232 protein-coding genes, 1 tRNA gene, 1 other RNA gene, 2 pseudogenes, 1 riboswitch and 1 other annotated feature (2 of these 238 cut by a window edge) are annotated in these 230,686 nt (G+C 38.9%); of the genes and pseudogenes, 161 read left to right on the top strand and 75 right to left on the bottom strand.

What is annotated here, in order from left to right; genetic code table 11:
• Positions 1-189 carry the 3' portion of a DNA polymerase III subunit delta gene (locus MKX73_RS03935; protein ID WP_340716388.1) on the top strand. The gene continues 183 nt to the left of window position 1, outside the view, so the window shows 189 of its 372 coding nt (coding positions 184-372); its start codon lies off the left edge, out of view; the stop codon is at positions 187-189.
• Positions 190-227: 38 nt separating this feature from the next.
• Here MKX73_RS03935 and MKX73_RS03930 read toward each other — a convergent pair whose 3' ends face one another.
• Positions 228-1,490: a polysaccharide deacetylase family protein gene (locus tag MKX73_RS03930; RefSeq protein WP_340716387.1), complete on the bottom strand. Its 1,263-nt coding sequence runs from the start codon at positions 1,488-1,490 to the stop codon at positions 228-230.
• A gap of 224 nt (positions 1,491-1,714) precedes the next feature.
• The gene (gene serA, locus MKX73_RS03925; protein WP_340716386.1) at positions 1,715-3,340 is read right to left on the bottom strand and encodes a phosphoglycerate dehydrogenase; all 1,626 of its coding nucleotides are present in this window, start codon (positions 3,338-3,340) and stop codon (positions 1,715-1,717) included.
• Positions 3,341-3,416: 76 nt separating this feature from the next.
• Positions 3,417-3,661, bottom strand: a binding site (T-box leader).
• 376 nt (positions 3,662-4,037) lie between these two features.
• Between serA and MKX73_RS03920 the strand changes: the two genes are divergently transcribed.
• From MKX73_RS03920 to MKX73_RS03910, 3 genes are all read left to right on the top strand, one after another.
• The gene (locus tag MKX73_RS03920) at positions 4,038-5,723 is read left to right on the top strand and encodes an FAD-binding dehydrogenase (protein ID WP_340716385.1); all 1,686 of its coding nucleotides are present in this window, start codon (positions 4,038-4,040) and stop codon (positions 5,721-5,723) included.
• 66 nt (positions 5,724-5,789) lie between these two features.
• Positions 5,790-6,572 carry an enoyl-CoA hydratase gene (locus tag MKX73_RS03915; RefSeq protein WP_340716384.1) on the top strand — a complete coding sequence of 261 codons (783 nt, stop codon included), beginning with the start codon at positions 5,790-5,792 and terminating at the stop codon, positions 6,570-6,572.
• 125 nt (positions 6,573-6,697) lie between these two features.
• A complete protein-coding gene (locus MKX73_RS03910) occupies positions 6,698-7,870 on the top strand; it encodes a hypothetical protein (protein WP_340716383.1) in 1,173 nt (390 codons plus the stop codon).
• A gap of 104 nt (positions 7,871-7,974) precedes the next feature.
• On the opposite strand, the gene MKX73_RS03905 is transcribed toward MKX73_RS03910, so the two are convergent.
• Positions 7,975-8,160 carry a YhzD family protein gene (locus MKX73_RS03905; RefSeq protein ID WP_008406474.1) on the bottom strand — a complete coding sequence of 62 codons (186 nt, stop codon included), beginning with the start codon at positions 8,158-8,160 and terminating at the stop codon, positions 7,975-7,977.
• A 281-nt stretch (positions 8,161-8,441) separates the two neighbouring features.
• Between MKX73_RS03905 and yhaM the strand changes: the two genes are divergently transcribed.
• Complete coding sequence (gene yhaM / locus MKX73_RS03900) at positions 8,442-9,377, top strand: 3'-5' exoribonuclease YhaM (RefSeq protein WP_340716382.1); 936 nt, start codon at positions 8,442-8,444, stop codon at positions 9,375-9,377.
• A gap of 112 nt (positions 9,378-9,489) precedes the next feature.
• Here the strand turns inward: yhaM and serC are convergent, their stop codons facing one another.
• Positions 9,490-10,587 (bottom strand): 3-phosphoserine/phosphohydroxythreonine transaminase, encoded by a 1,098-nt coding sequence (gene serC / locus MKX73_RS03895; RefSeq protein ID WP_340716381.1) that lies wholly within the window; start codon positions 10,585-10,587, stop codon positions 9,490-9,492.
• A 251-nt stretch (positions 10,588-10,838) separates the two neighbouring features.
• On the opposite strand from serC, the gene MKX73_RS03890 reads away from it, so the two are divergent.
• Positions 10,839-11,174, top strand: a complete 336-nt coding sequence (locus MKX73_RS03890; protein WP_340716380.1) for a zinc ribbon domain-containing protein YjdM — start codon at positions 10,839-10,841, stop codon at positions 11,172-11,174.
• A gap of 51 nt (positions 11,175-11,225) precedes the next feature.
• On the opposite strand, the gene MKX73_RS03885 is transcribed toward MKX73_RS03890, so the two are convergent.
• Positions 11,226-12,074, bottom strand: coding sequence for a peptidylprolyl isomerase (locus MKX73_RS03885; RefSeq protein ID WP_340716379.1), 849 nt, complete (start codon positions 12,072-12,074; stop codon positions 11,226-11,228).
• A gap of 147 nt (positions 12,075-12,221) precedes the next feature.
• Here MKX73_RS03885 and MKX73_RS03880 point away from each other — a divergent pair, with 147 nt between their 5' ends.
• Positions 12,222-12,326: a YjcZ family sporulation protein gene (locus MKX73_RS03880; RefSeq protein WP_081483416.1), complete on the top strand. Its 105-nt coding sequence runs from the start codon at positions 12,222-12,224 to the stop codon at positions 12,324-12,326.
• 98 nt (positions 12,327-12,424) lie between these two features.
• On the opposite strand, the gene MKX73_RS03875 is transcribed toward MKX73_RS03880, so the two are convergent.
• From MKX73_RS03875 to MKX73_RS03855, 5 genes are all read right to left on the bottom strand, one after another.
• Complete coding sequence (locus MKX73_RS03875) at positions 12,425-12,610, bottom strand: hypothetical protein (RefSeq protein ID WP_079524475.1); 186 nt, start codon at positions 12,608-12,610, stop codon at positions 12,425-12,427.
• A 34-nt stretch (positions 12,611-12,644) separates the two neighbouring features.
• Entirely contained in the window at positions 12,645-13,184 is a 540-nt protein-coding gene (locus tag MKX73_RS03870; RefSeq protein ID WP_340716378.1) for a DUF3267 domain-containing protein, read from the bottom strand.
• A gap of 142 nt (positions 13,185-13,326) precedes the next feature.
• Positions 13,327-13,890: an HTH-type transcriptional regulator Hpr gene (locus tag MKX73_RS03865; RefSeq protein WP_251690456.1), complete on the bottom strand. Its 564-nt coding sequence runs from the start codon at positions 13,888-13,890 to the stop codon at positions 13,327-13,329.
• A 183-nt stretch (positions 13,891-14,073) separates the two neighbouring features.
• Positions 14,074-14,442: a YtxH domain-containing protein gene (locus MKX73_RS03860; protein WP_340716377.1), complete on the bottom strand. Its 369-nt coding sequence runs from the start codon at positions 14,440-14,442 to the stop codon at positions 14,074-14,076.
• Between the two features lie 157 nt (positions 14,443-14,599).
• Complete coding sequence (locus tag MKX73_RS03855; RefSeq protein WP_340716376.1) at positions 14,600-15,019, bottom strand: HIT family protein; 420 nt, start codon at positions 15,017-15,019, stop codon at positions 14,600-14,602.
• 308 nt (positions 15,020-15,327) lie between these two features.
• Here MKX73_RS03855 and MKX73_RS03850 point away from each other — a divergent pair, with 308 nt between their 5' ends.
• Together MKX73_RS03850 and MKX73_RS03845 are read left to right on the top strand one after the other, a co-directional pair.
• On the top strand, positions 15,328-16,077 hold the full coding sequence (locus MKX73_RS03850; protein WP_340716375.1) for an ABC transporter ATP-binding protein: 750 nt from the start codon (positions 15,328-15,330) through the stop codon (positions 16,075-16,077).
• Positions 16,061-17,239, top strand: a complete 1,179-nt coding sequence (locus MKX73_RS03845; protein WP_340716374.1) for an ABC transporter permease — start codon at positions 16,061-16,063, stop codon at positions 17,237-17,239. The genes MKX73_RS03850 and MKX73_RS03845 overlap by 17 nt, the downstream gene beginning before the upstream one ends.
• Before the next feature lie 54 nt (positions 17,240-17,293).
• On the opposite strand, the gene MKX73_RS03840 is transcribed toward MKX73_RS03845, so the two are convergent.
• Together MKX73_RS03840 and MKX73_RS03835 are read right to left on the bottom strand one after the other, a co-directional pair.
• Positions 17,294-18,604, bottom strand: coding sequence for an SLC13 family permease (locus tag MKX73_RS03840; protein WP_340716373.1), 1,311 nt, complete (start codon positions 18,602-18,604; stop codon positions 17,294-17,296).
• 11 nt (positions 18,605-18,615) lie between these two features.
• The gene (locus MKX73_RS03835; RefSeq protein ID WP_340716372.1) at positions 18,616-19,836 is read right to left on the bottom strand and encodes a CaiB/BaiF CoA transferase family protein; all 1,221 of its coding nucleotides are present in this window, start codon (positions 19,834-19,836) and stop codon (positions 18,616-18,618) included.
• Positions 19,837-20,186: 350 nt separating this feature from the next.
• On the opposite strand from MKX73_RS03835, the gene yyaC reads away from it, so the two are divergent.
• From yyaC to MKX73_RS03820, 3 genes are all read left to right on the top strand, one after another.
• Positions 20,187-20,765 (top strand): spore protease YyaC, encoded by a 579-nt coding sequence (gene yyaC / locus MKX73_RS03830; RefSeq protein ID WP_340716371.1) that lies wholly within the window; start codon positions 20,187-20,189, stop codon positions 20,763-20,765.
• Between the two features lie 155 nt (positions 20,766-20,920).
• On the top strand, positions 20,921-21,586 hold the full coding sequence (locus MKX73_RS03825) for a GntR family transcriptional regulator (protein WP_340716370.1): 666 nt from the start codon (positions 20,921-20,923) through the stop codon (positions 21,584-21,586).
• Between the two features lie 207 nt (positions 21,587-21,793).
• The gene (locus MKX73_RS03820) at positions 21,794-22,777 is read left to right on the top strand and encodes a quinone oxidoreductase family protein (protein ID WP_340716369.1); all 984 of its coding nucleotides are present in this window, start codon (positions 21,794-21,796) and stop codon (positions 22,775-22,777) included.
• A gap of 76 nt (positions 22,778-22,853) precedes the next feature.
• On the opposite strand, the gene MKX73_RS03815 is transcribed toward MKX73_RS03820, so the two are convergent.
• The 3 genes from MKX73_RS03815 to MKX73_RS03805 form a co-directional block, all read right to left on the bottom strand.
• Positions 22,854-23,381, bottom strand: a complete 528-nt coding sequence (locus MKX73_RS03815) for a chromate transporter (protein WP_340716368.1) — start codon at positions 23,379-23,381, stop codon at positions 22,854-22,856.
• Positions 23,378-23,929 carry a chromate transporter gene (locus MKX73_RS03810; RefSeq protein WP_340716367.1) on the bottom strand — a complete coding sequence of 184 codons (552 nt, stop codon included), beginning with the start codon at positions 23,927-23,929 and terminating at the stop codon, positions 23,378-23,380. Before MKX73_RS03810 ends, MKX73_RS03815 begins: the two co-directional genes overlap by 4 nt.
• Before the next feature lie 122 nt (positions 23,930-24,051).
• A complete protein-coding gene (locus MKX73_RS03805; RefSeq protein ID WP_340716366.1) occupies positions 24,052-24,558 on the bottom strand; it encodes an antibiotic biosynthesis monooxygenase family protein in 507 nt (168 codons plus the stop codon).
• Between the two features lie 211 nt (positions 24,559-24,769).
• Between MKX73_RS03805 and hemE the strand changes: the two genes are divergently transcribed.
• The 6 genes from hemE to MKX73_RS03775 all read left to right on the top strand — a co-directional run bounded on the left by hemE (position 24,770) and on the right by MKX73_RS03775 (position 32,003).
• The gene (gene hemE / locus MKX73_RS03800; protein WP_340716365.1) at positions 24,770-25,822 is read left to right on the top strand and encodes a uroporphyrinogen decarboxylase; all 1,053 of its coding nucleotides are present in this window, start codon (positions 24,770-24,772) and stop codon (positions 25,820-25,822) included.
• A gap of 157 nt (positions 25,823-25,979) precedes the next feature.
• Positions 25,980-26,912, top strand: coding sequence for a ferrochelatase (gene hemH, locus MKX73_RS03795; RefSeq protein WP_251690373.1), 933 nt, complete (start codon positions 25,980-25,982; stop codon positions 26,910-26,912).
• A 12-nt stretch (positions 26,913-26,924) separates the two neighbouring features.
• Positions 26,925-28,358 carry a protoporphyrinogen oxidase gene (gene hemY / locus MKX73_RS03790; protein WP_340718839.1) on the top strand — a complete coding sequence of 478 codons (1,434 nt, stop codon included), beginning with the start codon at positions 26,925-26,927 and terminating at the stop codon, positions 28,356-28,358.
• A gap of 205 nt (positions 28,359-28,563) precedes the next feature.
• Positions 28,564-29,067 (top strand): FixH family protein, encoded by a 504-nt coding sequence (locus MKX73_RS03785; protein ID WP_340716364.1) that lies wholly within the window; start codon positions 28,564-28,566, stop codon positions 29,065-29,067.
• 84 nt (positions 29,068-29,151) lie between these two features.
• A complete protein-coding gene (locus MKX73_RS03780; protein ID WP_079524462.1) occupies positions 29,152-29,727 on the top strand; it encodes a TetR/AcrR family transcriptional regulator in 576 nt (191 codons plus the stop codon).
• Between the two features lie 89 nt (positions 29,728-29,816).
• The gene (locus MKX73_RS03775; RefSeq protein ID WP_340716363.1) at positions 29,817-32,003 is read left to right on the top strand and encodes a YhgE/Pip domain-containing protein; all 2,187 of its coding nucleotides are present in this window, start codon (positions 29,817-29,819) and stop codon (positions 32,001-32,003) included.
• A gap of 161 nt (positions 32,004-32,164) precedes the next feature.
• On the opposite strand, the gene yhfH is transcribed toward MKX73_RS03775, so the two are convergent.
• The gene (gene yhfH, locus MKX73_RS03770; RefSeq protein ID WP_340716362.1) at positions 32,165-32,290 is read right to left on the bottom strand and encodes a protein YhfH; all 126 of its coding nucleotides are present in this window, start codon (positions 32,288-32,290) and stop codon (positions 32,165-32,167) included.
• 139 nt (positions 32,291-32,429) lie between these two features.
• Between yhfH and MKX73_RS03765 the strand changes: the two genes are divergently transcribed.
• The 8 genes from MKX73_RS03765 (at position 32,430) to MKX73_RS03730 (ending at position 43,707) form a co-directional block, all read left to right on the top strand.
• Positions 32,430-33,422, top strand: a complete 993-nt coding sequence (locus tag MKX73_RS03765; RefSeq protein WP_340716361.1) for a lipoate--protein ligase — start codon at positions 32,430-32,432, stop codon at positions 33,420-33,422.
• A 156-nt stretch (positions 33,423-33,578) separates the two neighbouring features.
• Positions 33,579-34,283 carry a response regulator transcription factor gene (locus tag MKX73_RS03760; protein WP_340716360.1) on the top strand — a complete coding sequence of 235 codons (705 nt, stop codon included), beginning with the start codon at positions 33,579-33,581 and terminating at the stop codon, positions 34,281-34,283.
• Positions 34,283-35,266 carry a sensor histidine kinase gene (locus MKX73_RS03755; protein WP_340716359.1) on the top strand — a complete coding sequence of 328 codons (984 nt, stop codon included), beginning with the start codon at positions 34,283-34,285 and terminating at the stop codon, positions 35,264-35,266. The genes MKX73_RS03760 and MKX73_RS03755 overlap by 1 nt, the downstream gene beginning before the upstream one ends.
• Positions 35,267-35,314: 48 nt before the next feature.
• A complete protein-coding gene (locus MKX73_RS03750) occupies positions 35,315-36,088 on the top strand; it encodes an ABC transporter ATP-binding protein (RefSeq protein ID WP_340716358.1) in 774 nt (257 codons plus the stop codon).
• A complete protein-coding gene (locus MKX73_RS03745; protein ID WP_340716357.1) occupies positions 36,060-37,994 on the top strand; it encodes an ABC transporter permease in 1,935 nt (644 codons plus the stop codon). Before MKX73_RS03750 ends, MKX73_RS03745 begins: the two co-directional genes overlap by 29 nt.
• Positions 37,995-38,132: 138 nt before the next feature.
• A complete protein-coding gene (locus MKX73_RS03740) occupies positions 38,133-39,683 on the top strand; it encodes a fatty acid--CoA ligase family protein (protein ID WP_340716356.1) in 1,551 nt (516 codons plus the stop codon).
• Positions 39,684-40,532: 849 nt separating this feature from the next.
• The gene (locus MKX73_RS03735) at positions 40,533-42,506 is read left to right on the top strand and encodes a S9 family peptidase (RefSeq protein ID WP_340716355.1); all 1,974 of its coding nucleotides are present in this window, start codon (positions 40,533-40,535) and stop codon (positions 42,504-42,506) included.
• A gap of 79 nt (positions 42,507-42,585) precedes the next feature.
• Positions 42,586-43,707: a hypothetical protein gene (locus MKX73_RS03730; RefSeq protein WP_340716354.1), complete on the top strand. Its 1,122-nt coding sequence runs from the start codon at positions 42,586-42,588 to the stop codon at positions 43,705-43,707.
• Between the two features lie 103 nt (positions 43,708-43,810).
• Here the strand turns inward: MKX73_RS03730 and MKX73_RS03725 are convergent, their stop codons facing one another.
• Positions 43,811-44,587 (bottom strand): enoyl-CoA hydratase-related protein, encoded by a 777-nt coding sequence (locus MKX73_RS03725; protein WP_079524453.1) that lies wholly within the window; start codon positions 44,585-44,587, stop codon positions 43,811-43,813.
• Between the two features lie 119 nt (positions 44,588-44,706).
• Here MKX73_RS03725 and MKX73_RS03720 point away from each other — a divergent pair, with 119 nt between their 5' ends.
• The 21 genes from MKX73_RS03720 (at position 44,707) to MKX73_RS03620 (ending at position 63,811) form a co-directional block, all read left to right on the top strand.
• On the top strand, positions 44,707-45,945 hold the full coding sequence (locus MKX73_RS03720; protein WP_340716353.1) for an EAL and HDOD domain-containing protein: 1,239 nt from the start codon (positions 44,707-44,709) through the stop codon (positions 45,943-45,945).
• Between the two features lie 118 nt (positions 45,946-46,063).
• Positions 46,064-46,918: a YitT family protein gene (locus MKX73_RS03715; protein WP_340716352.1), complete on the top strand. Its 855-nt coding sequence runs from the start codon at positions 46,064-46,066 to the stop codon at positions 46,916-46,918.
• 51 nt (positions 46,919-46,969) lie between these two features.
• On the top strand, positions 46,970-47,281 hold the full coding sequence (cccB, locus tag MKX73_RS03710) for a cytochrome c551 (RefSeq protein ID WP_340716351.1): 312 nt from the start codon (positions 46,970-46,972) through the stop codon (positions 47,279-47,281).
• A gap of 172 nt (positions 47,282-47,453) precedes the next feature.
• Positions 47,454-48,392, top strand: a complete 939-nt coding sequence (gene hprK / locus MKX73_RS03705; RefSeq protein WP_340716350.1) for an HPr(Ser) kinase/phosphatase — start codon at positions 47,454-47,456, stop codon at positions 48,390-48,392.
• 23 nt (positions 48,393-48,415) lie between these two features.
• Positions 48,416-49,288, top strand: coding sequence for a prolipoprotein diacylglyceryl transferase (gene lgt, locus MKX73_RS03700; RefSeq protein ID WP_340716349.1), 873 nt, complete (start codon positions 48,416-48,418; stop codon positions 49,286-49,288).
• Between the two features lie 361 nt (positions 49,289-49,649).
• The gene (gene ppaX, locus MKX73_RS03695; protein ID WP_340716348.1) at positions 49,650-50,291 is read left to right on the top strand and encodes a pyrophosphatase PpaX; all 642 of its coding nucleotides are present in this window, start codon (positions 49,650-49,652) and stop codon (positions 50,289-50,291) included.
• 2 nt (positions 50,292-50,293) lie between these two features.
• Entirely contained in the window at positions 50,294-50,824 is a 531-nt protein-coding gene (locus MKX73_RS03690; protein WP_340716347.1) for an acyltransferase, read from the top strand.
• A gap of 260 nt (positions 50,825-51,084) precedes the next feature.
• Positions 51,085-52,245 (top strand): ATP phosphoribosyltransferase regulatory subunit, encoded by a 1,161-nt coding sequence (locus MKX73_RS03685; RefSeq protein WP_340716346.1) that lies wholly within the window; start codon positions 51,085-51,087, stop codon positions 52,243-52,245.
• Positions 52,246-52,249: 4 nt separating this feature from the next.
• Positions 52,250-52,873, top strand: coding sequence for an ATP phosphoribosyltransferase (hisG, locus tag MKX73_RS03680; RefSeq protein ID WP_008406420.1), 624 nt, complete (start codon positions 52,250-52,252; stop codon positions 52,871-52,873).
• Between the two features lie 14 nt (positions 52,874-52,887).
• Positions 52,888-54,168 (top strand): histidinol dehydrogenase, encoded by a 1,281-nt coding sequence (gene hisD / locus MKX73_RS03675; RefSeq protein ID WP_340716345.1) that lies wholly within the window; start codon positions 52,888-52,890, stop codon positions 54,166-54,168.
• On the top strand, positions 54,168-54,761 hold the full coding sequence (gene hisB, locus MKX73_RS03670) for an imidazoleglycerol-phosphate dehydratase HisB (RefSeq protein ID WP_339173426.1): 594 nt from the start codon (positions 54,168-54,170) through the stop codon (positions 54,759-54,761). The genes hisD and hisB overlap by 1 nt, the downstream gene beginning before the upstream one ends.
• On the top strand, positions 54,758-55,378 hold the full coding sequence (gene hisH / locus MKX73_RS03665) for an imidazole glycerol phosphate synthase subunit HisH (RefSeq protein ID WP_340716344.1): 621 nt from the start codon (positions 54,758-54,760) through the stop codon (positions 55,376-55,378). The genes hisB and hisH overlap by 4 nt, the downstream gene beginning before the upstream one ends.
• On the top strand, positions 55,372-56,130 hold the full coding sequence (hisF, locus tag MKX73_RS03660; RefSeq protein WP_340716343.1) for an imidazole glycerol phosphate synthase subunit HisF: 759 nt from the start codon (positions 55,372-55,374) through the stop codon (positions 56,128-56,130). Before hisH ends, hisF begins: the two co-directional genes overlap by 7 nt.
• Positions 56,127-56,744, top strand: coding sequence for a bifunctional phosphoribosyl-AMP cyclohydrolase/phosphoribosyl-ATP diphosphatase HisIE (hisIE, locus tag MKX73_RS03655; RefSeq protein WP_340716342.1), 618 nt, complete (start codon positions 56,127-56,129; stop codon positions 56,742-56,744). Before hisF ends, hisIE begins: the two co-directional genes overlap by 4 nt.
• A 428-nt stretch (positions 56,745-57,172) precedes the next feature.
• Complete coding sequence (locus MKX73_RS03650) at positions 57,173-58,699, top strand: tetratricopeptide repeat protein (protein WP_340716341.1); 1,527 nt, start codon at positions 57,173-57,175, stop codon at positions 58,697-58,699.
• A gap of 77 nt (positions 58,700-58,776) precedes the next feature.
• Positions 58,777-59,721 (top strand): thioredoxin-disulfide reductase, encoded by a 945-nt coding sequence (trxB, locus tag MKX73_RS03645; RefSeq protein ID WP_340716340.1) that lies wholly within the window; start codon positions 58,777-58,779, stop codon positions 59,719-59,721.
• 328 nt (positions 59,722-60,049) lie between these two features.
• Positions 60,050-60,520: an 8-oxo-dGTP diphosphatase gene (locus MKX73_RS03640; RefSeq protein ID WP_340716339.1), complete on the top strand. Its 471-nt coding sequence runs from the start codon at positions 60,050-60,052 to the stop codon at positions 60,518-60,520.
• Between the two features lie 14 nt (positions 60,521-60,534).
• Positions 60,535-61,416, top strand: coding sequence for an RNase adapter RapZ (gene rapZ, locus MKX73_RS03635; protein ID WP_340716338.1), 882 nt, complete (start codon positions 60,535-60,537; stop codon positions 61,414-61,416).
• 4 nt (positions 61,417-61,420) lie between these two features.
• On the top strand, positions 61,421-62,401 hold the full coding sequence (locus MKX73_RS03630) for a gluconeogenesis factor YvcK family protein (RefSeq protein ID WP_340716337.1): 981 nt from the start codon (positions 61,421-61,423) through the stop codon (positions 62,399-62,401).
• Positions 62,402-62,448: 47 nt separating this feature from the next.
• A complete protein-coding gene (gene whiA / locus MKX73_RS03625) occupies positions 62,449-63,390 on the top strand; it encodes a DNA-binding protein WhiA (RefSeq protein ID WP_340716336.1) in 942 nt (313 codons plus the stop codon).
• 163 nt (positions 63,391-63,553) lie between these two features.
• Positions 63,554-63,811: an HPr family phosphocarrier protein gene (locus MKX73_RS03620; RefSeq protein ID WP_340716335.1), complete on the top strand. Its 258-nt coding sequence runs from the start codon at positions 63,554-63,556 to the stop codon at positions 63,809-63,811.
• A 306-nt stretch (positions 63,812-64,117) separates the two neighbouring features.
• On the opposite strand, the gene clpP is transcribed toward MKX73_RS03620, so the two are convergent.
• The gene (gene clpP, locus MKX73_RS03615; RefSeq protein WP_251690323.1) at positions 64,118-64,708 is read right to left on the bottom strand and encodes an ATP-dependent Clp endopeptidase proteolytic subunit ClpP; all 591 of its coding nucleotides are present in this window, start codon (positions 64,706-64,708) and stop codon (positions 64,118-64,120) included.
• Between the two features lie 187 nt (positions 64,709-64,895).
• Between clpP and MKX73_RS03610 the strand changes: the two genes are divergently transcribed.
• The 5 genes from MKX73_RS03610 (at position 64,896) to MKX73_RS03590 (ending at position 68,970) form a co-directional block, all read left to right on the top strand.
• A tRNA-Arg gene (locus MKX73_RS03610) sits at positions 64,896-64,967 on the top strand.
• A 744-nt stretch (positions 64,968-65,711) separates the two neighbouring features.
• Positions 65,712-66,491, top strand: a complete 780-nt coding sequence (locus MKX73_RS03605; protein ID WP_340716334.1) for a basic amino acid ABC transporter substrate-binding protein — start codon at positions 65,712-65,714, stop codon at positions 66,489-66,491.
• Positions 66,492-66,521: 30 nt separating this feature from the next.
• On the top strand, positions 66,522-67,223 hold the full coding sequence (locus MKX73_RS03600; protein ID WP_014822776.1) for an amino acid ABC transporter permease: 702 nt from the start codon (positions 66,522-66,524) through the stop codon (positions 67,221-67,223).
• Positions 67,224-67,946: an amino acid ABC transporter ATP-binding protein gene (locus MKX73_RS03595; RefSeq protein ID WP_340716333.1), complete on the top strand. Its 723-nt coding sequence runs from the start codon at positions 67,224-67,226 to the stop codon at positions 67,944-67,946. It begins immediately after the preceding gene.
• 229 nt (positions 67,947-68,175) lie between these two features.
• On the top strand, positions 68,176-68,970 hold the full coding sequence (locus MKX73_RS03590) for a basic amino acid ABC transporter substrate-binding protein (RefSeq protein ID WP_340716332.1): 795 nt from the start codon (positions 68,176-68,178) through the stop codon (positions 68,968-68,970).
• 224 nt (positions 68,971-69,194) lie between these two features.
• Here MKX73_RS03590 and MKX73_RS03585 read toward each other — a convergent pair whose 3' ends face one another.
• Positions 69,195-69,440 carry a Parvovirus coat protein VP1-like protein gene (locus MKX73_RS03585; protein WP_340718838.1) on the bottom strand — a complete coding sequence of 82 codons (246 nt, stop codon included), beginning with the start codon at positions 69,438-69,440 and terminating at the stop codon, positions 69,195-69,197.
• 103 nt (positions 69,441-69,543) lie between these two features.
• Positions 69,544-70,791, bottom strand: coding sequence for a Zn-dependent hydrolase (locus tag MKX73_RS03580; protein WP_340716331.1), 1,248 nt, complete (start codon positions 70,789-70,791; stop codon positions 69,544-69,546).
• Positions 70,792-70,915: 124 nt separating this feature from the next.
• Here MKX73_RS03580 and MKX73_RS03575 point away from each other — a divergent pair, with 124 nt between their 5' ends.
• From MKX73_RS03575 to MKX73_RS03530, 10 genes are all read left to right on the top strand, one after another.
• Positions 70,916-72,454, top strand: coding sequence for a PucR family transcriptional regulator (locus MKX73_RS03575; protein WP_340716330.1), 1,539 nt, complete (start codon positions 70,916-70,918; stop codon positions 72,452-72,454).
• Positions 72,455-72,633: 179 nt separating this feature from the next.
• Positions 72,634-73,989: an aspartate aminotransferase family protein gene (locus MKX73_RS03570; RefSeq protein ID WP_340716329.1), complete on the top strand. Its 1,356-nt coding sequence runs from the start codon at positions 72,634-72,636 to the stop codon at positions 73,987-73,989.
• 15 nt (positions 73,990-74,004) lie between these two features.
• The gene (locus MKX73_RS03565) at positions 74,005-75,522 is read left to right on the top strand and encodes a CoA-acylating methylmalonate-semialdehyde dehydrogenase (RefSeq protein ID WP_340716328.1); all 1,518 of its coding nucleotides are present in this window, start codon (positions 74,005-74,007) and stop codon (positions 75,520-75,522) included.
• A gap of 127 nt (positions 75,523-75,649) precedes the next feature.
• Positions 75,650-75,787 (top strand): hypothetical protein, encoded by a 138-nt coding sequence (locus MKX73_RS03560; protein ID WP_340716327.1) that lies wholly within the window; start codon positions 75,650-75,652, stop codon positions 75,785-75,787.
• Positions 75,788-76,366: 579 nt separating this feature from the next.
• Positions 76,367-77,764: a dihydropyrimidinase gene (hydA, locus tag MKX73_RS03555; protein WP_079524422.1), complete on the top strand. Its 1,398-nt coding sequence runs from the start codon at positions 76,367-76,369 to the stop codon at positions 77,762-77,764.
• A gap of 215 nt (positions 77,765-77,979) precedes the next feature.
• A complete protein-coding gene (locus MKX73_RS03550) occupies positions 77,980-79,317 on the top strand; it encodes an NAD(P)-dependent oxidoreductase (protein ID WP_340716326.1) in 1,338 nt (445 codons plus the stop codon).
• An 11-nt stretch (positions 79,318-79,328) separates the two neighbouring features.
• Entirely contained in the window at positions 79,329-80,612 is a 1,284-nt protein-coding gene (gene preA, locus MKX73_RS03545; RefSeq protein WP_340716325.1) for an NAD-dependent dihydropyrimidine dehydrogenase subunit PreA, read from the top strand.
• 117 nt (positions 80,613-80,729) lie between these two features.
• The gene (locus tag MKX73_RS03540) at positions 80,730-82,211 is read left to right on the top strand and encodes an NCS1 family transporter (protein WP_340716324.1); all 1,482 of its coding nucleotides are present in this window, start codon (positions 80,730-80,732) and stop codon (positions 82,209-82,211) included.
• Positions 82,212-82,230: 19 nt separating this feature from the next.
• The gene (locus MKX73_RS03535) at positions 82,231-82,443 is read left to right on the top strand and encodes a hypothetical protein (RefSeq protein ID WP_079524418.1); all 213 of its coding nucleotides are present in this window, start codon (positions 82,231-82,233) and stop codon (positions 82,441-82,443) included.
• A 162-nt stretch (positions 82,444-82,605) separates the two neighbouring features.
• Positions 82,606-83,061 (top strand): nucleotide-binding protein, encoded by a 456-nt coding sequence (locus tag MKX73_RS03530; protein ID WP_340716323.1) that lies wholly within the window; start codon positions 82,606-82,608, stop codon positions 83,059-83,061.
• A gap of 147 nt (positions 83,062-83,208) precedes the next feature.
• On the opposite strand, the gene MKX73_RS03525 is transcribed toward MKX73_RS03530, so the two are convergent.
• Both MKX73_RS03525 and MKX73_RS03520 read right to left on the bottom strand, forming a co-directional pair.
• Positions 83,209-83,385 carry an asparagine synthase gene (locus MKX73_RS03525; protein ID WP_079524417.1) on the bottom strand — a complete coding sequence of 59 codons (177 nt, stop codon included), beginning with the start codon at positions 83,383-83,385 and terminating at the stop codon, positions 83,209-83,211.
• Positions 83,386-83,531: 146 nt separating this feature from the next.
• Positions 83,532-84,143 carry a spore coat protein gene (locus tag MKX73_RS03520; protein WP_340716322.1) on the bottom strand — a complete coding sequence of 204 codons (612 nt, stop codon included), beginning with the start codon at positions 84,141-84,143 and terminating at the stop codon, positions 83,532-83,534.
• Between the two features lie 98 nt (positions 84,144-84,241).
• Here MKX73_RS03520 and MKX73_RS03515 point away from each other — a divergent pair, with 98 nt between their 5' ends.
• Complete coding sequence (locus tag MKX73_RS03515; RefSeq protein WP_340716321.1) at positions 84,242-84,832, top strand: LemA family protein; 591 nt, start codon at positions 84,242-84,244, stop codon at positions 84,830-84,832.
• A 69-nt stretch (positions 84,833-84,901) separates the two neighbouring features.
• Entirely contained in the window at positions 84,902-85,669 is a 768-nt protein-coding gene (locus tag MKX73_RS03510) for a TPM domain-containing protein (protein ID WP_340718837.1), read from the top strand.
• Between the two features lie 308 nt (positions 85,670-85,977).
• Here the strand turns inward: MKX73_RS03510 and MKX73_RS03505 are convergent, their stop codons facing one another.
• Positions 85,978-86,292 carry a hypothetical protein gene (locus MKX73_RS03505; RefSeq protein WP_340716320.1) on the bottom strand — a complete coding sequence of 105 codons (315 nt, stop codon included), beginning with the start codon at positions 86,290-86,292 and terminating at the stop codon, positions 85,978-85,980.
• 269 nt (positions 86,293-86,561) lie between these two features.
• On the opposite strand from MKX73_RS03505, the gene MKX73_RS03500 reads away from it, so the two are divergent.
• From MKX73_RS03500 to MKX73_RS03455, 10 genes are all read left to right on the top strand, one after another.
• On the top strand, positions 86,562-86,795 hold the full coding sequence (locus MKX73_RS03500) for a glutaredoxin family protein (RefSeq protein WP_340716319.1): 234 nt from the start codon (positions 86,562-86,564) through the stop codon (positions 86,793-86,795).
• Between the two features lie 171 nt (positions 86,796-86,966).
• Positions 86,967-87,995 carry a sugar-binding transcriptional regulator gene (locus MKX73_RS03495; protein ID WP_340716318.1) on the top strand — a complete coding sequence of 343 codons (1,029 nt, stop codon included), beginning with the start codon at positions 86,967-86,969 and terminating at the stop codon, positions 87,993-87,995.
• 66 nt (positions 87,996-88,061) lie between these two features.
• Entirely contained in the window at positions 88,062-89,072 is a 1,011-nt protein-coding gene (gene gap, locus MKX73_RS03490; RefSeq protein ID WP_340716317.1) for a type I glyceraldehyde-3-phosphate dehydrogenase, read from the top strand.
• A 285-nt stretch (positions 89,073-89,357) separates the two neighbouring features.
• Positions 89,358-90,542, top strand: a complete 1,185-nt coding sequence (locus tag MKX73_RS03485) for a phosphoglycerate kinase (RefSeq protein ID WP_340716316.1) — start codon at positions 89,358-89,360, stop codon at positions 90,540-90,542.
• 118 nt (positions 90,543-90,660) lie between these two features.
• Positions 90,661-91,422 carry a triose-phosphate isomerase gene (tpiA, locus tag MKX73_RS03480; protein WP_340716315.1) on the top strand — a complete coding sequence of 254 codons (762 nt, stop codon included), beginning with the start codon at positions 90,661-90,663 and terminating at the stop codon, positions 91,420-91,422.
• On the top strand, positions 91,415-92,956 hold the full coding sequence (gpmI, locus tag MKX73_RS03475; protein WP_340716314.1) for a 2,3-bisphosphoglycerate-independent phosphoglycerate mutase: 1,542 nt from the start codon (positions 91,415-91,417) through the stop codon (positions 92,954-92,956). The genes tpiA and gpmI overlap by 8 nt, the downstream gene beginning before the upstream one ends.
• Positions 92,957-93,032: 76 nt before the next feature.
• On the top strand, positions 93,033-94,325 hold the full coding sequence (gene eno, locus MKX73_RS03470) for a phosphopyruvate hydratase (RefSeq protein WP_079524408.1): 1,293 nt from the start codon (positions 93,033-93,035) through the stop codon (positions 94,323-94,325).
• A gap of 459 nt (positions 94,326-94,784) precedes the next feature.
• Positions 94,785-94,988, top strand: a complete 204-nt coding sequence (locus MKX73_RS03465) for a phosphomannomutase (protein ID WP_340716313.1) — start codon at positions 94,785-94,787, stop codon at positions 94,986-94,988.
• Positions 94,989-95,411: 423 nt separating this feature from the next.
• Complete coding sequence (locus tag MKX73_RS03460; RefSeq protein WP_340716312.1) at positions 95,412-96,827, top strand: DHA2 family efflux MFS transporter permease subunit; 1,416 nt, start codon at positions 95,412-95,414, stop codon at positions 96,825-96,827.
• A gap of 341 nt (positions 96,828-97,168) precedes the next feature.
• Positions 97,169-97,363 (top strand): phosphomannomutase, encoded by a 195-nt coding sequence (locus tag MKX73_RS03455; RefSeq protein ID WP_340716311.1) that lies wholly within the window; start codon positions 97,169-97,171, stop codon positions 97,361-97,363.
• Positions 97,364-97,420: 57 nt separating this feature from the next.
• Here the strand turns inward: MKX73_RS03455 and MKX73_RS03450 are convergent, their stop codons facing one another.
• Positions 97,421-97,654 (bottom strand): hypothetical protein, encoded by a 234-nt coding sequence (locus MKX73_RS03450; protein ID WP_340716310.1) that lies wholly within the window; start codon positions 97,652-97,654, stop codon positions 97,421-97,423.
• 30 nt (positions 97,655-97,684) lie between these two features.
• Entirely contained in the window at positions 97,685-98,614 is a 930-nt protein-coding gene (locus MKX73_RS03445; protein WP_340716309.1) for a nuclease-related domain-containing protein, read from the bottom strand.
• 153 nt (positions 98,615-98,767) lie between these two features.
• Between MKX73_RS03445 and MKX73_RS03440 the strand changes: the two genes are divergently transcribed.
• The 7 genes from MKX73_RS03440 to ssrA all read left to right on the top strand — a co-directional run bounded on the left by MKX73_RS03440 (position 98,768) and on the right by ssrA (position 104,547).
• A complete protein-coding gene (locus tag MKX73_RS03440; RefSeq protein ID WP_340716308.1) occupies positions 98,768-99,043 on the top strand; it encodes a hypothetical protein in 276 nt (91 codons plus the stop codon).
• Positions 99,044-99,246: 203 nt separating this feature from the next.
• Positions 99,247-99,474, top strand: coding sequence for a preprotein translocase subunit SecG (gene secG, locus MKX73_RS03435; RefSeq protein ID WP_008408959.1), 228 nt, complete (start codon positions 99,247-99,249; stop codon positions 99,472-99,474).
• Positions 99,475-99,644: 170 nt separating this feature from the next.
• Positions 99,645-100,391: an alpha/beta hydrolase gene (locus tag MKX73_RS03430; RefSeq protein ID WP_339195971.1), complete on the top strand. Its 747-nt coding sequence runs from the start codon at positions 99,645-99,647 to the stop codon at positions 100,389-100,391.
• Between the two features lie 127 nt (positions 100,392-100,518).
• The gene (gene rnr / locus MKX73_RS03425; protein WP_340716307.1) at positions 100,519-102,927 is read left to right on the top strand and encodes a ribonuclease R; all 2,409 of its coding nucleotides are present in this window, start codon (positions 100,519-100,521) and stop codon (positions 102,925-102,927) included.
• 68 nt (positions 102,928-102,995) lie between these two features.
• Positions 102,996-103,460, top strand: a complete 465-nt coding sequence (smpB, locus tag MKX73_RS03420; RefSeq protein ID WP_251690278.1) for an SsrA-binding protein SmpB — start codon at positions 102,996-102,998, stop codon at positions 103,458-103,460.
• A 188-nt stretch (positions 103,461-103,648) separates the two neighbouring features.
• A complete protein-coding gene (locus MKX73_RS03415; protein ID WP_340716306.1) occupies positions 103,649-104,026 on the top strand; it encodes a helix-turn-helix domain-containing protein in 378 nt (125 codons plus the stop codon).
• Positions 104,027-104,190: 164 nt separating this feature from the next.
• Positions 104,191-104,547: a transfer-messenger RNA gene (gene ssrA, locus MKX73_RS03410) on the top strand.
• A 120-nt stretch (positions 104,548-104,667) separates the two neighbouring features.
• Here the strand turns inward: ssrA and MKX73_RS03405 are convergent.
• Together MKX73_RS03405 and MKX73_RS03400 are read right to left on the bottom strand one after the other, a co-directional pair.
• Positions 104,668-105,831, bottom strand: coding sequence for a tyrosine-type recombinase/integrase (locus MKX73_RS03405; RefSeq protein WP_340716305.1), 1,164 nt, complete (start codon positions 105,829-105,831; stop codon positions 104,668-104,670).
• A gap of 30 nt (positions 105,832-105,861) precedes the next feature.
• A complete protein-coding gene (locus tag MKX73_RS03400; protein WP_340716304.1) occupies positions 105,862-106,485 on the bottom strand; it encodes a helix-turn-helix transcriptional regulator in 624 nt (207 codons plus the stop codon).
• 148 nt (positions 106,486-106,633) lie between these two features.
• Between MKX73_RS03400 and MKX73_RS03395 the strand changes: the two genes are divergently transcribed.
• From MKX73_RS03395 to MKX73_RS03375, 5 genes are all read left to right on the top strand, one after another.
• On the top strand, positions 106,634-106,888 hold the full coding sequence (locus MKX73_RS03395; protein ID WP_340716303.1) for a helix-turn-helix domain-containing protein: 255 nt from the start codon (positions 106,634-106,636) through the stop codon (positions 106,886-106,888).
• Between the two features lie 37 nt (positions 106,889-106,925).
• Positions 106,926-108,374, top strand: coding sequence for a virulence-associated E family protein (locus tag MKX73_RS03390; protein WP_340716302.1), 1,449 nt, complete (start codon positions 106,926-106,928; stop codon positions 108,372-108,374).
• Between the two features lie 463 nt (positions 108,375-108,837).
• Positions 108,838-109,227: a hypothetical protein gene (locus MKX73_RS03385; RefSeq protein ID WP_340716301.1), complete on the top strand. Its 390-nt coding sequence runs from the start codon at positions 108,838-108,840 to the stop codon at positions 109,225-109,227.
• Complete coding sequence (locus tag MKX73_RS03380) at positions 109,224-110,651, top strand: cell division protein FtsZ (RefSeq protein WP_340716300.1); 1,428 nt, start codon at positions 109,224-109,226, stop codon at positions 110,649-110,651. The genes MKX73_RS03385 and MKX73_RS03380 overlap by 4 nt, the downstream gene beginning before the upstream one ends.
• A 264-nt stretch (positions 110,652-110,915) precedes the next feature.
• Positions 110,916-112,175, top strand: coding sequence for a replication-relaxation family protein (locus MKX73_RS03375; RefSeq protein WP_340716299.1), 1,260 nt, complete (start codon positions 110,916-110,918; stop codon positions 112,173-112,175).
• 301 nt (positions 112,176-112,476) lie between these two features.
• Here the strand turns inward: MKX73_RS03375 and MKX73_RS03370 are convergent, their stop codons facing one another.
• The 4 genes from MKX73_RS03370 to MKX73_RS03355 form a co-directional block, all read right to left on the bottom strand.
• The gene (locus tag MKX73_RS03370; protein WP_340716298.1) at positions 112,477-112,803 is read right to left on the bottom strand and encodes a hypothetical protein; all 327 of its coding nucleotides are present in this window, start codon (positions 112,801-112,803) and stop codon (positions 112,477-112,479) included.
• Positions 112,804-112,869: 66 nt separating this feature from the next.
• Positions 112,870-113,622 carry an IS21-like element helper ATPase IstB gene (gene istB / locus MKX73_RS03365; RefSeq protein WP_340716297.1) on the bottom strand — a complete coding sequence of 251 codons (753 nt, stop codon included), beginning with the start codon at positions 113,620-113,622 and terminating at the stop codon, positions 112,870-112,872.
• Positions 113,622-115,175: an IS21 family transposase gene (gene istA / locus MKX73_RS03360; protein ID WP_340716296.1), complete on the bottom strand. Its 1,554-nt coding sequence runs from the start codon at positions 115,173-115,175 to the stop codon at positions 113,622-113,624. The genes istB and istA overlap by 1 nt, the downstream gene beginning before the upstream one ends.
• Before the next feature lie 59 nt (positions 115,176-115,234).
• Positions 115,235-118,180 (bottom strand): Eco57I restriction-modification methylase domain-containing protein, encoded by a 2,946-nt coding sequence (locus MKX73_RS03355; protein ID WP_340716295.1) that lies wholly within the window; start codon positions 118,178-118,180, stop codon positions 115,235-115,237.
• Positions 118,181-118,441: 261 nt separating this feature from the next.
• On the opposite strand from MKX73_RS03355, the gene MKX73_RS03350 reads away from it, so the two are divergent.
• From MKX73_RS03350 to MKX73_RS03325, 6 genes are all read left to right on the top strand, one after another.
• On the top strand, positions 118,442-118,696 hold the full coding sequence (locus tag MKX73_RS03350; RefSeq protein ID WP_340716294.1) for a hypothetical protein: 255 nt from the start codon (positions 118,442-118,444) through the stop codon (positions 118,694-118,696).
• Positions 118,697-118,735: 39 nt separating this feature from the next.
• Complete coding sequence (locus tag MKX73_RS03345) at positions 118,736-118,945, top strand: hypothetical protein (protein ID WP_340716293.1); 210 nt, start codon at positions 118,736-118,738, stop codon at positions 118,943-118,945.
• A 111-nt stretch (positions 118,946-119,056) separates the two neighbouring features.
• Entirely contained in the window at positions 119,057-119,644 is a 588-nt protein-coding gene (locus tag MKX73_RS03340; RefSeq protein ID WP_340716292.1) for a hypothetical protein, read from the top strand.
• Positions 119,616-120,263: a recombinase family protein gene (locus MKX73_RS03335; RefSeq protein ID WP_340716291.1), complete on the top strand. Its 648-nt coding sequence runs from the start codon at positions 119,616-119,618 to the stop codon at positions 120,261-120,263. The genes MKX73_RS03340 and MKX73_RS03335 overlap by 29 nt, the downstream gene beginning before the upstream one ends.
• 42 nt (positions 120,264-120,305) lie before the next feature.
• Positions 120,306-120,692, top strand: coding sequence for a hypothetical protein (locus MKX73_RS03330; protein ID WP_340716290.1), 387 nt, complete (start codon positions 120,306-120,308; stop codon positions 120,690-120,692).
• Positions 120,693-121,233: 541 nt separating this feature from the next.
• Entirely contained in the window at positions 121,234-121,434 is a 201-nt protein-coding gene (locus MKX73_RS03325) for a hypothetical protein (protein ID WP_340716289.1), read from the top strand.
• Positions 121,435-122,085: 651 nt separating this feature from the next.
• On the opposite strand, the gene MKX73_RS03320 is transcribed toward MKX73_RS03325, so the two are convergent.
• The 3 genes from MKX73_RS03320 to MKX73_RS03310 form a co-directional block, all read right to left on the bottom strand.
• Complete coding sequence (locus MKX73_RS03320; RefSeq protein WP_340716288.1) at positions 122,086-122,508, bottom strand: hypothetical protein; 423 nt, start codon at positions 122,506-122,508, stop codon at positions 122,086-122,088.
• Between the two features lie 340 nt (positions 122,509-122,848).
• Positions 122,849-123,337 (bottom strand): magnesium transporter, encoded by a 489-nt coding sequence (locus MKX73_RS03315; RefSeq protein ID WP_340716287.1) that lies wholly within the window; start codon positions 123,335-123,337, stop codon positions 122,849-122,851.
• A gap of 241 nt (positions 123,338-123,578) precedes the next feature.
• Positions 123,579-123,779, bottom strand: a complete 201-nt coding sequence (locus tag MKX73_RS03310) for a hypothetical protein (protein WP_339173200.1) — start codon at positions 123,777-123,779, stop codon at positions 123,579-123,581.
• A gap of 324 nt (positions 123,780-124,103) precedes the next feature.
• Between MKX73_RS03310 and MKX73_RS03305 the strand changes: the two genes are divergently transcribed.
• Positions 124,104-124,679 (top strand): hypothetical protein, encoded by a 576-nt coding sequence (locus MKX73_RS03305; protein WP_340716286.1) that lies wholly within the window; start codon positions 124,104-124,106, stop codon positions 124,677-124,679.
• Positions 124,680-124,835: 156 nt separating this feature from the next.
• Here MKX73_RS03305 and MKX73_RS03300 read toward each other — a convergent pair whose 3' ends face one another.
• Positions 124,836-126,074 (bottom strand): IS110 family transposase, encoded by a 1,239-nt coding sequence (locus MKX73_RS03300; RefSeq protein WP_340716285.1) that lies wholly within the window; start codon positions 126,072-126,074, stop codon positions 124,836-124,838.
• Positions 126,075-126,439: 365 nt separating this feature from the next.
• Between MKX73_RS03300 and MKX73_RS03295 the strand changes: the two genes are divergently transcribed.
• Positions 126,440-127,201, top strand: a complete 762-nt coding sequence (locus tag MKX73_RS03295) for a hypothetical protein (RefSeq protein ID WP_340716284.1) — start codon at positions 126,440-126,442, stop codon at positions 127,199-127,201.
• A gap of 319 nt (positions 127,202-127,520) precedes the next feature.
• On the opposite strand, the gene MKX73_RS03290 is transcribed toward MKX73_RS03295, so the two are convergent.
• On the bottom strand, positions 127,521-128,291 hold the full coding sequence (locus MKX73_RS03290; RefSeq protein ID WP_340716283.1) for a hypothetical protein: 771 nt from the start codon (positions 128,289-128,291) through the stop codon (positions 127,521-127,523).
• 26 nt (positions 128,292-128,317) lie between these two features.
• Positions 128,318-128,740, bottom strand: a complete 423-nt coding sequence (locus tag MKX73_RS03285) for a hypothetical protein (RefSeq protein WP_340716282.1) — start codon at positions 128,738-128,740, stop codon at positions 128,318-128,320.
• A 238-nt stretch (positions 128,741-128,978) separates the two neighbouring features.
• Between MKX73_RS03285 and MKX73_RS03280 the strand changes: the two genes are divergently transcribed.
• The gene (locus tag MKX73_RS03280) at positions 128,979-129,392 is read left to right on the top strand and encodes a metal ABC transporter substrate-binding protein (RefSeq protein ID WP_340716281.1); all 414 of its coding nucleotides are present in this window, start codon (positions 128,979-128,981) and stop codon (positions 129,390-129,392) included.
• Between the two features lie 358 nt (positions 129,393-129,750).
• On the opposite strand, the pseudogene MKX73_RS03275 reads toward MKX73_RS03280, so the two are convergent.
• Positions 129,751-129,911: pseudogene (locus MKX73_RS03275) on the bottom strand (IS110 family transposase); the annotation flags it as partial.
• A gap of 659 nt (positions 129,912-130,570) precedes the next feature.
• Here MKX73_RS03275 and MKX73_RS03270 point away from each other — a divergent pair.
• The 4 genes from MKX73_RS03270 to MKX73_RS03255 all read left to right on the top strand — a co-directional run bounded on the left by MKX73_RS03270 (position 130,571) and on the right by MKX73_RS03255 (position 134,306).
• Positions 130,571-131,116: an RNA polymerase sigma factor gene (locus MKX73_RS03270; protein WP_340716280.1), complete on the top strand. Its 546-nt coding sequence runs from the start codon at positions 130,571-130,573 to the stop codon at positions 131,114-131,116.
• Positions 131,106-132,278, top strand: a complete 1,173-nt coding sequence (locus tag MKX73_RS03265; RefSeq protein ID WP_340716279.1) for an anti-sigma factor family protein — start codon at positions 131,106-131,108, stop codon at positions 132,276-132,278. The genes MKX73_RS03270 and MKX73_RS03265 overlap by 11 nt, the downstream gene beginning before the upstream one ends.
• A 702-nt stretch (positions 132,279-132,980) precedes the next feature.
• Complete coding sequence (locus MKX73_RS03260) at positions 132,981-133,604, top strand: histidine phosphatase family protein (RefSeq protein WP_340716278.1); 624 nt, start codon at positions 132,981-132,983, stop codon at positions 133,602-133,604.
• A gap of 225 nt (positions 133,605-133,829) precedes the next feature.
• Positions 133,830-134,306 (top strand): DinB family protein, encoded by a 477-nt coding sequence (locus tag MKX73_RS03255; RefSeq protein WP_340716277.1) that lies wholly within the window; start codon positions 133,830-133,832, stop codon positions 134,304-134,306.
• A 795-nt stretch (positions 134,307-135,101) separates the two neighbouring features.
• On the opposite strand, the gene MKX73_RS03250 is transcribed toward MKX73_RS03255, so the two are convergent.
• Together MKX73_RS03250 and MKX73_RS03245 are read right to left on the bottom strand one after the other, a co-directional pair.
• Positions 135,102-136,289, bottom strand: coding sequence for a plasmid pRiA4b ORF-3 family protein (locus tag MKX73_RS03250; RefSeq protein WP_340716276.1), 1,188 nt, complete (start codon positions 136,287-136,289; stop codon positions 135,102-135,104).
• Between the two features lie 164 nt (positions 136,290-136,453).
• On the bottom strand, positions 136,454-136,609 hold the full coding sequence (locus MKX73_RS03245) for a hypothetical protein (protein WP_340716275.1): 156 nt from the start codon (positions 136,607-136,609) through the stop codon (positions 136,454-136,456).
• 87 nt (positions 136,610-136,696) lie between these two features.
• Here MKX73_RS03245 and MKX73_RS03240 point away from each other — a divergent pair, with 87 nt between their 5' ends.
• From MKX73_RS03240 to MKX73_RS03210, 7 genes are all read left to right on the top strand, one after another.
• Entirely contained in the window at positions 136,697-136,882 is a 186-nt protein-coding gene (locus MKX73_RS03240) for an antitoxin VbhA family protein (RefSeq protein WP_340716274.1), read from the top strand.
• A 469-nt stretch (positions 136,883-137,351) separates the two neighbouring features.
• Entirely contained in the window at positions 137,352-137,849 is a 498-nt protein-coding gene (locus MKX73_RS03235; RefSeq protein ID WP_340718836.1) for a GNAT family N-acetyltransferase, read from the top strand.
• Between the two features lie 144 nt (positions 137,850-137,993).
• Positions 137,994-139,451 (top strand): DUF7309 domain-containing protein, encoded by a 1,458-nt coding sequence (locus tag MKX73_RS03230; protein ID WP_340716273.1) that lies wholly within the window; start codon positions 137,994-137,996, stop codon positions 139,449-139,451.
• 367 nt (positions 139,452-139,818) lie between these two features.
• Positions 139,819-140,391: a TetR/AcrR family transcriptional regulator C-terminal domain-containing protein gene (locus MKX73_RS03225; RefSeq protein WP_340716272.1), complete on the top strand. Its 573-nt coding sequence runs from the start codon at positions 139,819-139,821 to the stop codon at positions 140,389-140,391.
• Positions 140,392-140,504: 113 nt separating this feature from the next.
• Complete coding sequence (locus MKX73_RS03220) at positions 140,505-141,296, top strand: SDR family NAD(P)-dependent oxidoreductase (RefSeq protein ID WP_340716271.1); 792 nt, start codon at positions 140,505-140,507, stop codon at positions 141,294-141,296.
• A 356-nt stretch (positions 141,297-141,652) separates the two neighbouring features.
• Positions 141,653-142,195: a helix-turn-helix domain-containing protein gene (locus MKX73_RS03215; RefSeq protein WP_340716270.1), complete on the top strand. Its 543-nt coding sequence runs from the start codon at positions 141,653-141,655 to the stop codon at positions 142,193-142,195.
• Positions 142,196-142,208: 13 nt separating this feature from the next.
• A complete protein-coding gene (locus tag MKX73_RS03210; protein ID WP_340716269.1) occupies positions 142,209-144,257 on the top strand; it encodes a phospholipase D-like domain-containing protein in 2,049 nt (682 codons plus the stop codon).
• Positions 144,258-144,299: 42 nt separating this feature from the next.
• Here MKX73_RS03210 and MKX73_RS03205 read toward each other — a convergent pair whose 3' ends face one another.
• From MKX73_RS03205 to MKX73_RS03190, 4 genes are all read right to left on the bottom strand, one after another.
• The gene (locus tag MKX73_RS03205) at positions 144,300-144,548 is read right to left on the bottom strand and encodes a hypothetical protein (protein ID WP_340716268.1); all 249 of its coding nucleotides are present in this window, start codon (positions 144,546-144,548) and stop codon (positions 144,300-144,302) included.
• A gap of 3 nt (positions 144,549-144,551) precedes the next feature.
• Positions 144,552-144,737 (bottom strand): hypothetical protein, encoded by a 186-nt coding sequence (locus MKX73_RS03200; protein ID WP_340716267.1) that lies wholly within the window; start codon positions 144,735-144,737, stop codon positions 144,552-144,554.
• A gap of 43 nt (positions 144,738-144,780) precedes the next feature.
• Complete coding sequence (locus tag MKX73_RS03195; protein ID WP_340716266.1) at positions 144,781-146,136, bottom strand: transposase; 1,356 nt, start codon at positions 146,134-146,136, stop codon at positions 144,781-144,783.
• 379 nt (positions 146,137-146,515) lie between these two features.
• Positions 146,516-147,295 carry a DeoR/GlpR family DNA-binding transcription regulator gene (locus MKX73_RS03190; RefSeq protein ID WP_340716265.1) on the bottom strand — a complete coding sequence of 260 codons (780 nt, stop codon included), beginning with the start codon at positions 147,293-147,295 and terminating at the stop codon, positions 146,516-146,518.
• A gap of 222 nt (positions 147,296-147,517) precedes the next feature.
• Here MKX73_RS03190 and MKX73_RS03185 point away from each other — a divergent pair, with 222 nt between their 5' ends.
• From MKX73_RS03185 to glpX, 6 genes are all read left to right on the top strand, one after another.
• Positions 147,518-148,609, top strand: coding sequence for an MDR/zinc-dependent alcohol dehydrogenase-like family protein (locus MKX73_RS03185; protein ID WP_340716264.1), 1,092 nt, complete (start codon positions 147,518-147,520; stop codon positions 148,607-148,609).
• A 35-nt stretch (positions 148,610-148,644) separates the two neighbouring features.
• Positions 148,645-149,916: an MFS transporter gene (locus MKX73_RS03180; protein WP_340716263.1), complete on the top strand. Its 1,272-nt coding sequence runs from the start codon at positions 148,645-148,647 to the stop codon at positions 149,914-149,916.
• A 46-nt stretch (positions 149,917-149,962) separates the two neighbouring features.
• Positions 149,963-150,421 (top strand): RpiB/LacA/LacB family sugar-phosphate isomerase, encoded by a 459-nt coding sequence (locus MKX73_RS03175; RefSeq protein WP_340716262.1) that lies wholly within the window; start codon positions 149,963-149,965, stop codon positions 150,419-150,421.
• Positions 150,422-150,428: 7 nt separating this feature from the next.
• Positions 150,429-151,433, top strand: a complete 1,005-nt coding sequence (locus MKX73_RS03170) for a dihydroxyacetone kinase subunit DhaK (RefSeq protein WP_340716261.1) — start codon at positions 150,429-150,431, stop codon at positions 151,431-151,433.
• Between the two features lie 12 nt (positions 151,434-151,445).
• Entirely contained in the window at positions 151,446-152,096 is a 651-nt protein-coding gene (dhaL, locus tag MKX73_RS03165; RefSeq protein ID WP_340716260.1) for a dihydroxyacetone kinase subunit DhaL, read from the top strand.
• Between the two features lie 64 nt (positions 152,097-152,160).
• Entirely contained in the window at positions 152,161-153,114 is a 954-nt protein-coding gene (gene glpX, locus MKX73_RS03160; RefSeq protein WP_340716259.1) for a class II fructose-bisphosphatase, read from the top strand.
• Positions 153,115-153,193: 79 nt separating this feature from the next.
• Here the strand turns inward: glpX and MKX73_RS03155 are convergent, their stop codons facing one another.
• Positions 153,194-154,789, bottom strand: coding sequence for a DUF4153 domain-containing protein (locus MKX73_RS03155; RefSeq protein ID WP_340716258.1), 1,596 nt, complete (start codon positions 154,787-154,789; stop codon positions 153,194-153,196).
• Positions 154,790-155,087: 298 nt separating this feature from the next.
• Between MKX73_RS03155 and MKX73_RS03150 the strand changes: the two genes are divergently transcribed.
• The 5 genes from MKX73_RS03150 to MKX73_RS03130 all read left to right on the top strand — a co-directional run bounded on the left by MKX73_RS03150 (position 155,088) and on the right by MKX73_RS03130 (position 160,180).
• Positions 155,088-155,960 carry a MurR/RpiR family transcriptional regulator gene (locus MKX73_RS03150; RefSeq protein ID WP_340716257.1) on the top strand — a complete coding sequence of 291 codons (873 nt, stop codon included), beginning with the start codon at positions 155,088-155,090 and terminating at the stop codon, positions 155,958-155,960.
• 5 nt (positions 155,961-155,965) lie between these two features.
• The gene (locus tag MKX73_RS03145) at positions 155,966-157,081 is read left to right on the top strand and encodes an amidohydrolase (RefSeq protein ID WP_340716256.1); all 1,116 of its coding nucleotides are present in this window, start codon (positions 155,966-155,968) and stop codon (positions 157,079-157,081) included.
• Complete coding sequence (locus MKX73_RS03140; protein ID WP_340716255.1) at positions 157,078-157,890, top strand: GNAT family N-acetyltransferase; 813 nt, start codon at positions 157,078-157,080, stop codon at positions 157,888-157,890. Before MKX73_RS03145 ends, MKX73_RS03140 begins: the two co-directional genes overlap by 4 nt.
• Positions 157,887-158,993 (top strand): o-succinylbenzoate synthase, encoded by a 1,107-nt coding sequence (gene menC, locus MKX73_RS03135; RefSeq protein ID WP_340716254.1) that lies wholly within the window; start codon positions 157,887-157,889, stop codon positions 158,991-158,993. The genes MKX73_RS03140 and menC overlap by 4 nt, the downstream gene beginning before the upstream one ends.
• 89 nt (positions 158,994-159,082) lie before the next feature.
• Positions 159,083-160,180 carry a YkvI family membrane protein gene (locus MKX73_RS03130; protein WP_340716253.1) on the top strand — a complete coding sequence of 366 codons (1,098 nt, stop codon included), beginning with the start codon at positions 159,083-159,085 and terminating at the stop codon, positions 160,178-160,180.
• 171 nt (positions 160,181-160,351) lie between these two features.
• On the opposite strand, the gene MKX73_RS03125 is transcribed toward MKX73_RS03130, so the two are convergent.
• From MKX73_RS03125 to MKX73_RS03090, 8 genes are all read right to left on the bottom strand, one after another.
• Positions 160,352-161,371, bottom strand: a complete 1,020-nt coding sequence (locus MKX73_RS03125; RefSeq protein WP_340716252.1) for an ABC transporter ATP-binding protein — start codon at positions 161,369-161,371, stop codon at positions 160,352-160,354.
• A complete protein-coding gene (locus MKX73_RS03120; protein ID WP_340716251.1) occupies positions 161,361-163,058 on the bottom strand; it encodes an ABC transporter permease in 1,698 nt (565 codons plus the stop codon). Before MKX73_RS03120 ends, MKX73_RS03125 begins: the two co-directional genes overlap by 11 nt.
• Before the next feature lie 2 nt (positions 163,059-163,060).
• Positions 163,061-164,098 (bottom strand): ABC transporter substrate-binding protein, encoded by a 1,038-nt coding sequence (locus MKX73_RS03115; protein ID WP_340716250.1) that lies wholly within the window; start codon positions 164,096-164,098, stop codon positions 163,061-163,063.
• The gene (gene surE, locus MKX73_RS03110; protein ID WP_340716249.1) at positions 164,095-164,874 is read right to left on the bottom strand and encodes a 5'/3'-nucleotidase SurE; all 780 of its coding nucleotides are present in this window, start codon (positions 164,872-164,874) and stop codon (positions 164,095-164,097) included. The genes MKX73_RS03115 and surE overlap by 4 nt, the downstream gene beginning before the upstream one ends.
• Entirely contained in the window at positions 164,852-165,604 is a 753-nt protein-coding gene (locus MKX73_RS03105; protein ID WP_340716248.1) for a sugar phosphate isomerase/epimerase family protein, read from the bottom strand. The genes surE and MKX73_RS03105 overlap by 23 nt, the downstream gene beginning before the upstream one ends.
• 38 nt (positions 165,605-165,642) lie before the next feature.
• Positions 165,643-166,476 (bottom strand): PHP domain-containing protein, encoded by an 834-nt coding sequence (locus tag MKX73_RS03100; RefSeq protein ID WP_340716247.1) that lies wholly within the window; start codon positions 166,474-166,476, stop codon positions 165,643-165,645.
• Between the two features lie 308 nt (positions 166,477-166,784).
• Positions 166,785-167,999: a Zn-dependent hydrolase gene (locus tag MKX73_RS03095; protein WP_340716246.1), complete on the bottom strand. Its 1,215-nt coding sequence runs from the start codon at positions 167,997-167,999 to the stop codon at positions 166,785-166,787.
• Positions 167,996-168,700, bottom strand: coding sequence for an L-2-amino-thiazoline-4-carboxylic acid hydrolase (locus tag MKX73_RS03090; RefSeq protein ID WP_340716245.1), 705 nt, complete (start codon positions 168,698-168,700; stop codon positions 167,996-167,998). The genes MKX73_RS03095 and MKX73_RS03090 overlap by 4 nt, the downstream gene beginning before the upstream one ends.
• 363 nt (positions 168,701-169,063) lie before the next feature.
• On the opposite strand from MKX73_RS03090, the gene MKX73_RS03085 reads away from it, so the two are divergent.
• From MKX73_RS03085 to MKX73_RS03065, 5 genes are all read left to right on the top strand, one after another.
• Positions 169,064-170,047 (top strand): agmatinase family protein, encoded by a 984-nt coding sequence (locus MKX73_RS03085; protein ID WP_340718835.1) that lies wholly within the window; start codon positions 169,064-169,066, stop codon positions 170,045-170,047.
• A complete protein-coding gene (locus tag MKX73_RS03080) occupies positions 170,025-170,945 on the top strand; it encodes a glutaminase (RefSeq protein WP_340716244.1) in 921 nt (306 codons plus the stop codon). Before MKX73_RS03085 ends, MKX73_RS03080 begins: the two co-directional genes overlap by 23 nt.
• 19 nt (positions 170,946-170,964) lie before the next feature.
• On the top strand, positions 170,965-171,594 hold the full coding sequence (locus tag MKX73_RS03075; RefSeq protein ID WP_340716243.1) for a helix-turn-helix transcriptional regulator: 630 nt from the start codon (positions 170,965-170,967) through the stop codon (positions 171,592-171,594).
• A gap of 152 nt (positions 171,595-171,746) precedes the next feature.
• A complete protein-coding gene (locus MKX73_RS03070; RefSeq protein ID WP_340716242.1) occupies positions 171,747-172,997 on the top strand; it encodes an Nramp family divalent metal transporter in 1,251 nt (416 codons plus the stop codon).
• A 352-nt stretch (positions 172,998-173,349) separates the two neighbouring features.
• A complete protein-coding gene (locus tag MKX73_RS03065) occupies positions 173,350-174,918 on the top strand; it encodes an IS1182 family transposase (RefSeq protein ID WP_340715958.1) in 1,569 nt (522 codons plus the stop codon).
• Between the two features lie 249 nt (positions 174,919-175,167).
• On the opposite strand, the gene MKX73_RS03060 is transcribed toward MKX73_RS03065, so the two are convergent.
• Together MKX73_RS03060 and MKX73_RS03055 are read right to left on the bottom strand one after the other, a co-directional pair.
• Positions 175,168-175,983 (bottom strand): polysaccharide deacetylase family protein, encoded by an 816-nt coding sequence (locus MKX73_RS03060; protein ID WP_340716241.1) that lies wholly within the window; start codon positions 175,981-175,983, stop codon positions 175,168-175,170.
• A 244-nt stretch (positions 175,984-176,227) separates the two neighbouring features.
• Positions 176,228-176,470, bottom strand: coding sequence for an ABC transporter (locus MKX73_RS03055; RefSeq protein ID WP_340716240.1), 243 nt, complete (start codon positions 176,468-176,470; stop codon positions 176,228-176,230).
• 483 nt (positions 176,471-176,953) lie between these two features.
• Between MKX73_RS03055 and MKX73_RS03050 the strand changes: the two genes are divergently transcribed.
• A complete protein-coding gene (locus tag MKX73_RS03050) occupies positions 176,954-177,547 on the top strand; it encodes a hypothetical protein (RefSeq protein ID WP_340716239.1) in 594 nt (197 codons plus the stop codon).
• 351 nt (positions 177,548-177,898) lie between these two features.
• Complete coding sequence (locus tag MKX73_RS03045; protein ID WP_340716238.1) at positions 177,899-178,654, top strand: IclR family transcriptional regulator; 756 nt, start codon at positions 177,899-177,901, stop codon at positions 178,652-178,654.
• Between the two features lie 91 nt (positions 178,655-178,745).
• Here MKX73_RS03045 and MKX73_RS03040 read toward each other — a convergent pair whose 3' ends face one another.
• Both MKX73_RS03040 and pxpB read right to left on the bottom strand, forming a co-directional pair.
• Positions 178,746-179,741, bottom strand: a complete 996-nt coding sequence (locus tag MKX73_RS03040) for a 5-oxoprolinase subunit C family protein (RefSeq protein WP_340716237.1) — start codon at positions 179,739-179,741, stop codon at positions 178,746-178,748.
• A complete protein-coding gene (gene pxpB, locus MKX73_RS03035; RefSeq protein ID WP_340716236.1) occupies positions 179,738-180,472 on the bottom strand; it encodes a 5-oxoprolinase subunit PxpB in 735 nt (244 codons plus the stop codon). The genes MKX73_RS03040 and pxpB overlap by 4 nt, the downstream gene beginning before the upstream one ends.
• A gap of 270 nt (positions 180,473-180,742) precedes the next feature.
• Here pxpB and MKX73_RS03030 point away from each other — a divergent pair, with 270 nt between their 5' ends.
• The 6 genes from MKX73_RS03030 (at position 180,743) to MKX73_RS03005 (ending at position 188,254) form a co-directional block, all read left to right on the top strand.
• Positions 180,743-181,528, top strand: coding sequence for a LamB/YcsF family protein (locus tag MKX73_RS03030; RefSeq protein WP_340716235.1), 786 nt, complete (start codon positions 180,743-180,745; stop codon positions 181,526-181,528).
• Positions 181,515-182,753 carry an NRAMP family divalent metal transporter gene (locus MKX73_RS03025; RefSeq protein ID WP_340716234.1) on the top strand — a complete coding sequence of 413 codons (1,239 nt, stop codon included), beginning with the start codon at positions 181,515-181,517 and terminating at the stop codon, positions 182,751-182,753. The genes MKX73_RS03030 and MKX73_RS03025 overlap by 14 nt, the downstream gene beginning before the upstream one ends.
• Positions 182,754-182,785: 32 nt before the next feature.
• On the top strand, positions 182,786-183,577 hold the full coding sequence (locus MKX73_RS03020; RefSeq protein ID WP_340716233.1) for a putative hydro-lyase: 792 nt from the start codon (positions 182,786-182,788) through the stop codon (positions 183,575-183,577).
• A gap of 412 nt (positions 183,578-183,989) precedes the next feature.
• Complete coding sequence (locus tag MKX73_RS03015; RefSeq protein WP_445783301.1) at positions 183,990-184,877, top strand: DMT family transporter; 888 nt, start codon at positions 183,990-183,992, stop codon at positions 184,875-184,877.
• A gap of 675 nt (positions 184,878-185,552) precedes the next feature.
• A complete protein-coding gene (locus MKX73_RS03010) occupies positions 185,553-186,299 on the top strand; it encodes an ABC transporter ATP-binding protein (protein ID WP_340716232.1) in 747 nt (248 codons plus the stop codon).
• Complete coding sequence (locus MKX73_RS03005) at positions 186,296-188,254, top strand: ABC transporter permease (RefSeq protein ID WP_340716231.1); 1,959 nt, start codon at positions 186,296-186,298, stop codon at positions 188,252-188,254. The genes MKX73_RS03010 and MKX73_RS03005 overlap by 4 nt, the downstream gene beginning before the upstream one ends.
• A gap of 2 nt (positions 188,255-188,256) precedes the next feature.
• Here the strand turns inward: MKX73_RS03005 and MKX73_RS03000 are convergent, their stop codons facing one another.
• The 5 genes from MKX73_RS03000 to MKX73_RS02980 form a co-directional block, all read right to left on the bottom strand.
• On the bottom strand, positions 188,257-189,252 hold the full coding sequence (locus tag MKX73_RS03000; protein ID WP_340716230.1) for a sensor histidine kinase: 996 nt from the start codon (positions 189,250-189,252) through the stop codon (positions 188,257-188,259).
• Positions 189,249-189,923: a response regulator transcription factor gene (locus MKX73_RS02995; protein WP_340716229.1), complete on the bottom strand. Its 675-nt coding sequence runs from the start codon at positions 189,921-189,923 to the stop codon at positions 189,249-189,251. The genes MKX73_RS03000 and MKX73_RS02995 overlap by 4 nt, the downstream gene beginning before the upstream one ends.
• 182 nt (positions 189,924-190,105) lie before the next feature.
• Positions 190,106-190,723 (bottom strand): GGDEF domain-containing protein, encoded by a 618-nt coding sequence (locus MKX73_RS02990; protein ID WP_340716228.1) that lies wholly within the window; start codon positions 190,721-190,723, stop codon positions 190,106-190,108.
• 108 nt (positions 190,724-190,831) lie between these two features.
• Entirely contained in the window at positions 190,832-191,305 is a 474-nt protein-coding gene (locus tag MKX73_RS02985) for a DUF2062 domain-containing protein (protein ID WP_340716227.1), read from the bottom strand.
• A 269-nt stretch (positions 191,306-191,574) separates the two neighbouring features.
• The gene (locus tag MKX73_RS02980; protein ID WP_340716226.1) at positions 191,575-192,006 is read right to left on the bottom strand and encodes a M20/M25/M40 family metallo-hydrolase; all 432 of its coding nucleotides are present in this window, start codon (positions 192,004-192,006) and stop codon (positions 191,575-191,577) included.
• 116 nt (positions 192,007-192,122) lie between these two features.
• Between MKX73_RS02980 and MKX73_RS02975 the strand changes: the two genes are divergently transcribed.
• Positions 192,123-192,695, top strand: coding sequence for a M20/M25/M40 family metallo-hydrolase (locus MKX73_RS02975; protein WP_340718833.1), 573 nt, complete (start codon positions 192,123-192,125; stop codon positions 192,693-192,695).
• 63 nt (positions 192,696-192,758) lie between these two features.
• On the opposite strand, the gene MKX73_RS02970 is transcribed toward MKX73_RS02975, so the two are convergent.
• Positions 192,759-193,223, bottom strand: a complete 465-nt coding sequence (locus tag MKX73_RS02970) for a hypothetical protein (protein WP_340716225.1) — start codon at positions 193,221-193,223, stop codon at positions 192,759-192,761.
• Between the two features lie 2 nt (positions 193,224-193,225).
• A complete protein-coding gene (locus tag MKX73_RS02965; RefSeq protein ID WP_251690239.1) occupies positions 193,226-193,414 on the bottom strand; it encodes a helix-turn-helix transcriptional regulator in 189 nt (62 codons plus the stop codon).
• A gap of 639 nt (positions 193,415-194,053) precedes the next feature.
• Here MKX73_RS02965 and MKX73_RS02960 point away from each other — a divergent pair.
• The 3 genes from MKX73_RS02960 (at position 194,054) to MKX73_RS02950 (ending at position 195,667) form a co-directional block, all read left to right on the top strand.
• Positions 194,054-194,206, top strand: a complete 153-nt coding sequence (locus MKX73_RS02960) for a YrzI family small protein (RefSeq protein ID WP_339173212.1) — start codon at positions 194,054-194,056, stop codon at positions 194,204-194,206.
• Positions 194,207-194,527: 321 nt separating this feature from the next.
• The gene (locus MKX73_RS02955) at positions 194,528-194,896 is read left to right on the top strand and encodes a hypothetical protein (RefSeq protein ID WP_340716224.1); all 369 of its coding nucleotides are present in this window, start codon (positions 194,528-194,530) and stop codon (positions 194,894-194,896) included.
• Between the two features lie 360 nt (positions 194,897-195,256).
• Positions 195,257-195,667: a hypothetical protein gene (locus tag MKX73_RS02950; RefSeq protein ID WP_340716223.1), complete on the top strand. Its 411-nt coding sequence runs from the start codon at positions 195,257-195,259 to the stop codon at positions 195,665-195,667.
• 150 nt (positions 195,668-195,817) lie between these two features.
• On the opposite strand, the gene lepB is transcribed toward MKX73_RS02950, so the two are convergent.
• Positions 195,818-196,381: a signal peptidase I gene (lepB, locus tag MKX73_RS02945; protein ID WP_340716222.1), complete on the bottom strand. Its 564-nt coding sequence runs from the start codon at positions 196,379-196,381 to the stop codon at positions 195,818-195,820.
• 563 nt (positions 196,382-196,944) lie between these two features.
• On the opposite strand from lepB, the gene MKX73_RS02940 reads away from it, so the two are divergent.
• The 10 genes from MKX73_RS02940 (at position 196,945) to ltrA (ending at position 204,636) form a co-directional block, all read left to right on the top strand.
• Positions 196,945-197,349, top strand: coding sequence for a hypothetical protein (locus MKX73_RS02940; protein ID WP_340716221.1), 405 nt, complete (start codon positions 196,945-196,947; stop codon positions 197,347-197,349).
• Between the two features lie 421 nt (positions 197,350-197,770).
• Complete coding sequence (locus MKX73_RS02935) at positions 197,771-198,340, top strand: hypothetical protein (protein WP_340716220.1); 570 nt, start codon at positions 197,771-197,773, stop codon at positions 198,338-198,340.
• Between the two features lie 148 nt (positions 198,341-198,488).
• Complete coding sequence (locus tag MKX73_RS02930; protein WP_340716219.1) at positions 198,489-198,965, top strand: NUDIX hydrolase; 477 nt, start codon at positions 198,489-198,491, stop codon at positions 198,963-198,965.
• A 68-nt stretch (positions 198,966-199,033) separates the two neighbouring features.
• The gene (locus MKX73_RS02925) at positions 199,034-199,501 is read left to right on the top strand and encodes a GNAT family N-acetyltransferase (RefSeq protein ID WP_340716218.1); all 468 of its coding nucleotides are present in this window, start codon (positions 199,034-199,036) and stop codon (positions 199,499-199,501) included.
• A gap of 215 nt (positions 199,502-199,716) precedes the next feature.
• Positions 199,717-200,403, top strand: coding sequence for an HAD family hydrolase (locus MKX73_RS02920; RefSeq protein ID WP_340716217.1), 687 nt, complete (start codon positions 199,717-199,719; stop codon positions 200,401-200,403).
• Between the two features lie 527 nt (positions 200,404-200,930).
• Positions 200,931-201,158 carry a hypothetical protein gene (locus MKX73_RS02915; RefSeq protein WP_340716216.1) on the top strand — a complete coding sequence of 76 codons (228 nt, stop codon included), beginning with the start codon at positions 200,931-200,933 and terminating at the stop codon, positions 201,156-201,158.
• Positions 201,159-201,490: 332 nt separating this feature from the next.
• Positions 201,491-201,670, top strand: coding sequence for an aspartyl-phosphate phosphatase Spo0E family protein (locus MKX73_RS02910; RefSeq protein ID WP_339173196.1), 180 nt, complete (start codon positions 201,491-201,493; stop codon positions 201,668-201,670).
• A gap of 250 nt (positions 201,671-201,920) precedes the next feature.
• Complete coding sequence (locus MKX73_RS02905; RefSeq protein WP_340716215.1) at positions 201,921-202,367, top strand: hypothetical protein; 447 nt, start codon at positions 201,921-201,923, stop codon at positions 202,365-202,367.
• 151 nt (positions 202,368-202,518) lie between these two features.
• Positions 202,519-202,767 carry a hypothetical protein gene (locus MKX73_RS02900; RefSeq protein WP_340716214.1) on the top strand — a complete coding sequence of 83 codons (249 nt, stop codon included), beginning with the start codon at positions 202,519-202,521 and terminating at the stop codon, positions 202,765-202,767.
• A gap of 606 nt (positions 202,768-203,373) precedes the next feature.
• The gene (gene ltrA, locus MKX73_RS02895; RefSeq protein ID WP_340718832.1) at positions 203,374-204,636 is read left to right on the top strand and encodes a group II intron reverse transcriptase/maturase; all 1,263 of its coding nucleotides are present in this window, start codon (positions 203,374-203,376) and stop codon (positions 204,634-204,636) included.
• A gap of 375 nt (positions 204,637-205,011) precedes the next feature.
• Here the strand turns inward: ltrA and arsC are convergent, their stop codons facing one another.
• From arsC to MKX73_RS02880, 3 genes are read right to left on the bottom strand one after another with little or no spacing between them, the layout of a single operon-like run.
• Complete coding sequence (arsC, locus tag MKX73_RS02890; protein WP_340716213.1) at positions 205,012-205,428, bottom strand: arsenate reductase (thioredoxin); 417 nt, start codon at positions 205,426-205,428, stop codon at positions 205,012-205,014.
• 20 nt (positions 205,429-205,448) lie between these two features.
• Entirely contained in the window at positions 205,449-206,738 is a 1,290-nt protein-coding gene (locus MKX73_RS02885; protein WP_340716212.1) for an arsenic transporter, read from the bottom strand.
• On the bottom strand, positions 206,729-207,028 hold the full coding sequence (locus MKX73_RS02880) for an ArsR/SmtB family transcription factor (protein WP_340716211.1): 300 nt from the start codon (positions 207,026-207,028) through the stop codon (positions 206,729-206,731). Before MKX73_RS02880 ends, MKX73_RS02885 begins: the two co-directional genes overlap by 10 nt.
• 234 nt (positions 207,029-207,262) lie before the next feature.
• On the opposite strand from MKX73_RS02880, the gene MKX73_RS02875 reads away from it, so the two are divergent.
• Both MKX73_RS02875 and MKX73_RS02870 read left to right on the top strand, forming a co-directional pair.
• Entirely contained in the window at positions 207,263-207,385 is a 123-nt protein-coding gene (locus MKX73_RS02875; protein ID WP_340716210.1) for a hypothetical protein, read from the top strand.
• A gap of 211 nt (positions 207,386-207,596) precedes the next feature.
• On the top strand, positions 207,597-209,060 hold the full coding sequence (locus tag MKX73_RS02870; protein ID WP_340716209.1) for a phospholipase D family protein: 1,464 nt from the start codon (positions 207,597-207,599) through the stop codon (positions 209,058-209,060).
• A 60-nt stretch (positions 209,061-209,120) separates the two neighbouring features.
• Here MKX73_RS02870 and MKX73_RS02865 read toward each other — a convergent pair.
• The 4 genes from MKX73_RS02865 to MKX73_RS02850 all read right to left on the bottom strand — a co-directional run bounded on the left by MKX73_RS02865 (position 209,121) and on the right by MKX73_RS02850 (position 213,074).
• Positions 209,121-210,451, bottom strand: a protein-coding gene (locus MKX73_RS02865) for an IS3 family transposase (protein ID WP_340716208.1) whose coding sequence is annotated in 2 segments (ribosomal slippage) — positions 209,121-210,067 and positions 210,067-210,451 — 1,332 coding nt in all. Because the reading frame shifts where the segments join, the coding sequence is not laid out codon by codon here.
• A gap of 133 nt (positions 210,452-210,584) precedes the next feature.
• Entirely contained in the window at positions 210,585-210,938 is a 354-nt protein-coding gene (locus MKX73_RS02860) for a hypothetical protein (protein WP_340716207.1), read from the bottom strand.
• A 108-nt stretch (positions 210,939-211,046) separates the two neighbouring features.
• Positions 211,047-212,234 carry a SpoIIE family protein phosphatase gene (locus MKX73_RS02855; RefSeq protein ID WP_340716206.1) on the bottom strand — a complete coding sequence of 396 codons (1,188 nt, stop codon included), beginning with the start codon at positions 212,232-212,234 and terminating at the stop codon, positions 211,047-211,049.
• A complete protein-coding gene (locus tag MKX73_RS02850; protein ID WP_340716205.1) occupies positions 212,235-213,074 on the bottom strand; it encodes an alpha/beta fold hydrolase in 840 nt (279 codons plus the stop codon).
• Between the two features lie 256 nt (positions 213,075-213,330).
• Here MKX73_RS02850 and MKX73_RS02845 point away from each other — a divergent pair, with 256 nt between their 5' ends.
• Complete coding sequence (locus MKX73_RS02845) at positions 213,331-214,905, top strand: histidine kinase N-terminal 7TM domain-containing diguanylate cyclase (protein ID WP_340716204.1); 1,575 nt, start codon at positions 213,331-213,333, stop codon at positions 214,903-214,905.
• 180 nt (positions 214,906-215,085) lie between these two features.
• Here the strand turns inward: MKX73_RS02845 and MKX73_RS02840 are convergent, their stop codons facing one another.
• A complete protein-coding gene (locus MKX73_RS02840; protein WP_340716203.1) occupies positions 215,086-215,844 on the bottom strand; it encodes a 3-hydroxybutyrate dehydrogenase in 759 nt (252 codons plus the stop codon).
• A 74-nt stretch (positions 215,845-215,918) separates the two neighbouring features.
• Positions 215,919-217,226 carry a GntP family permease gene (locus MKX73_RS02835; protein WP_340716202.1) on the bottom strand — a complete coding sequence of 436 codons (1,308 nt, stop codon included), beginning with the start codon at positions 217,224-217,226 and terminating at the stop codon, positions 215,919-215,921.
• A gap of 231 nt (positions 217,227-217,457) precedes the next feature.
• On the opposite strand from MKX73_RS02835, the gene MKX73_RS02830 reads away from it, so the two are divergent.
• The 8 genes from MKX73_RS02830 to MKX73_RS02795 all read left to right on the top strand — a co-directional run bounded on the left by MKX73_RS02830 (position 217,458) and on the right by MKX73_RS02795 (position 224,293).
• On the top strand, positions 217,458-218,372 hold the full coding sequence (locus MKX73_RS02830; protein ID WP_340716201.1) for a LysR family transcriptional regulator: 915 nt from the start codon (positions 217,458-217,460) through the stop codon (positions 218,370-218,372).
• Between the two features lie 233 nt (positions 218,373-218,605).
• Positions 218,606-219,928: a GntP family permease gene (locus MKX73_RS02825; RefSeq protein ID WP_340716200.1), complete on the top strand. Its 1,323-nt coding sequence runs from the start codon at positions 218,606-218,608 to the stop codon at positions 219,926-219,928.
• 245 nt (positions 219,929-220,173) lie between these two features.
• Positions 220,174-220,407: a hypothetical protein gene (locus MKX73_RS02820; protein ID WP_340716199.1), complete on the top strand. Its 234-nt coding sequence runs from the start codon at positions 220,174-220,176 to the stop codon at positions 220,405-220,407.
• 26 nt (positions 220,408-220,433) lie between these two features.
• Positions 220,434-220,733 (top strand): hypothetical protein, encoded by a 300-nt coding sequence (locus tag MKX73_RS02815; protein ID WP_340716198.1) that lies wholly within the window; start codon positions 220,434-220,436, stop codon positions 220,731-220,733.
• 24 nt (positions 220,734-220,757) lie between these two features.
• Positions 220,758-221,096, top strand: coding sequence for a 4-aminobutyrate aminotransferase (locus tag MKX73_RS02810; RefSeq protein WP_340716197.1), 339 nt, complete (start codon positions 220,758-220,760; stop codon positions 221,094-221,096).
• A gap of 26 nt (positions 221,097-221,122) precedes the next feature.
• Positions 221,123-222,043 (top strand): MBL fold metallo-hydrolase, encoded by a 921-nt coding sequence (locus MKX73_RS02805; RefSeq protein ID WP_340716196.1) that lies wholly within the window; start codon positions 221,123-221,125, stop codon positions 222,041-222,043.
• A gap of 41 nt (positions 222,044-222,084) precedes the next feature.
• Positions 222,085-222,262: riboswitch (cobalamin riboswitch) on the top strand.
• Between the two features lie 93 nt (positions 222,263-222,355).
• On the top strand, positions 222,356-223,414 hold the full coding sequence (cobT, locus tag MKX73_RS02800) for a nicotinate-nucleotide--dimethylbenzimidazole phosphoribosyltransferase (RefSeq protein WP_340716195.1): 1,059 nt from the start codon (positions 222,356-222,358) through the stop codon (positions 223,412-223,414).
• A gap of 567 nt (positions 223,415-223,981) precedes the next feature.
• Positions 223,982-224,293 (top strand): hypothetical protein, encoded by a 312-nt coding sequence (locus MKX73_RS02795; protein ID WP_339173127.1) that lies wholly within the window; start codon positions 223,982-223,984, stop codon positions 224,291-224,293.
• A 120-nt stretch (positions 224,294-224,413) separates the two neighbouring features.
• Here MKX73_RS02795 and MKX73_RS02790 read toward each other — a convergent pair whose 3' ends face one another.
• A complete protein-coding gene (locus MKX73_RS02790; RefSeq protein ID WP_340718831.1) occupies positions 224,414-224,716 on the bottom strand; it encodes a YunC family protein in 303 nt (100 codons plus the stop codon).
• A 175-nt stretch (positions 224,717-224,891) separates the two neighbouring features.
• Between MKX73_RS02790 and MKX73_RS02785 the strand changes: the two genes are divergently transcribed.
• The 6 genes and pseudogenes from MKX73_RS02785 to MKX73_RS02760 all read left to right on the top strand — a co-directional run.
• Positions 224,892-226,448, top strand: a complete 1,557-nt coding sequence (locus tag MKX73_RS02785; protein ID WP_340716194.1) for an ATP-binding protein — start codon at positions 224,892-224,894, stop codon at positions 226,446-226,448.
• 4 nt (positions 226,449-226,452) lie between these two features.
• Entirely contained in the window at positions 226,453-227,148 is a 696-nt protein-coding gene (locus tag MKX73_RS02780; RefSeq protein ID WP_340716193.1) for a response regulator, read from the top strand.
• Between the two features lie 94 nt (positions 227,149-227,242).
• The gene (locus MKX73_RS02775; protein ID WP_340716192.1) at positions 227,243-228,556 is read left to right on the top strand and encodes a CitMHS family transporter; all 1,314 of its coding nucleotides are present in this window, start codon (positions 227,243-227,245) and stop codon (positions 228,554-228,556) included.
• A 120-nt stretch (positions 228,557-228,676) separates the two neighbouring features.
• Positions 228,677-228,976, top strand: a pseudogene (locus tag MKX73_RS02770) (peptide ABC transporter ATP-binding protein); the annotation flags it as partial.
• A gap of 126 nt (positions 228,977-229,102) precedes the next feature.
• Entirely contained in the window at positions 229,103-229,897 is a 795-nt protein-coding gene (locus MKX73_RS02765; protein ID WP_340716191.1) for a nuclease-related domain-containing protein, read from the top strand.
• An 88-nt stretch (positions 229,898-229,985) separates the two neighbouring features.
• Positions 229,986-230,686, top strand: the start of a protein-coding gene (locus MKX73_RS02760; RefSeq protein ID WP_340716190.1) for a DUF2075 domain-containing protein. The gene runs 940 nt beyond the window's last position; only the first 701 of its 1,641 coding nucleotides appear in the window; its start codon is at positions 229,986-229,988; its stop codon lies beyond the right edge, outside the window.

Here is a 230,686-nt window from a genome sequence, read left to right as displayed (position 1 = left end):
GCCAATCCGGAAATGCAAGGAGCACACCGTATACTGTCAGCATTTATTGCAGTTGGTGTCTTATTTTTCGTTGCGATTGCAGCATTAGGGGTTGCGCAAAGTACAGACATTGTGACATTGCCACTATTTGAAACGGACTCTATTTTAATAAATGAGTATTTATCTTTTTTACAACTAAAAGCATTGTAAAATAAGGACCTGGTGAAACATTCGCCAGGTCCTTTTATTTATTTTCCTAACAGTTCGGAAACAGTCACAAATTCATAGCCCTGTTTTTGGAGTGTTGCAAGCACCTCATCCAATGCATCGGCAGTTGTCTGATGAATATCATGCATTAATATGATACTCCCGTTTTTTGCATGTTCTTTTACGGCCAGTACCGTTTTTTTCGGATCACGGTGCTTCCAGTCAAGTGTATCAATTGTCCACAGTACGTTCGGAACATTCAATTGGTCGGTAATCGTTTTATCATAGCTTCCATAAGGGGGACGGAAGACAGTTGCCCGTTGGCCGATCGTCGATTTAATAAGCGTATCGGTTGACTGGATTTGCTGCTTTACTTCCTTGGATGATAATGTCGTCAGTTTTTTATGATTGAATGTATGGTTGCCGATCTCATGGCCAGCGTTATAGACGGCTTTTAAAATTTCAGGATGTTCCTTCACCTCTTGCCCCACAACAAAAAACGTCGCCTTTGCCTCATACTTCTCCAACGTTTTTAAAATTTGCCTCGTCACTTTTGGGTGGGGACCGTCATCGAATGTTAAGGCAATTTTTTTATCCGTTGCTGGTTTGGGGGGAACTGGTTTTGCTGGCTTTTCCTTTACAACAGGCGGTTTGGCCAATCCATTCGTCAGCACATAGCCTGCCAGCTTATCCGTTGTGACAAACGCCCAACCTTTTACATTTGTGAGCATTTTAACAGAACTGTTTTTACGTAACACGCCAATTTCCGTACTTGAAGAACTGGCAATCTCTCTTACAACTAAATCGGCCGAACCTTTGACGATCATCGCTTTTGAAACAGGTTTTACAAGTGCCTGCCGATTAACAAAACCTGCAAGACTTCCGTATTTTACAAAAACAAAGTCGGCAGTTGCAGACCCGTAAAGCTCTACTATTGTATTTAGATGAAGTTTTCCTTTAATGTCGCTCTCTTTCGTATTCGTCACACGTACTAGAGGCTCTTCTTTTGCTTGTACGAGCATATATTGAGGGGGTGCAGACTTTAAATATTCGCTAGGAATATAGCCTATCACTGTTTTATATTGAATTTCAGCCCATCCATCCGCTTCTGAAAGTACGATAACGGGTGATGCTTTTGACAGTGTAATTACTTTTTGCTTCAATGTTTCATCGAATACGCCGGTCTCTATAGTTGTGATTTTAATTGTGGCAGAAGGGGCTGCTGCAAGGATATGATCGTTATTTAATAGGGAAACACCAACGCTACAGAAAACAATTAATAGGAAATAAAGTATTTTTCTCAACTAAACTCTCCTTTTATTAAAAAGTGAGCGAATAGAGTGAACGGTTGGTGGGATTGGGGTACGGGTCTTCACTTTCGCCAAGTTTTATGTAAGATTTTATCCGGTCGAAGTTTCAACTAATAAGAGATAAAATCGTCCTTTAAACTTATGTATGCGAATGGGGAATGGGTTAAAACAAAAAACTACTGATGAACGAAATTTTCGTTCATCAGTAGTAGAAATAATTAAAGTGAAATAGCTTTTACTTCATCAATATTTTCAAGTTGTGCAACAAAAATTAAATCTTCTGTTGTTACTTCATTATCAACGACAAGCATCATGACTGCAGAGCCGCCGATTTGATCGCGACCAACCTGCATTGTAGCGATATTGATATCTTTTTCTGCCAACTTAGTGGCAACGCGGCCGATTGAACCTGGCTTATCTTGGTTTTTAATATAAAGCAGGTTGCCGTTAGGAATAACATCCACAACGAAACCTTCGACTTTAACGATACGGGCACCAAGACCATTTAATAACGTACCAGCAACAGTATGTTTTTCTGTTTCTGTCACGATTTCTACCGTAATTAAATTTGTAAAGCCTTTAGCAGTTGTTGTTTTATGCTCATTGATCTGAATGCCGATACGTTCAGCCAAGTAACGCGCATTGACATCGTTTACGTGAGAGCCGTGGTTCGTTGAAAGAAGACCTTTAATAGCATTTGCCGTTAATGGACGTACATCGAAGTTAGCGACTTCTCCAGCATAAGAGATATTCAATTGTTTGATGCTTTCTTCAGTAACCTGGATTAAGAACTTACCAAGCTTTTCGGCTAATGCGAAGAACGGTTCTACTTCCGCAAGCTTTTCTTTCGGAATAGACGGCATGTTTACCGGGTTAGTTACAGTACCTGTTTTAAAGAATTTAATGATGTCGTTTGATACATCAACTGCTACTGATTCCTGTGCTTCCACTGTAGATGCACCTAAGTGAGGCGTCGCAATCACTTGCGGCAATGTTAACAGCTTATGGTCTGTTGCTGGCTCTTGTACGAATACATCCAGTGCGGCACCTGCTACTTTACCTTCAACAATCGCATCGTATAGATCATCTTCGTTAATGATACCGCCGCGAGCACAGTTGATAATACGGACACCGTCTTTCATAATGGCAAAACGCTCTTTATTAATGATGTTGCGAGTTTCAGGTAAAAGTGGCGTATGAACAGTTACAAAGTCTGCTGCTGCACATACTTCGTCAACAGTACCTTTTGTAATCCCTAATTCTTTAGCGCGATCTTCAGTTAAAAATGGGTCATAGGCGATTACGTCCATACGTTGACCTTTTGCACGGTAAGCTACTTCAGCACCGATACGTCCCATTCCGATTACACCTAATGTTTTGTTTTTAAGTTCAACCCCAACATAAGACTTGCGATCCCATTTGCCGTTTTTCAGTGTGTTGAATGCTTGCGGAATAAAACGGGCAAGAGATGTCATCATTGCAATTGTATGCTCAGCCGCAGAGTTCGTGTTCCCGTCTGGAGCGTTTACGACAATAATTCCGTATTCTGTTGCGGCATTTAAATCGATGTTGTCAACACCTACACCGGCACGCCCGATTAACTTCAAGTTTTTCGCTGCTTCAATCACTTCGCGTGTAACGGTTGTTTGAGAGCGGACAAGCAATACATCCACATCTGCAATTCGTGCTATTAATTCTTCAGGGGCTAACCCTGTATCAACGATGATATTTAAGTTTAATTCAGTTTCTTGACGCAGCGGGAAAATACCGTCATCACTTAATGGATCTGCAATAAATACGTTGATTGTTTTTGTTGCCTTTTCGATTAATTGTGTTGCTGTCATTATAATCTCTCCTTAAAATTTACTAATATTTTTTTAAATAACTATAAAAAAAAGCCTTCCGTCCCTTACGAATAACGTAAGGGGCGAAAGGCATTCTATAAACAAATCGCGGTACCACCCTTATTCGTTGCCTACTATATGAAAAATAGTCATACAACCTTATCAATATGCGTAACGTGCATGAGACGGAATAGCTTACTTTGGATTTTCGGCTACTCTATTCAAGAGTGGAACATATTTAGCGTATACACTGGTTTACACCGACCACCAGCTCTCTTTGCTATACAAAACTAAATAGTATGTCTCTATCACAATATTTTTTCGTTTTTAAATTTGATAACATCATAAACCCGATTGTTCATCTTTGTCAACGGAATTTTCAAAATTAATAAATAATTAGTGAATTAATTAGCAAATAAGTGCTTGTTTTACGAACGATATTTAGGGAATCTAAATTAAATGTTCGTATTTCGGAAAAAGAATGAAAGCGCTATCGGTATTGATTTGAAGGGATTTGTTTGAATTTACAGAAAAATTACGAGTCATAGCATTTATCGGAAAAATAATGATTTTACTATTTCAATAAAATTTTGTCGTAATTTAAATTTTCAATGCTCTAAAGAAAAATAATTAGAAGGGGAAATAAAAAATACAACGAAATTGTATAACAGGTGCACTGACAAAGGGGGAGTAGAAAATGCATTATGATGCAATCGTAATCGGAGCGGGGTTAGCAGGATTAACTGCAGTTTGTCAGCTCATAGATGCTCGAAAAAAGGTATTGCTTGTTGATCAGGAGCCCGAGAATTCAATCGGGGGTCAGGCATTTTGGTCATTTGGAGGACTGTTTTTAGTAGATACTCCCGAACAGCGAAGGTTGGGTATAAAAGACAGCAAGGAGCTCGCATGGCAAGATTGGCGCGGCTCTGCAGGGTTTGACCGATTAGAGGATGAGGATTACTGGGCATATGAATGGGCAAAGGCTTATGTGGATTTTGCAGCGGGAGAAAAATATGATTGGCTAAAATCGCAAGGCATTCAATTTTTTCCGGTTGTAGGATGGGCAGAGCGCGGGGGTGCTTTAGCAGGCGGACATGGAAATTCGGTTCCCCGCTTTCATATCGTTTGGGGAACTGGCCCCGCGATTGTAGAAGCATTTTCAAGTAAAGTATTGCAGGCTTCGGAAAATGGTTTAATCGATTATTTGCCGCGCCGCCAAGTGACAGGATTAATGACTGAAGATGGGGCTGTTACGGGCATTCAAGGGAATATTTTAGATAATAGTATCATACGCCGCGGGGAAGAAAGTTCCAGAGAAGTCATCGGAACATTTGAATATACGGCAGATGCAGTCGTAGTAGCAAGCGGTGGTATCGGAGCGAATTTAGAACTTATCAAAGAAAATTGGCCGTCACGACTAGGTACGCCGCCGGAAAATATGGTGTCCGGCGTACCTGCATTTGTAGATGGAAAAATGCTCGAAATTACCGAACGGGCAGGCGGGCGTATCGTCAATCGAGACCGTATGTGGCATTATACGGAAGGATTGAAAAACTGGGATCCGATATGGGAAAACCATGGAATCCGTATACTACCAGGCCCTTCATCGATGTGGTTTGATGCAACAGGAAACCGTTTCAAAGCACCGAACTTTCCCGGCTTTGATACACTCAGCACACTTGAAGCAATTCAAAAAACAGGGTATGACTATTCCTGGTTTATTTTGACGGAAAAAATAATCGAGAAGGAATTTGCATTATCCGGCTCTGAGCAAAATATGGATTTGACTAATAAAAGTATAAAGGACGTGCTGAAGCGTGTTTTACCAGGACCGCCTAAAGCCGTTCAGGCATTCAAAGAAAACGGGGAAGACTTTGTCATTGCGGATAGCTTAAAAGATTTAGTCGATGGTATGAACAAACTGGCAGGCAATGATTTGCTGGATTTTATGCAAATTAAAGAGCAGATTTTAGCAAGGGACCGTGAAATTGAAAATACTTTCTCAAAAGATGCACAAATTAATGCACTGCATGGAGCAAGAAACTATATTGGTGATAAATTGATCCGTGCAGCGAAACCCCATAAGATTCTGGATCCGAAAGCCGGACCGTTAATTGCGGTACGTTTAAATATACTCACAAGAAAAACATTAGGGGGATTACAAACCAATTTAAACGGGCAAGTACTAAATGACGAGGGCAACCCTGTCCAAGGACTATTTGCGGCAGGAGAAGTCAGCGGTTTTGGCGGCGGTGGTGTACATGGCTACCGTTCATTGGAAGGCACATTTTTAGGCGGGTGCTTATTTACGGGCTTGCAGGTCGGTAAATATTTAGCCGCTTTCAATCCTGTACCGAACAAAGCCAAAGCATTGGAAGTATGAAAATAAAGGAGTTATGAAATCATTTGTCGAAATGAATGGTTATTCATAAATGAGGGGTGTATACAATTGAACTTTGAAACAATTAAGCTGGAAATTGCGGAGCGAAAAGCAACATTAACATTAAATCGCCCGAATGCCATGAATGCAATGGATTTTACAATGATGCGCGAGTTGGCGGACTGCTTTGAAGCGCTACATAATGAAAAGGATATTCAAATTCTTATCATTAGAGGGGAAGGGAGAGTCTTCTCTGCTGGCGGCGATGTAAAAATGATGGTTTCATCAGATGACTTTTCTGATTTCGGAACGATTATGGAAGACATTTCACGTTTAGTGAAAGCTTATTATACACTTCCGATGATTACGATTGCTCAAATTCATGGAGCTGCAGCCGGATTAGGATTTAGCCTGGCATTAGGAAGCGATATCATTGTGGCGGAGCAATCGAGTAAATTGGCGATGAACTTTATCGGAATCGGTTTAGTTCCTGACGGTGCCGGACACTTCTTTATGAAGGAACGTCTCGGAACACCAAAAGCGAAGCAAATGATATGGGAAGGAAAAGTGTTAAACGGTGATGAAGCGTTAACATTAGGACTCATTGATTATAATGTGGAGGATGGTCAGGCACCGGTAACTGTGGACCAACTTGTCGGCAAGCTGCTGGCATCACCGATTTTGGCGAAGATCGAAACAAAGCTGATCTTGCATAATGCGAACCTGCCTGTGTTGGAGCAAATACTGGAAGGCGAATCGGCAGGGCAGGTGAAAATGCGCCAGACGCAAGACCATTTAGAAGGCATTCAGGCTTTCATAGGAAAGAGAATGCCACAGTTTGAAGGGAAGTAAATATTGTCGGAGGATACTGGTGCAACAATGCTGGTGCCTCCTTTTTTATTGGGGAATAAAATATTACTGTACAACATTACCGAATGCTTATATGATAGTGAAAGACGAAAAATGGAGGTAACTTCATGGACCAAATTTGGCTATCAGACAACCGGCGACATTTCGTACACAATGTGTATTGTCCCAATGTAAATGATGCGATTGCAATTTGCGAAATTGAATTAAAACAGCTGGATCAGGAACATAGTAATTACTTGGAAGTCCCGTTCGAGCAATATTATGAAATACATGCCCATTTTGATAATAGCGATATTATTAAACAAGGTGCATTCACATATGAGCAAGTTCGTCACATATTAGATGCTGGAAATATCCATAATTTAGTAATTGATGAAAGAGGCTGCATCGATTTTAAGAAAGAAACAATCGGAATGAGTACCGCAATTTCTTTCGCCCAAAGTAAGTGGAATGGTGCAGAGCGAAGTACCGCAGTTGAAAATGCTGTACTGACAGGTTTAACAGTTATAGGGGAACCATTTGCCGAAGAAATCATCAAAAAGCAAATCGATAACCTGAATATTGTTGACCATATTGAACTGGATGAAGGCATTTCAAGTGCCGTAAAGAAAAACGGTGCAAAAGCAGTAGTGAAAAAGATGGCTAGTACGGCCACGAAAAAGGCGATGTACAGCTCTGTTATTGCTAAAAAGACCATCACCTTACTCAATGCAAATGTAGTAACAGGAGCAATTGTAACAGGTGTCATGTCGAGCGTAGATATCATTCGGATGATTAAAAACCAGATGTCTCCGGCGCAACTATTTAAAAATATTTCCAAAACGGCTGCAAGTGTTGCCGGGAGTATTATCGGTTTAATCGTAGGTGGGGGAGTCGGCCTGTCAATTCCGAATGTTAGTACAACTGTCATTAGCTTAATCGGCGGTATCATCGGTCTTATTGTAGGGAGTATACTGACGACGACGATTGTCAAAAAAGTGCTTGATCTATTTATAAAAGATGACGCGGTTAAAATGCTGGAAATTTTTAATGAGGAACTTGTTGATTTAGTGGAGCAATATTTGCTAAATGAAAAAGAGCTCCAGCTCGTGTTAAGTGATTTTAATGAATTGTATAATATGCAGGAAGAATTCCGGAAGATGTATGCGACAGAAGATCGTACGGCATATGCCAGAGCTATGATTGAAAAGGAATTGAATCGGATTGTCCGGCTGCGCATGTATTTACAAGTGCCCACAAACGAAGAGCTCTATGTGGCGATTAAACGTTTAGTAAAATAAGAAGGTGCCCTGAATTTTCAGGGCACCTTCTCGTTTATCCCGCACTGGCGGGAGGTCAACTACCGGTAAAATCCGGATTGAAGTTTCACTATGTAATTTTAATTTTAGACGTGGAATAAAATTAATTTACCCGATGAGTTAACTAATCGGTGAGTTTTTTCAGCAATACCTTTTTCTTCGATTTGCTTTTGACCTTCGATTTTTGCAGCATCATCGTTTGCGAAATTCCACACTTCATCAAATAATGTTTCCCCAGTTTTTTCAAATGCAGTAAAACGATAATTCTCCATTTAAACCACCCTTTATAAGCAAGATAATATAATTATACTAGAAGTTTTTAGAAAATTCACGAAGCAGCCACCATTATACGAGAAATATTTGTACTTTATGAACTGTTCATGAACAATTTAATTCACCGATTAATACCCGGATTTTGAATTTGTTAAACCCTATTTTGCTAAAAAAATTTAGCTTTCGGTAGTGGAATAGCAATTGATTGTCTTTTAATCGATAAATAACGCATATACATGTTACAATAAATCGTAATAGAGTTATAAAGGGGCGATTACTTGTGAATGGAATTACAAAACTCCAACCTGGTGAACAAGTGGACCAATATTTATTGATAAAAGAAGCAAAAAAAGGCGTAACGACTGTCGGCAAGCCTTTTATGTCACTAATTTTACAGGATCGTAGCGGCGATATTGAAGCGAAGCTATGGGATACAAACGAAGAACATGAAAATCTGTACCGTGCACAGGTAATTGTAAAAGTTGGGGGAGAAATTCACGACTATCGTGGAAAAAACCAACTGCGTGTGAAACAAATCCGACCTGCACGTGATGAGGAAGGCATTCAAATCAGCGATCTTTTACCGACATCTGCTGTGCCGAAAGAACAGTTATTTGAAGAGCTTACACAATATTTCTTTCAAATTCAAAATCCGAATATATCACGTATTACACGCAATCTTACAAAAAAATACCAAGATCAAATCCTGATTTATCCTGCAGCAACTAAAAATCATCATGACTATGCGTCAGGCTTGCTTGACCATGTTGTATCAATGCTGAAATTAAGTGAAGCAATTTGTGACCTATATCCGACGCTGAACCGTGATTTATTATATGCGGGCGTTATTTTGCATGATATCGGTAAGGTAATTGAACTGAGCGGTCCGGTAGGTACAATGTACACGGTGGAAGGCAATCTGCTTGGTCATATATCCATTATGGTCAACGAAATTGGTCAAGCTGCCAATGAGCTGAAAATCGAAGGGGAAGAAGTGATGCTTCTTCAGCATTTAGTGTTGTCACATCACGGAAAAGAAGAGTGGGGCAGCCCGAAAAAGCCTATGATTCAGGAAGCGGAAATTTTGCACTATATCGATAATATCGATGCGAAGATGAATATGCTGACACGTGCCCTTGACAAAACGAAGCCTGGCGAATTTACAGAGCGTCTATTCCCATTGGATAACCGCTCATTCTACAAGCCGATGATTTAAGCTGGCAGGTTTTTGATAGACGATAATAACAGAGATATACTTGATGGATTTAAAAATAAGGCCGTTCAAATTCTAAACAAATTTGAACGGCCTTTAACTATGAGATTGAATACTATTGATTATCCTGCTGGAATTTCACCATGAAATCAGCTAGGGCTTTGCATGTTTCGACTGGGACAGCGTTGTAAGTAGAAGCGCGGCAGCCTCCTACAGAACGGTGACCGTTTAAACCGACAAATCCGGCTTTTTTTGCTTCGGCAAGGAATTTTTTCTCCAGTTCTTCATCTGCTACACGGAACGTAATGTTCATCAATGAACGTGAATCTTCCGTTGCATGGCCGAAGTAGAAGCCGTCCGAATTATCGATGACATCATAAATATATTTCGCCTTTTCTTCATTTCGCTGCTCGATCGCCTCTAAGCCACCTTGAGCTTTCACCCATTTCAATACTTCACCTAACATATAAATACCGAAAGTAGGAGGCGTATTGTACAATGAGTTATTTTTTGAATGTGTTGCGTATTTCAGCATTGTCGGGATATTTGAATTTGCCTTTTCAAGGAAATCTTTACGGATGATGACAACCGTTACACCTGAAGGACCTAAGTTTTTCTGTGCACCCGCATAGATCATGGCGAATTTCGATACATCAATTTTTTTCGATAAAATATCTGAAGACATGTCCGCAATTAGCGGAAGTTCACCAGTAGTGGGGAACGTTTTCCACTGTGTTCCGAAAATTGTATTGTTTGATGTTAAGTGAAGGTATGCTGAATCTTTACCGATTTGGATATCCGAAAGAGCCGGGATATTTTTGTAGTTATTGTCTTTAGAGCTTGCTGCCTCTACAGGTGTCCCAAATAACTTCGCTTCTGCAAAAGCTTTTTCTGACCATGCTCCTGTCTGGATATAGCTCGCCTTTTGTCCTTCGCTTAAGAAGTTCATTGGAATCATTGAAAATTGAAGGCTTGCTCCGCCTTGTAAAAATAGTACCTCATAGTTATCAGGGATTTCATATAACTGGCGTAAATTTGCAATCGCTTCATTATGTACTTCTTCAAATGCAGCGCTGCGGTGGCTTAGCTCCATTACAGACATACCGGTACCTTTGAAATCTACGAGCTCCGCCTGTGCTTTTTGTAAAACTTCTAATGGTAATGCCGATGGACCAGCATTAAAGTTAAATGCGCGTTTTGTTGTTACTGTCAATGCAATCACTCCTGAATGTAATATTGGAATATATAAATTGATAATATACCCTTTCGGCACAAATATGTGAAAATTCTTGAAATTAATTTTTTAATAAACAAAAAAGAGAAGAACTTATTGAAAATATATAGATTTTTGTCACAAAGGAAAAGGGAATGTTCGTGTTTTGGGCCAATTTACTTTTATAGTCTTGTTTATAAACAGGAACTATGCGAGGATAGAGGGGATGAAATACAGGAGGTAAATTAATCATGGAACAATTACCGAAATGCCCGGAGTGCGGTTCAGAGTATACGTATGAAGATGGTCAAAATTATGTGTGCCCGGAATGTGCGCATGAATGGTCTCAATCAGCGGAAACAGTAGAAGAAGGATTAGTCGTACGCGATGCAAACGGCAATCTGTTGGCTGATGGGGATACCGTAACAGTTGTAAAAGATTTGAAAGTAAAGGGAAGCTCCTCTACATTAAAAATCGGTACACGTGTGAAAAATATCCGACTTGTAGAAGGCGACCACAATATTGACTGTAAAATCGACGGTTTTGGTGCAATGAAGCTGAAATCGGAATTCGTGAAGAAAAACTAAAAAAATGCGGGGCCCGTTATAGGCCTCGCATTTTTTATTATATATCAACGATTATTCAGCTTTGAAGCCTGCAAATGCGTCTTTTAAATCTTTGTCTTTCACTTCAATATCAGCATCGTTAATTAACTCAGCCATTTTTGCGTTCCAATCCGCTTTTGAAGCTGCGATTGATTCACGGATTTCTTCTTTTTTGTCTTCAAGTTTACCGTAATCTTTAACATCACGTTTTTCAGTCACTTGGATGATGTGGAAACCGTGTTCGGATTGTACAGGTTCACTGATTTCGTCTACTTCCAATGCATATGCAGCATCGTTGAATTCAGGCACCATTGTACCTACTGTAAACCAGCCTAAATCTCCGCCTTGTGCGCCAGAACCTGGATCAGTTGAGAATTCTTTCGCTAATTCAGCAAAATCTTCCCCAGCATCTAATTTAGCTTTAATTTCTTTTGCAGTCTCTTCATCTTCCACTAAAATGTGGCGAGCGTTTAATTCTTGAGATGCCTGGTTGTAGTACTTTTCGATTTCCTCGTCAGTTACTTCAACATCTTTTAAAGCTTTTTCTTGTAACAAAGTGAAACGAATATTAGTTTTCAACGTTTCTTCCGTTAAATTGTTCTGAGCCAAAATCGCCTCATAGCTTTCGCCATACTGCTCTTTTACACCCTTCAATTCTTCTTCGATTTCCTCATCTGTTACTTTATATTTATCGTTTAAAATCTGTTCAACTACTACTTGCTGCAGTAATTGGTCACCAGCGATGTCCTTCATTGAATTATAAAATTCTTCTTGAGTGATATCGCCTACGCTTGTTGATACAACAACTTCATCTCCAGGATTACTGCATGCAGCTAAACCGATTGAAGCAGCAACTGTTAATGCAAAAATGGTCTTTTTCATTTGAATACGCTCCTAACTTAACTTTAATGCAATTGTAACTATAACATAAACGATTTAAAAACAAAATGGTTGCATGTGAAGAGCGCCTAAGTTTTGTAACAACAAGTGCATACGATATTGAGAGAAAGAGAGAAGGGAGGTGTCAATATGGGTGGCGGAGGTTACAACGGCGGCGGCTACGGCTCTGGCTTTGCTCTTTTAGTTGTATTGTTTATCTTGTTGATTATTGTAGGTGCAGCTTTCATCTACTAAGAAAAAAAGGTGCGTTAAAAGTCATTACGGCTTTTAACACACCTTTTCCAATTATTAAAGTTTGGACCAAAAAATTTATTACATAAAAAAATTCAATTTTAAACGGCTAGCAGTACTTCAACATACATGCTTACAAGTAAAATCGTAATCAGTACATTGATCGTACGGAAAATTTTTGGCTGTTTTTCTTCTGGAATTTCACGTCGACTGCATAATGCGGCAGTCATTCGATTTATTTGGAATAAGTATATTACTGAGAATAAGATTACAACAAGTAGTAACAAATTTATTCCTCCCCTCTAAAGCATCAGTAAAAACCTAAATATCAAGCGGAACTAAAATTTCATAACCCCTTGGCGTTTCTTCAATTATAGCATTGTTTGGTGCATACATTAAATTTTTCACATATAAAAAATCCATAAGACAGATACAGCAGTGGAATGCGAGCAAAGCGCTAAAATAATGCGCATATTCGGGAAAGTAAATGCCCCCGGTGATCAATGCAGCATTAATAACAACAAAAGGTGTTAAAAGTGCGAAAATGTAAGACTTTTTTGGAATGCCATTCTGCAGACGCATCCGGACAATCGGCATGAAATGTTGAATTTTAAAGCGAATGACGAGTGATTTTCTATGTTGAAACAGAGCGAAATAATGTAATAATTTATGCATAGGATAAATAAAAGGTATTACTAATAAAACTAACCATAAATGGCGATCGATATGCTTACCGTTAAAATTAAAACTAAATGCAATGTATGAAAAGCAGAATACAAGGATGAAAAGGGTGATTGCCAGTAATACAAGTCTTCCCGTACCGTATTCGCGCTCAATGTTGATCGTTTTCCAACAATGCATAAGAGCCCTCCTAAAATATTATGGAAAAGGACTTATTATGCTTTTCCATTAACCTAACATTATTAAACATAAAACTAACTATAATAAATAAAAAAAGAAATGTCATCAATTTAAATTGGCGACATTTCTTGTTAAATATATTTTATAAAGTTGTGGTAATTGACGGCTTTCCTTTGTCATCGATTGTTTCTTTGAAGTTAAAGAAAGAACGTTCGAATATTTCGATGAAGTCATCCCCGTAAATATTGCGGATAACAGCCATTACATCCAAAAACTCCGGGAAACGTCCGTAAAGTTCTTTTAATGGCAATGCACCTGTCAAAATTGTATGTTCTGTATCGTGATAATGATCATACATACGCAGGATGAGTTCTGCACCTTTATCAGTCAACTCAACATATGTATTACGTTTGTCTTCATCACGTTTTGAGAAAGTAAGTAATCCACGTTCTTCTAATTTCTTTGAAAAGTTGAAAGCGGTAGATACATGCATGACACCAAATTTAGCTACATCTGAAATGGAAGCACCTTTCAAATGATATGAAATCCATAAAATATGGTGTTCATTAATATTCAAATCAAAAGGTTTAATCCATGTTTGCCAATCTTTTTCGATAGCTTTCCATAGTGCTTTCGAAAGTTGTGCGACTCTTTGGCTAAATAACATAGCCTCACGTTGCGAGTATAAATCTTCTGTCAAAGCAATCACCTTCTTCTTTCATTTACGTTTTAAAAATATTATAGCAATAAAAGAAAAGACTTTAAAGTTAGAAAAATGGAATAATTCAACATTGGTTGATTTATGCTATAAAAAAGTAAATTTAAGATTAATTTGACTGCTTTTGAAATTTGAATTAGTTCAAAAGTTATAGCTTGAAATTACTGTTCATTACTCGTTATTTCTATTTGAAGGAATATTTTTCTCGATTTCACTGATAGAATTCTGTAATTTCTCTATTTCTTGTTTTAGATTTATTGTTTCCGGTTCAATCTGAGTTTTGAAATTTGAGAAATTATCCTTTAATTCATTTACTATACTGGGCATACTATTTTGTACTTCTGCTTTTAAAGTTGTAATCGATTGCTTTACATTATTCAGTTCATGTTGAACGTCCTGGAGCTTTGATTTGGCGTTTTTTGTATTTTCCAATAGATTTTGTCTTAAATTTGTTCCTGATTGTGGTGCTGTAAATAAAACGACAGCTGCACCGCTAACGATACCTGTTGTAATACCAAGTAAAAATGATTTTGCTTTCATATTGATAACCTCGCTTTTTTTATATATTTGTTATCCAAATCTTTTTCCAAATCCATCTTTCGATAAACATTGGAAAGACCGAATGAAGGTATTAATAGAAAAACCAGCATTTTCAATTACGAAAAAGATGCTGGCCATAGTCTCCTTAAAGGAGCAATTATAAGTGTGATTTAATTTCCTCGGAAAGTGTAGACAGCACATCCGGCGGGAATTCCTGTGAACGACCATTCCAGCTGACAACCAGTCCATCTTTTTCATCATAGCGCGGAACGAGATGCAGATGGTAATGGAAAACAGTTTGACCTGCTTCTGCACCGTTGTTATTGATCGTATTCATACCAGCCGGGTTAAAAGCAGCTTTAATGGCATTAGCCACTTTCGGGGCAGCAGCATATAAATTACGTGCTACATCTTCCGGCATTTCAAATAGATCTTTGCAATGCGTTTTCGGTATTAACAATGTATGACCTTTTGTTAACGGGGCAATATCCATGAAGGCAAAAGTATGCTCATCCTCATAAACTTTAATACTTGGAATTTCACCGGCAATGATTTTGCAAAATAAGCAATCACTCATCTTATTTATCGCTCCTTTTTTATTTTTGATTTTCACCATTAGAAGTTAGAAAATAATGTTATTGTAAATTGAGGGATACAGGGCGGTAAATTCTCACGAAAAGCATCCGCCTGCAATAAAAATCAACTGTACAACCCCAATTTATGGTGAAGATACTATTATTTTTCTTTATTCTATCATAGATTATTCGGAAAACTACTTTCTTATATGAAGGATTTATTTTTTGTTCTCTGAATTGAGTGTTGCATTCAGTGTTCAATTTTATTCGCTTTTGATAAACTAAATTTTAGAAAAGAGGAGTGACGACTGTGACAATTTTACAACTGCAAAATGTAACAGGTGGTTATACGAGAAAGCCTGTTATTCAAGATTTATCATTTGAAATTAACAAAGGGGAGCTCGTTGGATTAATCGGCCTTAACGGTGCCGGGAAAAGTACAACGATCAAGCATATTATTGGCACGCTCTTACCGCGCTCTGGAGAAATTCGTTTAAACGGTGTGACGCTGAAGGAAAATTTGGACAAGTACCGATCAAGTTTCTCCTATATTCCGGAAACACCCGTACTATATGAAGAATTAACATTAAAAGAACATTTACAGTTAACGGCAATGGCCTATGGTTTAGATGAAAGAACGTTGGAAAAGCGCTCCGAAGTTTTATTGAAGGAATTCCGTATGGAAAAGCGATTAAACTGGTTCCCGTCGCACTTTTCAAAAGGGATGCGCCAGAAGGTAATGATTATGTGCGCATTTTTAGTCGATCCAAGCCTGTATATTATCGATGAGCCGTTTGTCGGATTGGACCCGCTTGGCATTCAGTCATTGCTTGACCAAATGGATGATAAAAAACGTGCAGGTGCATCGATATTAATGTCGACACATATTTTATCGACTGCAGAAAAACATTGTGACCGCATCATTTTGCTTCACGAAGGTCGGGTACGTGCACAGGGGACTATGAATGATTTACGCAAAGCGTTCAATATGCCGACTGCGACACTGGATGATTTGTATATTGCGATGACAAAGGAGCAGGACAATGAACAGCATGCATAGTGTATGGGCTAAGCGCTTCGAGCATTACATCGGCGAAGTGATGAAGTATATGCGCTTCGTCTTTACAGGGCATATTGCGATTGTCCTTGTCTTTATCGCGGGGGCAGGTGGCTATCAGTACAGCGAATGGCTGAAGGTCGTGCAGCCGGATTTCCCGGCAGAGTGGCTCATTGCCATTATAGTAGGGGGATTAGTGGCATTCAGCAGACCTGTCACATTGCTGAAAGAACCCGATCAAGTATACTTGCTGCCGCTGGAAAGCCAAATGCCGAACTATTTTAAAAAGGCGATGAACTGGACATTTTGGTCACAGCTGTTAGTGCCGGTCGTTCTGTATATAATAGCGATTCCGCTGTTGAAAGAGGTTACAACACTCAGCGTGGGTGAAATTTGGCTGACTGCTGCATTTATCGCAGTGTTGAAATTCATTAATGTTCGCGCCGAATTCAACTACCGCTATGCAAATCGTGGTAATGCCATTTTACTCGACCGGTTTGTACGGGCAATCGTATCGATTATCGGGATTCAAATGACATTGACAGACGGTTTGCTGGGCATCGTATTTCTTATTATGATGGCTTACTATACATTTACATTGAAGAAAAAAGTACAGGATAATCCAGTGCCTTACGAGCATTTTATTAAGCTTGAGCAAAACCGCATGATGCGTTTTTACCGCTTTGCCAACTACTTCACAGATGTCCCGCATTTAAAGGGTTCTGTAAAGCGTCGTGCATGGCTTGATATTGCGTATAAAGCGATCAGCTATAAAAAGGAAAACACACAGGCCTATTTAATTTACCGTACGTTTATCCGGACAGATGACCATTTTTATTTATGGGTACGGTTAACGGCGATTTCAGCTGTTATTGCGATGTTTATTTCGATTCCATTTGTAACTTGGATCGTTGCAGGAGCACTGGCATTTGCGACAACACTTCAGCTTAAGTATGCGCTTATGTCTGCAGGAGATTTCCGTATGGACATGCTTTACCCGATCCCGCGCGATACGAGAAAACAGGCTGTCGCAAAACTGCTTCGCCAACTGAGCATTGTACAGGCCATTATCGTGACACTTTGTGCAATGACGCAGCCGCAGTTTTACATCATTCCGGTTGTCATTATTGCAGTGAGTGAACTGACGATGAGAATGTCAAAATAAAAAAGCGTCCGCCTTTATAGAAGGTGGACGTTTTTTTATTTTGACTATTAAATTTTACCCCCAAGGCACTCCTACTACTACGAATAGTAACCAAGCTGCAAGTGGACCAATTACAATGAAAATACCCGACATTACTAATAGTTTACGGAAGAAAGAACGTTCTTCGCTTGGCTTACAGTTTGATAAAAGTAATGCACCATTAGTAGAGAATGGGCTTAAATCTACGATACTTGAAGAAATTGCAATTGCAGCCACTACACCAGTAGAAGATATAGTTGGATCTTCCAAAATAGGTGTTACTAAAGGAATGATGGCTGCTAGGAATCCAGTTGTTGAAGCGAAAGATGAAATAATCCCGCCTGTATAAGAAGCTACTAGTGATGCGACATATGAATTGTTTAAACCGGATATTAAGTCAGTCATATAGTCGATAGAACCGATAGCATCAAGAACACCTACATACGTTACGATACCTGTTACCATCAAAATTACTGGCCAAGGAATGGCTTTAACAACTTCAGTTTGTAATGAAGGACGCATGAACGCCAAAATTAAACCGATTGTAAATGCAGAGAAGCCCATATGAAATTCCAAGAATAATGCCATATAAATTAATACACCAATACCGATTAAAGTAGCAGCTTTATACCAATCTAGTTTTACATTGTCAAAAATATTTTCTTCTTCTTCAAACTCTTCGTCAGATGCATACGCAGCAGCAGTACGAAGTTGAGCATCAGATACATTTTTTGAACTTAGCTTGAAGTTTTTAATCCCGCCTAAAACAACAAACACGATTAAACCGACTACAAAGCAGAATAATAAAACGTTAACCATTAAAATGACAGGTTCATGCGGTAAACCACGGCTTTCTAATACGCCTTTAACAATAAGGCCGAATAAGTTTAAGGGTGAAAATGCGCCTGCTGTTAAACCGACAATTAACAAAGTTCCCATCATTAATGCATTAATTTTAAATTTATAGGCTAGACGTAAAACTAAAGGAGCTAAAATTGAAGCTAGTGCTACAACAGATGTTCCAAGCGCAGCTAGTGCTGTGCCCAGGAAGAAAACTACCCATGGAATTAACCCCAAATTTCCTCTTACTAACTTTAAGCCCCAACTTGCGATTAAATCGATTGTCCCATTTTTTTGAACAATGGAGAACATAAACGTAATCCCCGTTAATAATACAAATAAATCTGCCGGGAATACGCCGAGAACAGCTTTAGTTTCCATGCCGGAAACAAGAACGCCAATAACAAAAGCAGCTACAAAACCAAGAACACCAATATTTACGGGGAAGATTGAACCAATGATGAACATACCGACTAAAAAGATAATAGCGAATAATTCCAAACTCATTTTAATTCCTCCTAACTAATTTGTCTTTTGTACTGAGGTTGAGTAGTGCTTGAGACGTTATTTCTATATAGTTTTTCTATTTCGTCCAACGTATAGCCAATTTCCTCAAGTATCTCGGTAGAATGCTGACCAAGCAATGGTGGGGGAGACGTTATTTCTCCAGGCGTATCTGAAAGCTTGATTGGAATCCCTGTTAACTGCAAATCACCAATTGTTGGGTGAGGAACAGATTGTACCATTTCTCGATCATGGACATGTTCGTCTTGGAATAGTTCCTCGAAGTTATAAATAGGTCCTGCCGGAATACCATGAGATTCAAATAAATTAATCCACTCTTTAGAAGTTTTTGACTTAAATTTCTCTTGTAATATAGCAATTAGTTGAGTTCGATTACGAACCCGATCATTATTTGTTTTATAGTTAGGATGATGGATTAAGTGTTTTAAATTTAAAAAATTGCACATTTTTTCCCAAAGTGAATCATTTCCTACCCCGATATTGAAATAACCGTCTGAAGACTCAAAGGCTTGATAAGGAACGATTGATTGATGGGCATTTCCTAAAGGTTTTGGATTTTCTCCGGTAGCTAAAAATCCGGTTGCCAAAAATGTTTGCCAACTAATCATCGTATCCAGTAAGGAAGCGTCCACCCACTGACCTTTACCGGTTTGGTTACGGCTATTCAATGCTAGTAATATCCCAATAATGGCCCACATTCCAGATCCAATATCTGCTATGGAAAAGCCTGCTTTTACTGGGGCACGGCCATCTTCACCAGTAACAGACATTAAGCCTCCCATTCCTTGAGCGATAACATCATAACCAGGTTTATTTGAATAACGCCCAGTTTGGCCAAAGCCTGATATAGATGCTAATATTACTTTAGGATTAATTTCTTTCAACACTTCGTAACCAAGACCGAATTTTTCCATTTGGCCTGGTCTGAAATTTTCAACGACCACATCGGCATTTTTCAGTAATTTGATAAATATTTCTTTTCCTTCAGGAGATTTTAAGTTCAGGACTAAACTTCTTTTATTCCGGTTTACACTCAAATAGTATGCGCTTTCATTTTCGAGAAATGGAGGTCCCCATTTCCTCGTGTCATCTCCTTCAGGGGATTCGATTTTAATAATATCTGCTCCCATATCACCCAGAAGCATGGTACAGTATGGTCCGCTTAATATTCTTGTTAAATCTAGCACTCTTATTCCTTCAAGTGGTTTTGTCATAATCATCCTCCTTAATCATTGAAAATGTTGTTGATGAGGATGTTACAATAAACAAAATTTTCTGTCAAATGAGTATTTTATTCTCGTTTATTCTTTGTTTTTGTTTGGTTAATAATCGTATTATAGCTATAGTAAGAAAAAATCACTTTATATAAAGGCTTAAGTATTTCCAATATGTAGAAAAGAGTGGGAGCTAATGGTGCAGTTGTTTTACTGATAAAATGTATTTACAGGGATACGTAGGAGAAATTTTGCTTTTACTAATAATTTTATCCACATTTAGTGGCTACTCAAAAAACCGAAAAAAATTTTTTTTACACCTTTAAAAATTTTGAAATGAGGATTTTAATATGGAGCAAGGAAAAGAACAAAGGTCAGAGGAGCTTATCGAAAATAACTTGGAAAATTATGAACGATTGGATAATGTGAAAGAAATGCTGATCGAAATGTTTCAAAAACACGAAAATGACCAGATTATTTTTATTTGTATTGGAACTGATCAATCAACTGGAGATTCATTTGGTCCTTTTGTTGGTAAGTATTTAACTGAATCAGAATTTTCCTGTCCAGTGTATGGAACGATAGCGCATCCGGTAGATGCACTTAACTTAAAGCAAGTTGTGGAAATGGTAAAAACAAAATATGATAATCCGATTATTGTCGCTATCGATGCAAGCGTTGGAAACGAAAGGCATATTGGGAAAATATTTTTTAAACAAGGTGCATTACGTCCTGGAAAGTATGCGATGAAAGTTTTGCCTCTTGTTGGAGATTATCATTTGTCAGCTGTAGTAAATGTTCGGGATTCAATCATCAGATTAAAAAAATTACACGAAACACGATTACATTTTATTTTGCAATTATCTTTGAAAGTGGCCTCTCTTATTCTAGAAGCAAATTATTTAGCAAATACCAAAAAAGACGAGTAGAGAAATCTACTTGTCTTTTTTATTTGTTCTAAAGATAAATACAGCATTAAATACAATAAAAAATCATTTTAGAGAAAATTTTGAATTTTCTGTTGTAAATTCTGAAAATTTGTAATAGTATATTGTATACAGTATACAGTTTGGTGGTGTTCATAGTGAGAGACTATTTTAAATCAGATCAATACAATCCTTTAGCTAATTCCATTGCTCAGCAATTATTTGAGCAAATTTTATTAGGTGAATTAAAACCGAACGAAAAAATTGTCGAGACGACTTATGCCGAGAAATTTAATTTGAGCAGATCACCTGTCCGTGAAGCATTTTATTTATTGGGTACGGAAGGAATAATTGATCGGATTCCTCGAAAAGGAGCGTATGTAAGAGAATATAGCGAAGTTGAAATACAAGACTTGCTGGATGTACGTAATCAGATGGAGTATATGGCTGCTGAGAAGATCGAAAATCCTGGGAGCAATGAAAAACTATTAGAAAAAATGAAAACGATTACTGAACAGATGGCTGTATGTGAGGATATTATCGAGTATACTCATTTGAATTTCGCTTTTCATAGCATCTTGATTGAGTTTTCAGGAAGCACCATTATTCGGGATGTATACGATAAAATCAGCCTACGTTTAATGCGAATACAAGCCATTCATTTTGAATTGAGCGAATCGTTAGCGAAGTCAATTTCAGAGCACCAGGCACTATATGAAGCACTGAAAGTTGGAGATATGGAGCTTTTTAAACAGTTACTACGTACTCATACAGGCGGTGTAATTATTAATTTACGCAAATACAAATCAGGTGTTTATATATAATGTGATGACTTTTCAAAGGTGATGACAGTGTATTATGTTAAAAATTGAGGATTGGCTGCTAAGCCCAGAACTTAAGTCCTTAATAAATACATAATTACAAGTAGTTTCCGTTGAATGCTTTACAGTAATGGGAACAATACTTTTTGTGTGCAGACTGTGCTCAGCGCAGCCGCATTATAAAATTTAGAAAAAGGTAGGAGGGGTTTGTTGAAAGCGATACTATTAGACGAATTCGGAGATACAGATGTTTTAAAAGTTCAAACAGTTGAAAAACCTGTTCCAAATGACAATGAAGTACTCATTAAAGTGATTTCAACAAGTGTTAATTTTGCAGATATTAAAACTCGAATTGGGAAATATCATGCAGCAGGCCCTCCGCCTTTAATTTTAGGTTTAGAAGTTTTAGGGATCGTTGAGGAAGCGGGTACACAAGTTCAACATACAAACGTTGGAGATTATGTTATTGCATTCCCTAAAAAAGGTTCGTATGCCGAATACACTGTAGCAGATGCCATGTTGACATATCCTATTCCTGCACAACATTACAGAAAATTTCAAGGAGCTCCACTCGTAGCATTTACATCATACTATTTAATAAAAAAAGTGGCTCGCTTAGAAAAAAATGAATCAATCGTTATCCATGGAGCAGCAGGGGGAGTAGGAACAACAGCTATTCAAGTTGCAAAATGTTTAGGCGCTAAAAATGTAATAGGTACAGTTAGTAGAAGAAGTAAAGTACAAGAAGCCATAAATGCAGGTGCAGATTATGTTGTTGTTTTGGAAGAGGAAAATGCGATTGATAAAATTCTTCAATATACGAACGGACAGGGAGTCGACGTTATACTTGACTCAATTGCTGGGGAAGTGACTGAAAACTCGTTCGACTATTTAAAAAAATACGGAAGGCTTGTAATATTCGGTGATTCAAGTGGAACTCCTGCAAATATTCAATCCCATTTACTGCATTCAAGCTGTCGATCTGTTTTAGGCTATAGCATTGGTTCAATGCGTAATGATCAGCCACAGTTATTAATGGAAGTTTCAAATGAAGTAATTTCGTTAATCGCTGACGATAAAGTAAAGATTCATATTGGCGCAGAGTTTCAACTTGAAGATGCAGCACAAGCTCATCAATTTATGGAAAGTAGAAATGCTTTGGGTAAAATAATTATTCATATCAATGAAGTTTAAAAAAGCAAAAGCTAATCCCCTCTTGTTTAATAAGTAGAGATTAGCTTTTTTGCCGTTCCATAATAATCAGGTTTGATTATAAAATAAATCCGCCAATCAATAACCCGACGACGATTACTATAATAGAAGGAACTTTGAATTTTTCCAAAGCGAGATAGCTGCCGACAATCATTAAAATTGTAGGAATCAGTTTATTTGATTCGTAGGAAGACTTTGCGAAATCGAATGTTAATGTAATTAATAATACAGCGATTGCCGGTAATACAAAGCTTGATAACCGCATTACTTTAGGCGAATCTCTATATTTATGCAGGAGGTTCAATAGTGTAATCATTAAAATCAGGGTAGGGGCAACTGTTGCGAATAATGCTATAATACTCCCTAAAAATCCGCCGACTTCAAAACCGATATAGCCCGCCATCTTTGTTGCAATAGGACCGGGCAGTGAATTTGCCAAAGCAAGAAACTCACTGAATTCACTTTGCGTCATCCATCCATACCTGTCTACCACTTCATGTTCGATTAACGGGATAGAAGCTGGTCCCCCACCGTATGCCAAAAGGTTTGGTATTAAAAATGCAATGAAAATTTCCCAAAATATCATTGTGCTTTTCCTCCTTTAGCCGGCAGTGCAAATGCTAATATTAAGAGGGAAGCAATGATAATCCCAGGGTGGAGATCAAATACAACAATTGTTATAAAACTATATAAGAAAATAATAGCGCTGATTTTCAGACCTAAAGCTTTATGCGATTTTTTTAGGAAATCGAATGCATAGAGCCCCATCATAACTGTCACAATCGGTATGACCCCTTTAGACATATTATTGATAAAATCGGAGTTGCTGAATTCTTTCAAAGAATTTAATAGAATAATAATTAATAGTACAGTAGGCATGACCGAGGCAAACAGGGCATTGACTAACCCGAAAATTCCGCCTATACGGTAACCAATATAGCCTGCCATCTTTGTCGCAATCGGGCCAGGCAATGTGTTTCCGATTGATAGCACATCAGAAAAATCATCGTCTGTCATAAGTTTATATTTTTCTACCACTTCTTTGTGAAGTAATGGAATAATTGTCGGACCCCCGCCGAAGCCGAGAATTCCGGACACAAAAAAAGCTTTAAACAACTGGATTTGAATTTTCACATCATAACCGCCTTTTTATTAATTGGAAGCAGGATAGTTCGGAAAACGAAAGAATTTCTAAATATGTATTATTTTATATAAAAATGCTACGAAATACAATCGTAGCATTTTTCATAAAAGCATTATTCTTTTGAAGCTGCACTATATGTCGTAATATAAGAGGATGAGTTAAACATCGACTGCAACACTTGTGTCGTACCTTCAAAAACAGGGGCAAATGAAGTTTTATACTCATCGCTGGCTTTCCATACTTCGTAGGAAGCAGGTCCGCCCCATTGAATAATAAATAAATAGGTTTCCGCCTTAACCGGACGCAATAAACGGTAGGCAATTACAGCATCATTGGTGTTCAATGCAGGGATGACGTCGAGAGCTTTTTTCTCGAAAACCGGACGTTCATCTGACATAATGGGCATATTGAAAAAAGTAAAATAGCCCTTTTGTGTAAACTGCCCATCCTGTGCAATGACTTCAAACTTGCGGGGGACTGCGAAAATAGATTTTTTATCTGTTTCGTGCAACACCACCGAATTTCCATTTCCATGCAATAAAATTAAAGGGTGCTGTGGATTTTTTGCGATTAATTTTTCCATATAGTCAGGTGTTCCTGAAGTTACATAAAAATTCATATGACCGACCTCCTTTACACTATTATTTCCATTTATAAAGATGTTCAAGCCATTTGTCAAAAACTTCTACAGCAGAAGAGACAAATTTATGACATTTATTCAAGAAATCTATACAATTATTTATGAAAAGTTTATAGTCGATGATGGATATCAATGACGTTTTTGAGGTATAGAATAAAAAAGAATTTACTTTAAGGGGTAGAAATCAAAAATGATGAAATTTAATGACACATTATTACGTGCTGCTCGCGGTGAGCAAGTAGAACATACGCCGGTTTGGTTTATGCGCCAGGCAGGCCGTTCACAGCCAGAATATCGTGAAATAAAAGAAAAATATTCATTAGAAGAGATTACAATGCAGCCGGAGTTATGTGCATATGTGACGCGTTTACCTGTCGATCAGTACAATGTAGATGCTGCGATTCTTTATAAAGATATCGTTACCCCTTTACCAGGAATGGGAATTGATGTAAAAATAAAAGCAGGGATCGGTCCGGTTATTTCAAATCCTATCCGTTCAGCTGCTGATGTAGAAAAATTACGTGATTTCAACGCACAAGAGCATACACCTTTCGTGCTTGAAACAATTAAAATGTTAACAACAGAACAGTTAAATGTTCCGTTAATCGGTTTTGGCGGTGCTCCGTTCACGCTTGCAAGCTATATGATCGAGGGCGGTCCAAGCAAAAACTATGCTAAAACAAAATCATTCATGGTTTCACAGCCAAAAGCATGGTTTGCTTTAATGGAAAAACTGGCTGATATGATTATTGTAGATATTACAGCGCAAGTAGAAGCTGGCGCAAAGGCAATCCAAATTTTCGATTCTTGGGTTGGTGCATTAAATGTAGAAGATTACCGTATTTTCATCAAGCCGACGATGACACGTATTTTTGCTGAATTGCGCGCATTGAATGTTCCGCTAATCCAGTTTGGTGTAGGTGCATCACATTTAGTAAACGAATGGCATGACCTGCCAGTCGATGTAGTAGGTTTGGACTGGCGTTTACCAATCCGTGAAGCAGAAGCACGCGGGGTAACAAAAGCGGTACAAGGGAACTTGGATCCTACATTATTACTTGCAGACTGGAATGTAATCGAAGCACGAGCGAAAGACATTGTCGATCAAGGTTTAGCACATACAGGCGGACATATTTTCAACTTAGGACATGGTGTCTTCCCTGAAGTGGATCCGGCCGTATTAAAACGACTAACAACATTTGTACATGAATACAGCCGCGAACAAATCGCAAAGCGTTCATAATACAACAATAAATTTAAATTTGATTATTCACCGGTTTAGGTGAGAAATCTATATAGATGAAAAGTTTGCTGGAGAGCACCCAAAAACAAACGGGATGAAAACTTTTAAAACTAATAAAAATAGAAACGTGTTTAAAAACATGCAGAGGTGAACTTACATGAAAGAAGTACGCGGGTTATTAGTAATGGCTTATGGTACGCCATACAAAGAAGAAGATATCGAACGTTATTACACACATATTCGTCATGGCCGCAAACCAAGCCAGGAACATTTGGACGACTTAACAGAACGTTACCGTGCAATCGGCGGTATTTCTCCGCTTGCGAAAATGACGGAAGCACAGGCCCATGCATTATGTGCACGTTTGAACGAAGTACAGGACGAAGTGGAATATAAAGTATTTATCGGCTTGAAGCATATTGAACCATTTGTAGAAGATGCGGTAGAAGCAATGGTGAAAGAAGGAATCACTGAAGCGGTATCGATCGTTTTAGCACCTCACTTCTCAACATTCTCTATTAAATCGTACAATGGACGAGCGAAGGAAGCTGCTGAAAAATTAGGCGGTACGTTAAACATTACTTCTGTTGAAGCATGGTATGACGAGCCTAAGTTCATTGAATTCTGGAAAAATGCCGTGAATGGCGAGTTGGCAAAAATGACGGAAGAAGAGCGTGCAAATGCTTGCTTAATCGTATCTAACCACTCATTGCCGGAAAAAATCAAACTTGCGGGCGATCCGTATGAAGAGCAGTTAATCGAAACAGCGCGTTTAATTGAAGAGGCTTCTGATATTGTGAATGTTGAAGTAGGCTGGCAGTCTGCAGGACAAACACCAGAGCCATGGCTAGGACCGGATGTACAGGACTTAACGAAGGAATTATTTGAGCAAAAAGGTTATAAAGCTTTCATCTATACACCAGTAGGATTTGTTACAGAGCATTTAGAAGTGCTATATGATAATGACATTGAGTGTAAAGTTGTTTGTGACGAAATCGGTGCAAGCTACTATCGCCCGACAATGCCAAATACACATCCTTTATTCATTGATGCAATGGTAGATGCTATCAATAAAAAATTAGCGAAATAGTAGAGAGTGATGATGAGGGTGACTTTAAAAAGGAACAAGGTTGTTATCGTTGGCGGTGGCATCACTGGTTTAACGACGGCATACTATTTACAGCAAAAAACGAAGGCGCATAATTTACCGATAGATATCGTGTTGATCGAAGCGTCACTACGTTTAGGTGGTAAAATCCATACTGTTCGTCAAAATGGATATATTATCGAACGTGGGCCTGAATCGTTTTTTGATACAGGTAGCAGTGTCCGAAAGTTGGCACGTGATTTAAATATCGAACATGAGATGATTCAAAATAATTATGGTCGAACATTCATCGCAGTTGGTAGCAAGTTACACCAAATTCCGAGCAATATTCTGCTCGGAGGGTCACCTAAAATCTTCCCGTTCATGACATCGAATGTTCTATCGTTAATGGGGAAATTCCGCGCGGCAGGGGATTTGTTATTACCGAAATTACCGCATGCGGCCGACGAACCGATCAGTGAGTTTTTCAATCGGCGCTTTGGTAGAGAAGTTGTAGAAAATTTAGTTGAACCGGTGTTGGCAGGTACTTTTGCAGGTGATGTCGACCATTTAAGTATGCAATCGATGTTCCCGCAGTTTTATCAGTTGGAAAAAGAATACCGCAGTTTGCTGCTCGGTATGAAAAAAACAGGTAAAGGTATTTACGCACTCGTGGATACTCCAGGTGAACTACACTATGAATCATTTGAAAACGGGTTGGAATCATTAATTGAAACATTGGAAAATGCTTTAACCGAAGTTACGATTTTAAAAGGTTTGAAAGTGAACTCCGTTGAAAAAAATAATGATGGTACACATCTTATAGAATTGAATGATGGGGCGTCTATACAAGTAGATAAACTTGTTGTAACGACACCGTTTAATGTAGCGAAAAGGATCTTCCCGGACTCTGTCACGATGCAGCAAGTGCCGGATATGAATTATGCTACAATAGCGACGGTTACGATGGCATTTGAAAAAGGTTCGATGCAAAAATATGAAGATGCGCTTAACTTCTTCGTTTCACGCAATAGTCATTTTGCCATTACAAGCTGTACGTGGAGTCACCGAAAATGGGATAATGTCTCGCCGGATGGCCATGAACTGCTGAGGGTTTACATTGGCCGTGTAGGGGACGAATCGATTGTGGAGCTGCCTGACAGTGAAATTGAAAAAATCGTATTGCAGGATTTGGAACGGGCGGTAGGTTTGGATGCCCAGCCATTGTTGACGACAGTTGCCCGCTGGAAGGAAGCAATGCCTCAATATACAATTGGTCATGAGTCGCGCATGTCGACTATGAAAAAACAGTTTTATCAAGAGTTTCCGAATGTCTTTTTAACAGGAAGCTCCTATGAGGGAATTAGTATTCCGGACTGTGTTTTGCAAGGTAGAACGACTGCCGAGCAATTGCTCAAACAGTTGGCCGGGTCAAAATTGGCAATATAGCAATTCAATAGAATAGCTGGACGAGATGCTGCATTAAAAGGGAAACGCTTTTAATGCAGCATTTTATTTTGGGAAATTTCCTAATGGTTCACAAATTTATCTTAAATTTAGTATGCATCTGTAAGGATTTTTTAGTACGCTAATAAAGATGGGGAAAAGATTGCAATAAATTACATAAATGTTAACAAGGATGGGAGATTGTACGATGAAAAAATGGTTTTACAGTTTAGTTGCAGTACCTTTTTTACTGGTAGGGTGCGGGGATGATCCTGAAGTGGAAACACTTGATACTGCCGAGGTACCGGCAATTGTCGATGTACATATTAAAACGGCTGAACAATTGAACGCAGGGGAAATGATTCAGCTTGCGGCGCGTGTGACGCAGGATGAAGAAGCGGTAAATGATGCAAAAGAAGTGAAGTTTGAAGTATGGGAATCAGGTCTTCGCGATGAAGGGGAGATGCTGGACGGAGAACTGACAGAAGACGGAATCTATGTCGCTGACTATACGTTTGACCATGATGGTGTATACTTTATGTTTGCCCATACGACGGCGCGGGGCATGCATGTGATGCCGAAACAGAAGCTGATTGTCGGCAACCCTGATATGAGCAAAGTGCTGGATGATACAAGTTCTGATTCGATGGAACACGAAGAAGAACATAATGAAGAAAATACAGAAGAAAAAGAAGAAGATCATAACCATTAAATATTGCAATATAAGAAAAACGGTGTATAATAGTGACTGAATGACCGAAGTGTTCATTCGGTCACTTTTTGAGGAGGTGGATTTATGGATCGTCGACATGAAATTTTAATAGCTGCTACAAAATCCTTCACATTATTTGGATATAAAGCAACAACGATTGAACAAGTTGCTAAAATTGCAAATGTAGGAAAAGGGACTATTTATACCTTTTTTAAAAATAAAGAAGAGCTGTTTCAGGAAGTTGTATTCCATTTAATCGGTGAAATGAAGCGCGAAACAGATCAGTTAATCGATGTAAATGCGAGCTTTATGCAAAATGCCCATACAGCATTGATGAAAATGCTGCAGTTCCGTGAGCGTCATTTACTGTTTGCCAAACTAATAGATGAGGAAAGAGCACTGGGCACACCTGAAGTACAGCAAATGCTGTTGAAAATCGAGTCGGAAATCATTTCATACGTCTCGATGCGCATTCGCAACGGCATTGCAAAAGATGAGGTTATTGACTGTAATCCTGAGCATGTAGCCTTTTTATTGTTTAAATCGTATTTGGCTTTTATTGTGGATTGGCAGTTGACGCATAATGAACCACTCAACGAACAAGAAATTTTGACATTATTCAGCGAAACCATTTTCCGTGGTTTGGCAAAGAAAAATTAGTAGTCACTTCCTGGTGAAGTGGTTTCTTTTTACCATGAAATGACCGAATGACGATATTGGTCATATAGTTTTATAAGGAGGAAATTAGTGTGATAAAAGCAGAATGGCTGAAGATTTTTAAAACTAAGAAAATGCTTATTTCAGTTATTGCCGTTCTATTTGTTCCTGTTATGTACAGCGGGATGTTCTTATGGGCATTTTGGGATCCATATGCCAATTTAAAGGACTTGCCGGTTGCCGTTGTCAATGAAGACAAAGGTGCTGTGATGGATGAGGAAACAATGGAGCTCGGTCAAACATTGGTTGATAAGCTGATAGATAGCGAGCAATTCCGGTTTGAGGAAGTTGACGCAAAGGAAGCGGACCAAAAATTAAAGGATCAAAAATATTATATCTTAATTAAAATTCCGGAAAACTTCTCAGAGCATGCAACTACATTATTAGATGATGAACCACAAAAATTGGTTATTGACTATATTCCAAATGAAGGCTTCAACTTTTTAGGTGCACAAATTGGTGAAACTGCAATGGATCGCATTAAAGCGGAAGTAAATACGCAAGTTTCAGCAACATATGCAGAAAAGTTATTTGATTCCATTACACAGCTTGGTGACGGTTTTACCGAGGCAGCAGATGGAGCAGGGGAACTGGATGAAGGTGCCGCGAAGCTGGCGGATGGCGCTGATGAGCTGAAAGGCTATTTAGAACAATTGGCATCAAGCTCTGTTCAATTATCTGATGGTACAGACGCTTTAGTTACTGGTGCTAAAAATGCTGCGAAAGGTGCTTCCGATCTGGCGGCAGGTGTAGCCAAAATTGCTTATGGCAGCAACCAACTTGAAACAGGAGCAAAATCTGCAGCAGATGGCGCCAATACATTGCAGCAAGGTATTGAAAGCTATACGGATGGTGTTGCACAAGTAGCAAACGGACAAAAGGACATTACATCCGGTCAGGCAAGTTTAGCTGAAAACCTGAACTTATTAACACAAGGTACAGCGAATATCGATGACAAAGTAAAAGCGCTCGCAGATGGTTCAGCTAATGTAGCAGGGGGTATGGATCAGTTGGCGGGGCAACTGGAAGCGATATTACCTATGTTGCCTGAAGAAAATCAAGCAGCACTAAAAGCTGCATTAGGACAGCTGCAAGAAGGCAGTAAACAAGTAAGTGGCGGTTTAAGCCAGCTACACGCAGGAACAAACGGATTGGACGATAAAATCGCGGCAATCAGTGAAGGTGCAAGTAAATTAAATGCAGGGCAACAACAAGTAACTGCAGGAGTTGCACAATTACAGCAAAATTCAGCACAGCTGATAGCAGGTGCCAATTCATTAGCACAAGGCAATACAACTATCGCAGAAAAGCTAAATGAATTAACAGCAGGCGCATCAAGTGCTGCAACAGGTGCCAACAAATTAGCACAAGGTTTGAACACATTAGTTGATGGTTCGAATAAATTATATGACGGTACTAGCTTGTTGGCAGAAAAGTCAGGTGAGTTGGCACAAGGTTCTACTACTTTAGCGGATGGTACGAAAGAGTTGAAGGATGGTACGACAACTTTATCTGAAAAGTTAACGGAAGCTGGCGAAAAAGCCGCTGTAAATCCGACTGAAGACACGTACAATATGGTCGGTTCTCCAGTAGAAGTCGAAAAAGATTCCGTGAACCATGTACCGAATTATGGTACAGGTTTTGCACCATACTTTATTTCTTTAGGATTATTCGTTGGGGCATTATTAATTTCAATTGTATTCCCATTAGTTGAACCAGCCATTATCCCGAAAAATAGTGCAAGCTGGTTTGTAAGTAAAGTAACTGTATTAATCGGTGTTGGATTGGTGCAGTCATTTATAACGATTGCAATTGTCGTTTGGGGGCTTGGACTTGAGGTAAATAATATGCCGCAGTTCATTCTGACAACGATTATAACTAGCTTTACATTCTTAGCTATGGTTCAATTGCTTGTATCTGTATTTGGTGATCCAGGACGATTTATTGCTATCGTGGTGTTGATTCTTCAATTAACAACAAGTGCAGGGACATTCCCGATTGAACTAGTACCAGAGCAATTGCATTTCTTCAATAAAATTTTACCGATGACATTCTCTGTACAAGGCTTCAAAGCAGCCATTTCAACTGGTGATACATCATTCCTATTGTTCAACTGGTCGATTTTAGGTGCAGTTATGATTTCATGCTTAGCAATCACGTTCGGTTACTTTGCATTGCTTTATAAAAAACGTTATTCAAATCAACAAACAGAACTATAAAAGAAAAAGCATGGATTCGGGTAATTACTTGAATCCATGCTTTTTTATACAGAAAAAACCACGAGCATTGAGCGAGCTCGTGGTTCAAGTAAGCTATCATAGGTTCATCCTATTTCTAAGATGAAGTTGTCAGTAATACGAATTAAACAGTGTGTAAAGAATTAAAGAGAGTTACATTTATCACAATTGTTGCTGTAGCACTCGCTTTGTTCTTCGATTTTATCACCGCATTGAACGCAAACTTTATCAGGTAAATTCTTGAAAAATTCCACTACGTTTTCTAACATTGTGTATGCCTCCTTTAAGTTTCTGTTATATTACTTCTGTTTATATATTGTATTGTATTATAACAGATTTAATTCGTCAACACAAAATGCCTAAATTAAGTTAAAATATAAATGGACGATTTTTGAAGGAGTGAGCCTTTTGTATTTTATCGATAATAAAGGAATTACAGATCCGCGTATTAACTTGGCAATAGAAGAGTATATACTGAAAAACATGGATATCGAAAAGGATGATTTTTTACTGTTCTATATTAATCAGCCTTCGATTATCATCGGAAAAAATCAAAACACAATCGAAGAAATCAACACAGATTACGTTGAAGAGAACGGAATCATTGTAGTACGTCGTCTTTCCGGCGGTGGGGCAGTTTATCATGATTTAAACAATCTGAACTTCAGCTTCCTGACAAAGGATGACGGCAACAGCTTCAGCAACTATAAAAAATTCACACAGCCTGTTGTTGACGCACTTGCAAAATTGGGGGTTAACTCCGAGCTTTCAGGCCGTAACGATATTTTGGCTGAAGGGAAAAAGGTTTCAGGCAATGCGCAATATTCAACGCGTGGCCGCATGTTCAGCCACGGGACACTTATGTTTAATCTGGATATTGATGCTGTCGTGAACTCGCTTAAAGTAAAACAGGACAAGATCGAATCAAAAGGTATCAAATCCGTGCGCTCACGTGTTGCGAACATCATTGATTTCCTTCCAGAAAAAATCACGGTAGAAGAGTTCCGTATGGAAATTTTAAAATCGATTTTCGGCGGCGAGGAAAATATTCAATATTACGAGCTGACGAAAGAAGATTGGGAGAACATCCACGAAATTTCGAAAAACCGCTATCAGTTATGGGAGTGGAATTACGGAAAATCACCGCGCTTTAACATTCAAAAGACGAAGCGTTTCCCTTCAGGCAGCCTGGATATTCGCCTGGAAGTGAATAAAGGGGTCATTGAAGAGGCGAAAATCTTCGGGGATTTCTTTGGTGTCGGTGATGTAGATGAGGTTGGAGAACTTCTGGTCGGAACGAAATATGACCGTGCCGCAATTGCAGTAAAACTGAAAGATATTGAAATTCCGGTATACTTTGGCGGGATTACGGAAGAGGATTTCCTTCATTTAATTTACTAGCAGCTTATGTCGGTCATCAAGAATGTAATAGAGTGTGTAGAAAAGGAGGCTCCTGTTTTCGGGAGCCCCCTTTTTTTGATACAATGGAACAATATGAACAATTAACTTATGTAGGGATATTTTAGTTGGAAACCCATTGAAAAGGAGGTCATTCAGATGGAAAAACATCGAATTTTCATCGTCGAGGATGATCCTAAAATAGCTGCACTATTGGCAGACACATTAAGAAAATACCAGTACGAAGTCGAAACGATTAAAAACTTCGATTCATTAATACAGCAATGCCTGGCATTTTCTCCTCATTTAATTTTACTCGATATTAATTTACCTTCCTATGACGGATACTATTGGTGCCGGGAGCTGAGACAATTTACGAAATGTCCGATTTTATTTATATCCGCTCGTTCGGGGGAAATGGATCAAATATTTGCACTGGAAAATGGCGGAGATGATTTTATAACGAAGCCGTTTAACTATGAAATCGTACTCGCTAAAATTCGCAGCCATTTACGTCGTACATACGGAGAATATTCTGCAAGACAGGAAGAGCGGAAAATTATACAAGGACAGCTTACATTGTATTTGGAAAGGATGGAACTTCAATTGAAGGATCTCGTCGTTCCGCTTCAAAAGAAGGAATGTGTCATTTTAGGGTTATTAATGGGACAGGCGCCAAAAGTCGTGTCACGTGAACAGCTGTTGGAGGAATTGTGGGATGATCAGGCATTTGTTGATGAAAACACATTGAATGTGAACATGACGCGCGTGCGGAAAAAGCTGGCCGACTACGGCATTTCATCTGTTATTGAAACAGTGCGCGGAGCAGGGTACCGCTTCTTATTAAGCTCGGAGGAAATGTAATGGCGATCAAACTGTTTGTGAAGGAGCATCTTTCCTACCTGATTTTTCAAATCGTCCTCACATTATTTTTGCTTACATTATTTTGGCTTGATGGTTTTCGCAGTGTTACTACAGCCATTTATGCGATGGCAATCAGTCTGCTTTTAATCTTCTCTTTTTTAGTTGTGCGCTATATGTTGAGACGCCGTTATTTAGCGAAAATCTCAACGCTGCCGCAAACGATGGAGGATGCGCTTCAAAAGAATGCAAAAACAACGGAATATATGGAGACAGAGCGTTATTTGCATGAGCTGTACAAATTGTATCAGCATGAAGTGCAGGCGCTTTATGCAGCCCAGTCCAGACAATATAAATTTATGAACCAGTGGGTACACCAGATGAAAACCCCTGTCTCTGTTTTGGAGCTTTTGCTGCAGCAGGAAGAAGAACTGGATAAAAAAAGTGTGCAGGAGGAAACCGAGCGTTTGAAGCGCGGTCTTGAAATGGTTTTAGTGAATGCACGTCTGGAAAACTTTTCGGATGATATGCAAATCGGACAAGTGCCTTTAAAATCTGCAATCATGGCAAATGTTAATGAACATAAACGTCTGTTTATCGCCAACCGGGTATTTCCGGAAGTGAACATCGATGAAGAGCTGATCGTCATGAGTGATATGAAGTGGCTGAACTTCCTTATTGGACAGTTCATAACAAACGCGGTGAAATATACATTTGAACCGAATAAAAAACTGTATATTACGGCGGTGAAAAAAGAACAGCATGTCCATTTATTCATACGTGATGAAGGGGTCGGCATTCCTAAATCCGATTTACCCCGTGTAATGAAGCCGTTTTTTACCGGTGAAAACGGCCGGAAAACCGGTGAATCTACCGGCATGGGACTCTATATCGCAAAGGAGATTTGTGATAAGCTCGGACACCAGCTTTTGATTACATCGGAAGTTGGTAAAGGTACACAAATTGAAGTGATTTTTCAGTCATAGGGAATTATTATTGATTGGAAGAAACAGACTTGGTTAAAAGGAGTTACTATGTCTATTTTACAAATACAAGATGCTACGAAAGTATATGAAGGAAAAGTGACGAAGCGGGCGCTCAACCAGCTTAGTTTTGAAGTGGAAAAGGGTGAGTTTGTCGCAATTATGGGTCCGTCAGGCAGCGGGAAAACGACACTTTTGAATATGGTATCCATGATCGATACGCTGACATCCGGCGAGATTATCTTTAATGGGATGAAACCGCAAAAGCTTAATAGTGAGGAACTTGCCTATTTCAGACGACGCCAGCTTGGTTTTGTCTTTCAGGATTTTAATCTGCTGCCGACATTGACGGTGGAGGAAAATATCATATTACCGCTGACAATTGATGAACAGCCGATTGCTGTCATGGAGGAACGGCTGCACTATTTAAGTGAGCTGCTCGATTTGACGCCCATTTTAATGAAGCGACCGAATGAAATATCCGGCGGACAGGCCCAAAGAACAGCGATTGCGCGTGCACTGATCCATAAACCGATGCTCGTGTTGGCCGATGAGCCGACAGGGAATCTGGATTCGAATGCATCGCGGGAAGTACTGGAGCTTTTGGCAAGAATGAATAAAGAAAACGAGACGACGATTTTAATGGTGACACATGATCCGATTGCGGCGAGTTATTGCGATCGTGTGATTTTTATTAAAGACGGCGAGTTTTTCAATGAAATTTATACAGATGATCGTCGCCAAACATTTTTCCAGCGCATTTTAAATGTATTAAGTTTATTAGGGGGACATGTAGGTGACTTTTCTTCAATTCGCTTACCGTAACGTTTTCCGGAACTTCCGTAATTACGCCGCCTTTTTTATGGCCAGCTTTTTCAGTGTTTTTGTGTTCTTTATTTATTCGATGCTTATGTTTCATCCTGAAATCGAACGTGGTTTTTTAGGGGAAGTATCGATCGCCGGAATGGTTTTTGCGGAAGTCGTTCTCGTGCTGTTTTCTTGGTTTTTTATTTTTTACTCGATGCGTGCCTTTTTGGAGGCGCGTTCTAAAGAGTTTGCGATATTGCTTCATCTCGGGATGGACCGGAATCAGTTAGGGAAACTGGTAATTATCGAAACGATGACGATCGGGATCTTTTCATGTATTTCCGGAATTGTTTTTGGATTCGCATTTTCAAAGTTTTTCTTTATGATTGTCCGTGAAATTTTGAATTTAAATGCGTTGCCGCTCTATTTGTCATGGGAGCCGTTTGTGCTGACATTATTCGTATATTTGAGCGCATTTGTTGTGATCTCGACATTGAGCATCCTGTTTACGCCGGACATTAAAATACGGAATTTTATAAGAGGCCCAAAGTTTGTGGATGCCGCAGTGTCCTATTCAAAACGTAATGCCATTTTAGGAATAATCCTTATTTTATGTGGCTACGGTCTTGCACTCATTACAACGAAGTCTTCTATTTTTTCATATACATTGCTGATTCCTGTTTTCGTGACATTGGGAACGTATTATTTCTTTTCGGATACGACTCTTTATATTATTGACCGGCTGAAGGGGCACAAGCAGTTTTACTGGAAACGGGCACGCATGCTGGCAATCGCCGAACAAGTGCAGATTTTACGTTTCAATTCACGCATGTTTTTCATTGTGACCCTCGTCTCGACACTTGCCTTTTTAACGGTCGGTGTTTTATCGGCGATGTCTTCGTATACATCACAGTATGACAAGATTAATCCAATCGGCCTCATATATAAAGGGGAAATCGATAATCCTTACGAAATCGAACATATTTTATCCGTAATCGATGAGCTTGAGTACAACGGCATCAGTTATCATATGACGCGCTTTACGGTCATGCGCCAAACATCATCGTATACATCGAATCCGGTGGAAGTTTTCCGGGAAACGGATATTAACCATCTGCTGTTTTCGTATAAATATCCTCTCGTGAATTTAAAAAGTGGGGAAGCAATGTTTATCCCTTATTCGGAAGATTCGATCGAAAAGCTGGAGAAAACGGAAGTAAAGACAGTGCTGAAGGAAAATAATGTAGACCTGACGATCAACAGTGTGTACCCGAAAATGTTTTTCCCGACGGCTATTATAAGCAGCAACTCCATCATTATTAGTGATGAAGACTTTGAAAAGCTGACAAATGAGTTTGAAATGGCCCCGTATGTCGAGCCTGGTTATCATCTATTTACATTTGATATCCCTAACTGGACCGAAACGGAAAATATCGGAATCGATATTCAGCAGATGGTTGCCCGCGATTATCTGATCAACAGTGAATATACGTTGCCGTTTTACTTTGAAAATGCCGGATTAAATTATTCTTATATATTAGCTACGTATTCTTTATTAACACTCATCGGTATATTGGTAGTAGCTGTGTTTCTACTTGCATCAGGAAGTTTCGTTTATTTTAAAATTTACGCGAACTTGGACCGGGAGAAAAAGCAGTTTGATATGCTCGTTAAAGTAGGGTTAAGCGGTAAGGAGCTGAAGCGTCTCATTACGAGAAATTTAATGATTCAATTTTTCCTGCCATGGGGATTAGCCTTTGTGCATAGTGCGTTTGCGTTCTATGTGGTGCAAACCGTATTGAATGATGTCATGAATTTATCGATTGTAAAAGAAGTTGTATTTTCGTTTACAATGTTTGCCCTTATCCAAATCGTCTACTTTTTCCTAATCCGCTGGCGCTATATTTCACATGTGCGCGGGTGAGTGAAAAATAGAGAAAAAATGATTTTAGTACAATATTTGTGAATAAACGAGATTTTCATATTGTTTTATTAATATACTTATTCTATAATGCTAATAGAGTGAATATTTTTTCATTTTACGCATAGGGGGATGGGTGTATTGAATTTAGTTGAAAAGGTAAGACAACAAGCTTTCGAACAACCAGAAAAAACAGCGTACTACTTTTTAGGTAAAGGCACATCTTACGGTGAACTGGAGCAATCGGTTGCACGCTTTGCAGCTGCTTTGGAAGATTTAGGTGTAAAAAAGGGCGACCATATTGCGTTATTATTAGGAAATACACCGCATTTCATCATTAGTTTATACGCGTCAATGCGTATTGGTGCTGTGGCAATTCCGATTAATCCAATCTATACAGCAGATGAAATTTCATACATTATCCAAAATGGTGATGTAAAAGCTGTCATCGCACTTGATTTATTATTACCGCTTGTGGAAGCAGGGGTGCATAGATTCCCGCAAGTAGAACAATATATCATTTGCGAAACGACAGAAGACATCGGCGAAAAATATGCCGCGCTTTCAGATGGTGCAAAAGAAAAGACGAAGCTGTTTTCACAAGTTTTAGCAACAACAGCACGTACAACGGATCCTGTAGAAGTCGCGCCGGATGATACGGCCATTATTCTATATACGTCCGGTACGACAGGTCATCCGAAAGGTGCCATGCTGACACATAATAATTTATTCTCAAATGCCAGAGATATTGGCGATTACTTAAAAATGACATCCGAAGACCGTGTTGTGGCAACATTGCCGGTTTTCCATGTGTTTGCATTAACGGTAGTTGTCAATTCACCGTTAACAAGAGGAGCTACGATTTTGTTGGCGCCACGATTTAGTCCGGGAGAAATTTTCGAATTGATTTCGGCTTATAAAGCGACGGTATTTGCTGGCGTTCCGACGATGTATAATTTCCTTTATCAATATGACAAAGCGGATGTTGCTGCATTTTCTACAGTTCGTATGGCGATTTCAGGTGGTGCTTCATTACCTGTATCATTGCTGCACAACTTTGAGCAAAAGTTCAATGTACGAATTTCTGAAGGATACGGCTTATCGGAAGCTTCGCCGGTTACTTGTTTCAACCCGACAGACCGTGAGCGTAAACCAGGCTCAATCGGACAGTCGATCAGCAATGTAGAAAATAAAGTGGTCGATGAAAATGGCGATGAAGTGGGCGTTGGTGAAGTAGGCGAGCTGATCGTACGCGGTCCGAATGTCATGAAAGGCTACTACAACATGCCGGAAGAAACTGCTGTAGCGATTCGCGACGGCTGGTTATATACAGGTGACTTGGCAAGAAAAGACGAGGAAGGTTACTTCTACATCGTCGACCGCAAAAAGGATATGATAATTGTAGGCGGTTACAATGTTTATCCTCGTGAAGTGGAAGAGGTATTGTTCTCGCATGAAGGGATTGTGGAAGCGGCTGTCGTAGGCTTCCCGGATCCGGATTTCGGTGAGGCGGTACATGCTTACGTTGTGTTGAAGGATCCGACTTTAACTATCGAAGCGATTCGCGAGTTCTGTGCAGACCGTATTGTGAAATACAAAGTGCCGACTGTTATTGAAGTTTTGGACGAGCTTCCGAAAAACACAACAGGTAAAATTCTGCGCCGTTCTTTAAAAGAAATCGCAAGAACATAACATTCTAGCACCTGCCATACGTTGTGGCGGGTGTTTTTTAAAATGGTAAATAAGGTACGGTTGGGGGAGTGTTCTTATAAGGGTTCTTATAGGATTCCGGTGTTCTTTGGCGGGCAAAGCACAAACTCACCAAGCCATGTTGCACATGTCTTTGCGACTTTTCTTCGTGCTTTGTGGAAAGCCCGCCAATCATAAGGTTCCGGTGTTTCTATCGTTGCTTATATCGGGAGGCGCTGTGCCTTCGCAAGGCGCCTTGCGTACTTATAGGGAACTGCCTTCTTATAAGGGGAGATAGTTTGAAGTATAGGGAGTGTTCTTATAAAGCTTCTTATAGGGAACCGGTGTTTATTGGCGGGCAAAGCACAAAGTCACCAAGCCATGTTGCACATGTCTTTGCGACTTTTCTTCGTGCTTTGTGGAACGCCCGCCAATCTAAGGTTCCGTTGTTTCTATCGTTGCTTATATCGGGAGGCGCTATGCTTTTGCAAGGCGCCTTGCGTACTTATAGGGAACTGCCTTCTTAATTTTTTTATAGAGAAAGATTAACTTTATACGTAGAAACGGCGCCTACCACCGTAAGCGCCGACTATAGGGCGTTATGGTTTAGAGCCGGAAACTATTGATTTGGCGGGAGTCCCAAGCCGCAATAATAGCAGCAGTAAAGGTGCGACGTTTACGGCGTGCCTTTACTGCTGCTATGCGGCCCCGCCAAAAGAAAACCGGAACTAAATAAGAATCCCTATGAGTAGATGGTTAAACTTTTATTCTTATATATTTATATTTTGAAATTTCAAATAAAAGATGTTACATTGTTATTACGGGAATCGAAATAAATGAAGAGGTGTTTTAATGACAAAGTTAATTACTAAAGAAAGCTTGTTCGATATTCAATCCATTACAAATCCGGTACTTGCGCCAAATGAGCAAGAGGCGGTTTTTATACGAACAGAGATTAATAAAGAAGAAAATAATTACAATGCGCATTTGTTCCATATCGACCTGGAATCAGGTGAAACAACGCAATGGACTTACGGCAATGAGCGAGTGACGAATCCTGAGTGGTCACCGGATGGCAAAAAGGTCGCATTTTTAGTGAAGCGCAATGAAAAACAGCAACTATACATATTAAACCGCCGTGGCGGGGAAGCACAGGAAATGACGACTCTTCCAAATGGCGTCAATACATTTTTATGGAGCCCTTGTGGGGAGAAAGTCTGGATCACAAGTACAGTGAAAAAAGGGCTGGACATTACGAAAGAGGAAGAAAAGGAAGATTCGAAATTCCCGAAAGCCTATGTCGTGGATAAAATGAAATACAAAGCAGACAGTGTCGGGTTATTGAAGCAGGACCGCTATACACAAATTGCTTCTGTTGATTTAGCGACGAAAGAAGTAAATACATTTACAGAAGGCGATTATTCTCATAGCTTACAGGGCATTTCACATGACGGGAAAACATTGGTGATCGGTGTGAACCGTGCAGAAAATACGGATAATGTGTTCCGTACACCGCTTTACCTTGTTGATGTAGAATCGAAAGAAGAAACGGTACTAATTGATGAGGATGGCTACTTTGGTGGAGCTGAGTTTTCATTTGATGACCGTTACATTGCATTTGGCGGTTCGGATCATACATTCAGAAATGCTACACATGGCCATGTTTATATTTATGATACAGATACGAAAACAACTCAAAAGCTGACGGATATGCTGGACTTGCCGGTTGGTGATTATGCGGTTGCAGACATTCAGCAAGGTGTATCAGCGCCATCTGTAGTGTGGACGGAAAACAATGATCTGTATTTCCAAGTATCGACTGAAGGGGATATCCGCTTATATTATGCAACATTGGAGGGGGCACTATATCCTGCGTCACCGGAAAATGAGCATGTATACGGCTATGCGATTTTTAAAAACGGTAACCGTGCATTAATGACGGTATCCAATGGAACATTCCCCGGGGAGCTGTTTGACTATGATATTACAACAGGTGAGCGCCAGCAGTTAACAGCGTTTAACGAAAAGTTTTTACAGGAGACGACGCTGTCTGAACCGGAAGCGATTTCGTATACATCAAAGGACGGTTTAACTGTACATGGCTGGATTATGAAGCCTGCACAGTATACGGAAGGGGAAACATATCCGTTAATTGTTGAAGTGCACGGCGGACCGCATACTTTATATGCGAATACGTTTTTCCATGAGATGCAGCTGTTGGCGGCGAAAGGGTATGGCGTGCTTTACGTAAACCCGCGAGGCAGTCATGGCTACAGTCAGGAGTTTGTTGACGGTGTGCGCGGTAATTATGGTGATGGGGACTATGAAGATATTATGGCCGGTGTTGATTATGCGCTGGAAAACTATGCATGGATCGATGAGTCACGTCTAGGGATTACGGGCGGAAGCTATGGCGGCTTTATGACGAACTGGGTTGTTGGTCATACGAACCGCTTTAAAGCAGCTGTTACCCAACGTTCGATCTCAAACTGGATCAGCTTCTACGGTGTATCGGATATCGGTTATTATTTCTCTGAATGGCAAATGCTCGCAGATATGAACGATGTGGAAAAACTGTGGCACCACTCACCGCTGAAATATGCGGCTAATGTGGAAACACCGCTCCTTATTTTGCATAGTGAACGTGATTTCCGCTGCCCGATCGAGCAGGCAGAGCAACTTTATATTACGCTTAAGAAAATGGGCAAAGAGGTCGGCTTCGTCCGCTTCCCTGAATGTGACCATAACCTGTCACGTACAGGCATCCCGAACTTGCGATTAGAACGACTTGAGCAAATTACAGGATGGTTTGAGAAGTATTTATAATAGATGTTAAGATGAGTAGCCAACTATCTATTTTTTAGATAGTTGGCTATTTTACAAATAGTGAGAGAGGGGGAGTATTTTGCGCTTATCAAAAGTCACCAAAATTACAGGATTCATTTTATTTATCATCATTTTGGGGTGTGTTTTTTTAGTTTTGAACCCACATTTACCTTCTAAATTAATCTTTTCATATAGAGAAGATTATACGGAACTAAAATTGGAAGATGTCGATGTGCTTCTTAATAAAAATGTAGCAGTTGATGTAAATGAAGTAGAAGATAGTCTCAATAAAGTGACGGATCGTGCATCATTACTGTTTGATGTCATCAATCCGGAGAAGGTCGACCTATTTGTATCGTTGCCTGAAAACCGAATTTATAATTTATATTTAGGGGGAAATAATTTAGGTATATACAATCCGACTGTAAAAGCCATTGCAGTTGATGGACAATTTACAGGAGATTTAGTATCGACAATTGCGCATGAATATAGTCATCACTTATTTTGGGAATATATAAATGCATTAGGTATTGAGCCGACAGAAATACCGAAATGGCTGGATGAAGGGGTAGCGTTAACGTTCGAATATGAATTAATGAATCATGTGCTGGTGAAATACGGACCGATGTTTACCGTACTGCCATTCCCGCAACTAGAGACAGAGCAAGGGGTAAATAGTAATACGATTTATATTCAAGGCTTTTACGGCACTATGTATTTAATAGAGAAATACGGAAATCATATTTTAAAAGACTTGATGGAACAAACGGCAAAGACTTCATTCCAGGAGGCGTGGACGCGCCTAATTGACGAGCCGTATGATACATTTCATCACAACTTTGAAATTAACCGAAGTTACATACGTGAAGCCACAAATTTACAAGGCAATCATGAAGGATTTATTCAGTATGCTGAAGCATTAAATGAGGAGCACGGTAAACTTAATGTGTATACACCTTTTGTCTCATTGGCACTCATTGATGCTTATATAGCAACAGATCAATTAGATAAAGCGAAGGATGTATTTGAAATGTATGAGCCATTCATTAATAATCCGGCTGAATTTGTAGATTTGGCAAAGTATTTTAACGTTGACTCATCATACAGTGAAAGCCTGCTGGAAAAGGGTTTAATTTATGCAACAAAATACGGCTACGATCTGGATGAGTATGAGCGGTATCAAAATGCAGAAGAATACTGATCAAATATTTGAACACATATTAGAAGGGCAAGATTGTTGATTAATCTACGTTCTTGCCCTTTCGGCAGTTTATTGTTGGGCGGTAGTCTATTTCTTTAGTTAATTATCTTCCTTTAAACTGTGGAGTTCTTTTTTCGGCAAAGGCATTCAGTGCTTCAATGCGGTCTTCGGTAGGAATCGTCAGTTCATAGGCTTTTCGTTCAATTTGAAGGCCCGTTTGAATATCTGTTTTCATCCCTTGTTTTACAGCAAATTTAGCCTGCTGGATGGCAATTGGCGCATTGCGTAAAATAAGTGCGGCAAAGTCGGCCGTCACTTCATGTAAACTTTCGACCGGTGCCACTTTTGTAACGACACCATAATCAAGTGCTTCATGCGCTGTCATTCGTTTTGCTGTCAAAATAAGCTCCAATGCTTTTGCTTCACCGATTAAGCGCGGCAGTCGCTGTGTTCCGCCAGCTCCCGGAATGATGCCTAAGCCTGTTTCCGTTAAGCCGAGGGAAACCGTTTCAGCCGCTATACGGAAATCGCAAGCAAGTGCAAGCTCTAACCCGCCACCAAAGGCATAGCCATTTAATACACAAATCGTCGGTTGCGGTAGTTGCTCAATGAGCGTGAATACTTCCCCGAACCGGTTTAAGTTACGTTTCACCAGTGTATCCGGCAAAGTTTTTCGTTCTTTTAAGTCCGCACCAACCGAAAAGGCTTTATCACCGGAACCTGTAATGATGACAAGTCGAATATCAGGGTGGATTTGAATGGATTCAATAACATTGCGTAATTGTTCCAGCATTTCATAATTAAAAGCGTTTAACATATCGGGGCGATCAAGTGTTACATATGCAATAAAGTCTTTTTGCTCGTATTTTACAGTGTTCACATTTACTGCCTCCTTGAATTTTGTTAATCTAATTTTATAGTACATTGGAAAATTGCAAAATAACAGCAAATTCCATAATAAATAGAGAGAAAATATACGAGTATTGGGGAAATTACAAAATGGAAGTATTTGTTGGGCGACAACCTATATTTAACAGACATGAAGAAATCGTAGCTTATGAGTTGTTGTATCGAAATAATTACACCAACCAGTTTCCGAATATTGATGCAGATACAGCAACCGTTGAGCTGCTAATCAATTCATTTCTTTCAATCGGCATTAAAGAAGTAGCCAATGGAAAGCCATCATTCATTAATTTTACGGAAACCCTGATTATGCAGGAGTCAGTGGATTTTATTGAGCATGGACAAATTGTCATTGAAATATTGGAAGATATTCCGATTACAATGGCGTTAATCGAACGGCTTAAACAATTAAAAAATGCGGGAAATAAAATTGCGCTTGATGATTTTGTCGTTAATGAAGAAGTTCTGATCTATGATGAGCTCTTTCGGCACATTGATTATATAAAAATCGATTTTTTACATACAGGTGAAAATGAGAGAGCGGCAATTGAAAATACGATAAAAAAGAAATTTCCTCATATTAAACTATTGGCAGAAAAAGTGGAAACGCGTGAGCAGTATGAAATAGCCAAAGAATCGGGGTATTTCTTGTTTCAAGGCTACTTTTTTGAAAAACCCCAAATACTGACGGCTACTGATATACCGGCAAACCTGTTTCAATATTTCCAGATCATCTCATTGTTGCGGGATGATGAAGCAAATATAAATGTATTGGCAAACAATATTGAACGGGAAATTTCATTATCCTACCGGTTGCTCAAATTAATCAATGGTTCGTCAAGACGTTCGAAAACGAAAGTCCGCTCGATTAAGCAGGCTATTTTATTGCTAGGGTTAACGGAGTTGCGGAGATGGATATATTTACTGGCGATGCGTGAATCTGACGTGAAGCGAAATAACGATGTATTTCAGGAGTTAATGTATGCATCCTTGTTCCGAGCAAAAGCATGTGAAAAAATTGCCCGCCTTAATTACAAAAAGAATTTCTCTGAGTATTTTTTAGTTGGTCTGTTTTCATTGATCGATTCCTTATTAAAACGCCCGATGAATGCAATCGTTACACAATTGCCGCTATCGGAAACGATTTTGGAAACAATCTCCGGTGAACATACGGAGATGACGCCGTATTTACAGCTTGCTGCTTCATTAAGGAAATTGGACTGGGAAAATGCTGTACCTTTAGCACGGCAATTAAACATACCTGTCGACGGGCTTCTGCCGATTTATGAAGAAGTGAAAGCATGGGTTGATGAAGCATTAATAATCCAATAATAAGCACATGAAAAATGCGTCCTTTTATGGGGCGCTTTTCCTTTAGTTAGATGAAGTTCTCATTTAATGTAGGATTTGTTATAATTCAATGGAATTTACAAAAGAAGCGAGGATTTGTATGACATATAGCTCACAGAGTTCAGTGAAAAACAGTGTTATGGAATATGTATTTGTCATTGTCGGCGCAGCGGTCATTGCGTTCGGCTTTAATGTGTTTTTATTTCCAAACCAGGTCGCATCCGGCGGAGTAAGCGGAATCAGTACAATTTTGCATGGCATATTCGGATGGAATGCCGGGATTGTTCAGTATGCATTCAATATTCCTTTATTTATAGCAGGTGTGCTTGTACTAGGGAAAAAGTTCGGCATTAAATCCTTTATTGGTACGATTGCCCTTCCTTTCTTCGTTATATTAACGGAGAGCTGGGATCCTTGGACGCTGAACCCGTTATTGGGGGCTATTTTTGGCGGGATTGTTGTCGGTTTAGGGATAGGTCTTGTTTTTAAAGGGAATGCTTCAACTGGCGGGACGGATTTGCTTGCTCAGATTATTACGAAATATACAGGCTTAACATTAGGGACAAGTGTATTGTTCATCGATGGTCTGATTGCGGTCAGTGCTGCCATTGTGTTTGACCTTGAAAAAGGACTGTATGCGTTAATTGGTCTATATGTCACGACAAAAACGATTGATATTGTACAGCTAGGTTTCAGCCAATCAAAAATGGTTTACATTATTACACAAAAAGAAACGGATGTGCGCGATGCGATTTATAAAGAGATCAATCGCGGGATTACAAGGCTTCCGGCATTTGGCGGATATACAGGTGAGGAGCGTCCGGTATTAATGGTCGTTGTTTACCAAACCGAGTTCACAAGGTTGAAACAAGTATTGAAAACCGTTGACCCTCAAGCGTTTGTCATCGTTTCGGACGCATATGAAGTACTGGGCGAAGGTTTCAAAAAAGTATAAGTTTGTTATAATCGGTAGTGGAATAGAAGTTCATTTTTGGAGGGGTTCAGAATGAAAAAGAGTTTACTTACATTAGTTTTCGGTTCAGTAATTTTCCTTGCTGCATGCGGTGGAGATGATTCGGCTTCAAACGGCGAAACAGCTGAAATCGACGGGAAAAGTGTTGTACAGCAATCATGCGCAACATGCCATGGCGGTCAATTACAAGGCGGCAATGCGCCAGCGTTGAATCAATTAGGGGCTAAGTATTCGGAAGAAGAGATTTTGGATATTATTTTAAATGGTAAAGACCGTATGCCTCCTGGGATTGTAAAAGGCGAAAAAGCGGAAGCAGCTGCAGAGTATTTATCAACATTAAAGTAATATATACATAAGAAAGATGGAGCTTTATTCGCTTCATCTTTTTTTACCTTTTAAGCGAATGGCCAAGTGATGTGATTGATAATTTAAAAAACTAAGCGCGTTATATATTGGAAATGGGATAGACATGATAAAATACAGTGGAGATGCTAGAAGATAGGAGCGTACCAAATTTATGATTCAAGTAATTGCGAAAGATGTTATGGAAAAGTTTAATTTGGAGCTGATCAGTGGGGAAGCTGGTGTTGGACGATACATAACGACGAGTGATATATCCCGCCCAGGTTTGGAAATGGCCGGCTATTTTACACATTATCCAGCTGACCGTGTTCAGCTGTTAGGTAAAACAGAGCTCTCGTTTTTTGAAATGTTGCCTGAAAAGGAAAAAAGAAGCCGGATGAAGCAGCTTTGTTCGGATGAAACACCTGCGATTATTATTTCGCGCGGTTTGGACGTGCCTCAGGAACTGATCGATGCATCGAATGAAAATCATGTCCCTGTGCTCGTTACGAAGCTGACTACTACTAGATTTTCGAGCCGACTGACGAACTTTTTGGAGAGCAAGCTTGCGCCGACAACTGCCATTCATGGTGTTCTTGTTGATGTATATGGCATTGGTGTTCTTATTATTGGGAAAAGTGGTGTCGGTAAAAGTGAGACGGCACTCGAGCTTGTAAAAAAAGGGCATCGGTTAGTGGCAGATGATAGTGTGGAAATTCGTCAGGAAGGCGAAAACATGCTCGTTGGATTCCCGCCTCCATTATTGGAACATCTGCTGGAAATTCGCGGTATTGGAATCATCGATATTATGACACTGTTCGGTGCAAGTGCGGTGCGCCCGTACAAGCGTATTACATTAATAATAGAGCTTGAAACATGGGATCCGGATAAGTTTTATGATCGTCTAGGGCTGGATGAGGAGAAGATGAAAATTATTGATTCAGAAGTAACGAAGCTGACAATTCCAGTTCAGCCAGGACGAAATGTATCGGTAATTATTGAAGTAGCTGCGATGAACTACCGTCTGAAGAAAATGGGCGTCAATGCAGCGGAGGAATTTTCACGTCGTCTGGACGATATGCTTGTTCCGAATGATGAAATAGACGATTATTAATAGGTAGTTGAAGGGAGAAGTTTATGGTTACAAATTTATTAGCAATTAACCCGGTAGCATTCCACTTAGGACCGATACCGGTAAACTGGTACGGAATCATTATCGGGGTCGGGATTCTCATTGCCTACTTCCTGGCACAAAAAGAATCGGTCCGCCGTGGGTTGGATCCGGAATTTTTCGCCGACCTGCTCATTTGGGCAATTCCGATCTCTATCCTGTCAGCCCGTGTATATTACGTTGTGATGAAGTGGGACTACTATAGCCAGCATCCAGGCAGTATCATTCAAATCTGGAATGGCGGTATTGCGATTCACGGTGCATTAATCGGGGCGTTCATTACAGCATACATATTTACGAAAAAGCGCAAAGTGAGCTTCCTGAAACTGGCCGATATTGCAGCACCGAGTATTCTTGTTGGTCAGATTATTGGACGGTGGGGCAACTTCGTGAACCAGGAAGCGTATGGTGGTCCTGTATCAAGGGAATTTTTGGAAGGCCTATTTTTACCAAACTGGCTGATTGAACAAATGTACATCCGGGAAGACGGAAACTATGTACATCCGACTTTCTTATATGAATCATTATGGAATGTGGTCGGTTTAATCATCTTGCTATTTGCCCGCAAATTAAACTGGCGACGCGGCGAAATGTTTTTCTTCTATTTAATCTGGTATTCAATCGGGCGTTTCTACATCGAAGGCTTGCGTACGGACAGCCTATACTTGATAGGCGATTTGCGCTCGGCACAAGTTGTTTCGATTATCGGTATCGCAGTCGGTATCATTGCCATTGTTTACCGCCGCATGAAAGTAAAACCGGTTATCCACTATTTAGATGAAGAAAAGCCGGCTGCGACGAAAAATAATAGTAAAAATAAGAAGAGCAAGAAGAAATAATTTTAGTAAGATGTTAAGTAATTAAACGAAATAAATAAAAAAGCTGGTTGATTGGAATGGAGGGGAGTCGAGTGTAGCTGACGGCTAACGCCTTTCGCTACAAACTGCGTTTCCTGCGGGAATAGCGTGACGCCTGAGACTAGGAACAAAAGCTAAGAACGCCACGTCCTGTGGCAACGCTTTTGTGACCAACATCCTGTTGGCCTCACGCCCGCGGAAAGCGTACTCCCCGGAATGGAAATCAACCCCCTATTATGTAGGGGATAATTTTTGAAATAAAAATCACCGTCATTTAGGGAAATACTATTTAACACCGTTTGCATTAGTGCGAGCGGTTTTTTAAAAGGGAGCATACTTCAGCATGAAAACAAAAGCATTGTTGTTTGATTTTGACGGCACATTATTAAATACAAATGATTTAATTATCCAGACATTCATGTATATTTTTGACGAAAAATTTCCCGGGCAATATTCGACAGAAGACTGCCTGAGATTCATCGGTCCGTCATTAAAACAGACATTTGACGAACTGACACCGGGCGAAACTGATGTAATGATCGGGAAATACAAAGAATGGAACGCACTCAACCATGACCGTTTAGTAACAAGCTATGATGCAGTAGTCGAAACATTGGAAGAGCTCCATAATTTAGGCATCAAACTGGCGATTGTTTCAACGAAAGCAAGAGAAAGCCTTGCACGCGGTTTAAAAGTACTTTGTGCCGAACAGTATTTTGATGTCATTGTCGGTTTTGATGATGTGGAGCATGTGAAACCACATCCGGAGCCGGTTCTAGTAGCACTTGAAAAGCTGGGCGTCGCTAAAGAGGAAGCGATCATGATCGGCGACAATTCGCATGATATTGAAGGCGGGAAAAATGCAGGTGTCCGAACAGCGGGCGTTGCGTGGTCTGCTAAAGGTGTCGACTATTTAATGTCCTATGAGCCGACTTATATGCTTCATCATATGCGTGATTTATTGGATATTGTGAAAGGGGAGTAGGCATGCGCAGAACAGAACGCTACAAAGTTCAAGGTGCGAATTCATTATGGAAAGTTTATAATACCGTTTCCTTTTGGAAAGTGATGAAATGCTTTATTGTCATCCAAATTGGAAGGGTTACCCCGGTTATGGCTTGGAAAAACTGGCTGTACCGTACGTTTTTAAAAATGAAAATCGGCAAGCAGGCATCGTTGGCATTGATGGTCATGCCGGATTCCATGTTTCCGGAACGTATTACAGTCGGGGATAATTCAATCATCGGCTTTAATACGACAATTTTAGCGCATGAATATTTAATAGAAGAATACCGTCTCGGTGATGTCGAAATTGGCAGCAATGTAATGGTTGGTGCAAACTCGACGATATTACCGGGAGTGAAAATAGGAGACGGGGCAATCGTTTCTGCGGCGACATTGGTGCATAAGGACGTACCGGCAGGCGCAATGGCAGGCGGCAACCCGATGCGCATTATCTTTACTGCAGAACAAATGGCAGAACGGAAAAAGAACGATAAGCCGGTTTGGCAAAATTAAAAGTAAAATATCCATTTCCAACTAACGCGGAGATGGGTATTTTTTTATGTCTTTTCCGCCACATAACTTAATTTGGCAAAATATGATGTATAATATAAAAATATATCAGAAAATTAAATAAACTAAATATTTGTATGAATCCATTGACTACGAACATAAGTAGCAGTAAAATACTTTCATACACTAGTGATTTAACACTCTAGTATACTAAAGTGCAGTATACAGAATTTAACCAAGTACAAAAATTAGGATGTGTGAAAATGTCATCGATTAAAATGTTTGAAAAGCCACTTGGAATGCGTGATACATTACCGGAAATTTATGAAAAACTTGAACTGATCCGCTCAACAGGACGAACACTGCTACGTGAGCGCGGCTATGAATTTATAAAAACACCATCTGTTGAATATTACGATACGGTCGGAAAAGCATCTGCAATTTCCGATGCCCGACTTTTTAAATTGGTTGATAGCCAAGGAAATACTCTTGTACTACGACCTGATATGACAACACCGATTGCCCGTGTTGCCACATCGAAATTACTGAAAGAGAAAATTCCGCAACGCCTTGCCTATTTTGCAAATGTGTTCCGTGCACAGCAGCGTGAAGGCGGTCGCCCGGCTGAATTTGATCAGATGGGGATTGAACTGATTGGTGACAATTCCGTGTATGCCGATGCGGAAGTGATCATGACGGCAATCGATTTAGTAAAGGCTTATCAAATTACAGATTTCAAAGTAACAATCGGACATGCAGGTGTATTGAGCTGCATTTTGAAGGACTATACAGAAAGTGATGCACAGGCAGATGATTTAAATGATCTTCTTGTACAACGGAATTTCGTCGGGTTTGAAGAAGCGGTACTGGCATTTGATTTGCCGAAAACAAAATCCGATGCACTGTTGGCCTATATTGAAGATGCGATCAGCCTTCCTTCAATCGAAGCAATGGAGAAATATGTGCGCAAAAATGATGCGCTGGAATATATGCGGAACTTGGCCAAAATATTGGATGCGGCCGGTTATGAGGAGTACATCGCATTCGATTTCACATTATCAAGCCATATGAGTTATTACACAGGGATGTTATTTGAAGTGTTTGCTTCTGGCAGCGGATTCCCGTTAGGAAACGGCGGACGTTATGACGGCCTAATGCAGCATTTTGGTTCGCAGACAGGTGCAACAGGTTTTGGTTTGCGTGTTGACCGTGTATTCGAAGCAATGCCGAAAATCAACATCGACAAAGATGAAGTGCTTGTATTGTTCGCGGCTGAGCGTTTTGCAGAAGCACTACAGGCAGTACAGCTGCTGCGTGAACAAGGAAAGCAAGTGACTTTCCAATCATATGAAGGCATCGAAAATATCGAAGCATTAAAAGCTCACTTTAAAATCGTTAATGAATACAATAGCAGGGAGGCGTAAATAAATGACACAGCTAACAATTGCGATGCCAAAAGGCCGTATTTTCGAAGAAGCTTATGAAATGCTGCTGGAGGCTGGCTTTAACCTTCCTGAAGAAGTGGAAATGTCGCGTAAACTTATGATTGAAATACCTGAGGAAAACATCAGCTTTATTTTAGCGAAACCGATGGACGTACCGGTTTATGTCGAGCATGGGGTTGCGGATATCGGAATTGCGGGTAAAGATGTTTTACTTGAGCAGCGCCGAACTGTACATGAGCTGCTCGATCTGAAAATCAGTGAATGCTATATCGCTTCAGCAGGTTTGCCGAACACAACGATTAATGAAATTGCGCCGCGGATTGCGACGAAGTATCCGAATATTGCGATGAAGTATTACAAAGGAATCGGCGAGCAGGTTGAGATCATTGAACTGAACGGATCGATTGAACTGGCACCGATGATTGGCCTGGCCGATCGCATTGTCGATATCGTTTCAACGGGACGTACACTGAAGGAGAACGGCTTAGTGGAATATGAGCATATCGCCGAAGTTTCATCCCGATTAATCGCAAATCCTGTAAGCTATCGGATGAAAAGTGACCGCATTCAAGATTTAGTTACACGCTTGAAAAAATGTGTGAAATAAGAGGGGCTAACGAGATGAAAATAACAATTTTGGATAATGATATTTCTTTAAAACGCCAACTCGAGCAAGGCAATGAACAGCAGCTGCAAACAGTACGTGAAGTCATTCAGGATGTGCGTACAAAAGGTGATGCGGCGATTAAATATTACAGTGAAAAATGGGATGGCTTTGCACCTGAACACTTGCGCGTAGCCGAAAGTGAAATCGTTGAAGCGGTTAAAAATTTTGATCCGCAATTATACGGCGATTTACAGGAAGCGGCAGATAATATTTACCGTTATCATAATGAACAAAAACGTACGGGCTTCAAGTTGCCGCTAGAAGACGGGTCGTATTTAGGTCAAAGGATTACACCGCTTGATGCAGTAGGGTTATATGTACCTGGCGGATCTGCTGCGTATCCTTCTTCCGTATTAATGAATGTCATCCCGGCACAAGTTGCGGGAGTAAAACGTATTGTCATTACATCACCTGCTGGAAATGACGGGAAATTGCCGGAAGCTGTACTCGTTGCAGCACATATTTTAGGTGTGACGGAAATTTACAAAGTAGGCGGTGCACAGGCGATTGCTGCATTAGCATACGGGACGGAAACAATTGCCCCTGTCGATAAAATTACAGGTCCGGGCAATATATTCGTAGCATTGGCGAAACGTGAAGTATTCGGTGAAGTGAATATTGATATGATTGCCGGTCCGTCTGAAATCTGTATTTTAGCGGATGAAAGTGCGTATGCCGATGAAATTGCTGCTGACCTCTTGTCACAGGCAGAGCATGACCCATTAGCATGTGCGGTTCTGATTACAACAAGTGATGACTTGGCGGATGCAGTGGCAGAGCAAGTCGAGATTCAATTATCGAAATTGCCGAGACAGGCGATTGCACGAAAATCGATTGAAAATTTCGGTCATATTTACGTAGCGGAATCCATTAAAGATGCGGTACGTGCTGTTAATTCATTGGCACCTGAACATTTGGAAGTCATTACGGAAGATGCTGAAAAGGTTTCGGAAATGATTACACATGCCGGTGCGATTTTTATCGGCCGCTATAGCTCGGAGCCGGTAGGGGATTACTTTGCAGGCACGAACCACGTATTACCGACGAACTCAACAGCACGCTTTGCAAGTGGCTTAAATGTCGATGATTTTATTAAGCGCACGAGCGTTGTTTATTATAGCGAAAAAACTTGGCAACAAAATGCGCCGAAGATTGCGCGTCTTGCACGACTTGAAGGGTTGGAAGGACATGCAAGAGCGGTAGAATCGCGCGGCTGGAATAAAGGAGAAGAATAATGACACGTTTTGCAAAAATCGATCGCGATACAAATGAAACAAAAATTAAAGTAGAGCTCAATTTGGATGGTACAGGTCAAGCCGACATTAAGACAGGTGTTGGCTTTATGGACCATATGCTTGACCTGTTTATCAAGCACGGATTGTTTGACGGCAAAATACTGGCGGACGGGGATACATGGATTGATGATCACCATACGACAGAAGATATCGGGATTGTGTTAGGACAAGCATTCCGTGAAGCATTAGGCGATAAAAAAGGAATTAAACGCTACGGTACAGCATTTGTACCGATGGACGACGCATTGGCACAAGTTGTTGTTGACTGCTCAAACCGTCCGCATTTGGAATACCGCGTTACACCGGAACTCAATGCGAAAGTAGGAAACTTCGATACAGAGCTTGTCCATGAGTTTTTATGGAAGTTTGCATTGGAAGCACGCATTAACCTGCATGTCATCGTTCCTTACGGCCATAATACACATCATATTATTGAAGCGATTTTTAAAGCAACGGCACGTGCATTGGATGCAGCGGTTGAAATCGACCCACGTGTAAAAGGTGTGCCATCAACAAAGGGGCTGTTAACGTGAAGATCGGTGTAATTGATTATGGAATGGGCAATCTGTTCAGTGTCGAACAGGCATTGAAGCGATTGGATGTGCAAGTAATTGTTTCAAGCGATATTGAACAGTTGGAAGCGGCCGATGCTTATGTGCTGCCGGGAGTAGGCGCTTTTCCGGATGCGATGAAACGCCTGGAAGAAACAAAGCTCATCGATTTCATTCAAACGACGAAAAAGCCGCTCCTTGGTATTTGCCTTGGAATGCAGCTGATGTTTGAGGAAAGCGATGAAGTGGTGCAAACGAAAGGTCTAGGCATTTTCAAAGGACGTATCCAGCGCTTTACTGATGTTACACGCATTCCGCATATGGGCTGGAATGAGCTGAAATTAAACCAGACACCAGCGTGGTTAAATAATAAAGACTTGCCGCAGGAACGCCATGTCTACTTTGTTCACTCGTACTATGCGAGCGGCATCGATGAAATGGAGCTGATCGCCTCAGCTGATTATGAGCACGTGAAAGTACCGGGCATCGTGGCAAAAGATAATTTTACAGGTATGCAGTTCCATCCAGAAAAGTCAGGGCCGTTTGGAGTATATTTACTGACGGCTTGGACACAGGGAGTGAAAGAGGGCGTATGTTAACAAAACGAATTATTCCATGTCTTGATGTGAAAGAAGGACGTGTTGTAAAAGGGGTACAGTTTGTAGAATTGCGTGATGCAGGCGATCCGGTAGAGTTAGCGAAATTTTATGATGAGCAGGGCGCCGATGAACTTGTATTTCTTGATATTTCCGCATCGCACGAAGGCCGGGAAACGATGGTCGATGTTGTCCGTCAAACGGCAGCGGCATTGGCGATTCCTTTTACGGTAGGCGGCGGCATCCGAACGATTGATGATATGAAGCGCATTTTACGTGCGGGAGCCGATAAAGTATCGGTCAACACATCAGCACTGGAACGCCCGCAGCTTATTAAAGAAGGCGCGGATTACTTTGGGGCACAATGTATTGTTTGTGCGATCGATGCAAGGTACAGTGAAGAAGACGGAACATGGATGGTCTACACACATGGCGGCCGCAATAAAACAGCATGGACAGCAGTCGACTGGGCAAAGGAAGCGGTTCGACTGGGTGCAGGAGAAATTCTCCTTACATCGATGAACCAGGACGGCGAGAAATCAGGCTTTGACCTGGCATTAACGAAAGCGGTACGTGATGCGGTAACCGTTCCTGTCATCGCAAGCGGCGGGGCAGGGAATGCCGAACACTTCCGTGAAGTATTGCAGGATGTTGATACAGATGCTGCTTTGGCAGCGAGTATTTTCCACTATAAAGAAACAAGCGTAGCAGAAGTGAAAAGCTACTTAAAAGAAAAAGGGGTTCGTGTACGATGAACATAAAATTCGATGAACAAGGCTTAATTACAGCCGTAGTACAAGATGCACAGTCAAAAGAAGTATTAACAGTAGCTTATATGAACGAAGAATCACTCCAAAAAACGATTGAAACGAATGAAACTTGGTTTTATTCACGTTCTCGTCAGGAGCTTTGGCATAAAGGGGCAACGAGCGGCAACACGCAAAAAGTGGTTTCGATCAAAACAGACTGTGACAAGGATGCACTTGTAATTGAAGTCATTCCAGCTGGTCCGGCTTGTCATAACGGAACGACATCATGCTTTACTGAAAGCTTGGTAGAAAATGAACGTCCGGGCTCTGTCGCAATTCTTCCGCAGCTTGTAGAAGTGATTAAACAACGTGAAATCGATATGCCTGAAGGGGCGTACACAACGTATCTATTCGATAAAGGAATCGATAAAATCTGTAAAAAAGTCGGCGAAGAGGCTACAGAAGTTGTCATCGGTGCGAAAAACCGCGATGCAGAAGAAGTGAAATGGGAGTCGGCAGATCTTCTTTATCACTTACTAGTACTGCTTCAAGAGCAAAAAGTTAATGTTTATGAAGTACTGGATGTATTGCAAAAACGCCATGAAGGAAAGAAACAGTAACAAATAACAAATGTGCTAAAGCGCCCGTCCAACTCCGATAGGGCAAAACGCCACGTCCTTGTGGCATGCCCCAAATGACTCGCATCGTGTGAGCCGCAAGACTTGGAAGGCCCGACGCAAAAGTAAAAGTACCGCCACTTTTGCATGAGGGACTTAATGGTGCGAGGAGTTGGTGCTTTAGCATGGACGGGACAGCATTTTATTTTAAGGTTATTCACAATGTCAAAATTTATCATTACCTTAACAAATGAAAATTAACACCGCTTTGTCAAACGTGTTTTTAGTACATATGTGCCGAATATGCTATAATAGTAAGAATTGATTAAGGGACCACACCTGTGCGTTCCTTATTTCTTTGTTTACAAACAAATGACCTGCGTATTTGATGATATAGAATGTATTGAACGGAATGACTCGGAGGAATTTTATTGGAAAATAAACGTTTAAAACCAAAAGCTACTAATGTCGTGTCGTTTGTTCCGAATGGTGATTATTATTACAAGAAAGCTTTAAAGGCAATAGAACGAGACGAAATGGATAAAGCATATAAATTTATTAAGCGCGCGGCGGATTTAAGTCCGGATGACGCGCATGTGTTACTACAGTACGGAATACTTGAAATGGAACTGCAAAATTTCGAGCATGCATATGAGCTGATTCACACAGCCTATAGTTTAGAGCCGAATGAATCCGAAATCATTTTCATGCTGGCGGAAGTGTCGGGCTGTATCGGTCATATTGCGGATGCCCAAAAATACGCAGCACAATATTTAGAAATGGAACCTAATGGCGCATATACGGAAGACGCCTCCGAAATATTGGAGTTCGTCGACTATGTGGGCGAAGAAATGGATGACATGGACGAATTTGACGGAGCGAAGCATGTGGCACAGGAAAAGGCCCGCCGCCATATGGAGCAGGGAGATTTCAAGACGGCGATCGAGATGCTGGAGCAAATCATTGAAGAGTTTCCGGACCTTTGGAATGCCTATAACAATCTGGCGTTAGCCTATTTTTATGTGGGAGACGCGGAACAGGCCCGCGCACTTTTATATCGTGTGCTGCGCGAAAACAAAGGCAATCTTCATGCGCTATGCAACTTGGCCGTATTTGCGTATTACGAAAAAAGCAATGAAGAACTGAACGAACTGGTCGGTTTACTAAAGAAAATCCAGCCGTTCGATTGGGAAAACCGTTATAAGCTCGGTGCGACATTTGCGTTAATCGGGCAATATGAAGAGGCCTATAAATGGCTGCGTTCTATGAGTAAGAAAGGCTATGAAGGGGAGTCCGGATTCTATTTCTGGCTTGCCCAGTCAGCCTACTTCTCAGGACATGAAACAATTGCGAAAGAAGCATGGAAAATGCTTATCCAGCTGGATCCATCCAAAGAAGGAATGGAACCGTGGGCAAATGGTGAAGGCTCTATTTTACGCAATTCAGCGGAAAATCACCGTGACTTCATCATTCGTCAATTAACAGATGAGCATCAGTCCAGCCGATTATTCGGCATGTTTTTATTGAAGCGGTCCGCACATAAACAAGAGATTGTTGCACATCCTTCATTATTGAATGTTTCGAATTTCACGGCGATCGAAAAGCTTTGCATGGCATATGCACTGGACTATGATTTCAGCAACGGCAGCAAGGAAGAACAGCAATTCCTGCGTTTTATGGAAGTTGCCGAACTGATTACAGAAACGAATGATTCGATTTCGTTGGAAGTGGCGCAAGTGTTAAGTACATGGTTTGCACTTGGGGAAATCGCATTCCAACAAGGCTATTCGTTTAAAAATCGCGCGGCGCTTGCTGCAGCGGTTGAATATTCGTTCCATACGGCACTGGAAAACAAAGTGACGAAAAAAGCGGTGGCGGGTAAGTATAATATTTCGACTGCAACATTATCGAAGTATAACGATGAATTATATGAATTTGTACCGTCGGACTTTGAATAGGCAGTATATTTGTATTTATCCAAGCAATCTTATACGATAAAACTATATAAAAAGGTATACGCAAGAGGAGGATCAACATGTCTGAAGAAAAAATTTATGATGTAGTCATTATCGGAGCAGGTCCAGCAGGTATGACTGCTGCGGTATATGCATCACGCGCTAATTTATCAACATTAATGATTGAACGTGGGATTCCCGGCGGACAAATGGCTAATACGGAAGCAGTGGAAAACTACCCTGGTTTCGATACAATTTTAGGACCTGAGCTATCGACAAAAATGTTTGAGCATGCGAAAAAATTCGGTGCTGAATATGCTTACGGTGATGTAAATGAAATCATCGATGGTGAAGAATACAAAATTATCGTTTCAGGTAAAAAACAATATAAAACACGCACGATTATTATTACAACTGGTGCGGAATACAAAAAACTTGGCATCCCTGGCGAAACAGAGCTTGGCGGCCGCGGTGTAAGTTACTGTGCTGTCTGTGATGGCGCATTCTTCAAACAAAAGAACCTTATCGTAATCGGCGGGGGCGACTCTGCTGTTGAAGAAGGTGTTTACTTAACACGCTTTGCGGATAAAGTAACAATCGTACACCGTCGCGATAAGCTTCGTGCACAGAAAATTTTACAGGACCGTGCATTTGCCAATGAAAAAGTAGACTTCATCTGGAACTCAACAGTGAAAGAAATTCATGAAGTTGACGGTAAAGTAGGCAAAGTGACGTTAGCTTCAACAGTTGACGGTACTGAATCCGAAGTGGAAACTGATGGCGTATTCGTATATGTCGGCATGCTTCCATTAACAGCGCCATTTGCTTCACTGAATATTTTAAATGAAGCAGGCTATATCGTAACGAATGAAAAAATGGAAACTTCAATTCCGGGTATTTATGCAGCGGGCGATGTTCGTGAAAAAATGCTTCGTCAAATTGTAACAGCTACAGGCGACGGCAGTATCGCAGCTCAATCAGCTCAACATTACGTAGAAGAAATAAAAGAAAAAATAAAACAATAATTCTTTAACATAAATGTAATCATATCGTTACAAAATAAGGGTATACTAAAAGTGGAATTTGTTTTAACCCCCTTATATTTTTATCCTAAGGTTGTTTCAAGCGGTTTACGCTGAAGCAACCTCTTTTTTTGTGTATTTTCGACATAAATGTTGACATTCTAAATGAAACGCTTGCTTTTACTGAATGCATAGGACAAGGTATAATAGAAATAAGCTTTAGAAAAACACAATTCGCTTTGCATAGCGGTATTGTGTCTTTACTTATGTGGAATTTGTGGAGTATTAGTTATTCACTTATCCATTAAATGAAAAAGTTGAGGTGTTGTGTATGCAACGTATTACAAATTTACTCGCTATTAAAGATGGTCAAGTATTATTGCTGCAAAAGCCGAGAAGAGGCTGGTTTGTGGCACCGGGTGGGAAAATGGAGCCAGGAGAGTCCATCTATGACTCCGCTATACGCGAATTTCAGGAAGAGACGAATCTAACACCAAAAGACGTTCATTTAAAAGGCGTATATACAATGGTTATAAAAAATGGTGATACAGTCGTCGATGAGTGGATGCTGTACACATTTATTGCAACAGATGTTGAAGGTACACCTTTTGTTGAAACACGGGAAGGCGTTTTAAGCTGGTATGAAATCGATCGTTTAAAGGATCTTCCGATGGCAGCAGGTGACCGTACGAATTTATTATTTGCAGCATTAAATAAAGGTACGCAATATGGTACATTTGAATATACAGAGGATTTTGAGCTGATTAGCGAAAAAATTCAAAACTCGATGGAACAAAACTAGAGGAGATGAAATAAGTGGCTAGTTCGAGCTATACACATGAGTTAGTTATTATTACAGGAATGTCAGGGGCGGGCAAAACGGTAGCAGTTCAAAGTTTTGAGGATTTAGGTTATTACTGTGTAGATAATTTACCTCCGGAGCTTCTAACTACTTTTTTAGCGCTAATGAAAGGTTCCGAAAAAAAGATTTCACGTATGGCAGTTGTCATGGATTTACGTGGGAGAGAATTTTTTGGCTCATTGATTGAATCGCTCGACGCACTACTGGACGAAGAAGATATTTTACTGCGTATTTTATTTTTAGAATCCGATGATGCCACATTAGTTCGCCGCTACAAAGAGTCACGCCGATCACATCCGCTTGCACCTCAGGGATTACCGCTGGAAGGGATTCAACTGGAGCGCGAATTGCTTTCCGAAGTAAAAGGGCGCGCCAAATCGATCGTCAATACTTCCAAGTTGAAGCCTCGCGAATTACGTGAACGTATCGCGCAGGAATTCAGCAATATGAGCAGTCCTACGTTTTCACTGAACATTATGTCGTTCGGATTTAAGCATGGACTGCCGATTGATGCTGATTTAGTATTTGATGTCCGTTTTTTGAAAAATCCTTACTATGTTGAAGAATTACGGCATAAAACAGGGCTGCAGACAGAAGTTTCCTCATACGTACTGGCAACGGAAGAAACACAACAGTTAATTGCCAAACTGACTGACTTGTTCACTTTCATGATTCCCCATTACCGTAATGAAGGCAAATCACAGCTTGTCATCGCTTTCGGCTGTACGGGCGGGCAACATCGCTCCGTTACACTAGCAGAATACTTCGGGAAGCTATTGGCAAAAAATGATCAAGTCATCGTTACACATAGAGATATTAATCATAGGAAGGATTAATGAAATGAAAAAAAAGAGAACAAGAATCGTCGTAATTGGCGGGGGGACAGGCCTTTCTACAATTTTACGCGGTTTAAAGCAACATCCTTTTGATATAACGGCCATCGTTACGGTTGCAGATGACGGTGGCTCTTCTGGACGTTTGCGCGATGACTATGATATCCCGCCGCCAGGAGATGTGCGAAATGTAATTGCCGCACTTTCAGACGTAGAGCCGTTAGTGGAGCAAATGTTTCAATATCGCTTTTCCCAATCAAACGATTTGGACGGCCATTCGCTCGGGAATTTAATGTTGACGGCTTTAACGGAAATTACAGGTGATTTTAACCATGCGATTGCTGAAATGAGCAAAGTACTGAATGTGCACGGAAAGGTCATTCCAGCAGCGAATAAGAAGGTTACATTACATGCCGAGTTAGCAGATGGGTCAGACATTATAGGCGAGTCGAAAATTCCATCAGGCCATGCACCGATTAAACGGGTATACTTGGAGCCTAGTAATCTCAAACCTTTACCTGCTGCAGTTCATGCGATTGAACGGGCAGATTTTATTTTGATTGGACCTGGAAGTCTTTATACGAGCATCATTCCGAATTTGCTGGTTAAAGGAATCGGTCAGGCAGTCATTCGTGCGAAAGGCGAAAAGATCTACATTGCGAATTTAATGACACAGCAAGGTGAAACGAGAAACTTTACTGCTTCAAAACATATTGAAGCGATCCATGAACATGTTGGAGAAGCATTTATCCAATCGGTACTGATCAATGAAAAGGAGCTGCCTCCTTCGATTTACGATAATTACCGTGAAGAAAACGCGGAACCTGTAAAATTTGATATTGAAAGACTCAGAGAAATGGGCATCAATATTATTCCAAAAGAAATTGCACTCATTGAAAATGGAACAGTACGTCATGATGCGGTAAATCTCGCTGATTGGCTTTGTGAATATACAGTAAAGAAAAAACAAACGATGCAAGAAGAGTAGTATGGAAGAAACGCTACATAGGTTGCTGGGAAAGGGGGAGCGAATCCATGTCATTTGCATCTGAAACTAAAAAAGAACTGACGCAGGTAGAAGCCGGTGACAGCAGTTTAAAGGCGGAAGTATCTGCCCTTATACGGATGAACGGTTCGTTGAGCTTTGCGAATCGTCAAATAAGCTTGGACGTACAGACAGAAAATGCGGCAATCGCACGTCGGCTTTATACAATTGTAAAGAGGCTTTATCCGTATAATGTCGAATTGCTTGTTCGAAAAAAGATGCGTCTTAAAAAGAACAATGTGTATATATGCCGTGTTCGTGAGGGTGCGAGAGAAATTCTTGCGGATTTGGAAATTGTCTCAAATTCATTCGAGTTTAATCATACGATCGCCAAATCAATCATACCGAAAGAAAGTGAACGCCGTGCTTATCTACGTGGTGCCTTTTTGGCGGGAGGCTCGGTGAACAATCCGGAAACCTCTTCCTACCATTTGGAGATTTATTCTTTATATAAGGAGCACGGGGAAGCGTTGGCAGAGCTGATGAACCGATACGATCTGAATGCGAAAACGATCGAACGTAAAAAAGGCTTTGTGACGTATTTGAAAGAAGCCGAAAAGATTTCGGATTTTATGAATTTAGTCGGTGCTGTACAGGCAATGCTGAAGTTTGAGGATGTACGGATCATTAGAGATATGCGTAACAGTGTAAACCGTATTGTAAACTGTGAAACAGCCAACTTAAATAAAACAATAGGCGCGGCGCTGCGGCAAGTGGAAAATATCCGCTATATTGATAATGCGGTAGGTCTTGACCAGCTGCCGGAAAAACTGCGTGAAATTGCACGTCTTCGTGTGGAATATCAGGACGTGACGTTAAAAGAGCTCGGTGAAATGGTTTCAACTGGCGTTGTCAGTAAATCAGGCGTCAATCATCGTCTGCGCAAAATCGATGAAATCGCGGATGCGCTCCGTCGTGGAGAGAGTATTTAAATTCTCATAAAGATACGGGGCACGAAGCAAGTACATGGAGGGGCGCAAAAGAAAAAATTGGTAACGATTTCATAAAAGATGTTTCCAATTGTTGTTCTTTTCGGACAATTTCGTTAAGATAAACTTAGAAGCGATGAACGGTTGTGAAAGGGAGTATTTCAACATGATTGAAAAACAAGTAGAAGTAAAGTTAAAATCGGGCTTACAAGCAAGACAGGCCGCTTTGTTCGTCCAAGAGGCGAATCGTTATAAAGCAGATGTCTATTTACAAAAAGATACGAAAAAAGTGAATGCGAAGTCGATTATGGGCATTATGAGCCTTGCGGTTGCAAAAGGCACAGTTGTCACATTATGGGCTGACGGTCATGACGAAGAAAAAGCAATCGACGCACTACAACTTCTAATTGAAAAAGCGGATTGATACAAAAGAGCTAGCATAAAAGTAAAAATTTCATTGGTAAGGAAAAAATCCTTGTTATGAAACGGATATTTTGGAAAATTGATTGGAATGCAGGGCGACTCCTGCGGGAATAGCGTGACGCCTGAGACTACAGGCTCAGGCCACGCCCGCGGAAAGCGTCCCGGAATGGAAATCAATTTTTACGCACAGCGAAAAAATGCCATTTTTCTCCCAGAGAGAAAAATGGCATTTTTGGATTATGTCTTATATTATTTTTTGAATACAAAAAAGCATACAAGACGAATCTTGTATGCTTGAATGAATTGATTATTTTAATTGGTTACGCTCATAAATTTTATCGATAAGACCGTACTCTAATGCTTGCTGTGCAGACATGAAGTTGTCACGATCTGTGTCGCGTGCCAACGTTTCGTAATCTTGGCCACTGTTTTCAGCCATGATACGGTTTAATTTTTCACGTAAGTGTAAAATACGTTTTGCAGCGATTTCGATTTCTGTTGCTTGACCTTGTGCTCCGCCAAGTGGTTGGTGAATCATTACTTCTGCGTTTGGTAATGCGACACGCTTGCCTTTTGCACCAGCAGAAAGCAGGAATGCACCCATTGAAGCAGCCATACCGATACAGATTGTTGATACATCAGGTTTGATGAAGTTCATCGTATCGTAGATCGCCATACCTGAAGTGATAGAGCCACCTGGTGAGTTGATATACAGGTAGATGTCTTTATCAGGATCTTCAGCTTCTAAAAATAGTAGCTGTGCTACGATTGAGTTCGCAACATTATCGTCAATCCCACTACCTAATAAAATGATGCGGTCTTTAAGTAAACGTGAATAAATGTCATATGCACGTTCGCCGCGGTTTGTTTGTTCAATAACTGTAGGAATTAAGTTCATTGAAAAATCCTCCCTTTGTTAAAGCTTATATTCGATAACTTTTGCTGAAATTGACAAATATTTCAGCTGTAAACCTATCATACACGTATTAGTCAGTTATGGTCAAATATAAACTCTGATTTTTACAGTTGAAAATAAAGGGTTCCATCTGTATAATGAAAAAAGTTGCTCATATACTTATTTATATGTCCTCGTGGTGTAATGGATAACACTTCAGATTCCGGTTCTGAGGCTGGGGGTTCGATTCCCTCCGAGGGCGCTTTCTTTTTAAAGATTATTATTGACCAGTAATAAGTGAAAATAATCTTTCTCTTCCATTTTTCTACAGTTTAATTTTGACGCTACACTATAAGTTTCCGAAACTAATCTAATTTAAACGCTCTTCACCCAAAAAATAAAATTTCTTTGTAAAAAAGCACTTTTCCTACTTGAAATATATGCTGGAAATTAGTACATTATTAAATGTTGTGTTTTTACAAAACTAGTTAGATAGACCATACTATCATGTCCCTTTAGGGGGCACCATTTTACTGTTTTAATATACGTTTCAATATCAATTGCAAAAAATCATCTGAGGCTTTTTTGCAATAGAGAATGAAGTTTTAGTAGGATAGAAGGAATCACTGTACCGGTTCTTTTTATCCTTCATTCGTTCTCTAACTAAAAATAATTATTCAAGGCTGCATGAGAGGGAGGTCCTCTTGTGCGGTCTTTTTTATTGGAGTGAAAATTTACCTGTAAGATTGACATATCCTATAAAAAACAGGGAATATATGTAATGAAATATGTGTCTTCACAAGAAAGAAATACAATAATGAAATAGTAATATAGTGAATAAATATTAAATTATATGCAAATATACCGTCAATTTTGTTATAATAATTCATCATACTGCAATAATAATCAATTTTTTAAAAATTAAATGTTGTATATTAATTGCGGAATTAATATAATTGAACATGTTATTAACAAAAAAACTACTACATCCAGGAGGATATTCATAATGAGTACTAGAAAACTATTTAAATGGGCAGCACCTTTAGCAGCAGCCTCTATGATTTTAACGGCGTGTGGAGCGGACGAATCTTCATCAACAGGTGATAAAGAATATAAGAAAATTGTTGCAGGTACGGAAGCTACATATGCACCATTTGAATACTTAGATGATAAAGGCAATGTTGTCGGATTAGATTCAGAGATTTTAGCGGCGATCGGCGAAGAGATGGGCATCGAAACAGAAGTGAAGAATGTGGGCTGGGACTCAATGATGAGCCAAGTAACAAATGGTGAAGTGGATATGGGTGCAGCGGCTATTACAATTACAGACGAGCGTAAACAATCATATGACTTTACAGATCCTTACTATGAAGCGACTTTATTGATCGTGACAAAAGAAGGTTCAACAGTCGCGTCTTTAGAGGATATTAAAGATAAAAAAATCGCGGTGCAGATTAATACGACAGGTCATATCGCAGCACAGGAACTTCAAGGTGTTGCAAGCTCGAAGATTTTAGCTTATGAAAACTTCTCTGTTGCTTTAACGGAAGTACTGACAGGCGCAGCAGATGCGGCAATCGGTGATAATGCAGTAATTTTAGATTACCTTGAAAACAATCCTGATTCAGGCTTAAAAGCGGTGGAAGATACATCATTTGAGAAAGACTACTTCGGCTTCATGGTGAAAAAGGGCAACAAAGAGCTGTTGGATATTTTAAACGAAGGTCTTCAAAAAATTAAAGATAACGGTAAGTTAGCTGAAATTACAGGTACGGAAATCGAATAAGCTACATTTTAATTTATTGGAGGGTTTCAGATGGATTTTTTTGATTTTTTCCGTTGGGATATAATCTGGAACTACCGTGAGCTATATGCAAAAGGACTTTGGGCAACTATTGTTTTAACAGCATGTGGTTATATTGGTGGTATCATATTCGGTCTAGTTTTAGGATTGGGCCAAGTTTCAACAAAAAAATGGATTTACTGGCCGGCTAAAATATATGTCGACGTATTCCGTGGTACGCCAATGCTCGTACAATTATTATTAATTCACTTAGCTGTTATTCCAACTATTTTTGGAACATCACAAGGTTGGTGGGTATCGGGTATTGTCGGCCTGATTTTAAACAGTGCCGCATACAATGCAGAAATTTTCCGTGCGGGAATCCAGTCGATCGACAAAGGACAAATGGAAGCTGCACGATCTTTAGGGTTAACGCAAAGCCAGGCAATGCGCAAAGTTATTTTACCGCAGGCGTTCCGTCGTATGATCCCGCCATTAGGGAATGAATTTATCGCACTTTTAAAAGATTCTTCACTTGTAACGGTAATCGCAGGAGCCGAAATTTTATATGTAAGTAAAGTTGTAGCCGGAACGTATCAGCGTTTCTGGGAGCCGTATTTATTCGCGGCATTCCTATACCTTGTATTGACGTATGCTGTAACGAAGCTCATTGCATTTATCGAAAGAAGAGTGGATATCAATTACAACCCACGTAAGAAAAAGGAGCGCGCGTAAATGATTAAAGTAGAAAACTTACACAAGCATTTTGGCAAGCTCGAAGTGTTAAAAGGGATCGATTATGAAGTACATGAAAAAGAAGTAGTTTGTGTCATCGGCCCATCCGGTTCTGGGAAATCAACGTTTCTTCGCTGCATGAATTTGCTGGAAGAAGTAACGGATGGTGCGATTTATATTCAAGGTGTCAAAATCAATGATCCGAAAACAAACATTAATGATATCCGTACAGAAGTAGGAATGGTGTTCCAGCAGTTCAACCTATTCCCGCATATGTCGGTGATCGATAATATTACGATGGCGCCAATGCAAATTCGCCAACTGAACAAAGCGGATGCCGAAAAACTGGCACTGGAGCTGTTGGACAAGGTCGGATTGCGTGAAAAGGCATATAACTATCCGCAGCAGTTATCAGGCGGTCAGCAGCAGCGTGTAGCGATTGCACGTGCTTTGGCGATGAAGCCGAAAGTGATGCTGTTTGACGAACCGACGTCAGCCCTTGACCCGGAAATGGTTAAAGAGGTTCTGGAAGTAATGAAAAACCTTGCAAAAGAAGGAATGACAATGGTTGTCGTAACACATGAAATGGGATTCGCACGTGAAGTAGGCGATCGTGTACTGTTTATGGATGGCGGCTATATCGTAGAGCAGGGCCACCCGGATGACGTATTCGGCAACCCGCAAAACGAACGTACAAAAGCCTTCTTGGGAAAAGTTCTATAGAGCTGGGAAACTATCTTCTATTATGATGAGTAGTAGAAGGTAGTTTTTTATATTGCGACTTACTAAGTTGAGAAGAATGCACAAATATATATAACGCGTTAATTGGAATGCAGGGGAGGCGATTCCTGAGGAAATCTTTATAACCTAAACTATCGGAATATTTAGAATTTCGTATTGTGCGGTTCTACTAAAAAATGTATAATCTTAAAAAAATAGAGGGGGCTTTATAATGCTCAAAACAAAGAAGTATTTAATAACGATGCTGCTGATGGCGTTAACAATCATTTTAGCCGCATGCGGTACATCAGACGATGAAACATCAGGAAGTGCAACATCCGGAGAAGGCGGCGGTAAAAAGCTGCTAGTCGGAACAGAAGCAACATTTGCCCCATTTGAATCGATGAACGATAAAGGTGAAATTGTCGGCATCGATGTGGATATTATGAAAGCGATCGGTGAAGAAATCGGTTCGGAAATCGAATTCCGAAATGTCGGATGGGAGCCGGTGTTCCAGCAAATTACAAACGGTGAACTGGATTTAGGTGCATCAGGCATCACAATTACTGATGAGCGTAAAGAAACGTATGACTTCACAGATCCATATTATGAAGCGTCGTTAATGATCGTTGTAAAAGAAGATTCAACAATTGAAACATTGGATGAGTTAAAAGATCAGAAAGTCTCTGTTCAGATTAATACGACAGGGCATATTGCAGCACAAAACCTGCAAGGGAAATCAAGTTCAAAAATTTTAGCTTATGAAAATCAGCCGGTTGCATTCCAGGAAGTTATCAATGGTGCAACAGTCGCGGCATTTGGTGATAATGCCGTTGTCATCGAATATTTAAAGAACAATCCGGATTCGGGATTAAAAGCAATTGAATCAGATCAGTTCGAAAAAGAGTATTACGGCTTCATGGTGAAAAAGGGCAACAAGGAGTTGTTAGACCGTTTAAACGAAGGCTTGGCGAAAATTAAAGAAAACGGCAAGTTAGAAGAAATTACAGGTCAGAAGATCGATTAGCGTATAAGCGGGAATAGGACCGGAATTATATAACATCAACTTTATGAATTGATTGGAGTGCAGGGGCGACTCCTAGGGGAATAGCGTGACGCCTGAGACTACAGGCTCAGGCCACGCCCCTGGAAAGCGTCCCCGAAACGGAAACAATTATAGGGTAAGCAGAAACACCTCAATTTTCTCTGAGAGAAAATTGAGGTGTTTCGTTTTGTTCAAGTTTATAAGGACTATATTAGAAAATTCTTCAGCCGAATCGCTCGAGAAAATAATTTTGCGTCCCTCCCCATTTTTGTTGAGGGGTTTTTGTACTGATTTAAACATTGCTGAAAAATTTCGTCACAATATCTTTTGTCATATCCACCTACATAACAGGCATCATGGTTCAGACAGCAATTATCGACTGCATTCGTTGGTGTGCCAGGTCCAGTGCATCCCGGTCCGCAATAGCGGTAGCCAGGGAAGCAGAACCCCATTACAGGACGTCTCATCATCCCACCTCCTTATAGTAGATACCATATAGTATGTTCACCTAATAAGAAGAAGAGGGCAATTCTATTAATTTCATCATAAAAACCTTTACTTTACACTAGCAGACTTTACGGGTGAAACCGAAGATTCGGCTACTTTCAATACTGCATTAACAAGGACATCCGCACCTTTAGAACATTCTTCGTAAGACGTATATTCATCTTCGCGGTGACTGTAGCCTTTCGCACTTGGTACGAAGATCATCGTAGAAGGAATGTACCCGGCGATAAATTGAGCATCATGACCGGCACCGCTGAACATATGATGGCGTGAATAACCTAATTCATCCGCACTTGCTGCTACAGCATGGACAACTTCCGGTGCGAAATACACCGTATCCCGGCTCCATAGTTTTTCGTAGCTCAGCTCGCAATTTTCGATTTCTTTTGGCAGGTCAAAAATAATCTGCTCCACCTGCTGAATGACTGCAGGGTCCTGGTGGCGGGATTCCAACGAGAAGGTTACGTTACTTGGAATGACTGTATGAATATTTGGATAGGCATTGATCCGCCCGATTGTATAAACAAGATCTTCGGGAAGCTGTTTTAGTTTATTTTGTAGAATTGAAATGATTTGCATTGCGGCAAACATACTGTCTTTACGCATGGAAATAGGGGTAGTGCCCGCATGGTTCGATTCGCCGGTTAATGTAATATCATAGCATACCATGCCAAGAACGCCCTCCACGACACCGATCTCTTTTTTATAATGTTCCAGCACGGGACCTTGTTCAATATGAAGCTCCAAATAGGCATGGGCCTCTGTCAGACGGTTTGTAACTTCGCCTTCATAGCCGCTTTCTTTCAGGGCTTGTTCAAATGTTACCCCTTTAGGGTCAGTAGAAGCGAGCATCTTTTCCTTTTCAAATTTGCCTGAGAGAACACCTGAAGCCATTAATGAAGGTTCAAAACGTGCCCCTTCTTCATTTGTGAAGTTTACGATCGTGATAGGGTGATTCAGTTCGAGTTTTTCATCGATAATCGTTTGGACGGCTTCCAGTGCAGTTAAAACACCAAGCACTCCGTCGAAGCGTCCGCCTTTAATGACTGAATCCAAGTGTGAGCCGATGACAATCGGTAAATTTTCGGAGTTGGAAGGAAGTGTTGCATACATTGTGCCCATATCATCTACTTTTACGATCATACCGAGCTGTTCGCAAATTTCCTTGAATTTGTTGCGTGCGAGAATATCTTCGGGAGATAGGCTTAAACGTGTGACACCGTTATTTTCTGTTGCCCCAAATTGGCTGAATAAATCAATCATGTTTTGAAGTCGTTCGCGATTTGTTTTTAACATAAATGTCCCCCTTAAAATCAATAATATATAAACATTAGCATTAGCATATAACAAATTAATATATACTTAATGTAAAATGTTACAATAATTGTATGGACGAATTGTTAATGATAGGGGGCTGCTTATGTTAACCGTAAAAGAAGTTTTTAATCGAAAATACTTTGAATCAGCGAAGGTCGTCGCAGGTCAAACAGGTTTAAACAATAAGATTAAATGGATTCATATTTTGGAAGTAACCGATGTGAAGCAGCTAATTAGGGGTAATGAGCTCATTCTGACAACGGGCGTCACTTTAAAGGATAATGAACAGGGCTTTTTGAATTTTGTGAAGCAGCTTAGCGATTTACATGTAGCCGGGCTGTGTATTGAGCTGGGGATGTACATTCAGGCGGTTCCGGAAAGCGTCATCAGTCTGGCGGATGAACTGGATTTTCCGCTCATCGTTTTTCAGGAAATCGTCCCGTTTGTCGGCATTACACAGGATTTGCATACAGCAATCATTCATCAGCAATACGATATTTTAAGACAGCTTGAAGATTATTCCCGGAAGATTAACAACTATGTTTTGAAGGTAAATGACAAAGTAAAAATTTTGCAGTATATGCAAAAGTATTTGAACGTGGATATTTATTTTGATGTGAAAAAAGGAAGAAGTCTCGCAATCCCGGATAAAAAGATTGAAAATTGCAATAAGTATATTGATCGTTTAGACAGTAAACATAAAGCGAAGATTGAAGTGAATTTATTTGATCAGTTGTACGGCACGGTCTACATATACTCTGAAAAAAGAGAAATGACTGAGCTGGATTTGCTCATATTGGACCGCACTGTTGTCACACTGTCGCAGTTTATTTTAAGAGATTTATATATTGAAGAAAAATTGGAAAGCGAGAACCGTAAATTTTTTGAGAAGTGGCTTGAAGGTGAAAACAGTGATGATGAATTGCTTTATTTTATCGAAGAGATCGATCAAAAGTTGAAGCATAACGGCTGGATGGTCATGATTCATCAGCTGAGAAGGAAAAATGCGAAAAAAGATTTAACGAATTATAAAATCAATCTTCGTCAGGCGTTGCAGAAGGAAGGGTTTTACACATTTATTGTCGAGCAGTCCCAATATTTGATTTTCATCGTGAATGATTTGGCGCAAGGGGCTACGTATAAAGAGCGGATGAACCGCGTGATGAATGAGATGATCCAGCAAAATAAACAGGACATGCTGATTGCTGTTGGGAAATATGTTTCGCATTACAATGAATTGAAAGAAAGCTATCAAACGGCGCAGGAAACCCTTCAGATCCGGATGAAACATATGGAGCATTCGTATTTCTATGATGAACTCGTGCTGTACCATATGGTGAAAGTGCTGCAAAACAACAGCAGTCTCATGCAGGCGGCAAAGGAAAAAATCGAAAAGCTCAGCCAGTATGACAGCAAGCATAATGCGAATCTGATTCAAACGCTCGATGTGTATTTTCAGTGTAACGGTCTGAAAAAGGAAACCGCCGAAAAACTGTTCATCGTGCGCCAAACCCTTTATCACCGCCTGGAAAAGGTGGAGCAGATCATCGGCAATGATTTTATGAAATACGAAAACCGCCTCTGCCTGGAAATCATGCTGCTCATGACGAAGCATAATTATTATGAGGGTGTGAAGGTTTAAAGTAGTGATTGAAGATGACGCGATTAATATGAAATGGAAATCAACCCCTTGCCCGATGAGAATAACTCTGTGCTAAATGTGAAATCGATGCAAACATCCATTTTACACTATGTATAATGCCCTTAATCTTCCAATAAGCGAAAATAGAAATAGAGTTTAGGAATGTAGGAGGGAAATGCATGAGCCAATATGTAGAGTATAACTGGAAAGCAAATGACGAAAAACATGTATGGCACTCGATGAAGCCTTATAACCCGGAAGCAACATTTATCGTTGAACAAGCGAAAGGGGCTTGGCTGACAGACATCGATGGCAATAAATATTTAGATGCAATGGCAGGGCTTTGGTGTACAAATATTGGTTATGGTCGTAAGGAAATTGCCGACACAGCTTACGAGCAAATGCTTAAAAATTCATATACACCGCTAACGAATGGGCATACACCGGCGATTTTGCTGAGCCAGAAAATCAGTGAGCTGCTTGGTGACGAATATGTCGTCTTCTATTCAAACAGCGGATCGGAAGCAAATGAAGTGGCGTTTAAAGTGGCAAGACAATATCATCAGCAAAAAGGTGATACGAACCGCTTTAAAATCATTTCCCGCTACCGTGCTTATCATGGAAGTTCAATGGGCGCATTGGCAGCAACAGGCCAAGCGCAGCGCAAATATAAATACGAGCCGCTTGCACCCGGCTTTTTACATGTAGCACCACCTGACCAGTACCGCAATCCCGAAGAAGCGGTCAACGGTGATGCAACGACATTGCCAAGTGTGAAGAACATCGACCAGGTGATGACTTGGGAAATGTCCGAAACGATCGCCGCGGTTATTATGGAGCCGATCATTACAGGCGGCGGTGTCATCATGCCGAATGAGGATTACTTGAAAGGCGTAAAGGAAGTGTGCGAAAAACACGGTGCGCTGCTGATCGTTGACGAAGTAATCAACGGTTTCGGACGTACGGGTAAAGCGTTCGGATTCCAGAACTACGGCATTAAGCCGGATATTGTGACGATGGCTAAAGGGTTAACAAGTGCCTACATGCCGTTATCAGCAACTGCCATCCGCCGCGAAATTTACGAGCAGTTTGTGGCGAACGGGGAATATGAATTTTTCCGTCACATTAATACATTCGGCGGTTCACCGGTCGCATGTGCGGTTGCACTGAAAAACATTGAAATTATGGAGCGCGAAAATTTATTCGAGCAATCGGTTGTACTCGGAGCATCACTTAAGCGCACTTTGACAGAAAATCTGGAGGATCATCCATTCGTGGGCGATATTCGCGGAAAAGGATTACTGATCGGAATTGAGCTCGTTGAAAATAAGGAAACGAAAGCACCGCTTGATGTTGAGCGCGTCAATGCAGTGATTGGCTACTGTAAGAAAAAAGGCGTCATTGTCGGAAAAAATGGTGTAACGGTAGCAAACTTCAATAATGTATTAACGCTGTCACCACCGCTTTCAATTTCAGTGGAGGAAAAGGACCTGATTGCCAATACGGTGATTGAAGCAGTGAACAGTATTAAATAAAGGGGGATCTTCATAATGACAGAAGCAGTTTCGGTAAAAAAATTAACACATTTTATCAATGGGGAATTGGTCGAAGGGAAGAGCAACAACTATTCGAAAGTTTATAACCCGACGACAGGTGAAGTAATTGCCGAAGTTCCGATTGCGTCAGCTGAAGAAACACGTGAAGCCATTGCAGCAGCAAAAGCGGCGTTCCCGGCATGGCGCGATTTATCTGTTGCGAAGCGTGCGGAAGTATTGATGCGTTTCCGATTTTTACTGACAGAAAATATGGATCAGCTGTTGGATATTATTTGTACGGAGAGCGGCAAAACATTGGAGGATGCGCGCGGTGAAGTGACACGTGCACTGGAATCGGTTGACTTGGCAATCGGTGCGCCTCATTTGTTGAAAGGGGAGTATTCGGTAAATGTAGGTGGTCAGATTAATGCCTACTCTGCAAAGTATCCTTTAGGTGTCGTAGCAGCGATCTCGCCATTTAACTTCCCGATCATGGTGCCGTTAGCGCAAACGTCGATGGCGGTCGCTGTCGGGAATGCGGTTATTTTAAAAGCATCCGAAAAGGTGCCGATGACTTCGCTGTTTGTCAGTGAGCTATGGAAAAAAGCAGGACTGCCGGACGGGATTTGGACAGTTGTAAATGGCAGTAAGGAAGCGGTCAATGAGCTGCTGGAAAACCCGACTGTTCAGGCAATTTCATTTGTCGGCTCAACACCTGTTGCGAAATATATTTATGAAACGGGTTCAAAATACGGCAAGCGTGTTACGGCTTTAGGCGGCGGGAAAAACAATATGGTCGTTATGCCGGATGCGGATCTGGAGCAAGTGGCGAACGCGTTTATCGGTGCTGCATATGGCGCGGCTTCCCAACGCTGCATGGCGATTTCTACAATTATGCCGGTTGGTGAAGAGACGGCTGACCGACTTGTTGCGATTTTGAAAGAGAAAATCAGCAACCTGAAAGTGGGCAGCTATAAAGAAGAGGGCACGGATTTTGGTCCGGTCATTTCAAAAGAGTCGAAAGAAAATATTTTGAAAGCAATCGATCTGGCTGAACGTCAAGGTGCGACGGTTGTAGTGGACGGCCGTGAACTGGATATCGTGAAAAACTCGGAAGGCTTCTTCGTCGGTCCGACATTACTGGACAATATTACGAAGGAGATGGAGATTTTCGATGAGGAAGTTTTCGGTCCGGCTCGTAATGTCGTGCGCGTAAACTCACTTGCAGAAGCGATTGATTTCATTAATGGTCAGGATCTGGCAAATGGGGTTACGATCTTCACGAATGACGGTGCGGCCGCGCGCAAGTTTACAACGGAGATTGATGTCGGTATGGTCGGTGTCAATGTGCCGATCCCAATTCCTGTCGGCTACCATAATTTTGCCGGCTTCAAAGGTTCGCGCTTTGGTGAAGGGCATATGTTCGGTCCGGATCAGGCCCGATTCTTCACGAAAACGAAAACGGTATCGGAACGCTGGCCAGATACATCGGAAACAACAGCTTCGACATTCGCTTTCCCTAGCAATAACTAAAATACAAGCAAAAAACAGCCTGATTCCGGAAGTGGGGTTAGGCTGTTTTAGGTCTTATACGTAGATGAAGTTTGCTGGCGGGGGTACGGCTTTATTGGAACAATTGTGGCGGTAAAGGAGTTTGCGGATGCTGGGCGGGTTTGCGGTTTTATTAGAACATTGCCTGCGGATATTAGAAGAAGTAGACCGGTTATTAGAACAGTTTGCGTGTTTATTAGAAGATTGGGCGGTAATGGGGGTTGCGGATGCTGATTTAGACCGGTGAGTATGCGGGTTTGCGGTTTTATTAGAACATTGCCTGCGGATATTAGAAGAACCGCGGTGGATATTTGAAGATTGGGAGTGGATATTAGAACATTGCACAAACATATTAGAACAATAGAACAATATATTAGAAAATCCGACTTTTATTAGAACAAATAAAAGTATATTAGAACATCCTCCGAATATATTAGAAAACTTCCGAAAGATTCTCACTCCTTATAGAAAACCGATAAAAACAATACATTATGTTAGAAAAACTTACACAAAAACAGTATATTTCATTACAACTTTTAACCTTTTGTCTAAAAATTTCGCGGAAAAAATTACCTTTTGTATATTAAATGTAGTCTAAATATTCAGTAAAGTGATAGTTATGAAGGATTCGCAAGGGTTCGGCAATGAAAATTTTTCGAGAATATTTCCATAAAATAGATATTATGTCGTTAACTGTAACATATAATACTAAAGGTTAATTATATGATAGAAAACTATTAAATATTCTCGAAAGCTGATAGCACTAGGAGACGCTTTGTTTTTTCATTTTTTCAATAGAAATTACTAGAAAACTAGGAGGGTTCATATGAAAAAGATTATTACTGGGGGAACAATTGTTACTGCTGCGGATACGTTTAAAGGGGATGTGCTGATTGAGGATGGGATCATCACTCAAATTGCAGCAAAAATAGATGATGCGGAAGCGGAAATTATTGATGCAACAGGAAAGCTTTTATTCCCGGGTGGTATTGACCCTCATACCCATCTTGATATGCCGTTCAACAACACGGTAACAGATGATGACTGGCAATCAGGGACGATTGCTGCGGCATACGGAGGAACAACAACGATTATCGATTTCTGTATTAGTGCAGGCTCCCCGACATTGATGGATGCAATCGATACATGGCATGGCAAGGCAAAAGATAAAGCCGTAATCGACTATGGCTTCCATTTAATGATCGGTGATTTAAATGAACAGCGCCTGCAGGAGTTACCGGAAGCGCTGGAGCGAGGCGGGATCAGCTCGATCAAAGTGTTCCTTGCCTATGCGAAGGAATTCCAGGCGACGGATCGCACGTTATTCCAGGCGTTTAAAGTCGGGAAGAAGCTTGGTGCAACGGTTATGGTCCATTGCGAAAACGGATCGGTTATCGATGAATTAGTAGAAGAAGCGAAAGCGAATGGTCAGACGGAGCCGATTTATCATGCGCTTACTCGTCCGCCTGAAGTAGAAGGGGAAGCGACGAAGCGTGCGATTGAGCTGGCAAACTTGGCTGGAGCGCAATTATATGTCGTGCATGTAACGTGTAAAGAAGCGGTAGATGAAATCATCTCGGCACGTAACAAAGGCTACAACGTGTTAGGTGAAACTTGTCCCCCGTATTTAGTGCTTGACCAGACAGCATTGGAAAAGCCGAACTTTGAAGGTGCGAAATATGTATGGTCTCCGCCGTTACGTCCTGTAGAGCATCAGGAAGTATTGTGGAATGCATTGAAGGCGAAGCAGCTGCAGACGATTGGTTCGGACCAATGTTCATTCAGCTTCAATGGCAAGAAAACATTAGGGAAGAACGACTTCTCGAAAATCCCGAACGGCGGGCCATTTATCGAAGACCGTTTCTCTGTACTGTATTCAGAAGGTGTTGCGAAAGGACGCATTACGGAAAACGAGTTTGTCGATATGATTTCAACGCAGTCTGCGAAGATTTTCGGACTATTCCCTAAAAAAGGAACGATCGCGGTCGGTTCAGATGCGGATATCGTATTATTCGATCCGACAGTAAAACGTACAATCTCTGCTGAAACACATCATATGAATGTGGACTACAACGCATTTGAAGGGCTGGAAGTGACGGGTGAACCGACAAGTGTGCTAGTGCGCGGTGAGTATGTCATTCAAGATAAAAAATTCGTCGGACAGCTTGGAAGCGGCAAGTATATCCGTCGTGAAGTAAAAGGTTCCACTAAAGTAACTTCATAACAAGGTCAATTACGCTATGTAATTGCGTCCGGATTCGTGGGTCAGCCAGCCTTAGTTGCAAGAAGCGACACTTTAGGCTGGCGTCAATTCCAATAAAAAATCTGTGACATCCACCGGGGCTTATCTTCATTTTGCAGGTGGTCAGGGCATCGGCTGAATGAAGATATCGACAGCTAAAAGTAATAACAAATCAAACTGGAGAGGGTTGTTATGAAATGAGCAATAGTTTAGCGAAGAACTTTGAAGAGATATTTGATGGTTTAACAACATACGCGGCAACTGTTGAAGCGAATCGTTGTCTGTATTGCTATGATCCGCCTTGTGTAAAAGCATGTCCAACGAGCATTAATATTCCAAGCTTTATCAAGAAAATTGCTTCGAATAATATGAAAGGTTCGGCCCGTGTCATTATGGAATCGAATCCGGTAGGTGCAAGCTGTGCGCGCGTCTGTCCGACAATCGAGCTTTGTGAGGGGGCTTGTGTGCTGAACAGTGAGGAAAAACCGATTCAGATTGGTCATCTTCAGCGCTATGCGACAGACTGGCTGCGTGAATCGAATGTCAATCTGTTCACGCCTCAACCGGTAAACGGCAAGAAAATCGCCATTATCGGAAGCGGTCCGGCAGGGTTATCTGCAGCACGTGAACTGGCTTTGCTAGGGTACGGTGTGACGATTTTCGAAGCCGATGAAAAAGCGGGCGGCCTGAATTATTACGGCATCGTTTCATTCCGACTGCCGCAGGATGTAGTTGAGTGGGAAGTGCAGCAAGTACAAAATCTTGGCGTGGAAATTAGAACGAGCACGAAGATCGGCGAAGATGTACTGGTTGACGAACTGCTTGAAAATTATGACCGCATCATTGTAGCGGTTGGTATGGGGAAAGTGCCGATGCTTGGCATTGAAGGCGAAAACTTGGACGGTGTGTATGATGCGATTGATTTCGTAAAGGAATCGAAATCTTCATTTACTGATCGGGTGCTTGGCAAAAAAGTGCTGGTAATCGGTGCCGGCAATACAGCGATTGATGCAGCAACATGTTCTGTAAGACTTGGTGCTGAGCAGGTGCAAATCGTTTACCGTCGTACATCGAATGAAATGACGGCATATGATTTTGAATTTGATTTTGCGAAGCAGGACGGTGTTGAGTTCAGATGGCTGACATTACCGAAGCGCATTATTGGCGACGACAACGGTAAAGTGATCGGAATGGAATGCATCAAAATGAAACTGACGGATATCGAAGGTGGAAAAGGGATGTTAACTGAAATTCCTGGTTCTGAATTTGTGATTGAGGCGGATGCGGTGATTCGGGCGATCGGTCAAACGAAGCAGTATGAGCTGATTGAGCATTTAGGGTTGGCGAATACACGCGGTGTAATTGATGTGGATCATAATAGCCTGAAAACATCCAATCCGAAAATTTATGCTTGCGGTGATGTGATCTACGGCAACGGGTACGGTGAGGCGACAGTTGTATCGGCAGCGCAGCAAGGCAAAGATTCGGCTTACGCGATTCATTATGAACTAAAGGCAAATTCAGAAATTGCATAGGGGGAATTGAAATGGCAGATTTACGAATAGATTTTGCTGGTATTAAGTCACCTAATCCTTTTTGGCTGGCATCGGCACCACCGACAAACTCCGGCTATCAAGTGCAGCGCGCATTTGAAGCGGGCTGGGGCGGCGCTGTATGGAAAACGCTGGGGGACCCTATTTTAAACGTTTCCTCCCGTTTTGCTGCTGTTAGTTTTAATGGTCAGAAGGTGGCGGGCTTCAATAATATTGAGCTCATCACAGACCGACCGCTCGAAGTGAACTTAAAGGAAATTTATGAAACGAAAAAACGGTTCCCGGACCATACGATCATCGCATCGCTAATGGTGGAGCCGAAAGCCGAGAAATGGCATGAAATCGTGAAAAGAGTCCAGGATGTTGGGGTAGATGGCTTCGAATTAAACTTCGGCTGCCCACATGGTATGGCGGAACGTGGCATGGGAGCCGCTTCAGGTCAAGTGCCTGATCTGGTGGAAAAGCAGACATATTGGGCAAAAGAATATGCTGAAGTACCGGTCATCGTTAAACTGACACCGAACATTACGGATATTACTGTAACGGCGGAAGCAGCGGTGCGCGGCGGTGCGGATGCAATTAGTATGATCAACACGATCAATAGTTTGGCGGGGGTTGATCTGAACTCTTGGAACACAATTCCGCATGTTGGCAATAAAGGGGCGCACGGGGGTTATTGTGGACCGGCCGTTAAGCCAATTGCTCTGAACATGGTCGGCGAGTGTGCAAGAAGTCCGTATATCAATTTACCGATTTCCGGAATTGGCGGTATTTCGAACTGGCAGGACGCTGCTGAGTTCATCCTGATGGGATCGACTAGTGTGCAAGTTTGTACAGCGGCAATGCACCATGGTTTCAGCATTGTTGAAGACATGATTGATGGATTAAGCAATTATTTAGACGATAAAGGCTTGAAATCGGTTATGGATTTAGTCGGCAAAACAGTACCGAAATATTCGGATTGGGGAGATTTAGACTTAAATTATAAAGTTGTTGCAGAGATCAATAACGATGTTTGCATCAACTGTAATAAATGCCATATTGCCTGTGAAGATACGTCCCATCAATGTATCGATCTGTATACAGAAGATGGCCGTCCAATGCTGAAAGTGCGCGAGGAAGACTGCGTAGGGTGTAACTTATGTTCAATCGTCTGTCCGGCAGAAGGTGCGATTACGATGAAGGAACTCGTTCCGACACAACCGCCGATGACGTGGAACGAAAGACAGAAACTAATTGCAGGATTTGCTCCGAGCAGTTCAGGTGTTGCGAGGTAATTGGCACAAGTTTTTTAAAAGGATGGATGTCAGCCTAACTGCGTCGCATCAAGCGGCAGCGGGTGACTGACATACTTCCTCTGTAAACCGAAAAATTGAATAAAGAGAGGTGTAGCGATGTCAGACAGAAAAGACAAAAGTAATAACTATTTAAAATCACCGGATTTACTTCCTGTCACACACGAAAACCGCAGTATCAGTATGATGGGCTTTGGTGTCATCTGGGTTGGGATGGCCATCGTACTTGCGGCATTTGCGATCGGTGCAGGAGGAATTGTCAATCTAAGTATGCCAATGCTTATCCTTGCGACATTGGTGGGCTCGATTCTGATCGGGATCTTCATGGTCGTCATCGGGGATATCGGTGTTGAACACGGATTATCGTTTCCTGTTTATATGCGTGCCCCATTCGGAACAATCGGTACGCATTTCCCGTCATTTGCCCGTGCATTTACAGCTTCGTGCTGGTTCGGGATCAACACGTATTTCGGGGCATTGGCGATCAACGGTATTCTGAACATTCTTGTCGGCTTTGATAACTGGTTTATCTGTTTCCTAGTATTTGCGACGTTGCAGTTGTTCAATGTATCACTGGGGATTAAATCAATTGAACGTTTCGCGGATTTCGCTGCACCGGTCATTATCTTTATTTCGATTTGGATGTATCTGCAATTATCTGCTGAAGCAAAAGAGCAGGGCAAAGCGGTATGGTCATGGGTGGAAGCACCGCAAACAGGATTTGAACAGTTTACGGCATTCATGGTAGTCGCGACTGCAATCATGGGCTTCTGGGCGACATTGGCTGCAGATATGCCGACGCTTTCCCGTCACTTTAAGGCGCCGAAAAATGAGCGTAACTGGTTTAAACGAAATAAAACGCAATTACTTGGTTCATTAGTAGTTCAGCCAATCTTCAATACACTGATGATCGTCATCGGTGCGGTTTGTTATATGTCGACTGGTTCAGGTGACCCGATCAACGCACTACAGCAAGCGGCAGGCGGTATAGTCCTCGTGATGCTGTTATCGATGATCGTACTGGCACAATGGTCGACAAATACTTCCGCGAACGTTATTCCGGCAGCGACGATTTTCTCGAATATCGGCGGAGCGAAAGTACCGTTCTGGGTTGGTGTAGTCGTTGCCGGTATTGTCGGGACGATTGTTCAACCTTGGAGCTTGTTTGATGTTTTAAATAGCGTACTTCTTGTTGTAGGGGGTATCCTTTCTTCGATTGTCGGTATATTATTCGCTGACTATTACTTGCTTCGTAAGCGACGTGTAAATGTCACGGACCTTTATGAGGCGGATGGGCAATACCGCTATTTAAAAGGTGTCAATGTAGCGGGCATTATCGCTTGGGTGCTTGGCGGGCTGATCGCGAATATTTGGCCATCGTTCTCTTCACTTATTGGCTTCTTTGTTGGGGCGGCAATCTATTATGTGCTGGCGAAATACTGGTGGTTCAAGAAGTATCCGCAAGCTGAAATCGTGAATCCGAGCGATGATGAATATTTAGGCATTACAGCGGGACGCAGCTGGGAAATTGACGCTGTTCCAGAACCGATTGGCGTTCAGCAGACAGCTTCCGCAGATTAAATGTAAACGAGGTGCGAACATGTCAGAATTTCAGTTTGTAGAAAAAGAAATTCAGCAAATTGATGAACTGCTTGCTGAAAACTATATTATCAAAACGATCGATGAGAATCTGGAAGGAGCTTTCGTGACGTTTATTAATCCAGCAACTCATGAGGAGCGTTTACTGCATATTAAAATGGCCGACACAAGAAAATATTTCTCCAGTAAACTGCTGGAACAATTGAGCAGTTGAAAATTTAGAGCGGCAGGCGCATTTCCTTACGGGATGCGCCTTTTTTTATGGAAAAATTTTGAGCAAAGGCATATTTCGACATGGAAATACATATTGTGAAGAAGAACAAGTGGATGCACCAGTTGAATCCAGAAAAATTTCTGATCGAAGTGGAGGGTTTTTATGGGTGAAGGGAAAGGCACATTTCAGAAATGGAGGAAGAAAGTCAACAAGAAGGTGACAACGCTTAGCAGTAAAACGTCTTTTGCGGTCGACCGGTCCAAACTGCGAAAACAAATCAACGGAATTGAAGAAGAAATCAGAGTGCTGAAACAGCAGATTGGGGAAATCGTCAATTTGAACCGCAACAGCCTGTTTTCGGTCAGCATGGTGAATTATCAGCTCGCGCAAATTGAAGCGAAAGAAAACACGATTGCGCAGCTGGAAAAAGATATTGAAGAATTGAATGAACTGAGTAAATTAGCGGGCGTCGAAGAGGAGGAGATTAAGCCCGATCTGAAAGCAAAGCAAACGATTGACGATATTACGGCGTCCTATATATACCATTGCGCCAACTGTAATGAAGTGTACGATGAACCGAAAAAGTTTTGCGAGGAGTGTGGGTATAGCATGGAATAGCCGCTTATCGTAGAAATTTGACGATAAGCATTGCAAGAACACAGCGCCGGAAAATAAAGGAGGAAACATAAATAGAGAACGCCCAACTTTCTGTCTCTTTTAGAAAGTTGGGCGTTTCTTTGTGGAAAATGCTGCAGCTTTTCCTTATTACTTACGATGTTCTACAAGGTCAATTGCCCCTAATACAATATGGGCAAGGCCGAAACCGAAAATGGTATTGGCAATCATCTTGTTCGTACCGATTTTTTGTTTCATCGCATACCCCGTTGCAGTGACAGCTGATCCAAGTACAGTCGGAATTAAACCTTCACGAATATTTTTCATAAAAGCCCCTCCTTCATCGTAGTGGGTGAAACGAGTACCGTTCCTATTGTTTGTACTTCTGCGTGAAATATTTATTGTAAATATTGGGTAAATTATTTAAAAATTGAAACTATACGATGATTCGTTCGTATATTTTATTGGGCATACTAGTTAGGCATATTTTTTGCTTGTTCTGCTTGGCCGTACATATTGAGCATTGTGCTCATATCCTGTGGTGAAAGTTGCGGTACTTGGTAATAGCCTTTTTTGTTTTGATATAGGGAAAGTTCATAGGCCATTTCGATGCAGTTAGGTACGGAATCCTGCAGGACACGACGAACAACAGGGTTTGTGCTTTCTAAAGCAGCAACAGTTTTCCCTGAAGCACCCATTTTGTGGCAGTTTAACAAGAAGCCTGAAATGATCGCATCGTTAATTTCACTTGCGGAAGTGATCGGTTTTTTAGGCTCACCAGGCTTGATGCCATAAATCGTATCGTTCCCCATATTCATATTGTAAGTGCGTGTCGGATGTTTTGGATCATGACCTGTTTTAAAGGCTTCCATCGTAATATTGTACTCATCAAGCATAAAAGCGTACTGGCGATCCAAAATAGATAAAAGCTCGCTGTCTTGAACTTGATCGCGAAGCAGGACGAATTGGTTTAATCCGCCGATCATGGCGCTTAGTACTTCATGAACATCCAATATTTCATGGGCACCATGATTTGTTGAAAAAGGCATTTGATTGTCTTGAGATTGGGATGATTGGGTAAACATGAATTAGTAACCTCCATAGTAAGATATTTCGTACGCTCTTATTGTGGAAACGAACAGTATTTTTATACGCAATTTTTAAAAAAGAGAGGATGGGGCAAATGTTTAAAAAAAATGAACGAGGCAGTGCAGTATTAGTCGCCCTTATTGCAATTGTTGCATTGATCGTCATTGCGGCAATGCTTATCGTGCCGAAATACAACAAACTTGTAACAGGTGAAGAGACGGTGGAGGCAGCGTGGGCGCAAGTCGAAAACCAGCTGCAGCGCCGATTTGATCTAGTGCCGAACTTAGTGAATACGGTCAAAGGTTATGCAGAACATGAGGAAGAAATTTTCACACAGATCGCAGAAGCCCGTACACAATATGGGAATGCCAATACAGTAGAAGAAACGGCGGACGCAAATAATGAGCTATCTTCTGCATTGGCCCGATTACTCGTAGTAGTTGAAAATTATCCGAATTTAAAAGCGGATGTACAATTTACACGTTTAATGGATGAGCTGGCAGGGACGGAAAATCGCTTAACGGTAGCGCGTAAAGATTACAATGATACGGTTCAGCAGTTTAATAATGATGTTCGCCGCTTCCCAGGAAACTTAATCGCGGGCATGTTCGGCTTTGAACAAAAAGACTACTTCGAAATTAAAGAAGGTGTGGAAGAAGCACCGGCTGTCGATTTTGGCGATTAATGATTGGGAATAATGGAGCAGCCGGCAATGACCGCAGCTTCTAAAAAGGGGGGACTGTATGTGAGATTAATGGTATCGCTTCTTTTATGGTTAGTGCTCGTCCCACTCCAGGCGATGGCAGCCATACCGGAAAAACCGGCCTACAATTCTTACGTGTACGATTATGCGAACGTGCTGTCCGATGATGTGGAACAGAACCTGATCCAGTCGGCAAAAACGCTCGAAGGTTCAACGGGAAATGTCATTGTCATGATGACGATAGATACAATCGACGGAATGGATGCGTATGAATTCGGTACGGAAACGATGCGCAGCTGGGGAATCGGGGATGAAGCGCTCGATAACGGGATGCTTATTTTTGCGACGACCGAACAGGGAGAAGGGCAAAATGATGTATGGATTACGGTCGGCGGCGGTCTGGAGGGAGATTATCCGGACGGAAAGCTCGGTGGCATGATCGATACGTATATGATGCCTTATTTAGCGGATGGTGATTATACGAATGCGTTCGCCAGCATCTTCTCCGTTTTTTATGAAGAAATGGGCGGTGAAGCGGGAGGCGCGGATTTAGTACAGCCTGTTGCGTCAAATGATGACGATGGGATTTCGATCGGCTTTATTATATTCATCATTATTGTTTACTACATCATTTCGAGGTTCGGCGGTGGCGGTGGCCCAGGCGGACGCCGACGCACAGCACGCCGCGTATATCGCAGTGGCGGTTTCGGCGGATTTGGAGGCGGCGGCTTCGGCGGTGGAGGCGGTGGCTCATCAGGCGGCTTTGGCGGTTTCGGTGGCGGCGGCTCATTCGGCGGAGGCGCAGGCAGAAAGTTTTAGGATTGGTTCTAGTTCTAGGGGAAGGCATCTCACTTTTTTGCGGGTGGGGTGCTTTTTTTGTGCCACGGTTTTCTAATAAGTTAGTGGGATGTTTTAATAAAAGTTGCCGGTGTAAATGAGGGGGGCATGAGGGGGGCGCAATTTCTAATAAGTATGCGCATTGTTCTAATAAACCCGGAAAAGTTCTAATAAAAGGCGGATCTTCTATTAAATGAGGCCGAAGTTCAAATAAGTGGTCCGGTTCTTCTAATAAACGGTCGGGAACTTCTAATATGTTAGGGGGATGTTCTAATATCGACGGGAAAGTTCTAATAAAAGCAGCAGGTGAAAAAGCGGTCCGGAACTTCTAATAAATTGACGGGATTTTCTAATAAACCCGGAAAAGTTCTAATAAAAGGCGGATCTTCTAATATAAGTGGCAGAAGTTCAAATAAGTGGTCCGGTTCTTCTAATAAACGGTCGGGAACTTCTAAAATGTCAGCCGGAAGTTCTAATATAACGTAAGAAGTTCTAATAAAAGCGAGCTGATCAAATCCGTTCTCAATTTCTATTGAACAGCGAGAATTTTCAATGGCATGGGGTGCCGGTTTTCTAATAAGTGGCCCGGTTCTTCTAATAACCAACCGTGAACTTCTAATAACCGACCCGGAAGTTCTAATATCGCCGGGAGAAGTTCTAATAAAAGCAGCAGGTGAAAAAGCGGTCCGGAACTTCTAATAAGTTGACGGGATCTTCTAATAAGTCACCCGGATCTTCTAATAACCAACCGCGAACTTCTAATAACCGTCCCGAATCTTCTAACAACCCCAAAAATCTTCTAATAAAATCCTCGCGCAACCGCCCCGCCCCCGATCAATCTCCGCTATAATAATAAAAAAAGGAGGAACTGCCAATGATTATCAAATTTTATTCGAAACCGGATTGCGGGCTTTGCATTGAAGGACTCCACACATTAAAAATCGTGCAGGAAGATATCGACTTTACGATTGAGCACTATAATATAGAAGAAGACGATGAAGCGCATGAAAAATATATGCTGATGATTCCGGTTGTTGAGTATAACGGCAACGTTGTGCAATACGGCCAGCTGGATTATGCGACATTGTATGAGGCGCTGGTGGACTAGCCATTGGTGCCCTTTCGCTATTTTTTGCGAATAATTCCGTCATAAAAGTTGCAAATCAGTCCGAGACGATCTATAATGAAGACAGAAATTATTTTTTTTACCCCATGTGGGACATAAAATATTCATGTGGGACATATATTGTCCAACAGGATAAATCGGGTAGGTGGTTTTTTGACGGATATTTCATTTTTTGCAGCTGAGCGTAAACTAATGCCTGAAATTGATGCTCTTTTTCAAAAGAGATTTCGAGTTTTACAAGCAATTGCGACATTTAGCCCGATTGGCAGACGTGCTTTAGGAGAACAGCTACAGATGACAGAGCGTGATATCCGGAATGAAACAACGGTCCTGAGCGAACAGCAGTTGATCTTGATTCAAAAAAAAGGCATGATTTGCACGCCGAAAGGGTATGAAGTAATAGAGCAGCTTTACGAACTGTATCGTGAGCTTTCCGGTATTGTGGCGATGGAACAGCAGCTTGCAAACATCTTTGGCATCGCACGAGTCATCATTGTGCCAGGTGATGCCGAACAGGATGAAACGGTAAAGCAGCAGCTCGGTAAAGTTGCGGCACAAGTATTACAGAAAATCGCACCTGCGAAAGCTAAAATTGCGGTGACAGGCGGCAGCAGTGTTGCCTCGATGAAGGAATATTTATCGGATGTCCCGGTGCTGAGCGATGCGAATTTTATTGCGGCACGCGGTGGTATGGGTGATGAGATGACATTCCAGGCGAATACCATTGTTTCGAAGTTTTCAAAAAGATGCGGGGCAACATACCGCACATTGTTTTTGCCGGAGCATTTAAGTGAGCAGGCGTATGAAGCGATGAAGGATGAACCGATTATTCGGGAGATGATTACACTTTATGAACAGGTGGACATCGTTATTCACGGAATCGGTGCAGCACAGGAAATGGCGCTTCGTCGCAAAAGTTCACAGCATGAGCAGCAGATACTTGAAGAAAAGGGCGCGGTTGCCGAAGCATTCGGCTACTATTTCAATGCAGATGGCGACACGGTTCATCATCTCCGGACAATTGGAATCCAGCGTGATCAGGTTAACAAAGCGAAGCATGTTCTTGCCATTGCGGCAGGCAGAAATAAGGCGGCTGCGATTCAGGCATATTTTAAAAATGCCGCATCGCAAACGATTTTGATTACAGATGAGCAAACCGCAAGTACAATCCTTAAGAATTAAACATGTTTTTAAAAGTATGATTTTACACATACTATTTTAATAATAAAGTTATTGGAGGAATTACACATGGCATTACAATTAGCAATCAATGGATTTGGACGAATCGGACGTTTAGTATTCCGTGAAGCAATGAAGCACGAGGAATTTGAAGTAGTTGCAGTAAATGATTTAACTGATGCTGGACAGCTTGCACATTTATTAAAATACGACTCAGTACATGGAGTGTATGATGCAGACGTTCAAGCAGAAGATGATGCATTTATCGTAAACGGCAAACGCATTCAAGTGCTTTCAGAAAAAGATCCTGCGAAATTACCATGGGGTGAACTTGGTGTAGACGTAGTTCTTGAATGTACAGGCAGATGGCGTTCAATGGAAGAAGTATCAAAACATATCGAAGCCGGCGCGAAAAAAGCGATTCTTTCTGCACCAGCAAAAGGCGATATGCCAACATATGTAATGGGCGTTAACCACGAAGATTACGACCCGGCACAAGATGTTATTTCAAATGCTTCTTGTACAACAAACTGTTTAGCACCACTTGCAAAAGTGTTGGATGAAAAATTCGGCATCAAACGCGGTATGATGACAACAATTCACTCTTATACAAATGACCAACGTATCCTTGACTTCCCGCACTCTGACCCACGTCGTGCACGTGCAGGCGCGGTATCAATGATTCCGACAACTACTGGTGCAGCAATCGCAGTATCGAAAGTATTGCCACAATTAAAAGGCAAACTGGACGGTTTCTCAATGCGTGTTCCAACACCAAACGTATCATGTGTTGACTTAGTTGTTGAATTGGATAAAGACGTAACTGCAGATTCTATTAACGCAGCATTAAAAGAAGCATCTGAAGGCGACTTAAAAGGCATTCTTGCTTACAACGAATTACCGTTAGTATCAATCGACTACAATGGTAACCCGGCTTCATCTACTATTGACGGTTTATCAACAATGGTAATGGAAGGTCGTATGGCGAAAGTCGTTTCTTGGTACGATAACGAAATCGGCTACTCTACTCGTTTAATGGATTTAGCTTTATATATCGCAAAACAAGGTATTAAAGAATAATAATTCACCGAAATGTGACATACTTTTTCGGAATTGAAGGAAAAGTGTGTCATATTAAAAGGAAACGGGCATAAAAAGTATAGCCTTTAATACATGTAAACCTTATAATAAATAAGGGTAAAAGAGCGGCAGGGTCTCACCCGGACCGCTCTTTTTTCGGATATAAGGAAAATATGCAAAACAGAGGCGATACCAAGACAGCCTTATCGAATTTTGTTACTATTTTAACTAGCGAGTATACGATCCACAATAATTGACGAACGACTATGAAGGAGGATTTTCAGTATGTTTTTAAAGAAATCAATGAACGATGTAGATGTAAAAGGAAAACGCGTATTTGTGCGTGTCGATTTTAATGTGCCGATGGATGAGGGCCGCATTACCGACGAAACGCGTATTCGTGCAGCTATTCCAACAATTGAACAACTAGTAAACGCTGGAGCAAAAGTAATTTTAGCTTCACATCTTGGCCGTCCAAAAGGCGAAGTGAATGAGGACATGCGCTTAACGGCAGTCGGCGAGCGTCTTTCGGAATTAATGGACAAGCCAGTCAAAAAATTGGATGAATCAATTGGTTCAGATGTAGAAGCAGCGGTTAACAATATGCAAGACGGCGAAATTATCCTGCTTGAAAATGTTCGTTTCCATAAAGGCGAAGAGAAAAACGACGAAGCATTGGCAAAAGAGTTTGCAAAATTAGCGGACCTTTATGTAAATGATGCGTTCGGCGCAGCTCACCGTGCACATGCATCAACAGAAGGTATCGCAAAACATGTACCGGCTGTTTCAGGCTTATTAATGGAAAAAGAGCTGGACGTACTTGGTAAAGCGTTATCAAATCCGGAGCGTCCGTTCACAGCAATTATTGGTGGAGCGAAAGTTAAAGATAAAATCGGTGTTATTGAAAACCTGCTGGATAAAGTGGATCACCTGATCATCGGTGGCGGGTTAGTATTTACATTCGTCAAAGCGATGGGACACGATATCGGGAAGTCACTATTGGAAGAAGATAAAATCGAGCTGGCAAAAAGCTTCATCGAACAAGCAAAAGCAAAAGGCGTACAGCTGCATATGCCGGTCGATGCTGTCGTAGCAAACGAGTTTTCTAAAGATGCGGAAACACAAATTGTGGCAATCGATGCCATTCCATCTGACTGGATGGGACTTGATATCGGACCGAAAACTGCTGAAAACTATGCAGAAGTCATCAAGCAATCTAAACTGATCATTTGGAACGGACCAATGGGTGTATTCGAAATGGAAAAATTCGCAAACGGTACGAAAACAGTTGCGGATGCAATGGCAACTACAGAAGGCTACACAATCATCGGCGGCGGTGACTCGGCTGCAGCGGTAGAAAAATTCGAAGTCGCTTCGAAAATGGACCATATTTCAACAGGCGGCGGCGCTTCATTAGAATTGATGGAGGGTAAAGAATTACCGGGAATTGTGGCATTAAACGATAAATAAAACTTTTATAGGCTAAAATATCTGTTAAAACAGCTGGTTGAAGCGAAGGCGGGACGTGCAATGCGCCCTTCTTTGCAGAAATCACCGAGCAGAATCTTTTGAAAACGGAGGGTTTTGAATGAGAAAACCGATCATAGCAGGAAACTGGAAAATGTATAAGTCCTTTGATGAGGCAGTTGATTTTATCGAAGAAATCCAACAACAGGTTCCTTCTCCTGATAAAGTGGATGCGGTCATCTGTGCACCTGCACTGTATTTACCGACACTTGTCGTAGGGGCAGAAGATTCAAGCCTGGCAATTGGTGCGCAAAACATGCACTTTGAAGACGAAGGTGCATTCACAGGGGAAATCAGCCCGAAAATGCTTTCGAATGTCAATGTCGACTATGTTATTTTAGGGCATTCGGAGCGCCGTGAGCTATTCAATGAAACGGACGAAGCGATCAACAAAAAAGTCCGTGCTGCCATCAATTACGGCATTGTACCGATTATTTGCTGCGGTGAAACATTGGAAGAGCGTGAAGCGGATCAAACCGAAACAAAAGTAGCACGCCAAATTACTATGGCGCTAAAAGACTTTGCTCCAATTGAAGTAGAGCATATGGTCATTGCCTATGAGCCAATCTGGGCAATCGGAACAGGGAAAACAGCTACTGCGGAAGACGCGAATACAGTATGCTGCGCAATCCGTCTGGCGATTGAAACATTATACGGAAAAGATACAGCTGAAAAAGTGCGCATTCAATACGGCGGCAGTGTAAAGCCTGAAAACATTGAAGAGCTTTTATCACAAGAGCATATCGATGGCGCATTAGTAGGAGGAGCAAGCCTACAACCAGAATCATTCATGAAATTATTGGAGGCGGCAGCAAATGCCTAAAAAACCCGTTGCATTAATTATTCTAGATGGCTTTGCCTTTCGCGATGAAGTGAAGGGTAATGCCGTAGCACAAGCAAATAAACCGAATTTTGACCGTTACTGGCATGCATACCCACATGCGACATTAACAGCTAGTGGTGAAGCAGTAGGTCTGCCGGAAGGTCAAATGGGGAACTCTGAAGTTGGACACTTGAATATCGGGGCCGGACGCATTGTGTACCAGTCCCTGACACGTATCCACAAATCAATCCGTGACGGCGATTTCTTCCGGAACGAATCATTTTTGGCGGCAGTTGAACATGCCAAAGCACATGGGTCAAAGCTCCATTTGATGGGACTGCTTTCAGATGGCGGTGTTCATAGCCATTATGAGCATTTGTTTGCCTTATTGAAACTGGCAAAAGCAAATGGTCTTGAGCAAGTATATGTTCACGGTTTCCTTGATGGACGCGATGTCGGTCCAACGACAGCACTTGGGTATATTCTTGAAACAGAAAAGCAAATGAAGGAAATCGGGATCGGGAAGTTCGCATCGATTCATGGTCGCTATTATGCAATGGACCGTGACCGCCGCTGGGAACGTGTCGGTTTAACGTACAATGCATTAGTTGACGGAATCGGTCAAACGGCTTCCACTGCAACAGCAGGTGTCCAGTCTTCATATGAACGTGAACTGCATGATGAATTCGTCGTGCCGTTTAACGTGACAGAAGAAGGCCGTCCTGCCGCAACGATCAGCACGAACGACGCGGTCATTTTCTTCAATTTCCGTCCGGACCGTGCGATTCAGTTATCGTCTTTACTGACGAATGAAAAATTTGACGCGATGCCGCGCTCTGAAAATCATCCGACGAATCTGAAATTCGTTACGTTTACACATTACAGTGATGATGTCGTAGCGGATGTGGCATACGAAAGTGACGACTTAGTGAATACGGTCGGTGAAGTCATTTCAAAAGCAGGCAAAACTCAGCTGCGCATTGCGGAAACGGAAAAATACCCGCATGTGACGTTCTTTATGAGCGGTGGCCGTGAAGAGACATTTGCGGGAGAAGAGCGTATTCTGATCGCGTCTCCAAAAGTGGCGACTTACGACTTGAAGCCGGAGATGAGTGCGTATGAAGTGACGGATTCTTTACTGGAAGCTATTGCAGCAGAGAAATTCGATGCCATCATTCTAAACTTTGCGAACCCGGATATGGTCGGACATTCAGGGATGCTTGAACCGACGATTAAAGCGATCGAAACGGTAGACGAGTGTCTAGGGAAAGTTGTTGATGCAATTACTGCTAAAGGCGGCTATGCGATCATTACAGCGGACCACGGGAACTCGGATGAAGTGGTGACACTCGATGACAAGCCGATGACGGCACATACGACAAACCCGGTACCGGTCATTGTGACGAAGCCTGGTGCCATGCTGTATAAAGACGGCATTTTAGCCGATCTGGCACCGACAATGCTTGAATTACTTAATATTGCCCAACCTGCAGAAATGACAGGAAAATCGTTAGTTATGCCAAGCGAACAGTAATTGATCGCGCGGTTAATTATATAGCTTGTCCTTGTGCAAGCACCTACTAAATTTATCAATAGAGGAGTTTTTTATTATGCCATTCATTACTCAAGTATATGCTCGTGAAGTGTTAGATTCTCGCGGTAACCCGACAGTAGAAGTAGAAGTATTCACAGAATCAGGCGCATTCGGCCGTGCTATCGTGCCATCTGGTGCTTCAACTGGTGAATATGAAGCAGTGGAATTACGCGATGGGGACGTAAACCGTTACTTAGGTAAAGGTGTTGAAAAAGCGGTAGAAAACGTCAACACAATTATCGCGGAAGAACTTGAAGGTCAATATTCTGTATTGGACCAAGTTGTAATCGACCAAGCGTTAATCGAACTTGATGGAACAGAAAACAAAGGTAAATTAGGTGCAAACGCAATTTTAGGTGTATCAATGGCAGTAGCGCACGCAGCAGCTGACTACCTGGACATTCCTTTATACCAATACTTAGGTGGCTTCAACTCGAAGCAATTACCAGTACCAATGATGAACATCCTTAACGGTGGTGCACACGCTGACAACAACGTGGACATCCAGGAATTCATGGTTATGCCAGTAGGTGCTAAATCATTCAAAGAAGCATTACGTATGGGTACAGAAATCTTCCATAACTTAAAAACAGTATTAAAAGAAAAAGGCCACAACACAGCTGTAGGTGATGAAGGCGGATTCGCTCCAAACTTAGGTTCAAACGAAGAAGCAATCACTGTGATCATCGAAGCAGTTGAAAAAGCAGGCTACAAAATGGGCGAAGAAATCCGTCTAGCAATGGACGTTGCGTCTTCTGAGCTTTACAACAAAGAAACAGGCAAATACGTTTTAGCTGGTGAAGGCGTAGAAAAAACTTCTGAAGAAATGGTTGCTTGGTACGAAGAGCTGACTTCTAAATACCCGATCATCTCTATCGAAGACGGTTTAGACGAAAACGACTGGGCTGGCCACAAGCTATTAACAGAGCGTATCGGTGACCGCGTACAATTAGTTGGTGACGATCTGTTCGTTACAAACACAACGAAATTATCTCGCGGTATCGAAGAAGGCGTTGGCAACTCAATCTTAATCAAAGTAAACCAAATCGGTACATTAACAGAAACATTTGAAGCAATCGAAATGGCGAAACGCGCTGGCTACACAGCAGTCATCTCTCACCGTTCAGGCGAATCAGAAGACAACACAATCGCTGATATCGCTGTTGCAACAAATGCAGGCCAAATCAAAACAGGTGCACCATCTCGTACGGACCGCGTTGCGAAGTACAACCAATTACTACGCATCGAAGACCAATTAGGCGCAACTAGCCGTTTTGAAGGGTTAAAATCTTTCTACAATATTAAATAATTGTTTGAATGATTGAATCAGGCACTCGCTTTTGGGCGGGTGTCTTTTTTGTTTGGGGTGGGGGCTGGGGGGGCTGTGCTGGGGGTGAGGGGTTTATTAGAAGATTGCGGGGGATATTAGAAGATCTGTGAATTTGAGGTGGTGGGAAACCGGGTTTGCGGTGCGGGCCGTCAGATTCTGCGGGCAAAAAGGCGAGCATTGATTTTATTAGAAAAATCGAGTCAGTTATTAGAACAAATCTTGGTGTTATTAGAAGAATTGGCTGGGATATTAGAAGTTCCGTGAATTTGAGGTGGAGGAGAGCGCTTATTCCGGGTGAAAAGGGCGTGGGGAAAGCGTGCTGGGGTTTTATTAGAACATTTGAGTCGTTTATTAGAAGAAGTGCGGGGGATATTAGAAGAATTGGCTGGGATATTAGAAGTTCCGTGGATTTGAGGTGGTGGAGAGCACTTATTCCGGGTGAAAAAGGCGTGGGGAAAGCGTACTGGGGTTTTATTAGAACATTTGAGTCGTTTATTAGAAGATGGCGGCAGGATATTAGAAGAAGTAGCTGCTTTATTTGAACATCCGGAACACTTATTAGAACAAACGGCAATTATATTAGAAGATCGGCAATATATTAGAAAAAATAAATTTATATTAGAACTTTTCCGGGTTTATTAGAAAATCCAAAAGACGTTCAGACGATGGGAAAGTGTTCACAATTAACCTTTTTAGTTATTAAATCTACAAAAAACTATTGCAAAATAATTCTTTTTCATAGCAATGACAATGAAAGGAATGGTTAACGTTGATGTAACGCGATTTCTCTGACAGTATTCAAAACTTGATTGGAGTAAATGCAATCGTTTTCACGGAAATATGTAAAATAATGTCTACGAAACATAGCTCCATATAAGGGTAAAAATGGAATTTGATTGTTCACAATTATAAAAATCGGTCTAAAAGTTATTACATAAACAATTGAATTTCCAGGAAAAAATTTGATATATTTTAAAGCGTGCTGTGAGTAGATTCGCAGTAATTGTATGGAATGCAATTTTCAACTTTCATAAAAGAGTCTTATATAATAGGAGGGAACAAAAAATGGCAGCACCTTTTTTCAATGTGAAAAGCCCAAAAGGTATGGCGGCTGTTATGATGATCAGTACATTCGTTGGTTTATTTGGTGAAACGGCATTAAATATGGCGTTAACCAATATTATGGATGACTACGGTGTATCAGCACCATCTGCGGCATGGTTAACAACCGGCTACTTATTAGTATTGGCCGTATTGGTACCTTTATCATCATATTTAGTACGCTGGTTTACTACACGCCAATTAGTCGTTTCGGCAATTTTGTTGGCCGTAATCGGTTCGTTATTAGCAGCGTTGGCACCGAACTTTGCAGTATTACTGGCAGGTCGTTTCGTGCAGGCATTTGCAACAGGGATTATATTACCGCTGATGTTTAGTGTTATTATGATGATTTTTCCGGTGCAAAAGCGCGGCGCCGTCATGGGAATTGTAGGGGTAGTTTTAACAGCAGGTCCGGCATTAGGTCCATCAATCGCCGGGTTAATCGTAACATCTTTAAGCTGGCGGTATATTTTCTGGATTATGGCTGTTGTTTATGCCCTTGTCATCGTTTTAGCGCTGTCTAAAGTGGAAAACGTATCAAACGTAACACGTCCGAAAATCGATGTATTATCGTTAGTATGTTCTACACTTGGTTTCGGTGGCGTTGTATTTGCATTGGCAACATTGGCGGAGCAATCAATTACAGAACCGATCGTTTGGGTACCGTTTGTCGTCGGGTTAGTGTTATTGGTCGTATTCGGTGTTCGTCAAACGCAAATGGATGAGCCGATGATCGACTTATCGGTATTCAAATCACCGATGTTCTCTTTAGGTGTCGCGTTGATGGTTGCGACAATGTTTATGATTCTTTCGGTAGCGATCCTCGTGCCGATGTTCCTGAAAACAGTATTAGGATTCGCGGCATTAACTGCCGGTTTATGCATGTTGCCGGCGAACGTACTTAATATCATCATGTCACCAATCGTCGGGACTAACTTCGATAAAGTCGGAGCGAAAATCTTTACACGTATCGGCTTTACGATGATTTTAGTGTCAATGATCGTATTCCTGTCAACGATTTCAGCAACGACGGCAACATGGATTATCATTGTAAACTTATGTGTATTCTTTGTCGGAGTATCGATGACGATCATGCCGGCACAGACAAATGCGATGAACTCATTGGCACCTCAGAAATTTGCGGACGGTTCTGCGGCATTAAATACTTTAACGCAAATCGCGGGTGCTTCTGGTACAGCAATTGCGATGACGATGTACACAATCGGTCAGCAAAATTATATCGAAAAATTCAGCAACGCTTTACCGCAGGAATTTTTGGCACACGGTGTCCATTCAGCGTTCATCGTCGTGACAGTTGTTTCGGTAATAGGTCTGGTCGGGTCGTTCTTCGTGAAGAACAGTAAGCCGGTCGGGAGTTAACTGAATAGATATGAATTACAGCATCGGGGGATTCCGGTGCTTTTTTTGTTGGGGGGCGGGGCGGTTTTATTAGAAAAGTGGAGCGGGTTATTAGAAGAAGTTCGGGGGATATTAGAAGTTCTGCGGAAATTGGCGGCGTGCCGGGATTTTATTAGATCAATGGAGCCGGTTATTGGAAGAATTGGGAGGGATATTAGAAGGTCCGTTGGAGTAGGCGTGGAGCCGGGATTTTATTAGAACAATAGAGCGGGTTATTAGAAGAAATCCGGGTGATATTAGAAGAACTGGGATGGATATTAGAAGTTCCTTGAATTTGAGGTGGAAAAGAGCTTTTATTCCAGGTGAAAAGGGCTGGGAGAAAGCGTGACGGGATTTTATTAGAACAATTGAGTCGTATATTAGAAGAGGGAGACACGATATTAGAAGAAACCGATACTTTATTTGAACATCCGGAGCACTTATTAGAACAAACCGCATTTATATTAGAAGATCGGCAATTTATTAGAAGAAATAAATTTATATTAGAACTTTTATAAATATATTAGAAAATGGCAAAACCCCCGCATACAGAATGTGGGGGTTTGCCTCTCAAACTACCGCTCAATGTCCGAAAATCCTCGAATCGCTTTTCTCAAAATTTCATTCTCTTCTTCCAATGCGCGTATTTTCTTTTCGTACGCGGCCGTGATTTTTTCGGCTTCACTTGCCGGTACCAAGCCCGTCAGCGACTCGTGGTATTCTTTCACCGTCGAATGGCCGGCTTCATATCGACCGGTGATGTCGGAAACCTTTGCATCAACAGGCTTACCGTTCTGTTTTTCCTTCATATTCGTCACGTCCTTTCATCTATTGTCCATCTACTCAAACTTCTCCGGAATCAAATAATACGTTCCCTTATTCACCCCGTGCTTTTCCAGGCCGGATCTCGCCAACAGTTTCGAAGCAGTGTGGATACACGAAATATTAAAAAACTCGCGGAACTCTTTATTCGTTATACGGGGGCCGACTAAAATTCGGTATTGCAGAAAAGTTTCGTATAGCGCTTCTTTACTTTTCGCTCCGCAAACCGGACAACTAAAATAGCCTTGCCTATAATGCATTTCATTGACATAATCGCACCGCTTGCATAGCACACCATTACGCAGCCGGTGCCTTTCAATCGAACGACGAGGGGGAAGCTGTTCATAAAGTTGCTCTAATTGATTTTGCAGAAAAGTAATATTCGCTCGAGGATTTGGATGCTGCCTGTACAGTTTTTCGATAAATCTCGGGATGCCGCTCATATGCATGATCGGGAAATTGGAAAGGGAATGGTCGAGTGTTGCGCGGTGATTGGCGAGCACGACGATGTGGTAAACAGGAATGGAGATTTGCCAGGATTTGAATTGATGTTCCAAAAAAAGCTGGTGGCGGTATGCCTGGTCAAACGGGTTCGGGAAGTTTTCGCTGACATTTTCATGGACGCGGGAAAATTCATGGAGCGCGGGTTTATAGAAAAGGGTGCCGGACATTTGTTTTACTTCCATGACGACGACAAAATGCGGCGTCATGAGCAAAGCGTCCATTTGATGGGTAAAACCTTTTGAATTGATGCATTCGAAATTATAAAAAATATGGGATGCGGATTTGAAATGATAGTCCGTGAGCAGCCGTTTCAGCTTTTGTTCGCCAGATAAGCCGGCCTCCAACCGGTAAAATTCCTGCTCGATTGCGGGTGCGTCCAAATCATCCATTTTCATGCGGTTCAACAATGTTTTGACAAATAAATAATGCCGGGATTGCTGCACGATTTTCACCTCCTCATTTCACTATAGCGAATGTAAATCGGGAAGAAAATACAATGCCTGAAAATTTCTTTTTGCGGCGAAAAATCAGAAAAGATGTTTTTCTTTTATAAATCGGGGAAACATAAAGCATACACCAAAGGAGGCTATTACAATATGAAACTTAAAAAGACACCTACATTGATGATGACGTTGTTATTATCATTATCACTTGCAGCATGTAACGATGAGGACGATACGAACATCGACAACAACATCGATGACGGTACAGATGATGGCTTAATCGATGACAACAATGACGACACGAATGTTGAGTTAGATGTAGATGACAACATCGACAATAACGATGACAACGTAGAAGATACTTTAGATGACGATACCGATGTTGATGGCGCTGTTGATGATAACACAGATGACAACAGCAACGACTAATTAAAATGAATGTAAAGCATGGTGCCCGTAATAGCGGGTACTATGCTTTTTTCAATTCCTTTTGAATGCGTTTCAACAGCTATGAATAAGAGTGGATATTGTTGGATAAAATATGATGTTCATTTCCAAGAAATATTGTAATGGTGCCTTCATTTTGATATACTAATTTGTATTGTGACGTCCATGTCTGGGAGGTGGAGCAAATGCATACGTTATTTACAGTATTACTTATTATCGTAGCTATAGCCTTAATCGTTGTTGTATTATTACAATCAGGTAAAAGCGCTGGTTTATCAGGTGCCATCTCTGGTGGAGCTGAGCAACTATTCGGTAAACAGAAAGCTCGTGGAATGGATCTAGTCCTACACCGCACAACAATCGTTCTTTCTGTTGCATTCTTCGTATTAGCATTAGCGATTACGAAATTCTAATCGATTGAAATTAAACGCCTGACCAAGCATTTAATGCTAGGTCGGGCTTTTTCTTTTAGTGTGGCAGGAAACGAAGTATAATAGAAGAAAGAAATGGAAAGTTTTCCACGATTCAATGGTGTGATTGAATCGTATCTTTCATATTATTCAACAAGACAGGAGCCACGCTTATGAAATCAGCTTTGTCTTCACCGTTCTTCTTTCAGGCAGGACCGAGAGCGGTTTTATTATTACATGGGTTTACAGGTAGTTCGGCCGATGTGCGGATGCTTGGACGCTTTTTGGAAAAGCACGGTTATACATCGCTTGCCCCGCATTATAAAGGACATGGTGTTCCGCCGGAAGAACTGATTGTCTCCAATCCCGAAGAATGGTGGCAAGATGTAAAAAACGGGTATACACAATTAAAAGAGGCAGGCTATGAAGAAATCGCCGTTGCAGGATTATCGCTCGGTGGCGTATTTTCACTCAAGCTTGCGACAAGTCATCCGGTAAAGGGCGTTGTGACGATGTGCTCGCCGATGACGATGCGCACGACAGACATTATGTTTGAAGGCGTACTTGAATATGCAAAACAATATAAAAAACAACAAGGTAAAAGTGAACAGGAAATTGAATTAGAGATTGAAGCGATCAAGCAGCAAGGAATGGCATCACTGCCTGAACTGCAGCAACTGATTTACGATGTACGAGAGACGATCGACTTGCTGTATGCGCCGATTTTGGTGATCCAGTCGCGCAACGACAAAGTCATCAACCCCGATTCAGCCAATATTATTTATGACACCGTCGAATCGATCGACAAAAAAATCAGCTGGTATGAGCATTCGGGCCATGTCATCACACTCGACAAAGAAAAAGACCAGCTTCATGAAGAAGTTCTCACGTTTTTAAATTCGTTAGATTGGATAGTCTAATGGTGTGAATAAATTTTTGTTTTTTACGAAACTTTGTGAATTGGAAATCTATGGGTGCGAAAAGGTGATTCCAAAAGCACAACATCGTAAGAAACTTTATTTTCTGTTCAAAGGAGGGAAATAATACATGACACAACAAAATGAATTACAACAGCGCGTCCTTGATATGATGAAGGACGATGGCTATAAACCGATGACTGTATCGGAAATTGAAGATGTACTTGAATTAGAAGAAGCGGATGAGTTCCGTGAGTTAGTGAAAACACTCGTGAAAATGGAAGCGCAAGGACAAATCGTGCGCTCCCGTTCAAATCGCTACGGTTTACCGGAACGCATGAATTTACTGCGCGGCCGCTTTATCGGGAACGCGAAAGGATTCGGTTTCGTCGCACCGGAAGAACAAGGCATGGACGATATTTTCATCCCGGCACATGAAGTGAATGGTGCACTGAATGAAGATACCGTGCTCGTACGTGTATTAAAGGAACAATCAGGTGACCGCCGTGAAGGGACGATCGTAAAAATCGTCGAACGCAGCAAAACATCATTTGTAGGTACATACCAGGCAAATCGCGGTTTTGGTTTTGTCGTTACAGATGATAAGAAGTTGAATATGGATATCTTTATCGCAAAAGAGGACGCAATGGGTGCGGTCGACGGACATAAAGTCGTTGTAGAAGTAACGCACTGGCCAGATGCGACGAAATCTGCGACAGGGATGATCACGAAAATTTTAGGTCATAAAAATGATCCGGGTGTGGACATTTTATCGATTCTTTATAAATATGATATTCCGCCAGAGTTCCCGCAAGAGGTTGTGCAGGCGGCAATCGATGTACCGGAAGAAATTTCCGAACAGGACTTAGTCGGACGCCGTGATCTGCGCAATGAAGTCATCGTAACAATCGATGGTGCTGACGCGAAAGACTTGGATGATGCCGTAACAGTCGTGAAAAATGACAATGGCACATACAAGCTCGGTGTACACATTGCCGATGTTAGTTATTACGTGACACAAGGCTCTGTACTGGACCAGGAAGCATATGAACGCGCGACATCTGTTTACTTGACGGACCGCGTAATTCCGATGATTCCACACCGTTTATCGAACGGAATCTGTTCATTGAACCCGCAAGTTGACCGTTTAACATTGTCATGTGAAATGACAATCGACCAGGCCGGGCAAGTGGTGAAGCATGAAATTTTCCAAAGTGTGATTAAAACGACGGAGCGTATGACGTATTCGGACGTTTATAACATTTTAGAAAATCCGGACGAAAACCCGGAATTAATGGAGCGCTATGAAAGCTTAGTGCCGATGTTCAGAGATATGGCCGATTTAGCGCAAATCTTACGCAACAAACGTATGTCACGCGGTGCAATTGACTTTGATTTCAAGGAATCAAAAGTGCTCGTTAATGAAGACGGCTGGCCGACTGACATCGTGTTACGCGAACGTACAGTTGCAGAGCGTCTGATCGAGGAGTTCATGCTTGCAGCGAACGAAACGATTGCCGAGCATTTCCACTGGATGGAGCTGCCGTTCATCTACCGTATCCACGAAGATCCGAAGCCGGAAAAATTACAACGTTTCTTTGAGTTTGTTACAAATTTTGGTATTATGATAAAAGGTACAGGGAATTCGGTACATCCGAAAGCATTACAGGAAGTCATCCGTTCGATCGAAGGCTTGCCGGAAGAGCCGGTTATTTCAACGATGCTGTTACGTTCGATGCAGCAGGCGAAATATTATGCCGAGTCATTAGGCCACTTCGGTTTATCGACAGAGTTTTATACGCACTTCACATCACCAATCCGTCGTTACCCGGACTTAATCGTCCACCGTTTAATTCGTACGTATTTGATTAACGGCGATACATCGAAGGAAACGGTTGTACAATGGAGCGCGGTAATGGATGAAATTGCGGAACATACATCTGGTCGTGAACGTCGTGCCGTTGAAGCAGAACGTGATACGGATGCACTGAAAAAAGCGCAATTCATGTCCGATAAAATCGGTGAAGAGTTCGAAGGGATTGTGTCATCGATTACGAACTTCGGTATTTTCGTAGAGCTTGAAAATACGGTGGAAGGTCTTGTTCATATTTCGAATATGACGGATGATTACTACCGTTTTGAAGACCGTCATATGATGATGATCGGTGAGCGTACCGGCCGTCAGTTCCGCATCGGGGATGAAGTGAAGATCCGTGTGGCGAATGTCGTGATCGAGGAATCTTCTGTCGACTTTGAAATCGTCGATATGGTGAGCAGCCCACGTCCGGCTCGTCGCCAAACATCGAAAGTCATCCATGCAGGTCGCAGAGAAGGCCGCAAAAAAGATGATGAGCGTACAGGTGAAAAACGTGACCGCAAATCGCGCGGCGCAAGCAAGCCACGCCCTGAAAAGGCGAAACGTTCAGACTCGTCTGACCGTGATCCACGCGGTCGCCGCAAAGAAGGTAAATCAGGCGAGAAGCCGAAGTTTTACGAAGGCATCGCAAAAGGCAAAAAGAAAAAAAGTAAAAAGAAATAGTAAGGTGTGAAGCTATGATGCATTTTCGGCATCATAGCTCTTCCACTTAAAATAGAGGTGTAAAGCGAATGGCAAAAGGCGCAGGTAAAGTTTTAGCTCAAAACAAAAAAGCGAGCCATGATTACTTCATAGAAGAAACAATTGAAGCAGGGATGGTACTGACAGGAACGGAGATCAAATCCGTACGTGGTGCCCGTGTCCAGCTGAAGGAAGCGTATATTAGTGTTACGGGTGGGGAAGCATGGGTAAAAAATATGCATATTTCGCCATTCGACCAAGGGAACCGCTACAATCATGACCCATTACGCGAACGCAAACTGCTCTTACATAAAAAGCAAATCAGTGAACTGATCGGTGCTGTAAAGCGTGACGGCTATACGATTGTGCCGCTGAAAATGTACATTAAAGACGGCTATGCGAAGTTACTGATCGGTCTTGCAAAAGGTAAGAAAGATTACGATAAACGTCATGACATGAAGAAAAAAGAAGCGAAGCGTGACATGGAACGTGCTTTCAAGGATCGCCAGCAGTAAGCGGAAATCCGTTGTTTTAAACAGCATTTATAGATTGACTAGAAGAGATGTGTGAAACAAATTTGTTTATTTATGACACATCTCTTTTTTTCGCCAAAAAAAGTGGTTTTCAATCTAGAAGATGGGGGTACACAGGTAAAGTGAAGAAAAAGTAAGGTTGAAACTATAAAATTTGAGGTGTTTGGTCAATGGCATTAGCATACGTAGGGGGACTTCCACAAGTGAATGGTTTACGCAACGCAGAATTGGTCGATAAGATTGTCATACTAGTTGAAAAGTATAGTGTACATGCCGAATGTTTGGCATTGGTTGAGGATGTAATTGCCGATGAGTATCCGGACTATAATGGTATTTTCGAGCAGCAGGTCGGGATGCCGGTAAATGAATATATAACGAAAGTTCGATTACACAAAGCAGAAGGATTACTGGAAGATACGCAAATGAGCTTCAAGGAAATTTCAAAAATGATCGGGCTGAACGGTTACTTTGAATTTACACAGCTGTTTAAAAGGTTCCACGGTATCTCACCTGTAGACTACCGCAACCAGCTTTACAAACAAAGCTAAGAAAATATTGGCAGTGTACGAGAGAAGCAGAATTACTTGCATGCTTAGCCGTTTTGTCATATAATTTACTGTACTAGCCAGTGTGTATCTACTCATACGGTACACGTTTTAAAGAGCATAGCATTTCGCTCTTTTCCGAACTTAACTCGGGTTTACTACTACTCGGGGACGTTACGGATTCGACAGGGGTGGTTCAAGCTCTGGTCGCGCGTCGGAGGTCTCGTCTTCGTCAACAACGGAAGTTATATAATAACTGGCAAACAACAAAACTTCGCTTTCGCAGCTTAATAGCGCGTAGCACTCAGCCTGTCTATCGCCCATGTAGACTACGCTGGGTTCAACTTAAGTGGGATACGATCGTTGGCACCACCTGAGTCAACGGTAAGAGATTTCCAGGTTAGCGATTCGGACGCCTGTTTGTCGGCATAAGAACTCGCGAATTGCAAGTAGACAAACTACACGCGTAGAAGCCGGCGTATTGGAGCTTCTGGACGTGGGTTCGACTCCCACCGTCTCCATACTTACTATTCAATGACTATCATTGAGTGAGAGAAACCTTGATATATCAGGGTTTCTCTTTTTTTGTTTCTCAATGGTTGTCATTCATTTTCAAACCTCTCGGAGTCAAAACGGGGCTAAATTTAATCTTCTTCAAGAAACGAATCTAATTTATCTGGAGCAGCTTGAGCATTTTGTTGAGAAAAATGTGTATAGATATTTAACGTAGTTTGAATATCGTTATGACCTAATCGCTGCTGGATTGTCTTAAGATCTATACCAGCTTGGAATAACAAAGTACAATGCGTGTGACGTAAGCCATGATTAGAAATCAAGCGTAAATTATTTTTGAGAAGAAAATCTTTTAGCCAACGTGAAGGTTGATTTGGATTTATATAACCATTGTTAGTATTGTTAAACAACAGTTGCTTTTGTCCTTGGTGTTTATGATTAAGTAACTTTAATTGTTCCTCTTGAATATGTTTCCATTGAACAATAACATCGATAGTTTTTTTGTTAACGGATATAGTCCGACTATTATAGGTTTTAGTAGGGCCTTTATATAATCCGTTCTTACGTCCGTATTTAAGAGCTTTATTAACTAAGATAGTTTGGTTTGAAAAATCGATATCCTTCCAAGTTAACGCAAGGGCTTCACTTCTACGTAAACCAGCGTTACCTAATATCATAAAGAAAGTTTTTTTCTTTAAATCGGCTAACGACTCTAAGCAAGCTTCAAAATATTTATATTCTTGTTTAGAATAAAAATTGTCGCTTTCAACTTCCTCATCAGTCTCTAACATACGAGTTGGAGGTAAAAAAACTAATTTCATAGGATTTTTTTCAATGTATCCACGCATTTGAGCGAAGTCAAATAATTTTGAAGCATAGTTTTTAATCATTCGATATCGCTTTAAAGTTTTTCTCCATTGATTTACGCTTAATTGGCAGTCATCCACAGTAATCTTTTCAATTTTAAATTTCCCTAATTTAGGTAAGATATGTTTTGTGAAAATAATAACGGTTTTATCATAAGTAGTTTCTTGAACAGTTCCTTCATAGATATGTAACCACTTTTGATAAACGTCATTAAACGTTAAGGAATCATTTGTAGATTCCTCTAAATTTAACATCCCTTTTGAACGTTTAAAAGTTATATTAGCCAATGCCTCTTTTGCTTCTTTATGAGTTTTAAAACGCAATGTTGTACGTTTTTCTACTCCTGTTTTTGGATCCACTCCTAAATAAACTTTTACTTTATAACGAGTTTCTCCGCTTTTTAATGTGTATTTTTCAATTTTTGCCAAAGAAATTTCTCCCTTAAGCACTAAAGAACCTTATTTAAAAACTAATTTTAGTATTTCTAGTGCCCGTTTTTTATCCTCAGCTGTCAAAGATTTCTCGTTTATTGATAACGGATAACTAGAATTAAAAAACATTTCGAGTGGTGTAGAGTCTAAAGTGTTTAAATTGGGTAAGTTTGGATTTTCTAATAATTGATTTTGAATATCGATTAATCTGCTAGCATCTTGAATATATTTTTGTTCAGCATCAGAGAGGTCTTTTTCAATTAATGAGATATATTCTAAATTTGTAATAGACTTATTGATTCCAGGCGCTTCACATGGAAGAGAGAGTTGATTTGATGGAACCTTAGATAGTGCTTCTAATATATTTTTATACTGAGTAATTTTCTTTAGTGATTTTTTTAAAGCGGTGTTTAAATAATTTGCTTCAACAATAGAAGCCTCAGGGTTCTCTTCACTAATAAATTCTTCCACACTTTTACCTGCAATTTCCGCTATTCTTTTTAATTTTTGTTTATTTGGATTAGATTTACCATTTTCCCATGCATGAACATTACTCTTAGCAGTATTACCAATTAATTCTCCAAACTCTTCTAATGTTAAGTTTAAACTCTCCCGAAGTATTTTGATTTTCATTCCTAAATTTAAATTCATAATATCCCTACCTTTAAAACTATTATTACATAAATTATTTAAACAGCGATACAAGAAACTCATTGACAGTGAGAACATTTGTATATATTATCATTAATGTGAACTGGTTATCAAATTTATTAACTTGTTCTAAAAAAAGGAGGAAGCGATGATTAGTGAAGTTAAGCAAGATTTAGTAGATTTAGTTGAAAAAATGATTGTAGTTACGCTACAGAAAGAAAAGAAAGAAAAGGAGTGGATGAATTTAGGCGAAGCAGCAAATTATTTAGGTGTTTCTAGAAATACATTAAATAAATTAATTGCTAATCAAGATATTGAACTTTACGCAGTAGAAGGTATTAAAAGGGTTTCTCGAACTCAAATAGATGAGTTTTTAAAATCTAAGATAATTAAACGAGTATGAAGAACTCTAGAATTTATTTGAGATGGGATGTGACAATATGGACGAAGATGGATATAAAGAGGCAGAATTAGAAGAAAGTGCATTAAATTTTATTAAGATGTTAGAAGATGGATTGTCTACTAAGGAAAGCTTTACTGACACCGTAAGTAAGGTACGAAATTCTTTAGTATATAAAAATAATTCAGATCCTATTTTATTAACAGGTGCAGAAAATTTGGATATTATATTTAATGGATTAAAGTTAAATGAAGCAATCGCTTTTGATGAATTTACTAGAAAAAATTATCAAGTAAAACCTTTTCCATGGGAAGAAAAGCTGGAAAGTAAAAAAGAATTTACAGAAGAAGATTTTATAAACTTATCGTATGAATTAAATCGATTATTTGAATTTCAGCGGAAATCATTATTACGAGATGCAATTCAAGTACATGCTCGTAAAAATAAATTTAATATCGTTAAAGAATTTATTACTAAGGTTCAGTGGGACGGGACAAAACGAGTAGATACATTTTTTATCGATTACTTAGGAGTACAGGATAGTAAATACGTACGTGCAGTAACTAACTTATTCTTCCGTGCAGCTGTTGGCAGGGTTTTCCAACCTGGGATTAAGTACGACTATATGATTGTTTTGATTGGAACACAAGGGCTTTACAAGTCTTCTTTATTGCAAAAAATTGCTGGGGATTGGCATATACCGGGGCCACAGAATTTAAATGCGAAAATCGGTGGAGAGTTTGCAATCAGTGCTTGGATTATTGAAATCGATGAGCTTGTGGCTCTAACAAATTCATCAATTGCAGAAACGAAAACTTTTATTTCAAGAACATATGACGTTTTTCGCCCAGCTTATGGAAAGGAAGTAGTGAAGTTTGATCGAAAATGTGTTTTTGTTGGAACTACAAACGAATATGCATTTTTACGCGACAAAACTGGTAACCGTAGATTTCTTCCAATTTTAACTGGAGAAGATTTAGTAAAGCAAACCATTGATAAATTGACCCCAAATGAAATTTCACAATTATGGGCAGAGGCATATCAATTATTTATGCAAAATCCAAAACTCGATTTGTCCGATGAAATGAAAGTAGAGGCTGAACGAGTGCGAGAAAATCATATGTATTATGATCCAACTGAAGGGAAAATTGAAGAATATTTAAATATGCCACGTCCTGTGGATTGGGATAAATTAACCCCACAAGAACGTTTTGATAAATTCAAATTATATTTAGCGTTAGATGAAAATGACGTATGGGAAGGACAATTACCTATAGAAATTAGCCCGATTGAAATTTTTACTGAGTGCTTAGGGAAAATTGATAAGCCAATTAACTCTCAAGATTCAAAGTTAATTGGTCAAGCGTTATTAAATATGGGATGGGCATTAGGTAAACAAAAAAGAAAACGAATACGCCACTATGGTCAACAAAAATTATATTTAAAAATTAATATGAACAAAGAATCTCATGAACTTGACTATGAATGAACTTAAATTCATGAGAGAGATTATTTCCGCCAAAAAATAATCATGTTAATTATATAATTTTGTACGCTAAATGGAAAGACAATATTGTTTTGATGTAATGAAAAATTATTTTTTACTTCTATATTAGAGTCTCATGAATCTCACTAATGTTTAAACTGAGATCTATGAGATTCAATCTAACGATAAAAAAGTAAATTTACATATAGAAAGAAAATATTGTTTTGATGTAATAAAAATTATTTTTTTACTTCTATATTAGAGTCTCATGAATCTCACTAATGTTTTAAGTGAGATTCATGAGATTCATTCCAACGATAAAAAAAGTAAATTTATAAAAGGTAATAAATATAGTAACTATACATAGTGACTATGAAAAACCTTATTAAAACACCATTTATTGCCGTTTTACTAGCAAATATAAATTCATAGTAACTATACGTAGTTACTATAAAGGTGATGAATAATGGATTATTTTAATGAAAAACATAAATTTGATGAAAAAACTTGTGAGGTATTCACTGAAATTATTCAACAAGATAGCTTAAATATTAAAGTTCTTTATTACATCGTGCAGTGTCAACAAACAGGAATAAATGTAACAGTAAAAAGTATTGCTGATAATTTAAAAATCCGAAAAAGAACTGCTATAAAAAATCAAGAAAATAAAATAGTGAAATTTATAGATGAAGAAGGGTTAATTGAAAGAAAAAGAGCAGAAAAAATTGTAGAGCGGTTGGCGTATGCATCGTTAATCTATTTTGATATTCAGCGACCACATAAGTTCATTAAATTAACGCGTCGAGGGGTACAAATAGTATTCAATCTAAAACAAATGGAGGCTAAAAAGAAATGACTAAATCATTCATCACAAATAAACCTGCGCTAAATATGACGCTGGTAGGTTTTGGACAGGCCGGTGCTCGTATCGTCGATGTTTTTGCAAAATATCAAACGGCGGAAGGTGAGCAAACATATAATTGCCTAGCTTTGAACTCAAATGAAGGGGATTTTAAAGAATTGCGATACATTGATCCTAGCAATCGTATTAGCCTGGATTTAGGTGGGCTTGGCAAAAATCCTGAGAAAGCTGAGAAGATTTTAGCAAAAGATCAACGAGTAAAATCAATCATGCATAACTTTATCTCTAAAAAACTTCGTGTAAAAGATGATTTAGTCCTTTTTGTTGCGGGCTTGGGTGGAGGCACTGGAACCTCTACAATCGTTAAGACTATTGAAGATTTTTATGAGTTACATAATAAACCGATAATTCAACAGGTATTAGATAAAATGATTGCCCAAGTTGGGGAAGAGGTTTATAAGCAACGTGAAGTAGAAATTAATCAAAGAGCTTTTAAAGTGGCTGAAGAACAGTTTGTTAAGATTGGCGTTATCGCTTGTTTACCATTAGAACACGAAGGACACGATGTTTTGCGTCAAGTAAGCAAATTTGCCAACAAGATTTGGAAGTTAGCCAATGATCCAAAAAAAGGCGTATCGTTTGTCATTTTTCCAGATAATCAATTTTTCTATAATAACTTTAAACAATTGCCTCAAACTACAAAAGATAGTTTTGATAATTATCGCGATTACTCAAATTATGAAATCGCGAATACGCTTCATGAAATAAATGCCGCAGCTAATCAAGGGGGCACAAGTATTGTAATGGATAGTGAAGACCTAAAACGTGCTTTAACAGAGAGAAAAGGCTGTTTGTTTATTTCTAAACAAGAAGTACCTAGCACAGTTGTAGAGTCTGCCTTAGATATCACTAAATTATTTGAAAAAACAATGATGACGAATTGTATGCATGATCCGATTGAAATTCAATCAGAAAATGGATTCGCTAAGCTGTATCACATGGGCCTACTAGCTTCAATTGATTCAAAAAAAGATTATGGAAACGGTTCATTTATGGAAGCAGCAACTGAGGTAGCATATGAGCATTTGCCATTCACAGGAACTATCTTTAATGGCTATGTACAAGAGAAAAATGAATCTAAAGTTACAACGTATGTGTTTTACAAAGCAGATGCTTTGCCTAAACGCTTATCAAAAGGGTTAGCTCAGGAATACAATGAATATATTTCTGCTATTAAAGAAGCCAACTTTACGAGCGCAGGTATTGAAAAAATTGAAGAAAATAATCTGGATTTATTAGAAGAAGTTACGCTATCAGAGTTAGGATTAGATGATTTTATTTCAGCAGAGCCAGCAAAAGACGGAGAAGATCCTACTGATATTTTAGCAATCTTAGACGACTTTGATTTTACCTTTTAATTAAGCAGTCTCCTGAGTAAGCTCATGAGTAATCTAATGAGTTTATTCATGAGGTTCATAGTGAGTGTATAGATGAGTCAGATAGGCTGTCCTTAATGGGGGGCTTTTGATTGTAAAAGTCCCCATTAAGGGGATGAGTCAGCTCATGAGACTTAGACTTAGCTGTTAACTCATTTACAAGCCCTTTCGTGGCAAGGATTTACGCATATTTTAATTACCCTAACTAAATAGGTAGAAACAGCATCAAAGAGAGGGAATTTAAACATGGAAGTTTCTTATTTACAAGCATCAGAAATACGTGAAAAACTATGCAAGATTTTGTACTTTTGTAGAGGTGCAAATGCTATTGTTTTAACGCAGTATTTTAATGGGAGTTTAAACTATACTAAACAGCAGAAAAAACAGATTACTAATCAATTATTAAGACTAAAGGAAAAAGGGATTATTACTTCGAAAAAAATAGAAGAGAAAGATATGGGATCGATGTATTATCTCTCAACTAATGGTTTAGAATTAGTGCATCGATTATTAAATATTAACCCACTTCAATCGGGAACGATGTGGCAACAATACCCTTTAAATGAAATTTGCCATGAGGAACTAAAAGAATATGACATTGATACATATAAGCCTCCGATACGACAATTTGCACACCATCATTTAGTGCTACAATCGATTACTACATTATTCGGTAACGACTCTGATCTCCCTTCATATCCATTTAGACTGACGCTAGACGCTGTAGAGAATTACATTTGTAAGAATGAAAATAGAATGTTAAAACCGGATGTAGAAATTAAAGTTGATGATGAGATTTATACATTAGAAATTGATCGAGCGACCGAATCATACTCACAATTAGTGGCTAAGTTTAAAAACTATAAAGGTTATTTAGATTACGCAGTTAAAGAAAATGTAAAATCACCAATTACAAAAATTATTTTCGTTTATGATGATAAAAATTCCAACCATGGTGTAAGTCGTCGGTGGGAAACGATTATGAAGGCTTTTCTTGAAGGAATGAATATTAAAGATAATGTACGTAAATGGCCAAATGTAGAATTATTATTCGTTAAGTTAAGTGATTTACCAAAGTGTGTAAAGTATATACTTAGTAAAAAAATCGATAATTTGGATTATTTATGGAATTGTTACTATCTTGATAAGGTAGTGGAGCAATTAAATTCCAATGAAATGGAAGCTTTCCCTTTTGAAAATGACTCTGCTATTGTTTTAGGGGATAATAAATCGAAATTAATTTTCTGCTGTAAATTTCAATTTTATACAAGTGATTTTTATCGTCAGTTGATTAAGTTTCATCAAGAAGGAAAAAATGAATTTGAGTGTTTAGATTATCATAGTAAACCTGAAATTATCCCTCTAATTTTAGGGAATAAAAAATTAGAGAGTTGGATTTTAAATTTTAAAAATACAAATGTAGATTTAGATTTGCAATATAAAATAAAATATATTATAAAATTAACTAAATTCTATCAAGTTGAAGGTAAGTCCATCTTCAAATAATGCATACAAAACGCCAGCACTTTCGATAGATATACGTATCATTAAAGGAGTGTTATTCTTATGCCTACAACATATTAAACAATGTTCTCATTAATACATTTGGATAGTATCGCTACGTTCATTCAAAGACTTGTGTTCAATTCTATTTTCACTTTTTAGGAGATTAAGGTCCCTGGTAAAAGTATTAAGCAATATGTGCAAAATAGCCAACTATCAGAAAAAATCTAGATAGTTGGCTATTCGTCTCATTTATTTCATGCTTACTGCAAAAAAGGATTACTTGAAGACAGCTGAATAAATCTTATACTTCACTAAAAATCAATTGTTTTTCTTCTGGAGTTAGTCCGTATAACTCAACAACCTTGTCATTCAATTGTTCATGAAGAGAAGCGCTCTTTCTATTGAAATCTAAAAGTTCTTCTTTCTTGGCTTCAATGAATTCATACAGATTAAATTCATCTACTTGAGATAAAGACACTTTCTGCTTTTTTAGCTCTTTTAAAATTTCTTCGAAAGGAGTAATATACCACTCATTCAATTTTGGTGTTATTAATTTCAAATTGAACTTGCTTAAAATGAATCTGAGTACTCGTTCTTCGAACTTTGTTTCTTCCTCTGAATGTGCCATACTTGCTTTTACCAAGTGTATTTCGCAAGTTAAATATGAGCCAATTGTTAATTAAAATATGAGCCACTAAAAATTGCTCTGTTCGATCCATTCTTTCGTTTCTAAAATTCGATAGGAGCCACCAATCATGTTGATGATGTGCGCTCGATGCGTGAGTCGATCGGTTAAAGCTGATGTTAATACTGGATCGTGGAATACTTCTTCCCAGCGTTCAAACGTTAGATTACTTGTTATAATTGTCGCTGCTCGACCGGCACGTAACGATAAGTGCGTGAACAGAAGTTCTGCTCCTTCTTTATCGAATGAAATGTACCCGAGTTCATCGATGATGACTAAATCATACTTCTCAAATTTTAGTTCAAAGGAGCGCAATGTTCTCGCAGAACGGCTTTCCTTTAATTGATTCACAAGTGATGCTACACTTGTGAAATACACTTTATAGCCCGCTAAACAGGCTTCAATGCCTAATCCAATCGCAAGATGGGTTTTACCGGTACCAGGTGAGCCAATTAATAATACATTTTGCTTCTCCTGTATAAACTTTAGTTCCTTCAAATGAGGAAGGCGAACCGCCGCATTTTGCGGCAGTGCCTCTACATCTAATTCCTCTAATAGCTTTTTCTCTGGGAAGTTGGCTAATCGAATTCGATTAGCTTTTGCTCGCACGTATCGGTCCTCCATTTCCTGTTTTAAAGCGAAATAGAGAAAGTCAGCCGGGGTTGTATGTTGTTCAAATAATACTTCTTGTTCAAGTAAAGAACGAATACTTGGTAAACGTAATTCTTTACACATTTCAATCATCTCTTTTTGCTTGTCCATTAATGAACCACTCCTGTTCCTTTAGAATGAAATAATGCTGCTAATGAAGATAAATTATCTAAAGATTGACTGGTGACATCATCTTGGCCAGTTAAAACAGTACGTACTTCAGCTGACTGTTCTGCTAAGAAAATGATTTTTTCCGTTGTTAGATGAACCAAAGGGTTCTTTTCTAGTTCAGTAATGACTTCTAGTACTCTTGTTAGGCAATCTCGTTCTTTGACATAAACAAGTAGTTCTAGAAAATCTTTTTCATTTCCGATATAATAGCGGTGGTAGATATTTTTTATATCTTTTGGTGCTTGGCTCAAACATTCACTTTGGGCTAAGGCACCTTTTTTCTTTTCCAAGGTGTTTAAATAGTGGTAGATATTCATCACCCAGGCATGAACTTGCCAGCTTCGTTTATGCTTCGCGATGCATTCACCTTCGCTAAATAGAAGCACTTCCTCTGCACGAGCTTTTAACTTAATGTATTCTCCTACATGCCCCTCGGGTACAGAGTAGCGATTGTGACGGTAGGTAACCGTACTATATTTATCCACACGTAGCTCCACTAATTCTGCAGGGTCGAACGGTGCCGCTGTTAAACTGCCAGCTCGTTCAGCTTTTTCTTCCAACATCAATTCATGATGTGTTTTCTCTTTCAAATAATGAACGCGACCATTTAATTTTTCGATAATAGAAACTAAATACTCCTGTGCCTCTTCTAAAGAAACAAACGTATCTCGATGCGCAAATGCTTTGCGACGTATGTATTCCACACTTCGCTCCACATGGCCTTTTTCATTGCCTTTACGAGGCTGACAAAGTCGTATTTGAAAATGATAATGCAAGGATAAACTTTTCATACCGTCGGTAATAAAACGATCATAACCGATAAAGTTTTTGACAACTGTACGCATATTATCGTATGTAAAAACGTGTGGCACAAAGCCTAAAGCTTCGATACATTTTACGTGTGCATCCTGTACACAAACCATTGTTTCTGATTCGTAGAGTCGCGCAAAGCGATCGTTACTATAGGCTAGAGTAAATACGGCCATTGAAAAACTTCTTAGTTTTCCATCGATAAATAACTTTACTTCTCCCCAATCAAACTCAATTTCACGACCAACTTTAGGCTCTTGGCGGATGAATACTTCCTTTTGCTTCTTTTCCTCACGATTCACGAAATTGCGAACTGTCGTATAGCCGATTTTAAACCCTTCATCTAAAAGTTTGTCATGTATATCAATAATCTTTAATTGCTGCTTATGCATATTTACTTCACGCTTATTTTCATTCTGTTTCATCATCTCGCGAATACGCTTCATCACCGTATTTGTTAAAGCTCTCTTTTTTCCCTTACGCTTTTTATATGCCGGAGGCGTAACGTAATTATCTGTAATCGGTAAATTCCTTGTATCTTGTTGTCTTGCCGCTAAGTCTTGTTCGATATATTTCTTAACAGTATTTCGTGACATATTAAGCTTCTCTGCAATTTGACGCTGACTTGTATTGTGCTGGTAGTACTCAATCAATACCAATTGCTTTTTCTCCAAACTGATCACCTCTATATCCTCCTAACTTTTAACAGTTAGGATTATTTTGATATAAAGTGGCTCACATTTCAATTGCGTTTGTGGCTCAGTTTTAGCTTAACAAATACAACCAAGTTGCTTAATTCTGCATCTTTTGTTTCATTAGCATAAGGAATTTTGGACATAAACACAGTTTTAAATCGCTTATAACCGCCCCTAGCATCAGTAGAAATTAAGTTAAACAAGAAATTAAATACAGAAGAATTCAAGATAGCTAGTTCACGGTAAGGATCAGGCGCTTCCGTCCAGAAAAGTGTCATATCTAATATCTTTCCTTGTGTCAAAGCAAAACAGCTTCTGTTTGCGATATCTGGATAAGTAATATAAACCTTATCGAAAGAGAAGGACTTATTGATTTGTTGGTATTCATACCACTTTTTCGAACCATTAGCTAATCCATCCTTAATAATGGCGCGTTTTTCTAAATCCTCCTTATACTGCTCCAAATGTTGTTTAATTAAAGGATAATTTTCTATATCAACTAATTCAAGCTCACCTATTTCCTTATTTTCTATATAAGGAAATATGATTGAAAACTTGGAAATAACGTTATAAGGCTTTACATCTTTCCCGTTCAAATACGGTTTGATAATATCAATATTATTGGCATCAGCTTCAATTAATCTTGAAGCCTCTGTTTTAGTCAAGATATAAGCAGGATTTTTTCCTGTCTTAACTCCAGCCTTTGGTCGTCCTAAAACTTCTTCAAGAGTACTGTAGTTGGTTAAAAGTTTCTCATTCAGCTCATTAATATGATCTTCAAGAAAATTCCATACATCTGGCTTCATATTAGATTGTAGGAACGGTCGCCATTGGCGTTCAAAATAGGCATCAAGTGCCTGATCTAATTCATCAAAATAACAATATTGAATTTCCTGCTTCTCAACTTCCGCTTCCTTGTCCGCAATAAATATAGATGGATAGGCTATAATCCCTTTAAATACATCCAAATCGTCAAAATCCATAAAATAGTGGATGCGTGACTTGTTTAACAGAAAAGACCGCAATGGTTGTCCATAAGTAGTCGTTGTATATTTAGAAGAACAAATATACCCCATCTTACCGCCGGGTTTTAGTACTTGGAATGCTTTTTCAAAGAAATAAACATATAAATCTGCTCTGCCGTGATAGGTCTCATATTCTTTGCGCAGGTGAGCTTTAATCGGCACAATTAGCTCTTGACGAACATAAGGTGGGTTACCAATCACCACATCAAAACCGCCTTTTGCGAAAATGTGTTCAAAAGATTTATCCCATTGAAAAGGGTTATCGGAAAAGCTCGGATCGCTGACTACCGAATTCCCACATAAAATATTTTCATCCAATGATGTAAGGGGGTCGCGTTTGTTGGCTGTTTTTAGCCATAAAGAAAGCTTGGTAATCTCAACACTCTCTCTGTTTAAATCCACACCGTACAAATTATTCTTTAGGATGTGCTTATCCAATTCAAATAAACTAGGAAGGCCTGTTAATTCTTCAAGTTTATTGTTTACAGTTGTTCCAACTTGGTGCAAGAAATCAAATGCAGCATTTAAGAAGGCTCCAGAACCACAAGCTGGATCAAGAATTTTGATTTCACGAATCGTATCTTGAAGCTTGGTGTAAAAATCAATGTGTTGTTCGACCTTGGTTATTTTTTTTATTCTTTTGTTGTTTTTTTTCTTTTCGTATTCATCGAAGTCTTCCTCAGTAAGTTCTGGAAGATCTTCTTCACCCATATCTATACGCTTCTGCTCAATCCATTCACCCACAGTTTTTCGAACAATAAATTGGGTGACGAAAGTAGGAGTATAGAAAACCCCGTCTTTTTTCCGCTTGCTCTTGTTCTTGTCAAATTCTTCTCCACGTATTAGAGCTTTAAATTCCTCAATATCGGAGATGGATTGCTCAAAGATATGGCCTAGTAAATTCACATCAAGTTCTGAGTCAAAGTCATATTCCGCTATTTTTTCAAATAATGGAAAGAAGTCATCTTTGATGACCAAAGCATCCAAAATTACATCAGGTTTAAATAATCCCCCATTAAAACGATTAATGTTCATAGGTTGATTACCTTTATCAATGGAAGCAAATAAGTTTTTAAGTTGAGTCCAAATTCTTATTTCACTTATACCGAAATCTTGTTTGGCTGCAAGTACAACTTTCTTAAATACATTTTCAGGTAATAATTTCGAATCCTCGCAGAAACAAACAAAAATGAAACGGTCTAAGATTTTCTGTGTCTTTTCGAAGATAGTAATCTCATCAATCTCAGGGTTGTGCTCAGTTAGATGCCGATATAATTGAAGACGAACATTTTTATAGTCATAATAGAACTTCTCAGAAATAACTTCTTGTTCAGCTTCGTTTTTCACATACAACTTATCAATAGTAGATGGTTCGTCACGATTTATTAAATTCTCACGATTTAAAAGATAATAAAACTTTTTAAACAGTTCTTCGTCCGTGGCCATTTCACCCATAAAAAATTGTTCATACTCAGTCATTGTATTGGCATTATAGAGACGTATTTCCTTGAAGTTGGAAACAATCACCCACTTACAGTTTCGGTGCTTATACTGATAAGAAAATGCTTGTTCAACAGGGGATTGATTATTTTCGCGTTTTTGCTTTCTGTCTAAGTCCGTTCTTGCGTCTTTAAGCTCGATAACTACTCTCGTATCACTTATCGAGTCTGAATAGAAACCAAGGGAACCGTCAGCCACCGTTCCATCGACCTCTGTAGTTTTTTCCGCTTGTAAATGCCATAGACTTTCTCCAATACGTCCTTTGTATCCTAAAACTAATGTGAGTATTTGATGTAGAAAGTCTCCTTGCACAGATACCTCTTTTGTTTTATCGAGATTACTTTGTGTAAGGGAATAATTCCAATTTTTTATTACTTTATGTCGTTGATCAAATGCTTCAATATCTTCTTTTGCAAAATATTTAAGTTGATCCGCAAGGTATTTTCTATTGAAAATGTAATTCTGCATCTGTAGTCACTCCTTACCTTCTAATATACTTCCATTATACCGTTCTTGAAGAATGAACGGTCTTTTATACATTATACAGTTTTTTGGAAATTGGGATACTTTGTATTTTATAAAGGCATACCTTTAAGGAATGCCTTTTCTTTTACATTAATCCGTTTGTAAAGGCTCCATTTTTAATTTATAAACGTTTTTATAATTTCGCATACCTTTTTAAACATTTTATGGTGCTAAAATATTTCATAACTGATGGTGGTAAATGTTGTGAAAATAGATCGAATAGCAAATTTATCGAATGTAGATAAAAGGTGGGGTTATATGATAAAGAATGAATGGTATAACTTAACGGCAGATGAACTTAGAGAGGTTGTTAATAGTCCCAAAAATTCAGGAATTAAAGGTAGCATTTTAACATTTATAGTGGTTATGGTTAATGTGTTACCAGTATTTTTTAAAAATCCGGTGAAATTTACGAAAACTTATATTCATATTGTGTTAAGGAATTTTATTCAACGTTAATATTACTTTTGAAATGAAGGGTTCATAAGGAGTGTTTATATGCAGCTAAATCGATTAACGAAGCTAAGCCCAGAGGAAATGGTAGAACTTGCACAGTCTTCTAAAGATGCTAATATCAAATTTAAAATGGTAGTTTGGTTTGTACTTGTTGTTTTAAATGGCATACCGATTATCGCTAAACATCCAATACGTTTTATGCAGGGATACTTAACTTCTGTTATAAATGAACGATTAAATAACCGTTTATAAAATTAAAAGAGCTTATTTATTAAGTTCTTTCTTTTTATTTAAAATATTATCGCAATATTCATAATCTTCTGGTAATATATATAAGAACAAATGTTCTTAGGAGGCTATGTTATGAATTTACGAGAAACTATTAAAAAATTAGAAGAGGAATATACGGAGAAAGGTTTAAGTTTAAAAACAAAAATTGTTACTCAAGAATTAGGAATTCGTCTTTTGAAGGATTCTTCAGAGGTTTGGATGGCAGATTTTAAAAATCAATTAAAATTAAATTTTTTAGCATGTATTTTAAAGGAAGAGCAATATTTTAAAAATAATGGAGAGGAAAATTTTGCAACAATGGACTTAGTAACTTTGATTAATAAATATTATGATAATGATGAAGCATTAGTAGTTATTAAACAAATTATTTTAAATAGCAACTTTTTATCTGATACTTTTGATAATAATAATCCGTTTTGCGATGAAAGTAATGCTATTTTTGTATTTTCAGAAATTCTTGATAATACTTTGTTAAAACAATCATTACACCTATTGGATGTTGTAAAGTTTAGTGAATTTGTAAAAAAAGATAAAGTAGTTGAAATGCCGATGAAGAATTTAGAGTTTCATAATTCTAATGATGTAATTCAAGTCGAAGGTACAGAAAAAACGATGGAGCAATCAGACAGTTATGAGTCAAGCAACATTAGCGTACGTTAGGGTATCGACAAAAGAACAAAATATTGATCGCCAAATCACTAAAATGCTTGAACTTGGGATAGAAGAACGCTTTATCTTTATCGATAAAGCGAGTGGAAAAGATTTTAATCGCGAGCAATATCAAGTAATGAGAAGCATTGCTCGCAAGGGAGATTTAATCTATTTAGATTCTCTAGATCGGTTGGGTCGCAATTACGATGAAATAATTCAGGAATGGAAGCATATAACGCGTTCGATTGGTGCAGACATTGTTGTTTTAGATAATCAGACACTCTTTGATAGCCGGAAGTTCAAAGAAATGAATGAGCTAGGAAAATTAATGGAAGATCAGTTTTTATCACTATTAGCGTATGTAGCAGAGCAGGAGCGTAATAAAATCCTTGTTCGTCAAAAAGAGGGCATAGCAGCTGCTAAAGCTAAAGGAAAGCATTTAGGTCGGCCTGCGTTTAACTTGAATTCGTTGACTCCCGATACTCGAAAAAAGTTGGAAGATAATTATGAACGGTGGAGTAGGAAAGAGCTGACTAGTGTAGCATTTGCAAAATTACTTGGGTTAAAGAAAAATACATTTTATAAAATTATTGAGCAATATAAACATGAAATAGCAGCTGAAGTATAGCTGCTATTTCTCTTATTTAAATCTATGGGAAGAGGTAAGAACGTGTCTAATGAAAAGTTACAGGAAAACTTGGTCGTTGCTAAAAATATCAGTGATTATATAAATGCTATCGAGAAATCAAAGGGGTGGGTCAGTCATCGTAGTGGTATTTCACAAGTTGATTTTGACTGTTTATTAGTGGGAGAAGGAAACTTGAAAAGAGATATACCGAAAATAAATAAGTTGTTTCGAATTCAAGATCCTTACTATTTCTATAACGAGAAAATAAAATTACCCATGAGCCTTGAGAATTTAGAAGCAACCAGTCTAAGGAATTATTCTTTAAAAGGGGATAATACTGACAGCGAAGCATTTAAAAATACAATGTGTATTTTAGATGATGTTATAAATATGATTCATACATTGAAAACAGCGAAAGAAATTGGGTAAGGGGTTTATTACATAATAATACTTGTGGTCTTTTGATAAAGACTAATTAATAATAAATTCAATAGTAATAAAGCTTGATAAAAAGCTGTATGGAATTTTGGGTTTCCTTATTCCCCTACCGGACAATATCACTAAACAAAAAGGCTTTAATTATACATGTTAAAATTCAAGTGTGTTTTGTGAAGGAATGTACTATAGGGATAGTATAATGAATGAGAAATCCTTTTTTTATAAATGGAACAATGGGTGTGGGTAAGCAGCCCTAAAATAAGTCTAATTTACATAAAGTATGTTTTCCATGAAGTACTTTGACCACTTGTAAAATCCAAGTAAGATTGAATTTTAAAATATTGAAATTATATAACATTAAAAAGTCACTATGTATTGTATACAAAATGAAACAAATATGATAAATTAATAACAAATAAATAATAAAAAATATCGGGAATACCCCGCTATGACTTACGCAAACAGGTTACCATGCCTGTGTTTTGCTCTGTCGTGGCGGGGTTTTTTTGTTTTTTTAAAGGAGTTATATTAAATGGGGCGAAACCATTGTAGTTGTTATGAAAAAACTGAAGAAAGAATTGTAGGTATGCAACATACGGTTTTAGAGCTAATGTCATCTCGAATATTTGAATATATTAATGGAGGTAGATATGAAGATTGTTCGGAATTTATGGAAGAGTATATAAATCTGGTATGTTTACTTGAGGATATTTTGAATGATTTGAAGATGTAAGAGATATTATTATGTTGAAGCCCTGACCATTAGTTATCAGGGCTTTTTTATTATTAATTGCATGTTGGGGGCCGGGTAAATAGCTCAAGGACATTGTTCAGGCCCAATTACGTGAATTTACCTCTTTAAATCCAACGACAGGTAAGTTTGAAAATGTACGCGAATATCTGGATTTGCTTGGCAATAAAGAATTGTAAAAGCAGTTGTTCATAGAGCTTATAATGTGCAAGGCGACGACATCAAAATCAAAGTGTGGTCTTATAATAAAGTTTGATAATTAATAATTTAGTTTGATCATTTGTAAAAAAGTTAGATATAAAACTTTCCACAATCGGGCCATATTGTGGAGCAACATTTTTTTGGGGGAGTGTAAAAAAAAGATGCAGATTTATAACGATAAAAGAATGGCTATACAAGTTTTTATGCAAATTAAAGATCATACCGAGTAAGCAAAAAGCCCTTATATCAAGGGTTTAGGAGACTTGCATAAAATAGCGTATAAACAATGTTCCATAAAAAAACAGACAAACGTTGATTTAATAACGTTTGTCTGTTTTTTTTGCGTCCCCAAACTTCCATTTGGGAACGTTATTTAGATTTATTTTGCATACTTTATAAATCCTTGTTGCGTTTAGTTAAAGGTAATATTTCTTATTGAGATAAATGTTTGTAGTCTAATATCTCAATTTCGAAACCGTGATTACATTTCTGCTTATTAATCTTCTCACTATCACAGGACGGGGATATTCTTACCTTAACCAAATCTTCTTTAACATTTTCAACATTTTCATTAATGTCTTTTGAAGGAATCTCAATTCTTACAGTAACATCATAGGAATGATTCTCGTTGTAAGTAATACCAACAATCCTTTTCCAGTGCCAAATAAGGCGATTATCTCCTCCATACTCTTTGATAACTCTTTTATCAATAGTTGGGAAGATAATGTCTGAAATAATGTCCTCTGTTGTGACATACATTTCTTCTGCTTTTGGTATTGTTTCTGATTTTGCTACTTGCATAGAAGTAAGAATAATCAATATAAATCCTAATAAGACTAAGTAATGCTTAACCATCAACACTCACCTCTGGTTTACGTTTACTCCTTATTCTTCGTATCTTGTTACTTTTTATTCAATAAACCTATCTCGTTAGTTGAATAAAATAAAGCACTCAAAGCGTCCTTTGGGAACATTTCATTGAGATTCTATTTATATGTTACCTCCATTCAGAACGAGTGAATTGAGCAGTCCTCTTTAAAATGATGTCTCGCAGTGTCTCAGGGCGTTATTTTCTAATAAAAACAGCGACAAACACTGATTTACAGTGCTTGTCGCTGTTTAAAATGTTACCAAGCTTTGATTTGGGAACGTTTATTTGAATGGGATTGTATATACTTTTTGAATAAGAATAATTTTATTTTTCTAATACTATACAATATTGTTCTTTATAGTTTTCATGGTTCCAATTGTACATTTGTAACAGATGATGGAGAGATAATTCGTTATAATTAAACCTACTATACGGTATATTTAGTTCATTATCATCATGACCAATCCATACTCGCCATAATTCTATTATCTGTCCTTCTCTAATATTGTCTTTTAAGTAATCCAATAATTGCTTTACTCTTAATTCTGAATAGCTAAAATTTACTTCATAAATGAATGGATAGCCTGTATATTCACTTACATTATAATAACTGTCTTTTTTTATGACTAACTCATTTAAATCCTCTTCATTTTCAACAAATAATACTTGGGTATTCGGGTCCATCTTCTCCCAAGGCACCAATTCATGCGGTTTTATTTCTAATTCAATAGCTTCTTTGACCGTAATATACTTTGCTTTGGATTCTATTTCAGGCATTTCAAAATTTGTTGCTATAAATGAACAAGAGCTCATTTAAATACCTCCAAAATAAAAAATTTATAACATTATTTCACTTTTTGGATTTAAGTATAACATTCCCAAAGCATAGTTTGAGAACTTACCGTTCACAAGTAACCAAAATACGCCCTATTATAACAATTGAATAAGGGGTATTGGTCCCCAAAGTGTCATTTGGGAACGTTTACGTGAAATAATTGTAAAAAGAAAAAGGTCACTCCATTTAGAAATGACCAATTAGATAGAACGCAAAGGACTACTTGAACTTTTGAAGATTTTTGACCTTCATTGAAGCTACTTCTCCACAATTTGTACAAATAGTTAAAATTAATGGTGAACTTGAAAAATGCAACATATCATGCTTGATGGGTTTTACATTAGCCATAGAACCACCTAATTCACCTTGTGTAAAGGAATCATTATCACAAATCTTACAAACTAACTTTTCTTCCTCCAAAAAATCACCTCACTATACAATTTATGTAAATTATATCATAGTTGAATTAAAGTATCTTCGTGTGTTACACATTCCAAAACGTACCCAAACCGACGTTTGGTAACATAATTTTCTAGTCCTGTACTCAAAATCGTATTTGTGCTTCTTTTTTATGTAAGGTAGTAGACCACACGAATATGACGAACCCTTATTCCACAATCTGGGCGCGATTCTTCAATAAGAAGATCGCGTTTTTCCGTTATAGGGCCATTAAAGAAGCTACTGGATTATTTTTGAAACGAAAGCTATGAAACCCCGTCTAATTATAAAAGGAGGTGTGACTAAATGAAAAAAATAACAACGATTTTATCTTTTGTATTTATAACAATTATTTTATTTGGTTGCCAACAAAGTAATGACAAGAAGCTTGATAATGAGGTGTCCAACACAGATAAGCTGGAAACACAGGCCGAAGTCACCGAGGGGGATTTTACCTATCGACTTGTAACCAAAAAAGCAGAATATAGTGAAAATGAGCCGATAAAAATATACGCAGAACTAGAATATACAGGTGATAAAGGAGAAATTGAAATTTTCCATTCTACTTCTCCTTTTTCGTTTCCAATGGTTGAAACTACAAGAAATTATGAAATTGAATATGGAATGAATGAGCCGTTAATAAGTACGACATTAATTAAGGGGGAACCACTTCGAGAAGAATTTGTTGGCAGTGGAGGATATAGTTCCGAAGACAAAAATGAATATAAAGATTTCATGAAACGAGTTATGGATAAAGAATTTCCTGCTGGACATTATGTCGTAAACGGTATTGCAGATTTTTATATTAGAGTTTCAGAGGGGACTGAACCAGAGGAAAAGTATGAATTAGAAGCACAGGTAGGATTTAGTGTCATCAATTGAAATCACATTATAGTTATTCCACAAAACCAGCTAATAGTTGTCAAGATTTTTCGATAAAAATATTAAATCCTACATGATATACTAAAAAAGGGTACACCAAATAAGCCTTCCTCTTTAAAATTGGAAGGTTTTGTTTAATCCACTTAAATATACTTTTTAAACCGCATTTTGGAAGGCTTCTTTCCTTTTAAGTAGGGCATATATCCAATGTAAAAGCTTATTAGCACATGCAATGATTGCTACTCTAAATGGCTTTCCTTCTTCGCGTTTTTTATCGTAGAACTCTCGTAATTTCTTATTTCTAGGGAGTATTTCATCACTTGTTTTTTGCTTACGTGCATCTCTTATACCGCATTGTACAGCCATAAATAACGCTTGTCTTAACCTGCTGGAACCTCTTTTGGTTATACGATTGATGGAAGCAGTAAATCGACCAGAAGAGTAAACGCTAGGATCTATCCCGGCGAATGCTACTAGCTTTTTAGGATGGTTAAACCGTTCTATCTCTCCAATTTCAGAGATGATTGTTGCCGCAATCTTTTCTCCAACACCAGGGATAGACTGGATTATCTCATATTCTTCAATTTCTTTAGCGAGGGCATCTATTTCTGCTGCTAACTTTGATAGATGCTCTTGATATTGAAGAACAATGTTAATAAACATTCTTAGGTTAAAGATATGGCTTTGATACAAGTTGTTTTGAAATGGATTACGTAATGCAGCCTCTCTCAATTTAATTGCCTTTTCTTTTGCCCATCTTTCTGAACGGGTTGTACATAATTCCGCAATTTTATTAGTAAGTTCTGATTCGCTAACACTTAAAACCTCTTTGGAGGTTGGGAAGATGGATAGAATCTGTAACGAAATTTTTGAATAGAGATTTCCAAAGACACCTCTGTATTCAGGGAAAACCTGATCTAAGATGGACTGTAGCTGTAACTTTGTTTGTGCAGCTGTGCTTGATACTGTTTCTTGTTGTCTAGTGAGATTACGAAGATTTAAGAGTTGTATACCTCTCTTTTTATATGGCTCTAACTCTTCCTTGTAATACAATTCGCATAGATGATAGGCATCAATGGCATCGGTCTTTACCTTGCGTAAATTTGTACTTCTAGCTCGATGAGAGATAAGTGGATTAACAATAATATAGACGTATTGTTGCTCCTCCAAAAATTGAATAACGGGCATATGATATTGACCTGTAGATTCTAAAATAACCGAAGGTTGCTTACCATCAGCTAATTTCTCTACTTCCTTTAGAAATTCTAATAAACTATCTAAACCATCAAGAGTATGTTTAATACTAAAGCTCTTACGATATGGTTTGCCTTTATCTAAAAAGGCTTGAACCTGACTTTCTCCTTTTGAAACATCCAGACCAACGACTGGATTCATAATTACATCTCCTCCTAAAGAAAACTAAATTCGTCGGTAACCCCTATAGCTGCTTGTAATGTCATAGGTTCGCTTGTTAAACGGGATCCTTGTCCCAACCAGCTCGAAACATGTTTATACAAGTAGGGGGTGAACAGTTTTGCGGACGGGATCAAGTCCCACGGGCCAGACGTTCTACCCCGACTACCGTTATAATAAGACCTAAACAAAAAAGGTCAACCAGAAAAATCTGGCTAACCTCATATTACGATCGGGCCATATTGTTGAAGATTATCCTTATAGGGTTTGGATATTTATGTTAATATTTAAATACTTAAACTATGTGGGTAAAAAAGTTTATTAAGTGTACATAATGGGGGAAATTTATGATTAAAGAGGAGTTTTTAAAGAGTATAAAATCATTGATAAAAATGCACTCTAATGGATTGCTTGGAGGGGAAGTAATGCCAGAAGATGTTCTAATTGGTGTTGTTAAAGAAGATGATTTAATGGATGTTTTAACAATGGGGATGGCTTTAAACTATCAAAGAAATTCATATAAACTGTGGGAAGCGGTTTTAAAAGCATATCAAGATGAAGAAACAAAATGGATTTTCAACACGAAGGTAGTTGCTAATTGTCATATAGATACTTTACGAGAGGCATTACTTCTGCATCGTGTAGGATTACAACCTAATCGACATCCAGAAATCTGGCAGCGAGTAGCAAAAGGAATCCTGAATTCTTCTGAAAAAGGGAATGTTCAAGGTCTTATTGAATCTGTTCGTTCTGATATTCTTCCTTTAAAAGAATTAGTGCAAGGTACTCGGAAAGCAGATTTCCCTTATTTATCTGGACCGAAAATTTTTAATTATTGGCTATATGTCTTAGAAAGTTACACCAATATTTCTTGGGATTCTCGTGAACTTATCACAATAGCACCCGATACTCACATCTTGAAGGCTACGGTTAGATTAGGGTTATGTTCAGAGGAAATATTAAATGGTGGAGCAGATGATAGAAAAGTTGTAGCAGATGCCTGGGAGACTGTACTTAAAGGAACAGGATTAGCACCAATTGATGTCCATACGCCATTATGGCTTTGGTCTCGTGCTGGATTTCCCCCATTACTAGAATTTCAAAGATAAACATTAATATCTATTTGAAATAATGAGGGTTTTAATCTAACTGGTAAAATGTGGTAATTATTATCTTAATCTTCAACAATCGGGCGCTTTAATTGAATATTCGCATCACGAAATAACAAACTTTTTATAAAAACCAAACGAGATAAATAAAGAACCAACTATTTTGATCAAACTTTGTTTCAAAACAGTTGATTTCCCTAGACAAATGGAATTTAAAATGCTGCCATCTGTAATATACAGACAGCAGCAAATAGAATAAATGATAATACATAGTTAACTAATATATAACATAAATATTAGTCGAAACTAAATATACTTCTTAGTTCTCGCTAACTTGAAGAAATTCAATATGACCTTCATTTTTAGTGATTTCAAAAGTATCTACAACTGTAATTCCATCTTCTTCGTAAACTGGTATAGTTTTATTTGACTGATCTTCTGAATTAATATAATTTAGGACTTCAGAAAGAGTATCTAACTTTACATTAATATCCTTAGAATAAACGTAACCTTCAATACCATTATCTCCAAGTACTTTTATAAGGTCTGGGCTATCTTCAATTGATTCTGCATAATAATCTGAACCGTAAGTTGAACCATTTTCATTAACTTCATACGCTTTTTCTGGAATCATAGGCATAGGTGCAAATGAACGTGTGACGTTAGGGGATGCATTACTTATATATCCGTTATATCCATCTCCATTGTAAAATTGCATTTTAGCTTTTGAATAATAAGTTCCACTTTTAGTAGTTATTGCTGAACCAATTGTCATTCCTGCATATGGTGCCGGATTATACTCTATTTCACCAGCACTTATAAGAGAACCAGCGGAGCTATAAAGTCTAGACTCTATTCCCATGTACCCTGTCGGAACAGTATTCGCACTAGAGATAACACCAAAAGCTGTAGTTTGAAGTGAAGAAGTTTCTACTTTGGACCAATACGAATATGTAAAACCATTAACTGTTGCGGTTTTCTTTGTACCGGTTGCAGTAGCTGCAAAAGCATTCATATTAAAACAAGATAATATTAAACAAATTGCGAATAGTGATGTAGTTAATAGTTTAAATCCTTTTATTTTTTTCACAATATTACCCCTTAGATTTTATGTTTTTAATTAAAATAAAATGTACCAATTACTGTTTCGCCATCTTGCAAATATAAAGGAGTCGATTTTTTACGTGATTTATTATACTCCTCTAATTCACTTGGCGAAGAAATACCTTTAGGTGAATAAATATAACCTAAAACCCCATTCTCACCTTCTGCTAGTGTTAAGTCAGATTCTACAAGAAGTAAGTTTCCCATATCTGGGCCATAAGTTTCCCCTTTTTCATTTTGTGGAAAACCATTATTTAAAACATATTCTCGTGACGGCACAATTAATTTGGAAGAACTAGTTTCTTGATCTGTTGCTCTAACTTTATTAACCTCTTCAAAAGGTTTAGTACTTGTAAATAATAAAACTGTTAATAAACCTAATACCATAGAAAAAACTGTAAGCACCTTAATATTAGATTTTATTTTATTACCCATTTTAAGCCCCCTTTAAAGTTTCTAAGTGCTTATACTCAACATAATATATATTTCCAAATAATTCAATATTTTTTACATTTATCCAATGATTTATTCATACGAAATGTAATAAAAGGCAGAACAATTAATAGGGTAATTTAGTTATATATGGTAATGTTTAAGTAAGATTCGAAAGAAATACCTTTAAAGGGGTCACTAGCAGCGGCTATTTAGTGAAAGAAGTACAAGGAGGGAGAAAATGAGGAAGCAATTATTTGTTTTAGTATTAATTTTGTTTTTTTTAGTTGGTTGTTCGCAACAAGAAATGACAAAGGTAATAGATAGCAAGGACAATGAAACAGGGAAGAATGGCTCAGATTTAATTACATTACAATTGGAAATTATAGCGAAAAATGGTTATCCTAAAAATGAGAATGGGCAAACCTATGGTCCAGATTTAAAAGATTTAATCCGTGGTGAACTTGGTGAACCGGATTTAATATTAGCAGTAGGTGAGAACGATACAATAGGGTATGTAAAAAAAGTGGATTTAGAACGGTCGCAGCCAAAAACCCCTGAAGAAGCGGTTAAACTTAATGATGCTCCTCCAAGAGAAGTTCCTTTGTATGATGTTGATGGAGAGACTGTTATTGGTAAGTTTATAATTAGATAAAACTTCTCTTATTATTAGTCGTAAATAAGGATTTATGAGGTATTTTTAAGAATACTTTATTTCTTAGAAACATTAATTTCATTTGAAATGGCTCAACTATTTAACAAGACCGCTACTATCCATTTAATTAAAGTAAAAATATTTTCCTTCTTCATAAGTTTTTAATACCTTTTGGTAGCTCAATTATACTTATTTTTATAAATAAATTATATGTCCCCAAACCCTAACTTGTGGGGGAAAATACCACGGACAATTGTGTTTGTGGTTTTTTGTTGGACTATTTTTATACGTAATTTTATGCACTTTTTTAAATAAGGCTTTTTAATCGTGTTATAGAAATAGTAATTATATTATGCTCCTTAACATTACAGAGGCTTTCTACTTCTTTAATAAAATCTAATAAACTCGCTAACCCATCAAGATCATGTTTCACTTTAAAGCTTTTCTTGTAGGGCTTCTTTCCAAATATGCTTGAACCTGACTTCCTTTAGCTACATCCAGACCGATGACTGGATTCATTACAATTCCTCCTTCAAATTTAATTCCCGGTAACCCCTACATCCTCTTTGTAGTATCATAACTTCGCTTGTTATACGAGATCACTGTCCCAACCAGCCTCAAACATGTTTCTACAAGTAGGGGGTGATCTGTTATAACAGCAATAGGAAATGATCAAACTTTATTCTAAAGCTACACTAAAACTACAACTAACGGGGACTTTAGTAAAAGAAGAAAGGGTTCTACATATTAGATATGACTAATATGTAGAACCCTTTGATTTATTAACCTTTTTTTAAATTAGGTCTTGATAATATAAAAAAGTCGTACCGTTTTTAAAAAAGTTTAACCGTTTATAAAAAAGATGAACCGGAATTTCCTATTTCTATAAATAAGGAATCTCGGTTTTTCTTGTGGATTAAGAACCTGTTAGGTGAAAATAAAGTTATTCCAGAATCGGGCCATATTGTGGAGCAACATCCTTCTTCAGCTAAAGGGTCATATTATAGATTAAAAGGCTGTAAAAAAGAAATTTGCTTACTAAATATAATTTAGTGAACCTCTTTAAAGATAATTTTATCGAGATAACTCTGCAGGGTTATCTTTTTTTTATTGAAAAAACAATTTATTTTGAGAGGAAATGAAATTTCCTTCGTTATAGTAGTAAGGAGGTGATTAAAGTGGACATTGAACTAGCTGTTCAAAATGTGCAGTCTGGGAAAGAAGCGGACTACAGGTATATTGTGAAATATTATGAAAACAAGATCTATACAACTGTATTTCGCCTAGTCCGCCACCACGATCTTGCAGAGGATTTAGTGCAGGAAATTTTTATCAAAGTTTTTTATAACCTACATAAATACAAAGCTATTGGTTCCTTTAATGCATGGCTTTATCGCATAGTTGTTAATCAATGCTATGACTATTTACGAAGGCAACCTAAGCAATCTTCCGTACTTGAAGATACTGAGTTTATTGAAAAACAATACCCTGAGAAAATAATTTTACAAAAAGAGCAGTTCCATCAATTAGATCAGCTTCTACATCAACTAGATAAAACCGAATATTTCATTTTGCTTTTACGCTATGTAAATGAGCTCCGGTATGATGAAATTAGCGAGGTGCTGCAAATATCATTAAATGAAGTGCGCAACAAACTACATCGAAGTAAACGTAAGCTACGAGATCTAGCTACTACAAAAGGAGGGTATTTTCATGAAATGTAATGATTTCTTATTGGAGGATTATGTCGAAGGTTTTTTAACTAATGCTGAAAGGACTGAGCTTGAAACACACATAAGCAGTTGCAGCAAATGCCAGCAAACGCTTGAAAACTTAAGAACCGAGCAAATAATACTTACTACCACATTAAATGAGCCAAAATTAAGAAGTAATCTCACTGACGATTTAATGCAAAAAATCAAGAATCATACCAAAATTAAAGCGAAACGCCAACGATACCATATGATGGTTATTGCTGCCGCCATTTTATTGATTAGCTTCACTTTAATGGCCACGGCCACAATGAATAATTCAAACCAGCAGGCTGATACAGTATTACCCAATACAAATGAAAATATGGATGTAGATCAACAAAACTTTGCAAACACAATAGAAGAATCCAAAGCACATGATATTCCTCTAAATGAAGGACCTGTGCTTGATATTAAAATTGATAGCGTTATTGAAAAAAACGGTATGAAGGAAATTACCTATCGTCGTAACTACAACGAAGCAATTCAGCGATATTCAGAGGCAACACTTAAGAAGTTAGTAAGTACCTATGACATAGATGAGCGTCTGTTTGATCTCGGATGGAACTCACTTATTTCTATACTCATCCGTAACAATAGAAACGAAGTGGTAACAACTTTTGAAATAAAAGAAAGTGAAAATATCAAACCGATTTATCCGCTTGTCAGCACATACCATCAAGATACAGAAGTACTCGGAGAGAAAATTACGCATTTTACATTGCCCATTGAAACTGACCCAACGTTTTTTGAAATTGAAAGCTACTTTGTTCAACTACTCACATACACCGAGCCATTTACTTTTAAAAGAAATGAAAAAACTAGTTTCAACTATTTAGGCCATTTGTACACCATTTATGATACACAATTAAAAGATGGCGACCTACAACTCCATATCAAAGTAGATGGACAGCCTAAAATCATCCCTTATGGATGGCAGATCAATGTTGATGGAAAAAGTCATCATAACGTTACTTTCGATAAAGTAGAAAATAATAAAACGTTCCTTACTGTTATTATTCGGGAAATGGAGACAATTCCAGAGGAAATGACGTTACTCCCTTATCGTGGTCTCTTACAAGAAAAGTTTAAATCACCAATTATTTTAGATTTAAAGGAAACAGCAGAAAAATAAATCATTCAGAAACCGTTTAAGTCGAAGTAGCCATCTATGCTATGCCTCTGCATAAAACGAAAGAGATATAACCTATACTATTTAACAATCGGGCGCGATTCTTCAATAAGAAGATCGCGTTTTTCCGTTGTAGTGCAATATTATGGAATAGCATTTTCTAGTGGTGGCGTCAGAAAAGCTTCAGATTTCTCCGATAAGAAATTTGCTATTCGTTTTTTTTATACAAATTTAACGTACATTTCCAGAGTCCCTAACTAACTCACCATGTGTTCTTTATTAAGCGAATAATCATTTTAGGTATAAACATTAAAATGTTCCAAGCCACTGCAAATAATATGGAACTGGTAAGCTCCCTTAACAACTCAATAAAAATTCCATCCTGTCTTTCTCTCTTATCTCTTTTATTTTTCATTTACTAACTCCAAGCAACTCTAGATTTATTTATTTAAATTATAATCCATTTTAATTTTTGAACAACCGATGAAAGAAATAAAGTCCTTAAAACGTAGTTTCATAACAATAATAAGGTGGACCCCCTTATTCCACAATCGGGCGCTTTTCTTGAATAAGAAAGGCGTTCTATTCAATTAAAGGACCAGGTTGATGAATAAGATGCCTCCTTAATTTATCTTTAAATTTACAGTAATTGGATGATTTGATATACAATAGATTTTAGAAAAGTGAAGAAAGGTGGAATATCTGATGCTTAGATTATATTTGGTTAGACATGGTCAAACGGAATGGAATATACAAAAAAGAATGCAGGGCTGGGAAGACTCAGCTTTAACTGAAAAAGGTGTAAATAACGCAATTGCATTGAGAAAAAAATTAGAAGGCGTAGAATTTGCTGCTGCTTACACAAGTACAAGTGAAAGAACAATCGAGACAGCAAGATTAATTATAGATAAAAGAAATTTAGCTATTAATACTAATGAAGATCTTAGGGAAATGAATTTAGGTGAATGGGAGGGGAAAACTCTTGATGAGATAAAGGATTTTTATCCTGAGCAATATAAATATTTTTGGGAAAACCCAGCACTTTATGAACCTATTGGTGGAGAGACCTTTGAGCAGCTTATAAACAGGGCTATCAAGGTATTAAACTACATAATTTCAAAACATATTAATGGAAATATTTTAGTTATTACTCATTCCGTCATTCTAAAATCGTTACTTATGCATGTAAAAGGAAAGACTGTTAAAGATTTATGGGCGCCACCATTTATACATGACACAAGTCTTTCAATATTAGAAATAGAAAATGGGGTGCATAGATTAATATCTGAAGGTGATATTACACACCTAGAAAGTGTCAATGTGGTTTAGCCTATTTCTTGTAGAATGTGGCCTTTAAAATATCGATTTGTTATTCAACAATCAGGCGCTTTAGTTGAATAATGATTAGATGGTCTTCTTTATTTACACATTGTAACGGTGATCAATTAGTTTCTTTGATAAGAAACGTTTAGCAAATTACTAAAAAATATAGAGGGAGTTTAGTGACAAGAAGCTAACTCTTATAGTTAAAACAATTATATTGGAGTGATCACATTGTTAAATTTTTTTGAATATAACTGGCAGGTAAGAGACGAATGGTTTGATTGGTGTTACCAGCTATCGATTGAGGAATTGAAAAAGGAAAGAACTGGTGGAGTAGGGAGTATATTATATACTCTTTTTCACATTATTGATGTTGAATACAGTTGGCTTCGTGGTATTCAAGGCAAAGAAGACATAGTAGTCGAATTTGCTGATTATGATACGCCTGAAAAGGTTAAAGCTCTTTCTGATAGATTGCGAAATGAAATAGCAGAATTTCTAAGTAAAGATATAGATGAATTTAAAAATAAAGTTGTATATGTACCTTGGGATGAAAATAAATATACCGTTGAGGAAATATTACACCATATAATTGCCCATGAAATTCACCACATTGGTCAACTCTCTATTTGGTCAAGAGAATTAGAACTCACCCCCGTACCTGCTAACTTTATTGGAAGAAGGTTTAATTCTATTCATTCTTATTAACTAAAGGAGTCTTTTGTTGAAAAACGATATTCCACAATCGGGCGCGTTTATGGAGTAACTCAGGTAGAAAGTGATCAAACTTTTTTATAAAAAACAAAATTAATAATGCTAAGGAAGAATCCATTTTGATCAATCTTTTTTCATAATGGATTCTTCTTTTTAATCGTAAAATAAGGATTTACGGAGAGTTTTTGCTCAAACTTAATTTCAAAGCTCACAAAGCATTTTTAAAACATGGTTAGCACAAATATTTTAAAAAGTGCTGGATTAGAATCAGGCGTCATAGATTATCTAAGTGGGATAAGTAGCTTTTATAGTGGTTGTGATCTTCATTAATATTAAATGGGGAAAATCTATCTTCTAACGATTATGAGAGTGAAGTTGTAATCATTAGAAGATAGAGCTGTATATAAAATTCGGGTTCTTTAGTGCAAATTTTATCTCGGGGCCAAACTCGGAGTCAAAAAAAATTTGATGCTTTTTAAACCCCTGAAAGCGTTGATATATATGAGTTTCTTAAATTTAGGAGATACTACCCACCGTCTCCATACATGAATCAAGAGTCACACACGTTAATGTAAAAACGTGTGTGACTCTTTTTTAAAATTATATTAATTTTGTCGCAGAATAACCTGATACCTCGTCTGCGCGCCGTTTTCCCTACGGCTATGAGTGCCTATTGCACCGGGTGCACAAACGAATGAAAGAACCGCCTAATCAAATTTGATATGGGCGGTTCATTTTGTTTAGAAAACCTATCGATTATTTGTACCGAAAAAATTAGCACCATAACATCTATTTAAACCTTGATAGATAATCATGGGTATCTAAAATCTGTGCATTTTCATTATAGTAATAGTTGTTCAAAATGCTTTTGAGGCGATGATTCGTATAAGCTAGGGAGAAATTTCGTTCCTTTTGTGATGCAGCCCATTCCATAAAGTCTTTATCTTCAGCGGAGTTAGGATCATTGATCATTGCTAAATATTCGTTGAAACCGTGTAAGCCGCCAACATCCTCAGGTGGGCGTTCGCCTTTGCCTTCTATCAATTTTGCATGCTGTGACGTTGCAGTTATTGATTTTTCCAGTGTAATAATGTGCTCCCAGGAGTCGCCGAAATCATATTCGTAAATGACTTCTGGATGCTGTGAGAAGATTTCCGCCAACGAAACGAATCGTTCTTGTACAATTTCGTCCGCAGAGGAATCGGCAAATTCAAGTGTATCAGGGTCATCATCCATGACGATTTTAAGATTTCTGTTATCTTTTCGTGCGACGGAAAATTCATGTAAGTGATAGTTTTGCCAGTCGAAAACGATTTGAATAAGGTTGTGAAGGCTTCTGAATGAATAATTAGCTGGGATGAGCACGCGTCGCCAAATTTCATGGCCATCTAAGTCAAGCTGAATGTTCAGTTGATAAAGCTCGACATCCATTATTTGCGTAACGTCCTTAGCATCAGTTATTTTTGCTAAACTCTCGAGCATTTTTTCTTTCGGATAATAGCCTTTATTTTGAGCATCGGATTGAATCATTTTACTAACAAGCGGGCTAATAAAGCGCTGAATTGTCACGTCCTTATCGAGATATTCTGCCCAAACTTCAACCTCATTTACGGTTCTGTTCAATTTAGCCACCATGCTTCGATTGACGGTTTTTGAAAAACTTAGGTCCTTGGATAAAGCAAAGTACTTTTCGATAACCGATTCGCTAACACCTTCCATTCGAAGAGCAACTCGAATACCTTCGTAAATTAAGCTATGAAGATTGGCAAGATCTTTCTTTAAAAGCCGATTGATCACGACGGGAAATCTTGTTTCATTATTCATCAAAACTAAAACTTTTCTTCTATAAATTGTGACGATGTTGGCATGCCAGCCGAAAAAACTTTCAGGGTACTGGTCAAAGCCATCTGGTGATACTAATTGTGAAGTGTCAACGTTTAGCGTATCTAGTACTTTCTTTGTACATTGAATAATCATAGGTTTCTCCTTCCAATCAAAGCGATTGATGGTTATATGTAATGCTTTAAGTATAGATTAAAAAGTTAAGTAGCTCCAATTTTGGTGCTAAGGATTTTACAAAATAAAAATAGATACCGCATATGGGGGCGATTTCCATTTTAAAAATCCTCAAGTATAAATACCTACTTTTCAGATTCACGTTGTTGTTCAGTCCATTTCTTTATTGCGAGTACTTTGCGTTCTATCATGTGATGTTTATTTTGTTCAGCTCTTTTTAAAAATTTTAGTGCATCGTTACCTTTAATTACCTGACGTTTACGCATTTCTACTGACATCATAAATCTTCCTTTATAAGTTAAATATATGTATTTTATATAAATCGCAAATAGTATAATTAAACTACTTTTTACAAAGGGGTGTATCGCATGAAAAATCATTCACGCCTAGAACGACAAAAACAAATTCAATTTGCGGTAGGTATGGCGGCGCTCGATGGTGGAAAGCCTTCTACATTTACGCAAAATTTATTACATCAATATGAAAACGGCCAAATTACTTCTAGTCAGCTCAAACAAGCCATACTTCAAAAATACGCAAAGGCATCAAATTAAATACTAGTGTGAGTGCGCCTAGCACAAAATAAAATAGCTTGACGTGAACTAACGTGAGCTTGACGTGAAGCAACCGGAGCTTGTCACGAACAACTATTAAAAGAAGCATATGTAGCAGCAGTTACAGAAGTAATGAGCATAATAACTTGACGTGAACCAATGCAAGCTTGACGCGAAGGAGCTGGAGCTTGTCACGGACTACCATTTGAAAAAAGCACAAGTAGCAGTGATTACATAAATTAATGAGCATAATAACTAGATGTGAATCAATGCAAGCTTTCCTACTAAAATGAAGCTGCTTTCTTAAAAAAATTATTAATAAAGATAACTGACGAATGAACCGCCTAATCAAATTTGAGATGGGCGGTTTATTTTGTTTAGATAGCCTATCGATTATTTGTACCAATAAAAAATAATCGATAGGCATTGGAGGAGGGCTATGATAGATAAAAGATTATTCGAAAGTTTAATGAAAAGCTTATATGAAGCAATAGAACTTGCGGAATCAAAGTGCGTTATTCGTACACTTCAGCCGAACGAAAAGCTGCCAATGGATTTGCTACTATTAGCGGATCCATCTGAAACGAGCATCGAGAAGTATATTCATAAAAGTAAAGTGTTTGTTGCAGTAGAGGATGCGTTAGTAGTTGGGGTCTATGTACTGATGCAAACGGCACCTGGCAAAGTAGAAATTATGAATGTAGCAGTTGCGGAAACGCACCAAGGGGAAGGAATTGGGAAAGCATTAGTACAACATACGATAAAAAGTGCAAGGTTGATAGGTATGGAATCGATTGAAATTGGAACGGGGAACTCGAGTATTCAGCAGCTTGCTCTTTATCAAAAATGCGGCTTTCGATTAAAAGAAATCATTCATGACTATTTTGTCGACAATTATGATGAACCGATTTTTGAAAATGGCATACAGTGTCGGGATATGGTGCGGTTAGAGTTTAATTATCAGTAATTATAAACAGAGATTATAAATTGAAAAGTTTTTTATTCTATTAAACTTATAAATCATAAGAAAGTTTTATAAAATAGTGTAAAAATATGAATTTTACAGGATAATTAAGTAAATTCTATTAAATTAATTATCGGAGGCGTTAATGTGCACCAAATTCGAATTCAAAGTATAAAAAATCCTACTATTTATCGTATTGTTCAAGTATCTGAAAGTATGAGCCTTTTTGATTTGGATACAGTTATATCAACGGCATTCTCGATAGAAGATGAAAGCGATGTGTTTTTTGAATTTTTTCAAGTAAAGGGAAAAAAATCGCATCAAGTGATTCCACTCTATAGTGAGAGTTATGATGAATTTGAAAGCTTGGAAGAAACGGTTGGAGAATGGTTTGTAAAGATTGATGATGGAATGAATTATATGACTGAAACCGGAATAAAACTAAAGCTTACGTTAGAAAAAGTAATTGAAATTGAAGACGTAGAAGCTTGTATCATAGATGGACAAGGGGATATATTTTCAAACCGAAAAAATATTGATATTGATGCGTTAAATAAAGTACTGCAACTGGAAATGGAGTTAGATAGAAGTTTATTTTCTGAAATTGAGAAAGGTTTAATGGACAATTTATTTCCGGATTACTTAACATTATTCGAGGTAGCAGAAGAGTTTAAAAAACTGAAGCCTTGGCAGTATTTTAATAATGAAGATATTATTGCGGTTCAGTTAAATGATATGAAGTACTTTATTTCTGTTATGGGAGCTGGTGGCCAGGAATATGGATTAATGATGTATGATGAAGCCTTTGGTTATCAATCCTTAGAGAAAATTATTTCCGGTGAAGCTTTATCGGATGATTTTTCAATTGATATGAGTGCATTAACGGTGAATTATGTTGACCGAGATGAACTTGATAAAGAAGATTATGAACTAATTAAAGAACATGGCTTATCGTTCCGCGGGAAGAAAAACTGGATTGCTTTTAAAACATTTGAACCTGGATTTGTTCCGATGCAGCCGGATTATGATGAAGTAGAAACGATGATTGAGTTAATAGAACTGATGATTCAAGTAACCAAGATGCGGATGAGCGGCTGGGAATATCCGATGGTGCCAATGTATGGCTATCCTCTATTTGAAGTGCAAAATGATGGCGAAGTGGATTTGTTAGGCATCATTGAAATGGAACGAATTGAAGATTGGGTGCTCGAGATTGATGTAAATGATTTAGAAGTTGCAAAAATAAAAAAGAAGCAAAAGAGTCCACTAGAAATAGAATTTGATTATTTTTATATGCCTTACGCAGTAGACGGGGAGGATGAACGTCCACTGTATCCTCTTATAAATATAATAGTTAATCATACTACTGGAGAAGTTATTCACCATGAAATTGTTCCATTTCCGAAACATTCGTTTGTTCAGCAATTGTTGTTTTGGAATATGTTAAAGGATTTAGCGGTTCTTCCTAGTAAAATATTCGTATCAGCAGAAGTATGTCGTATTTTAATGCCGGTTGCAAAGCTTGTTGGAATCGAATTGGTAGTAAGTGAGTTACCAAACGTTGATGAATTTAAAGTAATGTTGAAGTTTAATCCACCATTTTAATTTAAAAAGTGCCAGGTACTCAGATAATTATTTTTAATTAAACTATGCTAGTAAGAAATGAAGGTAGAGAAGCCACACGGACTTCCCTATCTTCATTTTATTTCCGGTGTTTTTCTTTGTAGCAATGTGCACAGCCATCATATTCTTGTGGATAAATTACAGTGTAGTCGACAGCCGTATCAAGTCTATTTTTACTACTGATTTCAGAAATTCTAAACGCTGAAACTGTATAGGCAGTGCGATGAACTTCTTTATCTTGACTATTATAACTAGTGTGAATGCCTGATACTTATGTTATGTGTAGTATAATCGATACTAAGAAATTCCTTTAAATTTATAATCTTGAACTAAGAAGAGTGGTGCATGCATGGTGGAAAAAGAAAAAGTTTTGCACGAAACAGCGCTTAAAATTATGCGTAGTTTTCATAAGCTTGTCATGGAAAAGGACTTCACGAAGCTTACGGTTGCTGAAATTTGCGAGACCGCACAAGTTTCAAGAAAGACGTTTTATAAATATTTTCAAGATAAAAACGATATCGTCGAGCAAATATTAATTAAAGACATTATCGCACCGATGGAAAAGTTACGAGAACTCTATATAAATATGGACTTACCATCTGGAATGATTCTGGAATGGCAATATCAGCAATTTTACAAGGAACGTAAATTTTATGAGCGAATTAGTGCGTTTACAGGACAAAATTCTTTTTATGAATTTGTATTAAAGCATTCGAGTGAAATGATTTCGAATAAGTTGAAGCCGTTAAAGCTGTCTGATTTAGAGCATGAATATATGACTTATTTTTATGCATCATCACATACAATGCTACTCGTAAAATGGATGAAAGATGGTATGCTGATTCCACCAAAGTTGATGGCATCTTACTATGAGCGATGGACACTTCCTATTTTTCAAAATTATGATGAGCAAGGTAGGTAACAAATGGTTTAAATTGTTTCCTTTAGCGTAACACTTAGTGTAAAGTCGGAATCGTTTATCATATGAAGCACATCTTATACTAAGTTTAATGACAAATTGAAGGAGTGTTTGATATGCAATTAAAAGATAAACGCATTATCGTGACTGGTGGCGCAAGTGGGATCGCTGCAGGTACAGTACGTGCTTATGTACGTGAAGGTGCAACAGTAGCAGTTCTAGATATTAATGAAGAAATGGGTCAACAAACAGTAAATGATGTAAATGCAGAAGCTGGTGTAGCGGGGAAAGCGACATTTTATCGTTGTAATATCGCAAATCAAGAAGAAGTATTCTCTGTATTTGAACAAGCTGCAAAAGATATGGGCGGTTTAGACGTTTTAGCACATATTGCAGGTGTTGAAAAATTAAAACCTGCTGAAGAATATACGCCAGAGGATTTAGCGTTCCAATTAGGCATAAATATTAACGGTACAATTTATACAAACCAAGCAGCGTGCAATATTTTCAAGGGGCAAGAGGGAGAAGGCAATATCATCAACTTCTCTTCTGATACAGCTTCAACAGGTATGCCAGGTGGCGCGTTATATTCTGCTTCAAAAGGTGCTGTTTATTCTTGGACACGCACAATTGCATACGAATGGGCATTGAAATATGATATTCGTGCAAACTGTGTGAACCCAACAATGAAAACACCAATGTACGAGCACTATTTAAATAACTTAACAGATGAGGCACGTACGAAGTTTTTAGAAGCTGAACGTCTGAAAGTACCATTCCGTGGTGAAATGGGCGATGTAGATCGCGACATGGCACCAGTAATGGTATTTTTAGCATCAGATGCATCAGGCTTCATTAACGGTCAAATTATTCCGGTAAACGGTGGCCGTAATATGTTACGTGGATAATTTCCCGCAGATTATAACCGTTCTGCATCATAAAATATTATGTTACAGTTCGATATAGCCCTCTAAAATATAATTGAGAGGAATGAAAAGGATCACTTTTATGAGTGGTCCTTTTTGGCATGATGCTAGTTCTGGACCAGTTGTAACGATAAATTTTGCCATATGTATCTCACCTCCTCAAAGATATTATTCAACCATCAATCACCAAAAAACAAACCCTTTAAATAACCCAAAATTTTACAATGTATTCAAAAACCTTAATAATAGATTTAATAACAATAAAATTAACTTGTCCGCCATGTGTCCTGTTCAAGAAATAATAAAATAAATATAGTTGAAGTAGGGGGTGTTCCGATATGGAGAAATTCATAAGTGATATGTTAAAACAAAGAAGACTTGAGGCGAATTTATCGCAGGAGCAGTTAGCAGCTCGATTGGTAGGGAAAGTTGATGCACGAGTTATTAGAAGAATTGAGAATAATGAAGTGAAAAATAGCACTTATCTAAAGCAAATATGCGAAGTGCTAAATATAAGTTTCACGGAAGCCAATCCTGATGAAATTTTAAGTGAGCATCGCAGTATTAATAAACCTAATGTGAATACAGGGAGAGACTTGGCTCATCTTTTAATTCATTGTAATCATCTCGAGTATAATCCTAATCCAGCTGATCAATTGTCTGAACGTGAGGCCTGGATAATTGAAGAGTTTGTGCAAATGATTATGGAAATGATGGAAGTATTCAATTTTGTAGAACAAGGTGAACGTCAGTTTTTAATCGATAAGTTTGATGAGGAAATCAAATCATTGAATAAAGTAGGTTTTTACATTTACGGGAGCTGTAATGATACATTAGTTAACCCATTTAAATATACAGAATTAGTATTCGTGAAAATTTAGTGGAGGTGCTTAAATGAAATCGAATGAACAGTTTAGCTTATTTGCAATAGAAGAAGTAAAACCGAATCGTTTCTTGTATGTTGTAAAGGATAACGAAGTGAAAGATATGGAGTTAGATGAATTATTTGATGCTTCAAAATTTACGAGAATTCGTGCTGTTTCATTTGTGGCATCTCCAAAATTCTTCTTTAAGATGACGAAGGATTTTGAAGAAATTCAACTAATACTTGGGATTGAGGATGGTCATGTAGCTGGGGCATTCATTACAGGGCTTCAAGCTTTACTCGCGATTGATGAACGGATTAATTTGTTTCAAAGCCTACCGGAAGAAGTGCAGGAGCGTATCCGGGCTGAACGGTATCAAGTGCGCTATTCAAAGAAGAACGATCCGATTCACTCCAAAATTTATTTGTTAGATGGCAAGGAAGATAAACGTGTCATGCTAGGTTCAGCGAATTTTACGGAACAAGCGTTTAACCAACGTAAACAATATGAAGAATTGTTAGTTTTTGATAACTCGCCTCTGTTTGAGCTATATGATCAGCGTTTTAATGAAATTTACGAGGAAACGGTTGATTTTGTACCTGAGAAATACAAACATAACTTTATTGGTGAGCCGATAAATGTAGCAGATCCAGATCAATTGTTTGAAGCGTTATTAGAAGAAGTAACGAGCGGTAAAGTATTTACGGAATTTACAGAAGTGCAAATTGAAGAATTGACGGAAGCATCATTGCATGCCAATTCAAATACGGAACAAATAGAAAGTGTGAGGCAACTCATTGAGGTCATTACGAAAAAAGACCGCAAAACAGGTAATCATATTATTTTACCGCCAGCCCAATTGGATAAGAAAAATATTACGATAAAAAGTAAGCTTTCGAGACTCAATAAGCGAACGGAAGAAGTGGATACACGAGGTTTCATTGAGTACAACGACAGCAATCATCTGCTTTATAAAAAGGCTGATGAGGAAAATATGTTTTTATTTTCTAAGCGAGCAACGAAAGAGGACCTGAATAAGCAACTAAAACTAATTCATGCATTTATTGATGCCTATAAAACATATACAGTGCAAAGTTCAACAGATACGCAAACCCGTATTTTTGAAGCGATTTTGTACGCGTTCATGTCCGCACATATTTGGAAAATCCGTGATCATTATGTTTTAGAAGAAGGACGAGAGAGTGTCCGCCGTAATATTCCATTATTTTTAGTATTAGCGGGTCGAACAAGTTCGGGTAAAACGTCTGCACTGGAATTCATTAATTTGCTAATTGGTAATACACAATCTTATTTATCATACGAACAGATTAACAAGAAAAATATGATTGTTGATTTGTTTTATACTTCCAATGTAAATCCGATTCTTGTAGACGAAGTAGATTCAAAGTTTTTTACAAGTACAGCAGCGGATAAAGGCGAACGTTTAATTAAGGATGTGACGAACAATTTAGACAGCAAACATCCTGTATTCATTTGTACGACGAATACGACAAACTTTGATGCGACTGCCCAAGTGATTTCGCGTATATACTATCTTCAAATTGATAATACATTTGATAAACAGAAACAAGCCGAATCAAGCAAGTTTTTAGGGAATATTATGAGTGAAGTAAATTCTACGCTATATCAGGATTTTACAGGCCGATTAGCGGACCGGATTAAGCATCATGACGTGTTTTATACAGCTGAAGACTACTTATTTATCGCACGTGAAATATTTAAGGAATATCATGTGGAATGCGAGTTGGAATTACCGAAATGGTTCTCGACTCAAAAATTTGATGATTATAATGAACGTGGAAAGAAGATTTGGCGTGAACTATTTATAAGTAACAAAGAGGCTTTTGATGTCCGAAATGATAATACTGTGTATGTCCGTAGCGAAGTGTTGGGAAAACGTACGAAGCGAGAGCGTGAGGAAATTATCAACTACTTACCGCCAGAGAGTATTCTAGAAGATAATACGGTGTTGATTTTGAACAAAGAGATTTTTATGAACTTTATTAACGAAATAAGTACTAAAGCGTTTTGGCGCAAGTGGTTTAGTTATTCGTAATATTAATCTAAAGAGGGACATGCTATGTCATGCACCTCAACTTTATTTTCGTCCATTCTTAATAAAAAATGCAGTAGCAGCTGAAATAATTGTAAGTGCGGGACCGCTTCCTTTTTTTAGTCCATCCCCTATACAATCACTACAAAAAATACCAAATTTTATTAAATTAGAACATTCTTTGTTTTTACATTTAGTAAAAGTGCTATCACATTCTGCGCAAGTGAGCCTGTTCTTTTCAGTGGGCACAAATAACGTGACTTTTTTACAATGTATACATTTAAATTCCGTCATGTGTTATTCCTCCAATAATTTATTGGGATTAACTGTATATTCTATGCTCGTATTACTAATCTGATTTTGTAATTTTAGTTGAGTTTGATGAAATTTATCAAATTGTGTTTCTAAATTATTTAAGTTATCAAGAAACGCTATAGGTAATTTCTTATTACTTGAATCAATTTCATAAATCATCTTTTCCAAGAGCTTAGAGTGCTCCTATATTAAAACTTGCATTTTTAAAAAATTATGCAGCTTCTGATAGTGCCTGTAATTGCGCATTGATACGATCGACTGCTAATTTGCAGGCATTATAAATAAACGTTACGAGGTTGAAATGCAGTTTCGCTTTTCTACCTGTTCTGTGACGGATATTGTTTAACTGAAAGAATTGCTTTAAGTAGGCATTCACTCGTTCAACGGCTGTCCGTTCTTTGTAAAGTTTTTTCCATAGTTCAGAGCCACGTGCTGGATACGTGTACTTGCGAATATCCGTTTCGCACTTGATTTTGAATACCTTTTGACAGAGCGAATCTTCGCGTAATGGACATGTTTCACATTCTTTAGGTCGTGTGAATTTAAGGGTACGATATTTTTCATCAAAGCTGTCGTAACAGTAACTATGTTCACGCACACATGTTGGTCGAAAATGTTGATCCAAACCAATTATTTCACCTTCTCGCCGGACATTATAAGGAATGACGGCACGCATTGTTTGGCTAAGTGCTTGGCGATAAATCGGCTCATAATCATACCCTGCATCAAATATGGCCGTTGTAAAATGGTTCGGTACTAATTCCGCTACCTTTTTCAGTAGTGGAATCGCAGCTTTACTATCACTTAAGTTGCCCGAAGACATGAGACGAGCAACGATATATTGGCTTTTTGTGGACACAGCTAAATGCCCTTTAAAGCCATACCAGAACGTGTTTTTACCTTCGCTATTTTTCTTGATTCCCCAATTCGGCTCGATTGGGATATCCCGCCAGAGTATGTTAGCTGGAATCGTTAACTGCGCCTCTAGTTTCTTTTCATAAGTTGTTAGATTCGCTTCGATTTCTGCTTGTTCAGTGAGCCAGGCAGCGTGTTCTTCCTTTGATTTACGCCCACGTTTTTTCGGTGGTGCAGCTTCTTTTTTCTCAGAAGGCTTTGACGCATCACGAGCCTCAAAATGTGTGGCGTCAAAACCAAGATGTTCATCACAAAGAAACCCTTCAATAAAGGCGGTTTGAATGAGTTCATCTTGCATCGTATCCATTACATCTGACTCACTAATCACGCGAATCATCCGTGAATAAGACGCTTCAGATGGCACTGAATCCGAAACGAGAAAACCGCAATCCAAACGAAATAAAGGAGCGTTGACTAAACGTTTGACTAAATCTTTTACTGTAGGAATGCGTTCGACGATCCGAATAATCAGTGATTGAATCATCGCACCATAGTTACATTCACGTGGAGCGCCACGCAATGTCTTTTTAGAAAAAAGCTGAAAAATTGGCTGTACATCGAATGTTGAGAAAATGGCATCAAAACGACGTGAACTTTCCAAATCCAATAATTCTTGGATGTCAAAAAGGCTAATTTGTTTTACAATAGTCATAGGGCATTCACCTCTTGGTTAATTTGGTTTCGTCGCTTAAATTATACCAAAATGGGGAGGTGCCCCTTTTTTATTGTTTGAAACCCCTTGATACCGAAGGGATTGGAATTATGAAATTAACTCACTTAAAATTGAGTTAATATTTGATATTTCAATTTGATCAAGGTTAAGTATATTAAAAAGATATCTTAATTTATTTGAAATCTTTAAATTATATTCTTTTAGTTTTGATTGAGCTAAATCATAGTACTTATCGGCAGCCCATTTGCAGGTTGGAGATTCAATTAAAATAAAAAACGTGCCCCGCTTGTTGGACATATCCGACAACCGGGGCGCAGTTCAGCTTATAACTGTCTTTTTATGCGTGTTGAACTGCAGCTTACGATTCGGCAATCATTAGCTGGACATCGTTTTGTTTAAAGAAATCCACGTATTTGGAAGGCAGGCTTCTGTCGGTTATAAATGTATTGATTTCTTGGATTTGAGCAAATGCAGCTATTGAACTTTTATCGATTTTTGAATAATCCAGTAGCATTGTAACTTCTTTGGAGGCTTGAACCATTAGTTTTTTCAGTTCTACTTCGTATACATTGAAGTCTGTAAATCCTGATTCTATAGAAAAACCATTTGCTGAGACGAATAGATGATCTACATGAATTGTGTTTAATATCTCCTTACATAACGTCCCCTCGATTGAATAGGATCCTTGTTTGACAATCCCACCCAATATGATAACGGTAATATTCGGTAAATCCGTTAACTCAATTGCCACTTTCAATCCGCTTGTGACAACGGTTAAGCGAAGGTTTGTTTCCTTTAGGAGAATGGCCAATTCCAGCGCAGTGGAGCTGGCATCCAGCATGATGCATTGGTTATTTTTTATTTTTTTGAAAGCGGCACGTGCAATTTTCACTTTTTCACTCTTATTTTTTGATTGGCGGGCAGAAAAACTTGTATCCGGTATATTGTGGTCAACCGCCATGGCACCCCCGTGAGTACGCATTAATAATTTTTTCTCTTCCAATTTCCTTAAATCGCTTCTTAATGTGGCTTCTGATACATTGAGAAGGGCGGTCAGTTCTTTAATTGTAATACTATTTTGTTCGTCTAATTTTTCTAAAATAATTTGTTGCCTTTCGTACCCAAAAGCTTTTTTCATAGTATTCACCATTCTTATATTTTAGTTAGTGTTGCCATTATATCACAGTTGTTTGTACTTAGAAATGAAACGCAAAAAAAATGCACATAAAAAGTTACAAAAAAACAATAAAATAAAACAAAACGAAAACAAACGAAAAAAAGTGATTGCAAAATGTAAGCGCTTTTGTTAAGTTAAATTGTATATAAGGGAAAATTTACTAAACGTAAAGGGGATGAATTAATGAAATCGGTTGTAGAAATTCCAGAAAAAATGAAAGCGGTTGTTGCTTACGCTCCAGGAGATTATCGTTTGGAGGAAGTAGATGTACCTAAATTAGAAGATGGCGAAATACTGGTAAAAGTAGAGGCATGTGGAATCTGTGCAGGTGATGTAAAAGCGTTTGAAGGTGCACCGAGCTTTTGGGGAGACGCGGATCAGCCGGCTTACATTAAAGCCCCTATGATACCCGGACATGAATTTATTGGACGTATTGTCGCACTTGGCAACAATGTGAAGGGTGACTTTAAAGTTGGGGACCGGGTAATCTCGGAACAGATTGTCCCTTGTGAGAAATGCAGATTTTGTAAAAAAGGTCAGTATTGGATGTGTCAAAAGCATGATCTATACGGCTTCCAATCTAATGTAAATGGCGGCATGGCACAATATATGAAATTTACAAAAGAAGGGATCAACTACCATGTTCCTGAGGAGCTGCCGATAGAGAAAGCTATTTTAATCGAACCGTATGCATGTTCCTATCATGCGGTGCAACGGGCAAAGATAGAGTTAGAGGATATTGTTGTTTTAGCAGGAGCAGGTACATTAGGTTTAGGAATGATCGGTGCCATTAAAAAATCAGGTCCGGCAAAGCTTATCGTTCTTGATTTATTTGATGACCGCCTGGAGCTGGCTAAAAAGTTTGGTGCAGACATGGTGTTGAATCCTAGTAAAGATGATGTCTATCAAATTATTTCGGATTTAACAGAGGGCTATGGCTGTGATGTCTATATAGAAGCAACAGGAGCGCAGAAGTCTGTTGAGCAAGGTTTGAAATTGATCAGAAAACTTGGTCGCTTCGTGGAGTTTAGCGTATTCAAAGATCCTGTAACGGTAGATTGGTCCATCATTTCCGACCGAAAAGAGCTGGACATTTACGGATCGCATTTAGGGCCGTATTGCTATGAACCGGTTATTAAAGGAATTTTAAATGGGGATTTACCGACAGAAGGTGTTGTCACACATACCTTACCATTAGAAAAGTTTTCAGAAGGTTTTGAATTAGTAAGCTCTGGCCAAAAGTCATTGAAAGTTGTATTAGATCCATTTGCATAGAATTTATTCTGAACTAAAGTCAAAGGGGACTGGTTATGGAAAATAATTTACAGCTGAAATCCATCGGGAAAATCGGAATGGATAAAAAAATGTTAGTCGGTTATATTGGGGTACTCTTCTTTATGATTGGTGATGGTTTGGAACAGGGTTGGCTTTCTCCATACTTGACCGAGCAAGGGTTGACTGTACAAAATGTTGCAACCTTACTGAGTATATATGGTTTGGCGGTTGCATTTGCTTCATGGCTATCAGGGGTGTTGGCAGAAATTTATGGACCGCGGAAAATGATGATCTGCGGATTATCACTATTCGTTGCAGGAACGCTCACTTTTTTGATTATCGGAATTCCAACAGGCAATTTAGCGGTTATGATACCTACATATGCTTTACGTGGACTTGGTTATCCGTTATTTGCTTATTCGTTTCTAGTATGGATTACGTATTATGCACCTAAAGAAAGATTAGGGACAGCTGTAGGTTGGTTCTGGGTAGCATTTGCTGGTGGACTGAATATGGTTGGTGCTTATTATTCAAGCTTTGCTTTACCGATTTTAGGAGAAATGTTGACACTTTGGAGTGCGTTAGTGTTTACGACAATCGGCGCTTTATTCGGGATTTTGCTTTGTAAGCCGGTAATTGCTAATGATAATTCAGCTGATAAAAAATCGCTGAAACAAATTTTAAAAGGAATTACGATTGCTTTTGAACGTCCAAAAGTCGGACTGGGCGGTATTGTCCGGATGATTAATACTTCCGGTGCCTATGGATTAGTCGTTTTTTTACCGGCGTATATGATGAGTGCCGGATTTACGATGGCACAGTGGCTTCAAATCTACGGTGCACTGTGGGCCAGTAATGTAGTGTTCAATTTGATTTGGGGTGCGGTGGCAGACCGGATCGGTTGGAGAGAAACAATCATGTGGATTGGCGGAATCGGCTGTGCGGTCTTTATGGCTTCTCTTTATTATGTGCCGCATTTCTTTGGTGCCAATTACTTAATAATGAACTTGGTGGCAATCGGTTTTGGGGCATGCTTGGCGGCATATGTACCGTTATCTGCCTTAATCCCATCTTTAGCTCCAGAAAACCGTGGGGCGGCCATGTCTATTTTGAATTTAGGTGCAGGCTTAAGCTCCTTCGCGGGTCCGGCAATTGCTGGAGCATTAATCGGAGGCATCGGGGTAGTCGGCGTTATTTGGACATATGTGTGCATGCATTTAATCAGTACCGTATTGATGATTTTTGTGAAGCTTCCTGAAAAAAATGCGCAGGAAAGCGATCAATTGGACTTAGCGCCAGAAGTATAACAAGGAAAAATAGAACTTAAGTTATTCAATGAAAGGGTTGTGTATAATGAAGATTGGATTAGGGTCAGACCATAATGCTCATAGTCTGAAGATTCAGTTATGTAAACATATAGAAGAATTAGGTCATGAAGTGGTAGATTACGGATCAAATGATAGCTGTACAGCGGTTGATTATCCGGGGGTAGCCTTCAGAGTGGCAACAGCCATCAACGACAAAGAATTGGATCGAGGGATATTACTTTGTGGAACCGGTCTCGGAATGGCAATTGCAGCATGTAAAGTGCCGGGCATTCGTGCAGCGACAACTCATGACGTATATTCGGCTGAACGTGCATGTAAAAGCAACAATGCACAAATTATTACATTAGGTGAAAAAGTTATCGGAGTGGAGCTGGCAAAGAAAGTTGTAGAAGTATATATTGAATCAACTTTCCCAGGGGGAGATTCGGCCCGAAAAGTCCAGCAGATTGTCAACCAAGAACAGGCGTTTTATGCAAAGGGGTAGGAGTTAAATGAAAAAAATTATAAACGATCCGAATAATGTTGTCGATGAGATGATCGAAGGATATGTAAAATCTTATCCGCAACATGTTCAATTATTGGAAGAAAATAACCGGGCGATTGTTGCTGTTAAAAAAGAAGAAAAAGATAAAGTAGGAATCTTGATCGGAGGCGGATCAGGCCATGAACCCGCATTTATGGGGTATGTCGGCTATGGAATGGCGGACGGTGTAGCGGTAGGAAATATTTTTGCTTCACCATCCCCAGATCCGATTATTGAGGTTTCGAAAAAAATCGATACTGGTCAAGGTGTTGTCTACATTTACGGGAACTATGCCGGGGATTTGATGAATTTTGGCATGGCAGCAGAAATTGTAGAACTGGAAGAGGATATAAAAGTACAAAGCATTATCGTAAAAGATGATGTAGCCTCCGCACCAAAAGAGGAAGCTCATAAAAGACGCGGAATTGCCGGCGAGTTTTTTGTAACGAAGGTGGCTGGTGCGTCTTCTGAAAAAGGCTACGCTTTCGATGATGTTGTGCGAGTAACAGAAGAAATGAACAACAATATACGTACAATGGGTGTAGGCCTTACACCGTGCGCATTGCCGCAAACAGGTATGCCAAGCTTTGAACTGGCGGCTGACGAAATGGAAATTGGTCTGGGTCATCATGGCGAGCCAGGAGTGGAAAAGGGGAAGCTCCAAACAGCAGATCAGATTGTAAGCAGATTAGTTAATGACATTTTAGAGGATATGCCTCTTGATAAAGGGGAGAATGTTGCCGTTTTAGTGAATGGATTAGGTTCTACTACGAATATGGAACTGTACATTATGTTTAGAAAAGTAGAAGAGATCCTCACAGGAAAAGGCATTACAATCCACCGTTCTTATGTAGGTGATTACAGTACATCTTTAGAAATGGGTGGAGCTTCTATTACAATAGCGAAACTGACGGATGAGTTAGCGCAGTTAATTGATTTCACAGCCGATTGTCCAATGTTTACTCAAATTTAAGGGGGCAAAATGATGGGATTTTCAGTACAGCAATTTAAAACTTTTTTATTGAATGTAGCTTCTATGGTTGAAGAAAAAAAGGAATATTTATGTGAATTGGATCGTAAAATTGGCGATGGCGATCATGGCGTTACGATGTCAATCGGGTGGCAAGCCATTAAAAAAGAATTGGAAAGTACATTAGCTGATGAAGAGGATTGTGCAGTGATCAGTTCCAAAATCGGACGCACATTTTTAAGTGCTGTCGGCTCATCAGTCGGCCCGCTATATGCGACAGGATTTATGCGAGGGGCAAAAGTGCTGAAAGAGAGCGATATTTCTCAAGACGATACATGGTGCAACTATTGGATTGCCTTTATCGATGGTGTTCATGAGCGCGGTTCAGCTGAAATTGGCGATAAAACGATGATGGACGCACTTCTGCCAGCAAAGGCGCAGTTAGTTTCAGAAGAAAATAAAGGCTTAAGCATGGTCGAAGTGTTCGAGTTAGCGGTTGAAAGTGCATTGGATGGTGCGGCAAAAACGAAAGACATGCTTTCAAAAAGAGGGCGTTCAAGTCGTTTAGGAGAGCGATCTATCGGTAATCAAGACCCGGGCGCTACATCTGTCGCTTACGTACTCGAGGAATATTTGAAGTCTTTAAAAACTGCAGTGCAAGTATAATAGTGGATTTTACTCGCTATTCACAAGCGGAATTCGCAGGAGTTATCTCTCTTAGGAGGTTTACATGTCGAATAAAATAAAGAATTTTGAAGAACAGTTTATTAAAGTAACAGAGGCAGCAGCACTTGAAACATTGCCATGGATCGGACGAGGGAATAAAATTGCTGCAGACAATGCAGGGACGAGCGCAATGCGCAGAACGTTAAACCGCCTTCCGATTGAAACAACGGTTGTGATTGGCGAGGGGGAAATGGACGAAGCCCCGATGCTCTACATTGGTGAAAAGTTAGGGAAGGATAGTCTTCTCCAGCTGGATTTGGCCGTTGATCCAATTGAAGGGACAACCTTAGTCGCAAAAGGTATGAATGATGCGATGGCGGTATTGGCAGTCGCGCCGAAAGATACGCTTTTACGCGCTCCGGATATATATATGAAAAAAATCGCATGCGGTAAAGGTGCAAAGGGTGCCATTAATCTGGCGGATTCGTTAACGGTAAATATGCATCGTGTAGCTAAAGCACTTAATAAGAACATTAAGGATTTAACGGTGATGATTCAGGACCGTCCGCGTCATGAAGAGTGGGTTCAGGAAGTACTGCTTGAAGGTGCAAGGGTGAAGCTATTCCACGAAGTTGATATTACGGGAGTTCTGGCTACTTCGCTGGAGCATTGTGAAGTCGATTTATTCATCGGGGTAGGCGGTGCTCCTGAGGGAGTGATTGCAGCAGTTGCCCAAAAAAACTTAGGTGGAGACTTCCAGGGGATGCTTGTACCGGACGAAGCTCAATATGATCGATGCGTCAGTATGGGAATAGAAGACCCGCATCAAATATGGACAATCGATGAACTGGTAAAATCGGATGAATCATTGTTTTGTGCAACAGGCATTACAGACGGCCTCATTTTGAATGGTGTTAAAACAGTGGGAGATCTGACGAAGACACATAGTTTAGTAGTAGAATCCAACACACACCAATTTGTAGTGGGAGAATATAATACACTTGCTACGAACGCCTAGATGAAAACGAAATAGATGAGAAGTTTCCATTAAGAAGCCCCGGATTGTTGAACGTAACAATCCGGGGCTGTTTTTTGCCCTATTCCTTCACCTGCACAAAAACATATAACTCCGCATAGCGTTGATTGCGGTGGGATTGAGCATTTTGTACGATGATTTGCAGCTTTGCGCGGTCGTTTTCTGCGATTACAGTAGCTTCCTCTACGGATAACTCTCTGTAATTACTTGTTAAGAGGATGTCTAGTTCCTCCAACGGCCATGCTAAAAGCTCCTGCTCGTCTTTCTCTAACACGAGCTGGTCCTTTTGTAAACGGAGCTGCATATTGTTGGCTAATTCAAATCGTCGGTGCATTGAATTTTGTGAAGCGGATACTTGCACAAAATAATCGTATTGATCAATGTCGGTAATAACCGGTTCATCCCAATCTAAGTTCGTCGTATAATACACTTCATTCGTATAATCTTTATATTGCTGCGAGAAACCAAAGATTTTATCAAAAGGTTGATCAGGTAGCCACGTAATGTCATAATCCATCCGCTGTAAATAATCGAATTTCTCTGTAATGAATTGCTTATCTTCCTTAGAAATATCGGGATTTGGTTGAACTTCCCCATCATACATACCGAGCGATTGCAACCGCTCCTGCAGCAGAGTTTCCTGATTGTGTTTACTAATCGTAAAGGCATCAACAGGCGGGATGACAGAAAGTAAACTAAACCCGATAAAAATCGGTGCAACAAGCCATTGCTTTTTCGGCATGAATGTAAGAATCACTGCGATGGTAATGGCAAATACACCGAATAAAATAACGAAATATCGGCCATGCGTAATCCCGGCTTCACCAATTTTCATGATGGAGACAACGAGTTGATAAAGCACAATGACAAGTAATACTTTCGGGAAAATGAGACGGAACCATTTCGTTAATCCATTTTCGATTACGTTGCTTAAAAAGTACACGACGAGCACAGTTGTCACGAAAAATACTAGTAATGGCTCGAGCAGATTTTCCGACCAGTCGGTGAAATGCAGGGCAATATAAATCACTAAAATCAAAGCATACACCATTGTCAGCGGTACAATGACGTACGAAATCAACACCTCAAGAATATGGGCTGACTCTTCTTCCTTCAGCGTCAGTGACAGGAAGAATAATGGAGTAAACAATCCAAATACAGTAGCCGCTATATACTCGATGATATGTGAACTAACTGGAAACAGTAAATAATTGATCGCTGCATAAACAAGCATTAATCCAACAAAGATAACGATGGAGAAGAAGGCTGTGATGAGTATGCTTTTGAAAATATGGAAAAAACGTGCACTGAAATTTTCTTTGCCGAGCCATATAAAGCCCATCATGAGCGCACTTACCACAATGCCTGTTTGGATCGCTAATATGAGATCATTGGAGTTGCTGATCCAAAAGAAAAGACCTGTAAAAATGATTGCGATGCTGTATGTTAGGACACGTTTGGCAAATAAGTCTGCTACAGATGCCGCGAATACAGCAACAACAAGTGCTGCCAACCATTTATCATAGTTTGTCACAGTACCGCTAATTTCTGCTACATTCACGATGAATAAAACGACTAAGAGCACAGTAGCTAGTGGAAATGCTTTGATTGCATCGGTTATTCCTGCAAATTGTTGAAAGATTCGATTAAACCTCATCAAAGATACCCCCTTTATGTCTTCATTATATGCTTTTATTTTATATGCTCAAGTTAATAATTTTCTCTTATTCTATGAACATCCTGTTGATACCCATAACGCTAAAAACCGTTATTTTGATAAGGCAGCTTTTTTAGGAAGTAGCTTGAAGCATTTTCATTTAATTGACTAATTAATAGATTAATTAGTATGAACTTTCAGAAAACTTATTGCCTTTTACCAATGAGTATGTTAAATTACTATTCAACGTTTGAAGTTTAAACTTCAAAAAATGAATCATGAAGGAGTGACTTCTTTTTTGAGTGTTAAAACAAGCACGATTACCGAACGGATTGAGGCGCATTTTGATCAGCTTTCAAAAGCGCAGAAAAAAGTAGCTCAATTTGTCCTGAAAAATCCAACTTATGTTGGGGTACATTCGGCTAGTGAAGTAGGTTTTAGTGCAGGCACAAGTGAAACAACGGTGATCCGATTTTGCTACGCGATTGGCTTGACGGGCTATGCACAGCTCCAAAAGGAAGTCACGATGTTCGTTTTTGGAAACAATACGAATAGTACGTTAGGCAATTATGTGGCATCAAAGGAAGCATTATTTCATGAACCGCAGCTTGCAGAAAAGGTCATGGGACAGGTAAGTAATCAAATCATCAATATTGCCCAGCAAATCGACCCAGACCAATTCCAAGATGTCACAAGACGCATGCATCAAGCATCGACGATTTATTTAATCGGTGCGGGTGCTTCACAATTTGCAGGACATTGGCTGGAATTCACATTAAATATTTTACGTCCAAATGTACAAGTCGTTGAGCCACACACAGGTGTGCTGATCCGTACATTACAGGAAATGGATGAGGACGCATTAGTCATCGTCATATCATTGCATCGTTATTATAAGGAATCCATTGCATTAGCGAAAATGTTTCATGAGCAGGGGGCCTATACGGTGGCAATGACGGATTCAAACGTGGCACCGATTATCCCTCATGCAGATACTACATTTGTATTGCAGCAAACGGAGCTTTCAACGATAGATATCATGCCGGCATTGATTGCTTTTATGAATACACTCGTTGTGGGCATGGTGTCGCATGATTCGGCGTATTATGAGCAACAACGCAAAAAGTTTGATGATTTTCAAAATAGTTTTTTAGCAGATCGATGGAGTTGAGCCGTATGGAGAAAAGTTTAAACCAAATATTTGAGCATTTACATCATCATCCTGAAGTGAGCTGGCAGGAGGTAGAAACGACACAATTTATTGCAGAGCAGCTCACACAAGCAGGGCTTACACCCATATTATTTGAGGGGATGACTGGCTTGTATGTGGATATTGGTCCAGGTATCCCGAAAGTTGGTTTCCGCACAGATATCGACGCCCTGTGGCAGGAAGTAGATGGGATCTTCAAGGCCAATCACTCCTGTGGGCATGATGGACATATGACGATGGCACTCGGAGTGGCATTTGCCTTGCAAAAAATGCATCTATCGAGTGCAGTACGGATTATATTCCAACCAGCAGAAGAAAAGGCAGCCGGTGCGAAGGCGATTGCGGAACGCGGCGTAGTCAATACGTTGCAGTTTTTGTTTGGCACACATGTACGCCCGCTTGTGGAACTTGCAGAAGGTTATCATGCACCAGCGATCTATCATGGGGCAGCAAAACTCATTAACGGCACCATTACTGGTATCGAAGCACATGGCGCAAGACCAGAGCAGGGAATAAATGCAATTGAAGTTGCCGCCGCACTTGTAGATGCGCTAAAACGTATATGGATCAAACCTGAGGAAAGCGCCTCTATTAAAATGACCCAGATTCAAGCAGGGGGTGCATCAACAAATATCATTCCAGGCACCGCGACATTTAGTTTAGATGTGCGCGCACAAACGAATGACACAATGGATGCGCTCACAAGGGGTTTACAAAAGGCCATTGATGCTGTCAGTGCATTATACGGAGCAGCCATTACGACAACAATTGGCGCTCATATTGCGGCAGCACAGGTCGATGAAGAAGCAAAAGCCATTATGCGACAGGCGATTATTGAAACGGTTGGGATCGAGTATTGTGCACCGGATATCGTGACACCGGGAGGCGAGGATTTTCATTTTTATGCGTATACGAAGCCGCATTTAAAAACGACGATGCTCGGCTTAGGCTGTGGCGTCACACCGGGGTTACATCATCCGCAAATGACCTTCAACCAAGATCAGCTTGAGACAGGAGTAGAAATAATAAAGCGGGCATTACTTGGCGCGTTACAGCATTTAGAAAGAAGCGATCAAATATGATTTTAATAAAAGAACTAACGACACTAGAAGAAATGCAGCAAGTGCAAGTGCTTGAGCAGCAAATTTGGCAAATATCCCCCCTGCCGACACATCAAACATTAACAGCGGTCAAGCATGGCGGCATTATGGTAGGAGCCTATGAAGGCGAAACACTAGTCGGCTTTAGTTACGGCTTTGCGGCACTCAATAATGGCAAAACCTATTTATGTTCACATATGCTTGGCATTGATGAGGCCTATCGTTCTCAAAAAATCGGGGAAAAGTTGAAAAATGCGCAGCGTGAAATCGCAATTCAAAAAGGCTATGACCTGATGGTATGGACATTTGATCCACTTGAAACACGCAATGGTTATTTAAATCTAACAAAGCTTAACGGCATTTGTGATACGTACCTGGAAAACTGTTATGGCGAAATGCAGGATGGCTTTAATAAAGGTTTACCATCGGATCGTTTTGAGGTGCATTGGTATTTAACGTCTGATTATGTAGCGCAGTCTATCCAACCTGATTTCGAAAATCCGGTACCGGTTGGTGAAATGGTTTGGGAGCAGGAAAGTTTATGCAAGATCAAGTTACATAACGTAGATTTCACGAAGCCTGTTTATGCTTTACCTGTTCCAAAGGATTTCCAACAATTAAAGGCTTCGAGTCAGCAGCATGCGATGCACTGGCGATTAGTTGTGAGAGAAGCTTGCCAGGCATTATTTGCAGCGGGCTACGCAGCTGTTCGCTTGCAGCAGCAGGAAGCGTGGAATGAATATATTTTTGTACGAAAAGACACATTAGCACTTGGAGGCACGCAATCATGAAAATTACCGAAATTACAATTAGGCATTTACAAATGAAGCTAAAGGCACCTTTTACAACAAGCTTTGGCACATTTACAAATAAAGATTTTTTATTACTTGAAGCAAAAGATGAACAAGGGACAATCGGCTGGGGTGAATCTGTAGCTTTCCACTCACCATGGTATAACGAAGAAACGTTAAAAACAAACTGGCACATGCTGGAGGATTATTTGATTCCGTTAATTTTAAATAAAGAAATTAACCATCCCGATGAAGTGAGTGCTATTTTTGAGCCAATCCGTAAAAACAATATGGCGAAATCAACAATTGAAGGCGCAATTTGGGACATTTATGCCCAACAAACGAATCAAACACTAGCAGCTGCACTAGGCGGTACAAAGGATCAGATCGAGGTAGGAATTAGTATCGGAATCCAAAAATCGATCGAGGATTTAGTCGCTTTAGTAGATGAATATGTACGTGACGGTTACAAGCGCATCAAAGTAAAAATCAAGCCAGGCTGGGATGTGGAAGTGATGCGTACACTACGTGAAAAATTCCCGGATGTGGCGATTATGGCAGACGCCAACTCTGCTTACCGTCTAGAAGATGTGGAACTTTTAAAGCAGCTTGATGAATTTAACTTAACAATGGTGGAACAGCCCTTAGCTTCGGATGATATTATCGATCATGCAACACTGCAAAAACAAATGACAACACCGATTTGCTTGGATGAAAGCATTCACTCATTAGAGGATGCACGTAAAGCAATCGAAATCGGTGCGACAAAAATTATTAATATTAAAATCGGTCGTGTCGGTGGCTTAACAGAAGCTAAGAAAATTCATGACTATTGCGAATCAAAGGGCATTCCGGTATGGTGTGGCGGCATGCTGGAGTCGGGTGTGGGACGTGCACATAATGTAGCACTGACAACTTTATCGAACTTTATTCTACCGGGGGATACAGCGAGCTCGAATCGCTACTGGGAAAAGGATATTATCGAGCCTGAGGTAGTGGCGGAAAATGGTTATATCCAGGTACCGCAAACAGCTGGCATCGGCTATGCGATTAATCGTGAAACAGTGGAATCTTATACGGTCGAAAAGAAAACATATAACTAATCCAAATAACTCCTTAAGCACGAATGTTTGTGCTTAAGGAAATTTACGGACTATTTTATCAGAAAATTCAAATAATAAGAAGGTGCACTATGAAAAGAAGTTTACAAATAGGAGGTGCTTTCGTCGGTTTAATAGTCGGCGCGGGCTTTGCCTCTGGTCAAGAAATCATGCAGTATTTTACAAGTTATGGTACGCTGGGGCTAGTTGGGGGGATTCTCGCTTCATTAGCCTTTGCCTTTTTAGGTATGACATTAGCACAGCTAGGCTCGGAAATGCAGGTTTCTTCCCATAAAGGGGTTATTTATCAAATTAGTGGTCGCTATTTAGGCTTCATTTTAGACTTCCTGATCACGTTCTTCTTATTTGGGGTAGCGGTTGTGATGTTTGCAGGTTCAGGCTCTACATTCAATCAAATGTTTGGCATTGATCCTATGGTTGGCAGCATTATAATGGTTGGTTTAACGATTGCGACATTATTATTAAATGTGAAAAACATCATTAATATAATTGCGAGTGTAACTCCGTATTTAATGGGGGTTATCTTTGTTATATTAATCTATTCGATCTTTACGATGGATCTTTCATGGTCACAAGCAGATAACTTAGCAAAGGAGCAGCCGGCAGCGGCAGGGAATTGGTTTATTGGCGCATTATTGTATGTTTCTTATAATATCGCTGCGGGTGCTGCGCTGTTAATCGTGATGGGTGGTACAGAGAAAGATAGTAAAGTAGCAGGACGCGGCGGTATTTTTGGCGGGATTATGCTAGGGTTATTAATTATTTTAATCAATGTCGCGATGTTCGTAAAAATCGATGTGGTGGCAGGGGTAGATATGCCAACATTAGAGCTAGCAAATCAAATTCATCCAGCGGTAGGTATTCTTATGTCAATCGCATTGCTAGGGATGATGTACAATACGGCAGTCGGTATGTTCTATGCCTTTACCGTACGCTTCTTTGCACCAGAATCAAAGTCATTCAAGCCAGCTGTCATCATCGTTGGTTTGGCAGGATTTGCTGCAAGCCTAGTTGGCTTCACAAGTTTAGTAGGGAAAGTTTACTCAACGATGGGCTATTTAGGGTTTGCTTTAATTCTTGTCGTGATTGTTGCATGGATTCGACGAAAAAAGTTGAAACAAGCGGAAACTATACATTTTAAACATCTTTCGAATAGGGAAGTGTCCTAGACTTAAGTTGCTATTTTTCCCGGAAAGAGATGTGCCGTAAACGGTGCATCTCTTTTTTTAATTACTGACTAATTTTTAATGAGATACTTTTTATATAGCTTTTATGCAGAAGTTCGTAACAGGGGTCTGATAGTTTTCAACCAAAAAGAAATGGGACATGAGAATCGTATCTCATGTCCCAACCAGCAAGCGTTCACCGATTTGAATGCGAGTGTCTGCATCTGAAACTATGGTTAACTGAGTTTCGTTAGCGAGCGCTGTGTAGATCATCTCACGGCCTTGGAATTGGACGTTTTGGATTTCGACTTCAATGCCATGTCGATCATCGGCTGTAAGTTTAAGCTGCTCTGGACGTAATGGGCATAAGCCAGCTTGTTTAAAGTATGTAGAAACTTTCGGGAAATGCCACGTTACATCTGGACTTAATGCCGGGGAAAACTGATCATTGTCCCATGTTCCTTCCAATAGGTTGGCTTTACCTACAAAGTCTGCAACAAAAGGTGTTTCCGGGTAATAATAAATTTCCTGTGGTGTGCCGATCTGTTCGATTTTTCCGGCATTCATCACGACAATTTTATCAGCCATTGCCAATGCTTCACCCTGATCGTGCGTCACGTAGACGATCGCTTTTTTAAACTGGCGATGAATTTTTTGGATTTCATAGCGCAGTTCAATGCGCAGTTTGGCATCAAGACTGCTTAACGGCTCATCCATTAAAATCAGCGCAGGGGCGGGACTTAAAGCTCGTGCTATCGCAACCCGCTGCTTTTGCCCGCCGGAAAGTTCATGGGGGTAGCGGTCGGCCAAGTGACTCATGCTCATGGCTTTTAACATTTCTTCTACGCGTACATCCGGCTGTTTTTTGAAAGCTTCACTAACAAACCGGTGATGCTTTAGAGGAAATGCCACTTGCTCCTTTACTTTCATATGCGGCCATAACGCAAATGATTGGAATACTAAGCTAATATTGCGGTGTTCTGGCGGTACCTGATTCATTAATGCGTCATCCATTAAAAGTTCGCCGCTCGTTGGACGTTCAAATCCAGCGAGAATTTTCAGCAAAGTCGTTTTACCACAGCCTGAAGGACCGACAATCGCTACAAATTCACCATTTTCAATTGTTAAATCGATTCCTTTTAACACATCTGTGGAGCCGAAAGATTTTTTTATATTTTTTAATTCAGTGATCATGCGAAACCCTCTTTCTACGTATTAATGCACTTATCCCATAGAGTAGTCCGGCGAAAATAGACATGTATAGTAAAACAATAGCGGAGAACGCCGTTGAGTATGTCGTGTACCCGGCTTGTTCAAAGTTATAAATTAGCACGCCGATTGTTTCAGCACCGCTTGACCATAACAGGGAAGAGACCGTTAATTCTGTTAATGTATTTAAAATGACAAGAACAGAGCCGCTAATAATACCCGGTAAAAACAGTGGCAGTAAAATCGATTTCCATTTCGCCCATACCGAAGCACCGCTAATATGTGCGGCCTCCTCTAAGTCAGCAGACACTTGCATAATCGCTGTACTGCTGCCTCGCACTTGCAAAAACATAAAACGTGTAACATAGGCAATAAGTAAAATCCAGATGGAGCCGTATATGCCAGGGTTCCAACCCGGAATTGGCTGCATCCATGCAAGGATCATCGCCAAAGCCAACACCATCCCTGGTAATGTGTACGGAATAGCGACAATCAGCTCAAGTGTTTTCAAAAATATTGAGTTTTTCCGAATCCGCATATACGCAATAATAGTCCCTGCAACGACACAAATAACAGCTGTGGCAATCGCTAATATCGTGCTCGTCTGTAGGGCATCTCCAACTTTGTTATAGTCGTAAAGCAAAAAGTTGTAATTGTAGAGCGTGAATGTATCGAGCGTCAGAGACATGCCATATGTTTTGACGAACGAAGTCTTTAGCATGGAAAGCAGGGGCACGATGCTAAATAATAGAACAATTGCCCAAACGATGATTTCGACTAAGCTGCGCCACTTTCCTAAATCTACTCTTGGCGTATGATCGATATAGCTTGTTTCCATTACTTTAGAGCGGCGTAAAAGTAGCCACTGAAGCCCTGTCACAATAAGGGCGATTAAAGCAAGCAACACTGATAATGTGGCAGCTCTTGCAAAAGCGTTATTCCCGTAGCCGATTACTTCCTGGAAAATGGCTGTACTTAACACCGTAATATTCGCAGGAATGCCTAAAAAAGCAGGGATGCCGAAATTATCTAAATTAGAAAGAAACGCGATCATGCCGCCGCCAATAATGCCAGGCAATGATAATGGTAATGTGACGACAAGGAATGTTTTGATTCGACTGCCGCCGGATGTACGAATAGCCCACTCAAGTTCTTTTGGAATGCGTTTTAATACGTTTACAGTAAACATATAGACTAATGGAAAATGAGAAACACCTAGTAAAAATGCGATGCCCGTCAGTGAATATAAATTAACGGTGATCGGTAAATCTTTGACGAATTGGGTCCAGGCAATCGTCACGATATAAGACGGAATAATAAACGGCAGCATAATAAAAATCTGAATCCATTTCTTTCCGCGGAAATTGGTATACGCCATAATCCAGGCAAAGGTCACACCCAACACTAAAGCTAAAATGGTAGAGACGATGACAATGAACGCCGTATTTTTAAGCATATTCCAAGTGAAAGGCTCACTTAAAATGGTCATATAATGTTCCAGAGACAATGCGCCATCATATTGAAAGCTTTGCCAAACAAGGCGCAGGATCGGCACGATGAAAAATATAAAGATAAGTACCGAAGAAAGGGTGATGAGCCCTTTTTTCGATAACAGTAAAGCAGAAGATTTTTGTGTTGCTTTTGTATTACTTTGAGTTGTAAAATCCGTCATTCTTATTCCCCGAATAATGTTTTAAATTCATTTTTATCTGATTCGCGCCCACTATAAAGCTCTTCTACATCGCTTGATAATACATTTAGTTCATCTACACCTTTAAGTCCTTCTGGTGCTGGAACATCTGAACGGATTGGTGCGTAGCCTAAACTTGCCGCAAGCTCCTGACCTTCTTTAGAAAGAACGAAGTCGATGAAAGCCTGAGCTGCTTCTTCATCCTGCGCATCCTTTACTAATGCGATTGGCTCTGTAATGACGGGTACACCTTCTTCCGGGTAAGCGATGGCGATCGGTGAACCTTCATTTGCCGCATTATTTACTAAATAGTCCACAATCATGGCGTAGTTATTTTCACCAGCCTGCAAGCCTTTTAATGCCGCACCATTTCCTTGAACAACTGTCGCTTTGCCTTCTTTTAATGCTTTATAATAATCCCAGCCGAAGTGATCATTGCGTGTGAAAATTCCTAAATTGTATGCAGCAGCACCTGAATAAAGAGGGCTAGGCATAATCGTTTCATTCGCCTTTTCTGATAATACGCTCCAAGATGTCGGTGCTTCTGTAACCGCCTCTGTGTTATAACCGATTACTGTTGCCATTACTTTTGTGCCGTAATATGTTAGGTCCTTATCGATAAATTCTTCAGAAATATTTTCTTTCTCCGGAGAATCGTAGCTTTCCAGTAAATCCTGATTTTTCAAGTTTTCAAATGTTACGTGATCTGCCAGTAACAGCACATCTGCCTGAATATCGCCGGCTGTGTTTTCCGCTAAGATCTTCCCGACAACTTCCTCTGTTCCTGAACGGAATAATTCAACTTCTACCTCTGAATATAAATTATTGAACTCTGAAATCAGCTTTGTCGCATCAGCTTCAGGTTGGGAAGTATAGAAGCTAACTGTTCCATCCATTGTTGCTTCAGCATCAGTTGCTGTATTGTCGTTGGCATTAACCTCTTTTTCAGTATTTTCCTCAGTTGATCCACATGCTGCTAAAATTGCTGTTGATAATAACGCAGTCATCCACATTTTTTTCATTTTTTAAGAGCTCCTTCTATCAATAATTGGGTTTGGTGTAATGTATCTTGATTGATAAAGCTGACGGTTAAAGGGGTAATGGTTAAATAACCTTGCGTAATTAATGAAAAGTCTGCATTGCCCGCTTCACTTTCGATTGTTTTACGATGATCTTTTAGCCAATAAAAGAGCTGTCCCATCCCGTCTTCAATATGCACATGTTTGTAGCGTTTGACCGATAAATCAAGATCGGTCACGACAGGGCCTAAATAATGTTCGGGCTCAACATATGGAAGATTGATGTTATAGACCGTCCCGTTTTTTAAATCTTGGTGAAGAAAATGTTGTAAAAATTGATATAAATATTGCTTTGGGTATTTTAAATTTAATTTTTCCGTATCATAGGCATCTACAGATATGGAAAATGCTTTATAACCGAGCGAAGCACCTTCCACTGCAGCACTGATCGTCCCGGAATAGTAGACGTCCCTTCCAATATTTGAACCGAGATTAATACCGGAAATGATATAGTCAATCGGTTCTTTGATAAGGACATCCAATGCTAGTTTTACACAGTCGGCAGGGGTCCCATCAATGCACCACGCTTGAATATGCTCACCGAAAAGATCGGTTTTTTGAATGTTTAACGGTTTCCGTAATGTAATTGAATGAGAAATGGCACTTCTTTCCTGGTCGGGACAGCAAACGTACACTTGCCCAAAATTACTGATAACTTCGACAAGAGCGCGGACACCAGGTGCAAAGATCCCATCATCATTTGTAACTAAAAAGTTCATGATTTATTATCTCCAGCTTCTTCAAATAGTTGAGATGTTGCGTAAACATCGTATCGTCATAGCATAAGCCCTCTAACACAACGGGCACTTTCTGTTCTTCAATACGCTGCCAAAGTGTTGTCGGCAATCGCAATTGACCCGTACCAAGCGCAACATGAAATTTCTGTTCGGTCGCATCACTAATATGAATTTTATCGATGTTGTGCAGCTGACAAAGTTTTTCTTCAATATTGTCTTGCAGCCCAATATGTGCAATATCGAATGTCGTTTTAAATGATGGATACTTTTCGAGCAGTCGATTTAATGCTTCGGGTTCAAAATATAATTCTTTCGGGAGCTTTTCGAGCAACTCAAGAGAAATGTTAACGCCGATTTTTTTACTTTCTTCATATAATGTTTCTAAACTTTTATCCATCGCTTGTTCGTAAATTATACGTGGATGACTGGCAATCATTTTTCGGCCTGGGTGAATCGTAACCGATGGACAGTTTAATGCTTTGGCCATATAGAGCGCATTCATGATTTCATGAACGGATGCATTCCGAATTTCTTCATTGAGCGAGGCTAAATTTAAGTCCCAGCTCCGGGCATGGATAGACACGGCTAAATTGTATTGCTGCATAAGCTGTTCAATTTTCGGCAGCGACCAATTTTCCAATTGCATTTGCTCCATCCACAATTCAATTCCTTGTAATTCGGCATCATGTACTTTTTGAAAAATAGTTTCCAAAGGTTGGCCCCAAAATAACGTAGTTGAAGCATATAAATTCATACGTTCACACCACTTTTTTTGCTTAATGCTTCGAGGAAAGGAACAACATCGGCTTCTTCGTAAACGACAGACCCGGGTAAGTAGGGGCTTCTGGAATTCACACCATGAAAGTCGCTGCCAACCGTTTTATACAGATTATATTTGTCTGCGATTTGTTTGAAATGTATAATCTGGTCCTCGCTATGAAGAGGATAAAATACTTCGATGCCATCAATTCCTTCTGCCAGCACTTTTTCTATAGAATATTCAAACTTATAAATTCCTGGATGTGCCAACACAGCCAAACCGCCAGCATGATGAATCATCTGAATTGCTTCAGCTGAGGTAGCCCCTTTTCGGACTTCAAAGGCAGGGGAACCTTTTGTTAATAGCTTTTCATAAGCGGTTTGAGCATTTTCAAAATAGCCTAATGACACAAGTTCATCGGCAATATGGGTACGTACAATGATGCCGCCCTCAGCACGCTGTTGAACCTTTTCATAATCGATTGGATAGCCGAGCTCCTGAAGCTTAACCACTATTTTTTTAGACCAGTGAATACGTTCTTCTCTGCGCATTTCGCAATATTGGATGAGCTGTTCGTTTTGTAAATTCAGACCATATCCTAAAATATGTAGTTCGCCGTTTGGACCATCTGTATTAAATTCCAATGCCGTAATTAAAGTCGAGTGCGTAATTTCCGTATTTGCGAGTTGTTCATATGCTTTTATGGTGTCATGATCTGCAATCGCAAAGTGCGTTACCTGTCGTTCGCGTATTAAAGTGACTAGTTGCTCAGGTGTCAGCTCACCATCTGAACAATTTGTATGCATATGCAAGTCAATAAGCATTTCCTCACCTCCACCGATAACATTACGGGTTAAATGTAAAGGGAAGTATTCGGAAATTATTAATAATTAGTAAATTGTGATTTATTAGAAATATTAGGTGGAGGGCTCTTTTTATTAATTCATTTACAATTCATTAACATGCTTTCTTTACATTGTCTCAATAATGGCGGGGGTATATTACCGAAGGGGATTTGGTGGTTTTATATAAAAAAACCCCCTGGATTGAGAGTCTTAGCAACGACTCACAAATCAGGAGGTTTGATACCATTCATAGAATCAAATGGGTGCGATTATTATTTTCTACTATACTATTTTGTTAATAATGCAACAGTCGTGTCATATAAAATATGTGTAGCTATTTCTATATCCTTTAAGCTTGTATACTCTAAAGGATTGTGGCTAATACCGTCTTTTGAACGGACGAACAGCATGCCCATCGGTGCTTTTTGAGCTAAAAACATGGCATCATGTCCGGCACCACTTACTAAATGGTGAACAGGCAGATTGTGTTTTTCGATTTGTGTTGCCAGGCATTGCTGAATAACCGCATCTGCTTGGGCAGGCTTCACTCTTTGTAGTTCACGGACTGTCAGCTTTAATTGGCGACGATGTGCTATAGTTTGGGCAATTTGCAAAATGTTTTGTTCATACTTCGTTATGAGCTGCTCATCAATATCTCGTAAATCGATTACAAAAACAACCTTACCCGGAATTACATTAATGCCATTCGGCTCAACATTTAGCTTGCCTACAGTAGCCACTGCGGGTGCATATTGTTGGATCATCTTTTCGATTTCCACAATGATTTCACTTGCTCCAGTTAAAGCATCTTGGCGTATGTTCATCGGAGTTGCACCGGCGTGTTCACGTAATCCCTCAATTGTCACCTCAAGCCATAGCGGTCCTGCAATACCCGTCACAATTCCTACGGGCACATCTAAATTTTCCAGTACTTTTCCTTGTTCAATATGTAATTCTAAATAAGCGGAAATTGGCTGAATCTCTGCCTCCTTTATGAGGGCAGGGGATAAATTGAATGATTGCATCGCTTCCGCTATAGAAATACCATTTGCATCGGTCATTTGTAAATGTTCTTCGGTTAATAAACCTGCCATCGCTTTGCTGCCGATTAAACCGAAACCAAAACGGGTTCCTTCCTCATCTTTAAATGCCACTACTTTTAATGTTTTATTGAATGTAAAGTGATTTTCCGAAAGGGTTTGTGCCACTTCAATTGCAGCAATCACACCTAGAAGTCCATCAAAGCGTCCGCCATCTGGCACTGTATCAATATGGGAGCCCAACATGATCGTTTCCTCTCCTTGTCCCATTTGCCCGATGACATTCCCGATCGCATCGATTGAAACAGACATGCCCGCTCTTTGCATATATTGTGTGATAAGGTCAATAGCCTGCTGTTCTTCTATTGTAAAGGAATGGCGGTTGATGCCACCCGTCCGTTCATCAAACCCAATGCGGTTGACCTCATTTAGTCTATTAGAAATACGTTCGATTTGAATCATGATTGTGGATCCTTCATTTGGAAAATGAAATGACACTGACCTTCTTTTAATACATATTCATCATGGATTACTTCAAAATTATTATTGTAGCCATATGCCACTGCCGGGTCGATGGATTGACAGTACAAAATACCGTATTCATGCATATTGTCGTCTGCCCATTGCTGCCCAAGTGGACAATGCCAGAAAGTTTGTTCAATGGCATTTTCTTTGTATGTCGTATCGATTTTAAATAAGTCGCTGCGCCCCATATCATAATTGTTTAAATAATTTTCGACTGAATTTGGCAAACCATTTGTACGAGCACGTTGCGCAATGCCGCTTCCGCGTTTTTCACCATATATCCGTACTGCTTCTTTTACTGCCAGTTGTCCGTCCTCACCATAAACATCTACAACTTCTTTTGCGATATAGGCAAACATTTTGGAGAAACGTGCGAAAGGTGTAAGCTCTGAATACTGGATAGGGCCATCAATTTCAAATGGTAAATAATTATAAAATGTATGATTTTCACCTTCTGCTGTTGCTTTTATTGCTAATAGCTCCGCATCCTTCAAACCATAAGCCTCCAAACCTTTAAAAATCAGTTCTTGTCCATGTTTTCCAAATGCCTTTGTAATGGATGTATCCAATTCTGTAAACATTTTGGCAGTAATAATATCCATGGATAGTGCCTTCATCAGTAATTTTTCCTGTGTCATCTCGCATCCCCCTCTTAAACTCACTTGCTGGGTTTTATTATAATAGGCAAAATCCGAATAAATCAAATGAATATTCAGACTTCTCGTCGACTGAAAAAGTTTCGATTAAGGGAAATTAGTCATGATTTTATTAGAGCTACAAGAGTTTGGGCGAAGTTTTTAGGTCAATAAATTATGAAATATATTAAAATGTTAAATTTTTGTGAAAATTAAATAAATAATTAGTTTGACAATTCAGAGTAATACATTTTAAAATGTTTATAAATATTGATGAATATTTTATTAATTTTAAAAAAACTAACTGTTATTTTTGAAATGTTTTTAAAATTAGTCTTAAATTTTATTTTAATTAAAAGGGGAATGATGAAATTGACAAATATTTACGGCAACACACCATGTATGCTAGGTGCAAAAAATTTATCAAAAACAAAGGATTATTCAGAAGTGGATGCAATTATCTATGGTATTCCATGGGAAGGTGCTGTTACTTGGGGCGATTATACAGGTTGTGAATTAGGTCCTAAAGTTATGCGCTTATGTTCAGCACGCTATTCTGGTTATTTACCTGAATTAGATCATATTGATGTGTTTGAACATGTACGTCTTGGCGATGTAGGGGATATTGATATTGTCCCTGCTGATGTAGATGAAACAATGAACCGTATTACAAACTTTGCTGCTGATTTATGGGATTCGGGGAAATTCCTGATTGGACTTGGCGGTGACCATGGTGTGACATATCCGATTGTTCGTGGATTAGCACAAAAGGGCAAAAAAGTCGGCATAGTTCATCTGGACACACACTATGACAATATGCCTTCACATAAAGGTGATGAATATGCAAGATGCAGCCCGTTTGCTCGTTTATATGAAGAGGAAAATGTACGGAACGAAAGCATTATCCATACAGGCATTCACGGACCGCGTAACTGGCCGGAAAGCGGAAAGTATGCACGTGAAGCCGGTGCAGTAACAATTACTGTAAATGATATCCGCGAGCACAAAAATATTCGTCAACTTGCAGCGGATATTTATAAACAAGCCTCTCAGGATGTGGATTGTGTATATGTAAGTATTTGCAGTGATGTACTGGACTGCGCGTTTAATCCAGGAGGACCAGTTGATGGAAATGGCTTAACATCTTATGAATTATTAACTTTAGTATATGAACTGACTAAATTAGGTGTAGTTGCTATGGATTTTGTAGAGGTATATCCTCAGCAGGACCCGACTCAGCTATCAGCACACTTTGCTTCCACGTTACTACTTTATGCATTAGCAGGCGATGTTGTTTATAAACAAAGTAAAGCTATGACCCAAGCAAATGAAGCAACTACTATCGCGTAATGTAAAATATGATTGGGATCAGCTGGCACAAAAATATGAGAATGTGACTGTAGATGGTTATATTCCTATAACATTACCAACACCTAAATTGGAAGATAGTCAGTATTTTGAAGTATCTATTGCTTTTTCAAGAGATGAGATTTATTCCAACAGGCAATTCAACCAGCCATTTACTATACAAAGTATTTCTAAGTTTATAACTCTGTTCTATGTGCTGGAGTATTATGGTCCGGAAAAAGTATCACATAAAATGAAGCTATCGGCTTCAACGGTTGATTATAATACGGTGTCTGCAGATTTATTTCTTAGCGATAATTTAATACTAAATCCTTTTATCAACGCAGGTGCTTTAACAATTGCTTCTATGATAAAAGGGGATCATCATATTGAAAAGGTCAATGCGGTAATCGAATTTGTTAGACAATATTTTCAGGTAGACTCTGCTGTAGATGAATCAGTTTACAGTTTCGAAAAGCGCAATAGTTATACTAACTATGAAATCGCTGGAAAGTTACAGCTGTTGGGGTTTTTGGAGGATTCCATTGAAGGTACGTTAAATACCTATTTGCAGTTATGCGCATTAAAGATGACAACAAAAGATCTTGCCAAAATCGGTTTTATATTTCAGGAAATGGTGTGTAATAAGCATGAGGCCGCATTAGTTGTACATGAAGCAATGGTACAATGCGGTTTATACCGTGCTTCACCCCTTTCAGTTAATGACAAGTATATACCTGCCAAAAGCGGTGTTTCGGGTAGTATAATAGCTTATTCGTATTGCCTTGATGCACTTCATTCCGATAATATAGGTCTAGGTATTTATAGTCCTTTACTCAACAGTGAAGGAAACAGCGCAAAGGGTTATAATTACCTTCGAGATTTTTTTGGGAATTTCTAATTTGGAGGTTTACAAGCTTATGATGGAAAACAGAAATGCGATTTTTGAACCTTATATTCGAATAGCAGATGCAATATATGCCATTTTCAAATCAACATGTGAAGTTGTTATTCATGATTTCTCTGAAATGGATAAATCGATTATTTATATTAAGGGTGATTTGACCGGGAGGACTTTAGGTGCGCCGATTACCGATTTCGTTTTACAGCAGCTCAAAAATAATGATGGTGAAATCGAGGATATTTTAGGTACATATTCAAATGTGAAAAACGGGAAAAGCATCAAATCTTCCATTGTATATATTCGTGATAACGAAGGCAAAGTTGTCGGGTTGTTAGGAATTAACTACAATGTTACCGAATTATCGAATTTGCAGCATTACTTATCTGATTTACTATCACCCTTTGAAGGTGCCAATCAGATTCGTGAAAGTTATGCCTCAACGATAACAGAGATGTTCGAACAAATTATTTTAACGACATTGATGGAATTGAATATGACTCTTCCAATAAAATCGAAGAACAAGAAGATTGAATTTGTAAAAGCATTAGATAAAAAAGGTGTCTTCTTAGTTCAAGGTTCGATGGATAGAGTTTCTACTATTTTACAAGTAACAAAACAGACTGTTTACAACTATCTGGAAAACTAAGTTATAGGCAATAAAAGAGCACGGTTCATATTAGCAGTTTTGAACCGTGTTTTTTGTTAAAAAATATAATTTTAAATTTCTGAATAATGAAAATAATTCTTCCGTTAGTTATTTAATTGTAGGAAAAATGATTTTTCGCAAGGGGGATGTTTATGCAGCAAGTTGAAGAAAATGTAGTAGAAAAAAAGAGCTCGGGGTTTATAGAAAAGTTAAAAGTAATTGGACCTGGTGCTGTAGTAACAGCATCGTTTATCGGACCTGGTACAGTAACAACCGCTACTAGAGCGGGTGCTTCATTTGGTTATTCTGTATTATGGGCAGTTTTATTTTCTATTGTCACAACAATTCTATTACAAGAAATGGCCGCTAGAATTGGTATTATTGCGAAAAAAGATTTAGGCCAAGCGATAACTGAACAATTTAAACAGCCATTACTAAAATTCGGATCGATTTGGCTCGTTGCCATTGCCATTGCTGTTGGTTGTGCAGCTTATATTTCAGGCGATCTCATTGGTACTTCGATGGGGGTATCGACATTATTTAATATTCCGGCTAATGTGGTGAGTCCATTTATTGGTATTATAATTCTGATATTAGGTCTTACGGGCAGCTTTAAGATGATTGAGCGAATCATGATTGTTCTTATTGTCGCGATGAGTGCAACTTTCATAACGACAATGTTTATTGTTAAGCCAGATTGGTCGGCTGTTTTCCAAGGTTCATTTGTTCCGTCGTTACCATCAGGATCTATACTGATTGTTATTGCTTTAATTGGTACAACGGTTGTACCTTATAATTTCTTTATGCATTCTACTATGGTGCAAGACCGCTGGAATAAGCCATCAAATTTGAAAGATGCGCGCTTAGATACACTTATCTCAATTAGTGTCGGTGGTTTAATTACAGCAGCGATTTTAATTACAGCTGGTGCTACTATGTTAGGTTCGGAAGTTAAATCGGTAGCCGATCTATCAATCCAGCTTGAACCACTTTTCGGATCATGGGCTAAAGTATTTTTATGTGTGGGTATTTTTGCAGCAGGTTTTTCTTCAGCGTTAGCAAGTCCACTAGGTGCTGCAATTACACTTTCCAGTCTTTTTGGTTGGAAGGGTGGCATGAAAAATAAGAACTTTAAAATTGTTTTCACAGTCATTATCATCATTGGTATTATAACGTCTGCCACAGGTTTTGAACCGATGCAAATTTTATTATTGGCACAAGCCTTAAACGGTGTTCTGTTACCGATAGTTGCGATCTATTTACTGATCATTATGAACAACAAAAAATTATTGGGTGAATACTCTAATAAGCTAGTGACAAATATTATAGGTATTATTATCGTATCTGTTTGTATTTTCTTGGGCGGGTATAGTTTAGTGGATGTAATCTCAACATTTTCTTAACATACTGCCCATTCTTCATAAGGGCATAGATTAAAGGGGGTGGGACAAAATCCGCCTCAAAATCAAAAGCCGTTCAAATTTTACGATGAGTAAAGTTTGAACGGCTTTATTATTATGTGTCTACTATGTAGTCGTTGTTCTCCGTTACGGCGGACGCTTTCCTGGGGGCACGGCTCGAGCCTGTAGTCTCTCCCACGTGCTTGTCCCCTGGGAGTCGCCGCCTTCACTCCGAACAACTAATTTTTCTTCTATATCAAGTAAATCTCTGCATAATTTCAGGCATGAAAAAAGGACATTCTCTGTTAAAATTTAAGTATCCTACAACCAAATTTCAAACGAAAGAAGTGTCCCTATGTTTAAAGATTATAACATGAATCAAATTATATTACCGCTAGATTTAGAAGTAAAGTTACATAAAAATGATATTGCCTTTTCTATCCATCATTTGGTCGAAAGCATTCCGAACGAAGCTTTCGCTCCTTTTATTCACCATACTGGTTGTCCATCATATCATCCACGTATGATGCTAAAGCTGATTTTATGCGGTTACACACAATCCACTTTTTCAGGAAGAAAAATAGAGGATCTGACAAGAGACAGTATCCGTATGATGTGGCTTGCCCAAGGATATGAACCAAGTTATCGCACTATTAACCGTTTTCGTGTACATCCCAATATGAAGGAACTCATTCGCCAATGTTTTGTACAATTCCGCTGTCAGCTAGTTGAAGAAAAACTCATCGATCAAGAAGCGATTTTTATCGATGGCACAAAGATTGAGGCAAATGCCAATAAGTTCACATTTGTTTGGAAAAAATCAGTGGAAAAACATCATACCAACCTCGTAGAAAAATCAAATAAACTTTACGATGAGTTATTGGAACATCAAATTATTCCTGAAATCAAACGTGAAAGTGATGAGCAGTTATCGATAGAAGAGTTAACTCAAGTAGCACATCACCTAGAAGAAGTAGTCGACGACTATACAAGCAAAATAGAACATTCTGAAGATGTCATTGAGCGAAAAAGATTACGTAGCGAACGAAAAACACCGAAGCAAATCCTCAAACAAGTACATGATTGGATCATAAGAAAGCAGAAATACCAAAAAGATTTTGAAGTGTTTGGCACACGTAACAGTTATTCAAAGACGGATCATGAAGCAACATTTATGCGGATGAAAGATGACTATATGCAAAACGGCCAATTGAAGCCAGGGTATAATGTACAAATCGCTACAGAAGGTCAATATACACTCGCGTACGATGTATTTCCAAATCCAACAGACACGAAAACACTTATTCCATTTCTTAGTCAAATTGAAGAAAATTATTTCGAGTTACCAAAACATATTGTAGCGGATGCCGGATACGGCAGTGAACAGAATTACCATGATATTCTTAACAAACGCAAACGAACTCCACTCATTACATTTAATCAATACTTGAACGAACAGAAGCGAAAATATAAAAATGATCCTTTTAAGACAAGTAATTGGGTGTATGAGAAAGAAAACGATGTCTACATTTGCCCAAATGAAAAGAGATTACGATTCCAATATAACTCTGTTCGTACAGATAAATCGGGTTTCCAACGAGAATTTAAAATCTATGAATGTGAGGAATGTACAGGGTGTCCTTTCCGTACAAAATGTACAAAAGCTGCAGAAGGTAAAAATCGTAGACTCATGATTAATGAGAAATGGGAAAAACAAAAAGAAGAAGTAAGAGTGAAGCTTTCAGAAGAAAAAACGGCTGCCATTTATCGTCGACGTAAAATCGACGTGGAACCAGTTTTTGGATTCTTGAAGGCTAATTTGTGTTTCCGTCGATTTTCTGTTCGTGGAAAATCGAAAGTTACTAACGAAATAGGTTTGGCATTAATGGCCACAAATTTAAGGAAGTATGCGGTAAGAGGATAACACCTCTTCCAATATTTTCTTTATAAAACGCAAAAAAGAGAAATTGCATTGTGCAATTTCTCTTTTTGCGTAAACTGGAACTAATTCTGTCCCAACCCCAACTTATCGGTGATTAGTGGAGAACTGGGGAATACCTTGGATAATGTAAGTTTGACTAGAGAAAGCTGACAAAAGTAGCATGGTCCAACTGTTTAAAGGCACCTTTCAAGCAATTGTTGTTTGAAAGGTGCTGCCATTTCTTTTAATGTTTTATTTCTCAAATGGAATATTCAACAAATCTGGAACTGTGACAAATTCATAGCCTTGCTCTTGCAGTTTTGGGATGATTTGTTGAAGTGATAAGATGGTGTTTGTGCGATCCCCGGACGATTCTGCACCATCGTGCATGAGAATAATCGCGCCTGGATGAATGTTGTCTACTACTTTCGAAGTAATAACTTCCGGCGGGTCTTCCTGCCAGTCCAACGAATCAACCGACCAGGCAATCACGTAATAGTCCATGTTCCCAAGCTTCTCGACCAATTCATTGTACAGGAAGCCATAAGGTGGTCTGAATAACTTTGTCCGGTAACCAATAATTTCGTTAAGAGCATCTTCCGTTCTCATTACTTCCCTCTCAAGCGTTTCGAGGTCGGCTTCTTCGACAAGATTCGGGTGGGCGTAGGTATGATTTCCGATTACATGCCCTTCGTTTTGCATGCGTTTGACGATTTCCGGGTTAGCGATGGCTTTTGAACCTAATACGAAGAATGTTGCCGGGACATTGTATTGTTTTAATACATCCAATACGTCATTTGAAAATCGTGGATCGGGACCATCATCAAACGTTAACGCGATTCGTTTTTGATCTGTAGGACCTTGCAGGAAAAATATTTCCGGATACCGCTGTTGTAAAATTCTTAGGTCAACAGGCTGCTCGGAATCAGAATTTTCATTTTCTGCTTGAAGGTCAGATAAATCTCGTTCAGCAGTATCCTGTAATGCATGAACGTTCATAATATCTGTTAGAGGCAAGCAAAATAAAAGTCCCGTAACCAACAACCACATGACTATTCGTTCTTTCATCCATTCATCTCCTTTCTTTTTTGTCTCAATCATACAATGGATTTCCGCTATGGTTTTTTAATCCACCTCTGCTGTAGTATGTATGGTTGCAGAAAAATTTATTAGCCAATACTGCTTTCTGATCAAAATCAATTTATTATTGATGCTTATATAAAACAATTCAATTTCTAATAAAAAAACCGCCTGTCATCTAGATGAAGGCGGCTTTTCCCTATATGCATTTCCTTAATTATTCGTTAATCCATTAACATCCATGTTTATGCCCTCTGCAATAACGCCATGCTTTTTTGAATAGGCATAGTCCAAACCAAACAGAAGTGAGGAAGCCGATTAGCGCAACTACAATGTTCAAAATGTCTCCAAGAGCTCCATCTAGACCGATTAATGTTAAAAAATCAGTAATGAAGCCTAATAAAGCTAGTAGCAGCCATACCACACCTGTAAGGAATCCAAGGAAAACTCCTAAAATACCAGATTGGTTACTCATAGTATCACCTCCTTAAAGTTACTCCTTATTAAAGTATGTGTGTGCAGGAAATATCGTTAGGTTATCTAAATTAAGACTTAAGACTTATTTGAATCAAAGGTGAATTTTATGGCAATATAATAAAATGCATTATTTTGTTCGGAATGCACAAGTTTAGAGGTGATAATATTCATCAATCGGAAATAGAGAGATATTGTGCTTTAATCGGGCTATTTGCTTTAATAAGTGTTCATAGGTACGGGGGATAGGAAGGGAATTTAGAAGTGCTGTTTGGAAGAGAATCCAATTTGAAATATTACATTGAAATAATAATGACGAACCGGGTGTATGAACAACTATTGTAATCGCCTGCACTAGATAAGCATTGGGAATGCTTATCAAAAAGGAGTAATGATTCGTTCATTTAATATGATGTTTAGAATTTGTTGTTACGACCAAACTAAGTTGAAATGAAATGACTTGGAATTTTGGGAGGATACAATCATGAGTAATAAGCAGTTGGTTTTAGGTGAAGTAAAGCAAGCACAACAACTAATGGCAGATAAAGCAAGAATTGAAAATACCTTAGTGGAACTTAGAAAGCCGGTCCCGATTTCCTTCATGAAATTATTATTCGTCACTACCTTATCGATTGTTTTATTAGGATTATTCGATTTTGACCCTGAAGTGATATTCTATATAAATACGGTCGTCATCATATCGGCTTTTATTTACCTATTTCGGACAAGTACAAAATTAACAAATCAAAAGCTGGAGAATAATAAACACCAAATAAATGAATTGAATCAGAAGGAAATGGAACTAGACAATGCTTTAAAAACACTCAATATAGGCCCGAAATATTTAGATAGGAACATACTGGACAAATTTGAAAATTATCTATTAAACAATCTTGCCGAGACATTAAAGGATTGCGCCATCGAATATGCGAGAGAATGTGAGCGGGAAGCGCAAATGGAGGAGTTAAGGAAAATTCAGGCCAAGCAGGAGGAATTACTTAATGAATTCAGCAGGATGAAAGAAAATAATGAACCATTTGAAATTGAAGATTTTAAAAGAAGGATGAAGATAGATTAACGTTTCAAAAAGTTATGTTAAATTATGCAAAGGCATGTTTTGGAAGTTCTATTCAAAACATGCCTTTTGAAAATTAATTGTGTAAAGTTCCAACCAATACTCCCTTATGTATTACTTAACACTTCCAAAAATTGAAAATAACGCCTCAAGTAAAGAGAATTTCGTTCCATAAGAAAATGTGTTTTATTAGATGCGCACTTACTATAGGTTCCGTTTTATCTTCTAATCTTGGTATAATAGTTATATCAAGTCCGGAAGTATACTCAATAGATTTTAATGGAGTAATCAATTAGGGAAAGCTTTTTGTACATAGATGTGATGTGGGGAAAAGGAAGGAGCAGACGACAATTAATGAACAACAAAAATAAAACGGTTGTCCGTTCGATGGATATATTAAATTTATTTATAGAGAATACTGAATTAACTTTTCAAGAAATTATTAATCTATCGGGGATTCCGAAATCATCGGTCTTTCGAATGCTTAGGTCATTAGAGGAAATGGAGTTCTTGGAAAAAGGTAATGACTCGAAATACCGACTTGGACTTTTGTTTCTCAAATTCGGTCAGCTAGTTTTAGGCAGAATTGATTTACGTAAGGTTGCTTATCCGTTTATGCATGAATTACATAATGACGTGAAGGAAGCCATTAACTTAATTGTTAAAGATGGAGATGAAGCCATCTATATTGAGAAAATAGACACAAAACAAAAGGTGCGATTGTATACTTCGATTGGAAGGAAAAGTCCGCTTTATGCTGGTGCCTGTTCACGGGCAATCTTATCCTTTTTACCTGATTCAGAAGTAGAGACATATCTTGAATCGATCAATCCAAAATCATTTGCAAACGGTACAATTACTGAAAAAGATAAAATTTATGAAACGATCAAACAAGCGAGAATCGATGGCTATACAATCAGTCATTCTGAATTGGAAAACCATACAGCTGCCATTGCTGCTCCAATCTTTAATCACAACGGAGAAGTGATTGCGGGAATAAGTATCGCAGGGATCGAAGCGAATTATCAGGATGAGAACATTGAGATCTACGCAAAGAAGGTAAAAAAAGTTGCTGAGGATATTTCAATGCAATTAGGCTATCGCAAATAAAATGAACGAGGCGGTCTCTGCATCAATTGGATGCGTGATCGCCTCGTTTTGCTTTTAAATACGGTTATGTATCAATGTTCAATCATTTAGCTCATTTATGAAGTGCTTTTAACTGAATGCCTATTGCTAATTTACGCAGCAGCTGCTCTTGTTTGATTAATTCTAATTCTGCCTCTTCAAGGGAAAACTTCTTGAATTGAATGTTAGAGTTTGGCTGCATCTGTGCTAAACAAGGGAGATCAACGGAAACTACTTGACCGATTTTTGGATATCCTCCTGTCGTTTGTCGATCAGCCATCAGAATAATAGGTTGTCCGTTTGAGGGGACTTGAATCGTACCGTACGTAACGCCTTCAGATAATAATTCAAATTTCTCTGACAGGCTGAGTGATTCGCCATCCAACCGATAGCCCATTCGATCAGCTTGCGTCGTTAATTTATAGGGCTTCGAGAAAAATGCTTGTTGGCTATCAGTATCGAAACGCTCAAACTCAGCACCATGTAACACCCTGATCGTTTGTGTTTTATCGAATGATATTAACTCTGTATAGTCGACAGACCAATTAAAGTGAGTCGTCATTTTTTCGAGCTGATGAATGAATGCCCGACTGATTGGATTGGAGTCTCCGCTGTCCAATACATCTCCTTTTTGTAATGCTCTGCCTTGAAGCCCTCCAATAGCTGCACGCAAATAAGTGCTTTTACTTCCCATAACTTCAGGGACCAAAATTCCCCCGGCGAATGCCACATAAGCCCTACACCCATTAATTGCGGACTTAAATTTTAAAACAGATCCTTTTCGAATCAGGATAGGTCTCCACATAGGAGCTTTTTCACCATCAATCGTAGGCTGTAGGTCTCCGCCGGTAATGGCAACCAACTCATCCGTGTCAAATTGGAGCGTTGTCCCTAAAAGTGTGATTTCAAGTGCTCCTTCGCCTTCATCATTTCCGACAAGTAAATTTGCAATTCTAAGAGAAATCGGATCCATTGCGCCACTTACGATGACGCCAAACTTTTGTGAACCGAATCTCCCTAAATCTTGAATGGTAGTCAATAATCCAGGATGAAGTACTTGAATGCTCATTGTTTCATCTCCTTATAGACAGCATACTCTTCAAGCGTTATCGGTACATAGCGGATTTTATCTCCAGCCTGTAACAGTGTTGGCGGTGAAAGTTCCGGAAGAAACAAATCAAGCGGAGTTCTGCCGATAATTTGCCATCCTCCGGGAGTTTCCAGCGGATAGATGCCTGTCTGTTTACCAGCAATTCCTACAGAACCTGGTGCGATGGCGAGACGCGGTGAATCCTTACGTGGTGTTGCAATTCTTTCATCCATCCCGCCCATAAACGGAAATCCAGGGGCAAAGCCGATCATATAAACTAAGTACTCATTTGACGAATGAATTTGAATCACATCTTCAACAGAAATGCCGTGATAACTTGCTACATATTCCAAATCCGGACCAAACTCGCCTCCGTACACGACTGGGATTGTTATTAGCCGCTCTTCGGATGTTGCACTTGTTTCTAATTGATCTAGCAGCGATAAGATAAACGCACTTACTTTTTTATAGGGACTTGCGAATTCTTTATCCGTGTTGGATAAAAAGACGGCAAAAGGATTGTAATAAATTGTCAGGCTATTGTAAGAAGGAACCGATTCAATCAATCCTGTAAACGGCTCTTTTTCTAATAGATTGCAAAGATTCTTTACTTTTTCATGGACGGCAAGGCTGATTCCATCACCTAACTGAATGACGAGCGCAGAATCCCCTAAGGGCCTTATGTATGCATTGATTTTCTGAACGGCCATTATAAACAGCTCCTTAAGGTTTCAAATTTCGGTATTTATGTTTTTAAAAACGGATATTGCTAACATTATAATTTGTTTTCAAATTTAAAATCAAGTATATATGTTAAGAATATTGCGATATTTACAATTTTCGAATAATTTTGCAAATAATATATTCAAGCGAAAATTTTTATGCTAGAATTTGTTTTAGTTTTAAAACTAATGTTCCGAATTTCGGGAACAGCGTGAAAGCTTAATATGATTAAACGATTATCAATGGAGGGGAGAAATATGTTTCAAGTAGATTTGAATTGTGATTTAGGGGAGAGTTTTGGTCGCTATCAACTTGGCGAGCAGGAGGAAATTTTGAAATATGTTACATCTGCAAATATCGCCTGCGGTTTTCATGGCGGAGATCCGAGCGTGATGAGAGAAACTGTAAAGATGGCCATTGCCAATGGTGTGAAAATTGGTGCGCATCCTGGTTTGCCGGATTTGAATGGATTCGGGCGAAGAGAAATGGCGATTACTCCTCAAGAAGGATATGACATGGTCGTCTATCAAATTGGGGCATTACAAGGATTTTTAATGACGTTCAATGAAAAAATGCAGCATGTAAAACCCCACGGTGCGCTGTACAATATGGCGGCAAAGGATCCAAAACTTGCCGAAGCGATTGCACAAGCAGTATATGATGTATCCCCATCCTTGATATTATTTGGGCTTTCCGGGAGTGAATTGACGAAGGCAGGAGAGAAGATTGGTTTACGAACAGCACATGAGGTATTTGCAGATCGCACGTATCAAGCAGACGGGTCGTTGACTTCTCGATCTCAAAAGAACGCGATGATTACAGATCAAGAACAATCTGTTGCGCAAATTGTAAAAATGGTGACAGAAGGGGTCGTAATTTCTGAGCAAAAAACAGAAGTTCCGCTGCGAGCAGATACCATTTGTATTCATGGTGACGGTGCACATGCACTGGCCTTTGCAAAATATATAAACGAAACATTGAAAAAGAACAATATTACTGTAGATGCAATCTGTAAGTTGGAGGTTAAAAATGAAAAATCCTAAAACTGATGCTACACAAAAAGATGGCAATGTTAAGGGGAAAAAGAAGGTAAGTAGAAGTGTGTTACTTGGAGCTGCCTTTTTAATGGCCACTTCATCGATTGGTCCTGGCTTCTTGACACAAACTACTGTATTTACACAGCAATTGGCTGCAAGTTTTGCCTTTGTTATTTTAGTTTCCTTACTACTAGATATCTTTTCACAAATGAATATTTGGAGAATCATTGCCGTTTCCGGATTGCGTGGACAAGAAATTGCCAACAAGGTGTTACCTGGACTCGGAGTTGTTTTGGCAATACTTATCGTAATTGGCGGTTTGGCATTTAATATCGGAAACGTAGCTGGCGCAGGTTTGGGTTTGAATGCCATGCTTGGTTGGGATCCGATTACGGGTGCTATTGTTAGTGCGATTTTAGCAGTTTTTATATTTGTCGTGAAAGAAGCAGGTAAAGCGATGGACAAAGTCACACAAGGTGCAGGGATTGTAATGATTCTCCTCATGCTGTACGTGGCATTTACTACATCGCCGCCGGTTGGAGAGGCGATTGTAAATACGTTTAAACCGGAGCAAATCAGTATATTCGCTATTGTTACACTTGTTGGTGGAACGGTAGGAGGATATATTACGTTTGCAGGCGGACACCGTCTATTAGACGCAGGTATTAAAGGTGTTGAATCATTGCCGGAAGTTACGAAAAGCTCTGTTACAGGAATTCTTGTTACCGGTGTTATGCGTGTGGCATTATTCTTGGCCGTACTTGGAGTAGTATCAAAAGGACTAGCGATCGATCCAGCGAATCCGCCAGCTTCAGTATTCCAGCTAGCTGCAGGTGACATTGGTTACCGTATGTTTGGTGTAATTATGTGGGCTGCGGCGGTAACATCTGTTGTAGGTGCTGCCTATACGTCGGTTTCATTTATCCGAACGTTTCACCCTCTTATTGAGAAGTTCCAGAATTGGGTGATCATTGCGTTTATCGTTATTTCAACAGTAACGTTTGCTTTTATTGGAAAGCCGGTAACAATCTTGCTTATTGTAGGAGCATTGAATGCCTTCATTTTGCCAATCGGTTTAGGTACATTATTAATTGCTGCACATAAGAAAAATATTGTTGGTACATATAAACATCCGATATGGTTGACGGTTACGGGTGCTTTTGTCGTGGTGATCATGGGTTATTTAAGTGTCGTGACTTTGATTGAACAAGTACCATTGGTTTTTAAATAAGGTAATAAGAAGACAAATTCGGGAGGGGTTTTATGGTGAACTATGAAATGTTAGAGCCGGAAGAAATAAGAGAGTTGATAAGAAAGCAAGAGATTACTGGTCCGACGGCAGGAATGTCAAAAGGGAATACACAAGCGAACTTGGTTATTTTAAAAAAGGAATATGCCTTTGACTTTTTGCTTTTCTGTCAACGGAATCCGAAGTCATGCCCTTTACTCGACGTGACGGAGCCTGGTTCATATATACCTGCCATGATTGCCGGAAATGCAGATATCCGTAAAGATATCCCGAAATATCGTATTTACCGGGATGGTGTTTTTACAGAGGAAGTCGCAGATATTACGGAGTACTGGGAAGACGATATGGTTGGCTTCTTGATAGGTTGCAGCTTTACATTTGAAACCCCACTCCTTGAGAGCGGTATTCCGATTAGACATATCGAGGAAAACTGTAATGTGCCGATGTACAAAACGAACATTCTTTGTAATAAAGCAGGCATGTTCGAGGGGCCGACAGTCGTGAGTATGCGACCAATGACGCCAGAGGATGCCATCCGAGCTGTCCAAATTACGTCACGATTCCCGGCAGTGCACGGAGCACCAATACATATTGGGGATCCTAGCCAAATTGGCATCATGGATATATCAAAACCTGATTTTGGTGATGCTGTCCCATTTAAACAGGGGGAGGTTCCGGTATTTTGGGCTTGTGGTGTGACGCCTCAAGCGGTTGCGATGGAAAGTAAACCATCGATTATGATTACTCATTCACCAGGACATATGTTCATCAGTGATATAAAGGATGAAGCATTCAGTGTGTTATAAATGTATGTGGAATCATATTTTCATAGTAAGATAGATTGTAAAGGTAAGGTGTGCAAAATACTCTTACTAAAGTGAGAACGGGACATAAGTAGAATAACCGTTAAATAAGAGGAAAGACATTATTAAAATATGGATATTTGAAAAATTGATTGGAATGCAGGGCGAGTGTAGCTGACGGCTACGCCTTTCGCTACAAGCAAAGCTTCCTGCGGGAATAGCGTGACGCCTGAGACTACAGGCTCAGGCCACGCCCGCGGAAAGCGTCCCGGAATGGAAATCAATTTTAACGTTCAGCAAAAAATCACTATTTTTCTCTGAGAGAAAAATAGTGATTTTGGGTTAAGTCCCGGCCACTTCGAACTTTGCTGTGATTTTTGGGACATGCTTTTGTCGATGAAAGGGGATTTAGATAGTGTTTAAAAAATCGACTGTTGCACTTATTGCCCTCATCTTAATCTGGGGAGCGAGCTGGCCAATCAATAAAATAGCAGTACCCTACTCACCGCCATTGCTTTATGCTGGACAACGTGCGCTTTTAGGAGGCATCCTGCTAACTGTTATCATTTGGAAGACTAGGGGAAAAATCAATTGGCGGGAAAACTGGCAAAAGTATTGTATTGGGGCTTTCTTTAATACGATCCTGTTTTTCGGACTTCAGACGGCGGGATTGCTCTATTTACCGAGTGGCTTGTTTTCCGTTCTTGTTTATTTTCAACCGATTTTACTTGGTCTTTTCGCTTGGCTATTACTCGGTGAATCTTTATCACCGGTCAAAATCTTCGCCTTGTTTCTAGGGTTTGTAGGGGTAGCGGTCGTTAGTGTGGATGGTCTGACAGTCCATGTTTCAGTAATCGGCGTTACGCTCGGTCTACTAACTGCTGTAAGTTGGGCATTCGGAGTAATTTACGTAAAGAAAATAAGCAATGAAGTAGATGCGTATTGGATGGTAGCGCTTCAATGTATCCTTGGCGGGGCTTTTCTTTTAGGTACCGGCTCGGTGTTTGAAAGTTGGTCTGCCATCGAATGGAATTGGCATTATCTATCAGGGCTCGGCTTTGGCGCGACCATCGGCATTCCATTAGCCTACATCCTTTACTACAGTCTAGTTAACGCTGGTGAGGCAAGCAAAGTTGGTTCCTATACGTTTCTCATTCCGATTGTCGCGGTTCTTCTCGGAGTGCTTTTCTTAGGAGAAACGGTGACCTATACACTTGTTATCGGGATGCTGCTAGTAGCCATAAGCATTTATTTTGTGAATTTCCAGTATAAAGTGAAAAACAATAGTATCAGTAAGGATTAAAGAATTGTTCGTTGATTACAATAGATTGCAAAAGAGACCGAAGCCCTTGATAAATAGGGGTTTCGGTCTCTATTGTTTTTAGTGTTATAGCATTCAGTGCATTCTTATTTTTGATACTGTAAGGATTAGCAACAAACTCTTGCACAAGTTTTTGAAGACTCTTTCCGTGCTGAGGATAGATCGCATATCTAACGGAAGCCTCTAGAAAAATTGATTGTTTCATTTCTTTATATCACTTATTACTAAATGGTACATTTAAGATAACAAAATGGTTACTAATTTCAAGCAATCAACTAAAAACTAAGGGACCATACAGTAGGAGGGAAACTATGCTTTACTACGAAATCGAGTGTAGTAGTTGTAGACAAACATTTAAATTATATGAAGGTACAATGAGATATAGACAATTCAAAGAAAGAGAGAGTATGACTTTTCGTTGTGAAGAGTGCAACTCAAAAATACGCATGGATGCAATAAAGAATTTCATGAACAACTTAAAGTAATCGGTGTTTGATTCGCAAAATTTTTACACCATAACAATTGGATTTGTACAGTGAAAATGAATAAAAATTAGTACTACCTCGCAACATGACAGAAATGTCACTTTCGATTTTGGTGCATCGATGTTAGGGGGAAATTAATTCGTTTAGTATGGTTGTGAAGGGAGTGGAAATCATGACTACAATTATACAAACAACAAACTTATCGAAATCTTACGGAAAAACACAGGTCTTAAAAAATATTGATTTGACCATTAAACAAGGGGAGTTCACTGCGATTATGGGACCATCCGGCTCGGGGAAGACGACATTGATGAATACTTTGTCGACGATTGATTCCTTTGACGGCGGTGACATTTGGATCGAGGGGAAATCCCTGTTAGATATGAAAAAGAAAGCTTTACGGGATTTTCGCCAAAAGCGAATGGGGTTTATTTTTCAGGATTACAACTTGCTGGATACGTTAACGGTGAAAGAAAATATTCTATTGCCTCTTTCGTTACAAAAAACACCTGTCGCTGAAATGGAGATGCGATTAGAGAAAATCGTAGAAGCATTAAATATCGAAGCAATCTTAACCCAATATCCTTCTGAAATTTCCGGAGGGCAAAAGCAGCGGACGGCAGCAGCGCGGGCGATCATTACAAACCCTGCCATCGTGTTTGCCGATGAGCCAACAGGTGCGCTCGATTCAAGGTCTGCCACTCAACTCCTTGAACAAATTCAATTGCTTAATCAAACCTTTCAGACAACGGTTTTGATGATTACCCATGATCCCTATGCAGCGAGCTACTGCCAGCGTGTTATTTTTCTGCGGGATGGAAAATTCGTGAACGAAATGTTTAAAGGAGAACAATCGGAAAAAGAGTTCTTTGACAGAATCCTCACAATCCAGAGTGCGATAGGGAGTGACAAACGATGAACTTAATTGATTTATCGTGGCGGAATATGAAGCGGAATTTCCGTTTGTATACAATCTATTTCATTTCGATGCTTGTCGGGGTTGTCATTTACTTTACGTTTTCCGGTCTCATGTTTAATGAGGACGTCGTCGCAGCAATCCAAAATAAAGAAAACTATCAAACCGTTATTTTGATTGCTTCGATTATCGTCTTTTTATTTGTTGTGTTTTTTATTTTATATGCGAACTCCTTCTTTATGAAACAGCGGAAAAAGGAATTCGGCATGTATTTGCTTTACGGGATGAAAGAAAGACAAGTTGCCACAATGATCTTTTTTGAAACATTATTCCTGAGTGCGATTGCTGTATCCAGCGGAATTTTAATCGGTGGATTACTATCGAAATTTTTCGGTGCCGTACTAATGAATCTCATGCGCTATAATGAGGACATTTCTTTTTCTTTCCCGCTTGAAGCCATCACGTTAACAATACTGTTATTCGCTTTACTCATCGTCATCATTACGATTCAAAGCTATTTCAGTGTTCGTCGCGTACAGTTAGTGGAATTATTTCATGCAAAAGAAAAGATGGAAAAACCGATTAAGTTTTCTTTTTGGTTAGCGCTCTTATCAATTATTTTAATCGTTGCGTCTTACTACACGATCATGATGGCGAGCGAAACGGACATCTGGAAAAATCAATTTACGGTAACATTTAGTGCTACTACCGCCGCATTGATTGTCGGGACGTATTTATTTTTCCGCCAGTTTTCCGGTTGGATTTTACAAAAAATGAGTCAAAGTAATCGATACTTTTCCGGGAATAAAATGCTGTGGATTTCTTCACTCCGCTTTTCGATTCGAGGAAATACTATAAACTTTACATTTAATTCTTTAATTAGTGCGATGATCATCTTTACGGTTGGATTTATAGCGGTAGACTACGCCATTAAAGAAGAGGTTGTAAAAAAAGAGTTTCCAAACCATCTTGCCTTTTCCACACAAGATGAGGAAACACAAAACGAAATTGAACAACTCATCAATGATTCACATCCGATTATTGCTCATGAAACGATTACGGGTATTCAAACAGAAAAAATCCAGAATCGAAATGCATTCTTAACGTATCCTGAATATTACACAGAGGAGTTTTACCTTTTCCCTGAGTCCCAGTTAAATGCAATTGTTGACTTACGGGGAGTGGGTGAGAAAGTGGAGTTGGAAGGGGAAGAAGCCATTGTTTTAACAAGGGGCATCGACGAACCGATCAAATATAAAAATCCTCAGCCTGAAGTGACCGCGTTTGAAAACGAAACATTTCGTATTATTGAAAAAATACGTTACCCGTTACTAAGTATCCCAACGAATTCTGGGCAAGGTTCGAAGCTCCAACCATCTGTACTCGTGATTTCAGACGAAGCGTTTGAGCGTGTAAAAGGAAACCATCTTCTGTCTTCCATTGAAATTTATCAAATTGAAGATGCAAAAACCTCCAATGATATATCAAGAGAAATCCACGATATTGTGATGCAAACAGAAGGGGCCTATTATTCGGCATTTGTCGATATGTATAGTATCGATACAGAGTCATCCTCTTTAGTATTGTTCTCTGTTGCGTTCTTTGCAGTCATTGCTTTGTTTGCTTTAGGAAGTGTTATTTACTTTAAACAACTAAGGAAAGCGACTGAAGAGCGGGAACAGTACAGCATTTTAAGAAAAATGGGTGTTGAGGAGAAGGAAATTAAATCGATTATCCGCAAACAACTGCTGTTCGTATTTTTACCGCCACTTATTCTTGGAATGGTACACAGCTGGTTCCTTCTATACTATTCCGTCATCCTTGTTATAAAAGACCTGCCTTCTTTAACAACGATCATCTTTTCGGTCATGGGGCTTTATGTGTTAACATATTTAATCTTTTACGTGTCCTCCACATCGATCTACTATAAAATTATTAGTGAAAAAAACACACGGTGAGTTTAATCATCGTGTGTTTTTTTCAGCTGTAAATATAAATCATCGTCTTTTGGAAAGTGGATAATAAATTGGGTATACACGCCAACTTCCGATGTGCAACTTATATAATGGCCGAGCTTTGTTGATAAGTTTTGAGCTAAATATAACCCCATCCCTGTAGAATTTGTATGTGTTCGTCCAGTTTCTCCGGTAAAGCCATGATTGAAAATTCGCGGTAGATCTTTTTGACTGATGCCAATTCCGCTGTCTCGAATGATCAGTCGTTTTTCCTTTGGTGTTTCGGAGACGGAAATGGTGATTTCTCCGCCAGGTTCTGTATATTTTAAACTATTTGTTATGAGCTGATTGACGATAAACTGAAGCCATTTCGGGTCACTTTGAACGTCAAGAGTTGCTGCGTTTATTTCGATGCGGATTTTTTTGGAGAAAAAAGTTTTCGCATGTGCTTTAATGGTCTCTTTCACAATCCGGATCCCGTCACAGTTCTGAATATCGTAATCCTGGTTAAAGCTATCGAGTTTGGCATAATAGAGCGCCTGATCCACGAAGTTTTCAATTTTCGTGATTTCTTCCCTTAAACTATCCTTGTCCATATCGGTTTGCTGGAGTAGGCGGAGAACGGCTATCGGTGTTTTAATCTCATGGAACCAGGAGACGATGAAATTGTAATGTTCCTTCTGCTTATCTTGAATCCGGTTCATTTCACGGATATGCTCACGTTTCAGCTCATCGATATATGCTTTAGCAAATTCTCCTTCCAGCGAAAAACTATCATACTGTTGGCTTTTCATTTGTTGGATTATCCGTACATTTTGCTGGTAGCGGAATATTAAAAAACCGATCAAAACAATTACGGATAGGGCAAACGCATAGAAAAATGTCCCCCAGTCCAATCCGTCATGGCTGTCGGTAAAAAATATGGCAGCCACGACTAGAAAACTGACGAGATATAAATAAATATAAGGCTTTTCATAGTTGAGATAGCGCAGGAATTTCATTCGATTAAATACCCCATTCCTTTTCGGGTAACGATGAACTCCTCGATTCCGAGCGCGGCAATTTTCCGGCGCAACCGATTGACATTCACGGTAAGGGTGTTATCATCGACGAATTGATCATCATTCCATAGTGCCTGCATCAAATCCTCACGCGAAATGATTTTTCCGATATTGCGCATCAGTAATTGTAAAAGGATAAATTCATTGCGGCTGATTTCGGTCCTTGTTCCGTTATATTCAATCGTTGAATTCGTGACATGTAATTTCAACCCCCGGTGGAGCAGTTGGCTATTACTATCTTCTTCATACGTATATTTCCTGCGGATGAGTGCATTGATTTTCGCAAGAAGGATATCCAGATCAAAAGGCTTTTGAATAAAATCATCGCCACCCATATTAATCGCCATAATGATATCCATATTTTGATTTCTGGATGACAGAAATATAATCGGCACTTTGGAACAGGCACGGATTTGCTGGCACCAGTAGTATCCATCAAAAACCGGAAGATTAATATCTAGTAAAACAAGGTGTGGGCTCTGGTGCTCGAATTCCGTAAGCACGTTGTCAAACTGGGTCACTTCAACGACGTCATACTGCCACTTTTTCAGCGTATCCGCGACAATCCCTCTAATTTTTTCATCGTCCTCGACAATCATTATTTTATACATAAAATCCCTCATCATCGTAAAATGGTTATTCCTTTTATTTTAGCATAATGTATAGGGACTTTTTATATTGGGACGGTTCTGGAGCTTTGACAGAGGAATCTGTACGATAAAAAGCGCCCCCTGAAAAATTCAGAGGGGCGCATGATTCGTTTAGTTATGACACAAAAATCAACTAGGCAACTTCAATTTTCCTTTTTGTCTTTATACATATAAGCATCCGCCTCTTGTACAAGCTTCTGAAAACTCTTTCCGTGCTGAGGGTAAATCGCATATCCGACAGATGCCTCGACGTTCGGAAAGTTTTCTGCATTTTGCAGAGTGATCGCTTGTTGCAGTTCTTTTACATAGGCGTTGGCTGTGTTTTCTTTCATATTGTCTACCAGAACAACGAATTCATCGCCGCCCCATCTTGCAACTAAATCATGTTTCGTCACAAATGTATTCAATGCTGTGGCAACTTGTATGAGTAGTTCATCGCCTTTATGGTGACCGTATTTATCGTTTACTTCCTTAAATTTATTCAAGTCGAGCATGATGACCCCTAATGATTGTTTCTTTATATCGCTTATCTTTGCAACCTTGTGAAAGTATTCTTCTACTGTACGTCGGTTATATGTACCGGTTAGCGGATCTCTTTCAGACAAGTATTTGACCTTATCAAATTGCTTGCCGGCCCACCAGGCGATACTAAGGAAAAGGGCTGTTAAAACAAAAAATGTCCAATAAAAGGGGAATGCTAAATACTGATGATAGTAGAAATAACGGATTATATTAAATAAGAGAACGATTCCTGTTGCCAATATTCTTCCCTTGTAGGGCATTTTATCACCTTGCTTACTTCGATATTTTAAAAAGTAATTTTATAATATTCCCGGAATTCTGCCAAGTGAGTGGGGAGGATTTCCCACTCATCGAATTTTGTTTAAAATCCTCACTCGGTACGTCTTGAACATAATATATACCATGATGTATATGAGAATCGAGGAGATGACTATATTGCACATGGCCCCTGTTAAAAAGGTGAATCCGCTCGAATGGGAATTCACAATGCCTGTATAAGTATGTTCCATCGCATCTATGTATTCTACTTCATCGAATTCATCGACTTTTGTACTTCGATCGAGAAGTAAGCTCCCGACCTTATAATTTAGAAAGAAAAGCAATGGCCAAATAAAAGTGCCTAGGACACCGCCGACAAGAGCCGAAACGGTATTCGCCTTCAGGAGTCTTGCCATACCGACTGAAAGAACGGGGCCGAGTCCGAATGTTGGAAGCCAGCTAGGGATAAAACCAATCGTTACTCCTGACGCAACTTGATGTGGACCAGATTTAAGCCGAAATAGACGGATTAAATTATATTTAATGACGCGTGTTATTTTCATAGATGTCTATCCTCTCCAAGTACTTCTTCGTCACAACCGCAACAATTAAATATCGATGCGCCTTTTATAGACTGATTATACCGAACTTAAGGAAATCCTTTTGTTATTGTATTAAATGGACAAATTGTTTCATGAAAAATATACTGTAAAAAAATTATACACTATATGTCTAAATGTAAAAATGAGCAATACGAGAAAAAGCACCCCCTGAAAAATCAAGAGGGCACTATTGGCGAACACGCAAAGGCATAAGTTCAATGCTTACTTTTTTAAGTATCGCTACCACCACAATAAGAAGCGACGACAGCAGCCATTGCTTTGGCGCTTATAATGAGGCTTTTTTCATTAATATCAAATTTAGGATGATGGTGTGGATATGCTTCACCTGACTCTGGCATCGCCCCAACATAGAAGAAGCATCCCGGTACTTTTTCTAGATAGTAAGCAAAATCTTCTGAAGGGGGCAGTGGGGGCGTTTCTAAGATTGCTTCGATTTCAGGAATCGATGCTTGTTCAAGAACTTGGCGTACGTGTTCAGTTACTTCTGGATGATTGTATAGAACAGGATAGTCATTGTTATAATCTAGACTACATTCTACTCCAAATGATTTTTCCAGTCCTTCTGTAAAGGCGCGTACCTCGGATTCTATTATTTCCCTCGTTTCAGGGGTCATTGTTCGCACATCGCCTTCGATTGTCACGGCATCCTTTATTACATTAAACGTACCTTTTCCATCCAGATTTCCAATCGTTACGGAAGCTGTATCAAATGGGTTAAAGCGGACACGGGGCTAAACCACAGGAAACGAAAGACTCGATTTATATCGGTTCACAGTTTGTCGTGAATGCCCAGCAAATTTTAGGCCGCCGTATTAGTCCAGTGAAACCGGCAGTTGTTTCGGTTTGTCACTTTGAAGCATTAAATCCCTTCAACGTTATTGCCGATTCGGTGAAAATTAAAGGGACGGTTCGAGTGTTTGATGAAGAAACACGTGATCAAATTGAGCGTGAGCTGGAAGATGTGCTGAAGGCGGCATGTTTAGTGATGAAGGCCGATTACGATTACGATTATGTGCGCGGCTATTCGGCTGTAATTAATGACCGTGAGACGACACAGTTCTTCATCGAGCAGGCGAAAGAAACACCGGGTGTGGAAGAAGTAGTCATTTGTGAACCGGAAATGGGTGGAGAGGACTTTGCCTATTATTTAGAAAAAGTACCGGGAACATTTTACTTCACAGGTGCACGCGATCCTGAAAAAGAAGAAGCGTACCCGCACCACCATCCAAAGTTCGATATTGACGAGCGTGCACTTTTAGTTGCTGCAAACACGCTTGCCAAGGCAACGTTGGAGTATTTGAAGAAGCATGCTGTAAGTAGTGTGAGTTAAGGATAGAGGGGTTATAGGACATAACATCGTTTTGGGTGTTATGTCCTTTTTTCGGGGCTTCGATTAACAAAGATTTTTATTCTTTTTATAAGATGATTTGAGCGATAACCAATTGATGAGCATCAGCATCATTGCAGCGATAAGCGCAATACCCACTATTTCGGCAGTTTCTTTAAAATCAGATGGGATGCCTTTGAAAATTAATGTCAGCAATGCGAACATCACAAAAAACTTAAATGAATTTTTTACTAAGCGTTTATTTTCTTTTGAATAGTCCGTACTTGTAAAGATAGCAGCATATTCAATACCGGATAAAATATATCGAATTAAAATATACCCAGCAGGAATTACTATGTTGATAAAGGCAAAGAATTCATTTTTCATAAAATCTTTATTAGAGAATTGAATGGAAATTAATAAAATGACATTAACTAAAATTACTAATAACAAAGCTTCACTGAAAAAACCTTTGATTTTATTTCTCTTATACTCGTCTGATGGTAAAAAGAACAGTAATGAATTTTTCATAATTATTCCTCCCAAAATAAATCATTTAATGTTAAATTGAGCGCTTTTGCAATGGCAATACAGAGTGTTAACGAAGGATTAAACTTGTTGTTTTCGATTAACCCGATCGTCTGACGTGTAACGCCTGTCCGTGCAGCAAGCTCATCTTGTGTCATATGTAATCCCGTACGTATTGACTTCACTTTATTCATTTTCGCTTCTCTCCTATTTCATATTCGGTATTACAACTGACTTAAATGTAACATATAAATTGCGTACGCGCAATATATATATTACATTAAAGCAATTTATATTTTGCATTCAACAAAATCCAGATAATGTTCAGGGGAATTTAACAAGTAGTAACAAAAATGAAGCTTCTTAATATAATGAAAAGGTGCGGATGGTTTTTACATAATTGCGGCTTGTAGTTGGATGAAAGTCACATCGGTTTAATAATTGGCATAAAAGGCAAGAAAGTTGATATATCAACGTTTCGATACATTACTTTTCAGTCATTTATTACTTTATTTTGAAAAGTTTCAAAAAAATGTTTACAAATAATGTGAAGGTGAGTATACTTACAAAATAATCAAAAAATTCTAAGGAGGTCGAAGAACATGATCGTTATCAATAAATTAATGTCACTAGATATTACAACTTCAATGAAAACAAAAATCACACATTCGACCAGACTGGAATGGATTGCTTAAACTCTTTAATTGATTAAGTATGCCCATACCGCCGGGAGAAGTGTGCCCCTGCGGTATTTTTATGCCTATTTTTAACCGCAGGGGGAGTCTCTCTGCGGTTTTTTCCATTTTCAGGGCACTTTAAGGAGGTGATAATCCATGGTACTAAACTTTTTTACACTTTCAATCGCTATTTCAAAGCGGGAGCGTGAAATCTCTCGTGAGCAAGCACTACATGAAGAAAAAGTAAAACGAATTTTTGAAGAGAACAAGCGAAAAGTAGAAGATTACACGCGTCATCGTCATTACTAATTTGATTATTTAAAAACAATGAAAGGTGGGAATTGAAATGATTTTTATGAGTAAGAGAAGGTATGCAGCTTTATGGTTGGAGAAGGATTCCACCTAGCTACGAATAAAAATGTTGATGTTAATACTTAGGTCACGTGAAGGTGTAGCTTTGAAAGAAAAAGAATCCATTTTGAAAGATTGATCAAAATGGATTCTTCCATATTAGATATAAATTAGTTTTTTATAAAACGTAGAAACGATTTCACAAGAATGAAAAAGATGTTTTGTAAAAGTAAAATTGCTTAGAGGTGAATTATTCTGAAAAAGATTCTTTTAATACTGATGTCTATATTAATTGTAAGTGGCTGTGTAGAAGTAACGACAACATCCATATCTATCGAAAAAAATTTACCTAAAAAAATAGAAAAGATTCTTCAAGAAAATTCTATTGATAAAGAAAATCTTATACAACTTTTTTCTAATGGAAAAGACACTTATTACATTGTTTATGAAACGAACAAACGAATAGATGATATTCCTGGATATAGTTATACATTCGATTCAGAAGTGACAATTAATATTAGCGATGGGGAAGAAACGGACAAGATTTCACGCTATATTTTTAAATTAACTTCAAATATTAATTATAAGACGATAAATCTTAAGTTAAATGGTAATCCAGCTGCATTTGATGTTGTTACACATTATTAAAATAATAAGCTTATTAAGTAAAATCCAAAAACGCTCCATTCAAAGTTTGGAGTAAATTTGTCTGATTGAAGAATATCTTTTACTCACGCAAAGTTCGCACCAAACCAGAAAAAGAAAATCACCACACCTATATTTAAGAAAGTAACTACGGCAGCTATACTAGGAATCAATTTCCGTTCGTCCTTAGATGTAAGTGTTGAATACCCCTCGATTTTTTTATCTTGTTGATATTTTTTCCACGATTTGGATAATAACATTTCTTTCACTCTCCCACATAGGTTAAAACTAGTAATCTAAATTCTAGTATGTTCAGTGTGAGACTTTTTCATACAGAGATTCCCTAAAGATAGGAGGAAAATAATGAAAAAAGAAATAATTAATTTTGATTTTACAAATGGTACTACAGTTAGTGAAGATGATGTAAGTTTTTATTTCAATGTATTAAATGACGATGCCTTGTTTATTCAATTTGTAAGAATATACTTTGAAGAAGTCGAGAAAAAATTATATGTTTTATTTGATATAAAAAATAAATTTGACCACAATATTCTCGTAAAATTTGGAAGAGACGAAAATGAAGATGGTGAAAAACTTGAGTCTTTAGAAGTTCCGACAATCCTTATCAAAAAAGATGAATTAAAACAAAATGTTATAGGTTATAACCATCTAGGAGATCTTGAGCGTTCTCTATATATAGAGATTAAAGTAGTTAATGAAGCTCAAACTGAAATTGTGAGGCATTTAGGTTTTAATATAAAATTCTTCGCCTAATAATTGCGAATTTATTATTAGTGTTGAATAAAGTTTGATTATTTCAGGATGAGAATATTCAAATAAATCGCCCCTATAATTGAATAAAGCACTTTTCTTATTCAAGAAAAGCGCTCAATCGTTAAAGTTTATTTTACTTTTTAAATAGTTTTATCTAACAATACCTAAATTATCAAATGGATAGAATCTAACATTGGCTGTTCCTAGAACCTTATCCATTGGTACTAATCCTACATTTGGATCTCTACTATCAGTAGTTTTCCTGCGGTTATCTCCTAAAACAAATAAATAACCCTCTGGTATTTCTTCATAACCTGTTAAAGATTCTAAATTGAAATTATATGTTAGTGGAGCATGATCTGTTAATTTTTCTTTATATTCATCTAAATAAGGTTCTTCGAATACTTCACCATTAATATAAAGGATATCATTCTCGTATGAAATTGAATCTCCCGGCAAACCTACCACGCGCTTAATATAATCTTCACCAATCGGTGCTTCAAATACTATGACCTCAAATCTTTCTATACCAGATATTTGCTTACTAAATTTATTAATAATAACTCTGTCTCCGTCCTCATATGTTGGCATCATTGAAGAACCATCTACTACAATTGGTGAAAAAATAAATGTTCTTATAGCGATAACAAAAACAACTGCAACCGCAATAGCTATAAACCAATCTAATAATTCTTTTTTCTTTGATTTCTCCAAAATAACAGCGCTCCTTTAATTACTCTAAAATAAATCATTTCTTCTTTCACTGTTCTGTCGTGTTAGAAGTAATATTTCACTTCACAATTTAACCTTAATTGTAACATAAACCCACCACTTTTTTGAGACGTTATTCAACTAAATGGCCCTATAACGGAAAAACGCGATCTGACCCAGAAACATTAGATGTAATTGGAATTATGTCTGGAGAATAAGTATTTAAAATATTCCTGAACAACGGTTTAGGTGCATTTTAGATTATACTGGTTTTAATCAACCTAACACGTAAGGAGTAACTATGAACGCTAAACGTCAGTATTTCAAATTGAATGAAGATGATATCTTAGGTATTGTATTGGATTAAGCATATGGTGTTTCAAATAGATGTTACAAATCCTGAACAAAAAGTGATACTTCAAAGGCTAATTACCAAATTAGATACAGAATCAAACAAATAACCACACATTTCAAATACAATAAATGTACCAAATCCCGCTTTGAGAAGGTTTTTGAATCTATCTAGTGGAATATAGATATATACAATTATTGGAAGGGGGATATTAGTGAAAAAGAAATTAAGTTTATTTTTACTATCTACAGTATTGGTTTGTGGTATTTTTACATTTTCAAATAGTGCTTATGCAATTATACAGTTGAAAGAATTAAAAGATGACAATTATTCTACGGAGGTTCAAACTCTAACAGTTTTAGATTCCCAAGGTGTTTCCTACTTATCTACAGAAGAAGATTTACACACACCTTCTGGATTACCTATTTATAAAACTGAAGTATATTATGCCAACTTAGATGAATTAAGACAACAACCTGAGTTTTTCGAATTTAAAAAAGATGTTGAAGGGCATTTGTATAAAGGTACTCTAGAATTATATCAAGCCGAAATAGAAGACGACGGTAGCTGGAAAGCAATGTATAGTGGGGTAATCTCTAGAGTCGAATCGTCTAATTAATAACAATTCCAATTTATACAAGTTGTTTTCAGATAACGTTCCCAAATGAAAGTTTGGATATACACTAAAAAGCGGGAAACGTTGATTTAATAACGTTTCTCGCTTTTCTTATCGAACATTGTTTATACGTGATTTTATGCCAGTCAATGAAACGTTACTAAAGCAGCTTTTATACTTGTGGGGCATAAACTTTAACGATATGAACCTATAACGGAAAAACGCGCTTTTCTTATTGAAGAATCGCGCCCAGATTGTGGAATAAGGGATCGTCATATTCGTGTGGTATACTACCTTACATAAAAAAGGACAAATACGATTTTGATTACGGGACTAGACTGTAATTATGTTACCAAACGTCGGTTTGGGAAGGTTATACTTCAACTAACGAAGAAGGATACTTTAAGAACAGAGGGGGAAATTAATGAGAAAAATTTTTATTGGGGTAGCTATAATAACGATACTTTTAACTGTTTTTCTAATAAATAATCACAAACAAACTCCCACTGAAGATGATGTATTTAAAATTACAAAAAACTGGTCTCCAGCAACTGAGGAAGTCTATTTTGTTAGAAAAATAGACGGGGAATGGTTATCTATTTTTAGAAATACTCATTCAATTATATTTGCTAGGTTAGAGCAAAACTGGTTGGGTTATTGGGAGATGAAAGATGATAATGGAAGTAAAACTACAATAGCTGCTACTGAATATCCACCTTTTCAAGGTGATGAATTCAGTTGGAGCGCAGGTTCCAGAGGAAAAAAATCACACTACTTTGGTCAAATTATTAATCCTGATATTAAGAAAATAGAAGTTGAAACACATAAAAATTTCTTTAAAAATGCTTTAATAATTAGTTCGGGAGGAGCTCGTTTTTTCATAACTATATCTGATGGGAAATTAGAATTGCCTGTAAACATTAGAGGTTTTTCTGAAACTGGAAAATTAATTTATTCTACAATTAAACCAATTAAAGAGGGGCAATCTAATTAAATAGTTTTCACCTAATGGGTGTTTAGTGCAACAAACACTACAAAATGTGACCAAACATCGCTTTGGGAATGTTCTTAAAGGGTTGGGATGTGTTATGTTGAATATTACATCTATTATTTCTTTACATTAAAAGGCGTGGTGATTTCATTTGCAAGTACTTAAAAATAACGGTTATAAATTTATCGAATTTATTGAAACAAGGGAAGAAGATATTACTTTGTATCAACCTCTTAGGGGTTCTTTTGCAGTATTAAAGTCTTCAGGAAAATATCTTATGTGTTACAACACTTGGCGAGAACAATGGGAAGTACCTGCTGGTCATAGGGAAGTAAATGAAACCCCAAAAGAATGTGCCATAAGGGAGCTCTATGAGGAAACAGGACAAATAGTAAAAGATCTTGATTTTAAAGGTTTAGTAAAGACCCAAAATATTTCAACTGGTAAAGTAAAATATAATCCTATTTATTTTGCATATATAAATGCATTACAGCCATTTTTAAGAAATACTGAAACCTCCAAAATATGTTTATGGGATTTAAAAGAAAAGATTGAATGTGTGGATGAAGTTGATTTTGCAATCCTGAATACTTTATCAATCCAATATACAAATAACGTTCCCAAATGACGCTTTAAGAATATTTATTATATAATGTGTTTAATTTAGAGAATACTTGATTGGAGTTGGTTGTCAAAGTGAAACTATTAGTACCAATGAATGAAGATGAATATAACACATACATAAAAGATAAAACGCAGAGGTATGCTCTCACACTTGAAGAAAACACTTTTGAAGTAATAAACGAATCTGCTTTTCTAAGGGCAGAAAAGGCAATTAGCGGGTATTTGTCCAATGGATTTAACACAAAAAATCATGAATTCTATAATGTTATAGAAAATAGAAAAGTCGTAGGATATGTATGGTTAAAAGTAGTTGAAGAAAACAAAAGTGCTTTTTTGTATGAAATATATCTCAAGGAAGATTTTCGTTCAAAAGGAATTGGAAAAAAGGTGATGAACGAACTTGAATCCCTTTTATCAAATCGAGAAATTGCCTTCTTTAAACTACATGTTTTCGGAAGCAATGAACATGCAATCAATTTATATAATAATTTAGGATTTCATGTTGCAGGTATCAACATGTATAAAGAATTAGTTAAATAATATTTTGTATATAATATGAATCTCAATTTCAAAAAACGTTCCCAAATCAAAGTTAGGTAACTATCTCCTCATTCATTATTTGAATGGGGTATTTATTTTGGCTGCTTATTCACTAAATGCAACCAAACGTCGCTTTGTGAACTTTTATATTATTCAGTCTATTAATTTGGTAAGATTAATATGGAGTAAAAATTTTCCTTAAGGGGGACTTTAAAATGTTTAAAGCTGTATTATTTGATTTAGATGGAACTTTATTGAATCGTGATAAATCGGTTGAGCTTTTTATAAACCAGCAATACGAAAGATTGTATGAGTTACTTTCTCATATTCCAAAAGAGCAATATATTTCACGATTTATTGAATTAGATAATCACGGATATGTTTGGAAAGACAAAGTATATCAACAACTGATTTCTGAATTTAATATCCCTTCTTTAACGTGGGAAGAACTTCTTCAAGATTATGTGAAACAATTTAAGCATCATTGTGTAGGATTTCCTCATATTCACAAAATGCTAGAGGAGCTAAAAAATAATAAAATCGCTTTAGGTATGATTACAAATGGATATGGTCAGTTCCAAATGGATAACATTAAAGCCTTAGAAATTGAGAAATATTTTGATGTAATCTTAGTATCCGAATGGGAAGGAATCAAGAAACCTAATCCCCAAATCTTTATGAATGCATTAGAACAATTAAATGTAGAGCCTTCGGAAAGTGTATTTATTGGTGACCATCCTGAAAATGATGTAAAAGCTGCCCAAAATGTAGGAATGAAGGGGATTTGGAAAAAAAATAATCAGTGGACTGATATAGAAGCCGATGCAATAATTGATGATTATTTAGAACTTCCTTTGTTGTTGAAAAAATTAGATTTTAATATACATAGCCATACAAAATAACGTTCCAAAACGAAAGTTTGGGGACACATTAAAAAGGCACGAACGTTGTTAAATCAACGTTTCGTGCCTTTTAGTATGAACTTTGGTTATGCAGCATTTTATACAGATGTTGCAAACCGTTGATGGAACGGTGTTTATACTTGCTAAGCTTGTTCTTTAATTTGCATAAAACTTTTATAGAAAAGCTCTTACCGTTATTAATTAGAATCTTTTCTTACTCCACAATATGGCCCGTTTACTGAATAAGAAACCCTACATTCATTCCCTACATTTTTCTCCACCTTTATTAAAAGACCACGAGAGGCTGTGTGGAAAGAAATTTCAGCCAGCCTCATATCCTTTTAATTCCATCTTAAGTAACAATTAAAAAGCTTTCGATCTACAGCTTTTGATGCAATTTTTACATAACTGTAATTTATGGCAAGTTATCCTAGTTTATTGCGATAAAGTTATTGTATTATATTTAAGTGTTGTGGGATGGCTAAAGCCCATTATGAGAGTTAAAGACTACAGAGTGGAGGGGAACCATGAAATTCTTCAAAAAGATGTCTAAATATGAGCAAAGTAATTGGAAAAGTGGGGCAGTGCTTGGCTTTTATACTTATATGTTGCTGCTTTTTATCAATTATATTTGTGGTTTAATATCGGAAAGTGAGCCCCTGACTTCAGGAATAATTTTTTGGTCTGGAATTTTAGTAGCCTTTGGATACGAGTTAGTACTAAATTTAAAGTCTAAGAAGGATATAAAAAATTAAACTGATAGGCGTCATTGCTTTAATAATCCATCGATCAATCCTCTTATATTCAGATTCTTTTCAGAAATCTACCATCGCGCCTATTCACAAAGTTTCAGGATATACATAAAAAATGGATAAATAGAATTCCAATAAAAATGCGTAAATCATTAACTTGAGAATGTTTACGTATTTTTATTGTGCTTCTAAACTACAAATTAAAATTTTTTCCATATTTTTGGTTTAGATAGGTTTAATAGATCGTTTCATTGTGTATTTACATAATATAACACTTTGTAAATTATTGTATTTGGTTAATATAAAAAATTATAAATAATGAGGAGAGATTCCCAATGAATAATATTTTTGAAAAAGTAAATATCCGAAAAAATGTTGAAACACTTAGAAATGCTATGATTAAGTCTGGTATGGAAAATGGTTTAAACCATCCAACGACTGTTAGTTTAAGCCAAAAATTAGATAAGTTACTAAATGAATACACTGTCATTTTCAGCAATGAAGTTAGTGCTTAACAATCGCTCGCATCCCTAATAACATAAAGTAACCAAAAGACGCGAATGCTGTGGGAAACTACGACTTTCGGGTCTTTTTAGCGATGGTCGAAATTTTATAGCTGTTATTAGTCTAATTTTAAAAATTGATTTTGCTATGAATTTTGCAAACCAAGCTATATAATGTGCTCCAAGTATAAATAGTATCCCGAATCCTTATTTTTACATTTTAACGTTTTAATTGTAAACTGGTTTCATCAGGGGGGGAGCTATGAAAAAGTATATAATGTTGTTCTTAATATTACCGGCATTACTGTTATCAGCTTGCGTATATAATGAAGAAGAAAAAATGCAAGTTTACTTAGAAAAAAATAGTGAAATATTTTATAAGTTTTCAGTGAATGATTTTAAAGAGGGAAACTTATATATAGAGGTTAAGATGCCACCCAATTTCGAAAGATGGAGCAATGAAGCTGTAGAAAATGATTTTACTATTGAAGTAAAAGCAATATTGGAAGCTGTAAAGAAATATTCTGAGAAACATTTAGATGAAGTAAAGGATGTTTCTATTTACATTGTCACATTCGAATCAAACAAAACCGTTGCAGAAATAAATGTAAACAAGAATACGTTATTAGCGAATAATTGGTTGGAATTAGATAGACTTGAACTATCTAAAATTGTGGATAGCTACAAATTTGATGGTGTATCTAATTAGTCACTCAACTATATACCATACATAAAGTATCCTAATAACGGTGAAAGAAATTTTGGTAGTTTTATGGTAATGTTATCTGAAAAGCAGGTGAGCTAAATGGGATTCTTATTAAAACTTTTTAGGATTTTCTTCATTTTTTGTAGTTCCGATTGTGATCGTAGGGGCTATTTTTAAAAATATCTATATAAATATAGATACAGGTGCTGAAAAATATAGTTGGATTAGTTTAATTGCAATTTTTATTTTTATGTATGTATTATATCGAAACAAATATCAATTTAACGGATGGGATGAGCGAAAAGATAAAGAAAAGTTATCAAAAGGTATTTCATTAACCCTTATAACTCTTTCAGCAATTTTACTTTCGTTACCGCTTATTTTTAGCTATTTAAATATTTAAATCTCCCTTAATAAAACCGGTAACGTTGTTGTAGCAGCGTTTACCGGTTTTTATGTGCGCCCGGCATGCGTACGAACTATAGGGTGCAAGTCCCGAACCCCGAAGACAGAAGTAGAGGTTAGCCAAGAGCAAGGGTGTCCGTGGTGACGCGGAATCTGAAGGAAGCTGGAGGCAAAACACCGGTCCGAGGAACACGAATCTCATAGAAGGCTAGGTGTGATTGGATGAGTTTGCATAACAAAACAAAGTCCCTTCTGTCGAAGGTCATATTTAGTAAATGAGGCGGATAGATGGTGTGAAAGTGCGTACGCTTACCCGGGGAGGTCTGACAGGAATGTGAAGTACCCTTCATAACCTACTTGGTGACAAGTAGCTGAACTGTCAGAAGTCAGCAGAGGTCATAGTACAAGTAAGTCTAGAATTACTTGGAAGGACTGAACAATTAAGAGAGAATAGCCCTTGGCTTTCCAACCTGGACGGATGAACACAGAAAACAGGAGAAACCTCACGCTTAGAAAGTAGTGGTGAATCCCACGAGGGTATTTGCGGAGGGTGTAGTCCAGTTGGGCAAGAGAAGAACAGCTATTCACGGAAAGGAACAAAATGGTGATGTTGAATCAAATTTTGGAACGGCAAAACATGATACAAGCATTAAAGCGAGTAGAAGCGAATAAAGGAAGCCATGGAGTAGACATGATGCCCGTACAAACCTTACGACAGCACATCCTCGAAAATTGGGAAACCATAAAATCGCAGATTTTGAATGGTACCTACGAACCGCAACCAGTCCGTCGTGTCGAAATCCCGAAACCAGACGGCGGTGTGCGTCTATTAGGAATACCAACCGTGACGGACCGTTTGATTCAGCAAGCCATCTCGCAGATTTTATCAAAAGAATATGACCCAACATTTTCGGACCACAGCTATGGATTCCGTCCAAATCGGAGTGCTCATGATGCGGTGAGGAAGGCAAAAGGCTATTTAAAAGAGGGATACCGATGGGTAATTGATATGGATTTAGAGAAATTCTTTGATAAGGTTAATCATGACCGCCTAATGGGAACATTAGCAAAACGAATTTCAGATAAACCGTTATTAAAACTTATTCGTAAATATCTCCAAGCGGGTGTCATGATTAATGGAGTAATTTCAAGTACAGAAGAAGGGACCCCTCAAGGTGGTCCTTTAAGTCCGCTACTTTCTAATATCGTCTTAGATGAACTCGATAAAGAGCTAGAGAAACGAGGACATAAATTCGTTCGCTACGCAGATGATTGCAATATTTATGTGAAAACCGAACGTGCTGGATTACGGGTGATGGCAAGTGTACAGCGATTCATCGAGGGTAAACTTCGTTTAAAAGTAAATGAAAAGAAATCAGCAGTAGACCGTCCATGGAATCGTAAATTCCTAGGTTTTAGTTTTACGAATCATAAAGAACCGAAAGTTCGCATTGCGAAATTAAGTCTCGTACGAATGAAGAAGAAAATACGAGAAATTACCTCAAGAAAGATGCCTTATTCCATAGAATACCGAATTGAAAAGTTGAACCAATATCTGATAGGGTGGTGTGGATATTTCGCTTTAGCGGATACTCCTTCAATATTTAAAGCATTAGATGGATGGATTAAACGAAGATTACGTATGTGTCTATGGAAGAATTGGAAGAACCCCCGAACAAGAGTCAGAAATCTTATTCGTTTAAAAGTACCTTATGGGAAAGCATACGAATGGGGAAACACCCGAAAAGGGTACTGGCGCATTTCTAAAAGCCCCATATTACACAGAACCCTCGGCAATTCCTATTGGGAAAGCCAAGGGCTGAAAAGTCTGCAAGTTCGTTATGAAACTTTGCGTTATTCATCTTAATTGAACCGCCGTATACGGATCCGTACGTACGGTGGTGTGAGAGGTCGGGAGTTAATCACTCCCTCCTACTCGATTGGTACGTGTTTATACGGAAATGCAAACGGGTAATACTGCAATTGCTGATCAATGAGGATTAATCGGCTAGAGGTTGCATTATTTGAATTCCATTTCCCCCTCATTTCTTATAAATGATTTGAAGTGCTTGTTTAAAATTAGCAAGTGTAATACTACCGAGTGAGGAGATATCATTTTGAAAAAAGTGTTGGACCATGTATTTTTCAAGATGTTCCACAGAAGTGATGTTAGCTTGTAAAACGAGTTGCATATAAGCTGTGAAAAATTCGACTGATTTATCGCCCGATTTGTGTATACGCATCAGTTTTGGTCACTAGCAAACAATTGAATTTTTGTTTCAATCGCATCGCGCACTGTTTGAAATACAAGCCATTTTTCTTCTTCAGTTCCACTCGCTTTTGCTGGATCATCGAATCCCCAATGTTCACGTTTTACATGCGGTGGTGTAACTGGGCATTTGTCGGCTGCATCACCGCACAGAGTCACAACTAGTGTTGCGTTACTTAAAATGTCTTGGTCAATGATATCCGAAGTTTGCTTTGAAATATCAACATCTTTTTCAGCCATTGCTCTGACAGCGTTCGGATTTAATCCATGTGCTTCAATCCCAGCACTTTTGATGTTCCAATCTGGTAAATACTTTTTGGCAAACCCTTCAGCCATTTGTGAACGGCATGAGTTGCCGGTACATAAGAAATATAACGTGTTTTTTTTCATATTAAATTAAGCTCCATTCATTAAAAAATAGCTAGTGTGATATAAAGACCGAATAAAGTAAACAGTAAAATGGGTATCGTTAATATAATCCCTGTCCTGAAATAGGTACCCCAGGAAATTTTAATGCCTTTCCCTGAAAGTACATAAAGCCACACAAGAGTCGCAAGAGATCCGATTGGCGTAATTTTTGGTCCAAGGTCCGAACCAATAACATTTGCATAAATAAGTGCTTCTCGTAATGTGCCATTGGTAGTCGTTTCAGCAATTGCTAAAGCATTGACCATCACAGTCGGCATATTATTCATAACAGATGATAGAAATGCTGCAATAAAGCCCATACCAACTGTAGCGGCAAATAAACCTTGGTCTGCTGTCCATTCAATAAGTTGAGCAAGTACAGATGTCAAACCTGCGTTCCCTAAGCCGTAAACGACAACATACATACCAATTGAGAAGAAAACAATATTCCAAGGCGCACCTTTCACAACAGCTTTTGTATCAACAGCTTTACTTTGACGTGCCATTACTAAGAAGAAGATTGCAATTACCCCGGCAACGAGTGAAACGGGTACGCCAATCCATTCGCTTGAAAAATAACCAATCACTAATATTCCTAGTATGAACCAAGATAACTTAAATAGTTTCATGTCATTGATGGCAAGACATGGTTCTTTTAGCATTGCTTCGTCATATGCGCGTGGAATCGACTTGTTAAAATACAGGAGTAGCACAACTATGGTTGCCACAAGTGAGAATAAGTTAGGAATAAACATACGTGATGCATATTCGACAAAGCCTATGTTAAAGAAGTCCGCAGAGACAATATTTACTAAATTACTAACGACAAATGGTAAGCTCGTTGTGTCAGCAATAAAACCACTTGCCATAATGAATGGGAAAATCATTTTCTCACTGAATTGTAAGTTACGAACCATCGCTAAGACGATCGGAGTCAAAATCAGAGCAGCTCCATCGTTGGCAAACAATGCAGCGACAATAGCACCGAGTAAACTAACGTATACAAACATTTTGATACCGCTACCTTTTGCAGCACGCGCCATATGCAAGGCAGCCCATTCAAATAAACCAATTTCATCTAAAATTAGTGAGATTAAAATAATGGCAATAAATGAGAGGGTTGCATTCCAGGTAATGTTGATGACAGTTCCAACATCAGAGAAATCCACAATCCCCACAAGTAAGGCGATGACAGCGCCAGCCATGGCAGACCATCCAATATTCAGTCCCTTTGGTTGCCAAATTACGAAAATTAATGTTGTGATAAAGAGAATGCTTGCTATTAAGAACATGAATTTCCTCCACAATTACACCCATCATCAGCTTGTAATTCGCTAATTACAGCTTCTACAATAGGGGAAAGCTGTTCTGCAATTCGGTAATATTTCCACGTACCTTTTTTTCTTTCTAAAATGATGCCCGCATCTTTTAACTTTTTTAACTGTTGACTCACAGCAGGCTGTGAAATGCCAAGTACTTCAACAAAATCACAAACGCATACTTCACCTTTTTTCATACAAGCCAAGAGCGTAAGGCGATTTTTATCTGCTAATGCCTTTAATTGTGTTTCTAATAAATCCAAAGCGACCTCTCCAATCCGTTATATAAGCATTTACTTATTTAATGTATCATCCCTTTAAATATAAGTAAATGCTTATGTAATTAAAATAAAATCGTTCATCGCCTTTATGATGAATGATATCCATTTTATAGTACAATAAGTTTAAGTTGCATTATTGAACAAATTTGGCAGAAGTGTTGCGGAATAATATAAATTTAGAGGTATATCTTCACATTATAAAATAGGAGGGATTAGGTGGAAGTTTTCGGAACTATGGGATTTATTTTTGGGATTATTGCTTTTACTACAGCTTTGACGAATAGCAATAAAGTAAAAGAACTTGAAAAAAGAATTGAAGATTTAGAGGGCAAATCGTGAACGATGTCTCAACAGTTGTACTCTAAAAGACAAACGCTGCTACAGCAACGTTTGTCTTTTTTGATGGGAATGAATTCTAAATCGGATGAGTGTTTCTCCTATTCCAAATTTAAATTCATACCGCAAATTCCCACCCCCTTATGCAAGCAAGCGCTGTTTAGCTTTGCCTGTTCGCGGGAACTTGAAGTACAAGAGTATTGGGGGAATTACAATGGAAAAAGTTCAGAAGAAATGGAACAGCTGGAGCCGCAGAAGAAAAGTGATAAGCGTTCTTATACTTCTTTTGATTTTGCTATATATAGGGGTCATGCTATGGCATACGTATAAACCGTTGCCGAAAGGTATTTCCTATGAAGGAGAGCTGCATCGAACAGACGATATTGAAATGATTACGGATTTAACTTATGCGCAAGACCAGGATGGAACGAACCGGAAACATGAGAATCATATATTTGATGAAGTTTATACATTGATTGATGAAGCCGAGCAGTTTGTCGTGGTGGATTTCTTTTTGATGGATGGGTATTTCGATGAAGAGGAAGATTTCCCGCCAATCGCGGACAGCCTTTCTGACAGGCTAGCCGAGAAAAAGAAAAACAATCCGGATATGCCGGTTATTTTCATTACCGATCCGTTAAATAAGGGCTATGGTTCCTATGAAACGCCGTGGTTCAAGAAGATGCGCGAAGCCGGGGTGGAAATTGTCTACACCGATTTAGAGCCGCTAAGGGATTCCACGCCGATTTATTCGGGCTTATACCGGTTATTTTTCCAATGGTTTGCCCGTGAAGGGGAAGGATGGATTGCCAATGCCATGTCGAGCAAAGCACCAAAAATGACCGCATCCTCCTATTTGGAACTGCTCAATGTGAAGGCCAACCACCGTAAAGCGGCCATTTCGGAAAAGGAAGCGATCATCACATCATCAAACCCGCATGATGCAAGTGGCTTCCACGGAAATCTTGCGTTGAAAGTAACGGGACCTGTCATAAACGATATTCTGGAGACAGAAGAAGCGGTGTCGCTCATGTCGGATGGCCCGGAATTGCCGAGGGCGGATATACCTCAGCAAGAGGACAGCCAGTATGCTGTACAGTATTTGACCGAGAAGAAAATTTTGGATGCCTTGCTTGAAGATCTGGAGGCGACAAAAGAGGGAGATGAAATTTGGGTTGGTATGTTCTTTGTTGCCCAGCGCGGAATAGTCAATGCTCTAACAGATGCCGTAAACCGTGGTGTGCAGGTGAATATGATTCTAGATCCAAATGAAAACTCATTTGGCCAGGAAAAGTCCGGTCTGCCGAATCGACCGGTCGTGAATGAGCTGCTTGAAGATACAGATGAACAAATCAACATTCGCTGGTACAATACCGTAGTCGGTCAATACCATACAAAAGCCATCTGGATTCAAACACCGGAACAAACCATCATTTCAAGCGGTTCTTCCAACTATACGGAGCGAACATTGGATGATTACAATCTGGAAAATAACGTCCGCATTCTCGCTCCGAATGATAGTGCGCTCGTCTTGGATATGGAACAATATTTCAAGCGACTTTGGGAAAATGAAGATGCACTCTACACTGTAGGTGTGGAAGAATATCAGGATAATCTGTCCTGGTGGCAGCGCTGGATTTACGCCGCTCAAAAAGCGGTCAAAGTTACGACTTATTAACGAAAAAAAGGAGATGGCTGAATTAAAGTGTACCCTTTGTAAAGGACATTTTGAAAAAGGTTAGGCAACTTGTTGAAGCTGCTGTCTGTACTTTACAGGCGGCAGCTTTTTTAAATTCCACTGACCCCGATAATGATTGTAGTACGTCATATAACTTTTGATTTCTTGCTTTACGTCTTCTAATGTTTCACACTCTTTGATGTATGCCTCATCTTTAAAATGACCAAAGAATGATTCCTGGGGCGCGTTGTCCCAACAGTTGCCTCGACGTGACATCGATTGACCTAAGCCCATTTTCTTTACGAAAGCCTGGAATTGTGGATTTGTATAATGAAATCCTTGATCCGAATGGATAAAGGCATCTTCTGCTAAATGCGTGTGTTTTCTTAATTTCTTCAATGTGTTCAGAGCGATGTCCAAGTGTAAAGAAGACGACACTTCATAAGCGAGAATTTCATTTGTTTCTGCGTCTTTAACCGTAGATAAATAAGCACGTTTGCCATTTCGATACGTCAAATACGTGATGTCTGTTAATAACACTTTCCCAGCGACACCTTGTTTGAAATTTCGTTGTAATTCATTCGCGCAAGTGCGGTGTTCTTTCGTTGCTTTCGCCATACGACGATAAGGATTTGCCTTCCGAATTGGACAGATGATGCCAAATTTTTTCATAATGCGGCGAATACGCTTTAAGTTATAATTGATGCCATAGTGGTTTTGAAGTGTCATTTTAATTTGACGCGCTCCTTTATGACGTCTTCGAAATCGATAAGCTTTTAAAATTTCTTCTTTTACGATTTCATCTGCTTGGTGTTTCATCGTTCTTTTTTGAATTGATTGCTCTTTATAGTAGTTATAATAACCTGAACGTGATACCTCCAACACTTCGCAAAGATAGCTCACCATTCGCTTTAAGTTATATTTTTTAATGGTTTCATGAATTAATTCGAATTTTAATTCTGGTGCGAGTTTTATTTCTTTTTCAACATCTGCCTTTCGAGTAGATCGAGCTTTTTTAGCAGTTCATTTTCCGCTTCTAGTAAACGCATTTTTGCTTCAAGTCGAGTGTATTTTTCTTCTATACTTAATTCTCGTTCAAGAGGACGTCCTGAACTATGTTTTCGCGTATCTTCCAAACCGCTGGCGCCATGTTTTTTATAAGCCGTTCTCCAGCGAGTAGCTGCCTTATGAACACGTGTTATTCCGATTACTTCAACGTCAAATCCTGCTTCCTCAAAAATTTCTCGTGGCAGTTTTCCTGTTTCAGATTGTGCAATAAATAATCGTTTAAATTCATCTGTGTACGTAATCGCTTTATCGCTCACTGCTTTTACATAAGGGTTCATTTTTAATTCTGTTTGTTGGTGAGAGGTTAAAAATTTTTTAGTCATAATTATAGCTCCGAATCGTTTTTTTTCATTATAAACAAAAAGCACCCTATAAGATGACCTTTTTTCAAGTGTCTATCTTATAGGGTACATTTTAAATGTGCCCGTCTCCTTTTTTTCATTCAGATTCTAATCATCAGTTTTCAAATACTGTTATTTCTTTAGCTTCAAAAGATGGCCTTTTAGAATCGGCAATTGCTATTGGCTCTTCAAAATATACTGAAACCATATCATTAATAGTTAATTCATCAAATGTTACTATATCACCAGCCTGAGTTTTAATAATCGTTTCTTCGGTTATTTTTATAGCACAGGAATGGCCTATGTCATCTTTACTGTTAATGGATTTTCTGACTAAATCGGAACACCCGACATTGATATGATTTTCTCCAATAGAGGTAATGTCTCCGTAAATGGAATTTGCTTCATTTGAACAAGCGGTTAAAAAAATGAAACTGATGATAAAAATTAATTCCTTTATATGAAACACTTCCATATTTCGGATAAGTATTTTTATTATCCCTCATTTTGTAATGAAAAGGGAACGATACTTAGCAGGAAAATAAAAAAACAGCGGGAAGCTTGTCTCCCGCTGTTTTTATAATTCGACCAATATAAAACACTGGTCATCGTGATTATATTTACTATATATATTTTCTTTGTTTTCGAGTGCATGTTGAATCGTCTCTTTTGTTTTTGCCAATGGACTTGAGCTGGTGTCGTTCAGCAAATGATTTAATGTGTTCAGCTCAAATGCTTCCGAAACGCCGTCTGTATACAAAAGAATTCTTGTCCCGGGTTTATAGTGTAAAGTTCTTGATTTAAATTGAATATTATCAAATGTTCCTAATGGCGGATTCGTTGTACTTAATTCATGCTGCGCCCCGTTTTTCCCTTGCACGATGGCAGGGGGGTGACCTGCATTAATATATTCAATCGTCTGTTCACTAAGATCGATATTTAAGTAGATCGCTGTACAGTAATGCCAGGCGTCTTCATTATTTTGAAATAAGTTGTGCAGAAATTGGTCCAACTCTTTTAACACCATATCGGGTGCTACACCTCTGGATATCAACTTCTGGAACATTGATTGAAGAGACATCGTTATTAAAGCAGAAGAAACACCGTGCCCCATAACATCCAATAAAATAATACCGTATTTTTGCGGCGTTATTTGATAAAATCCGAAAATATCTCCGGATAAAGATTTGGATGCATGATAATAGGACAGGATCTGAATATTGTCATTGACGATATCTTTCGTTAATGCGGTTTCCTGAATTTTTTTGGCTATCTGTAAATCACGTTCGGTTTCTCGCATGATTTTTGTATTGATTTGATTGGCCTGCAACAAATCCTGTTGCTTTATCTCCAATTTCAAAAGGGCCTGCTCTTTTTCTAAATACGCATCTTCCGTCATTTTTCTGGCGTTGATGAGTGCGTCTTCCAATGCACTCCGGTTACGGACCGGGAAAATGACGCCGATTATCTGATTATTATCCTGGAAAGATGCGTTTAATAAGATAGGAATTTCTTCTTTCATCACGGTTAGTAATGTCAGGAACATTTCCTCGACAGCGTGCTTCACTTTAATCAGCGGTACTAAATAAAGCTGGCAAAAAATCTGAGATGAAGGAGATAACAGCACATTAAAATGCTGCCCTATAAGATGCTCAGAAGTTTCATAGTGCAGCAAATTCAGCAATGTCTTGTTGATAGTAAGAATTTTTCCGTCTGATGATAAAGTGATAAAACCGCAAGGAGCGTTTTCTATGAGTTCATTCATTTAAACTTCCCCAACGCCCTCACCGATAAGTGGCGCAGATTGCTCCAATAAATAATTTTTTATTAATTGAATTGTTTCCTCCGGGTCGCTCATATGTGGACAGTGACCGATTGCCTTCATATAGGCAATCGTACTGTTTGGCATATTCTCATGCAAGTACTCGCCAACTACCCTTGGCGCAATGACGTCTTCAGAACATTGTAAAATAAGGGACGGGACAGTAACGTTCGAAAGATCTTTGCGATTATCCGTAAAGAAACAAGCCTTTGCAAATGTATTCGCAAATAAAGGATCTGTTGAACAGAAACGATTCTCCAAATCTTTTGCGACACCTGCTTTTGCAGTATTGTTCAATAAAGTAATCGAGAAAGCATTGGCCCAGCCTATATAGTTTTTTTCCATTAGATCTATTAAATTGAGTAAATCTTTCTTTTCAAAACCACCGAAGTATGGTGGATCATTTACATAACTTGGTGATGGAGCAATCATGATCAATCGTGAAAAATATTCCGGTTTCGATATAGAAGCCAGTAGACCAATCATACTGCTTACCGAGTGGCCGACAAATACAGCATCCTTTAAATCGAGCGCCTCACAAATATCTAACAGATCCTGTACGTAACCGGACAGTTCTCCATATTTCATAAAATCAAAAGCTGTTATATCTGAATTTCCAAAGCCGACATAATCAAATAAAATTACTTGATAATCCTCTTCAAAAGCAGGGAAAACATCATTCCATACCGTTTGGTCACAACCGAATCCAGCAGCGAATATTAATGGTTTTTTGCCTTTTCCACGAATATGTACGTTATTCCGCTTTATCGTTTTTTGGATCATGAACAACACTCCCTTCTAATATTACGAAAAAAATATTTTCATTCTATTAACTTGTAATTTTGGATGAAATAAGAAGATAAGTAAAGGGAAAAGCCTTATTATCATAGGTTTATGATACTTTTTATGCTTTAAATGATAAGATTCTTTTCGTTACTTATTCTATTAAGGATTATTATTGCAATAAAATATCCATTTATTTTTTGGAATGTGCTACATTATAAGAAAAAAGTGTTAATTAAGAGAGGGTAAACCAATAATGGGTTCGCAATTGACCATGTATATAACGCTTGTTTGTACGTCGGGAGTACTGAATTTGTACTTATGTCTCTATGCTTTTAGCAAACGTCATAAATATACGAATATCGCAAATTATTTTATTTTCTATACAGCAACCATCAGCATTTACTGTTTTGCATCGGCTATGATTTTAATATCGACGACGCTCGAACAAATCAGTTTCTGGAATACCATTCTCTATATCGGGATGCCTACATCAGCGACATTGGGCTTACTGTATGTCATGAGCTATTTAGGCTTTAAGTTGACGGTTAGAAGAAGTATGCTCATCCTTTTGATACCGTTTATTACAATTATAATGGTAGCGACAAATAACTGGCACCATCTTCATTATCGAGTATTTGAACTGGACCCGAATTTAGGGGCGCCTTTTGTTTACCAGGAGATTGGCATTTGGTATATGGTGCACGGTGTCTACACATTTGCCAGCATGTTTATTGCGTTTTTGCTGTTGATATCCCGTTGGAAGGAAACGGCGAAGATCTACCGTCCGCAATTGATTGCGTTGATGTTCGGCCAGCTTGTTCCGATGGTGACGGCCTTTCTTTATTTGAACGGGTTAACCCCTGCCGGAGTGGATCCGGTACCAATGGTTTTATGGCTTTCTTCATTATTATACTTGTGGGCGATCAGCACATCGCGGCTGTTTCGGATTATGCCGATTGCGAAAGATACAATCTACAATAGTATTACGGACGGGGCCATCGTATTGGATGCATCCTACCGGCTCATCGAATTCAATCAAGCTTCGAAAGTGATACTGCCAAATTTGAACAAGTCGATGTTCGGCAAAAACTTCGTGAAATTTTGGAAGGAACAGACGGGGGAGGCCCTGCCATTCAAATTGACGCCCGATATTGCGGACGTTCAAGAAGTAAGGTTATGTTCCGAATATGCTGACCGGGTTTACCAAGTTCGTATTACTTTATTGGAACAAGCGAGAAACAGTAAAGGTCTGTTGTTGGTTTTTACGGATATTACGGAAATCAAAAGGCTGCAGGAAAAACTGGAGCAGCAAGCTTATTATGATGAGCTGACGAAAATTTATAATCGCCGCGCATTTTTACAGCAAAGTGAGCTGGATTTTGTGGCAGCTAAGGAAACAGGTATGCCATTCACGGTCCTATTGATGGATATCGATCATTTTAAACGGGTGAATGATACGTACGGGCATCATATTGGCGACCAGTTGCTCGTGCACGTCGTAAATGCTTGCCAAACAAAATTGCTGGAAAGCCATTTCTTCGCGCGATACGGTGGAGAGGAATTCGTCATTGCGCTGAAAGGGTTCAATGAAGGAGAAGGTGAAATATTAGCAAACCAACTTCGAACTGCAGTTGAGCAGGCACCGCTCATGACAGAAGCAGGAAATCTATCTGCTACGTTAAGCATTGGTGTCGCGGAAGTAGTGGACTGGACAGAGGAAACACTGTATCAGCTACTGCATAAAGCAGATACCGCTTTATATGAGGCAAAAGAAGAAGGACGTAACCGCGTGAAAGTGTATGAGGCGAGTGAAGGCGTAATTAGTTGATTTGAGTGAAACCGGCATGGAGAAATTCATGCTGGTTTTTTATGTTGAAGGGTGCGGTGATTGATTGGCAAGTTGAAGGGACGGGTTTCTCGTTCGATGAATAAAAGCCGATTCGTACGTGAACTTGTACGAACCGGCTATTTTGAATGGTATTAGGTGAAGCTAGTACTTAGTTAAAGATTACATTCCGCCTGTTACAGGAATAGATTCACCTGTAATTGCCCCAGCCCCCTCAGAAGCTAAGAATACAGCAGTTTTGCCGATTTCAGATGGCTCAAGTAAACGTTTGATCCATTGCTTACCTAAGATGTGGTGTGCTACTGCTTCTTCTTCAGTAGTGCCATCTTTTTCAGCTAAAATTGGAATTTGTTTTTCTATTAATTCTGTACGTACTGGACCTGGCTCGATACAGTTAACAGTAATTCCGTTTGTAGCGTTTTCCAATGCTACTACTTTAGAGAAACCAGTTTGTCCTGCTTTAGCAGCACAGTATGCTGATTTGTAAGCATCCGGAATACGACCGTGAGCAGATACGATGTTAATGATACGACCGAAGTTTTGAGCTTGCATTGATTTTAAAGAGTGTTTTGTCATTAAGAATGTACCTTTTAAGATAACATCGTTTAATAGATCCCATTTTTCTACGGGGAAATCTTCTGTTTTGCTGATGAATTGTAAACCAGCGTTGTTGACAACTACGTCTACAGATCCACGCTCAGCAATTACAGCGTCAATAGCAGTTTTAACTGAAGTTTCATCAGCAACATTCACTTTGTAACCTTTTGCGTTTCCTAATTTTTCAGCAGCAGCATGTGCAGCTTCTTCATTTAAGTCGAAAATAGCTACATAGTCACCGTTTTTGATAAATTCTTCTGCGATTGCATATCCAATACCTTGAGCGGCACCTGTAACAAGTACTGTACGATTTGTTGTTTTCATTATATATACCTCCGAAAGTGATTAATGTAATTTATATAGTATTGGAAAGTACTCTCACCTTCTCCAATGGTTTGTTAGTATAAGAAAATCCCGATTAATAATGCAGCAATTAATGCTAAAAGGTTTGGTACTGTCATTGTAATGAACGAGTATTTGAATGCTTTTTCATGTGTTAATTTTGTTAAAGCAAACGTTGATAAAATTGCTCCGGCATGTGGTAAACCAGTAAATACAGCCGAACTGATTGCAGACATACGGTGCATTGCATCTGGGTTTACACCCATTTCTAAATAAGGATTTGCGAACGCTTCCATTGTAATCCCTAGACCACCAGAAGCTGACCCGGTAATTGCACCTAATGCAGATGATGCAATTGTTAAACTAATTAACGGATTTCCAGGAATATTTAAGATGAAATCCGAAATTGCTCCGAAACCTGGTGCCAACGTTATTACAACACCAAAACCGACTGATGCGGCAGTAAAGAAAATCGGAGTAATCGCACCATTTGCTCCTAAGCTGACCGCTTGTTTATGTGACGGCATAAAGCGATGGAAAACAATTGCTGACACGATTACGCCAGCACCCAAACCGATTAGTACGATATTTGGTACTTTCATTGCACTACCTACAAAAATAATAACGATTAAAATTAAGATTGGTAAAATACTTAAGAAGAAAGAAGGGATGTTTTCTTTAAGTGCCAGTTCCTGTGAATCTTCTTCTGCTTCGAATTTTTCATTTTTAGCTAAACTTTTGTTCAATGCATAACGCATATAGAAAATACCTGCAATGATTGCGATTATAGTAGCGACGATACCCATTAAAGGTGCCGCTGTAACAGTTGTTCCTAAATAATTTGTAGGTACAACGTTTTGAATCGAAGGTGTACCTGGCATCATGGTCATGGTAAATGTACCAATCCCTAGAAAAACAGGAATCACAATTAAGTTCCATGCGATATTTAATTGTTTAAATAAAGGTTTTGCTAATGGAATAACAACGAATAATACAACGAATAAACTAATGCCACCAAAAGTTAAAATAGAGCTGATTAAGAAAATTGCGATTAATACAGGGAATGGTTTATCTGTTCCTGTAATAGATAATACTTTTTGTGCAATTGCTTGGGCTGCTCCACTCTTTTCAATATATTGGGCTAAAATTGACCCTAATAAAAAAATAGCAAAGAAATTAACGATAAATCCTGTAAGCCCTGTCATAAATGAAGCTTCGGAACCAATAAGCGACGGAAAGAAATCCATACCGTTTGTAACAATGACGATAATCGACGCTATTGGTGCAATAAATACAATGCTGTAACCTTTCATAGCTAAAAAGATGATGAATATGATTGCAACAATAATACCTAAGGTACCCATGTTGTATGCCTCCTAATTTAATGATTTCTGTATGTCAAGAAAATAATTTTGAACACAACTTAAATTATGTACGAAATTTGTCCGGTTTTAAAATACTTTTAAAGCTATCTTAACTATAACTAAATAGTTATAGAGAAATACGGGCCAATTTAAAAACAGCCCCGATTACTTTTCATTTAAAAATCATGCTATAATTACTCATCAATCATAAAGGTTTAGGGAGTGCTATTTATGAAGGAAGATTTATCATTAGAGTATTTAAAGGCGATCCGAGAATACGGCAATATATCTCATGCAGCGAATGCTCTATTTGTATCTCAGCCTTATTTAAGTACTTTTATGAAGAATTTAGAAAGTAAACTTGGAGTAGAACTTATAAATCGGCAAGTAACACCGCTGACTCTTACGTATGCAGGAGAGCTTTATATTTCATATATGCAAGAGATTCATGAAATGCATGAGTTTATGATGCGCGATCTCGAGGCGTTAACGGAATTAAAAAAAGGTAGAATAGTTATTGGAATTAATCCGATATTAGCTTCACATATGCTTTATGATTTTCTACCAGAGTTTATGGACAAATATCCTGGCATTGAAATTCAGTTAGAAGAAGGTACTGCCAATGAAATGGAAACACTAACTTTACAAAATAAAATTGATATTTGTATTAATATGTTGCCAATCAAAAATACGGGGCTTGTTTATGAGAAGTTATATGAAGAGAATATTTATTTAGTTATTCCGAAAGGGCATAAATTCTATGAAGAAAATATTAAAGAAATCAAACATATACCATTTCCTCCGTCAAAACTAAATCATCAAAAGTTTATTTTATTAAAGCCAGGGTTAGGATTACGTCGTTTAACGGATAATATTTTTGAACAATATGCGATAAGCCCGACAATAACTTTAGAAACGAATAATATTGAGAATGCATTTCGTCTTGCAAATAAAGGGATGGGAATGACAATTATTCCCGAATGTATTATTACAAGAGATCAACTGGAGATAGAATCCAACTTATATACGTTAGGCAATCCTGTGTATAGAAATAGTGTTGTCATTAGTTATAAACAGGACGCCGTTTTATCTCCCGCAGCATCTGCTTTTGTAAAGTTTACAAAGAAAAGATATATGCAATTTTAGTGAAGTACTCATAGTTAGAGCCAGCAAAAAAAGAACGAATTCCCAATGTGGAAATCGTTCTTTTTTTATGTTCTGAAATTGGACGATAACCAATTAGTTATAGAGCGGATAATGGAATTAGTATGAGTGAAAGTGTCGTAATTGTGACATAATCTCTAAAGTATCAGTTAATAAAAACGATTACATTTTAGCGTTTTTAGTAAAATGTTTTCTGCTAAAAGGAGTAAAAAACTATGGAAATGATCGGACCTTTAGGTATAGTAATAGCGATTATCTTTATCATATTGATAGCTATGAAAGGATATAACATTCTTTATATCGCACCGATAGCATCAATTATTGTAATTTTAACAAACCAAATGGACTTCTTCTCTTCTCTAATCGGCAAAGAGAATTCATATATGACAGGTTTGACAGGATTTGTTGTGAACTTTTTTGCAGTGTTTTTACTTGGTTCAATTTTGGCCAAGTATATGGAACAGAGTGGGGCTGCTCAATCTATTGCCCAAAAAGTATTATCATATACTGGAACAGAAAAGCCGTTTTCTGTGTTAGTAGCAATTTTCTTAATAAGTTCAATTCTTACATTCGGTGGTATAAGTTTATTTGTAGTGTTATTCGTTATTATTCCACTAGCAAGACCCTTATTTAAAGAATTAAATATTGCTTGGAATTTAATTGTCATCCCTGTTTACATAGGAATTGGTACATTCACAATGACCATGTTACCGGGAACACCTTCTATTCAAAATGTTGTACCAATCCCATATTTGGGGACAACTTTGACGGCGGCACCTCTTTTAGGGATTATCGGTTCTGTAGTAGCTGTAACATTCGGATTATGGTATATGAGATATACATTAAATAAGAGTCTTGCGAATGGGGAAACATATGCCCAATTTAACGCAGATGATCAATCTACAAGTGAGTTAAAAGAGAAGACTCCTTCATTTATTATGAGTATTCTCCCGATTTTGCTACTTATGGTAGTGAATTTAACAGGAAGTGCATTGGAAATTCCAAATACAATTTTAATCGGTTTAGGATTAGCGGTAATTGCATGTGCTATTTGCTACCACAAGTATATTCCTTCTCAAAAGGTAGTCTTGAATGAGGGGGGGCAAAGTTCAATTAATCCAATTTTCCTTACTTCATCAGCAGTAGCGTTTGGGATTGTTGTAACAACAGCACCGGGCTTTAAATTTATTTCTGATTTAATATTAGGTATTCCTGGTGACCCGCTTGTTAGCTTATCGGTTGCGGCCGGTGCACTATCAGGAATTACAGGATCATCATCAGGAGCATTAGGTATTGTAATGGAAGTGTTTGCGAAAACTTATTTAGCGATGGGTGTGAGCCCTGAAGCAATGCACCGTGTAGGGGCAATTGCATCTTCCGCATTAACGATTATGCCGCACACTGGTGTTGTTTTATCATTGTTGGCACTTACAGGATTAACGCACAAAAACAGTTTCAAGTACCAGTTCATTAGTATGACATTTGCAAACATATTTGCTCTGATAGCGGTAATTATTGCAGCTATTTTAATCTATTAAATTTTATATTTACGAATTTTATCTAAAGGCGCTATTCAATTAGCCTCAATAAAAACGGATCTGGAAATGAGTGTTTTCCAGATCTGTTTTTTTGATTATAGAACGACTGCAGATAAGAGGATGGCATTTTATAAGGGGAGACAGCGATTGCCTTTCCCCTTTTAGTATGAACAACTGCTACCTAGACTTAGGGGAATATGTTAGCATAGTAAAATAATGGCTATACAGATTACAGGAGGTTTGTTATGAATCAAGTAAAATCGAAGGTAATTTCTATTAGATTTGGTTTCATCATATCTCTAATGATATGTGCAGGTTTTTTACTTAGAAATATACAGCTTATTATGAATGAGCCGTCAGTCGCTGCTAAATGGTTAGCTGGAATTTCTTTTATCCTGTTTTCGTTTTTGTTCATCGTCTCGTTATGGGCGACAATCAAACATTTTAAAGGAAAAGATACTTTGGAACATCATACATAAACAATTTTTCAAGAAGGGGGATTGTGATGATTGGATATATTTTAACAGGGCTTTTGTTAATCTTTACGAGTAGGAAATTTTATAAATATAGGGCGAATTTTAAACAACTTTCAAAAAAAGAATGGCTACAATTTGGTGCATCTTTTTTACTGGCATGGGCTGGAGCTGTTTTCATCATTATAGGGGGTTCCAATATAACGGATATGATTGAAATCGCATGGTTAAAGAACCTTTTGGAAATTGGATTGATTTTGATTGGATTGGCTTTCGCAGGAATCATTATGAGTAAAGTCTTGCCGAAAAAAATCAAGGAGATTTATTCGTGAGATTAGTGAAACGAGGAATTGAAAATGGATGATATGATGGGGTTTTCAGTAGTTGGAATTATAATTGCTTGTTTAATTTATGCTTTAATTAAACAAGTTATAGAGACAAAGCACAGCGGTAGCGGCGTGGGCAGTCGGATGATTCGTAAACAATTAGTAAGAAAAAATATAGTGATGACAATTGCGTTACTTGGGATTCTAGTATTTTACACGTTAAATATTGTGAGCGTGATCGCTTCCTTTATCCCGGTATCAAACAGCTTGACTGTACTCGGGACTTGGTTGAGTTTTGTTGTATATTTTTATGCAAGGATAGTAATGAAACCAAAGCAGGTTGATCACAGTAGGAATTTATATAATTAAGCTTTTAGAGGTAGGGGAGTGCTGCGATGAGAGAACGCTTTTCAAATTTAGACGAAGATGATCGACTCGGAACATTTAAGGATGTCCTGAAATGGCAGCGATCAAAACAAAAGAAGATCGTTGATTACGAAGTACCGCAGTGTGAAGATAAGCAGGTTGCGTTTTTACAAAGTAACCGCTCGGAGCAAACTGTTACGTGGATTGGCCACTCGACATTTTTAATTCAAAAAGAAGGGCTTAATATTTTAACGGATCCGGTTTGGGCAAATTGGATGGGCGTGGCGAAACGGTTAACGAAGCCGGGTTTGCAGTTAGATGAGCTGCCGGATATTGATATCGTACTTATCTCGCATGCGCATTACGATCACCTGCACGTACCGACGTTAAAGGCATTGAAAAAACGAAACCCGGATTTATTATTTCTCATTCCGGAAGGGCTCGGTTATTTGATGAAGCGTCATAAGCTACGCAACTTTACCGAGCTATCATGGTATGACAAGCATGAGGCAGGGACGCTTGAAATTCATTTCGTTCCCGCGAAGCATTGGACAAGACGCATGCCGTGGGACACGAATACATCGCATTGGGGCGGCTTCGTATTGCAAACGGCATCGGATGCGCAAAGTATTTATTATGCCGGAGATAGCGGGTATTTTAGAGGCTTCAAAGAAATCGGCGAACGCTTCAATATCTATACAGCATTAATGCCGATCGGTGCATACGAGCCGGAATGGTTTATGCATGCCTCTCACGTGACACCGGAAGAAGCGATCCAGGCGTTCTGTGATGTCGGGGCAAAAGTGTTTATTCCAATGCATTACGGTGCGTATATGCTGGCGGACGATACACCGAAAGAAGCGATTGACCGGCTGCATGTTCATTGGCAGCGAGCGAGTTTAGAAGATGTGGAGTTGAAAATGTTGACGATTGGGGAGACGTATAAATAGACCCCTTGACGAAAAAACAGGTTCAAAGTAAAGTAATGTTAAATTCATCAAGCATTAGGTGCCCGTTAAGGGAGAATAGGGAATAAAGTGAAAAGCTTTAGCGTAATCCCAACACTGTATGGAGGAGTTTCATAGCAAAACCCACTGGATGTCAATCTGGGAAGGAGCTAGGAAACTGTGAATCTGAGCCAGGAGACCTGCCTAATATGCTTACTGTTTATAGACACTGGATATGTCTGTAGTTTATTTGTGTTCGAATAAACTGCAGGCTATTTTTATTGTCAAAATTCATATTAATGGGGGAAACGAAACATGAAATTACTACAGCAGACACTTGAACAAATTCAGGAAATCGACCGACAAATGGAAGCAGCCGCACGACAGTACATAGACTCTTTAGCCAAACCGCCGCAAAGTTTAGGAAAGCTCGAATCATTGGCAATGCAGATCGCCACAATTACCGGGGAGCTTGCGCCGAAAATCGATCACAAAGCGATGATCGTCATGGCAGCGGACCACGGTGTGTATGAGGAAGGGGTAACACCGAACCCGCAAAGTACAACGGTTTTCCAAACACTATCGTTTCCGAAAGGGACGACAGGGATGTGTACGATTGCCAAAGTTACGAATGCACAAGTCATCCCGGTGGATATCGGTGTAAAAGAAGACTTGCCTCAAGATGCCGGGGTCATCATTAAAAAGGTGAAATACGGGACAGACAATATGGCAAAAGGACCTGCGATGACGCGTGAAGAAGCGATCCGAGCGATTGAAGTCGGGATTGAAGTCGCAACAGAAGCCATTCAAAGCGGTGTCAATCTAATCGGTACAGGGGAAATGGGCATTGGAAATACGACACCGAGTGCTGCGGTGCTTTCGGTACTTCACGACTGTGATCCGCTGGAAGTAACGGGTTTTGGAGCTGGTGTCGGGGCTGGCGGCATCGAATATAAAGCCGAAGTTATCCGAAAAGCGATTGCATTGAATAAGCCGAATGCGGATGACCCGATTGATGTTGTGGCAAAAGTAGGCGGGCTGGAGATTTGCGGGATGGCGGGAATTTTCCTTGCAGCTGCAGCGAATCGTGTGCCGGTCGTAGTTGATGGGTATATTTCAACAGTTTCGGCATTGATCGCCTATAAATTGAATCCGAATGTGAAAGCGTATTTGATTCCATCGCATTTATCGGAAGAGCCGGGCGCAAAAATCGCGGCCGAACTTTTAGGACTGGAACCGATGCTGCATATGAATATGCGGCTTGGGGAAGGATCTGGTGCTGCACTGGCGTTCCCGATTCTTGATGCGGCGTGTTCGATGATTACGAATATGGTCACACTGGAAGAAGCGGCAGCGCTTATAGTAGCGAAGTAGAGAAGTTATTCAAAAAGTAAAATTAATAAAATAAATTTTAAGAAACGGGCTACATTAAAAGTAATAACTACTTTTAGTGTAGCTTTTTTTATAAATAAAACGTTCCTGGAAAATAAGTGCAGTTTTTCAGTCTATTCCATTTGTTTTACCAGTAAATTATCTAATAAGCGGAACTCCCGTCTCATGTACAAAGCGGGGAGAACTCAAAAGAAAGCCCTATCCACTCCTCGTAAATGCAATGTGTGACCAAAACACTCAAAGTAATGAATAGAACTTGACTTAATTTTACAGAAAATTCAGTAAAAATCAAGCAATTGTCCTGTCAAATGCATGCCCTCTGTAATATCCTATATTAACTACATGTAAAAACATCTGTGAACTGTTAAAAATAGTTAAAAAAGTGCTTTTTTCATGGAACCTGGAATAAAGTAACCGTTAAATAGGGTAAGGAAAAGTAAGACCAATAAAGAGGAGAGGCGGGAGGGGCATTAAAGGGAACGGGGTGATCACTATTTCTCCGTATGTGAAAGGTCGTTTTTGAATATATTCGAAAAGGATGAAGATAATATGAATCAAATTTTTAAAAAAGATGAGTTTATTATTATTCCTTTTTATAAAGGGCGAAAGCAGGAGTATATGGTCGTCAATACGAAGAAGGAATTTAAAAATGGACATACGCACTTAAAATCATTTAAGATGGCCAAGTATTTGATCAATCTTGCGCGATGCCAAAAAATTAATTCCGGGTTAAGACCATATTTATTAACAAGCCTCACGAGAATATCAGCAGATCGTGAATATATTCAGAAATTGGAAGAGCTTCTGGCCGTAAAAAGAAGTAAAGGATCCAAAGCCTCTTATTATAATAAAGCAATCTAATTTGTATCGAAATATGGACAATAAAAATATAGACCGCTTTTTCAAGAAATTGAAAGAGCGGTTTTTTGCATGGAAATTTATTTGGGTGAAGCTCATCACCTGAGAGCTTTTCATAGATGGTTAAATCATTTTTAATAACGCTTCTTCACCAATCATACCTTCTTCAATACCGCGTGCTCTCGCTTCGTATGTGACGGATTCCAGTGGAGCTTTCAGTAAGTCATCGATCGTTCGAACACCAACTGCACGGCCTGCAATGATTTTGCGATCGGCCAACTTTTCGTTTAACAGTCCAACATCGAGGGCCCCACACATAATGTACCCATGCTCATTCGAAATTGTCAGCAACGTTGTCTTAGGCAAATTAACCGTTACAGCAGTAAATAAATGACCTTGAAGATCAATCGTTTCCGTATAGACGATAACCTTCTCCCCCTTTCATATAAATCATATGAAAAAATTCAAAAATGGTACTTGTTTTCAGGGAAATTATCGTTGTCTTTAAAATTTTTATAATAAACATTTCTAACTAACTTATAATCCCGCCACCTCTCCCATGTTAAACTAATAAAAAACACACTCAAAAGGAGGCTCGCCCATGATAGCCCGCCTAAAACAATCCTTAACAATCCGTCTTCTCATCACAATCAGCGGGATCGTTTTTACGATCTGTGTGCTGTTTTTGTTGTTGATCAATCATTATCTGGATGAATCGATACTTGAGGAGATGGGGGAAAAGGCGTTAACGAGTGCATACTTGATTGCCGAGCGGCCGGATATCACTGCTGCTTTTTCTGCGGAAGATCCGTCATCCGTTCTTCAGCCGATTGCAGAAAATATTCGAAAGCAGACCGGCGCGAGCTTTATCGTCATAGGGAATGAACAAGGGATTCGCTATACGCACCCGAACACTGAAAAGATTGGCCTGTCGATGGTCGGGGGGGATAATGATTCGGCGCTTATTAACAAAGAATCCATCGTTTCACTAACAACGGGTTCAATGGGTGAATCGATTCGCGGGAAAGTACCGGTTTTAATTGACGGCAATGTTGTCGGTGTTGTCTCGGTCGGATTTTTAACAAAAGATATACAGAGGACGATTGATACCGCCTTTTTCGGTTGGCTTCAAATCACACTCCTGCTCGCGGTTTTCGGGATTGTCTGTGGGGTGCTGTTATCGCTTTATGTAAAAGATCAGCTGCTCGGTATGCAGCCGGCGCAAATTGCCAAGCTTTATTCGGCTTATCATACAATACTCGAAGAAACGACGGACGGGGTCATCTTAACGACATTGAATAATGAAGTGGTGATTTCGAATTCTCGTGCAAAGGAACTCCTGACACCACTGGCAGAAGGGATTTCATTACATACGCTGCTCCCTGAACAGCTGTTTAAAGAAGAGGTCATTCGGGCTCTGGAAATTCCGTTGCAGCAGCAGGAGATGATTATTACAAAAACGCCATTGAAACATGAGAAGCAGCTCGGTTATTTATATATTTTGCGGGCCAAGCTTGAATATGAAACGGTCATTAACGAACTGACACTGGTGAAGCAGCAGGCGCGGATGCAGCGGGCAAAAACACATGAATTTGCGAATAAGCTGCATGTTCTTTTAGGTTTGTTAAAGCAGTCCCATATTGATGAGGCGATTGCATTTATCAGGCAGGAGCAGCAGGACTCAACCCAGCAGCAGCAGGCACTTTCAACCCAGCCCTCGATATTGCTGCAGGCGTTGCTCGAAGGGAAAATTTCGGAAGCGAAAGAGCGCGGCATTAAAATTACGATCGAAACAGAGGACGTTTTAATCGATTATAATGATGAAGAAGTGGATGCATTATTGACCGCATTAGGGAATGTTCTGCAAAACGCAATGGATGCTTTGGACAAAATAAATAAACAAGACAAGCAAATTAAGCTGTTTATTCATCAATACCGTCATGAGCTGATAATTGAGGTGCATGACAATGGACCGGGCATCGATGAAGACACGGCAAATCAGATTTTTACTCTCGGATTCACGACAAAGGACGGCTATGATCGGGGGTACGGCCTGGCAATCAGTGAACAGGCACTTGAAAAAGTTGGTGGCTCACTGTTAATAGAAGAAAGCGATCTAGGCGGGGCCTGCTTTTTAATCATTTTACAAAGGAAGTGATTTAATGGATATTTGGTTACTGGAAGACGATTTTCGTATTGCGGCGATTCATGCCGAGTATATTAAAGCGATTCAGCCGGATGCACAAGTACAGCAATTTCTAACAGGGGCTTCATTAAAAGAAGCGCTCCTGAATCAAACACCACCAGCTGTTCTGCTGATGGATTTATATATTCCGGATGTTACAGGCTATGAACTCGTAGCGTATGTTCGGTCGCAGTTTCCGGAAGTCCGCATTATTATGGTGACGGCAGCATCGGAGCGTGCGCATGTGGAAGCATTGTATACATATGGGGTATTCGACTATATTGTAAAACCGTTTGATGAAGCGCGTTTGCAAAAATCATTCCAGCAGTTTCATCTATTGCAATCGGCATTGCAAAAGAAAACACATTTCTCGCAGCAAGACTTGGATACGCTGTTTTACCGGCAAAACCATTCGGCGGCGACTGAAAAGGCACTGCCGAAAGGGATTGATACCTTTACGCTCGAACAGGTCATTCACTTATTTAAGGAACAAAAGTACACAAAGTTGACGGCGACACAGTTAAGCGAAGTCATTGGGACAAGCCGCTCAACAGCCCGACGCTATTTGGAATACTTAGTGGAAATGAACATCTTGGAGACGAAACTGCTTTACGGAACAGTCGGTCGTCCGGAACGAAATTATGTCCTCCGTGAAACTTATGAACAAAATTAGTTTTATTATTTTTATTAAATAAATGAGCACATTCTTCCTCCTAACATAGAATTGTCATAAGATTATAAGAATTCTAAGCAATGGGGGTTGTTGAATGTTAAGTATTATTGGTATTATTACGATTCTAGTTATCGTCGCGCTATTAATCAGCGGACGTGTATCACCAATTGTTGCAATGGTTCTTCCGCCAGTAGTGGCGATGTTTGTTGCAGGCTATTCGTTTGATGATTTAGGGGTATTTTTCGATGATGGAATTAGTTCTGTAATCAGTGTTGCCATCATGTTTATTTTTGCGATTATCTTCTTCGGGATTATGCAGGATGTCGGTTTATTCGAACCAATCATCAATAAAATGGTAGCGCTCTCAAAAGGGAATGTTGTGCTTGTCGCAATCGTTACGGTAATTGTCGCGGTTATTGCACAGCTTGACGGTTCAGGTGCTTCTACCTTCTTAATTTCAATTACGGCATTATTGCCACTATATGTTCGACTTGGCATGAATCCGTATTTACTTTTACTATTAGTCGGCGGATCTGCGGCGATTATCAATATGATTCCATGGGGCGGGCCATTAGGGCGAGTTGCTTCCGTTCTTGAAACAGATGTAACTGAACTATGGCATCCGTTAATTAAAATTCAGGTCATCGGTGTTGTGCTGATGCTGTTACTTGCGGTCTTTATGGGCTTCCGTGAAAAACGTCTGATTGCGAAACGAGCGCAAACAGGAGAAACATTAAAATTTGATTTAAGCAACAGTATTTTAAATGCTGAAACAGATGAAACGTTAAAACGACCAAAACTTATTTGGGCAAATGCGATTTTAGCTATTGTTGTTCTTGCTGTATTAATGTCAGGACTTTTACCAGCTGGCTTAGCGTTCCTAATCGGTGTCGCAATCGCTTTACCGTTGAACTACCGTACACCGAAAGAGCAGATGGGACGTATTCAGGCACACGCATCGAACGCGCTAACAATGGCTTCGATCATTATTGCTGCGGGTCTGTTTTTAGGGATTTTAAACGGGACAGGCATGCTAACGGCCATTGCCAATAATGCCGTAAATATTTTACCAAGCTTTTTAGCACAGTACTTACATATTATTATTGGGGTACTTGGTGTACCGTTTGACTTGCTGTTAAGTACGGATGCGTATTACTTCGCGTTGTTCCCGGTTGTTGACCAAATCGGTTTAACATACGGCATCGATTCATTATCGACAGCGTATGCAATGATCATCGGTAACATCGTCGGCACATTCGTATCACCACTTGCACCAGCAGTTTGGTTGGCACTTGGTCTATCAGGTCTGGAAATGGGTAAACACTTGAAGTTCTCATTCTTCTGGATGTGGGGATTAAGTATTACACTACTGATCATTGCGGTTTTAATAGGTGTTGTACAAATATAGATCGCTATTTTTAAAGAAGCTCCCTTTAATAGGGGGCTTCTTTTTTGATAGATTGGCGTTGTGTTGGTTTTCGTAGCATCCTTCTCTCTATCACGGCCATATCACTTAATAAATTGGTAACAACAGCGTGTAGCGTTCGCCCGTGCGCTTGCTATGCAACCGAAAATCATGTTATTTGATGAACCAACAAGTGCACTTGACCCTGAAATGGTTGGGGATGTACTTGATGTAATGAAAGACTTGGCAAGAGAAGGTATGACGATGATTGTCGTAACGCATGAGATGGGCTTCGCGAAAGAAGTAGCAGACCGTGGTATCTTTATGGATGGCGGTTACATCGTTGAAGAAAACAACCCAATAGCGTTGTTTGAATCACCACAAGAAGAAAGAACAAAATCGTTTTTAAGTAAAGTATTATAGACAGGTGATAGAAACCGGTTCGTACAGGATTTGTACGGACCGGTTTTTGTTTGCGTTAATTTATTGATTTTATTGTAAAAAAATGGAGAATAGGATATAGATTGGGACTTTTTAAGGGGGAAGGGTATGTTAGTTTTCAGTTTATTTTCATACATAGTGTTCGGTATTATTTTTGTAGCAGGAATGATTTGTCTAGCCTATTTACCACAGCTGAAAGGATATGTTGGGGAACGGCGTATTCAAAAGTTACTGAAAAGTTTAGGGGAGGACGTGAAGGTTTATAATGATTTGTATGTCCCGAAAAAGAATGGGGAAATGACGCAGATCGATCATGTGTTACTTTTGCCGAATGGCATTTTTGTGATTGAGACGAAAAATTATACGGGATGGATTTTTGGTAGTGAGGGCCAAAGAAACTGGACTCAAACAATTTATAAGAAAAAATCACGCTTCTACAATCCGGTCATGCAAAATAATACGCATATTAAAGCATTGCAAAATTACTTGAATATGGATGTGCCGATGCATTCAATTATCGTTTTTTCGAATGCGGCAACATTCAAATTTAAAGAGCCTTTTCAACAAGCGCATGTTATTCAAACAAAACACTTAATACGTACAATTAAACAGTTTACAACACAGGAAATCCCAGGAGAACAGCTTAACAGAATTTCGCAGAAGCTCCATATACTCATTCCTGAAACGAAACAGCAAAAGCAGGAAATTAAAAAACGCCATCTGGAGCATGTAAAAGAGATTGCCAAACCTAAGCCTGCAAAGAAAAAAATGAGTAAAGTGAAGGTCGAACCCATTACTGCAGGACCGGTTATTGTCGAGCCTGTTAGTGTTGGTACAGATGCTATCTGTCCGAAATGCGGCAGTAATCTGGTAGTACGCAATGGTAAGCGGGGCTCATTTTAGGGCTGTCAGGGGTTTCCGAAGTGCCGGTTTACGAGGGATTTATGAGTTATACTAATATGCAACGATTCAAAACAAAGAAGGTGGCAATTTGTCAGCAATTGAAATCCTGGCCTGGCCGTTCAAGCATGAAAGCATCAACCGGATTAACAACAACGAACACTATCTAAACTACCCGGTCATCTATGTGTTAAATGGCAATAAAGAAGCTTACATAGGGGAGACGGTGTATTTTAAAAGCCGGATGAAAGCCCATTTAAGTGCCCGGAAAAACATCAGTCAGATTAATCTCATCAAGCATGAGAAATTCAATCGATCGGCAACTTTCCATTTAGAAACGAAGCTGATCAATTATTTTCTTGGTGATGAAAAATATACCCTGCAAAACAAAAGTAAAACGGCAAGCGATTTTACGCACAATTATTACGACAAGTCGTATTATGATCAGCAGTTGTTTAAAGAAATCTGGCAGAAGCTGTACGAGCAGAAGCTGGTCGATCATGAACTGCATGTCATCGAAAACAAAGATATTTTTAAACTGTCGCCGTTTAAGGAACTGTCGATCGAGCAGATTGAACTGAAAGAGAAGGTACTCGAGTTTTGTGCGAAACAAGTAAGTGCCAATCCTGAAGAATACGGCAGTTTACTGGTCATTGAAGGGGAAGCGGGCGTAGGGAAAAGCGTTGTGCTAAGTTCGATTTTCAACACGATTCAGGAACGGGCGGAAGAAGCTTCGTCACCGCTTTATCAGACGGAAAATTACTTGGTCGTCAATCACGAAGAAATGTTCAA

The organism is Solibacillus sp. FSL W7-1436 (genome assembly GCF_038007305.1).
Lineage (GTDB): Bacteria > Bacillota > Bacilli > Bacillales_A > Planococcaceae > Solibacillus.
The sequence above is the reverse complement of the archived record's forward strand: the minus strand, read 5'-3'. Positions and strand labels throughout refer to the sequence as shown.

Bases quoted from the DNA above. Each gene is read 5' to 3' on its own strand.
- serA (WP_340716386.1), bottom strand. From the start codon at position 3,340: ATGACAGCAACACAATTAATCGAAAAGGCAACAAAAACAATCAACGTA.
- MKX73_RS03920 (WP_340716385.1), top strand. From the start codon at position 4,038: ATGCATTATGATGCAATCGTAATCGGAGCGGGGTTAGCAGGATTAACT.
- MKX73_RS03910 (WP_340716383.1), top strand. From the start codon at position 6,698: ATGGACCAAATTTGGCTATCAGACAACCGGCGACATTTCGTACACAAT.
- MKX73_RS03905 (WP_008406474.1), bottom strand. From the start codon at position 8,160: ATGGAGAATTATCGTTTTACTGCATTTGAAAAAACTGGGGAAACATTA.
- MKX73_RS03890 (WP_340716380.1), top strand. From the start codon at position 10,839: ATGGAACAATTACCGAAATGCCCGGAGTGCGGTTCAGAGTATACGTAT.
- MKX73_RS03885 (WP_340716379.1), bottom strand. From the start codon at position 12,074: ATGAAAAAGACCATTTTTGCATTAACAGTTGCTGCTTCAATCGGTTTA.
- MKX73_RS03880 (WP_081483416.1), top strand. From the start codon at position 12,222: ATGGGTGGCGGAGGTTACAACGGCGGCGGCTACGGCTCTGGCTTTGCT.
- MKX73_RS03870 (WP_340716378.1), bottom strand. From the start codon at position 13,184: ATGCATTGTTGGAAAACGATCAACATTGAGCGCGAATACGGTACGGGA.
- MKX73_RS03860 (WP_340716377.1), bottom strand. From the start codon at position 14,442: ATGAAAGCAAAATCATTTTTACTTGGTATTACAACAGGTATCGTTAGC.
- MKX73_RS03855 (WP_340716376.1), bottom strand. From the start codon at position 15,019: ATGAGTGATTGCTTATTTTGCAAAATCATTGCCGGTGAAATTCCAAGT.
- MKX73_RS03845 (WP_340716374.1), top strand. From the start codon at position 16,061: ATGAACAGCATGCATAGTGTATGGGCTAAGCGCTTCGAGCATTACATC.
- MKX73_RS03840 (WP_340716373.1), bottom strand. From the start codon at position 18,604: ATGAGTTTGGAATTATTCGCTATTATCTTTTTAGTCGGTATGTTCATC.
- MKX73_RS03835 (WP_340716372.1), bottom strand. From the start codon at position 19,836: ATGACAAAACCACTTGAAGGAATAAGAGTGCTAGATTTAACAAGAATA.
- yyaC (WP_340716371.1), top strand. From the start codon at position 20,187: ATGGAGCAAGGAAAAGAACAAAGGTCAGAGGAGCTTATCGAAAATAAC.
- MKX73_RS03815 (WP_340716368.1), bottom strand. From the start codon at position 23,381: ATGATATTTTGGGAAATTTTCATTGCATTTTTAATACCAAACCTTTTG.
- MKX73_RS03805 (WP_340716366.1), bottom strand. From the start codon at position 24,558: ATGAATTTTTATGTAACTTCAGGAACACCTGACTATATGGAAAAATTA.
- hemE (WP_340716365.1), top strand. From the start codon at position 24,770: ATGATGAAATTTAATGACACATTATTACGTGCTGCTCGCGGTGAGCAA.
- hemH (WP_251690373.1), top strand. From the start codon at position 25,980: ATGAAAGAAGTACGCGGGTTATTAGTAATGGCTTATGGTACGCCATAC.
- hemY (WP_340718839.1), top strand. From the start codon at position 26,925: ATGAGGGTGACTTTAAAAAGGAACAAGGTTGTTATCGTTGGCGGTGGC.
- MKX73_RS03785 (WP_340716364.1), top strand. From the start codon at position 28,564: ATGAAAAAATGGTTTTACAGTTTAGTTGCAGTACCTTTTTTACTGGTA.
- MKX73_RS03780 (WP_079524462.1), top strand. From the start codon at position 29,152: ATGGATCGTCGACATGAAATTTTAATAGCTGCTACAAAATCCTTCACA.
- yhfH (WP_340716362.1), bottom strand. From the start codon at position 32,290: ATGTTAGAAAACGTAGTGGAATTTTTCAAGAATTTACCTGATAAAGTT.
- MKX73_RS03760 (WP_340716360.1), top strand. From the start codon at position 33,579: ATGGAAAAACATCGAATTTTCATCGTCGAGGATGATCCTAAAATAGCT.
- MKX73_RS03755 (WP_340716359.1), top strand. From the start codon at position 34,283: ATGGCGATCAAACTGTTTGTGAAGGAGCATCTTTCCTACCTGATTTTT.
- MKX73_RS03750 (WP_340716358.1), top strand. From the start codon at position 35,315: ATGTCTATTTTACAAATACAAGATGCTACGAAAGTATATGAAGGAAAA.
- MKX73_RS03735 (WP_340716355.1), top strand. From the start codon at position 40,533: ATGACAAAGTTAATTACTAAAGAAAGCTTGTTCGATATTCAATCCATT.
- MKX73_RS03720 (WP_340716353.1), top strand. From the start codon at position 44,707: ATGGAAGTATTTGTTGGGCGACAACCTATATTTAACAGACATGAAGAA.
- MKX73_RS03715 (WP_340716352.1), top strand. From the start codon at position 46,064: ATGACATATAGCTCACAGAGTTCAGTGAAAAACAGTGTTATGGAATAT.
- cccB (WP_340716351.1), top strand. From the start codon at position 46,970: ATGAAAAAGAGTTTACTTACATTAGTTTTCGGTTCAGTAATTTTCCTT.
- hprK (WP_340716350.1), top strand. From the start codon at position 47,454: ATGATTCAAGTAATTGCGAAAGATGTTATGGAAAAGTTTAATTTGGAG.
- lgt (WP_340716349.1), top strand. From the start codon at position 48,416: ATGGTTACAAATTTATTAGCAATTAACCCGGTAGCATTCCACTTAGGA.
- ppaX (WP_340716348.1), top strand. From the start codon at position 49,650: ATGAAAACAAAAGCATTGTTGTTTGATTTTGACGGCACATTATTAAAT.
- MKX73_RS03690 (WP_340716347.1), top strand. From the start codon at position 50,294: ATGCGCAGAACAGAACGCTACAAAGTTCAAGGTGCGAATTCATTATGG.
- MKX73_RS03685 (WP_340716346.1), top strand. From the start codon at position 51,085: ATGTCATCGATTAAAATGTTTGAAAAGCCACTTGGAATGCGTGATACA.
- hisG (WP_008406420.1), top strand. From the start codon at position 52,250: ATGACACAGCTAACAATTGCGATGCCAAAAGGCCGTATTTTCGAAGAA.
- hisD (WP_340716345.1), top strand. From the start codon at position 52,888: ATGAAAATAACAATTTTGGATAATGATATTTCTTTAAAACGCCAACTC.
- hisB (WP_339173426.1), top strand. From the start codon at position 54,168: ATGACACGTTTTGCAAAAATCGATCGCGATACAAATGAAACAAAAATT.
- hisF (WP_340716343.1), top strand. From the start codon at position 55,372: ATGTTAACAAAACGAATTATTCCATGTCTTGATGTGAAAGAAGGACGT.
- hisIE (WP_340716342.1), top strand. From the start codon at position 56,127: ATGAACATAAAATTCGATGAACAAGGCTTAATTACAGCCGTAGTACAA.
- trxB (WP_340716340.1), top strand. From the start codon at position 58,777: ATGTCTGAAGAAAAAATTTATGATGTAGTCATTATCGGAGCAGGTCCA.
- MKX73_RS03640 (WP_340716339.1), top strand. From the start codon at position 60,050: ATGCAACGTATTACAAATTTACTCGCTATTAAAGATGGTCAAGTATTA.
- MKX73_RS03630 (WP_340716337.1), top strand. From the start codon at position 61,421: ATGAAAAAAAAGAGAACAAGAATCGTCGTAATTGGCGGGGGGACAGGC.
- whiA (WP_340716336.1), top strand. From the start codon at position 62,449: ATGTCATTTGCATCTGAAACTAAAAAAGAACTGACGCAGGTAGAAGCC.
- MKX73_RS03620 (WP_340716335.1), top strand. From the start codon at position 63,554: ATGATTGAAAAACAAGTAGAAGTAAAGTTAAAATCGGGCTTACAAGCA.
- clpP (WP_251690323.1), bottom strand. From the start codon at position 64,708: ATGAACTTAATTCCTACAGTTATTGAACAAACAAACCGCGGCGAACGT.
- MKX73_RS03605 (WP_340716334.1), top strand. From the start codon at position 65,712: ATGAGTACTAGAAAACTATTTAAATGGGCAGCACCTTTAGCAGCAGCC.
- MKX73_RS03600 (WP_014822776.1), top strand. From the start codon at position 66,522: ATGGATTTTTTTGATTTTTTCCGTTGGGATATAATCTGGAACTACCGT.
- MKX73_RS03595 (WP_340716333.1), top strand. From the start codon at position 67,224: ATGATTAAAGTAGAAAACTTACACAAGCATTTTGGCAAGCTCGAAGTG.
- MKX73_RS03590 (WP_340716332.1), top strand. From the start codon at position 68,176: ATGCTCAAAACAAAGAAGTATTTAATAACGATGCTGCTGATGGCGTTA.
- MKX73_RS03585 (WP_340718838.1), bottom strand. From the start codon at position 69,440: ATGGGGTTCTGCTTCCCTGGCTACCGCTATTGCGGACCGGGATGCACT.
- MKX73_RS03580 (WP_340716331.1), bottom strand. From the start codon at position 70,791: ATGTTAAAAACAAATCGCGAACGACTTCAAAACATGATTGATTTATTC.
- MKX73_RS03575 (WP_340716330.1), top strand. From the start codon at position 70,916: ATGTTAACCGTAAAAGAAGTTTTTAATCGAAAATACTTTGAATCAGCG.
- MKX73_RS03570 (WP_340716329.1), top strand. From the start codon at position 72,634: ATGAGCCAATATGTAGAGTATAACTGGAAAGCAAATGACGAAAAACAT.
- MKX73_RS03565 (WP_340716328.1), top strand. From the start codon at position 74,005: ATGACAGAAGCAGTTTCGGTAAAAAAATTAACACATTTTATCAATGGG.
- MKX73_RS03560 (WP_340716327.1), top strand. From the start codon at position 75,650: ATGCTGGGCGGGTTTGCGGTTTTATTAGAACATTGCCTGCGGATATTA.
- hydA (WP_079524422.1), top strand. From the start codon at position 76,367: ATGAAAAAGATTATTACTGGGGGAACAATTGTTACTGCTGCGGATACG.
- MKX73_RS03550 (WP_340716326.1), top strand. From the start codon at position 77,980: ATGAGCAATAGTTTAGCGAAGAACTTTGAAGAGATATTTGATGGTTTA.
- preA (WP_340716325.1), top strand. From the start codon at position 79,329: ATGGCAGATTTACGAATAGATTTTGCTGGTATTAAGTCACCTAATCCT.
- MKX73_RS03540 (WP_340716324.1), top strand. From the start codon at position 80,730: ATGTCAGACAGAAAAGACAAAAGTAATAACTATTTAAAATCACCGGAT.
- MKX73_RS03535 (WP_079524418.1), top strand. From the start codon at position 82,231: ATGTCAGAATTTCAGTTTGTAGAAAAAGAAATTCAGCAAATTGATGAA.
- MKX73_RS03530 (WP_340716323.1), top strand. From the start codon at position 82,606: ATGGGTGAAGGGAAAGGCACATTTCAGAAATGGAGGAAGAAAGTCAAC.
- MKX73_RS03525 (WP_079524417.1), bottom strand. From the start codon at position 83,385: ATGAAAAATATTCGTGAAGGTTTAATTCCGACTGTACTTGGATCAGCT.
- MKX73_RS03520 (WP_340716322.1), bottom strand. From the start codon at position 84,143: ATGTTTACCCAATCATCCCAATCTCAAGACAATCAAATGCCTTTTTCA.
- MKX73_RS03515 (WP_340716321.1), top strand. From the start codon at position 84,242: ATGTTTAAAAAAAATGAACGAGGCAGTGCAGTATTAGTCGCCCTTATT.
- MKX73_RS03510 (WP_340718837.1), top strand. From the start codon at position 84,902: ATGGTATCGCTTCTTTTATGGTTAGTGCTCGTCCCACTCCAGGCGATG.
- MKX73_RS03500 (WP_340716319.1), top strand. From the start codon at position 86,562: ATGATTATCAAATTTTATTCGAAACCGGATTGCGGGCTTTGCATTGAA.
- gap (WP_340716317.1), top strand. From the start codon at position 88,062: ATGGCATTACAATTAGCAATCAATGGATTTGGACGAATCGGACGTTTA.
- MKX73_RS03485 (WP_340716316.1), top strand. From the start codon at position 89,358: ATGTTTTTAAAGAAATCAATGAACGATGTAGATGTAAAAGGAAAACGC.
- tpiA (WP_340716315.1), top strand. From the start codon at position 90,661: ATGAGAAAACCGATCATAGCAGGAAACTGGAAAATGTATAAGTCCTTT.
- gpmI (WP_340716314.1), top strand. From the start codon at position 91,415: ATGCCTAAAAAACCCGTTGCATTAATTATTCTAGATGGCTTTGCCTTT.
- eno (WP_079524408.1), top strand. From the start codon at position 93,033: ATGCCATTCATTACTCAAGTATATGCTCGTGAAGTGTTAGATTCTCGC.
- MKX73_RS03460 (WP_340716312.1), top strand. From the start codon at position 95,412: ATGGCAGCACCTTTTTTCAATGTGAAAAGCCCAAAAGGTATGGCGGCT.
- MKX73_RS03450 (WP_340716310.1), bottom strand. From the start codon at position 97,654: ATGAAGGAAAAACAGAACGGTAAGCCTGTTGATGCAAAGGTTTCCGAC.
- MKX73_RS03440 (WP_340716308.1), top strand. From the start codon at position 98,768: ATGAAACTTAAAAAGACACCTACATTGATGATGACGTTGTTATTATCA.
- secG (WP_008408959.1), top strand. From the start codon at position 99,247: ATGCATACGTTATTTACAGTATTACTTATTATCGTAGCTATAGCCTTA.
- MKX73_RS03430 (WP_339195971.1), top strand. From the start codon at position 99,645: ATGAAATCAGCTTTGTCTTCACCGTTCTTCTTTCAGGCAGGACCGAGA.
- rnr (WP_340716307.1), top strand. From the start codon at position 100,519: ATGACACAACAAAATGAATTACAACAGCGCGTCCTTGATATGATGAAG.
- smpB (WP_251690278.1), top strand. From the start codon at position 102,996: ATGGCAAAAGGCGCAGGTAAAGTTTTAGCTCAAAACAAAAAAGCGAGC.
- MKX73_RS03415 (WP_340716306.1), top strand. From the start codon at position 103,649: ATGGCATTAGCATACGTAGGGGGACTTCCACAAGTGAATGGTTTACGC.
- MKX73_RS03400 (WP_340716304.1), bottom strand. From the start codon at position 106,485: ATGAATTTAAATTTAGGAATGAAAATCAAAATACTTCGGGAGAGTTTA.
- MKX73_RS03395 (WP_340716303.1), top strand. From the start codon at position 106,634: ATGATTAGTGAAGTTAAGCAAGATTTAGTAGATTTAGTTGAAAAAATG.
- MKX73_RS03390 (WP_340716302.1), top strand. From the start codon at position 106,926: ATGGACGAAGATGGATATAAAGAGGCAGAATTAGAAGAAAGTGCATTA.
- MKX73_RS03385 (WP_340716301.1), top strand. From the start codon at position 108,838: ATGGATTATTTTAATGAAAAACATAAATTTGATGAAAAAACTTGTGAG.
- MKX73_RS03380 (WP_340716300.1), top strand. From the start codon at position 109,224: ATGACTAAATCATTCATCACAAATAAACCTGCGCTAAATATGACGCTG.
- MKX73_RS03375 (WP_340716299.1), top strand. From the start codon at position 110,916: ATGGAAGTTTCTTATTTACAAGCATCAGAAATACGTGAAAAACTATGC.
- MKX73_RS03370 (WP_340716298.1), bottom strand. From the start codon at position 112,803: ATGGCACATTCAGAGGAAGAAACAAAGTTCGAAGAACGAGTACTCAGA.
- istB (WP_340716297.1), bottom strand. From the start codon at position 113,622: ATGGACAAGCAAAAAGAGATGATTGAAATGTGTAAAGAATTACGTTTA.
- MKX73_RS03355 (WP_340716295.1), bottom strand. From the start codon at position 118,180: ATGCAGAATTACATTTTCAATAGAAAATACCTTGCGGATCAACTTAAA.
- MKX73_RS03345 (WP_340716293.1), top strand. From the start codon at position 118,736: ATGCAGCTAAATCGATTAACGAAGCTAAGCCCAGAGGAAATGGTAGAA.
- MKX73_RS03340 (WP_340716292.1), top strand. From the start codon at position 119,057: ATGAATTTACGAGAAACTATTAAAAAATTAGAAGAGGAATATACGGAG.
- MKX73_RS03335 (WP_340716291.1), top strand. From the start codon at position 119,616: ATGAGTCAAGCAACATTAGCGTACGTTAGGGTATCGACAAAAGAACAA.
- MKX73_RS03325 (WP_340716289.1), top strand. From the start codon at position 121,234: ATGGGGCGAAACCATTGTAGTTGTTATGAAAAAACTGAAGAAAGAATT.
- MKX73_RS03320 (WP_340716288.1), bottom strand. From the start codon at position 122,508: ATGGTTAAGCATTACTTAGTCTTATTAGGATTTATATTGATTATTCTT.
- MKX73_RS03315 (WP_340716287.1), bottom strand. From the start codon at position 123,337: ATGAGCTCTTGTTCATTTATAGCAACAAATTTTGAAATGCCTGAAATA.
- MKX73_RS03305 (WP_340716286.1), top strand. From the start codon at position 124,104: ATGAAAAAAATAACAACGATTTTATCTTTTGTATTTATAACAATTATT.
- MKX73_RS03300 (WP_340716285.1), bottom strand. From the start codon at position 126,074: ATGAATCCAGTCGTTGGTCTGGATGTTTCAAAAGGAGAAAGTCAGGTT.
- MKX73_RS03295 (WP_340716284.1), top strand. From the start codon at position 126,440: ATGATTAAAGAGGAGTTTTTAAAGAGTATAAAATCATTGATAAAAATG.
- MKX73_RS03285 (WP_340716282.1), bottom strand. From the start codon at position 128,740: ATGGGTAATAAAATAAAATCTAATATTAAGGTGCTTACAGTTTTTTCT.
- MKX73_RS03280 (WP_340716281.1), top strand. From the start codon at position 128,979: ATGAGGAAGCAATTATTTGTTTTAGTATTAATTTTGTTTTTTTTAGTT.
- MKX73_RS03265 (WP_340716279.1), top strand. From the start codon at position 131,106: ATGAAATGTAATGATTTCTTATTGGAGGATTATGTCGAAGGTTTTTTA.
- MKX73_RS03260 (WP_340716278.1), top strand. From the start codon at position 132,981: ATGCTTAGATTATATTTGGTTAGACATGGTCAAACGGAATGGAATATA.
- MKX73_RS03250 (WP_340716276.1), bottom strand. From the start codon at position 136,289: ATGATTATTCAATGTACAAAGAAAGTACTAGATACGCTAAACGTTGAC.
- MKX73_RS03245 (WP_340716275.1), bottom strand. From the start codon at position 136,609: ATGATGTCAGTAGAAATGCGTAAACGTCAGGTAATTAAAGGTAACGAT.
- MKX73_RS03240 (WP_340716274.1), top strand. From the start codon at position 136,697: ATGAAAAATCATTCACGCCTAGAACGACAAAAACAAATTCAATTTGCG.
- MKX73_RS03235 (WP_340718836.1), top strand. From the start codon at position 137,352: ATGAAAAGCTTATATGAAGCAATAGAACTTGCGGAATCAAAGTGCGTT.
- MKX73_RS03225 (WP_340716272.1), top strand. From the start codon at position 139,819: ATGGTGGAAAAAGAAAAAGTTTTGCACGAAACAGCGCTTAAAATTATG.
- MKX73_RS03220 (WP_340716271.1), top strand. From the start codon at position 140,505: ATGCAATTAAAAGATAAACGCATTATCGTGACTGGTGGCGCAAGTGGG.
- MKX73_RS03215 (WP_340716270.1), top strand. From the start codon at position 141,653: ATGGAGAAATTCATAAGTGATATGTTAAAACAAAGAAGACTTGAGGCG.
- MKX73_RS03210 (WP_340716269.1), top strand. From the start codon at position 142,209: ATGAAATCGAATGAACAGTTTAGCTTATTTGCAATAGAAGAAGTAAAA.
- MKX73_RS03205 (WP_340716268.1), bottom strand. From the start codon at position 144,548: ATGACGGAATTTAAATGTATACATTGTAAAAAAGTCACGTTATTTGTG.
- MKX73_RS03195 (WP_340716266.1), bottom strand. From the start codon at position 146,136: ATGACTATTGTAAAACAAATTAGCCTTTTTGACATCCAAGAATTATTG.
- MKX73_RS03190 (WP_340716265.1), bottom strand. From the start codon at position 147,295: ATGAAAAAAGCTTTTGGGTACGAAAGGCAACAAATTATTTTAGAAAAA.
- MKX73_RS03185 (WP_340716264.1), top strand. From the start codon at position 147,518: ATGAAATCGGTTGTAGAAATTCCAGAAAAAATGAAAGCGGTTGTTGCT.
- MKX73_RS03180 (WP_340716263.1), top strand. From the start codon at position 148,645: ATGGAAAATAATTTACAGCTGAAATCCATCGGGAAAATCGGAATGGAT.
- MKX73_RS03175 (WP_340716262.1), top strand. From the start codon at position 149,963: ATGAAGATTGGATTAGGGTCAGACCATAATGCTCATAGTCTGAAGATT.
- MKX73_RS03170 (WP_340716261.1), top strand. From the start codon at position 150,429: ATGAAAAAAATTATAAACGATCCGAATAATGTTGTCGATGAGATGATC.
- dhaL (WP_340716260.1), top strand. From the start codon at position 151,446: ATGGGATTTTCAGTACAGCAATTTAAAACTTTTTTATTGAATGTAGCT.
- glpX (WP_340716259.1), top strand. From the start codon at position 152,161: ATGTCGAATAAAATAAAGAATTTTGAAGAACAGTTTATTAAAGTAACA.
- MKX73_RS03155 (WP_340716258.1), bottom strand. From the start codon at position 154,789: ATGAGGTTTAATCGAATCTTTCAACAATTTGCAGGAATAACCGATGCA.
- MKX73_RS03145 (WP_340716256.1), top strand. From the start codon at position 155,966: ATGGAGAAAAGTTTAAACCAAATATTTGAGCATTTACATCATCATCCT.
- MKX73_RS03140 (WP_340716255.1), top strand. From the start codon at position 157,078: ATGATTTTAATAAAAGAACTAACGACACTAGAAGAAATGCAGCAAGTG.
- menC (WP_340716254.1), top strand. From the start codon at position 157,887: ATGAAAATTACCGAAATTACAATTAGGCATTTACAAATGAAGCTAAAG.
- MKX73_RS03130 (WP_340716253.1), top strand. From the start codon at position 159,083: ATGAAAAGAAGTTTACAAATAGGAGGTGCTTTCGTCGGTTTAATAGTC.
- MKX73_RS03125 (WP_340716252.1), bottom strand. From the start codon at position 161,371: ATGATCACTGAATTAAAAAATATAAAAAAATCTTTCGGCTCCACAGAT.
- MKX73_RS03120 (WP_340716251.1), bottom strand. From the start codon at position 163,058: ATGACGGATTTTACAACTCAAAGTAATACAAAAGCAACACAAAAATCT.
- MKX73_RS03115 (WP_340716250.1), bottom strand. From the start codon at position 164,098: ATGAAAAAAATGTGGATGACTGCGTTATTATCAACAGCAATTTTAGCA.
- surE (WP_340716249.1), bottom strand. From the start codon at position 164,874: ATGAACTTTTTAGTTACAAATGATGATGGGATCTTTGCACCTGGTGTC.
- MKX73_RS03100 (WP_340716247.1), bottom strand. From the start codon at position 166,476: ATGCTTATTGACTTGCATATGCATACAAATTGTTCAGATGGTGAGCTG.
- MKX73_RS03095 (WP_340716246.1), bottom strand. From the start codon at position 167,999: ATGATTCAAATCGAACGTATTTCTAATAGACTAAATGAGGTCAACCGC.
- MKX73_RS03090 (WP_340716245.1), bottom strand. From the start codon at position 168,700: ATGACACAGGAAAAATTACTGATGAAGGCACTATCCATGGATATTATT.
- MKX73_RS03085 (WP_340718835.1), top strand. From the start codon at position 169,064: ATGAAATTGACAAATATTTACGGCAACACACCATGTATGCTAGGTGCA.
- MKX73_RS03080 (WP_340716244.1), top strand. From the start codon at position 170,025: ATGAAGCAACTACTATCGCGTAATGTAAAATATGATTGGGATCAGCTG.
- MKX73_RS03075 (WP_340716243.1), top strand. From the start codon at position 170,965: ATGATGGAAAACAGAAATGCGATTTTTGAACCTTATATTCGAATAGCA.
- MKX73_RS03070 (WP_340716242.1), top strand. From the start codon at position 171,747: ATGCAGCAAGTTGAAGAAAATGTAGTAGAAAAAAAGAGCTCGGGGTTT.
- MKX73_RS03065 (WP_340715958.1), top strand. From the start codon at position 173,350: ATGTTTAAAGATTATAACATGAATCAAATTATATTACCGCTAGATTTA.
- MKX73_RS03060 (WP_340716241.1), bottom strand. From the start codon at position 175,983: ATGAAAGAACGAATAGTCATGTGGTTGTTGGTTACGGGACTTTTATTT.
- MKX73_RS03055 (WP_340716240.1), bottom strand. From the start codon at position 176,470: ATGAGTAACCAATCTGGTATTTTAGGAGTTTTCCTTGGATTCCTTACA.
- MKX73_RS03050 (WP_340716239.1), top strand. From the start codon at position 176,954: ATGAGTAATAAGCAGTTGGTTTTAGGTGAAGTAAAGCAAGCACAACAA.
- MKX73_RS03045 (WP_340716238.1), top strand. From the start codon at position 177,899: ATGAACAACAAAAATAAAACGGTTGTCCGTTCGATGGATATATTAAAT.
- MKX73_RS03040 (WP_340716237.1), bottom strand. From the start codon at position 179,741: ATGAGCATTCAAGTACTTCATCCTGGATTATTGACTACCATTCAAGAT.
- pxpB (WP_340716236.1), bottom strand. From the start codon at position 180,472: ATGGCCGTTCAGAAAATCAATGCATACATAAGGCCCTTAGGGGATTCT.
- MKX73_RS03030 (WP_340716235.1), top strand. From the start codon at position 180,743: ATGTTTCAAGTAGATTTGAATTGTGATTTAGGGGAGAGTTTTGGTCGC.
- MKX73_RS03025 (WP_340716234.1), top strand. From the start codon at position 181,515: ATGAAAAATCCTAAAACTGATGCTACACAAAAAGATGGCAATGTTAAG.
- MKX73_RS03020 (WP_340716233.1), top strand. From the start codon at position 182,786: ATGGTGAACTATGAAATGTTAGAGCCGGAAGAAATAAGAGAGTTGATA.
- MKX73_RS03010 (WP_340716232.1), top strand. From the start codon at position 185,553: ATGACTACAATTATACAAACAACAAACTTATCGAAATCTTACGGAAAA.
- MKX73_RS03005 (WP_340716231.1), top strand. From the start codon at position 186,296: ATGAACTTAATTGATTTATCGTGGCGGAATATGAAGCGGAATTTCCGT.
- MKX73_RS03000 (WP_340716230.1), bottom strand. From the start codon at position 189,252: ATGAAATTCCTGCGCTATCTCAACTATGAAAAGCCTTATATTTATTTA.
- MKX73_RS02995 (WP_340716229.1), bottom strand. From the start codon at position 189,923: ATGTATAAAATAATGATTGTCGAGGACGATGAAAAAATTAGAGGGATT.
- MKX73_RS02985 (WP_340716227.1), bottom strand. From the start codon at position 191,305: ATGAAAATAACACGCGTCATTAAATATAATTTAATCCGTCTATTTCGG.
- MKX73_RS02970 (WP_340716225.1), bottom strand. From the start codon at position 193,223: ATGAAAAATTCATTACTGTTCTTTTTACCATCAGACGAGTATAAGAGA.
- MKX73_RS02965 (WP_251690239.1), bottom strand. From the start codon at position 193,414: ATGAATAAAGTGAAGTCAATACGTACGGGATTACATATGACACAAGAT.
- MKX73_RS02960 (WP_339173212.1), top strand. From the start codon at position 194,054: ATGGTACTAAACTTTTTTACACTTTCAATCGCTATTTCAAAGCGGGAG.
- MKX73_RS02955 (WP_340716224.1), top strand. From the start codon at position 194,528: ATGTCTATATTAATTGTAAGTGGCTGTGTAGAAGTAACGACAACATCC.
- MKX73_RS02950 (WP_340716223.1), top strand. From the start codon at position 195,257: ATGAAAAAAGAAATAATTAATTTTGATTTTACAAATGGTACTACAGTT.
- MKX73_RS02935 (WP_340716220.1), top strand. From the start codon at position 197,771: ATGAGAAAAATTTTTATTGGGGTAGCTATAATAACGATACTTTTAACT.
- MKX73_RS02920 (WP_340716217.1), top strand. From the start codon at position 199,717: ATGTTTAAAGCTGTATTATTTGATTTAGATGGAACTTTATTGAATCGT.
- MKX73_RS02915 (WP_340716216.1), top strand. From the start codon at position 200,931: ATGAAATTCTTCAAAAAGATGTCTAAATATGAGCAAAGTAATTGGAAA.
- MKX73_RS02910 (WP_339173196.1), top strand. From the start codon at position 201,491: ATGAATAATATTTTTGAAAAAGTAAATATCCGAAAAAATGTTGAAACA.
- MKX73_RS02905 (WP_340716215.1), top strand. From the start codon at position 201,921: ATGAAAAAGTATATAATGTTGTTCTTAATATTACCGGCATTACTGTTA.
- arsC (WP_340716213.1), bottom strand. From the start codon at position 205,428: ATGAAAAAAAACACGTTATATTTCTTATGTACCGGCAACTCATGCCGT.
- MKX73_RS02885 (WP_340716212.1), bottom strand. From the start codon at position 206,738: ATGTTCTTAATAGCAAGCATTCTCTTTATCACAACATTAATTTTCGTA.
- MKX73_RS02870 (WP_340716209.1), top strand. From the start codon at position 207,597: ATGGAAAAAGTTCAGAAGAAATGGAACAGCTGGAGCCGCAGAAGAAAA.
- MKX73_RS02855 (WP_340716206.1), bottom strand. From the start codon at position 212,234: ATGAATGAACTCATAGAAAACGCTCCTTGCGGTTTTATCACTTTATCA.
- MKX73_RS02850 (WP_340716205.1), bottom strand. From the start codon at position 213,074: ATGATCCAAAAAACGATAAAGCGGAATAACGTACATATTCGTGGAAAA.
- MKX73_RS02845 (WP_340716204.1), top strand. From the start codon at position 213,331: ATGGGTTCGCAATTGACCATGTATATAACGCTTGTTTGTACGTCGGGA.
- MKX73_RS02840 (WP_340716203.1), bottom strand. From the start codon at position 215,844: ATGAAAACAACAAATCGTACAGTACTTGTTACAGGTGCCGCTCAAGGT.
- MKX73_RS02835 (WP_340716202.1), bottom strand. From the start codon at position 217,226: ATGGGTACCTTAGGTATTATTGTTGCAATCATATTCATCATCTTTTTA.
- MKX73_RS02830 (WP_340716201.1), top strand. From the start codon at position 217,458: ATGAAGGAAGATTTATCATTAGAGTATTTAAAGGCGATCCGAGAATAC.
- MKX73_RS02825 (WP_340716200.1), top strand. From the start codon at position 218,606: ATGGAAATGATCGGACCTTTAGGTATAGTAATAGCGATTATCTTTATC.
- MKX73_RS02820 (WP_340716199.1), top strand. From the start codon at position 220,174: ATGAATCAAGTAAAATCGAAGGTAATTTCTATTAGATTTGGTTTCATC.
- MKX73_RS02815 (WP_340716198.1), top strand. From the start codon at position 220,434: ATGATTGGATATATTTTAACAGGGCTTTTGTTAATCTTTACGAGTAGG.
- MKX73_RS02810 (WP_340716197.1), top strand. From the start codon at position 220,758: ATGGATGATATGATGGGGTTTTCAGTAGTTGGAATTATAATTGCTTGT.
- MKX73_RS02805 (WP_340716196.1), top strand. From the start codon at position 221,123: ATGAGAGAACGCTTTTCAAATTTAGACGAAGATGATCGACTCGGAACA.
- cobT (WP_340716195.1), top strand. From the start codon at position 222,356: ATGAAATTACTACAGCAGACACTTGAACAAATTCAGGAAATCGACCGA.
- MKX73_RS02795 (WP_339173127.1), top strand. From the start codon at position 223,982: ATGAATCAAATTTTTAAAAAAGATGAGTTTATTATTATTCCTTTTTAT.
- MKX73_RS02785 (WP_340716194.1), top strand. From the start codon at position 224,892: ATGATAGCCCGCCTAAAACAATCCTTAACAATCCGTCTTCTCATCACA.
- MKX73_RS02780 (WP_340716193.1), top strand. From the start codon at position 226,453: ATGGATATTTGGTTACTGGAAGACGATTTTCGTATTGCGGCGATTCAT.
- MKX73_RS02775 (WP_340716192.1), top strand. From the start codon at position 227,243: ATGTTAAGTATTATTGGTATTATTACGATTCTAGTTATCGTCGCGCTA.
- MKX73_RS02765 (WP_340716191.1), top strand. From the start codon at position 229,103: ATGTTAGTTTTCAGTTTATTTTCATACATAGTGTTCGGTATTATTTTT.